The sequence below is a fragment of the Serratia sp. CY40230 genome (genome assembly GCF_052168835.1).
In the GTDB taxonomy this organism is placed as follows: domain Bacteria; phylum Pseudomonadota; class Gammaproteobacteria; order Enterobacterales; family Enterobacteriaceae; genus Serratia; species Serratia nematodiphila.
On the sequence record NZ_JBJNLX010000003.1, the window covers coordinates 281,823 to 508,489 of the forward strand.

The 226,667-nt window shown below is 59.9% G+C and carries 208 protein-coding genes, 2 tRNA genes, 1 other RNA gene and 1 pseudogene (2 of these 212 cut by a window edge); 114 read left to right on the plus strand and 98 right to left on the minus strand.

Annotated features, from left to right (window positions below; genetic code table 11):
* On the minus strand, positions 1-729 hold the 5' portion of the coding sequence (locus ACJ8IJ_RS12990; RefSeq protein ID WP_015379071.1) for a zinc-dependent alcohol dehydrogenase family protein. It extends 300 nt beyond the left edge of the window; only the first 729 of its 1,029 coding nucleotides appear in the window; the start codon lies at positions 727-729; the stop codon falls past the left edge of the window.
* A 108-nt stretch (positions 730-837) separates the two neighbouring features.
* On the opposite strand from ACJ8IJ_RS12990, the gene ACJ8IJ_RS12995 reads away from it, so the two are divergent.
* Entirely contained in the window at positions 838-1,758 is a 921-nt protein-coding gene (locus tag ACJ8IJ_RS12995; protein ID WP_004937298.1) for a LysR family transcriptional regulator, read from the plus strand.
* A 10-nt stretch (positions 1,759-1,768) separates the two neighbouring features.
* Here ACJ8IJ_RS12995 and ACJ8IJ_RS13000 read toward each other — a convergent pair whose 3' ends face one another.
* Both ACJ8IJ_RS13000 and metC read right to left on the minus strand, forming a co-directional pair.
* Entirely contained in the window at positions 1,769-2,431 is a 663-nt protein-coding gene (locus tag ACJ8IJ_RS13000) for a DedA family protein (protein WP_004937300.1), read from the minus strand.
* Positions 2,432-2,576: 145 nt separating this feature from the next.
* Entirely contained in the window at positions 2,577-3,773 is a 1,197-nt protein-coding gene (metC, locus tag ACJ8IJ_RS13005) for a cystathionine beta-lyase (RefSeq protein ID WP_004937302.1), read from the minus strand.
* A gap of 431 nt (positions 3,774-4,204) precedes the next feature.
* Here metC and exbB point away from each other — a divergent pair, with 431 nt between their 5' ends.
* Together exbB and exbD are read left to right on the plus strand one after the other, a co-directional pair.
* A complete protein-coding gene (exbB, locus tag ACJ8IJ_RS13010; RefSeq protein WP_442518698.1) occupies positions 4,205-5,185 on the plus strand; it encodes a tol-pal system-associated acyl-CoA thioesterase in 981 nt (326 codons plus the stop codon).
* A gap of 3 nt (positions 5,186-5,188) precedes the next feature.
* A complete protein-coding gene (exbD, locus tag ACJ8IJ_RS13015) occupies positions 5,189-5,611 on the plus strand; it encodes a TonB system transport protein ExbD (RefSeq protein WP_004937307.1) in 423 nt (140 codons plus the stop codon).
* A 57-nt stretch (positions 5,612-5,668) separates the two neighbouring features.
* Here exbD and ACJ8IJ_RS13020 read toward each other — a convergent pair whose 3' ends face one another.
* From ACJ8IJ_RS13020 to ACJ8IJ_RS13055, 8 genes are all read right to left on the minus strand, one after another.
* Positions 5,669-6,712, minus strand: a complete 1,044-nt coding sequence (locus tag ACJ8IJ_RS13020; protein ID WP_015379068.1) for a LacI family DNA-binding transcriptional regulator — start codon at positions 6,710-6,712, stop codon at positions 5,669-5,671.
* A gap of 21 nt (positions 6,713-6,733) precedes the next feature.
* Complete coding sequence (locus ACJ8IJ_RS13025) at positions 6,734-8,143, minus strand: sucrose-6-phosphate hydrolase (protein ID WP_442518746.1); 1,410 nt, start codon at positions 8,141-8,143, stop codon at positions 6,734-6,736.
* Entirely contained in the window at positions 8,143-9,513 is a 1,371-nt protein-coding gene (locus tag ACJ8IJ_RS13030) for a sucrose-specific PTS transporter subunit IIBC (protein WP_442518697.1), read from the minus strand. Before ACJ8IJ_RS13030 ends, ACJ8IJ_RS13025 begins: the two co-directional genes overlap by 1 nt.
* A 63-nt stretch (positions 9,514-9,576) precedes the next feature.
* On the minus strand, positions 9,577-10,986 hold the full coding sequence (locus ACJ8IJ_RS13035; RefSeq protein WP_154871718.1) for a carbohydrate porin: 1,410 nt from the start codon (positions 10,984-10,986) through the stop codon (positions 9,577-9,579).
* 194 nt (positions 10,987-11,180) lie between these two features.
* Complete coding sequence (locus ACJ8IJ_RS13040) at positions 11,181-12,107, minus strand: aminoimidazole riboside kinase (RefSeq protein ID WP_338911069.1); 927 nt, start codon at positions 12,105-12,107, stop codon at positions 11,181-11,183.
* Between the two features lie 178 nt (positions 12,108-12,285).
* Complete coding sequence (gene abgT, locus ACJ8IJ_RS13045; RefSeq protein WP_004937321.1) at positions 12,286-13,812, minus strand: p-aminobenzoyl-glutamate transporter; 1,527 nt, start codon at positions 13,810-13,812, stop codon at positions 12,286-12,288.
* A 100-nt stretch (positions 13,813-13,912) separates the two neighbouring features.
* On the minus strand, positions 13,913-15,364 hold the full coding sequence (locus tag ACJ8IJ_RS13050; protein WP_442518696.1) for a M20 family metallopeptidase: 1,452 nt from the start codon (positions 15,362-15,364) through the stop codon (positions 13,913-13,915).
* On the minus strand, positions 15,361-16,677 hold the full coding sequence (locus tag ACJ8IJ_RS13055; RefSeq protein ID WP_280631209.1) for a M20 family metallo-hydrolase: 1,317 nt from the start codon (positions 16,675-16,677) through the stop codon (positions 15,361-15,363). The genes ACJ8IJ_RS13050 and ACJ8IJ_RS13055 overlap by 4 nt, the downstream gene beginning before the upstream one ends.
* A gap of 272 nt (positions 16,678-16,949) precedes the next feature.
* On the opposite strand from ACJ8IJ_RS13055, the gene ACJ8IJ_RS13060 reads away from it, so the two are divergent.
* On the plus strand, positions 16,950-17,846 hold the full coding sequence (locus ACJ8IJ_RS13060; protein ID WP_015379061.1) for a LysR family transcriptional regulator: 897 nt from the start codon (positions 16,950-16,952) through the stop codon (positions 17,844-17,846).
* A 26-nt stretch (positions 17,847-17,872) separates the two neighbouring features.
* Here ACJ8IJ_RS13060 and ACJ8IJ_RS13065 read toward each other — a convergent pair whose 3' ends face one another.
* The 16 genes and pseudogenes from ACJ8IJ_RS13065 to ACJ8IJ_RS13140 all read right to left on the minus strand — a co-directional run bounded on the left by ACJ8IJ_RS13065 (position 17,873) and on the right by ACJ8IJ_RS13140 (position 36,525).
* Positions 17,873-19,996 (minus strand): TonB-dependent receptor family protein, encoded by a 2,124-nt coding sequence (locus tag ACJ8IJ_RS13065; protein ID WP_442518695.1) that lies wholly within the window; start codon positions 19,994-19,996, stop codon positions 17,873-17,875.
* A gap of 160 nt (positions 19,997-20,156) precedes the next feature.
* Entirely contained in the window at positions 20,157-21,293 is a 1,137-nt protein-coding gene (locus ACJ8IJ_RS13070) for an ABC transporter substrate-binding protein (protein ID WP_442518694.1), read from the minus strand.
* A gap of 85 nt (positions 21,294-21,378) precedes the next feature.
* Positions 21,379-23,526 (minus strand): phosphocholine-specific phospholipase C, encoded by a 2,148-nt coding sequence (locus tag ACJ8IJ_RS13075; RefSeq protein ID WP_442518693.1) that lies wholly within the window; start codon positions 23,524-23,526, stop codon positions 21,379-21,381.
* Positions 23,527-23,648: 122 nt separating this feature from the next.
* Positions 23,649-24,488 (minus strand): annotated as a pseudogene (queF, locus tag ACJ8IJ_RS13080) (NADPH-dependent 7-cyano-7-deazaguanine reductase QueF).
* Positions 24,466-25,362: a queuosine precursor transporter gene (locus ACJ8IJ_RS13085; protein WP_442518692.1), complete on the minus strand. Its 897-nt coding sequence runs from the start codon at positions 25,360-25,362 to the stop codon at positions 24,466-24,468. The pseudogene queF and the gene ACJ8IJ_RS13085 overlap by 23 nt, the downstream one beginning before the upstream one ends.
* On the minus strand, positions 25,363-25,977 hold the full coding sequence (locus ACJ8IJ_RS13090) for a helix-turn-helix domain-containing protein (RefSeq protein WP_004937341.1): 615 nt from the start codon (positions 25,975-25,977) through the stop codon (positions 25,363-25,365). It lies immediately after the preceding gene.
* A gap of 528 nt (positions 25,978-26,505) precedes the next feature.
* Entirely contained in the window at positions 26,506-27,807 is a 1,302-nt protein-coding gene (locus tag ACJ8IJ_RS13095) for a cytosine permease (protein WP_442518691.1), read from the minus strand.
* Positions 27,808-27,827: 20 nt separating this feature from the next.
* Positions 27,828-28,517, minus strand: a complete 690-nt coding sequence (locus ACJ8IJ_RS13100; protein WP_004937346.1) for a helix-turn-helix transcriptional regulator — start codon at positions 28,515-28,517, stop codon at positions 27,828-27,830.
* A gap of 27 nt (positions 28,518-28,544) precedes the next feature.
* The gene (locus tag ACJ8IJ_RS13105; protein WP_004937348.1) at positions 28,545-28,955 is read right to left on the minus strand and encodes a GNAT family N-acetyltransferase; all 411 of its coding nucleotides are present in this window, start codon (positions 28,953-28,955) and stop codon (positions 28,545-28,547) included.
* Between the two features lie 427 nt (positions 28,956-29,382).
* Entirely contained in the window at positions 29,383-30,297 is a 915-nt protein-coding gene (locus tag ACJ8IJ_RS13110; protein WP_049189060.1) for an alpha/beta hydrolase, read from the minus strand.
* Positions 30,298-30,936: 639 nt separating this feature from the next.
* Positions 30,937-31,821 carry an ATP-grasp fold amidoligase family protein gene (locus ACJ8IJ_RS13115; protein WP_004937352.1) on the minus strand — a complete coding sequence of 295 codons (885 nt, stop codon included), beginning with the start codon at positions 31,819-31,821 and terminating at the stop codon, positions 30,937-30,939.
* 50 nt (positions 31,822-31,871) lie between these two features.
* Positions 31,872-33,167 (minus strand): lysine N(6)-hydroxylase/L-ornithine N(5)-oxygenase family protein, encoded by a 1,296-nt coding sequence (locus tag ACJ8IJ_RS13120; protein ID WP_442518690.1) that lies wholly within the window; start codon positions 33,165-33,167, stop codon positions 31,872-31,874.
* Between the two features lie 925 nt (positions 33,168-34,092).
* The gene (locus ACJ8IJ_RS13125; RefSeq protein WP_226883070.1) at positions 34,093-34,953 is read right to left on the minus strand and encodes a hypothetical protein; all 861 of its coding nucleotides are present in this window, start codon (positions 34,951-34,953) and stop codon (positions 34,093-34,095) included.
* Positions 34,954-34,989: 36 nt separating this feature from the next.
* Positions 34,990-35,472, minus strand: a complete 483-nt coding sequence (locus ACJ8IJ_RS13130; protein ID WP_004937359.1) for an Hcp family type VI secretion system effector — start codon at positions 35,470-35,472, stop codon at positions 34,990-34,992.
* 47 nt (positions 35,473-35,519) lie between these two features.
* Positions 35,520-36,002 carry an Hcp family type VI secretion system effector gene (locus ACJ8IJ_RS13135; protein ID WP_004937362.1) on the minus strand — a complete coding sequence of 161 codons (483 nt, stop codon included), beginning with the start codon at positions 36,000-36,002 and terminating at the stop codon, positions 35,520-35,522.
* 447 nt (positions 36,003-36,449) lie between these two features.
* Positions 36,450-36,525, minus strand: a tRNA-Phe gene (locus ACJ8IJ_RS13140).
* 705 nt (positions 36,526-37,230) lie between these two features.
* Between ACJ8IJ_RS13140 and speF the strand changes: the two genes are divergently transcribed.
* Positions 37,231-39,396 carry an ornithine decarboxylase SpeF gene (gene speF, locus ACJ8IJ_RS13145; RefSeq protein ID WP_442518745.1) on the plus strand — a complete coding sequence of 722 codons (2,166 nt, stop codon included), beginning with the start codon at positions 37,231-37,233 and terminating at the stop codon, positions 39,394-39,396.
* Between the two features lie 48 nt (positions 39,397-39,444).
* Here the strand turns inward: speF and mltC are convergent, their stop codons facing one another.
* From mltC to mutY, 3 genes are all read right to left on the minus strand, one after another.
* Complete coding sequence (mltC, locus tag ACJ8IJ_RS13150) at positions 39,445-40,521, minus strand: membrane-bound lytic murein transglycosylase MltC (protein WP_004937402.1); 1,077 nt, start codon at positions 40,519-40,521, stop codon at positions 39,445-39,447.
* A 63-nt stretch (positions 40,522-40,584) separates the two neighbouring features.
* Positions 40,585-40,857 carry an oxidative damage protection protein gene (locus tag ACJ8IJ_RS13155; RefSeq protein ID WP_004937404.1) on the minus strand — a complete coding sequence of 91 codons (273 nt, stop codon included), beginning with the start codon at positions 40,855-40,857 and terminating at the stop codon, positions 40,585-40,587.
* On the minus strand, positions 40,854-41,954 hold the full coding sequence (mutY, locus tag ACJ8IJ_RS13160) for an A/G-specific adenine glycosylase (RefSeq protein WP_004937408.1): 1,101 nt from the start codon (positions 41,952-41,954) through the stop codon (positions 40,854-40,856). The genes ACJ8IJ_RS13155 and mutY overlap by 4 nt, the downstream gene beginning before the upstream one ends.
* A gap of 177 nt (positions 41,955-42,131) precedes the next feature.
* Here mutY and trmB point away from each other — a divergent pair, with 177 nt between their 5' ends.
* The 6 genes from trmB (at position 42,132) to ACJ8IJ_RS13190 (ending at position 45,518) form a co-directional block, all read left to right on the plus strand.
* Positions 42,132-42,851, plus strand: coding sequence for a tRNA (guanosine(46)-N7)-methyltransferase TrmB (trmB, locus tag ACJ8IJ_RS13165; protein WP_004937410.1), 720 nt, complete (start codon positions 42,132-42,134; stop codon positions 42,849-42,851).
* Positions 42,851-43,177 (plus strand): YggL family protein, encoded by a 327-nt coding sequence (locus ACJ8IJ_RS13170; RefSeq protein ID WP_004937412.1) that lies wholly within the window; start codon positions 42,851-42,853, stop codon positions 43,175-43,177. Before trmB ends, ACJ8IJ_RS13170 begins: the two co-directional genes overlap by 1 nt.
* A 95-nt stretch (positions 43,178-43,272) precedes the next feature.
* Positions 43,273-44,196, plus strand: a complete 924-nt coding sequence (gene glsB, locus ACJ8IJ_RS13175) for a glutaminase B (RefSeq protein ID WP_004937414.1) — start codon at positions 43,273-43,275, stop codon at positions 44,194-44,196.
* A 30-nt stretch (positions 44,197-44,226) separates the two neighbouring features.
* A complete protein-coding gene (locus ACJ8IJ_RS13180; RefSeq protein ID WP_015379052.1) occupies positions 44,227-44,949 on the plus strand; it encodes a DUF2884 domain-containing protein in 723 nt (240 codons plus the stop codon).
* A 94-nt stretch (positions 44,950-45,043) separates the two neighbouring features.
* Positions 45,044-45,286: a DUF4160 domain-containing protein gene (locus tag ACJ8IJ_RS13185; RefSeq protein ID WP_442518689.1), complete on the plus strand. Its 243-nt coding sequence runs from the start codon at positions 45,044-45,046 to the stop codon at positions 45,284-45,286.
* Complete coding sequence (locus ACJ8IJ_RS13190; protein WP_004937422.1) at positions 45,270-45,518, plus strand: DUF2442 domain-containing protein; 249 nt, start codon at positions 45,270-45,272, stop codon at positions 45,516-45,518. Before ACJ8IJ_RS13185 ends, ACJ8IJ_RS13190 begins: the two co-directional genes overlap by 17 nt.
* 36 nt (positions 45,519-45,554) lie before the next feature.
* Here the strand turns inward: ACJ8IJ_RS13190 and hemW are convergent, their stop codons facing one another.
* The 6 genes from hemW to ACJ8IJ_RS13220 are packed head-to-tail and all read right to left on the minus strand — an operon-like array spanning position 45,555 to position 49,723.
* Positions 45,555-46,697: a radical SAM family heme chaperone HemW gene (gene hemW, locus ACJ8IJ_RS13195; RefSeq protein ID WP_048796774.1), complete on the minus strand. Its 1,143-nt coding sequence runs from the start codon at positions 46,695-46,697 to the stop codon at positions 45,555-45,557.
* Entirely contained in the window at positions 46,690-47,283 is a 594-nt protein-coding gene (locus ACJ8IJ_RS13200) for an XTP/dITP diphosphatase (RefSeq protein ID WP_265261073.1), read from the minus strand. Before ACJ8IJ_RS13200 ends, hemW begins: the two co-directional genes overlap by 8 nt.
* 18 nt (positions 47,284-47,301) lie before the next feature.
* Positions 47,302-47,592, minus strand: a complete 291-nt coding sequence (yggU, locus tag ACJ8IJ_RS13205; RefSeq protein ID WP_004948014.1) for a DUF167 family protein YggU — start codon at positions 47,590-47,592, stop codon at positions 47,302-47,304.
* Entirely contained in the window at positions 47,589-48,143 is a 555-nt protein-coding gene (locus tag ACJ8IJ_RS13210; protein WP_004937436.1) for a YggT family protein, read from the minus strand. The genes yggU and ACJ8IJ_RS13210 overlap by 4 nt, the downstream gene beginning before the upstream one ends.
* 31 nt (positions 48,144-48,174) lie before the next feature.
* Positions 48,175-48,996 (minus strand): pyrroline-5-carboxylate reductase, encoded by an 822-nt coding sequence (proC, locus tag ACJ8IJ_RS13215; protein ID WP_442518688.1) that lies wholly within the window; start codon positions 48,994-48,996, stop codon positions 48,175-48,177.
* A gap of 19 nt (positions 48,997-49,015) precedes the next feature.
* Positions 49,016-49,723, minus strand: coding sequence for a YggS family pyridoxal phosphate-dependent enzyme (locus ACJ8IJ_RS13220; RefSeq protein WP_004937443.1), 708 nt, complete (start codon positions 49,721-49,723; stop codon positions 49,016-49,018).
* Between the two features lie 20 nt (positions 49,724-49,743).
* Here ACJ8IJ_RS13220 and ACJ8IJ_RS13225 point away from each other — a divergent pair, with 20 nt between their 5' ends.
* Positions 49,744-50,766 carry a type IV pilus twitching motility protein PilT gene (locus ACJ8IJ_RS13225; RefSeq protein WP_442518687.1) on the plus strand — a complete coding sequence of 341 codons (1,023 nt, stop codon included), beginning with the start codon at positions 49,744-49,746 and terminating at the stop codon, positions 50,764-50,766.
* Here ACJ8IJ_RS13225 and ruvX read toward each other — a convergent pair.
* The 6 genes from ruvX to ACJ8IJ_RS13255 form a co-directional block, all read right to left on the minus strand.
* On the minus strand, positions 50,763-51,185 hold the full coding sequence (gene ruvX, locus ACJ8IJ_RS13230) for a Holliday junction resolvase RuvX (protein ID WP_103830044.1): 423 nt from the start codon (positions 51,183-51,185) through the stop codon (positions 50,763-50,765). The genes ACJ8IJ_RS13225 and ruvX overlap by 4 nt on opposite strands.
* Entirely contained in the window at positions 51,185-51,748 is a 564-nt protein-coding gene (locus ACJ8IJ_RS13235; RefSeq protein WP_004937452.1) for a YqgE/AlgH family protein, read from the minus strand. The genes ruvX and ACJ8IJ_RS13235 overlap by 1 nt, the downstream gene beginning before the upstream one ends.
* Before the next feature lie 133 nt (positions 51,749-51,881).
* On the minus strand, positions 51,882-52,832 hold the full coding sequence (gene gshB, locus ACJ8IJ_RS13240; protein ID WP_033632096.1) for a glutathione synthase: 951 nt from the start codon (positions 52,830-52,832) through the stop codon (positions 51,882-51,884).
* A gap of 10 nt (positions 52,833-52,842) precedes the next feature.
* Positions 52,843-53,574 carry a 16S rRNA (uracil(1498)-N(3))-methyltransferase gene (rsmE, locus tag ACJ8IJ_RS13245; RefSeq protein ID WP_004937458.1) on the minus strand — a complete coding sequence of 244 codons (732 nt, stop codon included), beginning with the start codon at positions 53,572-53,574 and terminating at the stop codon, positions 52,843-52,845.
* Between the two features lie 69 nt (positions 53,575-53,643).
* Positions 53,644-54,339 carry a deoxyribonuclease I gene (gene endA / locus ACJ8IJ_RS13250; RefSeq protein WP_131165517.1) on the minus strand — a complete coding sequence of 232 codons (696 nt, stop codon included), beginning with the start codon at positions 54,337-54,339 and terminating at the stop codon, positions 53,644-53,646.
* A gap of 101 nt (positions 54,340-54,440) precedes the next feature.
* Complete coding sequence (locus ACJ8IJ_RS13255) at positions 54,441-54,953, minus strand: SprT family zinc-dependent metalloprotease (protein WP_004937462.1); 513 nt, start codon at positions 54,951-54,953, stop codon at positions 54,441-54,443.
* Between the two features lie 349 nt (positions 54,954-55,302).
* Between ACJ8IJ_RS13255 and fumA the strand changes: the two genes are divergently transcribed.
* Positions 55,303-56,949: a class I fumarate hydratase FumA gene (gene fumA / locus ACJ8IJ_RS13260; RefSeq protein WP_004937467.1), complete on the plus strand. Its 1,647-nt coding sequence runs from the start codon at positions 55,303-55,305 to the stop codon at positions 56,947-56,949.
* 152 nt (positions 56,950-57,101) lie between these two features.
* Positions 57,102-57,968 (plus strand): helix-turn-helix domain-containing protein, encoded by an 867-nt coding sequence (locus ACJ8IJ_RS13265; RefSeq protein ID WP_131165518.1) that lies wholly within the window; start codon positions 57,102-57,104, stop codon positions 57,966-57,968.
* Here ACJ8IJ_RS13265 and ACJ8IJ_RS13270 read toward each other — a convergent pair.
* Positions 57,892-58,944: an XdhC family protein gene (locus tag ACJ8IJ_RS13270; protein WP_049189053.1), complete on the minus strand. Its 1,053-nt coding sequence runs from the start codon at positions 58,942-58,944 to the stop codon at positions 57,892-57,894. The genes ACJ8IJ_RS13265 and ACJ8IJ_RS13270 overlap by 77 nt on opposite strands.
* 8 nt (positions 58,945-58,952) lie before the next feature.
* A complete protein-coding gene (locus ACJ8IJ_RS13275; protein ID WP_048325364.1) occupies positions 58,953-59,537 on the minus strand; it encodes a nucleotidyltransferase family protein in 585 nt (194 codons plus the stop codon).
* A gap of 208 nt (positions 59,538-59,745) precedes the next feature.
* Here ACJ8IJ_RS13275 and ACJ8IJ_RS13280 point away from each other — a divergent pair, with 208 nt between their 5' ends.
* From ACJ8IJ_RS13280 to ACJ8IJ_RS13290, 3 genes are read left to right on the plus strand one after another with little or no spacing between them, the layout of a single operon-like run.
* A complete protein-coding gene (locus tag ACJ8IJ_RS13280) occupies positions 59,746-62,535 on the plus strand; it encodes a xanthine dehydrogenase family protein molybdopterin-binding subunit (RefSeq protein ID WP_015379039.1) in 2,790 nt (929 codons plus the stop codon).
* Entirely contained in the window at positions 62,532-63,086 is a 555-nt protein-coding gene (locus ACJ8IJ_RS13285; protein WP_033639400.1) for a (2Fe-2S)-binding protein, read from the plus strand. Before ACJ8IJ_RS13280 ends, ACJ8IJ_RS13285 begins: the two co-directional genes overlap by 4 nt.
* A complete protein-coding gene (locus ACJ8IJ_RS13290) occupies positions 63,083-64,318 on the plus strand; it encodes a c-type cytochrome (RefSeq protein WP_442518686.1) in 1,236 nt (411 codons plus the stop codon). The genes ACJ8IJ_RS13285 and ACJ8IJ_RS13290 overlap by 4 nt, the downstream gene beginning before the upstream one ends.
* 64 nt (positions 64,319-64,382) lie before the next feature.
* Here ACJ8IJ_RS13290 and ACJ8IJ_RS13295 read toward each other — a convergent pair whose 3' ends face one another.
* Positions 64,383-65,759 (minus strand): amino acid permease, encoded by a 1,377-nt coding sequence (locus ACJ8IJ_RS13295; protein WP_004937488.1) that lies wholly within the window; start codon positions 65,757-65,759, stop codon positions 64,383-64,385.
* Positions 65,760-66,390: 631 nt separating this feature from the next.
* Between ACJ8IJ_RS13295 and pdhR the strand changes: the two genes are divergently transcribed.
* The 6 genes from pdhR to yacL all read left to right on the plus strand — a co-directional run bounded on the left by pdhR (position 66,391) and on the right by yacL (position 77,154).
* Complete coding sequence (gene pdhR, locus ACJ8IJ_RS13300) at positions 66,391-67,155, plus strand: pyruvate dehydrogenase complex transcriptional repressor PdhR (RefSeq protein WP_004937490.1); 765 nt, start codon at positions 66,391-66,393, stop codon at positions 67,153-67,155.
* Positions 67,156-67,320: 165 nt separating this feature from the next.
* On the plus strand, positions 67,321-69,984 hold the full coding sequence (gene aceE, locus ACJ8IJ_RS13305; protein ID WP_004937495.1) for a pyruvate dehydrogenase (acetyl-transferring), homodimeric type: 2,664 nt from the start codon (positions 67,321-67,323) through the stop codon (positions 69,982-69,984).
* Between the two features lie 13 nt (positions 69,985-69,997).
* The gene (gene aceF / locus ACJ8IJ_RS13310; protein WP_275095172.1) at positions 69,998-71,881 is read left to right on the plus strand and encodes a pyruvate dehydrogenase complex dihydrolipoyllysine-residue acetyltransferase; all 1,884 of its coding nucleotides are present in this window, start codon (positions 69,998-70,000) and stop codon (positions 71,879-71,881) included.
* A gap of 233 nt (positions 71,882-72,114) precedes the next feature.
* Positions 72,115-73,539 carry a dihydrolipoyl dehydrogenase gene (gene lpdA, locus ACJ8IJ_RS13315; RefSeq protein WP_004937500.1) on the plus strand — a complete coding sequence of 475 codons (1,425 nt, stop codon included), beginning with the start codon at positions 72,115-72,117 and terminating at the stop codon, positions 73,537-73,539.
* A gap of 515 nt (positions 73,540-74,054) precedes the next feature.
* Entirely contained in the window at positions 74,055-76,652 is a 2,598-nt protein-coding gene (acnB, locus tag ACJ8IJ_RS13320; protein ID WP_043141310.1) for a bifunctional aconitate hydratase 2/2-methylisocitrate dehydratase, read from the plus strand.
* 139 nt (positions 76,653-76,791) lie between these two features.
* Positions 76,792-77,154 (plus strand): protein YacL, encoded by a 363-nt coding sequence (gene yacL / locus ACJ8IJ_RS13325; RefSeq protein WP_004937507.1) that lies wholly within the window; start codon positions 76,792-76,794, stop codon positions 77,152-77,154.
* A gap of 32 nt (positions 77,155-77,186) precedes the next feature.
* Here the strand turns inward: yacL and speD are convergent, their stop codons facing one another.
* The 3 genes from speD to ACJ8IJ_RS13340 form a co-directional block, all read right to left on the minus strand.
* The gene (speD, locus tag ACJ8IJ_RS13330) at positions 77,187-77,981 is read right to left on the minus strand and encodes an adenosylmethionine decarboxylase (protein WP_004937510.1); all 795 of its coding nucleotides are present in this window, start codon (positions 77,979-77,981) and stop codon (positions 77,187-77,189) included.
* 27 nt (positions 77,982-78,008) lie between these two features.
* Positions 78,009-78,872 carry a polyamine aminopropyltransferase gene (gene speE / locus ACJ8IJ_RS13335; protein WP_004937512.1) on the minus strand — a complete coding sequence of 288 codons (864 nt, stop codon included), beginning with the start codon at positions 78,870-78,872 and terminating at the stop codon, positions 78,009-78,011.
* 125 nt (positions 78,873-78,997) lie between these two features.
* Entirely contained in the window at positions 78,998-79,345 is a 348-nt protein-coding gene (locus tag ACJ8IJ_RS13340) for a YacC family pilotin-like protein (protein ID WP_004937515.1), read from the minus strand.
* Positions 79,346-79,562: 217 nt separating this feature from the next.
* Here ACJ8IJ_RS13340 and cueO point away from each other — a divergent pair, with 217 nt between their 5' ends.
* The 4 genes from cueO (at position 79,563) to hpt (ending at position 82,435) form a co-directional block, all read left to right on the plus strand.
* Positions 79,563-81,230, plus strand: a complete 1,668-nt coding sequence (gene cueO, locus ACJ8IJ_RS13345; RefSeq protein WP_442518685.1) for a multicopper oxidase CueO — start codon at positions 79,563-79,565, stop codon at positions 81,228-81,230.
* 105 nt (positions 81,231-81,335) lie between these two features.
* Positions 81,336-81,527, plus strand: a complete 192-nt coding sequence (relB, locus tag ACJ8IJ_RS13350; protein ID WP_004937521.1) for a type II toxin-antitoxin system RelB family antitoxin — start codon at positions 81,336-81,338, stop codon at positions 81,525-81,527.
* Between the two features lie 5 nt (positions 81,528-81,532).
* Positions 81,533-81,808, plus strand: a complete 276-nt coding sequence (locus ACJ8IJ_RS13355; RefSeq protein ID WP_004937524.1) for a type II toxin-antitoxin system RelE/ParE family toxin — start codon at positions 81,533-81,535, stop codon at positions 81,806-81,808.
* A 90-nt stretch (positions 81,809-81,898) separates the two neighbouring features.
* The gene (gene hpt, locus ACJ8IJ_RS13360) at positions 81,899-82,435 is read left to right on the plus strand and encodes a hypoxanthine phosphoribosyltransferase (protein WP_048234659.1); all 537 of its coding nucleotides are present in this window, start codon (positions 81,899-81,901) and stop codon (positions 82,433-82,435) included.
* 38 nt (positions 82,436-82,473) lie between these two features.
* Here hpt and can read toward each other — a convergent pair whose 3' ends face one another.
* Entirely contained in the window at positions 82,474-83,130 is a 657-nt protein-coding gene (gene can / locus ACJ8IJ_RS13365; protein WP_015379031.1) for a carbonate dehydratase, read from the minus strand.
* 210 nt (positions 83,131-83,340) lie between these two features.
* Here can and ACJ8IJ_RS13370 point away from each other — a divergent pair, with 210 nt between their 5' ends.
* From ACJ8IJ_RS13370 to ACJ8IJ_RS13380, 3 genes are all read left to right on the plus strand, one after another.
* Complete coding sequence (locus ACJ8IJ_RS13370) at positions 83,341-84,264, plus strand: ABC transporter ATP-binding protein (RefSeq protein ID WP_442518684.1); 924 nt, start codon at positions 83,341-83,343, stop codon at positions 84,262-84,264.
* Positions 84,261-85,031 (plus strand): ABC transporter permease, encoded by a 771-nt coding sequence (locus ACJ8IJ_RS13375; protein ID WP_004937535.1) that lies wholly within the window; start codon positions 84,261-84,263, stop codon positions 85,029-85,031. Before ACJ8IJ_RS13370 ends, ACJ8IJ_RS13375 begins: the two co-directional genes overlap by 4 nt.
* Before the next feature lie 177 nt (positions 85,032-85,208).
* On the plus strand, positions 85,209-86,489 hold the full coding sequence (locus ACJ8IJ_RS13380; RefSeq protein ID WP_015379029.1) for a polysaccharide deacetylase family protein: 1,281 nt from the start codon (positions 85,209-85,211) through the stop codon (positions 86,487-86,489).
* A 34-nt stretch (positions 86,490-86,523) separates the two neighbouring features.
* Here ACJ8IJ_RS13380 and panD read toward each other — a convergent pair whose 3' ends face one another.
* The 3 genes from panD to panB form a co-directional block, all read right to left on the minus strand.
* Complete coding sequence (gene panD / locus ACJ8IJ_RS13385) at positions 86,524-86,904, minus strand: aspartate 1-decarboxylase (protein WP_004937544.1); 381 nt, start codon at positions 86,902-86,904, stop codon at positions 86,524-86,526.
* Between the two features lie 145 nt (positions 86,905-87,049).
* The gene (gene panC / locus ACJ8IJ_RS13390) at positions 87,050-87,904 is read right to left on the minus strand and encodes a pantoate--beta-alanine ligase (protein WP_015379028.1); all 855 of its coding nucleotides are present in this window, start codon (positions 87,902-87,904) and stop codon (positions 87,050-87,052) included.
* 23 nt (positions 87,905-87,927) lie between these two features.
* Positions 87,928-88,722 carry a 3-methyl-2-oxobutanoate hydroxymethyltransferase gene (gene panB / locus ACJ8IJ_RS13395; protein ID WP_004937548.1) on the minus strand — a complete coding sequence of 265 codons (795 nt, stop codon included), beginning with the start codon at positions 88,720-88,722 and terminating at the stop codon, positions 87,928-87,930.
* A 166-nt stretch (positions 88,723-88,888) separates the two neighbouring features.
* Between panB and qseB the strand changes: the two genes are divergently transcribed.
* A complete protein-coding gene (qseB, locus tag ACJ8IJ_RS13400) occupies positions 88,889-89,551 on the plus strand; it encodes a quorum sensing response regulator transcription factor QseB (RefSeq protein WP_004937550.1) in 663 nt (220 codons plus the stop codon).
* Complete coding sequence (gene qseC / locus ACJ8IJ_RS13405) at positions 89,548-90,906, plus strand: quorum sensing histidine kinase QseC (protein ID WP_442518683.1); 1,359 nt, start codon at positions 89,548-89,550, stop codon at positions 90,904-90,906. Before qseB ends, qseC begins: the two co-directional genes overlap by 4 nt.
* A gap of 5 nt (positions 90,907-90,911) precedes the next feature.
* On the opposite strand, the gene folK is transcribed toward qseC, so the two are convergent.
* The 6 genes from folK to thpR all read right to left on the minus strand — a co-directional run bounded on the left by folK (position 90,912) and on the right by thpR (position 95,890).
* Positions 90,912-91,412: a 2-amino-4-hydroxy-6-hydroxymethyldihydropteridine diphosphokinase gene (gene folK, locus ACJ8IJ_RS13410; RefSeq protein WP_004937558.1), complete on the minus strand. Its 501-nt coding sequence runs from the start codon at positions 91,410-91,412 to the stop codon at positions 90,912-90,914.
* Positions 91,412-92,959 (minus strand): polynucleotide adenylyltransferase PcnB, encoded by a 1,548-nt coding sequence (pcnB, locus tag ACJ8IJ_RS13415; protein ID WP_071591451.1) that lies wholly within the window; start codon positions 92,957-92,959, stop codon positions 91,412-91,414. The genes folK and pcnB overlap by 1 nt, the downstream gene beginning before the upstream one ends.
* 61 nt (positions 92,960-93,020) lie before the next feature.
* Positions 93,021-93,932, minus strand: a complete 912-nt coding sequence (gene gluQRS, locus ACJ8IJ_RS13420) for a tRNA glutamyl-Q(34) synthetase GluQRS (protein ID WP_342579441.1) — start codon at positions 93,930-93,932, stop codon at positions 93,021-93,023.
* 72 nt (positions 93,933-94,004) lie between these two features.
* Positions 94,005-94,460, minus strand: coding sequence for an RNA polymerase-binding protein DksA (gene dksA, locus ACJ8IJ_RS13425; protein WP_004937569.1), 456 nt, complete (start codon positions 94,458-94,460; stop codon positions 94,005-94,007).
* A gap of 183 nt (positions 94,461-94,643) precedes the next feature.
* Complete coding sequence (gene sfsA, locus ACJ8IJ_RS13430; RefSeq protein ID WP_004937572.1) at positions 94,644-95,351, minus strand: DNA/RNA nuclease SfsA; 708 nt, start codon at positions 95,349-95,351, stop codon at positions 94,644-94,646.
* Positions 95,348-95,890: an RNA 2',3'-cyclic phosphodiesterase gene (gene thpR, locus ACJ8IJ_RS13435; protein WP_275095167.1), complete on the minus strand. Its 543-nt coding sequence runs from the start codon at positions 95,888-95,890 to the stop codon at positions 95,348-95,350. Before thpR ends, sfsA begins: the two co-directional genes overlap by 4 nt.
* Positions 95,891-96,080: 190 nt before the next feature.
* Between thpR and hrpB the strand changes: the two genes are divergently transcribed.
* The 7 genes from hrpB to ACJ8IJ_RS13470 all read left to right on the plus strand — a co-directional run bounded on the left by hrpB (position 96,081) and on the right by ACJ8IJ_RS13470 (position 107,786).
* Positions 96,081-98,519, plus strand: coding sequence for an ATP-dependent helicase HrpB (gene hrpB, locus ACJ8IJ_RS13440; RefSeq protein ID WP_442518682.1), 2,439 nt, complete (start codon positions 96,081-96,083; stop codon positions 98,517-98,519).
* 118 nt (positions 98,520-98,637) lie between these two features.
* On the plus strand, positions 98,638-101,133 hold the full coding sequence (mrcB, locus tag ACJ8IJ_RS13445) for a bifunctional glycosyl transferase/transpeptidase (protein WP_147826872.1): 2,496 nt from the start codon (positions 98,638-98,640) through the stop codon (positions 101,131-101,133).
* A gap of 251 nt (positions 101,134-101,384) precedes the next feature.
* Positions 101,385-103,583, plus strand: a complete 2,199-nt coding sequence (gene fhuA, locus ACJ8IJ_RS13450; RefSeq protein WP_004937584.1) for a ferrichrome porin FhuA — start codon at positions 101,385-101,387, stop codon at positions 103,581-103,583.
* A gap of 47 nt (positions 103,584-103,630) precedes the next feature.
* Positions 103,631-104,428 (plus strand): Fe3+-hydroxamate ABC transporter ATP-binding protein FhuC, encoded by a 798-nt coding sequence (fhuC, locus tag ACJ8IJ_RS13455; RefSeq protein ID WP_004937587.1) that lies wholly within the window; start codon positions 103,631-103,633, stop codon positions 104,426-104,428.
* Positions 104,428-105,336, plus strand: coding sequence for a Fe(3+)-hydroxamate ABC transporter substrate-binding protein FhuD (fhuD, locus tag ACJ8IJ_RS13460; RefSeq protein ID WP_004937590.1), 909 nt, complete (start codon positions 104,428-104,430; stop codon positions 105,334-105,336). The genes fhuC and fhuD overlap by 1 nt, the downstream gene beginning before the upstream one ends.
* The gene (fhuB, locus tag ACJ8IJ_RS13465; protein ID WP_197753688.1) at positions 105,333-107,321 is read left to right on the plus strand and encodes a Fe(3+)-hydroxamate ABC transporter permease FhuB; all 1,989 of its coding nucleotides are present in this window, start codon (positions 105,333-105,335) and stop codon (positions 107,319-107,321) included. Before fhuD ends, fhuB begins: the two co-directional genes overlap by 4 nt.
* Positions 107,322-107,633: 312 nt before the next feature.
* A complete protein-coding gene (locus tag ACJ8IJ_RS13470) occupies positions 107,634-107,786 on the plus strand; it encodes a Hok/Gef family protein (RefSeq protein WP_004937594.1) in 153 nt (50 codons plus the stop codon).
* 124 nt (positions 107,787-107,910) lie between these two features.
* Here ACJ8IJ_RS13470 and metK read toward each other — a convergent pair whose 3' ends face one another.
* Positions 107,911-109,065 carry a methionine adenosyltransferase gene (metK, locus tag ACJ8IJ_RS13475; protein WP_004937596.1) on the minus strand — a complete coding sequence of 385 codons (1,155 nt, stop codon included), beginning with the start codon at positions 109,063-109,065 and terminating at the stop codon, positions 107,911-107,913.
* 908 nt (positions 109,066-109,973) lie between these two features.
* Between metK and speA the strand changes: the two genes are divergently transcribed.
* From speA to ACJ8IJ_RS13490, 3 genes are all read left to right on the plus strand, one after another.
* On the plus strand, positions 109,974-111,950 hold the full coding sequence (gene speA, locus ACJ8IJ_RS13480) for a biosynthetic arginine decarboxylase (RefSeq protein ID WP_004937600.1): 1,977 nt from the start codon (positions 109,974-109,976) through the stop codon (positions 111,948-111,950).
* 194 nt (positions 111,951-112,144) lie between these two features.
* Positions 112,145-113,065, plus strand: coding sequence for an agmatinase (gene speB, locus ACJ8IJ_RS13485; protein ID WP_004937606.1), 921 nt, complete (start codon positions 112,145-112,147; stop codon positions 113,063-113,065).
* Between the two features lie 335 nt (positions 113,066-113,400).
* Positions 113,401-113,553 (plus strand): Hok/Gef family protein, encoded by a 153-nt coding sequence (locus ACJ8IJ_RS13490; protein ID WP_004937610.1) that lies wholly within the window; start codon positions 113,401-113,403, stop codon positions 113,551-113,553.
* A gap of 110 nt (positions 113,554-113,663) precedes the next feature.
* On the opposite strand, the gene ACJ8IJ_RS13495 is transcribed toward ACJ8IJ_RS13490, so the two are convergent.
* The gene (locus tag ACJ8IJ_RS13495; protein WP_442518681.1) at positions 113,664-114,905 is read right to left on the minus strand and encodes an MFS transporter; all 1,242 of its coding nucleotides are present in this window, start codon (positions 114,903-114,905) and stop codon (positions 113,664-113,666) included.
* A 397-nt stretch (positions 114,906-115,302) separates the two neighbouring features.
* Between ACJ8IJ_RS13495 and ACJ8IJ_RS13500 the strand changes: the two genes are divergently transcribed.
* The 14 genes from ACJ8IJ_RS13500 to ACJ8IJ_RS13565 all read left to right on the plus strand — a co-directional run bounded on the left by ACJ8IJ_RS13500 (position 115,303) and on the right by ACJ8IJ_RS13565 (position 128,273).
* Positions 115,303-115,620 (plus strand): non-heme iron oxygenase ferredoxin subunit, encoded by a 318-nt coding sequence (locus ACJ8IJ_RS13500; RefSeq protein WP_004937614.1) that lies wholly within the window; start codon positions 115,303-115,305, stop codon positions 115,618-115,620.
* A gap of 2 nt (positions 115,621-115,622) precedes the next feature.
* The gene (locus tag ACJ8IJ_RS13505; RefSeq protein WP_004937617.1) at positions 115,623-115,931 is read left to right on the plus strand and encodes a recombinase-like helix-turn-helix domain-containing protein; all 309 of its coding nucleotides are present in this window, start codon (positions 115,623-115,625) and stop codon (positions 115,929-115,931) included.
* Positions 115,932-115,951: 20 nt separating this feature from the next.
* Complete coding sequence (locus ACJ8IJ_RS13510) at positions 115,952-116,995, plus strand: Rieske 2Fe-2S domain-containing protein (RefSeq protein WP_442518680.1); 1,044 nt, start codon at positions 115,952-115,954, stop codon at positions 116,993-116,995.
* Complete coding sequence (locus ACJ8IJ_RS13515) at positions 116,992-117,747, plus strand: SDR family oxidoreductase (RefSeq protein WP_442518679.1); 756 nt, start codon at positions 116,992-116,994, stop codon at positions 117,745-117,747. Before ACJ8IJ_RS13510 ends, ACJ8IJ_RS13515 begins: the two co-directional genes overlap by 4 nt.
* A gap of 37 nt (positions 117,748-117,784) precedes the next feature.
* Positions 117,785-118,579 carry an IclR family transcriptional regulator gene (locus tag ACJ8IJ_RS13520; RefSeq protein WP_004937625.1) on the plus strand — a complete coding sequence of 265 codons (795 nt, stop codon included), beginning with the start codon at positions 117,785-117,787 and terminating at the stop codon, positions 118,577-118,579.
* Between the two features lie 109 nt (positions 118,580-118,688).
* Positions 118,689-119,630: a VOC family protein gene (locus tag ACJ8IJ_RS13525; protein ID WP_442518678.1), complete on the plus strand. Its 942-nt coding sequence runs from the start codon at positions 118,689-118,691 to the stop codon at positions 119,628-119,630.
* The gene (locus ACJ8IJ_RS13530; protein ID WP_442518677.1) at positions 119,627-120,838 is read left to right on the plus strand and encodes an NAD(P)/FAD-dependent oxidoreductase; all 1,212 of its coding nucleotides are present in this window, start codon (positions 119,627-119,629) and stop codon (positions 120,836-120,838) included. The genes ACJ8IJ_RS13525 and ACJ8IJ_RS13530 overlap by 4 nt, the downstream gene beginning before the upstream one ends.
* A 23-nt stretch (positions 120,839-120,861) precedes the next feature.
* Positions 120,862-122,118, plus strand: coding sequence for an MFS transporter (locus tag ACJ8IJ_RS13535; RefSeq protein ID WP_015379009.1), 1,257 nt, complete (start codon positions 120,862-120,864; stop codon positions 122,116-122,118).
* A gap of 32 nt (positions 122,119-122,150) precedes the next feature.
* A complete protein-coding gene (locus ACJ8IJ_RS13540; RefSeq protein ID WP_004937634.1) occupies positions 122,151-122,675 on the plus strand; it encodes a cupin domain-containing protein in 525 nt (174 codons plus the stop codon).
* Positions 122,675-123,493 (plus strand): alpha/beta fold hydrolase, encoded by an 819-nt coding sequence (locus tag ACJ8IJ_RS13545; RefSeq protein ID WP_082997343.1) that lies wholly within the window; start codon positions 122,675-122,677, stop codon positions 123,491-123,493. The genes ACJ8IJ_RS13540 and ACJ8IJ_RS13545 overlap by 1 nt, the downstream gene beginning before the upstream one ends.
* Positions 123,490-124,284: an SDR family oxidoreductase gene (locus ACJ8IJ_RS13550; RefSeq protein ID WP_004937639.1), complete on the plus strand. Its 795-nt coding sequence runs from the start codon at positions 123,490-123,492 to the stop codon at positions 124,282-124,284. Before ACJ8IJ_RS13545 ends, ACJ8IJ_RS13550 begins: the two co-directional genes overlap by 4 nt.
* Before the next feature lie 15 nt (positions 124,285-124,299).
* Positions 124,300-125,094 (plus strand): aspartate dehydrogenase, encoded by a 795-nt coding sequence (locus tag ACJ8IJ_RS13555; protein WP_442518676.1) that lies wholly within the window; start codon positions 124,300-124,302, stop codon positions 125,092-125,094.
* 16 nt (positions 125,095-125,110) lie between these two features.
* Positions 125,111-126,580: an aldehyde dehydrogenase gene (locus ACJ8IJ_RS13560; RefSeq protein WP_004937646.1), complete on the plus strand. Its 1,470-nt coding sequence runs from the start codon at positions 125,111-125,113 to the stop codon at positions 126,578-126,580.
* Positions 126,581-126,632: 52 nt separating this feature from the next.
* Positions 126,633-128,273: a thiamine pyrophosphate-binding protein gene (locus ACJ8IJ_RS13565; protein ID WP_442518675.1), complete on the plus strand. Its 1,641-nt coding sequence runs from the start codon at positions 126,633-126,635 to the stop codon at positions 128,271-128,273.
* A 42-nt stretch (positions 128,274-128,315) separates the two neighbouring features.
* Here ACJ8IJ_RS13565 and ACJ8IJ_RS13570 read toward each other — a convergent pair whose 3' ends face one another.
* Positions 128,316-129,068 (minus strand): M48 family metallopeptidase, encoded by a 753-nt coding sequence (locus ACJ8IJ_RS13570; protein ID WP_004937650.1) that lies wholly within the window; start codon positions 129,066-129,068, stop codon positions 128,316-128,318.
* Between the two features lie 238 nt (positions 129,069-129,306).
* On the opposite strand from ACJ8IJ_RS13570, the gene tkt reads away from it, so the two are divergent.
* Positions 129,307-131,301, plus strand: a complete 1,995-nt coding sequence (gene tkt / locus ACJ8IJ_RS13575; RefSeq protein ID WP_442518674.1) for a transketolase — start codon at positions 129,307-129,309, stop codon at positions 131,299-131,301.
* Positions 131,302-131,370: 69 nt separating this feature from the next.
* On the opposite strand, the gene brnQ is transcribed toward tkt, so the two are convergent.
* The 3 genes from brnQ to ACJ8IJ_RS13590 form a co-directional block, all read right to left on the minus strand.
* Positions 131,371-132,693, minus strand: a complete 1,323-nt coding sequence (gene brnQ / locus ACJ8IJ_RS13580) for a branched-chain amino acid transport system II carrier protein (RefSeq protein ID WP_131165535.1) — start codon at positions 132,691-132,693, stop codon at positions 131,371-131,373.
* Positions 132,694-132,892: 199 nt separating this feature from the next.
* The gene (locus ACJ8IJ_RS13585; RefSeq protein WP_033645639.1) at positions 132,893-133,774 is read right to left on the minus strand and encodes a 2OG-Fe dioxygenase family protein; all 882 of its coding nucleotides are present in this window, start codon (positions 133,772-133,774) and stop codon (positions 132,893-132,895) included.
* 30 nt (positions 133,775-133,804) lie between these two features.
* Positions 133,805-134,137, minus strand: coding sequence for a tRNA-binding protein (locus tag ACJ8IJ_RS13590; RefSeq protein WP_004931561.1), 333 nt, complete (start codon positions 134,135-134,137; stop codon positions 133,805-133,807).
* Positions 134,138-134,424: 287 nt separating this feature from the next.
* Between ACJ8IJ_RS13590 and ACJ8IJ_RS13595 the strand changes: the two genes are divergently transcribed.
* The 4 genes from ACJ8IJ_RS13595 (at position 134,425) to ACJ8IJ_RS13610 (ending at position 139,511) form a co-directional block, all read left to right on the plus strand.
* On the plus strand, positions 134,425-135,342 hold the full coding sequence (locus tag ACJ8IJ_RS13595; RefSeq protein ID WP_004931563.1) for a DMT family transporter: 918 nt from the start codon (positions 134,425-134,427) through the stop codon (positions 135,340-135,342).
* A gap of 172 nt (positions 135,343-135,514) precedes the next feature.
* Positions 135,515-136,600 (plus strand): ABC transporter substrate-binding protein, encoded by a 1,086-nt coding sequence (locus tag ACJ8IJ_RS13600; protein WP_004931565.1) that lies wholly within the window; start codon positions 135,515-135,517, stop codon positions 136,598-136,600.
* Between the two features lie 78 nt (positions 136,601-136,678).
* On the plus strand, positions 136,679-138,448 hold the full coding sequence (locus tag ACJ8IJ_RS13605) for an ABC transporter permease (RefSeq protein ID WP_004931567.1): 1,770 nt from the start codon (positions 136,679-136,681) through the stop codon (positions 138,446-138,448).
* The gene (locus ACJ8IJ_RS13610) at positions 138,441-139,511 is read left to right on the plus strand and encodes an ABC transporter ATP-binding protein (RefSeq protein ID WP_049240099.1); all 1,071 of its coding nucleotides are present in this window, start codon (positions 138,441-138,443) and stop codon (positions 139,509-139,511) included. Before ACJ8IJ_RS13605 ends, ACJ8IJ_RS13610 begins: the two co-directional genes overlap by 8 nt.
* A gap of 31 nt (positions 139,512-139,542) precedes the next feature.
* Here ACJ8IJ_RS13610 and ACJ8IJ_RS13615 read toward each other — a convergent pair whose 3' ends face one another.
* From ACJ8IJ_RS13615 to ACJ8IJ_RS13635, 5 genes are all read right to left on the minus strand, one after another.
* The gene (locus ACJ8IJ_RS13615; protein WP_442518673.1) at positions 139,543-140,508 is read right to left on the minus strand and encodes a PDR/VanB family oxidoreductase; all 966 of its coding nucleotides are present in this window, start codon (positions 140,506-140,508) and stop codon (positions 139,543-139,545) included.
* A gap of 41 nt (positions 140,509-140,549) precedes the next feature.
* Positions 140,550-141,998 (minus strand): NAD-dependent succinate-semialdehyde dehydrogenase, encoded by a 1,449-nt coding sequence (locus ACJ8IJ_RS13620; RefSeq protein WP_275095158.1) that lies wholly within the window; start codon positions 141,996-141,998, stop codon positions 140,550-140,552.
* A 45-nt stretch (positions 141,999-142,043) separates the two neighbouring features.
* Complete coding sequence (locus ACJ8IJ_RS13625; protein WP_442518672.1) at positions 142,044-143,168, minus strand: aromatic ring-hydroxylating oxygenase subunit alpha; 1,125 nt, start codon at positions 143,166-143,168, stop codon at positions 142,044-142,046.
* A 26-nt stretch (positions 143,169-143,194) separates the two neighbouring features.
* Positions 143,195-144,805, minus strand: coding sequence for a BCCT family transporter (locus tag ACJ8IJ_RS13630; protein ID WP_021505733.1), 1,611 nt, complete (start codon positions 144,803-144,805; stop codon positions 143,195-143,197).
* 364 nt (positions 144,806-145,169) lie between these two features.
* Complete coding sequence (locus ACJ8IJ_RS13635) at positions 145,170-146,255, minus strand: tartrate dehydrogenase (RefSeq protein ID WP_004931578.1); 1,086 nt, start codon at positions 146,253-146,255, stop codon at positions 145,170-145,172.
* A gap of 82 nt (positions 146,256-146,337) precedes the next feature.
* Here ACJ8IJ_RS13635 and ACJ8IJ_RS13640 point away from each other — a divergent pair, with 82 nt between their 5' ends.
* The 4 genes from ACJ8IJ_RS13640 to fbaA all read left to right on the plus strand — a co-directional run bounded on the left by ACJ8IJ_RS13640 (position 146,338) and on the right by fbaA (position 151,056).
* Positions 146,338-147,297, plus strand: a complete 960-nt coding sequence (locus tag ACJ8IJ_RS13640) for a LysR substrate-binding domain-containing protein (protein WP_274517900.1) — start codon at positions 146,338-146,340, stop codon at positions 147,295-147,297.
* A gap of 312 nt (positions 147,298-147,609) precedes the next feature.
* Positions 147,610-148,626 (plus strand): erythrose-4-phosphate dehydrogenase, encoded by a 1,017-nt coding sequence (gene epd / locus ACJ8IJ_RS13645; RefSeq protein ID WP_004931582.1) that lies wholly within the window; start codon positions 147,610-147,612, stop codon positions 148,624-148,626.
* A 70-nt stretch (positions 148,627-148,696) separates the two neighbouring features.
* Positions 148,697-149,860, plus strand: coding sequence for a phosphoglycerate kinase (gene pgk / locus ACJ8IJ_RS13650; protein WP_004931584.1), 1,164 nt, complete (start codon positions 148,697-148,699; stop codon positions 149,858-149,860).
* Between the two features lie 116 nt (positions 149,861-149,976).
* Positions 149,977-151,056, plus strand: coding sequence for a class II fructose-bisphosphate aldolase (gene fbaA, locus ACJ8IJ_RS13655; RefSeq protein WP_004931586.1), 1,080 nt, complete (start codon positions 149,977-149,979; stop codon positions 151,054-151,056).
* Positions 151,057-151,112: 56 nt separating this feature from the next.
* On the opposite strand, the gene ACJ8IJ_RS13660 is transcribed toward fbaA, so the two are convergent.
* On the minus strand, positions 151,113-151,781 hold the full coding sequence (locus ACJ8IJ_RS13660; protein ID WP_075685374.1) for a DUF1345 domain-containing protein: 669 nt from the start codon (positions 151,779-151,781) through the stop codon (positions 151,113-151,115).
* Positions 151,782-151,986: 205 nt separating this feature from the next.
* Between ACJ8IJ_RS13660 and mscS the strand changes: the two genes are divergently transcribed.
* Complete coding sequence (gene mscS / locus ACJ8IJ_RS13665) at positions 151,987-152,853, plus strand: small-conductance mechanosensitive channel MscS (protein WP_004931590.1); 867 nt, start codon at positions 151,987-151,989, stop codon at positions 152,851-152,853.
* A gap of 81 nt (positions 152,854-152,934) precedes the next feature.
* Here the strand turns inward: mscS and ACJ8IJ_RS13670 are convergent, their stop codons facing one another.
* The 3 genes from ACJ8IJ_RS13670 to ACJ8IJ_RS13680 form a co-directional block, all read right to left on the minus strand.
* Positions 152,935-154,284 (minus strand): MFS transporter, encoded by a 1,350-nt coding sequence (locus ACJ8IJ_RS13670; protein ID WP_049186808.1) that lies wholly within the window; start codon positions 154,282-154,284, stop codon positions 152,935-152,937.
* Positions 154,285-154,455: 171 nt separating this feature from the next.
* Positions 154,456-155,487: a methionine synthase gene (locus ACJ8IJ_RS13675; RefSeq protein WP_004931594.1), complete on the minus strand. Its 1,032-nt coding sequence runs from the start codon at positions 155,485-155,487 to the stop codon at positions 154,456-154,458.
* 25 nt (positions 155,488-155,512) lie between these two features.
* Positions 155,513-156,490: a DUF1852 domain-containing protein gene (locus tag ACJ8IJ_RS13680; protein WP_154871765.1), complete on the minus strand. Its 978-nt coding sequence runs from the start codon at positions 156,488-156,490 to the stop codon at positions 155,513-155,515.
* 304 nt (positions 156,491-156,794) lie between these two features.
* On the opposite strand from ACJ8IJ_RS13680, the gene ACJ8IJ_RS13685 reads away from it, so the two are divergent.
* Entirely contained in the window at positions 156,795-157,334 is a 540-nt protein-coding gene (locus ACJ8IJ_RS13685) for a DUF2058 domain-containing protein (RefSeq protein WP_004931599.1), read from the plus strand.
* Positions 157,335-157,341: 7 nt separating this feature from the next.
* Here the strand turns inward: ACJ8IJ_RS13685 and ACJ8IJ_RS13690 are convergent, their stop codons facing one another.
* Positions 157,342-158,040 carry an RluA family pseudouridine synthase gene (locus tag ACJ8IJ_RS13690; RefSeq protein ID WP_004931601.1) on the minus strand — a complete coding sequence of 233 codons (699 nt, stop codon included), beginning with the start codon at positions 158,038-158,040 and terminating at the stop codon, positions 157,342-157,344.
* A 210-nt stretch (positions 158,041-158,250) separates the two neighbouring features.
* Here ACJ8IJ_RS13690 and argO point away from each other — a divergent pair, with 210 nt between their 5' ends.
* Both argO and ACJ8IJ_RS13700 read left to right on the plus strand, forming a co-directional pair.
* Positions 158,251-158,868: an arginine exporter ArgO gene (gene argO, locus ACJ8IJ_RS13695; protein ID WP_004931603.1), complete on the plus strand. Its 618-nt coding sequence runs from the start codon at positions 158,251-158,253 to the stop codon at positions 158,866-158,868.
* Positions 158,869-158,989: 121 nt separating this feature from the next.
* Positions 158,990-159,721, plus strand: coding sequence for an oxidative stress defense protein (locus ACJ8IJ_RS13700; protein ID WP_031300626.1), 732 nt, complete (start codon positions 158,990-158,992; stop codon positions 159,719-159,721).
* Between the two features lie 48 nt (positions 159,722-159,769).
* On the opposite strand, the gene ACJ8IJ_RS13705 is transcribed toward ACJ8IJ_RS13700, so the two are convergent.
* Positions 159,770-160,663, minus strand: a complete 894-nt coding sequence (locus ACJ8IJ_RS13705) for a LysR family transcriptional regulator ArgP (RefSeq protein ID WP_004931613.1) — start codon at positions 160,661-160,663, stop codon at positions 159,770-159,772.
* Between the two features lie 204 nt (positions 160,664-160,867).
* Here ACJ8IJ_RS13705 and rpiA point away from each other — a divergent pair, with 204 nt between their 5' ends.
* Positions 160,868-161,524: a ribose-5-phosphate isomerase RpiA gene (gene rpiA, locus ACJ8IJ_RS13710; protein ID WP_004931614.1), complete on the plus strand. Its 657-nt coding sequence runs from the start codon at positions 160,868-160,870 to the stop codon at positions 161,522-161,524.
* 292 nt (positions 161,525-161,816) lie between these two features.
* Positions 161,817-163,055, plus strand: a complete 1,239-nt coding sequence (gene serA / locus ACJ8IJ_RS13715; RefSeq protein ID WP_004931617.1) for a phosphoglycerate dehydrogenase — start codon at positions 161,817-161,819, stop codon at positions 163,053-163,055.
* A gap of 48 nt (positions 163,056-163,103) precedes the next feature.
* Here the strand turns inward: serA and ACJ8IJ_RS13720 are convergent, their stop codons facing one another.
* From ACJ8IJ_RS13720 to zapA, 3 genes are all read right to left on the minus strand, one after another.
* Positions 163,104-163,712: a 5-formyltetrahydrofolate cyclo-ligase gene (locus ACJ8IJ_RS13720; protein ID WP_033632150.1), complete on the minus strand. Its 609-nt coding sequence runs from the start codon at positions 163,710-163,712 to the stop codon at positions 163,104-163,106.
* A gap of 52 nt (positions 163,713-163,764) precedes the next feature.
* Positions 163,765-163,947, minus strand: a non-coding RNA gene (gene ssrS / locus ACJ8IJ_RS13725) — 6S RNA.
* A gap of 40 nt (positions 163,948-163,987) precedes the next feature.
* Positions 163,988-164,317: a cell division protein ZapA gene (gene zapA / locus ACJ8IJ_RS13730; protein WP_004931621.1), complete on the minus strand. Its 330-nt coding sequence runs from the start codon at positions 164,315-164,317 to the stop codon at positions 163,988-163,990.
* Positions 164,318-164,636: 319 nt separating this feature from the next.
* On the opposite strand from zapA, the gene ACJ8IJ_RS13735 reads away from it, so the two are divergent.
* The 8 genes from ACJ8IJ_RS13735 to ACJ8IJ_RS13770 all read left to right on the plus strand — a co-directional run bounded on the left by ACJ8IJ_RS13735 (position 164,637) and on the right by ACJ8IJ_RS13770 (position 175,134).
* Positions 164,637-165,215: a YecA/YgfB family protein gene (locus tag ACJ8IJ_RS13735; protein WP_004931622.1), complete on the plus strand. Its 579-nt coding sequence runs from the start codon at positions 164,637-164,639 to the stop codon at positions 165,213-165,215.
* 55 nt (positions 165,216-165,270) lie between these two features.
* Complete coding sequence (pepP, locus tag ACJ8IJ_RS13740; protein WP_004931624.1) at positions 165,271-166,587, plus strand: Xaa-Pro aminopeptidase; 1,317 nt, start codon at positions 165,271-165,273, stop codon at positions 166,585-166,587.
* A 1-nt stretch (position 166,588) separates the two neighbouring features.
* The gene (gene ubiH, locus ACJ8IJ_RS13745) at positions 166,589-167,767 is read left to right on the plus strand and encodes a 2-octaprenyl-6-methoxyphenyl hydroxylase (protein WP_049240089.1); all 1,179 of its coding nucleotides are present in this window, start codon (positions 166,589-166,591) and stop codon (positions 167,765-167,767) included.
* An 81-nt stretch (positions 167,768-167,848) separates the two neighbouring features.
* Positions 167,849-169,051: an FAD-dependent 2-octaprenylphenol hydroxylase gene (ubiI, locus tag ACJ8IJ_RS13750; protein ID WP_004931629.1), complete on the plus strand. Its 1,203-nt coding sequence runs from the start codon at positions 167,849-167,851 to the stop codon at positions 169,049-169,051.
* 506 nt (positions 169,052-169,557) lie between these two features.
* Entirely contained in the window at positions 169,558-170,655 is a 1,098-nt protein-coding gene (gcvT, locus tag ACJ8IJ_RS13755) for a glycine cleavage system aminomethyltransferase GcvT (protein ID WP_004931631.1), read from the plus strand.
* A gap of 46 nt (positions 170,656-170,701) precedes the next feature.
* On the plus strand, positions 170,702-171,088 hold the full coding sequence (gcvH, locus tag ACJ8IJ_RS13760; protein WP_004931633.1) for a glycine cleavage system protein GcvH: 387 nt from the start codon (positions 170,702-170,704) through the stop codon (positions 171,086-171,088).
* A 92-nt stretch (positions 171,089-171,180) separates the two neighbouring features.
* Positions 171,181-174,060, plus strand: a complete 2,880-nt coding sequence (gcvP, locus tag ACJ8IJ_RS13765; RefSeq protein ID WP_442518671.1) for an aminomethyl-transferring glycine dehydrogenase — start codon at positions 171,181-171,183, stop codon at positions 174,058-174,060.
* Between the two features lie 108 nt (positions 174,061-174,168).
* A complete protein-coding gene (locus tag ACJ8IJ_RS13770) occupies positions 174,169-175,134 on the plus strand; it encodes a quinone oxidoreductase family protein (RefSeq protein ID WP_286093578.1) in 966 nt (321 codons plus the stop codon).
* A gap of 10 nt (positions 175,135-175,144) precedes the next feature.
* Here ACJ8IJ_RS13770 and ACJ8IJ_RS13775 read toward each other — a convergent pair whose 3' ends face one another.
* The 3 genes from ACJ8IJ_RS13775 to ACJ8IJ_RS13785 are packed head-to-tail and all read right to left on the minus strand — an operon-like array spanning position 175,145 to position 177,754.
* Entirely contained in the window at positions 175,145-175,672 is a 528-nt protein-coding gene (locus tag ACJ8IJ_RS13775; RefSeq protein WP_031300620.1) for a GNAT family N-acetyltransferase, read from the minus strand.
* On the minus strand, positions 175,672-177,090 hold the full coding sequence (locus tag ACJ8IJ_RS13780) for an ATP-binding protein (RefSeq protein ID WP_286093577.1): 1,419 nt from the start codon (positions 177,088-177,090) through the stop codon (positions 175,672-175,674). Before ACJ8IJ_RS13780 ends, ACJ8IJ_RS13775 begins: the two co-directional genes overlap by 1 nt.
* A gap of 4 nt (positions 177,091-177,094) precedes the next feature.
* On the minus strand, positions 177,095-177,754 hold the full coding sequence (locus ACJ8IJ_RS13785; RefSeq protein ID WP_004931642.1) for a response regulator: 660 nt from the start codon (positions 177,752-177,754) through the stop codon (positions 177,095-177,097).
* A gap of 189 nt (positions 177,755-177,943) precedes the next feature.
* Here ACJ8IJ_RS13785 and ACJ8IJ_RS13790 point away from each other — a divergent pair, with 189 nt between their 5' ends.
* The 12 genes from ACJ8IJ_RS13790 to rbsK all read left to right on the plus strand — a co-directional run bounded on the left by ACJ8IJ_RS13790 (position 177,944) and on the right by rbsK (position 188,021).
* Positions 177,944-178,177 (plus strand): hypothetical protein, encoded by a 234-nt coding sequence (locus ACJ8IJ_RS13790; RefSeq protein ID WP_004931645.1) that lies wholly within the window; start codon positions 177,944-177,946, stop codon positions 178,175-178,177.
* 96 nt (positions 178,178-178,273) lie between these two features.
* Positions 178,274-179,020, plus strand: coding sequence for an SDR family oxidoreductase (locus ACJ8IJ_RS13795; protein ID WP_031300616.1), 747 nt, complete (start codon positions 178,274-178,276; stop codon positions 179,018-179,020).
* Between the two features lie 77 nt (positions 179,021-179,097).
* Entirely contained in the window at positions 179,098-179,421 is a 324-nt protein-coding gene (locus ACJ8IJ_RS13800; protein WP_118891732.1) for a BrnT family toxin, read from the plus strand.
* The gene (locus ACJ8IJ_RS13805; protein ID WP_004931651.1) at positions 179,384-179,701 is read left to right on the plus strand and encodes a BrnA antitoxin family protein; all 318 of its coding nucleotides are present in this window, start codon (positions 179,384-179,386) and stop codon (positions 179,699-179,701) included. Before ACJ8IJ_RS13800 ends, ACJ8IJ_RS13805 begins: the two co-directional genes overlap by 38 nt.
* 381 nt (positions 179,702-180,082) lie before the next feature.
* On the plus strand, positions 180,083-180,901 hold the full coding sequence (locus ACJ8IJ_RS13810; RefSeq protein WP_004931653.1) for a DeoR/GlpR family DNA-binding transcription regulator: 819 nt from the start codon (positions 180,083-180,085) through the stop codon (positions 180,899-180,901).
* Positions 180,902-180,948: 47 nt separating this feature from the next.
* Entirely contained in the window at positions 180,949-181,932 is a 984-nt protein-coding gene (locus ACJ8IJ_RS13815; RefSeq protein ID WP_025304134.1) for a substrate-binding domain-containing protein, read from the plus strand.
* Positions 181,933-181,934: 2 nt separating this feature from the next.
* Complete coding sequence (locus ACJ8IJ_RS13820) at positions 181,935-183,452, plus strand: sugar ABC transporter ATP-binding protein (protein ID WP_131165545.1); 1,518 nt, start codon at positions 181,935-181,937, stop codon at positions 183,450-183,452.
* Positions 183,445-184,431 (plus strand): ABC transporter permease, encoded by a 987-nt coding sequence (locus ACJ8IJ_RS13825; RefSeq protein WP_004931660.1) that lies wholly within the window; start codon positions 183,445-183,447, stop codon positions 184,429-184,431. The genes ACJ8IJ_RS13820 and ACJ8IJ_RS13825 overlap by 8 nt, the downstream gene beginning before the upstream one ends.
* A gap of 10 nt (positions 184,432-184,441) precedes the next feature.
* A complete protein-coding gene (locus ACJ8IJ_RS13830; protein ID WP_004931662.1) occupies positions 184,442-185,476 on the plus strand; it encodes an ABC transporter permease in 1,035 nt (344 codons plus the stop codon).
* A gap of 31 nt (positions 185,477-185,507) precedes the next feature.
* Positions 185,508-186,179 carry a D-allulose 6-phosphate 3-epimerase gene (gene alsE, locus ACJ8IJ_RS13835; RefSeq protein ID WP_286093576.1) on the plus strand — a complete coding sequence of 224 codons (672 nt, stop codon included), beginning with the start codon at positions 185,508-185,510 and terminating at the stop codon, positions 186,177-186,179.
* A 10-nt stretch (positions 186,180-186,189) separates the two neighbouring features.
* Positions 186,190-187,098, plus strand: a complete 909-nt coding sequence (alsK, locus tag ACJ8IJ_RS13840) for an allose kinase (protein ID WP_286093575.1) — start codon at positions 186,190-186,192, stop codon at positions 187,096-187,098.
* Positions 187,095-188,021 (plus strand): ribokinase, encoded by a 927-nt coding sequence (gene rbsK / locus ACJ8IJ_RS13845; protein ID WP_021505706.1) that lies wholly within the window; start codon positions 187,095-187,097, stop codon positions 188,019-188,021. The genes alsK and rbsK overlap by 4 nt, the downstream gene beginning before the upstream one ends.
* Positions 188,022-188,061: 40 nt before the next feature.
* On the opposite strand, the gene ACJ8IJ_RS13850 is transcribed toward rbsK, so the two are convergent.
* Positions 188,062-188,670 (minus strand): HD domain-containing protein, encoded by a 609-nt coding sequence (locus tag ACJ8IJ_RS13850; RefSeq protein ID WP_004931670.1) that lies wholly within the window; start codon positions 188,668-188,670, stop codon positions 188,062-188,064.
* Positions 188,671-188,853: 183 nt separating this feature from the next.
* Between ACJ8IJ_RS13850 and trhA the strand changes: the two genes are divergently transcribed.
* Complete coding sequence (gene trhA / locus ACJ8IJ_RS13855) at positions 188,854-189,528, plus strand: PAQR family membrane homeostasis protein TrhA (RefSeq protein ID WP_021505704.1); 675 nt, start codon at positions 188,854-188,856, stop codon at positions 189,526-189,528.
* A 150-nt stretch (positions 189,529-189,678) separates the two neighbouring features.
* Complete coding sequence (locus tag ACJ8IJ_RS13860; protein ID WP_049186827.1) at positions 189,679-190,176, plus strand: DUF2165 family protein; 498 nt, start codon at positions 189,679-189,681, stop codon at positions 190,174-190,176.
* A 38-nt stretch (positions 190,177-190,214) separates the two neighbouring features.
* Here ACJ8IJ_RS13860 and ygfZ read toward each other — a convergent pair whose 3' ends face one another.
* Entirely contained in the window at positions 190,215-191,207 is a 993-nt protein-coding gene (ygfZ, locus tag ACJ8IJ_RS13865; protein WP_015378968.1) for a tRNA-modifying protein YgfZ, read from the minus strand.
* Between the two features lie 321 nt (positions 191,208-191,528).
* Here ygfZ and sdhE point away from each other — a divergent pair, with 321 nt between their 5' ends.
* Both sdhE and ACJ8IJ_RS13875 read left to right on the plus strand, forming a co-directional pair.
* The gene (gene sdhE / locus ACJ8IJ_RS13870; protein WP_004931679.1) at positions 191,529-191,795 is read left to right on the plus strand and encodes an FAD assembly factor SdhE; all 267 of its coding nucleotides are present in this window, start codon (positions 191,529-191,531) and stop codon (positions 191,793-191,795) included.
* A complete protein-coding gene (locus tag ACJ8IJ_RS13875) occupies positions 191,776-192,198 on the plus strand; it encodes a protein YgfX (protein WP_004931681.1) in 423 nt (140 codons plus the stop codon). Before sdhE ends, ACJ8IJ_RS13875 begins: the two co-directional genes overlap by 20 nt.
* Positions 192,199-192,263: 65 nt before the next feature.
* Here the strand turns inward: ACJ8IJ_RS13875 and fldB are convergent, their stop codons facing one another.
* The gene (fldB, locus tag ACJ8IJ_RS13880; RefSeq protein WP_004931683.1) at positions 192,264-192,782 is read right to left on the minus strand and encodes a flavodoxin FldB; all 519 of its coding nucleotides are present in this window, start codon (positions 192,780-192,782) and stop codon (positions 192,264-192,266) included.
* 106 nt (positions 192,783-192,888) lie between these two features.
* Between fldB and xerD the strand changes: the two genes are divergently transcribed.
* From xerD to ACJ8IJ_RS13930, 10 genes are all read left to right on the plus strand, one after another.
* On the plus strand, positions 192,889-193,788 hold the full coding sequence (xerD, locus tag ACJ8IJ_RS13885; protein WP_004931685.1) for a site-specific tyrosine recombinase XerD: 900 nt from the start codon (positions 192,889-192,891) through the stop codon (positions 193,786-193,788).
* A gap of 26 nt (positions 193,789-193,814) precedes the next feature.
* Entirely contained in the window at positions 193,815-194,531 is a 717-nt protein-coding gene (gene dsbC / locus ACJ8IJ_RS13890; protein ID WP_004931688.1) for a bifunctional protein-disulfide isomerase/oxidoreductase DsbC, read from the plus strand.
* A gap of 6 nt (positions 194,532-194,537) precedes the next feature.
* Positions 194,538-196,271, plus strand: coding sequence for a single-stranded-DNA-specific exonuclease RecJ (gene recJ / locus ACJ8IJ_RS13895; RefSeq protein ID WP_015378966.1), 1,734 nt, complete (start codon positions 194,538-194,540; stop codon positions 196,269-196,271).
* A gap of 166 nt (positions 196,272-196,437) precedes the next feature.
* Positions 196,438-197,536, plus strand: a protein-coding gene (prfB, locus tag ACJ8IJ_RS13900) for a peptide chain release factor 2 (RefSeq protein ID WP_096242572.1) whose coding sequence is annotated in 2 segments (ribosomal slippage) — positions 196,438-196,512 and positions 196,514-197,536 — 1,098 coding nt in all. Because the reading frame shifts where the segments join, the coding sequence is not laid out codon by codon here.
* Between the two features lie 9 nt (positions 197,537-197,545).
* A complete protein-coding gene (lysS, locus tag ACJ8IJ_RS13905) occupies positions 197,546-199,063 on the plus strand; it encodes a lysine--tRNA ligase (protein WP_004931697.1) in 1,518 nt (505 codons plus the stop codon).
* Positions 199,064-199,210: 147 nt separating this feature from the next.
* Positions 199,211-199,284 (plus strand) — tRNA-Gly (locus ACJ8IJ_RS13910).
* Positions 199,285-199,552: 268 nt separating this feature from the next.
* Entirely contained in the window at positions 199,553-199,951 is a 399-nt protein-coding gene (locus tag ACJ8IJ_RS13915) for a hypothetical protein (protein ID WP_286093571.1), read from the plus strand.
* The gene (locus tag ACJ8IJ_RS13920) at positions 199,948-200,172 is read left to right on the plus strand and encodes a hypothetical protein (RefSeq protein WP_348773365.1); all 225 of its coding nucleotides are present in this window, start codon (positions 199,948-199,950) and stop codon (positions 200,170-200,172) included. Before ACJ8IJ_RS13915 ends, ACJ8IJ_RS13920 begins: the two co-directional genes overlap by 4 nt.
* Positions 200,173-200,721: 549 nt before the next feature.
* Positions 200,722-200,961, plus strand: coding sequence for a hypothetical protein (locus ACJ8IJ_RS13925; RefSeq protein WP_238564837.1), 240 nt, complete (start codon positions 200,722-200,724; stop codon positions 200,959-200,961).
* A 63-nt stretch (positions 200,962-201,024) separates the two neighbouring features.
* Positions 201,025-201,156, plus strand: coding sequence for a hypothetical protein (locus ACJ8IJ_RS13930; protein ID WP_254901115.1), 132 nt, complete (start codon positions 201,025-201,027; stop codon positions 201,154-201,156).
* A gap of 52 nt (positions 201,157-201,208) precedes the next feature.
* Here ACJ8IJ_RS13930 and ACJ8IJ_RS13935 read toward each other — a convergent pair whose 3' ends face one another.
* The 3 genes from ACJ8IJ_RS13935 to ACJ8IJ_RS13945 all read right to left on the minus strand — a co-directional run bounded on the left by ACJ8IJ_RS13935 (position 201,209) and on the right by ACJ8IJ_RS13945 (position 205,101).
* Positions 201,209-202,441 (minus strand): tyrosine-type recombinase/integrase, encoded by a 1,233-nt coding sequence (locus ACJ8IJ_RS13935; protein ID WP_286093570.1) that lies wholly within the window; start codon positions 202,439-202,441, stop codon positions 201,209-201,211.
* A gap of 313 nt (positions 202,442-202,754) precedes the next feature.
* Positions 202,755-204,065 carry an MFS transporter gene (locus ACJ8IJ_RS13940; RefSeq protein WP_015378964.1) on the minus strand — a complete coding sequence of 437 codons (1,311 nt, stop codon included), beginning with the start codon at positions 204,063-204,065 and terminating at the stop codon, positions 202,755-202,757.
* Between the two features lie 85 nt (positions 204,066-204,150).
* The gene (locus tag ACJ8IJ_RS13945; protein WP_442518670.1) at positions 204,151-205,101 is read right to left on the minus strand and encodes a 2-hydroxyacid dehydrogenase; all 951 of its coding nucleotides are present in this window, start codon (positions 205,099-205,101) and stop codon (positions 204,151-204,153) included.
* Between the two features lie 571 nt (positions 205,102-205,672).
* Between ACJ8IJ_RS13945 and ACJ8IJ_RS13950 the strand changes: the two genes are divergently transcribed.
* The 4 genes from ACJ8IJ_RS13950 (at position 205,673) to ACJ8IJ_RS13965 (ending at position 210,149) form a co-directional block, all read left to right on the plus strand.
* Entirely contained in the window at positions 205,673-206,143 is a 471-nt protein-coding gene (locus tag ACJ8IJ_RS13950) for a YhcH/YjgK/YiaL family protein (RefSeq protein ID WP_015378962.1), read from the plus strand.
* A 375-nt stretch (positions 206,144-206,518) separates the two neighbouring features.
* On the plus strand, positions 206,519-207,106 hold the full coding sequence (locus ACJ8IJ_RS13955) for a sugar dehydrogenase complex small subunit (RefSeq protein WP_286093567.1): 588 nt from the start codon (positions 206,519-206,521) through the stop codon (positions 207,104-207,106).
* A complete protein-coding gene (locus ACJ8IJ_RS13960) occupies positions 207,103-208,755 on the plus strand; it encodes a GMC family oxidoreductase (protein WP_004931708.1) in 1,653 nt (550 codons plus the stop codon). The genes ACJ8IJ_RS13955 and ACJ8IJ_RS13960 overlap by 4 nt, the downstream gene beginning before the upstream one ends.
* Complete coding sequence (locus ACJ8IJ_RS13965) at positions 208,752-210,149, plus strand: c-type cytochrome (RefSeq protein ID WP_265261376.1); 1,398 nt, start codon at positions 208,752-208,754, stop codon at positions 210,147-210,149. The genes ACJ8IJ_RS13960 and ACJ8IJ_RS13965 overlap by 4 nt, the downstream gene beginning before the upstream one ends.
* Before the next feature lie 119 nt (positions 210,150-210,268).
* Here the strand turns inward: ACJ8IJ_RS13965 and ACJ8IJ_RS13970 are convergent, their stop codons facing one another.
* The 5 genes from ACJ8IJ_RS13970 to ACJ8IJ_RS13990 form a co-directional block, all read right to left on the minus strand.
* Positions 210,269-211,261: a LacI family DNA-binding transcriptional regulator gene (locus ACJ8IJ_RS13970; protein WP_031300612.1), complete on the minus strand. Its 993-nt coding sequence runs from the start codon at positions 211,259-211,261 to the stop codon at positions 210,269-210,271.
* A 287-nt stretch (positions 211,262-211,548) separates the two neighbouring features.
* Positions 211,549-212,781, minus strand: coding sequence for a cysteine desulfurase-like protein (locus ACJ8IJ_RS13975; RefSeq protein ID WP_442518669.1), 1,233 nt, complete (start codon positions 212,779-212,781; stop codon positions 211,549-211,551).
* Positions 212,778-213,392, minus strand: coding sequence for a 2OG-Fe dioxygenase family protein (locus ACJ8IJ_RS13980; RefSeq protein WP_440484586.1), 615 nt, complete (start codon positions 213,390-213,392; stop codon positions 212,778-212,780). Before ACJ8IJ_RS13980 ends, ACJ8IJ_RS13975 begins: the two co-directional genes overlap by 4 nt.
* 260 nt (positions 213,393-213,652) lie before the next feature.
* Positions 213,653-213,991, minus strand: coding sequence for a hypothetical protein (locus tag ACJ8IJ_RS13985; RefSeq protein ID WP_015378954.1), 339 nt, complete (start codon positions 213,989-213,991; stop codon positions 213,653-213,655).
* 135 nt (positions 213,992-214,126) lie between these two features.
* On the minus strand, positions 214,127-214,696 hold the full coding sequence (locus ACJ8IJ_RS13990; protein WP_004931723.1) for an HdeD family acid-resistance protein: 570 nt from the start codon (positions 214,694-214,696) through the stop codon (positions 214,127-214,129).
* 149 nt (positions 214,697-214,845) lie between these two features.
* On the opposite strand from ACJ8IJ_RS13990, the gene actS reads away from it, so the two are divergent.
* Entirely contained in the window at positions 214,846-215,595 is a 750-nt protein-coding gene (actS, locus tag ACJ8IJ_RS13995; protein WP_031300610.1) for an amidase activator ActS, read from the plus strand.
* A 34-nt stretch (positions 215,596-215,629) separates the two neighbouring features.
* On the opposite strand, the gene ACJ8IJ_RS14000 is transcribed toward actS, so the two are convergent.
* Complete coding sequence (locus tag ACJ8IJ_RS14000; RefSeq protein ID WP_004931728.1) at positions 215,630-216,487, minus strand: AraC family transcriptional regulator; 858 nt, start codon at positions 216,485-216,487, stop codon at positions 215,630-215,632.
* 179 nt (positions 216,488-216,666) lie between these two features.
* Here ACJ8IJ_RS14000 and ACJ8IJ_RS14005 point away from each other — a divergent pair, with 179 nt between their 5' ends.
* Positions 216,667-218,436 carry an ABCB family ABC transporter ATP-binding protein/permease gene (locus ACJ8IJ_RS14005; RefSeq protein ID WP_171455105.1) on the plus strand — a complete coding sequence of 590 codons (1,770 nt, stop codon included), beginning with the start codon at positions 216,667-216,669 and terminating at the stop codon, positions 218,434-218,436.
* A gap of 15 nt (positions 218,437-218,451) precedes the next feature.
* Here ACJ8IJ_RS14005 and betI read toward each other — a convergent pair whose 3' ends face one another.
* Positions 218,452-219,048: a transcriptional regulator BetI gene (gene betI / locus ACJ8IJ_RS14010; RefSeq protein WP_015378950.1), complete on the minus strand. Its 597-nt coding sequence runs from the start codon at positions 219,046-219,048 to the stop codon at positions 218,452-218,454.
* Positions 219,049-219,206: 158 nt separating this feature from the next.
* On the opposite strand from betI, the gene ACJ8IJ_RS14015 reads away from it, so the two are divergent.
* The gene (locus ACJ8IJ_RS14015) at positions 219,207-220,751 is read left to right on the plus strand and encodes a BCCT family transporter (RefSeq protein WP_015378949.1); all 1,545 of its coding nucleotides are present in this window, start codon (positions 219,207-219,209) and stop codon (positions 220,749-220,751) included.
* 6 nt (positions 220,752-220,757) lie between these two features.
* On the opposite strand, the gene ACJ8IJ_RS14020 is transcribed toward ACJ8IJ_RS14015, so the two are convergent.
* Both ACJ8IJ_RS14020 and ACJ8IJ_RS14025 read right to left on the minus strand, forming a co-directional pair.
* Positions 220,758-221,189 (minus strand): VOC family protein, encoded by a 432-nt coding sequence (locus ACJ8IJ_RS14020; RefSeq protein WP_442518668.1) that lies wholly within the window; start codon positions 221,187-221,189, stop codon positions 220,758-220,760.
* 158 nt (positions 221,190-221,347) lie between these two features.
* Positions 221,348-222,265, minus strand: a complete 918-nt coding sequence (locus ACJ8IJ_RS14025) for a TIGR03571 family LLM class oxidoreductase (protein WP_131165550.1) — start codon at positions 222,263-222,265, stop codon at positions 221,348-221,350.
* A 668-nt stretch (positions 222,266-222,933) separates the two neighbouring features.
* Between ACJ8IJ_RS14025 and ACJ8IJ_RS14030 the strand changes: the two genes are divergently transcribed.
* The gene (locus ACJ8IJ_RS14030) at positions 222,934-224,199 is read left to right on the plus strand and encodes an MFS transporter (protein ID WP_369324227.1); all 1,266 of its coding nucleotides are present in this window, start codon (positions 222,934-222,936) and stop codon (positions 224,197-224,199) included.
* 36 nt (positions 224,200-224,235) lie between these two features.
* Positions 224,236-225,045, plus strand: a complete 810-nt coding sequence (locus ACJ8IJ_RS14035) for a molybdenum cofactor biosynthesis F family protein (protein WP_265261382.1) — start codon at positions 224,236-224,238, stop codon at positions 225,043-225,045.
* Position 225,046: 1 nt separating this feature from the next.
* On the opposite strand, the gene lldD is transcribed toward ACJ8IJ_RS14035, so the two are convergent.
* Both lldD and ACJ8IJ_RS14045 read right to left on the minus strand, forming a co-directional pair.
* Positions 225,047-226,186 carry an FMN-dependent L-lactate dehydrogenase LldD gene (gene lldD, locus ACJ8IJ_RS14040; protein WP_004931747.1) on the minus strand — a complete coding sequence of 380 codons (1,140 nt, stop codon included), beginning with the start codon at positions 226,184-226,186 and terminating at the stop codon, positions 225,047-225,049.
* 42 nt (positions 226,187-226,228) lie between these two features.
* On the minus strand, positions 226,229-226,667 hold the final stretch of the coding sequence (locus tag ACJ8IJ_RS14045) for an L-lactate permease (protein ID WP_275095139.1). 1,145 nt of this gene lie beyond the right edge of the window; the window shows 439 of its 1,584 coding nt (coding positions 1,146-1,584); its start codon lies off the right edge, out of view; its stop codon occupies positions 226,229-226,231.

The window sequence follows — 226,667 nt, forward strand, 5'->3', positions numbered from 1 at the left end:
GGTGTCGATCACATGGTCGATGCCGCGATCCTGCGTCAGCGCATAAATCGCCTCCACCCAATCGCCGTCCAGCCGGTTGATGCCATGATTGGCGCCCAATGCCAGGGCTCGCGCCAGCTTTTCATCGCTGCCGGAGGTGACATAGACCTCCGCGCCGTGGGCTTTTGCGATCTGCAGCGCGAACAGCGCCACGCCGCCGGTGCCTTGCACCAGCACCGTATCGCCGGCATGCAGTTTGCCTTGTTCCACCAGCGCGAACCAGGCGGTCAGCCCGGCGCACGGCAGGGTGCTGGCCTGGACGTCGTCCAGCGACGCCGGCGCCGCTACCAGCCAGTCTTCATGCAAAATCACGTATTCCGCCAGCACGCCCTGATAAAAACCGCCGAGGGTGTGGTAAGGCACCCGGCGCGCATCGCCGTAGGGTTTTTGCTCGCCGTCGAGCCAACCGGGGCTGAAGGTGGAAATGACGCGCGCGCCGGGCTGAAAGCGGCTGACGCCGGGGCCGATGGCATCGACCTCGCCGGCCATGTCCGAGGCGGGCGTGAACGGCTGCGGCAGCGTGAGCCCCATGCCGCTTTCTATCATCAGTTTGTCACGGTAATTGAGTGAGATAGCCTTCACTTTCACTCTGATTTCGTGCGGCCCCGGCTGTGGGATGGCGCTTGCGCTCAGCTGCAGGTGCTCACGCCCCAGGGCGCTCATCGTCCAGCGTTGCATTGTATTGGTCATGATGTTCTCCAAAGTCAGCGATTAACAGACCTGCCGATAATATCGTTGATGAAGGTTCGCCAGTGGCGATAAGATTTCCGCAGATTGTTTCTTTCAGAGCGACAAATCATGAGCGATCGGTTGAGCGGTATTTCGGTATTCGTTACCGCCGTGGAGGCGGGCAGTTTTGCAGTGGCGGCCAGTCGGCTGCATCTTTCGCGTTCGGCGGTCGGCAAAACTATCGCCCGGTTGGAGCAGCGGCTGGGGGTGCGGCTGTTTCATCGCACCACGCGCAGCCAGAGCCTGACCGACGACGGTGCGCTGTTCTACGAGCGCTGCCTGCGGGCGCTGGAGGAGATCCGTGGCGCGGAAACGCTGCTGGAGTCGGGGAAAAGACAGGTCAGCGGCCGGCTGCGGGTGTCGATGCCGGTGCTGTTTGGCCGCATGTGCATTGCGCCGCTGCTGACCGAACTGACGCGTGAGCATCCTGGGTTGGAGTTGGAGCTGTCGTTCAGCGATCGGGTGGTGGATCTGATTGAGGACGGCTTCGATATGGCGATCCGCAACGGTACGCTGGCCAACAGCAGCGGCTTGGTGGCGCGCCGCATCGGCGATCACCGTATGACGCTGTGCGCCTCGCCGGCCTATCTGCAGCGGTGCGGCGAACCGCACAGCATCGAGCAACTGGCGCAGCATGAGGCGGTGACCTATATGCGCGCCGGCGCACGGCGCAGCTGGCGGGTGCTGGACGAGAACGGCGAGCCGCAGGACGTGATGCCGAATAACCGGCTGCAAATGGACGACCTGCAGGCGATTGCGGATGCGGCGACGGCGGGTTTCGGCATCGCCTGGCTGCCGTGCTGGCTGGTGCGTGAGCAGTTGTTGAGCGGGGCACTGGTGCGCTTGCTGCGCGATCGGCCGGGCGCCGCCTTTGAAGCGCATGCGGTGTGGCCGCACACGCCTCACCTGCCGCTGAAGGTGCGGCTGGCGGTGGATACGCTGGTGAGCAAACTGCCTGCCAGTCTGGCGTTGGTCGAGAAGGCGCTGTAGCGCGCCCGATTCAGGAAGAGGCGGCGCGTTTTTTACGCCAGATCACCAGCATGGCGCCCAGCAGGCCGACAAACAGCAGCAGCAGCGGCAGCAGCATCAGGCCGGTCATCACCTGGCTTTCGTAGCGTTTCACCAGCGGGATTTGGCTGAACGCGTAGCCGAGGCCGACCAGTGCGCAGACCCAGATCGCCGCGCTCAGCCAGTTGAACACCTGGAAGCGCGAGCTGTTGAGCCCGGAAATGCCGGCCATGGTCGGCAGCAGGGTGCGCACGAAACCGAGGAAGCGGCCGATCAGCAGCGCCGTCAGCCCGTGGCGGTTGAACAGGTTGTGCGCGCGCTGGTGGTACTGTGCCGGCAGTTGCAGCAGCCAGCTCTTCACCAGGCCGGTGTGGCCCAGCCAGCGGCCCTGGATATAGCTCAGCCAGCAGCCGAGGCCGGCGGCGGCGGTCAGAATCAGCAGAGTGGGGGCAAAGCCCATCACGCCTTTGGCGATCAGCGCGCCCGACAGCAGCAGCAGGCTGTCACCGGGAAGGAAGGAGGCGGGCAGCAGTCCGTTTTCCAAAAACAGAGTGGTGAAAAGTACGGCGTAAACCACCCAAATTACGCTTGGATCGGCGAGGGCGATAAAGTCCTGCTGCCAAAGCGCATGAATAATCTCTCGTAATACATCCATTTTATGTCCTGTTGCATGCCGGTTGCGCCCGGGGTCACGTTCTCCAGGATGCGGCGGGTACCGTATCTGACAGTTACCCGGTTAGTGTACCGCTAATAGCTTAAGCCGACATTAAACGAGACGAAGAAAATTATCGGAATCCGCGTTAGCGCACGCCGTTGAGGCGATCGAAGCCGGCCGCCAGATCGGCGATCAGGTCTTCGACGTTCTCCAGGCCGATATGCAACCGCACCAGTGTGCCGGAAAAATCGACGCCGCCCGCCGGGCGGATCGCTTCCAGTTCTTCCGGCTGGTTGGCCAGGATCAGCGACTCGAAGCCGCCCCAGGAGTAGGCCATGCTGAAGTGGCTGAAGTTATCCAGGTAAGCGGCCAACTGCGTATCGTCCAGCCGTTCCTTCAGCACGAAAGAGAACAGCCCGTTGCAGCCGCTGAAGTCGCGGCGGTAGAACTCGTGGCCCTTGCAGCTCGGCAGGGCCGGATGATTGACCGTCGCCACCTCCGGCCGCGCCGCCAGCCAGTTGGCGACCTCGATGCTGCTGCGTTCGTGCTGCTTCAGCCGCACGCTCAGGGTACGCAGGCCGCGGCTCGCCATGTAGGCGGTGTCGGCATCCACCATCTGCCCCATCAGATAGGAGTACTCGCGCAGTTGATCCCAACAGCGCGCGTTGGCGACGGCGGTACCAAGCATGTAATCGGAATGGCCGATCAGGTATTTGGTGCCGGCCTGAATAGAAATGTCGATGTCGAAATCCAGCGCCTTGAACAGCACGCCCGCCGCCCAGGTGTTGTCTATCATGATAACCACTTCCGGCGCCACGGCGCGAATGGCCTGCACCATCGCCGGAATGTCCTGCACTTCCAGGGTGATGGAACCGGGGGATTCCAGGAACACCACGCGGGTATTGGGCTGGATCAGTTTGGCGATGTCGGCGCCGATCAGCGGATCGAAATAGGTGGTGCTGACGTTCATGCGGCCGAGGATATGGGTGCAGAAATCCTGGGTCGGTTCGTACGCAGAGCCGGTGACCAGCAGGTGATCGCCGGCGCCGACGAACGACAGGATCGCATTGGCCACCGCCGCTGCGCCGCAGGGGTACAGCACGCAGCCGGCGCCGCCCTCCAGCTCCACCATCGCATCCTGCAGGGCGAAGTGGGTCAGGGTGCCGCGTCGGCCGTAAAACAGCTCGCCGTGGGCGCGTTGCGCGGTGGCGTGTTTTTTGGCAGCGACGGAGTCGAAGACCAAAGAAGAGGCGCGTTGCGTGACGGGATTGACGGAGCCCTGGGTGTAGCGTTTGCCGCGGCCGGCGCCGATCAGCGCGGTTTCGATATGTTTTGACGTCATGGTACCTGGCTCACCTCTGGTTGCTCTGCACGTGCCCGTTTACGATAGCCCTTACGTTAACATGAGTTAATATAGCCATCCAGACGTTTTAACTTCCAGATATAGAAACGGCTATAATTGTCTGTCGGGCGTGCATTTCTCGCCTCATCCTTCTGCCGTGGTGCGAGAGAGAAGCCCATTCATCGGTCAAGACGCCGTTCGGCAGCGTGGCGTTGTTGCGTCGTTGTGGAAGAAAAGTAACGAAATCACCCTATAAAAGGGGCATTTGGCGGTGAACGGACACAGATTGGCGCTTTGTGGCGATGCTGGCTAAAATTTTCTCGTTTATTTGGTAAATAATAATGAGAACCACTATCAATCCCCGGTTGGTTTGATATGATCGCACGCTGAATTATTCCTTAATTTTGATCGGTAATGGGTGGAGGCACAGCGTGAAAACGGCTGGCAAGAATTTAAATCAAGGATCGTTCGGCCAGGGCCGGGCGCAGTGGGGCAAGGCCTTCGGCCGCAGCCTGATGGCATCTATGGTGCTGGTCGTAGGGCTGGCCGGCAGCGCGCAGGCCGCGCCGGCGAGCAATCCGGCCGTTGCCGAAAGCGTTGCGTCGACCACCGCGCCTGCACCTGCTGCAGCCGCCGCGCCGGAGAGCATCACGCCGGTGAACCCGGCGCCAACGATCCAGCCACCGGAAACCCGCGGCATGGACCTGTCCGTTTGGGGCATGTACCAGCACGCCGACGCGGTGGTGAAAGCGGTAATGATCGGCCTGGTGCTGGCCTCGATCGTGACCTGGACCATTCTGTTCTCCAAAGGCAGCGAACTGCTGCGCGCCAAGCGCCGTCTGCGCCGCGAACAGCTGGCGCTGGCCGAAGCGCGCTCGCTGGATGAAGCCTCCGAACTGGCGCAAAACTTCGGTCCGGAGAGCGTCAGCGCGGTATTGCTGAACGACGCGCAAAATGAGCTGGAGTTGTCTGCGGAATCCAACGACAACAACGGCATCAAAGAGCGCACCGGCTTCCGCCTCGAGCGCCGCGTGGCGGCCTACAGCCGCAACATGGGCCGCGGCAACGGCTTCCTCGCCACCATCGGTGCCATCTCGCCGTTCGTCGGCCTGTTCGGCACCGTGTGGGGCATCATGAACAGCTTCATCGGCATCGCCCATTCGCAGACCACCAACCTAGCGGTCGTAGCGCCGGGCATCGCGGAAGCGCTGTTGGCGACCGCACTGGGTCTGGTCGCGGCTATCCCTGCCGTCGTTATCTACAACATCTTCGCTCGCGTCATCAGCGGCCACCGCGCGCAGGTGGGCGACGTGGCGGCGCAGGTCTTGCTGCTGCAGGGCCGTGATTTGGATCTGGCCGCGACGGCGGAAGCCAAGCGCTCACAGCACGCGCACCAACTGCGGGCGGGGTGAGTCATGGCGATGCGCTTAAATGAAGATCTGGACGACAGCGGCGAACTGCATGAAATCAACGTAACGCCGTTTATCGACGTCATGTTGGTGCTGTTGATCATCTTTATGGTGGCCGCGCCGCTGGCAACGGTAGATATCCGCGTCGATCTGCCGGCCTCCTCCGCCAAGCCGCAGCCGCGGCCGGAAAAACCGGTGTTCCTGTCGGTGAAGGCCGACAAACAGCTCTACGTCGGTGATCAGCCGGTGAATGCCGATCAGTTGACTTCGGTGCTGGATCAACGCACCCAGGCGAACAAAGAAACCACCATCTTCTTCCAGGCGGACAAGAGCGTGGACTATGAAACGCTGATGAGCGTGATGGACACCCTGCGTAAAGCCGGCTACCTGAAAGTGGGGCTGGTGGGCATGGAAGGCGCCGCCAAGTAGCGGGCTGATGAAACAAAAAAGGGCGCTTCGGCGCCCTTTTTTACTGGTTCAGAGATATCACTCTTCGGCCAACAAAGCCCGGGAACCGGCATGGCGCCAGCGGATACGGCCCGGCAGATAAAGCGCGTTCTGTTCCAGCGGCCGCTCGTCGATCAGTGCGGTGACTTGGTCGAAGCTATGTTGCGCCAGCGCCCGGCAGTCCTGTGCGACCGTATCGATCTTCAGCGTCATGCAGTCGAACAGGTAGTGATCGTCGAAGCTGCACAGGTGGATGTCGCTTTCCATCAGCTGATGTTGAGTCAGATAACGCAATACCCCTTCCAACAGGCCGCAGGCGGCGGTAAACAGCGCTTTGGGCGGCCGCCCCAGCTGGGCGCACAGCTGAGCGAACATCTCGTACCCTGAGCTGGGGTGATAGTTGCCGTTGATGATCCATTCCGGTTTGCACTCGATGCCGGCGCGCTGCAGGCCAAGCTGGAAACCGGCCAGCCGATCGCGGGTCGGCGAAATGCGCGGCTGCCCGCCGAGAAAATAGATCTCGTCCGGATGTTGGCGCGCGACCTTTTCCACCAGGTCGGCGGTCGAGTTGACCGAATCGGTGATCACCAGCGGCAGTTCGGAACCGGCGATCAGACGGTCCATCTGCACTACCGGCAGTCCGACATTGATCTTCTGGTATTCCGCGTCGTTTAGCTGGCTGGAGGCGACAATCAAGCCGTCCACCTGCCGCTGCACCAGACTGTTCACCGCCATCATTTCCTGCGCCGGGTTTTCATCGGTACAGGCGATCAACAGCTGCAGCCCGGCTTCGCGGCACAGCGTTTCCAGCTCGCGCGAAATCACTGCAAAGCCGTAGTTGGTCATCTCCGGTACCACCAACCCCAGCGTGTGGCTGCGGTTGGAGCGCAAAGAGCGGGCGTGGATGCTGGGCTGATAATGGTGTTCGTGCGCCAGCGCCAGAATGCGATCGCGGGTGTCGTCGGACACCCGGTATTCCTTGCTGCGGCCGTTCAGCACCAGGCTGGCGGTCGATTTCGACACCCCGGCCAGCGTGGCGATGTCACTGATGGTAATGCGTTTATTTTTTTTCACTGACGCCATCTGAAGTCATCGGAGGATGCGTCATTCTAGCATGCATGGCGTCAGCGGCCAGTATTCCAACGCCAGCGGCGCGCTCCCGCACAGCCGCAGTTGCGGCTCACCCGCCGGGAAGTAGCGTGCGCTCATCACCGCCTCGCCGTGGTTGATGAAAATCTCCACGCTGGAACGATCGAACAGCAGTTGCAGATGCGTGACCGGGCCGCGCCAGTAACGGTGCTCCGGCCGGCCGTCGGTCAGGGAAGCGCGCGTCAGCTGCAGCCTTTCGCCGTCCCAGTTCAGCGTCATCGCGTCGCCAAAGGTTGCGTTGAACGGGCCCTGCGGCGTCAATTGCAGCTCCGCGGCCCCCAGCGCATAGGCGGGGGCGTTATCGGCGCGGCCTTGCCAGCCTGCTCGCTCACCGCGCAGCTGTTGCAGCTCGCGCGCCGGGCGCTGGTGGAGGCGGCCATGCCGCAGCGACAGTTCGCGCGGGCAGGTCATGGTGTGGATCCAGCCATAACGGCACGTCGGATGGGCTTCTTCATCTTGCTCGGGCACGCCCATCCAGCCGAACAGCAGGCGGCGGCCATCTTCCGCCAACGTCGTCTGCGGCGCGTAGAACTCGAAGCCGGCGTCCAGCTCGCGGAATTCGCCGTGGCTGAAGGCCGCCTGCCGGTAATCCAGCTTGCCGAGCAGATAACCGGCCTGATAACGGTTGAGATAGCGTTCCGGCTGCGGCGTCAGCCCCTGCGGACAGCAGATCAACACCTCGTCGCCGTCTAACGAGAACAGGTCCGGGCACTCCCACATGTAACCGAATTCCTCTAAGCCGTTCAGTCCGGAACCGGCGATCTCTCCCAGCGCTTGCCAGTCGCGCAGATCGCTGGAACGAAACAGCAGCACCTTGCCGCGATCCTGCAGGTCACGCGCGCCGAGCACCATGTACCAGTCATTTTGATGACGCCACACTTTCGGATCGCGTACGTGACCGCTGTAGCCCTCCGGCAGCGGCAGCACCGGCCCGAGTTTGCGATATTCGCCCCGTTCGCTTTCCTGAGCCAGGCATTGGTAAGCGGTGCGTGAGCCGCCTGGAAATTTCACGTTGCCGGTGTAGATCAGCGTGATTTTGCCTTCCGCCACCACCGCCGAGCCGGAGTAACAGCCGTGGCTGTCGTAACAGGCGCCGGGCGCCAGGGCGATTGGCTGGTGCTCCCAACGCAGCAAATCAGCCGACTGCCAGTGTCCCCAGCATTTGTTGTGATGATCGCAACCCAGCGGATTCCACTGATAAAACAGATGATAAACGCCGTTGTGCTGGATAAAGCCGTTGGGATCGTTCAGCAGGCCAACGCTGGGTGCCAGATGCCAGTCCGGTCGGTGCGGATCGCGCAGCGCGAGCGGCTGGCCGTTCATTACCGCCCGCATTGCCTGTTTGATTAAGCTGAGTTCTTCCATCATTGCGCGTCCGTTTTGTATTTCAGCAGTAGGGAGAGGACAAAGGCGCTGCCAAACGCGATCGCCAGACCGATGATATAGCTGACCAGCGAACTGGCCTGCACGATCGCCATGCCGGGGATCGCCGTCAGCCCGACCGCGTTCATGCCGACATGGTTGGCCACCACCCAGGCGCCGCCGAGCGCGCCGCCCGCCAGCGCCGCCAGAAACGGTTTCACGAAGCGCAGGTTGATGCCAAACAGCGCCGCCTCGGTGATGCCGAGCATGGCGGAAAAGGCCGAAGGCACCGCAATGGCTTTGATTTTGGCGTCGCGGGTTTTGAAATAGACCGCCAGGCAGGCGCCGCCTTGAGCGATGTTGGCCATCGACCAGATCGGCAGCAGGAAGTTGACGCCGATATTGGGGTTGCCGAGCAGCCCGGCTTCTACCGCGTGGAAACTGTGGTGGATGCCGGTGATGACGATAGCGGAATAGAGGCCGCCGAACAGCAGCCCGGCTAACCACCCCGCATGAGCAATCAGCGTGCTGAGCACGAAGGAGATGCCATCGCCCAGCGCGCGGCCGGCGGGGCCGATAAACAGCAGGGCGACAAAGCCTGAGATCACCACCGTCAGGAACGGCGTCAGGATCAGATCGAGCGCGTTGGGGATCACCTTGCGCAGCCGCTTTTCCAGCGCGCTCATGAACCACACCGTCAGCAGCACCGGGAATACCGTGCCCTGGTAGCCGATCATGGCGATGTCCAGACCGAAGAAGTTCATGGTGTGGAACCCTCCGGCGACGCCCCAGGCATTGGTCAGCGCCGGATGCGTCAAAATGCCGCCGAGCGTGGCGCCCAGATAGGGATTGCCGCCGAATTCGCGTGCGGCGGTGAAGCCGATCAGAATCGGCAGAATAATGAACGCCGCCGAGCTGAACATATCCAACATGATGAACAACGCGCTGTTGGCATCGGCCCAGCCGTAGGTTTTCGCCATGCCGAGCAGCCCCATCAACAGGCCGGAAGCGACGATCGCCGGGATGATCGGCACGAAGATGTTCGACAGCAGGCGGGCGATGCGCTGCAGCGGGTTGAGCTTTTTCGCCGCGATATCGGCGGCTTCGGCCTTGCTGGATTCGCTGACGCCCGCCGCCTTGATGAATTCCGCATGTACCTTGTTGACCAGCCCGGTGCCGAAGATCACCTGGATCTGACCGGCGTTGCTGAAGCAGCCTTTGACGCCGTCCAGTTTGCCGATGGCCTCTTTGTCCACCTTGCTGTCGTCCACCAGCACCAGGCGCAGGCGCGTGGCGCAGTGGGCGGCGCTGGCGATGTTCTCTTTACCGCCGAGCAGCGGCAACAGCGCGTTGGCGGTTGCGGTAATGTCCATGTTGTCCCCTTGCTAAATAAAAATGCCGCCGCGCAGTTTGCGGCGCAGCGCCGTGAATCGATGTCAGAAGAAATACTTGAATCTGGCGCGCATGCCGTAACGCTGGTCGTTGTCGCCATTGGCGATCTTGCTGTCGGCGTTGGCTTCCAGCAGCGACACATAGGCGCCTAAATACAGGTTGAAATTCTTCATATTCATAATGTTAGGTATCTGATACGACGCATGAACGGTGTGGATGTCGTAGTTGCCCGGTTCGCTGAGCGGGTTGTGGATATCGGCGGCGATCCCGGCGGTATTGAACTCTTTGATGTTGTTGTGCGCATAGATATAACCCAGTTCGAAGCGCCGCCACAGCACGTTGACGCCGGCGGTCAAGTCTTGCTCGCCTGACGCATCCAGGTAGGCGGTGCTCAGGTTGGCCACCACGCCGTTATCCGGATCGGCCGCGTTGGTGTTCCAGCTCATGGTCATGCCGTAGCCGTTGCGCTTGGATTGATCGACGAAGCGGCCCTGGCTGTCCTGATAGCCGTAGGCGTTATTCACCACGTTGCTTTCCATCGCCGCCGCGATGCTGAAGGCATCTTTCTTCCAGGCGATCACCGGGCGCAAATAGGCGACGTTTTTCTTATTTTCCAGCGCATTGCCGTGGTAGCTGTTGTCCTGGAACAGCGAGGTGCCGTCTTCCACCAGCGTGTTCAGTTCGAAATAGACATCCCCGGCGTATTTGCTCAGCATCAGGTTGCCGCCGCTGCTGCTGCGGCCGCGGCCTTCTTTCATCATGTAGATATAGCCGAAGCCGTCGGCGTACAGGTCGTTGGCGGTATTGCCGGAGTATTGAATGAAGGTGTCCTGATTCAGCGGGAACATGTCGTAGGCTTCGAAGCGGCCGATTTTGGTTTGCCAGTTCTTTTCATTGCCGAAGAAGAAAGCGGCGTCGTCCAGGTTCATTTTGCCGCTCATGTCCGCCAGCGGCTGGACGCTGAAGCCGGAGAAGTTACCGTCCGGATTGCGGCGGTAGCCGTCCAGCCCGACCAGAATGCGGCCGTTGATGTCCCAGCGCTCTTTGTTGCCGGGTTTCCAGTCCTTGTGGTCGCTGCCTTTCAACGACGTCAGCTGGCCGCTGCGGCTGGCGCCGTCCAGGTTGAACTCCACGTCGCCATACAGTTTCAGATCGTTGAAACCGTTCAGTTTCAGCGCGCTGGTCGGAGAGGACTGCGTTTCCAGCGTGGCGGCGCGCTGCGCGACCTGCGCGGTTTGTCTTTCGGTGCTGGCGGTGCGCTGTTCCAGCTGTTGCGCCCGGCGTTCCGCCGCCGTGGCGCGAGTTTCAGCCTGAGCGGCGCGCCGTTCCGCCTGCGCCAGACGTTGTTCCAGCGCGTTGAGACGCGCCTCGATACTGCCGCCGCCCGAGGTCGCTGCGGCAGACGTGGAGAGGAAAAGCCCTGTTGTTATCGCCAAATAGCTGAGTTTTTTCATCATCGTCTATCATCCGGGAAGGGTTGTTATTATTTTTTGCTAAATTGCTAAACCGGTTTTTCATGGCGAAAGATAGCGATCGAGAAGCGGACTGGCAATCAAGTTTGCTAACCCGATTCAGCTATTGTGATCGAGTACGCAAATCGCGGGTTAAAAGACCACGGCGCTAAGGGGAGCGCCGTGGATGCAGAGAATCAACGCAGGAAAGCAGCCAACTCGTCGGCGCGGGGCAGGGCGGTCATGGCGCCCTTGGCGGTGGTGGCCAGCGCACCGCAGGCCTGCGCCTGGGCGATAACCGCCGGCCACTGCGCTTCCTGAGGTAATTCGTGAAGGCGTGCCAGCGCCGCTAACAGCCCGGCGACGAAGGCGTCGCCGGCGCCGGTGGTATCGACCGGCACGACAGGCGCTGCGCGGAAATGACGCAGACGATGCCCATCGTGTACGCAGACGCCGTCGCCGCCCAGCGTCACCAGCAACAGGCGCAGCGGATAGGTTTGCATCATCCAGCGCATGGCGTTCTCCAGATCGTCAAGATGGCTGATGAAAGCCAGCTCTTCGCGCGACAGTTTCACTACATCCGCCAGCAGCAGCGCCTTTTGCAGGCAGGGGCGCAGCGCTTCCGGCTGGCGCCAGACCTCTTCGCGGATGTTGGGATCGAAACTGACCCGGCCGCCGACTGCCCGCATGCGTTCCATCGCCGTAAAGGCCGCGCTGCGGCTGGGCTCCTGCGACAGCGCGATGGAGCAGAGGTGCAGCCACTCGCCCCGCTGGAAAGCCGGCAGATCGTCGGGCTGCAAAAACAGATCGGCGCTGGGCTGCACCATAAACGTGAATGAGCGCTCACCCTGAAGATCGAGATCCACCACCACCGTGGAGGTGTGGTGTTCGGGATCCGGCCGCATATGGCCGATATCCACCCCTTCATCGCTCAGCACCTGCTGCAGAAAGGCGCCGAAGCTGTCTTGCCCCACCCGGCCGATAAAGGCGCTGTCGCCGCCCAAGCGGGCGATACCCACCGCCACGTTCGCCGGCGCGCCGCCGGGGCATTTGAGATAACCGTTGGCATTTTCCGGCACCAGGTCGATCACGGCGTCGCCCAGTACCCATACGCGATTCATCATGCTTAATCCCTGTTTTTGTCGTTGTCAGATGGTGAGCTAAAATAGAAGAACCGGTTTAGCAAGGCAATGAAATAATCCTCAGAGCCGCTTGGTCAGTGAGGAAGATCAATCTTTCTGCTGGGCTTGGGGAGAAGGGGATCTGCCCCGCGAACCGGCGCGGGGCGAGATAGCGGGGCGTTTAGCCCAGCTTCGGATAGACGCCGGGACCGATTGGCAAGCCTAGCGCATACCAGACCAGCAGCAGCAAAATCCACACGCTGAAGAACACCAAAGGATAGGGCAGGATCAGCACGTAATAGGTGCCGAGCTGCGCGTCTTTGCGGTAGCGCTGCAGGAAGCCGAGGAACAGCGGCAGGAACGGCGACATCGGCGCCAGCGGCAGCACCGCAGAGTCGGCGATGCGGAAGATCATCTGGGCGAACGCCGGGTGGAAACCGAGCAGCATAAACATCGGCACGAAGATCGGCGCCAAAATTGACCAGATCGCCGAGCCGCTGGCGATGAACATGCACAGGAAGGCGGAGAGGAACATCAGGCCGAGAAACGCCGGTGCGCCGCTCATGCCGGCGGCTTCCAGCATATCGGTCAGGCCGACGGCCATAAACTTGCCCATGTTGCTCCAGTTAAAGAACGCCACGAACTGCGACAGCGGAAACACCATCACGATGAAACCCGCCATGCTTTTCATCGGATCGAGCAAGTGGTGGGGAATATCGTCCGGCCGCCGGATCTGTTTGGTGACCACGCCATAGGTAATGGCGACGGTGAAGAAGAACAGGATGATGATCGGCACAATACCCTTGATGAACGGGGAAGGGATCACCGAACCGGTGTTCGGGTCACGCAGCGGCGCGGCCTCCGGCACCACCAGAGCGGCGATGATGGCGATAAACACCAGCGCGGCGATGCCGCTCATCATCAGCCCCCGGTTCTGCAGCGGGGTCAGCGCTGCGATTTTGTCTTCGGCGCCGCCTTGCCACTTCGGCAGACGGGGCTCGATAAACTTGTCGGTGAGCAGCGCGCCGGCGATGGTCAGCACGATCACGGAGGTGGCCATAAAGTACCAGTTGTCGATCACGCTGACGTGAACCGCGCCGTCCACCGCTTTGGTGGCTTCGGTGCTGATGCCGGAAAGCAATACGTCGGTGGTGACGATCAACAGGTTGGCGGTAAAGCCGGAGGCGACGCCGGCGATCGCCGCCAGCAGTCCGGCTATCGGGTGGCGACCCACCGCGATAAACATCAGCGCGCCGAGCGGCGGCATCACCACCAGCGCAGCGTCCGACGATATATGGCTGAAGAAGGCGATAAACAGCACCATATAGCTGGCGTAGCGGGCGCTGACGCGCGAGGCCATTTTGTACATCAGCGCCTGCAGCAGGCCGACCTTTTCCGCCAGGCCGGCACCTATCACCAGCGCCAAAATAGCACCCAGCGGCGCAAAGCTGCTGAAGTTATGGATGATATTGGGAAATATCCACTGCATGCCCGCCACGCTCATCAGGTTATTCACCTTGATGAGCTCGCCGGTGGCCGGATTTTTCACCGCCACATCGAGCCAGGAAAACAGCGCGGTGGCCAGCATAAGCACCAGGATCAAATAGACGAACAGTAAAAACGGATTGGGGATCTTATTGCCGATGCGTTCCACCCAGTAAAAAACGCGTCCGGGGCTTTTATTGATTGGCGTTGTGGCCTCACTCATGATTTTACCCTCTGTGTTTGCTCTGTTGTGTGATTGTTATTATTTGATTTATTTATAATTATACTTAGTGGCCCGGTTGTCCGGGCCCTGTCTGTTCATGCTATTTCAATGGCGATGGTTGCACCCCCTGCGGGATTGGGCAGCGGTACGGCTGTTCGGCGCGCTGGCGCTCGAACTCGCTGCGGCAGCGCGCCAGCAGGGCGCTGTCGCTCAGCAGATCGATGGCGGTCGCCGCCATCACCTTGCCGGCCAGGCACATGCCCTTATGGGCGATAGCGGTGCGGCCCTGCGCCACCAGTTGCCAGGTGTGCAGCGGAGTGCCGAGTGCGAAACAGGGGCTAAAGCATTGGGCGGTCGGCGCCACCCAGCTCACGTCGCCAACGTCGGTAGAGCCGTACAGCAGATCGTCGGATTCCACATAAGGCGCGACCTCGTCCATCAGCACCTTATCTCCCAACTGCTGCACCCACTCGCGTCCGGCCGCGCCGCCGGTGCGGGCAATATTGAGTTTGGCGTTGCGCAGGTCGTCGCGGCTCAGGGTCTGGCGGATTTCCTCGGCGAAGCGGCGCTCGGCGTCGCTGTACTCGGGCAGACCGAAATCGCACAGGTTTTGATACATCGCGCGTTCCAGGCTGCGGTTCGGCACATAGTTGGAGCAGGCTTTGTCGAAGCGCACCTCCATCTGAGTGTCAGTCATCAGCGCTGCGCCCTTGGCGATGTTGATCACCCGCTGGTAAATGTCCTGCGCCTGATCGAGCTGCGGCGCGCGGATCAGGTACAACACCTCGGCGTCGGCCTGCACCACGTTGGGGGAGCTGCCGCCGGTGTTGGTGACCGCGTAGTGCAGCCGCGCTTCCTGCACGATATGTTCGCGCAGGAAGTTGGCGCCGGTATTCATCAGCGTCACCGCGTCCAGCGCGCTGCGCCCCAGGTGCGGCGAGTTGGCGGCATGGGCGGCGACGCCCTTGAAGTGAAACGCCGCCTGGATGTTGGCCAGCGTGCTGGTATTGAACATGCCGCTGAAGCCTTCCGGGTGCCAGGTGAGTGCGGCGTCGACGTCATCGAACAGGCCTTCGCGCACCATAAAGGTCTTGCCGGAGCCGCCTTCTTCGCCGGGGCAGCCGTAGAAGCGCAGGGTGCCGCTCAGCCGGTTCTGCTGCATCCACGCCTTGGCGGCGAAGGCGCCCGCCAGCGCGGCGGTGCCCAGCAGGTTGTGGCCGCAGCCATGGCCGTTGCCGTTTTCCACCAGCGGCTGCGGCGTGGCGCAACCGGCCTGCTGGCTCAGCCCGGCCAGCGCGTCGTACTCGCCCAGCAGCGCGATAACCGGGTGGCCGCTACCGTAGCTGGCGATGAACGCCGTCTCAATGTCGCCCACGCCGCGTTCGACCGAGAAGCCTTCCTGCTCCAGCGCATCGGCCAGCAACGTGGCGGAATAGGTCTCGTTAAAGCGCGTTTCCGGGTGGTCCCAAATCGCGTCGCTCAGCGCGCTGAAGCGGGGCTGGCGTTGGTCAATGTAGTCGTCGATAAAGGCCTGCAGTTCTGAGTTGCTCATGCTCCGCTCCCGAATGTCGGCAGGTTCAGCGCCAGCGACGCCAGCGTTTTCACCGCCACCGCCATCACCTGCTCGTTGAAGTCGAATTTCTCGTTATGGTGCCCGGCGCTCAGCTCGGTGCCGAAAATGACGTATGAGGCCTGGCCGCCGCGGGATTTCACCCGTTCCATCATGTAGGTGGCGTCCTCGGAACCCGCAGCCTGTTCGCGGCGATCGACCACCGAGGTCAGCTCGGTTATCTGCTGCGCCTGGCGGCGGATGTAATCCACCCACGGTTGGGTCGGTTTGCTGCTCTGCGCCGCGCCCATCAGCGCGATGTCGCAGGCGACGCCGTGCATTTTGGCGGCGCCTTCGATGGCGTTCAGCGCCTGTTGATAGACAAACGCGTTGATCTCATTGGTGGCGCCGCGCGTCTCCACCTTCATAAACGCCCGATCGGCGATCACGTTGCGGCCGGTGCCGGCCTGCAGCACGCCGACATTGATGCGCGAGCTGCCTTCGCTGTGGCGCGGGATGGCGTAAAGCCCCAGCGCAGCCTGCGCCGCTGCCAGCAGCGCGTTGCGGCCGTCTTCCGGCTTGGCGCCGGCGTGGGAGGCGACGCCGCGGAAAGTAACGTCCAGCTTGCTGGTGGCCATAAAGCTGTCGCTGCCGCACACCAGCTCGCCGGCCGGCACGCCGGTGCCGATATGCACCGCGGTGAAGAAATCGACGTCGTCCACCACGCCGGCCTCCACCATCGATTTTGCGCCGCGTGTGCCTTCTTCCGCCGGCTGGAAGATCAGTTTGACGGTGCCGCGAAGCTGGGATTCCAGGCTTTTGAACACGTGCGCCAGCCCCAGGCCGATGGTGGTATGGCCGTCATGACCGCATGCATGCATCATGCCGCTGTTGCAAGAGGCGAACCCTTCACGGAACGGCAGGTGTTCGGGTTCCAGCAATTCGTTGAGATCGAGGGCGTCCATATCCACGCGATAAGCGATAGTCGGGCCGGGGCGGCCGGTATCGAGCGTTGCGACGATGCCGGCGAAGCCGCCGGAAAAATGCGGCAACCATTTTTCCAACGCCCCCTGATTGCGGGCGCGCTGTTCCTGCGCTTCCAGCTCGGCGGGCGAGGGCAGCCCCATGCGCGCCTCTGCCTTGATGACCTCGCGGCCCAGCTGCAGGCGATAGCCCAGCCGATCGAGTTCTTCCGCCACCAGGGTGGCGGTGCGGAACTCAAACCAGCCGGATTCGGCATAGCGGTGGAAGTCGCGGCGCCAGGCCTGCAATTGCGGGTACAAATCAGCCACCAACATCGAAAGCGAATTAGTCATAGTGATATCTCATAAGTTATCGCGCGCTGGATCGCTCCAGGCAGCAGTTATGCTCTGAACTGAAATCAGACGGTGAAGCTATTGCAAAGAAAAAGGTGCGTTTGGTTACTAACTGCCGTGAATGGCGCTTATTGGCGCAGAAAATGCGCTTAATTAAGCGAAATAAGAATTTGGTTATTTATTATGTTTTTTCCGAATGTACACAATGGAATCTGGCTAAATAAGATGCCAATATCTTGCTATTGATAAACAACGGTTATCGCCTTTCGCCTATGCCAGCCTCGATAAAATTGCACCAATTGCGTGCATTTGTGGACGTTAGCCGCCAGGGCAGCATCCGCGCCGCCAGCCGCACCTCTCGCCTTTCCCAGCCTGCACTGACCAAGGCCATTCAGGAGCTGGAAGAGGTGCTGGGCGCCAAGCTGTTTATTCGCCGTAGCCAGGGGGTGGTATTGACCGACTGCGGCGATAACTTTTTCCAGCATGCCAGCCTGATCCTCGAAGAGCTGCGGGTGGCGCAGGAAGACATTCAGCAGCGGCTGGGGTTGGCGGGCGGCACGGTGAATATCGGCGTTGGCGGCAGCATTGCGCGCACCGTGATGCCGCAGGTGGTCACCCAGTTTCACCGTGAGTATCCCAACGTGAAGGTGCGCATCGTCGAGGGGCAGCTGGTGTCGATGATCCCAGAACTGCGCCAGGGCGAGCTGGATTTTACCGTCAATACCTATTATCCCAGCAGCCTCGACAACGAGCTGCAGTATGAACGGCTGATGGAAAAAGAGTATCGGGTGGTGGTGCGCAAAGGGCATCCGATGGAGGGGGCGACCTCGCTGAAACAGCTGCAGCACTGCGACTGGACCATGCCGACACCGAAAGGCAGTTATTATCGGCTATTGCACGATCTGTTCGGGGACTTGGGCATGGCGCCGTCGATCAGCGTGACCTGCGAGACCTTTATGGCCTGTACCAGCCTGGTGGCGCAGAGCGATTTTGTCAGCATTCTGTCGGTGGACGTGATTTCAGATCCGATTTTGGGCAAGCATTTGGTGCCGCTCGAGCTGGAAGAGCGTCTGCCGAAAGCGACGTTTTATCTTATCCAACGCAAGGACACCACCCTGACGCCGATGGGCGCGCACCTGGCGCGCCTGTTTCGCCTTTACTGTCGGTGATACCGAGGCCCTGCCGGGCCCCGGCATTAGAAGGCGATCGACCCCTGCACGAAGAAGGTGCGCGGTTCGCCGACGTACTTGCCGAAGTTGTTGTCGTTGGAGCGGGTGAAGTAGCGCTGATCGAACAGGTTTTTCACCCCGGCTCCCAGCGTCAGGTTCGACAGCTGCGGCCCGAAGTTATATTCCCCGCGCATATTCCACACCATGTAACCGGCGATATTGCCGAACTGGCCATCGGCGCTTTCCTGCGTGATGTACTCCGGCCCTGTGCCCGGCGAATGCTGTTTCGACTGCGCATAACCGTCCAGATTCCATACCCAGCTGCCGGTGGCGTAACGTGTGCCGACGGTATAGACCTGGCGCGAGTAGAACGGCAGATCTTTACCGGCGAAGTCGCCCTTGTCGGTGCTGGCCTTGGTGTAGGTATAGCTGGTGTAGACGCTGGCGCCGTCGAGCGCGCGATTCAGCTCGCTGAGATCGTAGCTGAGTGCCAGCTCGATGCCTTTGTGCTTGGTGGCACCCATGTTGGTCCAGCCCACGTCGTTGCTGATGTACTGCAGCTGGTTATCGAAGTCGATGTAGAACAGCGTGGCCTCGGCCTTGACTACGGTGTCGTCGTAGCGGGTGCCGAATTCATAGGTGTGCGCTTTTTCCGCCGTTAGCCCCGGCGCCGGCTGGTTGCCGTTGCCGCCTTTGGTCAGTTGGAAATACTGCATGCTGCCGAACGAAGTGTTGGCGTTGGCGAACAGTTTCCAGGCGTCGGACAGGTGGTACATCACGTTCAATGACGGCAGCGGCTCGCTGTAGCTTTTCTTGCGGCTGATATTGTTGAACGAATCGTCCACGTGGGTGCGGATGCTTTCATAACGCAGGCCCGGCGTGACCGTCCAGTTGCCGACGTTAATGGTGTCGTCGATATAGAACGCGTTGGCCGCGGTGCCGCCGGAGGTGTGCTGGTAATAATCCGGGGTCTCCGGCGTCGAGCCGATATTCGCCGGGTTATACCAGGCCGAACGCGACGCCTTTTCATCCATGGTTTCATTCAGGTAGCGGTAACCGAGGGTGATCTCGTGCGCCATATCCCAGAAACGGAAGACCTGCGAGTAACTTGGTTCGATAGCCCAGGTTGAATAGTGGCGCGGATAGGAGACCATGCGCCGCTGGCCCGCGTTTTTGCCGGTGCCTTCCGATTCGATGTTGCTGCCGCGGTAGCTGTCGGTGAAGTAGGTCAACACTTCGAACTGTTTGTCGTCTTCCTGATGTTTGTACTTGAACGACATATCCTTGCGGCGGCCTTCGAACTGATCCCACGGCCGCGTGGATTGGAACGGGTTTTGCGCGTATTGCGCGGTGCTCAGCCCGCCCGGCATGCCGGCTTTGGCGTCGTAGTAGTGGAAAGTGGCCAGCAGCTCGTCACGATCGGTGAACGCATAACGCGTTTTCAGCATGAAATCGTCGATGTCGGTGTTGTCGTTGTTGTCGCGGTAACCCTGGCCGTGCAGCCCGGAGTAGAGCAGTTCGGCGCCGAGGCCGTTGTCTGCGGTGCCACCCACGGAGGCGCTGGTCAGGGTCTTCAGGCCGCCGTGGCTGGCGCCCTGGGTTTGTACGCTGGCGGTGCCGCCAAACGTTTTGGGAATGTCACGGGTAACGAAGTTGATCACGCCGCCGACGTTCTGCGGCCCGTAGCGCACCGCGCCGCCGCCGCGCACCACGTCCACCGATTGCAGATTACCGATAGACAACGGGGCCATCGACAGCTGCGGCTGGCCGTAAGGCGCGACCGCCAGCGGGACGCCGTCCATCAGAATGGTGGAGCGTGGAGAAAGACGCGAAGTCAGGCCGCGCACGCCGACGTTAAGCGAGATGTCACTGCCGCCGGTGCCGTTGCTGTCGCGCACTTGCACGCCGGGTACGCCGCGCAGGCTATCGGCGATGGTTTGGTCGCCCTGTTCGTGCATTTGCTGCTGGGTGACGATGGAACGCGCGCCCGGATGGTTGAGCAGCACCGAACTGGTATCAGGGTTGTCCAGCCAGTTGCCGACGACGGTCACGGTGTCGGTATCGTTCTGAGATGAGTTATCAGTAGCAAGGACAGGGAATGCGATGGCGATGGAAGCCGTCAGCAGAGAAAGCCGAAAAAGAGGTGACATAATAATGCCTTAAGAGTTTCAGACCCGGATGTGTTTTTTTAGAAAAGACAATCTTAATGATAATTATTGGCAAGTAAATAGAATTGTTACGGGATAGTTAAGCGGGTAACTAAATAATGAATGCGGGAGACAGGGCCCGGCTGGCGGGCCCTGGCGGGGGCTATTGCGGCGTAAGCCAGAAGACGCCGCTGTAATCCAGCGCGGTGAATTTCTGGTGCACCATTTCGATATCCGCTTGCGGATCAATATCTTTAAACAGCGCCGGGTGCAGGAACTTGGCGATCGCCTCAACCGCGATAAAGTTGAGCGGCGTGTCGTAAAATTGATGGTAAATCGCCATCACGCGTTTTTCTTTCACCGCTTTCAGCACGTTAATGCCGGTGCGATCCAGCAGGTGCGCCAGTTTCTTTTGGCTGGTGGCCATATCGGTGGCGTAACCCAGCGGCACCGCCAGCGTGCCGCGATGCCCGCGGCTCCAGTCGGCGCCGGTCAGCAGATAGAAATCCGGGTTGCTGCTGATCACCTGTTCGACGTTCACTTCACCGCCCATGTCTGAAAACAGCGTGCTGCCAATATTATTGCCGCCGGCGGTCTCGATGAACTGCCCGAAGCTGCCTTTGCCGAAGGTGTTGCAGCACTGTTCGCCTTTGATGCCGGCGCTGCGCTCGATGAAGACGTTGGGGCGCTGCTCCGGTTTCAGCGTGGCGACCCGCTGCCGCACCAGCTCGAGGCGCTGCTGATAGAGACGGATGAAGGCGTCGGCATTGGGCTGCTCGTCAAATACTTTACCCAACAGCGCCATGCTGGCGACGGTGTTGGTCAGCGGCTGTTGGCGAAAATCGATGATCAGCACCGGGATGCCGACCTTTTCCAGCTGGGTCAGCACGCCGCTGTCTTTCAATTTGCTCAGCAGGCCAATGTCGAAAATGATCAGATCCGGTTGACGCACCACCGCGCTTTCCACGCTGAAATCACTGGTGTAGGGGTTGTCGAAGGTGGGGATCTGCATGACCTGTGGGAATTTTTTCGCGTAGGCTTCAACCAGATCCGGCGCTTTGACCTTCAGCGAGTTGTCCCAGGCGATGATGTTTTTCAGCGGCTCCTGCGGATGCAGAATATTCAGCGCCAGCAGCGCGCGGGCATCGGCCAGGATAACGCGTTTGGCCGGTTGCGGCAGAGTGACCTGGCGGCCGGCGACATCGGTGACGACGATCGGCGCGGCTTGAGCGGCGCCGGCCAATAGTAAAACGCAGGCGGCCAACCAGCGGCCGGCTTTGGCGATAAGAACAGCGGGCATGAAGATCCTTGGGTAATCGGCAAAGAACGAGAACGCAATGATAAGCGATATCCTTTCGATTTTTGAACTCCCTCGATGCCGATAGTTACTCATGGCCCATCAGCGGGTCGCTGACGCTGTGTTCGCCATCTTCCAGCCGCCCCGCCAGGCGGCGCAGCCAGCCCCCGGCGCTTTGCAGCGTAATATCGTACCAACCGCCGCTGGCGCGGGCGTCAAACGCTTGCTGATGGCTGCCGCCCGCAGGCAGCGTGATAGGCCACGGGCCTTGCTGCGTGTAAGGGCAGCGTTCGAGGGTGACCGTTATCGCTTCGGGGGCCGGGTTATTCAACTGCAGCAGCAGGTTGCGGCCCGTCGGGCGCAAACGCACCTCCGGCTGCGGCCGGCTCAGGGCGCCGCGCAACTCACGATGAAAGCCGTTGGGGCCAAGCAGCCACAGATGGTACTCATTCTCCGTGTGCCAGTCGTCGCTGACCGCCTTGCCCGCCTCGACGGTAAAACGGCGCGGGATCTGCGCCAGATCGCGCCGGTCGTAGACGTGAAACACCGCTCCCTGCTCGCCGGTATTGAACAGGTTCAGCGTCACGCGGCGTTGCTCGGCCGCGACGCTGGCCTCGACGTGCAGCTGGTAGGGCAACGCGCGGGAAGGGCGCGCCAGGCGGCGTTGGTGGGGTAAACGCTGGTGGGCGGGCGATGGCAGCGGCACTTGCGGCAGCTGTTCCTGACGCTGGCGCAGGCCGTCGGCGGCGTGGCGGCTGGTGGCGGGCAGGCTCGGCAGCGCTTCGCCGTTAGGATCGACAAAGTTGAACGCCGAAGTGAGATCGCCGCACACCGCGCGGCGCCAGGCGCTGATGTTGGGTTCATGCACCTGAAAGCGCTTTTCCAAAAATTGCAGCACCGAGGTGTGATCGAAAACCTGCGAATTGACCCAGCCGCCGCGGCTCCAGGGCGACAGCACCAGCATCGGCACTCGCGGGCCAGGGCCGTAGATGCGGCCGTCCGGCGGCGGTTGATCCTGCGAACCGGGTGGCGCCACGTGCTGGAAGATCTCGGTGTCGAACGGCACCGTCGATTTACCGGCGAAGCTGCCGTCTTCGCGCAGCGACGGCGCGGAAGGCGAAGGCATATGGTCAAAAAAGCCGTCGTTTTCGTCGTAGTTGACCAGCAGAACGGTTTTACTCCACACCTCCGGGTTGTCGGTAAGCGCGTTGAGGATCTCTTGGGTGAACCAGCCGCCCTGTACCGGGCTGGAGGGATCGGGGTGTTCCGAATAGGCCGCCGGCGCGATGATCCAACTGACCTGCGGCAGTTTGCCCTGCTGCACGTCGGCGCGGAATCCGGCCAGCATGGCGTCCAGATCGTTGCCGTCGGCGGCCGGCAGGGTGTTGCCGTTGCCTTTGTACAGCGGTGCGGCCTCGTTGAGCGCATCGCTATAAGGCACGAAAGCGTTGAAGTCTTTCGGCGGCCACGCCGGGTTGCCCACCTGAATGCTGGCGGCGCGGTATTGGCGAAAACCCGCCAGCGGGTTGTCGGTAAAGTTGTCCGGCAGGAATTGATACACCTTCCAGCTGACGCCGCTCGCCTCCAGCCGTTCCGGATAGGTTGTCCACTGGTAGCCGCTGTCCGCCGGGCCGGGACTGTCCCATTCGTTGACCACCACCGCCACGTCGGCGGCGGACGGGCCGTTGGTGCCGGTCCAGTGGAACAGCCGGTTGGTGTTGGTGCCGGCGTGGATGGAGCAGTGATAGGCATCGCACAGGGTGAAGGCGTTGGCCAGCGCGAACTGGAACGGCAGCTCCTGCTGGCGGTAGTAGCCCATCGAGGGCGGCGTTTTGTAGGTAGGCCAGGCGCTCATGCGGCCGTGATCCCAGGCGGCTTGCTCATCCACCCACGAGTGCGGCGTGCCGGTGACGCGCTGGGCGTTGCCGCGTTTGCTGTCCAGATGGTAGGGCAGCACCAGCCGTTCGGCGCCCTGTTGCTGCCAGACCAGGCGATCGCCGGGCAGTGGAATGGTAAAGCGATCGCTGAAGCCGCGCACGCCCGGCAAGGTGCCGAAGTAGTGATCGAAAGAGCGGTTCTCCTGCATCAGGATCACCACGTGTTCGACGTCGCGCAAGGTGCCGGTGCGGTTATTGGCGGGAATGGCCAGCGCTTTGCGAATCGAGGCGGGCAACAGCGAGAACGCCGATCCGATGGCGGCAGCCCGCAGGATGTCTCTGCGAGAAAGGTCAGGCATGCGTCGTTAATCTCCGTCAGTGTGCTTTGAAGATAGCCGCTGACGACGATAATGGCGAAAAATAACAGGGAGATGAAAGCGAGAGAAACAATGCTCCCTGGCGGGAGCATTGGGGATGAGGCTTACTGTCTGATCAGGCGGTCGAGCGTCGGCGCCGTTTCGAAATCGCTGCGGAAGGGGTTGATGTCCAGGCCGCCGCGGCGGGTGTAACGCGCGAACACGCTGAGTTTTTCCGGGCGGCAGCTCTGCTTGATGTCGTTGAAAATGCGCTCGACGCACTGCTCGTGGAATTCGTTGTGCTGGCGGAAGGAGATCAGGTAGCGCAGCAGGCTTTCGCGATCGATTTGGCGGCCTTCATAGTGGATCACCACGCTGCCCCAGTCCGGCTGGTTGGTGACCAGACAGTTGGATTTCAGCAGATTGGAAGACAGCGTCTCCGCTACGTGCTCCCCTCTCTCGGCCGCGCCGCTCAGGTATTCCGGTTTGAAGGCGAAGTCGTCGACCGCGATATCCAGATCGTCGATGTTGATGCCCGGCAGACGATCGATCTGCGCCGGATAACCTTCCAGACCCGGATAGAGCTTGACGGTGACCTGGCCATTGGCCGCCTGCGACAGATCCTTCTGCATGGCGGCGCTCACCTGTTCCACGCTGTCGAAGCGCGTTTGGTTGAAGCTGTTGAGATACAGTTTGAACGACTTGGATTCGATCAGGTTCGACGAGGAATGCGGGAAGGTAAATTCGCCGATGCCCACCACCGGCTTGCCCTTGGCGTTGAGTCAGGACAGCTCGAAGGCGGTCCAGAGATCAACGCTGCTGAACGGCAGTTGCCGCTCGTCCATGCCGCTCAGATCTCGGCCGCGGGCACGCGGCAAGGCTTCGAGCAATGCGGGAGCATATTGATCCGGATAATCGGAGTTCGCGCCAAGATGGGGAATTTTATCTTGCTTTTGGATATGCATATTCATTGCCCTTTGCTTGTTTGGTATTGATGTAGCGATTAAACAGACTGCGGGTGGCGTAGATCGGCCCGACGCCCAGCAGGGCGTAAACCACCTTGATCAGGAACTGCGACAGGATCATGGTCTTGATGATGTCCCAGCTCAGCACGTTGTAAAATGCCAGCGTACAGAACACCACGCTGTCGATGGCCGAAGCCACTACGGTACTGGTGATCACGCGCACAAACAGGTAACGGGAGTTGGTCAACTCTTTGATTTTGCAGAGCAGGTAGGAGTTGACGTTTTCGGAGATCAGATAGGCCGCCGACGAGGCCACCAGCACCGCCATGATGCTGTGCACGATGCCGTTGTAGGTCTCGCTGTACTCCCACTGCGGAATGCTCGGCACCAGCGTCGTTACCCAAACGCCCAGGACGAAGGTCAGATTGGCGATAAACGAGATGATGATGGTGCGCCTGGCCAGCCGTAAGCCATAGAATTCGTTGAGGATATCCACCAGAATGAACGTGAGCGGGTAAATGAAGATCGCCGGCGGCGTGATGAGATTCAATACCGGGATTTGGATCGGCTTGACGCCGCACAGCGTTGAGAAAATATAAATCACGCTGAGCGCCACGGTAATAATCAGGTAGGCGTGCCAGGATCGTTCATGGCGATCGCTGAGCTCATAGGCGGTTTTTTGTTGGTTATCGCCATAGAGTTTGCGGTACAGCGCCTGTAGCTCGTGCCGGCTCAGATCTTCTGATATTTCGCTGTCGGCCAGCTCATTCAGCCCCATGGTGATGGTTTTGCCGGTGGCCAATACCATGACATTGGCCGCGATGGTGCCATGCCGGGTGAAGCCCAACAGCTTGAACTTCTGATTCGGTTCCATTTATAGCCTTTCTCCAACGATGTAACCCAGGAATTGCACGGTGTCCTGAGGGCGTTTGTCCATGCTTTCGCTGTCTTTGTCGTCAACCACAAAGAAGCCGCTTTTTCCCGAGTGATACAGCAAAGGCGAATCGCAAATCAGTACCGGCGGGCGTTTGATGATGATGACTTCGCCGGGAATAAATGACCCTTTAATTTCGGTCTCTATTTTCATTGCCAACATGTTCGACTCATCGCCGAAGAAATAAGTCAAAGGGAACTCAGTGACCAGTTGCCCGATCTTGCGCTGCGAGACGGCCAGATAGCGCGACTGCGGGATCACCGGAATGGCGGAAGGGTTCTTGTTGCCTTCGGTGGACAGCGTTTCGTTAAGCAGCTCCAGCTTTTCCAGATCGTAATCTTCGATCTCTTCACAGGAGACACCGAAGAAATCGGAGATCCGATTCACGGTGGATTGCTGAACGTTGTTCACTCTTCCGTCAAGAATTTTGTAGAGAGTCGTGCGCGTCAGGCCGCTGCGATTGGAAAAGGAAGCCTTGGTTTCACCGCGGGTACGCATCAGATATTCAATATTTTTAATGATGTTGATTTTGCGCTGTGCGTTGGTGGTTTTCATTGGCTGTCCTTACAAACATTACGCAGGCTTCACTATATCTTACGCAGTGGCGTTGTCCAGATAAAAAGGCGCAGGCGAGCAGGTAACGAACTGATTATTAGCAGTAATTATTGTTTTCCGTCAGCCGTTTAGCGCAATGATATCAGCGGAGGCGGTCTGCTTTCTCTGCGCGAAAGATAAAGCCGTGCAAATCAATTGATTAGGTTTTTCTTATGGAAAAGTGAACACAAAAGCCGGTTTTATGTTTACTTTTATGTTGACCAAAGCCGATTTCATGGGCTACTGTTCATGCAAGCTGAAGTTTCTCTTTACGATCAAAACACGGAAGCCGACAGTTTTTATAATAAAAAGCTCAGAGGGGCGTTGCCACACTCTGAGCATAATGGATAGCTTGCTACCGACACCAGGGACCCTCACCACCATGGCCGTTTGTCTGCGCGATCGGCTCATTCTTTTGCATTGAATCCCCTTTTCGAGCGTCTAACACTCCCCCGTTACCGGAGGAGTGCATTACCGCGTTCACGAAAATCAGAGCGATTTCTGTGATGCCAGCGGTTTTTGCGCCCGGCTGAAGACCAGTTTAAGCAGCCAATACAGCAGGCTGGCAGCGACCAGGGAATTGATGGTCGGTACGCCCCATTCGGTTGCCAGGCCAACGGCGCCGCCGGCGATGCTGGCGACGATCGCCGCCCAGCCGATAGTTGTCGTTTCGTTCGGCAGCTGGCCGGTCCGGCGGCTCTCATCCAGGATCTTGCGGTGGCTGCGCAGCAGATAATAGTCCACCAGCATGATGCCGATAATCGGCGGGAAGACCACGCCAAGCACCGTCAGGAAGTCGACAAAGCGGTCAAGAATGCCCAGCACCGACAGCGTGGTGCCCAGAATACCGATCACCAGCGTAGTGTAGGTGTACTTCAGCTTCTTGCCGGTGATGCCTTCCACCGCATTGACGATGCCCAGCGAAGAAGAGTACAGGTTGAGATCGTTGACGCGCAGGGTGGAGAACACCACCACCAGCAAACCGGCGCCGCCGGCCGCTTGCGACATGATGGTGACCACATCCGCGGTGCCCAGGGTTTTGGCGATCAGGATCGCCAGGCCGTTCACCACGAACTCGCCGGCGATAATGGTGAAGAGCGTGACGCCGAGCACGTGCTTGCCGTTTTTGGAGTAACGGGTCAGATCGGGGGTCATCAGGCTGGCTACGATGGCGCCGCCGACGACGATGGTGATGCCGGCGCTGATGGTCAGCGGTTCACCCGGCGGCGCCAGCTGGATGATCTCCTGCAGGTTATGGCCGGAAAGCGCGGTCACCGAAATATAGGCCACCAGCATGATGAACATCGGCACTGCGATACGGGCGGCGATACGCAGCGCCTTGAAGCCGAATGCCACCAGGATGGTCAATAGCGTGCCCGAGAGCCCTGCGGCCAGGCCGAAGCCCAGCTTATTGCCGAGCGCGAAGTCGAGCGACTTGGCGAAAATGGCGTTCTGAATGCCGAACCAACCCAGCAGGCTGACGGCAACCACCACGCCTATCAGCACCGAGCCCAGACGGCCGAAGCCGCACCAGCGCGCCAGCAGGCTGCCGGAAATGCCTTCGCGCATGCCCGCCAGCCCCAGGCCGTAGGTCACCACGCCGAAGATCAGGCTGCCGACGAAGATGGCGGTGAAGGCGTCAATCAGCGTCATGGAATTGCCGAGTACGGCGCCGAGCATGAACTGGTCCAGTGCGGTCAGCATGCCCATATGCACGATGGCCACGCTTAAAAACGAAACTCGTTTATCCTGCGGCACCCGGGTGAGCGGATAATCTTCGATCTTTATCACGGTGAGATCTTCCTTGCGGTTCAAATAAACTGAATGCCTTTGGTTATCAGGCGATCGGGAATGTAGTTATCCAGATTGGCGTATTTGCAGTATTCCTCAAATTGCTGCTGAGTATGCACGTTGGCCTTCTGGTAAATGTTATAAATGCGGTTTTCGATGGTCTTATTGCTGACATTATAGATTTTGGCGATCTCTTTCACCGTAAATCGTTGCAGCATAAGGAAAATAACATCGAGTTCGGCACGGGTGAACAGCTCGTTATTGACTTCGGTGGTCAACACGCTGGGTTTTTGCTGATTGATGTACTTCAGCGGCGACAGGCTGTTCATCGGCTTGGCGTTCCAGATCACGCCAATCACCTGTTTGTCATCGTTGTACACCGGCAGCTTTTCGCTGATAAACGGCGTCAGGCTGTCTTTGCCGTACCAGTAGTGCGTTTCTATGACCGTGACCCGATCGCGCGCCGCTTCGGTCATCTTGTCATGCTCGATAAAGTCGGCGGCGGAGTCGGCCCAGTCGGCGGGGAACTCGTGGTCATATTTGCCGGCGACGTCGAAATTCAGCGGCGTATTGGTATAGAGATAAGCGGCGCGGTTCATATAGAGGTGGCGGGACAGGTGGTCTTTGATGCCCCAGGGTTCGCTCAGGTGCTCCATCATGGTGATGAGGCCCTTAAAATAAGATTCATTATTTTTATGTGATGAACCCATACCCACCTCTGTGCCGCTCAGGCCGCGTTACAGGCTTTTAGCCAGATAATGGCGGGTGTGGCGATGCGCATAGTCGCCCAGCTCGCCATAGACCCGGTAGCCCAATTTTTCGTAGAAGCCTCTGGCCTGGAAATCGAAGGTATCGACATAGGCCATATGGCAACCGCGCTTGCGGGCTTCTTCTTCGGCCAACTCCATCAATTGGCGGCCATACCCGCTTTTGCGGCATTGATCGCCAACCCACAGATACTGCACTTCCAGGCCGCCCCACCAGGTGCGCGCGACCAGGCCGCCGACGATCTGCTGGTTGTCGTCGGTAACGGTCAGGAACAGCGGGTGAATGTCTACGGGCTGGGTTTTGTGATTGTGCGCCCAAAGGCTGTCGATAACGAACTCTTCATCCTGCGGGTTGGGTTTGTCGGTGATATTAATATTCATTTTTAATATAATTCCCTGATTTAATTATTCAAAACTGAACTAGGCGCTTTCGCCCCAACCGCTTCTAATATCACTTTCGTTAATGTATTTCAAGGGTGGTTTTCACCCTTTTCCGCCTGGTGAACGGGCGCTTATGATAGGCGCCACAGGGAGAAGAAAATAGTGAAACAGGCGGTATTAAAACGCTGAAATGCCCTGCTTACACCATCTTTTCCTACTTGCGCCTCACCAGGGCCCCACCGGGAAAACTGCAGTACTGTATGGCTCCACCGGATAGAGCAAGCTCACTTGCCGACGGGGGAGCCACTTTGTTTTTTGACGCGCCCGCCCGCGGCCACCGTTCTCTGTCTCAGATATTAAACACTCTTCTTATCAGAAGATATGCGCCGCAGATGAAAATGTGGGCGATACCTTCTGAGCCGCGAATTCAGTCTTCTGCGATGACGCTGCCCAGCGCTGGCTCGATGGTCGCGCCCAGCATGGCGCCGTGCCCTAAGGCGGGCCATTCCCGATAGCCGACGGTGAAACCGTCGAGCTGCGCCAGCTGTTCGGCCAGCAAATGCGTTGCGTCCGCCGGCAGAGCGGGGCTCTTTACACCGGGCGGGGCCGCGCGATCGCGTTCCGCCAGGCCAACCCACAGTTGCAGCCTTATCGCCGGCGCCGCGCGCCGTTCCGTCATCTGCTGCGCTTCTTGCAGGATCATGCCGTTGCCCCACCACAGCGAGGGTTCCACGGCGATATAGCGCTGAAAGGCGGCAGGATGGGTAAACAACGTGTGCAGAACGAAGAGCCCGCCGTAGGAGTGCCCCCACAGCGTCTGCCGCTGCGGATCGACCGCCAGTCTGGCGGCGATCGCCGGTTTGATCCGAGTTTCAATCAATTGCAGGAACGCATCCGCGCCCCCGCCGGCCCGCGGCGGTGTCTTCATGCCTGCCGGCAGAGGGAGCGTATAGTCGTAGGCGCGGCCGGCGGCATCGATGCGCAGATCGTTGTCATAGCCGATCATGACCAGCACCGGCGGCCGCTTCGCCGCTGCCAATTTGGCCAGTAAGGCGGCGTTTAACTCCATCAGCACCGCGTTGCCGTCGAGGAAATAAACCGTTGGATAGCCGCCCGGCTCAGGCGCCCGATGCGGTTGGGCGATGCGAACGCGGTAATGCCGTCGGCCATCGGCGGAGGTGAAGCGCAGGTCGCTGAAGCGGTAATCGGCAGAATCGCTATCGGCTACGGTAGTGCCGATCTTGCGTTCCAAATCGGGCCTGGCCAGCACGGAACCCGGCAGCCAAAGGCCGATGGCGAGCGCCAGAAGCGCAGAGATAAAATGCCGGTTGGACAAAAACATGCGGGTTAACACCTTCGGAAAAAGGCCGATAGTAGCATCCGTTCGCGCCCGGCAAAAACCTACCTTTAGGGCGGACATTCCGGCCGCGAATAGCGGCCAAAACCCGGAAGAGGGCCGCCAGTTGCTTTGCCGGGTTAATAGCAACTCATTGTTATTATTGGTAAGTCAGGAATAAGAGAGATTGCAATTAATTAGAAATGGTTATGGTTTTTATGGGGAGGGGAATGGCGAATAGCGGGGGAAACACACGGTTATCAACGATTTTTAGCAAAAAAAGCCCTATAAAATAGGGCAAAGACACACAACAACACCAGGGAAACTTTCCGGTATCTTATATTATAGCTTCCTATACATATAGAACATTTTATTATAAATATGTAAGTGATTCTTATTGATCATTTAATTCCATTATTTTTCAAATGGTTATGTGGTCCGGCTAAGGTATTGCGCCTGGGTCGGTTGCGGACTATCAGGGATAGGTGGCGGGGGTTTTCTGTAACGGCGGTATGAACAAGCGAGATCATGGGCCCGATACCTTCAGGGCAATACCGGCCGGCAGGTTGCGAACATGCCGGCCGGTATTCCTCCTCGCGCTGGGCACTGCGCCGCCCGATCTTCCCTGTGGGCGTCCGGTGAAAATCAGTGCTGCTGCAGCGTCAGCATCTTGCCAAGCAAAATATCGGTCGGCGGCAAAATATCCGTATCCAATCCGGCGGAGGGGGTAAAGGTCAGCTCGCCAAAAATGATGTGGCCTTGCGAGATGTAGAAATCAACGCGAACAAACTCAAAGGGCGCCGACAAGCGAGTGGCGTACTCAAACAGTTCATCGTATCCCTCAGGCTTCACGAAAGCGTCTATCTCCTCCTGGCTCAATGCCAGACAGTCTTCGCTATAGCAAAGGAACTTGAACTCTTTGTCGAAGAAGTAATATTTTGGCGTCCCGGTATCCCTGCCGACGCACAGCAAGGTGCAGTAAGGCACACCGCGGAAACAATAGATTTTATAGTCTTCAGGCCCGTGACCATTGGGCGATTCGATATACTTTTCCCCAATGATCTTTTTTTGTATCCCTTTGTAGTTGAGTTCTACATAGGTTTTCCAGTAATCGTCTTTCATCCATCCATCGATCAGATGAGAGGCGCTTTTAATGTTCAACGATTGTTTATTTTGGCAAATTAAATTATACCCTGAACCGTGGTTTCCCTTAATGACAAATTTATCAGGCAGCGTTTCCCACGGTATTTCCTGCACTGAATCACAGGAAAAATACAACTCATTAAGAATCTCTTCACATCCCTTTTCTTTGATGTACTCTCTCACCGCATATTTATCTGCACATTGAGTCACTAATGCGTTATTACTGTAGTCATTCAACTTAAGATGATTTATTTTTTCATTCCAGGTTGAGGGCGACTGTAAATTCAGCGGTTTGCCAAATGCCCTTTTGTATATCAATCTGGCCTTGAACTCGGGGGCTAATACGGCCAGCTGATTCAGAATAAACTTCTTGAATTGTCTCTTCATATACGTAATTCCATCAAAGCATAGTGACAATGATTAAGACGTTCTTGTATTTAAAACGCGGGCGGCACGCTTTCACTGCGCCATTGAATGGCTGTCGGCGTTGTTCCCAGATCAAAAGGCTTGTGGTCTAACGCCCGATTAAGAATGCGGGCCGATCGCCAGGCCATCAGGCTCAGCTGAGGATCGGCAATGCCGTGATTATGCATACTGGCGTTCATCGCAAATAAGCAGTTCTCCGCTGGGCCTTCCCACTCAAAGGTAAAGTCCGGGGCTATGCGGTATTCGCCGTCCGCAGTCTTTAACAACCGGTGGGCCAAAGGCTCAAGAAACTCAGGCGTCGCCGATTGATAACCGGTGGCAAAGATCACCACGTCCGCCTTGAAGGTTTCCTGGCCGTGATCGAGATGATGACGCGTTTCGAGCTGGTAGGCGTTATCCAGCGTGTGTTTCACGGCCGTCAGCGAACGGCTGGGCAGCAGGCGCACCCATAATTTCTCGCGCAGGACGTCGAAGCGGTGGTACATGGCGCGATAAATCGCCAGCAGCGACTCACTGGTGATGCCATCTGAGGTCATCTTCTGTTCGGCGAGCATATGCCGCTTGGCCACGCTGTCCAGTGAGTAAAAGCTCTCGACGTAATCGGGTGTGAAGTATTCGTTGGCAAAAGCAGCCTCATCGAGCGCATTGTAGTTATTGCGGCGCGATATCCAGTCGAGCTGCGCCGGCTGCCCCCATTCCCCTTTAAAAATATTCAGGAACAGATCTGCGCCGCTCTGGCCGCCGCCGACGATCGCCACGCGTTTGCCGGTCAGATCGGGGTTGCGCAGCATCATTTCGCTGGCATGGAAACAGCGATCGCTTTGCGTCGTCACGCAATCCGGCAACTTTATTTTCTTGCCTATACCAATGCTGACGTGTTTGGCATGGAAGACCTTATTCGAGGTGGTCACCACGAACTGGCGCTGCCGATCGTCAAATTCGACCCGCTGAACGTCTTGATTGAATGCCAATGATCCCATCCCGGCGGCGGCCCAGGTGAGGTAATCGGCGAACTCTTCGCGCGACGCGGTGCGCTGCTCCGTCGTCAGGAAACGATAAAATTTTCTGTTTTTTACCAGATAATTGAGAAAGCTGTAGCGATTGGTTGGGGCAACCGCGCTCACTAAATCTTTTAAAAAGTTGGTCTGCATACTGCAATCCGCCAGGATCATCCCTGGGTGCCAGGAGAAATGAGGTTTGCGCTCAAGGAACTGTCCCGTAAATCCCTCTATTTCACTTCCTAAGGCTGCCAGGCTAAGATTCGACGGGCCAAGGCCAATACCGATGATATCCAAACGCTGATTCATTAATAAGCTCCAGTATAATGAGAATAATACCCAGAAATACGACTGCAGATAGGGTGGCTTATAGCAACCAGGCTGCCTTTTTCTTATAAGTAAGCTTCACGAATTAAATGTAATTAAAAGGTGTACGGGCCAAAAATACCGCAATTTTAAATGCCCGTTTAGAATTCGGTAGCGCATCAGGCAAAGGCTACGGGCGTATTTCTTTCCATGAAAATCCCTATGAAGGTTTGCGCGTGTATTTAATGAATATTCCTAAGTAAAATTCCGATGTCCCCCTGATCCATCAAGCCATGAAAACGGCCACCAGGGAGGATGCCCACCGTATGAGTTCTTATCTGCTTTTCTGATGTATATGCCATTGCACTGCCGGGCTCGGTGTATTCGTTGCATAGAATAGCCTTAAAATAGGCGCGGGGAAGGTGAAATAACGTGATATTAGAGGCAGGATGCTTTTTGCAAAGATGAAATCGGAAGTGAAATTATGAAATCCGTGCGTTGTAAGTTCATTTTTATCATTTAATTCAATGCTTTATTTTATTTTTTGCGGCAGGGTATCACACTGTTTCACTAAGGTGATACGCACACTTCTGTACCTTTATCTCCTCTTGTTGCCCCCCGAACGGCAATATTTTACCCCGAGTTGCACCCTATGGACGCGGAGGGTTCGCGTTAACTACCGGGGGTAGGGTTCGTTTAATTAATGCCGGACAAAGACTGCCCGGAGAGGACGCTTGCTCGAGCCGAGTGTGAAAAACCTGGCCACGCTGGCGCAACGATCGCGTCCGATCCGGCAGTCTGCCTTGTCATCGTCATTGACCATTCTTACCGACAATAAAAATCTTTCCGTCAGTTCGGGGCATTTTTGCACCCTGGACAGAATGACAACCGTTGCGCCAGAACCGCGAAGACCTGCCAGGTTGATCAATCACGGGAGCTTCAAATTGCTGAGGTAGTCATACTGGGCTTGCGAAATGTCCAGTTCCCCATCGCTGAAAAAGACTTTTATAAACATATCGCCCTGGCCGACGATATCTACACGTTGGTAAGTTCCCGTCACAAAACGGCGCACGATAGCCTGAATGGCATCGGTATGATTAGCAGGAACTGCATTGTTATCCGTGACTTTCTGTTCAAAAGTAATAGGGTGCTCTGCCTGAGGATCGGGACTGTATTGTGCGCGCTTGGCTGCGCTTTCGAACTTGAAATCATTAAAGGCGTTGTGAGTGGAGTTAAACATATCGGCAAGGTTTTTGATATGCGCCGCCATCTGATTCACGACCATGGTTTTATTGGTCACGAAGCGTTTACCCAAATACGTGCCAGTCACTACCGCGAGCTGGGCGGCATTTCTGCCTAAAATGCTGCCAACGCCAGAACCGGCCCCCGTCCATAATCCCGCGATCAAAACCAGACCGGCTCCGCCGACGGTACTCGACGCGATATTCTCAAAATGCTGAACACGCGCCCCCATTTGCCATGAGGTTCCGGGAAAAGAGACATTAATGCGGTTATCCAGATGATTAATTCTTCCGCCTGGTCGTTGTCCTGACTCAATATTATTGGCTGTCAATCGGCGGTTGTTTTCATCTTTGAGTTCACCCAGCGTAAACGCGATCTGGCCGGTCTCCGTTTTTGTTAATCGAAAGACTTCTTCTGGTGACAGAGACCTGACGAGGATCAGCGCCTCATTCAAAATCTCACGGGTCAAAAAGTTGGCTGACACCCGATTATTCGATTCGTGTTGCGATGTCAGAGCTAAAATTTCATGTGACTTAGGAAATGCCATAATCCCCCCGCCATTACGATATGCACCGTAATGTGATTAGCTTTCTTTATTTTGCTTAATGTCCCAGCCCATCTGCACCGAAGCTCCTTTATTGCCTTGCTTCGCTTGCTCCCAGTATTCCATCGATACTTTACCGGCCTGAAAAGAGTATTCAATGCCTAGCGTGGAACCGTGCTCGACACCGATGAAGTCGGTATGAGTCACTAATACATCTTCCAGAGTAATGCGGGTATATTCCACTTCCTGCCCACCGGCTTTGCAAAGCGACAACTGCACCTTGGCGAGGTGTTTACCGGCCGAACAGTATTTCAATAAGGCAGGTGTCGCTTTATCTATCAGAGCCTGTACGGTCAGATCGCGAAAATTCACTTTACCCGTACCGCCGCCGCCGCCAACGGCCATATTGCCAGGCTGCCGCGCGCCCCAGTTAAAGGAGAAGACATCGATCCATTGCTTGTGATTCGCATTTTTCGATTCGCCATTAATGCCTTCAACTTTTAAAAACATATCCATTGCCATGATTTTATCACCCGATCATTAACGTATTGTTAGGTGCCCGAATGCACTTAGCTCTCTTTATTCTGCTTGATATCCCAACCAGATTTGCTTTCCGCGCCTTTAGTGCCGCTGCTGCCTTGTTCCCAGTAACTCATGGTGACTTTTGACGCCTGGAAGGCGTAATCAACCAGGATCGCATCATTTTGACCGACACCATTAAAATCGGTTTGCGTCACCAGCACGTCTTCGAGAACGATTTTGGAATATTCCACCTGGTTGCCGCCCGCTTTGCATACGGAAAGCTCGATTTTCGCGACATGTTTTCCACTGGAACAATATTTAAGAATGGCGGGTGTAGATTTGTCGATAAGCGCTTGAATACGGAGGTCTTGATAATTCACTTTCCCGGAACCGCCCCCACCGCCGACAGCCATATTTCCTGGCTGTGAAGCGCCCCAGTTAAACGAAAGTACGTCGGTCCATCCTTTATGATTGCTGTCTTGGGACTCGCCCGTCATTCCTTCAACTTTCATATACATATCAATTGCCATTGTCGCCGGATCCTCCATTATTTCGCGTTGGCAGCGGAATAGGTTAAAAATGTCTTATCAATGGGTAAAATTCAGCATAGCCTTATATGAATGAATTAACAGCAATGTCGTTTTTATTCGGAATGTTCCTAGTTTTAATCCAATATATTGTGATTTAACAAAGTGATACCGTTAGAGGTTCGTGGCTATATTCCATCACCGAATGACAATAAAAACACTCAATAAACGGAGAATATGAGTGCGCTCGTTTGACGCCTGGAGGATTGGGGACGGGCCTTTTGAGAAAGTGCACCTGTAATGCGAAATTGCACATCCATCGGATGATGCGGTGGCGCTTTAGCGCTGGCCCGCAGGGTGAGGCCTCTGGCCGAATAATCGAACGCAGTTCGATGGAGAGTCCTGTCTCTGAAAAGCAAAAACCCAGCCATAGGCTGGGTTCTCTAAATATGGTGCCCGGACTCGGAATCGAACCAAGGACACGGGGATTTTCAATCCCCTGCTCTACCGACTGAGCTATCCGGGCAACGGGGCGCATTAAACCGTATTGGCCGGATGGCGTCAATCGCTTTCTGTCACAAAGCCGATCGGTTGCTCTATTTTCAGGCAGCAAGCCCGGAGGAGCGGGGGACGGGGGGATATCCGCATTCAATAAATATGCATATAAAACGTGTATTTATACCATCTTTAAACGCGCGATTTTTGGTTTTTCAATTAAATAACAATGAATTATGCTTTAATCAATGGACGTTCAATCAAGGCGATTCTCGCTTGAACCCTGCAACGAATCATGCAATCATTGCGCAAATTTTAGCACTCTCCGTTCCCTGACGGTGTTTCCGCTTCTTATAAGCCAGAGGGTTATTGGCATGACTGGTTTTGTTGCTCAAGCGCTGCTGCGCACCAGACATCTGACGCCGCCACCGTTCCGCCGTTGTTTCCTCCGCACGTCATCCGCCCGAATACGCCTGCCGGCCATGCGGTAAGGCCGCCTGACGCTCGCTGTTAGGCATGCGTAAAGCCAGCGCTGCGGCCCTGATTTTACTGATGCCTGTCGGACGCTGCCAAGACCAGTTCCCCCGATAGCCGCCTGATGATCCCCGATCATGAGCCGGTCACGCACGCCGCTTATGCTGCCGTGCCCGGGTATCGCTTTTACCGGGATAACCGCGTTATCTCATTACCGTGCCGGTGGCACACCCTCATCCTTCACCGTTTGAGAGTCAGCATGATGAAAGAATTGAAAATCGCGACCAGCGCCAGCCTGGTCGCCACCATTGAGACGCTGCGCCAGATCGTGCGCGTAGAGCAGACGGACTACACCGACGTGGCGGCGGCGGTGGTGTCGGTCGCCGACGTGAACGCCGGCATTCTGGCGCGCTTGCAGGCGACGGGGTTCGACATTCCGACCTTCGTGGCGGTGGAAGGGGACGAGCATCTCTCGCCGGACTATCTGCCGTTTGTCAGTGGTGTTTTCGCGCTGCTGGCCGGCGCCAGCAAGCCGTTCTACATGGCGCAGCTGGAGGCCGCCGCCGACGCCTACGAGCAGGCGCTGCTGCCGCCGTTCTTCAAAACGCTGAAGACCTACGTCGAGATGGAGAATTCGACCTTTGCGTGCCCAGGCCATCAGGGCGGCGAGTTCTTCCGCAAGCACCCGGCCGGCCGGCAGTTTTTCGATTTCTACGGCGAGACCCTGTTCCGTTCCGATATGTGCAACGCCGACGTCAAGCTGGGTGATTTGCTGATCCACGAAGGCTCGGCCAAGGATGCGCAAAAGCACGCGGCGCGGGTGTTCAACTCCGATAAAACCTACTTCGTGCTCAACGGCACCTCGGCGGCCAACAAGGTGGTGACCAACGCGCTGCTGACCCGCGGCGATCTGGTACTGTTCGATCGCAACAACCACAAATCCAACCACCACGGGGCGCTGATCCAGGCCGGCGCCACGCCGATCTATCTGGAAACCGCCCGCAACCCGTTCGGCTTTATCGGCGGCATCGATGCGCACTGCTTCGACGAACGCTATCTGCGCGAGCAGATCCGCGAGGTGGCGCCGGAGAAAGCCGCGGCGGCGCGGCCGTTCCGGCTGGCGATCATTCAGCTCGGCACTTACGACGGCACGATTTACAACGCTCGCCAGGTGATCGACACCATCGGCCACCTGTGCGATTACATTCTGTTCGACTCCGCCTGGGTGGGTTACGAAGGCTTTATTCCGATGCTGAAAGAGTGCTCGCCGCTGCTGCTGGAGCTGGACGAGCACGATCCGGGCATTTTCGTCACCCAGTCGGTGCATAAACAGCAGGCAGGGTTCTCGCAGACCTCGCAGATCCATAAGAAAGACGACCATATCAAAGGGCAAAAGCGCCACTGCAACCACAAGCACCTGAACAACGCGTTCATGCTGCATGCGTCGACCAGCCCGTTCTATCCGCTGTTCGCCGCGCTGGACGTCAACGCCAAGATGCACGCCGGCCCCGCCGGGCGCCGCATGTGGATGGACTGCGTCAAGCTGGGCATCGAGACGCGCAAACAGCTGCTCACGCGCTGCTCGCAGCTGAAGCCGTTTATTCCGCAGCAGGTGGCGGGCAAAGACTGGCAGGATCACGATACCGATCTGATCGCCAACGACGCGCGCTTCTTCACCTTCGTGCCGGGGGAGACGTGGCACGGCTTCGAAGGCTATGCCCAGGATCAGTATCTGGTGGATCCGTGCAAGCTGCTGCTGACCACGCCGGGGATTGACGCCGCGACCGGCCAATACACCGAGTTCGGCGTGCCGGCCACCATTCTGGCCAACTTCCTGCGCGAGAACGGCATCGTGCCGGAGAAGTGCGATCTCAACTCGATCCTGTTCCTGCTGACCCCGGCGGAGAACCCGGCCAAGATGGAACAGCTGGTGGAGATGCTGGCGCAGTTCGAACGCTATGTCGAAGAGGATGCGCCGCTGAGCGTGGTGCTGCCGACGGTGTACCGCAAGAACGAGCAGCGTTACCGCGGCTACAGCATTCGCCGGCTGTGTCAGGAGATGCACGATCTGTACGTCAGCTTTGACGTTAAGCAGCTGCAAAAGGAGATGTTCCGTCAGGATCATTTCCCGCCGGTGGTGATGAACCCGCAGGACGCCAACGTGGAGTTTATCCGCGACAACGTCGAGCTGGTGCCGATCGGCCAGGCGGAAGGGCGCATCGCGGCGGAAGGGGCCCTGCCGTATCCGCCGGGCGTGCTGTGCGTGGTGCCGGGCGAAGTGTGGGGCGGCGCGGTGCAGCGCTACTTCCTGGCGTTAGAAGAGGGCATCAACCGCCTGCCGGGCTTCTCGCCGGAGCTACAGGGGGTCTACATCGAGAAAAAAGATCACGGCTGGAAGCGCATCTTTGGCTATATGATCAAGCAGTAAAAAAAGGGCCGGTTCGCACCGGCCCTTCTCATTTCCACGCGGGAAGCGCTACTTTCTGCGGTAGCTCTTCTGTGCGGTATTCACTTTCACCAGATAGCGGCGCGACTCGGCGGCCGGGTGTTTGGTGGTCAGCGTTTGGTACACGTCGCCCGGCTGCATGCCGTTGATGATGCCCACCGCGCGCGTCCTGTCGCTGGAGAACACCCGCAGCACGCTGCCGGCGCCGCCGTTGTAGGCGGTGATCACCGCATAGCGGCGCGAGGTCGGGTTCTGAATGCCGCCCAGGTAGTTGTTCTGCAGGATCGCCAGGTAGGCGGTGCCGGTGTCGATGTTGTTCTCCGGATCGAACAGGTAGCTGCGGCTCGGGGTGCCCCATTTGCCGCGCATCTGGAACACATCCTTACCGGCGGTGTGCTGCACAACCTGCATCAGGCCCAGCGCGTCCGAACCGCTCACCGCATAGGGGTTGAAGCTCGATTCGGTCTGCATGATTGCCAGGATCAGCGATTCGTCTACGCCGTATTTTTCCGACGCCTTGCGCACCATCGGCAGATATTTATGCGCACGTTTGTCCAGGTGGTTTGGCACCAGCTGGATGGTGACCGAGTAGATGACGTGCAGGCCGGAGGTGCGTTTTTGCAGTTTGGTCTGCAGCAGGTAATCGGCAAAGTGCGCCGCGCGCCATTCCCAGCGGATCGGCGCGCCTTTGTTATCCAGCACCTGGCCGTACAGGAACGGCTCTTTGCTGATCTGGATATCGTTGGCGTCGGAATAGAGATCGATGGAACCCGGATCGTCACCCATCAGCAGCGTGCTGATGATCGCCTGGCGCAGGTGCGCGGCCGGATCGGTGGTGGCGATGGTTTCGATGGTGATGGCACCGGTGTCGAAGTTGATGTGGCTGCGGGTTTGGTATTGGTCGGTATATTTGACGTAGTCTTTCGGCCCGGCGATCAGAACTTCGTTCAGACCCCAGATGTTCTCGATGTTGTGAGCGAATTGCCCCATCAGAATGTCGAAGCCGTTGGTGTCTTTGATCCAGGCTTCGTTGATTTCTTCACTTTTTTTGCCGGAACAGGAGATCAGCAAAGGCGCTATTACGAGCAAAGCTAAAATTTTCTTCATCTTAAAGCCGTTTGGAAGAAGTATAAGAGGATTGAAGCGGGCCAGCGCCTGGCCCCAACAGCGTTATTCGCTCGGCGGCGTATAGCCTTCGATGTGCACGTCGTGCCCTTCGAACAGGAACTTGATCATTTCCTCTTCCAGCAGTTTGCGATCATCCACGTTCATCATGTTCAGCTTCTTCTCGTTGATCAGCATGGTCTGCTTCTTCATCCACTCGCCCCAGGCTTCCTTGGAGATCTCGTTGTAGATGCGCTTGCCGACGTCGCCGGGATAAAGCTGGAAGTCCTGGCCCTCGGCGTCGCGCTGCAGGAAAGTACAAAAAATGGTGCGGCTCATGCTAATTCCTCGTCGATGGCGCTATCGCCATATAAGTTTTGTTGGATCGGGGGCTGCTTCGCCAGCTGTTGCAACAGGCGATCCACCGGCGCTGCCAGCCCGACCGACGGCGGCTGCGCTAAGTTATACCAGAGACCCGCGCCCTCATCCATGCCGCTGCCCGCCGCGTCGAGCGACAGCCACATCGGCACGATATCGAGATGGAAATGGCTGAACGTGTGGCGAAACGCGGTCAGCTGTTCCAGGCGCTTGCCTTTCAGACCGCGCTGCTGCAGCCAGAGTTCCAAATCCACGCGCGCGCTGAACTGTGGGAAGCAGAACAGGCCGCCCCACAGGCCCACCGCCGGGCGCTGCTCCAGCCACACGCGGTCGCCGTGCTGCAGCAATAAGAAGTAGGCGGTTTTTTCCGGCAGGGTCTGTTTGGGTTTCTTGCCGGGGTAGTTGGCCCAGCTGTGATTGGCATAAGACAGGCAGCCGACGTTGAGCGGGCAGAGTTCACACTTGGGCTTGGAACGAGTGCAGACCATGGCGCCCAGATCCATCATCGCCTGGTTGAACTGGCCGACGCCCTGCGCCGGGGTGACCTCTTCGCTGATTTTCCACAGCCGGTTTTCGACTTCTTTCTTGCCCGGCCAGCCTTCCACCGCGTAGCAGCGAGCCAGCACGCGCTTCACGTTGCCGTCGAGGATCGGATAGTGTTGGCCCAGCGCCAACGACAGCACCGCGCCGGCGGTGGAGCGGCCGACGCCCGGTAAATCGGCGATTTCTGCGAAGGTTGTCGGGAACTCGCCGCCGTGCTGTGCGACAATGGTCTGCGCCGCCTTGTGCAGGTTGCGGGCGCGGGCGTAATAACCGAGGCCGGTCCACAGATGCAGCACTTCGTCCAGCGGAGCCTCCGCCAGCGCGCGCACGTTGGGAAAACGGGCCATAAAGCGCTGAAAATAAGGAATGACGGTGGCAACCTGAGTCTGTTGCAACATCACCTCGGAGAGCCATACTTGATAGGCGGTTTTCTCCAACTGCCACGGCAGGGTCTTGCGACCGTAGCGCTGGTACCAGTCAAGCACCACCTGTGCGAATTGTTGTGCTTGCATCATGAGCAGCGTCGTTATCCGGCAGAAAATGAAGCGAGATTGCAGCATAGAGTCATGATGCTGTAAACCGGAACTTTCCGACGCCGCACGGCGGGTACAGAAGATGAACACTTGCTAAACCAATGTATCTTTGCATAATGCGCGTTTCCCTAATTGGCAGCCAAACAGACAGAAAGCACTATGATTAATGACGTCATCTCCCCGGAATTTGATGAGAACGGCCGCGCGATGCGCCGTATCCGCAGTTTTGTCCGCCGCCAGGGGCGGCTGACCAAAGGCCAGCAGCACGCGCTGGAGAACTATTGGCCGGTGATGGGCGTGGAGTATCAGGCTGACGCTGTCGATCTCGCCGCGCTGTTCGGCCGCGAAGCGCCGACGGTGCTGGAGATCGGTTTTGGCATGGGCGCCTCGCTGGTGACCATGGCGGGCAACAATCCGCAGCAGAACTTTTTAGGGATCGAAGTGCACTCGCCGGGCGTGGGCGCCTGCCTGGCCGACGCCCACGAGGCGAAGCTGAGCAACCTGCGTGTGATGTGCCACGATGCGGTTGAAGTGCTGGAAAACATGATCCCGGACGGCTCGCTGGACATGGTGCAGCTGTTCTTCCCCGATCCGTGGCACAAGGCGCGCCACAACAAGCGCCGCATCGTGCAAACGCCGTTTGTCGAACTGGTGCTGCGCAAGCTGAAGACCGGCGGGGTCTTCCACATGGCTACCGATTGGCAACCTTATGCGGAACATATGTTAGAGGTTATGAACGGGGTCGCAGGCTACCGTAATCTTTCCAGCGATAATGATTACGTGCCGCGTCCGGATTCGCGCCCGCTGACGAAATTTGAATTACGCGGCCAGCGCCTGGGACATGGCGTTTGGGACTTGATGTTTGAGAGGAAAGAATAATGGCTAAGAACCGCAGTCGTCGTTTACGTAAAAAGTTGCACATTGAAGAATTTCAGGAGCTGGGTTTCTCCGTAGCCTGGCGTTTTGCCGAAGGCACGTCGGTGGAAGACATCGACAGCACGCTGGATACCTTCATCGATGAAGTGATCGAGCCGAACGGCCTGGCGTTTGACGGCAGCGGCTACCTGCAGTGGGAAGGTCTGATCTGCCTGCAGAAGATCGGCCACTGCACCGACGAGCATCGCGAACTGGTGAAAAACTGGCTGGAAGCGCGCAAACTGACCGACGTTAAGGTCAGCGATCTGTTCGATATCTGGTGGGATTGATCGCGCTTGCCCGATGAGCGCGGCTTCGCGCCGCGCCGTTTTATTGATCTAAGGTGCCTTAACGGCGCCTTTGTTTTGCCCGGAGTGTGACCGAGGTGGTAACAACATTGGATAACGCGTTGCTGGAAGAGATCCTGCAACAGGTGCGCCCGCTGATTGGCCAGGGGAAAGTGGCCGACTACATCCCTGCGTTGGCAGAAGTGCCCGCCGATCGGCTGGCGATCGCCGTGTGTACGGTGGATGGCGAACTGTTCCAGGCCGGCGACGCCGCGGAGCGCTTCTCTATCCAGTCGATCTCCAAAGTGCTGAGCCTGACGCTGGCGCTGACGCGCTATCAGGAGCCTGAGATCTGGCGGCGCGTGGGCAAAGAGCCTTCCGGCCTGCCGTTCAACTCGCTGCTGCAGCTGGAGATGGAGCAGGGCAAACCGCGCAATCCGTTTATCAACCCCGGCGCGCTGGTGGTGTGCGACATGCTGCAAACCCGGCTCAGCGCCCCCAAACAGCGCATGCTGGAGGTGGTGCGTCAGCTGGCCGGCGAAGACGACCTGGCCTATGACCTGCGGGTGGCGCGTTCCGAATTCGAACACTCCGATCGCAATGCGGCCATCGCCTATCTGATGAAGTCGTTCGGCAACTTCGAGAACGACGTGATCACCGTGCTGCAAACCTATTTCCATTACTGCGCGCTGCGCATGAGCTGCGTGGAACTGGCGCGCAGCTTCGTCTATCTGGCCAATCACGGCCGCGATCTCAGCGGCGAGGCGGTGATCAGCCCGCTGCAGGCCCGGCAGATCAACGCCCTGATGATGACCAGCGGCATGTACGACGGCGCCGGCGAATTCGCCTATCGGGTGGGAATGCCGGGCAAGTCCGGCGTGGGCGGCGGCATCGTGGCCATCGTGCCGGACGAGCTGTCGATCGTCGTCTGGTCGCCGGAGCTGGATGCTTCCGGCAACTCGCTGGCGGGAACTGCGGCGCTGGAACTGTTGTCTCAACGTATCGGTCGTTCGATTTTTTAATCCCAGTCTGGATGGGAGTCAGGAGAAGCTATGTTGAAGAAAACCGGGTTAGCCTTACTGCTGCTGGCGGCGACTGCCGCGCAGGCCCACGCCGAGTACCAATGCAGCGTTAAACCCCAGGACGATGTGATCATCAGCCCGCAGAGCGTGCAGGTGAAAGGCGCCAGCGGCGACCTGCAAATCTCGCCGGATGGCGACGTGATCCGCAACGGCCAGGCGCTGAGCCTGAACGACAGCCAGCGGCAGAAAGCCTTCAGTTACCAGAGCGCGCTGCGCAAGCAGCTGCCGTGGATCGACGACGGCGCGCAGAAACACCTGGAGAAAGCCCGCGCAGCGCTGGATAAAGTGATCGTCAAAGAGCTGGGCAGCAACAGCAACGTGCGCAACCGGCTGACCACCCTGAACGGCCAGCTGAAACAGCAGATGAACCGCATCATCGAGCACCGCAGCGACGGCCTGACCTTCCACCACAAGGCGATCGACCAGGTGGAACAGGACGGCCGCAACATCGTGCAGCAGAGCATGGGCGGCGTGCTGCAGGACAGCCTGAACGAAATGGGCGTCAAACAGGCCGCCAACAGCGGCGGTAACCCGCTGCAGGCGATCATGGGCAACCTGGGCGGCTTGCAGAAGGCGATCCAGAACGAATGGAACAATCAGGAGCAGGACTTCCAGAACTTCGGCCATGATGTGTGCAACCGCGTCACCGCACTGGAAACCCAGCGCAAGGATCTGCTGAAGGCGTTGAAGTAACGGATAGGCGTAGCCGCCGTGCGTTTTTGACCTCACGACGGCTATCTGACAAACTGGCTAAACTATAATCAATCGGCAAAAGGATTTTGCATTGATGCCAGTGATATTCCGTTATAGAGGCTACAGGTTCTTTTTTTATTCCAACGAGGGTGACCCGCTTGAGCCGCCGCATGTTCATATCAGAGACGCTGAGGCTGAAGCGAAATTCTGGTTGGTTCCTGGCGTGCAGTTGGCGCGTAATGACGGCTTTAACGCCAGAACGCTAAAAGAGCTGGCGGGTCTGGTTGATACCTATCAGGCATTGTTTTTGGAGGCTTGGCATGAGTATTTCGGCTAAACGCGTCAGCTTTGACGATGCGACGATGTGGGTCGAACTGAGCGACGCCCGAATTATTGGCGTGCCACTGGCCTGGTTTCCGCGTTTGTTGAATGCGACGCAAGAACAGCGGGCAGAGTATGAACTCAGCGCTCGCGGCATCCATTGGGATGCGTTGGACGAGGATGTTTCCGTTGAGGGATTGCTGAAGGGGCGTGGCGACGTGACGCATCGCCCTCATAATGCCGCCTGAACATGAAAAAAAGCGCTGATTATTCAGCGCTTTTTTTTACTCGTCGTCCGCCAGGAACAGTTCCAGCAGCGAGTTGAGGAACAGTTTGCCCTTCTCGGTGATCTGCCAGTGCTCTGCGGTTTCTTCCAGATAGCCTTTGGCCAGCGCCTCGTCCAACTGCGGGCGAATGACGCTTTCCGCCAGCCCGGTGTAGTTGACGAAGTCGGCGCGCGGCGCGGCTTCCAGCAAGCGGAAGCGGTTCATGAAGAACTCGAACGGCCGATCCGCCGCCGCCACCTCATGCTGCTTGTCCATGTAGTCGCCGCGCATAAAGCCGCGTGGGTGCTTGGTCTTGGCGGTGCGCAGGATGCGTCCGTCGCTGAAGGTCACCTTGCCGTGCGCGCCGCAGCCGATCCCCAGATAGTCGCCGAAGCGCCAGTAGTTGAGGTTGTGTTGGCATTGGTAGCCCGGCTTGGCGTAGGCCGAGGTTTCGTACTGCTGATAGCCGGCGGCGCTCAGCAACTGGTGGCCGCGCTCGAAGATGTCCCACAGCGCATCGTCGTCCGGCAAAACCGGCGGGCGCGAACTGAACAGGGTGTTCGGTTCGATGGTCAGCTGATACCACGACAGGTGCGGTGGATTGAGGGCGATCGCCTGGCGCAAATCGTCCAGCGCCTCTTCCAGCGATTGGTCCGGCAGGCCGTGCATCAGATCGAGGTTAAAGCTGCGCAGGCCAAGGCCGGTCGCCAGCGTCGCCGCGCGTTTGGCCTCTTCCGGGCCGTGGATGCGCCCCAGACGGTTCAGCTTCTCGGCGCTGAAGCTCTGCACCCCGATGGAGATGCGGTTGACGCCGGCGCGCTGGTAGCCGCTGAAGCGATCGGCCTCCACGGTGCCGGGATTGGCCTCCATGGTGATTTCGGCGTCGTCGGCGACGCGAATGCGCGCCCGTACCCCGTCCAGCAAGGCCTGCATCGCCTCGGCGCTCAGCAGGCTGGGGGTGCCGCCGCCGATGAAGATAGTGCTGATTTCCCGGCCGCCGGCCAGCGGCAGGTCGGCATCCAGATCCGCCAACAGATGATCGACATACTCCTGATGCGGCACGTCACCCTTCAGCGCATGGGAGTTGAAGTCGCAGTAAGGGCATTTCTGCACGCACCACGGGATGTGGATGTAGAGACTCAGCGGGGGCAGCTTAAGCATTGCGCATGGCTTCCAACATCAGCTTCAGCGCCTTGCCGCGGTGCGAAATCGCCCGCTTCTCGTCGCGGCTCAGCTCGGCGGCGGTGCGGCCCAGCTCCGGCACGTAGAAGACCGGATCGTAACCGAAACCGCCTTCACCGGCGGCCTGTTCGGTGATTTCGCCGACCCAGCTGCCGTGAAACACCAGCGGCGTCGGATCTTGCGCATGGCGCAGATAGACCAGCACGCAGTGGAATTGCGCGCCGCGCTGGCCCGGCGCTACGTCTTTCATCGCCGCCAGCAGCTTGTCGAGGTTCTGCCGATCGTCGGCATCTTCACCGGCGTAGCGCGCGGAGTAGATGCCCGGCGCGCCGCCCAGCGCGTCGACCGCCAGGCCGGAGTCGTCGGCGATCGCCGGCAGGCCGGTGACCTGTGCCGCATGGCGCGCTTTCAGAATGGCGTTTTCGATAAACGTCAGGCCCGTTTCTTCGGCGGACTCCACGCCCAGATCGGTTTGTGCGACCACGTCCAGGCCGAAATCGGCCAACAGGTCGGCGAGTTCGCGCACTTTGCCCGGGTTACCGGTGGCAAGAACGACTTTTTGCATAAATGACTACCTTGAAAATTATTCGATGAGCGCCGCGACCACGGCGGGGATCTGTTGCGGATTCACGATGCGTAACTGTTTATGCCGCCCCAGTTCGCCTTTCTCGATGGTGACGTTGCTTTTCGCCACTTTGAACTGCTTGGCGATAAACTTGATCAGATGGGCGTTGGCTTGGCCGTCGACCGGCGGGGCGGTGATGGCGACTTTCAGTTCGTCGCCATGCAAGCCGATAATTTGGTCGCGGCTGGCTTTCGGCTGAATATATAGCCTGATCGCCAGCCCGTCCAGCACCGGAGTGACTGCACTCACAGCAGGAACCAGATCTCACCGAACAGATCCATGCCCAGGTAGTTGATCAGATAGAGGATCAGGATCACCACCATGGCGGAAAAGTCGATGCCGCCCATCGCCGGGATGATGCGACGGATCGGCGCCATCAAGGGTTCGGTCAGTTGGTACATCACGTAGTCGATCGGGCTGCGGCCCTGGCTTACCCAGCTCATCAGCGCACGAATGATCATCACCCAGAAGATCAGGTAGCCGGCGGACTTCACCAGCGAGATCAGGCCGAACAGCAGGTTATACGGGCTGAGCGACATCGCGCCGCCCTGAATCAGCAGCAGCAGCGGGTATTTGATGGTCATCAGCAGGAACGCCAGCAGCAGCGATGCGCTGTCGATGGGCCCCAGTGACGGGATGATGCGGCGCAGTGGGCCGACCACCGGCTGGGTGATCTTCACCACAAACTGTGAGAACGGGTTGTAAAAATCGGTGCGCGCCCACTGCATCCAAATGCGTAGCAACAGCACCATCACGTACAGATCAATAACGGTCTTGACCAGGAAAGTCAGCGTTAGCATGAAGTGGTCCTTCTCCTTAACTCGCGGTTATTTAAAATAATTTTTCCATCTCTTGGGCACGGGAAACGGCGGCCTGCATCGCTTGCCCCACGGTTTCCGACAGTTGGCGTTCGTTGAACACCCGCAGCGCTTCGGCAGTGGTGCCGCCTTTGGAGGTCACCTGCTCGCGCAGCGTGCCCAGCGGCGTATCCGGGTTGGCTTCCACCAATGCGGCGGCGCCGGAAGCGGCCTGTTGTACCAGATCGCGCGCGGTCTGGCTGTCGAAGCCCATGCGCTCGGCCTCTTTTTGCATCGCTTCCATAAACAGGAAGAAATAGGCCGGGGCGCTACCCGCGGCGGCGATCACGCCGTTGATGCCATTTTCGTCATCGACCCAGCAAACTTTACCGACCGACGCCATTAAATCGCCGGTGTAATCGCGATCCCGCTGGCTGACCTGCGCCGGCGCGTACAGCCCGCTCATGCCTTTGCCGACCAGCGACGGAGTGTTGGGCATGATGCGCACGATGTCCAGCTTGTCGCCGAGCAGCTGATAGAAACGGCTGACCTGAATACCGGCGGCGATCGACAGCACCAGCTTGCCGCTGAAGTCGACCTGTTCGCGCAGCGGCTGACACACGTCGGCCATCATCTGCGGTTTGACCGCCAGCACCACCACCTCGGCTTCACGCGCGCAGGCGACGTTGTCGCCGCTGCTGACGATGCCGTAGTCTGCAGCCAGCGCATCACGGTTTTTCGGCGAAGGGGCGCAGACGCTGATGGATTTGGCTGGATAGCCGCCCGCCACCAGGCCGGCGATGATTGCACGCGCCATGTTGCCGGCGCCGATAAAGGTAATCTTGCGATGTTGCATCAAATCCCTCGTCTGTGTGTCAGGCCTGCGAGTAGTCGCGGGCGCCAAAAATTGCGGTGCCGATGCGCACCAGGGTGCTGCCGGCAGCGATCGCCGCCGCCATATCGTCCGTCATGCCCATCGACAGCGTATCGGCCTGCGGATAACGCTGACGCAGGGCGAGAAATGCGTCGTTCATCCGGCTGAATACCGCCAGCTGCCGCTGATAATCCGCTTCCGGCGCCGGAATAGCCATCAGGCCGCGCAGCGTCAGGTTCGGCAGCGCGGCGATCGCTTCGGCCAACGCCGGCAGCTCGGCCAACGCAATGCCGGATTTGCTTTGCTCGTCGCTGATGTTGATTTGAATCAGCACGTTGAGCGGCGGCATGTCGGCCGGGCGCTGATCGCTCAAGCGCTGGGCGATGCGCAGCCGATCCACGGTATGGCACCAGGCGAAGTGTTCCGCCACCAGCCGACTCTTATTGGATTGCAGCGGGCCGATAAAGTGCCACACCAACTCGCCGCTTTGCGGCGACTCGGCGAAATGCCGGATCTTGTCTACCCCTTCCTGCACGTAGTTCTCGCCGAAGGCGCGCTGGCCGGCGGCGATGGCTTCTTCGATCGCCGCCACAGGTTTGGTTTTGCTGACGGCAAGCAGGGCAACTTCTTCTGGCGCCCGCGCGCAGTTTTGCGCGGCGGCCGCGATGCGGTTTCTGACATCCTGCAGGTTCTGTTGGATAGTGCTCATTATTGACCCGGGAGAGTGATATGGATATCGATGAATTCGTGGCCCTTAGTGTAAAGCATAATGCTTCCGATCTGCACCTTTGTGCCGGTCATCCGCCGATGTTGCGCATCGACGGTGAACTGCAGCCGCTGGCGGCGGCGCCAACGCTGACGGCGCAAGGCGCGCAGGCCCTCTGCAACGGATTGCTGAATGCGCAGCAGCGCGAGAGCCTGCGGCGGCTGGGGCAGGTCGATCTGGCGCTGCACAGGCCGAGCGGGGAGCGGCTGCGGGCCAACGTTTTTCAGCAAAGCGCGGGAATTTCTCTCGCGTTGCGGCGTATCGCCGGGCAGTCGCCTTCGCTTGCCGAGCTGGCGGCGCCGGCCATCGTCCCGGCGCTGCTGCGGCGCGCCGACGGATTGATCCTGGTCACCGGCGCCACCGGCAGCGGCAAGTCCACCACGCTGGCGGCGATGATCGACGAGATCAACCGGCACCAGCCGCGGCACGTTTTGACGCTGGAGGATCCGATCGAATTCCTGCACCGCAGCCGGCGATCGCTGATCCAGCAGCGGGAGATCGGCCGTGACAGCCACAGCTTCGATGCGGCGTTGCGCGCCGCGCTGCGCGAAGATCCGGATGTGATCCTGCTGGGTGAGCTGCGCGATATCGCCACCATCCGGCTGGCGCTCACCGCGGCGGAGACCGGCCACCTGGTGCTGGCGACGCTGCACACCCGCAGCGCGCCGCAGGCGGTGGAACGGCTGGTAGACGTGTTTCCGGCGGAAGAGAAACCCTATGTGCGCGCCCAGCTGGCCGGCAGCCTGCAAGCGGTGATCGCGCAAAAGCTGATGAGGCGCCCTGGCGGCGGACGCGTGGCGATCTTTGAAGTGCTGACGGCGACGGCGGCGGTCAGCAACCTGATCCGCGAAGGGAAAACCCATCAGTTGGCGAGCGTGTTGCAAACCGGCGCGCAGTCCGGCATGCAAACCTTTGAGCAAGGTTTGCAGCAGCGGATCGACGCCGGCGTGTTGGGGGAGTGCGCGGGGGAGGGAACGAGGGGTTAACCCAGCTGCCGTTCGAACCAGCTTTCGAGGATAACCACCGCGGAGGCGGAGTCCACGCTGCCTTTATCAAGCGCGCGGAAGCCGCCGCGATCGAACAGGTTGGCGCGCGCTTCCACGGTGCTCAGGCGCTCGTCATGCAGCTCGATCTGAATGCCGAAGCGACCGTGCAGGCGGTTGGCGAACTTGCGCGCCTGGGCGGTAACGGGCTGTTCGGTGCCGTCCATGTTCAGCGGCAGGCCGACCACCACCAAATCCGGCTGCCACTCCTTCAGCAGTTTTTCGATTTTCAGCCAGTCCGGCGAACCGTCCTGCGCTTTGAAAGCCGGCAGGGCGCGGGCGCTGCCGGTCAGCTCCTGGCCGACGGCCGCGCCGATGCTTTTGGTGCCGAAGTCGAAGGCGATAATGGTGCGGTTGCTCATCAGGCGTGTCCTGCGTGGTTGGCGATGCTGCGAATGTCGATGCCCAGAAGGTTCCCCGCCTCGCGCCAACGGCTGGCGATCGGCGTGCGGAACAGAATGTCGGTGTTGGCTTCGATGGTCAGCCAGGCGTTTTCCAACACTTCCTGCTCCAACTGGCCCTTTTCCCAACCCGCATAGCCCAGCGCCACCAGCACGTCGTCCGGTTGCTCTGGCGTGCCGAGCGTCTCCAGCACGTCTTTCGAGGTGGTGATCATGGTGTTGGGCGAAATTTGAATGCTGGCGCCGAAGCCGTGGCGCGGCGTATGCAGGATAAACCCGCGATCGTCCGCCAGAGGCCCGCCGGCGAACACCGGTTTGTCCAGGCTGATGGCCGGATCGCGCGCAGGCGGCATGATCTTCAGCTTGCTCAGCACCGTGGCTACCGTGAATTGCTCCACCGGTTTATTGATCACCAAACCCATGGCGCCTTCTTCATTGTGCTCGCAAATGTAAATCACCGAGCGTTTGAAGCGAGGATCCTGCAAGGTTGGCATGGCGATCAGAAAATGGTGCTGTAAATTCATGGCGTTAGTATAAGGTAATAAATGGGTGAGAAAATAAACAGCCGCCAGTATGCGGCTATACCTGCCGCCTTTCAAGGCGCGCTTTGGCGGGCGCGATGCAGAACAGCGGGCGGCATGCCGCCCGCATTGCGCATTACTTCGCCGCCAGGCGCTTTTCAATGGCGTCCATCAGCATGCCGGTAATCGAAATCGGGAATGCCGCTTCGATCTCGCGCGCGCAGGTCGGGCTGGTGACGTTGATTTCAGTCAGGCGATCACCGATCACGTCCAGGCCGACGAAGATCAGCCCTTTCTCTTTCAGCGTCGGGGCGACGGCGCGGGCGATTTTCCAGTCGCTTTCGCTCAGCGGGCGCGCTTCGCCGCGGCCGCCGGCCGCCAGGTTGCCGCGGGTCTCGCCCTGCGCCGGAATGCGCGCCAGGCAGTAAGGCACCGGCTCGCCGTCCACCACCAGGATGCGCTTGTCACCGTCCTTGATCGCCGGCAGGAAGTTCTGCGCCATGCAGAAACGGCTGCCGTGTTCGGTCAGGGTTTCGATGATCACCGACAGGTTAGGATCGTCCTGCTTCACGCGGAAGATAGACGCGCCGCCCATGCCGTCCAGCGGCTTCAGGATGATGTCGCCGTGCTGCTGGTGGAATTTGCGGATGTGCGCGGCGCTGCGGCTGACCAGCGTATCCGGCGTCAGCTCCGGGAACCAGGCGGTGAACAGCTTCTCGTTGCAATCGCGCAGGCTTTGCGGCTTGTTGACCACCAGCGTGCCTTTAACCTCGGCGCGTTCCAGAATGTAGGTCGCGTAGATGTATTCGGTATCGAACGGCGGATCCTTGCGCATCAGGATCACGTCCAGTTCGTGCAGCGCCAGGTCCTGCTCGGCGCCGAAGCTGAACCAGCTCTCCTTGTCTTCCTTCACGCTCAGCAGGCGGGTGCGGGCGCGCCCGTCGCCGGCATGCAGATAGAGATCGTTCATCTCCATGTAGTGCAATTCGTAACCGCGGCGCTGCGCTTCGAGCAGCATGGCGAAGCTGGTGTCTTTCTTGATGTTGATGGAATCGATAGGATCCATCACGATGCCGAGCTTAATCATCTTTTCTCCTTTAACCCAGGTCGCCGAAGCGGACCTGCAGAGCGGTAATGGCGGTGAGCGCTGTGGTTTCGGTACGCAGAACGCGTGGTCCCAGCAGAATATCAGTAAATCCGTGGTCGGTGGTCATGGCGATTTCGTCGGCGGACAAACCGCCTTCCGGGCCGATCAGCAGGCGAACATGATCCACCGGCTGTGGCAGCGTGTTGATGCTGTGGCTGGCGCGCGGGTGCAGGTTGAGTTTCAGGCTGCCGTCCTGCTCGGCGCACCAGGCCTCCAGCGACATCGCCTCGCGGATTTCGGGAATGCGGTTGCGGCCGCACTGTTCGCAGGCGGCGATGGCGATCTTCTGCCATTGCTGGATTTTCTTCGCCAGGCGTTCGCCGTCCAACTTCACGCCGCAGCGCTCGGAAAACAGCGGGGTGATGACGTTGACGCCCAGCTCGATGGATTTCTGGATGGTGAACTCCATCTTCTCGCCGCGCGAGATCACCTGGCCCAGATGCAGGTTGAGCGGCGATTCGATGTCATCCACGCGGCCGTCGCCAAGGCGCACCAGCACGCTCTTTTTGTCCACCCGGATTATTTCGGCGTCGAACACCTGGTTGCTGCCATCGAACAGCTGCAGCGCCTGGCCGGCGCTCATGCGCAGCACGCGCCCGACGTGGTTGGCGGCGTCCTCGCTGAGGGCGATCTCCGCCCGGTCGGTCAACGGTTGCGGATGGTAAATGCGGGGTATGCGCATGGGTAGTCTGATCCTGACGAAACGGCGCCGCGGGTTGGCGGCGCCATGAAAGATAAAGGCTATAGTAGGTTAGCTTTTCCGCTGCTGACAAGCCTGTTGAATATAGGGGTTGTGGTTGCCCTGCACCTTGGCGATACGTGCTTCGCGCTGACATTCCCATTGGCTCACCGGATATTGCCGGTTCCACACTTCAAACAGCTGGGTTTGCTGGCGTGACAGCCGCAGCTGGTAGCGATCGCGCATGTAGAAGTAGGTGCGGGCAATGGCGCCGCGGGCGCGGGCGGGCGGCTCCGCCTGTTTATTCTTGAAGTCCACCTTCATTGGGCATTGCCCGTACTGGCCTGCGCCGCCGTTCCATTGGCTGTACATGAAGTTGTTGCGGTCGCCGTTCACTTCGCCGATCGCCGGCTGCAGGTTGTGCAGATCGGTTTCTATCTGGCGATAGGTGGCGTCTTTGTTGCAGTTTTTGCGCCCGCCGTCTTGCCAGCACTGCAGCTGGTGGCCGAACTGCCAGGCCGGCACCACGTGTTCCCATTCAATGCGCTGCGCGCGTTGGGCGTTTTTACGCACCTGATAGCCGCAGCTGGCGAGATCGGGAATGCCCTTCTTGCCTTGCCACTCGATGCGGCAGCCACAGTAAAAACTGCCCGGCGCATCCTGGTTAATCTTGGCCGCCGCCGTCTTGGCCTGAGAGAAGTTATTGATGCCGTGCGCCTGTGCGGCGCCTGCGGCGAAAACCGCCATAAACAAAATTCTGCGAAGCATATTCCAAAACAGCTCAAAATTGGAAAAGCAGGCAGGGTAACGGAACTTGTCGGCAGTGGCAAATGGCGATATTTACTTGTTTTAACGTATAAATCGTTTAACTAAAGGTTCTCGCTAGCAAGAAATTTCAGTTTTTCGCCGCACCGGCGGCAGCGGTATTCGCTTTCGCCGCGCAGCACGCGGTTATGGCGGCGAATGGTGAGCTGGTGCTGCCCGCAGCCGCAGCGGTAGGGGAAGGTTTTGCTTTGCACCGAGGCGGTTTCGAAACGATGAGTGCGGCTGGCGGGCGTCAGCAGCACGCTTTCCATCATCCAACGCCATTCGCGGCCGTGCGGCGCTACCCGGCCGAATTGGCGAAACACCAGCAGGTGCGCCAGTTCGTGCGGCACCACTTCATCGATAAACGGCTGTTGGTTTTCCAGCAGCAGCACCGGGTTCAGACGGATTTCCCAGCTTTGCAGCCAGGCGGTGCCCGCGCTGGTGCCGCGTTGCTGATAGACGATGCTGGGTTCGGGGAATTCGACGGCAAAATGCTGGCGGGCCAACTGCAGCTTTTCTCGCAGGCAGCGCATCACCGCTTGTTGCAGCGCGATGGGGATTCTCGGTTTGTTCATTGCGGCTAGCTTAAGCAATGGCGCGGCGGCTGACAATATGCCCCGGCGCAAATCGCATCCGGCGCTTTTTCACCACATTGATAAGACGATCGCCGCCGATGGATTGTAATCAATGTGTTAACTGCGGGATAATAAAGCGTGCATGATGAGCCTGTACCCGCAGTTCTCACCGAGCAAGGTTGAAACGCCGCCTGTGGTAATCCCTTACGCAAATAGCGGTTATTTTGCGATTTGGCGCAATAACTGACTGATTAAAAATACGTAAGGTGGAGGCAGTTTTTTGACAAGGCGCCGCGTCGCGCGTCGCAAGTGTGAATTTAACGCAGCTGATGTTGCAAGTGAGAGATCAATGTCGAATAAACCGTTCCACTATCAAGATCCGTTCCCGCTGAAGAAAGACGATACCGAATACTACCTGCTGAGCCGCGACCATGTTTCCGTGAGCGAATTTGAAGGCCAGGAAATTCTGAAAGTTGCCCCTGAAGCGTTAACCCTGCTTGCCCAGCATGCGTTCCACGACGCCTCGTTCATGCTGCGCCCGGCGCACCAACAGCAGGTGGCTGATATCCTCAAAGATCCGGACGCCAGCGAAAATGACAAGTACGTTGCGCTGCAATTTCTGCGTAACTCAGAAATCGCCGCCAAGGGTATTTTACCGACCTGCCAGGACACTGGCACGGCGATCATCGTCGGCAAAAAGGGCCAGCGCGTCTGGACCGGCGGCGGCGATGAAGAGGCGCTGTCGCGCGGGGTGTATAACACCTACATCGAAGAGAATCTGCGCTATTCGCAGAACGCCGCGCTGGATATGTACAAAGAGGTCAATACCGGCAGCAACCTGCCGGCGCAGATCGATCTCTACAGTGTGGACGGCGAAGAGTACAAGTTCCTGTGCATCGCCAAGGGCGGCGGTTCCGCCAACAAAACCTATCTGTATCAGGAAACCAAGGCGCTGCTGTCGCCGGGCAAACTGAAAAACTACCTGGTCGACAAGATGCGTACGCTGGGCACCGCGGCTTGCCCGCCGTACCACGTGGCGTTCGTCATCGGCGGCACCTCGGCGGAAGCGACGCTGAAAACCGTCAAACTGGCCTCGACCAAGTATTACGATGGCCTGCCGACGGAAGGCAACGAGCATGGCCAGGCGTTCCGCGATCTGGAACTCGAAGCGGAACTGCTGCAAGAAGCGCAAAACCTGGGGCTGGGCGCACAGTTCGGCGGCAAATACTTCGCACATGATATCCGCGTAGTGCGCCTGCCGCGCCACGGCGCCTCCTGCCCGGTCGGCATGGGCGTCTCCTGCTCGGCGGACCGCAACATCAAAGGCAAGATCAACCGCGACGGCATCTGGCTGGAAAAACTGGAGCACAATCCGGGTAAATTCATTCCTCAGGAGCTGCGCCAGGCCGGGGAGGGCGAGGCGATCAAGGTCGATCTCAACCGCCCGATGGCCGAGATCCTCAAACAGCTGTCGCAGTACCCGGTTTCCACCCGCCTGTCGCTGAGCGGCACCATCATCGTCGGCCGCGATATCGCGCACGCCAAGCTGAAAGAGCGTCTGGATCGCGGTGAAGGCCTGCCGCAGTACGTCAAGGATCACCCGATTTACTACGCCGGCCCGGCCAAAACGCCGGAAGGCTATGCATCCGGTTCCTTGGGGCCAACCACCGCCGGGCGTATGGATTCCTACGTCGACCTGCTGCAATCCCACGGCGGCAGCATGATCATGCTGGCGAAAGGCAACCGCAGCCAGCAGGTGACGGATGCCTGCCACAAGCACGGCGGCTTCTACCTTGGCAGCATCGGCGGCCCGGCGGCGGTGCTGGCGCAGCAGAGCATCAAGAGCCTGGAGTGCGTGGAGTACCCTGAGCTGGGCATGGAAGCGATCTGGAAAATCGAAGTGGAAGATTTCCCGGCGTTTATCCTGGTGGATGACAAAGGCAATGACTTCTTCCAGAAGATCCAGGCTGGCCAATGCTCCAGCTGCCTGAAATAAGCGTTGCCCCCTTCGCCGCCTGCGGGCGGCGAAGGGGGATTGTGTAAAGTCCTGTAGCTTGCTGGACGCCGAGTTTTAACCTGTATACCCTACGCGGATAGCACTAAAATTCGACTAATGGAATATCGGCAACAGAAGGTTTCAGCAAGCACATGGGAACGCAGGAAAATCATATCAGGGAACTGCTGGTCTGGATTGAAGATAACCTGACCAATCCGCTGTCGTTGGATATCGTTTCCGCCAAGTCAGGCTATACGAAATGGTACCTGCAGCGCATGTTCAAGAAGCAGACCGGATTATCGTTAGCTTCCTACATTCGCGCTCGCCGCCTCTACATCGCCGCCTTCGCCTTGCGTTTCACGCAGAAGAGCATCCTCGATATTTCGGTCGAGTATCAATTCGATAATCAGCAGACGTTCTCGCGCTGTTTCAAGAAACATTTCGCCGAATCGCCCAGCGTGTATCGTCATGCCCGCAAACAGGACTTCAGCAATCTGGTGCGTTCGCTGGCGGCCAGCCAGCCTGGCGATATTCAGGTCGAACGCGTCAGCATCGCCAGAGGGCAATACGCCTTTCATGGCAAACAGTACGCTTATCACCTGGATATCGAAAAGTTGGACAAGTCGCATCTGCCGCAGCGCAGCGCGCTGCGGGCGCAGTTTTACACCTTGTTGGGCGAGCGCCCGACGCAAACCTATTCGTTTACCCAACTGGTGCCGGACGGCGAGCGGGTCAGGGTCGACTATACCCTGGGCGTGACGACGGACTACCCGCTGCGTGAAGGCGTGGCGCTGGAGCCGCTGCCGGAGATCCACGGCGAGTTTTGCCGTTTTCGCTATTCCGGCAAGCCGGTGGCGCTCAATGATCACATCATTCAAATCTACACGCAGGTGCTGCCCGAAATGGGGCTGGCCCGCGGTGACGGGCCGGACATGACGGTGTTCAGCTATTCGCTGAGCGGGAAAGAGGAGCTGCATCTGGAGCTGCAGCATCTGGTGCCGGTGGTGCCGTTGCACTGATCCCGTCGGCGGCCGGTCGCCGGTTTTTCTGCTGCACGATCGCCGCCATCACCGCCAGGGCGATCTCCGCCGGCGTTTTGCTGCCGAGCGGCAGGCCGATCGGCGCATGGATGCGTTCCAACTCCTGCGGCGTGAATTCGGCAATCTGCTGCAACCGCTGGCGCCGGCGTGCGCTGTTTCTGAGCGAGCCCATGGCGCCGATATAAAACGCCGGGGTGTGGATCGCTTCCATCAGCGTCAGATCGTCCATACGCGGATCGTGGGTCAGCGCCACGACGGCGGTATTGGCGTGGCAGCCCCCCTCTTCGATGAACTTGGCCGGAAACTGGCGCAGCAGCGTCACGCCGGGCTTCAGCTCGGCGGCGAAGTTGTCCAGCGCCTCCGGCCGGTTCTCGCACACCAGCACCTCAAACCCCAGCGCCACGGCGAAATCGGCGCAGTACAGCGCCACGCTGGACAGCCCGGCGATCAGCAGGCGCGGCGCGGCCGCGATATGCAGCGTGATCTGCTCGAGCCGGCGTTCCACCTGGGTAGCGCTGGTGAAATGACTCTGCTCGAGGCTGTGGCAGGCGTGGGGCAGCGTCAGGCGTTTGAGCAACGCATGATGCCCTTCCAGCGCGCCGGCGATGCGCTGCAGGTAAGCGACGCTGGTTTCTCCCGCCGGCAGATACTCGATCAGCACGTCCAGCACGCCGCCGCACGGCAGCGCCACGTTGGGCGTCATGCCGCCTTCGCCATAACGAATCACCTGGCTGGCCGCCTGATACTCCCCGGCGGCCACGCGCCGCAGAAAGTCCTCCTCCACGCACCCGCCCGACAATGAGCCGCTGTAGCGGCCGTCGCGGGTCGCCGCCATCAACGCGCCCGGCGAGCGCGGCGAAGAGCCATAGGTGCTGAGCACGGTGCATAACCAAACCGGCTGTTGTTGCAGCCAGCTTATCGCCTGGCTGACCACGGTGACATCAAGATGTTGCATAGGTGAATTTACTCGCTGGCCGGGAGTTGCGATGGAAGATCAATATCCCGCACGACGCCGGGGTGCTCAAGCGGCAGCAGGTGGACTGCCGCGCCTTGCAGCAGTTCACGCGCGCCATTATCGCCGCGCAGTTGGCAAAGTGGTTTGCGCAATAGAGCGGAAAAGCCGACCGGGTGACCGGGCTGTTGCGCATAACAGGGGCGCACGATCGGGTGTTGCCGTAAGGCATCCGCCACCTGTCGGAAAACGTCGGCGCCGACGAATGGCATATCGGCCAGGTGGATCAGCCAGCCCTGCCAGTGCGGCGTGGCCGCAACGCCCGCGGCGATCGAGTCTCCGAGGCCCGCGCTGGCGAGCAAGGTGACCGGCACCTGGTTGGCGGCGCAGGCTGCCAGTACCGGCAGATTATCCGGCCGGGTCACCACCTGTACCGGCAGGCCGGAGGCCAGCGCCTGGCATAGGGTGTGCTCGAACAGCGAACGCCGCTCGCCCGCCGCATCGGCAAACCCGGCGTTCAATTTGTTGCCCTGGCCGCCGGCCTGAATAAAGCGCTCTCCGCGTCCGGCGGCGGTAATGACAATGCCCGTGGTCATGGTTGAAGTCCGCGTTTGCGCAAATTATTTATTAGCCTACAAACTACCTGTGTTTTGTAAATGTTTTTTTGTTGAAAACAGCCTGTTAATCATCACATAATTTTAGTTATAAGCATATGCTTATGACGTCTACGGCAAGGTCGTCAGCGTTTGCGCAACAACACCGCGAACAAAAACCAATTACAAGAAAGACGTGAAGGACTTATTTATGAGCAATTTCAACCCGTCGCGGCGCCGCTTTATCAAAAGCGCCGTGATTGCGGGGGTCTCCGTGTACCTCGCCCCCCTGTACAGCCGCGCCTACGCCGCGCTGTTCGAGCAAAAAATCCTCCAGTCACCCAACTGGGATCCGCAGGCCAAGCGCGTGCGTTTCCGTATCGACGGCCGCGCCAAGGTCATGGGGCAGAAGGTGTTCGCACGCGATATCCGCGCGGTGGACATGCCGCACTGGCCGCAGAAACAGGCGCACGCCTTCATTCTGCGCGTGACCAAAGCCGACCGGCTGTTCGAGGGGGTCGATCTGTCGCTGCTGGGGGACGATCTGCAGCCCGATCGCCTAGTAACGGCGGAAGATCTGGCGCGCGATGGCCTGGCCTTTCCGGCGTTCTACGGTGACGACATGCTGCTGCCGAACGGCAAAACCCCTGCCTATCTCGGCCAGGCGGTGGCGATCCTGATCTATCACGACTTCGCCCGTTTCCGCTTCGCCAAGGACAAGCTGAAATTCCGTGAGGAAACCATCAAATACGGCGCGGTCACCGGCCCGCTGGAGCGCGATCCCTGGGGCAGTTTCCGTTACGTGCGGGTGGGGGGAGAACAGCCGTTCGACGACGATCGCTTCTCCAGCCTGAAGGATACGCCGATCTTCCCGGTATCGATGAAAAAACACCTGCCGGTGTGGCCGGAAGGGCGCGAGGGCGGCAAGCTGGATCAGGAAGGCATGCGCTATGCGGGCCTGATCGCCGACGAGTTGGCGAATCCGCCGGCCGACTGGCTGGTGATGTCACGCCGCTACACCACGCAGTCGATCGACACCTCGGCGCTGGAGCCGGACAACGCCAACGGCTGGTTCGACGCGCAGACGCAAACCCTGCATCTGGTGGTGCCGACTCAGTCGCCGCAGGAAGTGGCCGACGAGATGCCGCGCATGCTGGCCAAGCGCAACCCGCCGGTGAAACAGCTGATCCTGCACCCGTGCTACACCGTGGGCTACGGCTCGAAAGATCACTACAACTTCCCGTATTACGGCGCGGTGGCGGCAATGTATGGCGACGGCCACCCGGTGCGCCTGGCCAATGATCGCTTCGAACAGTTCCAGACGGCGCTGAAGCGCCATGCGTTCGACATGAACTACCGCATCGCGGTGAATAAGCAGACCGGCGTCATGCAGTCGTTCCTCGGTGACATGACCGCGGACGGCGGCGGCCGCAGCAACTTCACCCCTTCGGTGGTGATGGTCGGCGCGACCGCCGCCCAGTCGATTTACTACTTCCCGAAAAGCGATCTGTCGTCGGTCGGGCTGGCCTCACGCGCCATCGACGCCGGTTCGGCGCGCGGTTACGGCACGCTACAGAGCATGGCCGCCACCGAGATGATGGTGGATGAGCTGGCCGCCGAGCTGAAGATCGACCCGATCGAGTTTCGCCTGCGCAACGTGCTGAAATCCGGCATGAAAAACACCCAGGGGGCGATCCCGGCCGGTGCGATCCGCGCTGATGAAGTGCTGGAGAAGGCGGCGAAGCACGAGATGTGGCTCAAGCGCGCCGAACGCAAGGCCGAGTTTGAGAGCCGCCATCCCGGCAAGCGCTATGGCGTCGGCTTCGGCTGCGTGCAGAAAGACTTCGGCACCGGGGCGGAAACCTCGTTCGCCCGGGTGGAGCTGAGCGAAGATGGCCGCATCACGCTGCATCACAGCGGCGCGGAGATGGGCACCGGCATGTCGACCTCGCAGTCGGTATTGTGCGCGCAGTGGCTGGGCAAACCGGCCGACGAAGCCCACTTCTCGGTCACCGACTGGTCGGTATTGCCGATGGTCACCAGCGGCGATCCTTACCTGATGTCGCAGGAAGAGCAGGACAAGCTGCAAACCAACCCTAACTGGACGCCGAGCTACTGTTCGCCGTCGAGCGCCAGCAACTCGGCCTATTACTTCTCGCACAGCACCCGCGAAGCGGCGCGCCTGATCTTCGACCACGGCCTGTGGCCGGCGGCGATGGCGCTGTGGCAGGCCGGCATCGGCGGCGGCCAGGCGGCGCCGCTGGTGGTGCGGCGTGAGGATGCGCGTTGGGTCGAAGGCGGCCTGACGGCGGCGGGCATGTCGGTGCTGAGCCTCGAACTGCTGGCCAAGACGGCTTATCAGATGGGCGGCGTCACCGGCGCGGCGGTGCACGTGTTCAACCGCTGGCAGTGGGCGGAGGCCGATTTCACGTTGAACGGCAAAAGCGAACGCCTGCCGATCGACGGCATGGCGCTGCGCAACGCCAACGGCGAATTCAAGCCGCTGGCGCGCGGGCAGGTCTACTACCCGCCGACCCAGCGCAACAATGCGGCGGTGACCTACTACAGCGCCGTCGGCACGCTGGCGGAAGTGGCGGTGGATATCGCCACCGGCCAGGTGGAGTTGTTGAATCATCACTCGATCATGGAGTGCGGCAACCTGATCGTGCCGGAACTGGTTTCCGGCCAGCTGCAGGGCGGGCTGGCGATGGGCATCGGCCATGCGCTGCACGAATATTTACCGCTGTACGAAGACGGCCCGGGCAACGGCACCTGGAACTTCAACCGTTACCACCTGCCGCGCGCCAGCGACGTGGCGGTGTGGAAACAGAGCGGCGACATCCTGCCGGCGCTGTCGGAAACCGATCCGCCGAAAGGCATGGCGGAAGTGGTGATGATCCCGATCGTGGCCGCGCTGGTCAACGCCATCGCCGACGCCACCGGCCACCGTTTCCGTGATTTGCCCGTTCGTGCAGAAAATATTCGTGAGGTATTACAATGAGCATTAAAACCCAGCCGATTTCCCTGACCATCAACGAGAAACAGTACGGCCCGATCGAGGTGCCGGAAGGCTTGATGATGATCGATTTCCTGCACGAGTATCTCGATCTGACCGGTTCTCGCCTCGGTTGCGGGCAGGGCATTTGCCACGCTTGCGTGGCGATCGTCGATCACCCGAGCGGCACCAGCGAAGAGGTGCGTACCTGCATCACCGGCGCGCATTTCTTCAACGGCAAGAAAGTGCGCACCGTCGAGGGCCACGCCAAGGTGGACGAACAGGGCGAGGTGGTTGAGCTGTCGCCGATCCAGCAGGCGTTTCTGGAGCACTACAGCTTCCAGTGCGGCTACTGCACGCCGGGCTTCGTCAATGCCGCCACCATTTTCGTGGAAAAGCTCAAGCGTGAGCCGATTGCCCGCGATCAGCTGGAAAACGCCATCGAGCAGGCGCTGGACAGCCATATCTGCCGCTGCACCGGCTACGTGCGTTACTACGAAGCGGTGCGCGACGTGGTGCTGAAAACGCCGGGGCTGTTAAAGGAGACGGCACAATGAAAAAACGTCTCGCAGTGTTGATTGTGCTGGTGGCGATCGTGGTGATTGCGCTGTTGTGGTGGCGGGAAAACCGCCGTTACGACGGCCCGGTGCAGCAGGTGACCGCCAGCACCGAACAGATCGCGCGCGGCCGCTATCTGGCGCAGGCCGCCGACTGCGCCGCCTGCCATACCGCCAGCGGCGGGGCGCCGTTGGCCGGCGGCTATCCGTTGGACACGCCGTTCGGCACGATTTACGGCAGCAACCTGACGCCATCGGCCGACCACGGCATCGGGCGCTGGAGCAAGGACGACTTCTTCCTGGCGCTGACGCAGGGCGTGGCGCCGGGCGGGCGGCACCTGTACCCGGCGATGCCTTACACTTCGTATAAGGGCATGTCGCGTCAGGACGCCGACGACATCTACGCTTACCTGATGACGCGCCCGGCGGTGGACGTGGCCATTCCGGCCAACGAGATGCCGTTCCCGTTCAACCAGCGCATGGCGCTGATCGGCTGGAACCTGCTGTTCCGCAGCCAGGATCCGCTGCCGGCCAGCTCGCAGGGCAGCTCACCGCAATGGCAGCGCGGCCGCTATCTGGCCGATGTGCTGGGCCACTGTGGCGAATGTCACACGCTGCGCGGCGCGCTGGGGCAGATGGATCTCGGCAAGCCGATGCAGGGCGGCGATCTCGGCCGCTTCATGGCGCCGGACATTACGCCGCACGGTCTGGCGCAGCGCGGCTGGACGCCGCAGGACGTCAGCCGCTTCCTCAGCACCGGTCTTGCGCCGCAGGGTTCCGCCTTCAGTGAGATGCATATGGTGGTGGATCTCAGCACCCGTTATTTGACGCCGGAAGACCATCAGGCGCTGGCGCTGTATCTGATGGGCGAGCAGCCGCCGGCGGCGGTACCGGTGAAAATGGGCCAAGGCAGCGATGCCGGGCGCATGACCTATCTGGATCAGTGCGCCGGCTGCCATGCACGTGAAGGCGAGGGCAAACCGCATGTCGCGCCGGCGATGCGCGATAACGCCACGCTGCGCCAGGCGGACGGCAAGAACCTGATCGTGTCGGTGCTGGACGGCCTGCCGGCCCAGCAGTTCCCGAACGGTGAAAGCATGCAGAGCATGCCGGGCTTCGGCGAGCGTTTGAGCGATGCCGACGTGGCGGAACTGGTAAATTACCTGCGGGTGACCTGGGGCGATTTGCCGGCGGACATCACCGCCGAGCAGGTGAAAGCGCTGCGCAAGTAAGCGGCGTTCAGGCAAAAAAAAATGGCCCGCATCTGCGGGCCATTTTATTGCGCGGTCGCGGGATTCAACGGCTGGTGACGCCGTCGACGCGCTGGCTGCGCTGTTTGATGGCGTAACCGACGGCCAGGATCGCCACCCATACCGGGATCAGCAGCACCGAGATTTGAATGCCCGGCGTCAGGTACATGATCACCAGGATACCGGCCATGAACAGCAGGCACAGGTAGTTGCTGAACGGGTACCAGAACGCTTTGAACTTCGGCACCACGCCTTCGCGGTTTTTGGCGGCGCGGAATTTCAGGTGCGCCAGGCTGATCATCGCCCAGTTGATCACCAGCGCCGACACCACCAGCGCCATCAGCAGTTCGAAGGCGCGGCCCGGGATCAGGTAGTTAATCAGCACGCACAGCGCGGTGGCGAGGGCAGAAATGCCGATGGCCACCACCGGCACGCCGCGGCCGTCGACCTTCAGCAGGCTTTTCGGACCGTTGCCTTGTTGCGCCAGGCCGTACAGCATGCGGCTGTTGCAGTAGACGCAGCTGTTGTAGACCGACAGCGCGGCGGTGAGCACCACGATGTTCAGCACGGTCGCCACCAGGTTGCTGTTCAGCGCGTGGAAGATCAGCACGAACGGGCTGCCGCCTTCGACCACTTTGCCCCACGGGTACAGCGACAGCAGAATGGCCAGCGAACCGATATAGAAGATCAGGATGCGGTAGATCACCTGATTGGTGGCTTTCGGAATGCTTTTTTGCGGGTTGTCGGCTTCGGCGGCGGTGATGCCGACCAGCTCGAGGCCGCCGAAGGAGAACATGATCACCGCCATCGCCATCACCAGACCCATGACGCCGTTCGGGAAGAACCCGCCCTGCGCCCACAGGTTGGTGACGGTGGCTTCCGGGCCGCCCATGCCGCTGAACAGCAGGTAGGCGCCGAACACGATCATGCCGATAATCGCCACCACTTTGATGATGGCGAACCAGAACTCCATCTCGCCGTAAACTTTGACGTTGGCCAGGTTGATGGCGTTGATCGCCAGGAAGAATACCGCGGCGGAAACCCAGGTGGGGATCTCCGGCCACCAGTACTGCACGTAGATGCCGACCGCCGTCAGCTCCGCCATCGCCACCAGGACATACAGCACCCAGTAGTTCCAGCCGGAGGCGAAGCCGGCGAAGTTGCCCCAGTATTTGTAGGCGAAGTGGCTGAAGGAACCGGCGACCGGCTCTTCTACCACCATTTCTCCCAACTGGCGCATGATCAGAAACGCGATGAAGCCGCCGATGGCGTAGCCGAGGAGCACTGACGGGCCGGCCATTTTTATTGTTTGAGCGATACCGAGAAATAACCCGGTGCCGATTGCGCCACCTAAGGCGATGAGCTGAATATGGCGGTTTTTCAGGCCGCGCTTCAGCTGGTCACCATGCTGTTGACCATCCATCAATCTAACCCTCTGTCGTTGTGAATGCCCACCTGCCTGTAAAGCAGTGGTTACGATGTGTGTTTTGTTTTATTTACGGCGTTATAGCTATTAATTCCACGGCGCCGCTACCGTTTGGCAGAGAATAATGTTATGTGCGTCGGTTTGCACCTGCTTTGTCGTGTGAGTGATTAAGATTGCAGCAGTTTAGGAAACAAAATGCGGGTTGTGTGACGGCAGGGGGGATTCAGTGCATGAAATAAGCAACAAATCACATAATGCGCAAAAATAACGTAGATCTGAACGGTGGGCTGCGTTCAAATAATGAACTAACCACCGTTGCGCTGCTCGCCAAATAGCCATTCATTAAAGCGTAATAACCATGCAATAAAACTCGGGCAAAAAGTTTGCACTCTGCCTTGCGTAAGGTTTGGTAAAAGTTAAATCCCCAACCCGCCGCGTAAATGGTAATACCATCACGGCGTTACCGGTTTGCAGCGGGGTTTTCAGCGGGGTGTTAAAATGTGCGGGTAACCTGATTTCGATCAAGGCCCGTATGGACAGGAGGTGAATACTTTGTTACTTTACCGTCACGTTTTTGAAATTGGTATTACCAATTGACTCCGCGCCATTCGCAGAGAAGAATTCACTCATGGCCTACAGCAAAATCCGCCAACCCAAGTTGTCAGATGTTATCGAGCAACAGCTCGAATACCTGATCCTCGAGGGGACACTGCGCCCAGGCGAAAAACTGCCTCCGGAGCGCGAGCTGGCGAAACAATTTGATGTCTCCCGTCCTTCTCTGAGAGAGGCCATTCAGCGCCTTGAAGCGAAAGGGCTGCTCCTGCGCCGTCAGGGCGGCGGCACCTTCGTGCAAACTAATCTGTGGCAGAGCTTCAGCGATCCGCTGGCCGAGCTGCTGGCCGACCATCCCGAATCACAGTTCGATCTGCTGGAAACCCGTCACGCGCTGGAAGGCATTGCCGCCTATTACGCGGCGCTGCGCGGCACCGATGAAGATCTGGCGCGCATCCGCGACTGCCACATCGTGATTCAACAGGCTCAAGACAGCGGCGATCTCGACGCCGAAGCCGATGCGGTCATGCAGTATCAAATCGCCGTGACCGAAGCCGCTCACAACGTTGTGTTACTTCACCTGCTACGCTGCATGGGGCCGATGCTGGAACAGAACGTGCGTCAGAACTTTGAATTGCTCTACTCGCGCCGTGAGATGTTGGCAAAAGTGAGCAGCCACCGCGCCGGAATTTTTGAGGCGATTGTGGCACGCGAGCCGGAAAAGGCCCGTGAAGCCTCGCATCGCCACTTGGCGTTTATCGAGGAAATCTTGCTGGATCTCAGCCGGGAGCATACTCGGCGCGAGAGATCGCTGCGGCGTCTCCAGCAACGCAAGGATTAAGAGCTGTCCTCTTCAGGGTACACCAGCCTGCGGGGGTTAAGTTCGAGGTACTTAGTTAAGTACTTAAGCGGCAACTAAACTGATGGGCCTGTCTTCGTGTGTTTTTTCACAGAGCACAGGAAGACAGGCTCCAAACAAACCATTAGACAGATAAGGAATACCACCATGTCAGAACGTTTAAACAATGACGTGGATCCGATCGAAACCCGCGACTGGCTGCAGGCGATCGAATCGGTCATCCGTGAAGAGGGTGTTGAGCGAGCTCAGTTTCTGATTGATCAGGTATTGGGAGAAGCCCGCAAAGGCGGCGTTAACGTTGCGGCCGGTGCTGCAGCGCACAACTACGTCAACACCATCGCGGTAGAAGACGAACCGGCTTACCCAGGCAACCTGGATCTGGAACGCCGCATTCGCTCTGCGATCCGTTGGAATGCGATCATGACCGTTCTGCGCGCATCCAAGAAAGACCTGGAGCTGGGCGGCCACATGGCTTCCTTCCAGTCTTCCGCGACCTTCTATGAAGTCTGCTTTAACCACTTCTTCCGCGCACGCAACGAGAAAGACGGCGGCGACCTGGTCTACTTCCAGGGCCACATCTCTCCGGGCGTTTACGCGCGCGCCTTCCTTGAAGGCCGCCTGACCGAAGAACAGATGAACAACTTCCGTCAGGAAGTGCACGGCAACGGTCTGTCCTCTTACCCGCATCCTAAGCTGATGCCGGAATTCTGGCAGTTCCCGACCGTATCCATGGGCCTGGGCCCAATCAGCGCCATCTATCAGGCGAAGTTCCTGAAATACCTGGAACACCGCGGCCTGAAAGACACCTCTGAACAGACCGTTTACGCCTTCCTGGGCGACGGCGAGATGGATGAGCCGGAATCCAAAGGCGCCATCACCATCGCCACCCGCGAGAAGCTGGACAACCTGGTGTTCGTCATCAACTGCAACCTGCAGCGCCTGGACGGCCCGGTCACCGGTAACGGCAAGATCATCAACGAACTGGAAGGCATCTTCTCCGGCGCAGGCTGGCAGGTGCTGAAAGTGATCTGGGGCGGCCGTTGGGACGAGCTGCTGCGCAAAGACACCAGCGGTAAACTGGTTCAGCTGATGAACGAGACCCTGGACGGCGACTACCAGACCTTCAAATCCAAAGACGGCGCTTACGTGCGCGAGCACTTCTTCGGCCGTTACCCGGAAACCGCGGCGCTGGTCAAAGACATGACCGACGACGAAATCTGGGCGCTGAACCGTGGTGGTCACGATCCGAAGAAAATCTTCGCTGCACTGAAAAAAGCGCAGGACACCAAAGGCAAACCGACCGTTATCCTGGCCCACACCATCAAAGGTTACGGCATGGGTGAAACCGCGGAAGGTAAAAACATCGCTCACCAGGTGAAGAAAATGAACATGGAAGGGGTTCACCACTTCCGCGATCGTTTCAACGTGCCGGTTGCCGATGCTGACATCGAAAAACTGCCGTACATCACCTTCGAGAAAGATTCCGAAGAGTACAAATACCTGCACGAACGTCGCCAGGCGCTGAAAGGCTACGTGCCTACCCGTCTGCCGGAGTTCACCCAGAAGCTGGAAATGCCGGCGCTGGAAGATTTCAGCTCGCTGCTGGAAGAGCAGAACAAAGAGATCTCCACCACTATCGCCTTCGTGCGTGCCCTGAACGTGATGCTGAAGAACAAGTCGATCAAAGATCGCCTGGTGCCAATCATCGCCGACGAAGCGCGTACCTTCGGTATGGAAGGTCTGTTCCGTCAGATCGGTATCTACAGCCCGAACGGCCAGCAGTACACCCCGCAGGACCGTGAGCAGGTTGCTTACTACAAAGAAGACGAGAAAGGCCAAATCCTGCAGGAAGGCATCAACGAACTGGGCGCAGCCTCTTCCTGGCTGGCCGCAGCGACCTCCTACAGCACCAACGATCTGCCGATGATTCCGTTCTACATCTACTACTCGATGTTCGGTTTCCAACGTATCGGCGACCTGTGCTGGGCAGCGGGCGACCAACAGGCGCGCGGCTTCCTGATCGGCGGGACCTCGGGCCGTACTACCCTGAACGGCGAAGGTCTGCAGCACGAAGATGGCCACAGCCACATTCAGTCTCTGACCATCCCTAACTGCATCTCTTACGATCCGGCTTACGCGTACGAAGTGGCGGTGATCATGCACGACGGTCTGGTGCGCATGTATGGCGACAACCCGGAAAACGTGTACTACTACCTGACCACGCTGAACGAAAACTACCACATGCCTGCGATGCCGCAGGGTGCGGAAGAAGGTATCCGCAAGGGTATCTACAAGCTGGAAACGCTGGAAGGCAGCAAAGGCAAGGTGCAGCTGCTGGGCTCCGGCGCCATCCTGCGCCACGTGCGCGAAGCTGCGCAGATCCTGGCGAAGGACTACGGCGTGGGTTCCGACACCTACAGCGTGACCTCGTTCACCGAACTGGCGCGCGACGGCCAGGATTGCGAGCGCTGGAACATGCTGCACCCAACCGAAACGCCACGCGTGCCTTACATCGCTCAGGTGATGAGCGACGCGCCGGCGGTAGCCTCTACCGACTACATGAAACTGTTCGCCGAACAGGTTCGTACTTATGTGCCGGCCAGCGATTATCGCGTACTGGGCACCGACGGCTTCGGTCGTTCGGACAGCCGCGAAAACCTGCGTCACCACTTCGAAGTCGATGCGTCCTACGTGGTGGTTGCTGCTCTGGGTGAACTGGCTAAACGCGGTGAGATCGAAGCTTCTGTGGTTGCTGACGCAATCAAGAAATTCGACATCAACCCGGAAAAAGTTAACCCGCGTCTGGCCTAAGAGGTACTGAATAATGTCTATCGAAATCAACGTACCGGACATCGGTGCAGATGAAGTCGAAATCACCGAGATTCTGGTGAAGGTCGGCGATAAAGTTGAAGCGGAACAATCGCTGATCACCGTGGAAGGCGACAAGGCTTCCATGGAAGTGCCCTCCCCGCAGGCGGGCGTGGTGAAAGAGATCAAAGTGGCGGTCGGTGATAAAACCGAAACCGGCAAACTGATCATGATCTTCGAAGCGGCAGGCGCAGCGGAAGCTGCACCGGCGGTGAAAGCGGAAGAAAAACCGGCGGCGGCAGCAGCTGCCCCGGCTGCCGCTGCGGCCAAAGACGTTGCCGTGCCGGACATCGGCGCCGACGAAGTCGAAGTGACCGAGATCCTGGTGAAAGTGGGCGACAAGGTGGAAGCCGAGCAGTCCCTGATCACTGTGGAAGGCGACAAGGCTTCCATGGAAGTCCCTGCGCCGTTCGCGGGCACCGTGAAAGAGATCAAGATCGCGACCGGCGACAAAGTGAAAACCGGTTCCCTGATCATGGTGTTCGAAGTGGCCGGCGCCGCTTCCGCTGCTGCTCCGGCTGCGGCTGAAGCACCGGCTGCCGCTGCAGCGCCTGCGGCCTCTGCGGCCAAAGACGTCGCTGTGCCGGACATCGGCGGTGACGAAGTCGAAGTGACCGAAGTGATGGTCAAGGTAGGCGACAAGGTTGCCGCCGAGCAGTCTCTGATCACCGTGGAAGGCGACAAGGCCTCTATGGAAGTGCCAGCACCGTTCGCGGGCACCGTGAAAGAGATCAAGATCGCGACCGGCGACAAAGTGAAAACCGGCTCCCTGATCATGGTGTTCGAAGTGGAAGGCGCTGCGCCTGCCGCTGCCGCCGCGCCAGCCGCTAAAGCGGACGCTGCGCCGGCGCCGGCCGCCGCTAAAGCCGCCGCTCCGGCTGCGAAAGCTGAAGACAAAGGCGAGTTCGCCGAGAACGCGGCCTACGTGCATGCGACTCCGGTCATTCGTCGTCTGGCGCGTGAATTCGGCGTTAACCTGGCGAAAGTGAAAGGCACCGGTCGTAAAGGCCGCATCCTGCGCGAAGACGTTCAGGCTTACGTGAAAGACGCGGTGAAACGCGCTGAAGCGGCTCCGGCTGCTGCCGGCGGCGGTCTGCCGGGCATGCTGCCATGGCCGAAAGTGGACTTCAGCAAGTTCGGCGAGATCGAAGAAGTCGAAATGGGCCGCATCCAGAAGATCTCTGGTGCGAACCTGAGCCGCAACTGGGTGATGATCCCGCACGTGACTCACTTCGACAAAACCGACATCACCGATCTGGAAGCGTTCCGCAAGCAGCAGAACGAAGAAGCGGCCAAGCGCAAGCTGGACGTGAAGTTCACGCCTGTCGTGTTCATCATGAAAGCCGTTGCTGCCGCTCTGGAGCAGATGCCGCGCTTCAACAGCTCGCTGTCCGAAGACGGTCAGAAGCTGACGCTGAAGAAATACATCAACATCGGCGTGGCGGTAGATACCCCGAACGGGCTGGTGGTTCCGGTGTTCAAGGACGTGAACAAGAAGAGCATCACCGAGCTGTCTCGCGAGCTGATGACCATCTCCAAGAAAGCGCGCGACGGCAAGTTGACCGCGGGCGAGATGCAGGGCGGCTGCTTCACCATCTCCAGCCTGGGCGGTATCGGGACGACTCACTTCGCGCCGATCGTCAACGCGCCGGAAGTGGCTATCCTGGGCGTCTCCAAGTCTGCGATGGAGCCGGTCTGGAACGGTAAAGAGTTCATGCCGCGCCTGATGATGCCGATGTCGCTGTCCTTCGACCACCGCGTTATCGACGGTGCCGATGGTGCGCGCTTCATCACCATCATCAACAACATGTTGTCCGACATTCGCCGTCTGGTGATGTAATGCAAAAGGGGCGCAGCATGCTGCGCCCCTGACGATTCTGTAGCAGTTTTGTCGGATTTTGCATAACTCGACAAAATTGTTGAGACACGGGTCACTCGAACACGCTTTGCAGATTATTAACAATTCTGTAAACTGCTCGCGGTGTAAGCGTCCCGGTGGATGAAGGGCGTTATGAGATCGATTAGCCATAAAAATGACGTCTGACCCGCCGGACAATCAATTAAGAGGTCATGATGAGTACTGAAATTAAAACTCAGGTCGTGGTACTTGGGGCGGGCCCGGCAGGTTACTCTGCAGCCTTTCGTTGCGCTGACTTAGGTCTTGAAACCGTTCTGGTTGAACGTTATTCCACTCTGGGCGGGGTTTGCCTGAACGTGGGATGTATCCCTTCCAAAGCACTGCTGCACGTTGCCAAAGTGATCGAAGAAGCCAAAGCGCTGGCCGAACACGGCATCGTTTTCGGCGAGCCGAAAACCGACATCGACAAAGTGCGCGTCTGGAAAGAAAAAGTCATCACTCAGCTGACCGGCGGTCTGGCTGGCATGGCCAAAGGCCGTAAAGTGAAAGTGGTCAACGGCCTGGGCAAGTTCACCGGCGCTAACACCCTGGTTGTGGAAGGCGAAAACGGCCCAACCACCATCAACTTCGACAATGCCATCATCGCCGCAGGTTCTCGTCCGATCCAACTGCCATTCATTCCTCATGAAGATCCACGCGTGTGGGATTCTACCGATGCGCTGGAACTGAAAACCGTCCCAGAGCGTCTGCTGGTTATGGGCGGCGGCATCATCGGCCTGGAAATGGGCACCGTATACCATGCGCTGGGTTCACAGATCGACGTCGTTGAAATGTTCGATCAGGTTATCCCGGCGGCAGATAAAGACGTGGTGAAAGTCTTCACCAAACGTATCAGCAAGCAGTTCAACCTGATGCTGGAAACCAAAGTGACCGCGGTAGAAGCCAAAGAAGACGGCATCTACGTCACGATGGAAGGTAAAAAAGCGCCGGCAGAACCACAGCGTTACGACGCGGTGCTGGTGGCGATCGGCCGCGTGCCGAACGGCAAACTGCTGGATGCCGGCAAAGCCGGTGTGGAAGTTGACGAGCGTGGCTTCATCAACGTCGACAAGCAGCTGCGCACCAACGTGCCGCACATCTTCGCCATCGGCGACATCGTCGGTCAGCCGATGCTGGCGCACAAAGGCGTGCACGAAGGCCACGTCGCCGCAGAAGTTATCGCCGGCATGAAGCACTACTTCGATCCGAAAGTGATCCCATCCATCGCTTACACCGAGCCGGAAGTGGCATGGGTGGGTCTGACCGAGAAAGAAGCGAAAGAGAAAGGCATCAGCTACGAAACCTCCACCTTCCCGTGGGCGGCTTCCGGCCGTGCGATCGCTTCCGATTGTGCAGACGGCATGACCAAACTGATCTTCGACAAAGAAACTCACCGCATCATCGGTGGCGCGATTGTCGGCACCAACGGCGGCGAGCTGCTGGGTGAAATCGGTCTGGCTATCGAGATGGGCTGCGACGCAGAAGACATCGCGCTGACCATCCACGCTCACCCGACCCTGCACGAATCCGTGGGCCTGGCGGCGGAAATCTATGAAGGCAGCATCACCGACCTGCCTAACCCGAAAGCCAAGAAGAAGTAATTCTGCTGGCTTGATCGGTTAACAAGCGGCTCCTGAAAAGGGGCCGTTTTTTTTGGCTCAGATTCAGAGAGCGGTTTTTTTGTGGCCGCTGCGCCAAATTCCGATCCTCATGCTTATATCCGTTTTAATTATGTGGATATAATGCCCTGTTTGTCCGGCAGCCGATTACGCTGCGCTCAACGATTCAGCAAAGATTTAATGTTGCTTTTATGTGAACGAATTAACAACCGTTTCAAATCCTGATATGCTGGCTGAGCGGAACCGGGCACTGTACCTTACAGTCCAGGACATCGACAGCAGTGCCCCGTCAGGATAGATGGCATCAATATCGCCGTGCGCTCTACCCATCAGTCTTTCATGCTGTAACGCTGTTTGACCGTGCTTGTTTGCCCCAATCACCGTTTCGGGGCCTTTACGGGCCGATCGCCTAGCCACAGAGTGAAACCCAAAGGGTATAAACCCGGTTTGCATATACGCCAGGCACAATAAATGACAATGAGAGCGAGGAGAACGTCGTGCTAGAAGAATACCGTAAGCACGTAGCCGAGCGTGCTGCTGAGGGCATCGCCCCTAAGCCGCTAGACGCCACCCAAATGGCCGCGCTGGTCGAACTACTGAAGAATCCGCCAAAAGGCGAAGAAGAATTCCTGTTAGACCTGCTGATTAACCGTGTTCCACCGGGCGTCGACGAAGCCGCCTACGTCAAAGCAGGTTTCCTGGCGGCCATCGCCAAAGGTGAAGCGACATCCCCCCTGGTTACCCCCGAGAAAGCGATTGAACTGTTAGGCACCATGCAGGGCGGCTATAACATTCACCCGCTGATCGAAGCGCTGGACAACGAAAAGCTGGCGCCGATCGCCGCCAAAGCGCTGTCCCACACGCTGCTGATGTTCGACAACTTCTACGATGTGGAAGAGAAGGCCAAGGCCGGCAACGCGCACGCCAAGCAGATCATGCAGTCCTGGGCCGATGCCGAATGGTACCTGTCGCGCCCGGAGCTGGCGGAAAAGATCACCGTCACCGTGTTCAAAGTCACCGGCGAAACCAACACCGACGACCTGTCTCCGGCGCCGGACGCCTGGTCGCGTCCGGACATCCCGCTGCACGCGCTGGCGATGCTGAAAAACGAACGTGAAGGCATCGTGCCGGATCAGCCTGGCAGCGTCGGCCCGATCAAACAGATCGAGCTGCTGAACAAGAAAGGCTTCCCGCTGGCCTACGTCGGCGACGTGGTCGGCACCGGTTCCTCCCGTAAATCCGCCACCAACTCGGTGCTGTGGTTTATGGGCGACGACATCCCGCACGTGCCGAACAAGCGCGGCGGCGGCGTGGTGCTGGGCGGCAAGATTGCGCCTATCTTCTTCAACACCATGGAAGATGCCGGCGCCTTGCCGATCGAAGTGGACGTGTCCGAGCTGAACATGGGCGACGTGATCGACGTTTACCCGTACAAAGGTGAAGTGCGCAACCACGAGACCGGCGCGCTGATCGCCAACTTCGAGCTGAAAACCGACGTGCTGCTGGATGAAGTGCGCGCCGGCGGCCGTATCCCGCTGATCATCGGCCGCGGCCTGACCACCAAGGCGCGCGAAGCGCTGGGTCTGCCGCACAGCGACGTGTTCCGCATCGCCAAACCGGTTGCCGCCAGCAGCAAAGGCTTCTCGCTGGCGCAGAAAATGGTCGGCCGCGCCTGCGGCGTCGCCGGCATTCGCCCTGGCGAATACTGCGAACCGAAGATGACCTCCGTCGGCTCTCAGGACACCACCGGCCCGATGACCCGCGATGAGCTGAAAGACCTGGCCTGCCTCGGCTTCTCCGCCGATCTGGTCATGCAGTCGTTCTGCCACACCGCTGCGTACCCGAAACCGGTCGACGTGACCACGCACCACACGCTGCCTGATTTCATCATGAACCGCGGCGGCGTCTCGCTGCGCCCGGGCGACGGCGTGATCCACTCCTGGCTGAACCGCATGCTGCTGCCTGACACCGTCGGCACCGGCGGCGATTCCCACACCCGCTTCCCGATCGGCATCTCCTTCCCGGCCGGTTCCGGCCTGGTGGCGTTTGCCGCCGCGACCGGCGTCATGCCGCTGGATATGCCTGAGTCGGTGCTGGTGCGCTTCAAAGGCAAAATGCAGCCGGGCATCACCCTGCGCGATTTGGTGCACGCCATCCCTTACTACGCGATCCAGCAAGGTCTGCTGACCGTCGAGAAGAAGGGCAAGAAAAACATCTTCTCCGGCCGCATTCTGGAGATCGAAGGCCTGCCGGATCTGAAGGTCGAGCAGGCGTTTGAGCTGACCGATGCGTCCGCCGAACGTTCCGCCGCCGGTTGTACCATCAAGCTGGACAAGGCGCCGATCGAAGAGTACCTGAACTCCAACATCGTGCTGCTGAAGTGGATGATCTCCGAAGGCTACGGCGATCGCCGTACGCTGGAGCGCCGTATTCAGGGCATGGAAAAATGGCTGGCGGATCCGCAACTGCTGGAAGGCGATGCGGATGCGGAATACGCAGCGGTGATCGACATCGATCTGAACGAGATCAAAGAGCCGATCCTGTGCGCACCGAACGATCCTGACGACGCACGCCTGCTGTCCGACGTGGCCAACAGCAAAATCGATGAAGTGTTCATCGGTTCTTGCATGACCAACATCGGCCACTTCCGTGCGGCCGGCAAGCTGCTGGATCAGCACAAGGGCCAGCTGCCGACCCGTCTGTGGGTGGCGCCGCCAACCAAGATGGATGCGGCTCAGCTGACCGAAGAAGGCTACTACAGCGTCTTCGGCAAGAGCGGTGCGCGTATCGAGATCCCGGGCTGCTCGCTGTGCATGGGTAACCAGGCGCGCGTGGCGGACGGCGCGACGGTGGTTTCCACCTCAACCCGTAACTTCCCGAACCGTCTGGGCACCGGCGCCAACGTCTATCTGGCGTCTGCCGAACTGGCCGCGGTAGCGTCCCTGCTGGGCCGCCTGCCGACGCCGGACGAGTACCAGACCTATATGGCGCAGGTCGACAAGACGGCGGCGGATACCTACCGCTACCTGAACTTTGACCAGCTGGGGCAGTACACCGAAAAAGCCGACGGCGTGATCTTCCAAACCGCCGTGTAAGCCGCTATATTGCGCAGCTGTTTAACGGGAGGCCTTGGCCTCCCGTTTTATTTTGCTCAGTTGCCAACTTTGCGAGCGCTCACTGAGTTAGTCAGCCATTTATGTTTACACTAAGAAAAAGGGCTCAGGAGGGCATGCTATGGATTACGAATTTCTGCGTGACGTCACCGGTCAGGTGATCGTCAGATTTTCGATGGGGCATGAAGCGATTGGCCACTGGATCAACGAAGAAGTCAAAGGCGATTTCAACCTGCTGGACCGCATTGAAGCCGGTGCGGCCGAGGTCAAAGGCAGCGAGCGTCAATGGCAGCTGGAAGGCCATGAATATACGCTGCTGATGGATGGTGAAGAAGTGATGATCCGCGCCAATCAGCTGGAGTTCGAGGGCGATGAAATGGAAGAGGGGATGAACTATTACGACGAAGAAAGCCTCTCATTCTGCGGCGTTGAGGATTTCCTGCTGGTGTTGAAAGCCTATCGTTCTTTCATGCTGAAGTACTAAGCATCAGGGCGCGGCGTGCCGCGCCCTTTCCATCACAGATGCGGAATATTGCGGCCGTAATAGATTTCCTGCATCTCTTTCCATAACAGATCGGTGATCTGCTTGCGCTCGGCGGCGCTCAACGCCTCCGGCTCCGCGTTAAACAGGTAGTGCTTCAGATCGAAATCCTTCAGCAACATCTTGGTATGGAAGATATTTTCCTGGTAAACGTTCACGTCCATCATGTGGTACAGCGCCTTGATGTCTTCCGACATAAAGTTCTGGATCGAATTGATCTCATGATCGATGTAATGTTTCACGCCGTTCACGTCACGGGTAAAACCACGCACGCGATAGTCCATGGTGACGATGTCGGATTCCAGCTGGTGAATTAAATAGTTCAGCGCCTTGAGGGGCGAAATGACGCCGCAGGTCGAAACCTCGATATCGGCGCGGAAGGTGCACAGCCCGCCTTCCGGATGGCTTTCCGGGTAGGTGTGTACGCAGATATGGCTTTTGTCCAGGTGCGCGACGACCGTATTTGGCAGCGGACCGGGGTGTTCCGACGTATCGACGTCTTTCGGATCGATCGGCTCTTCGCTGACCAGGATGGTGACGCTGGCGCCCTGCGGCTCGTAGTCCTGACGCGCGATGTTCAGAATATTGGCGCCGATGATCGAGCAGGTTTCGCTCAGGATCTCGGTTAACCGGTTGGCGTTATATTGTTCGTCTATGTAGGCGATATAGCCGTCGCGATCGTCCGCGGTTTTGGCGTAACAAATATCGTAAATACAAAAACTCAGGCTCTTGGTCAGGTTGTTGAAGCCGTGCAGTTTTAGCTTATGCAATTTGGGCCACCTCCTTTATCTTCTCGCTTAACGTGTTACGTTCAGGGCATTGAGCAAATATTGCGGCAGGGCAAAGCTGCCGACGTGAATTGCCGGGTTGTAATAACGGCAGTGTAGGCCGCTTTGGTTAAAGCGCTGTTGCAGGGCAGGCAGATCGCGCTGGCGCAGCGCCGGGTCCTGGCTCGCCCAGGCGAAGGTCATGATGCCGCCGTAATAGGTCGGGATCGCCGCCTGATAGAAGCTGACGTCGCTAAAGTAGCGGCTCAGTTTGGCGTGGCTGTTGACCGCCTCGTCCTGCTGCAGAAAACAGACGCCGTTTTGCGCGACGAAAATGCCGCCCTCATTCAGGCAGCGGGCGCAGCCTTCATAAAACGCCGAGGTGAACAGGCTTTCGCCGGGGCCGATCGGATCGGTGCAGTCGGAGATGATCACATCGAACGTTTCGTCGGTTTGATTCACGAAGTTGACGCCGTCGTCGATCACCAGCTTGAAGCGCGGATCGTCATAGGCGCCGGCGCTGTGGTTGGGCAGGTACTGGCGGCAGAACTCGACGACGCCGGCGTCGATCTCGACCATGGTGATCTGCTCCACGCCAGGGTGCCGGCTGACTTCGCGCAGCATGCCGCCGTCGCCGCCGCCGATGATCAGTACTTTCTTCGCCCGGCCGTGCGCCAGCAGCGGCACGTGGGTCAGCATTTCGTGATAGATGAACTCGTCACGCTCGGTGGTTTGCACCACGCCGTCGAGCGCCATCACGCGCCCCAGCTCCGGGTTCTCGAAGATCACCAGATCCTGATGATCGGTCTTCTCGCGGTACAGCACCTTCTCTACCGAGAAGTACTGGCCGAAGCCCGTATGCAGCGTTTCGTACCAAATTTCTTTCTGGGTCATGTGCGGGAAACTCCGTAATAACAGCCATGAAAAATCGGCGCAACATCATAGCTAACTCTGCCTGGCGATGCACGGTTGAATTTCAGACAGAGAGAGCGTTAAGCGGATGGGAGAAGGGGAAAGAATTAATTGGCGTAGGCCAGCAGGCTCAACGAGTCGCGCGCCAGCGATTTGCACTTCTTGGGCGTTGGAATGGCGATGCCGCTGAGATCGCGATAGCTGTCTTCGCCCAGCGCCTTCATATTGAAACTGTTGTAGTTGCTCAAATCCCAGCGGTTTTGTTGCGCGAAATAGACAATGGCGCGTTTGATTTGCGCGTTTGGCAAATCGTTGTAGCCGCAATCATTTTTCAAATAAATAAATACCGCCGTCAGATCGGCCAGATCTTCCGCCTCGGATTCATTCAGCGCCAGACTGGCGTTGGAGAAGCCCAGCATCGCCAGCAACAGCATCGATAACGTTGTTTTTTTCATCATGAAATAGGCCTGTTTGTCGTCTGCTGACGTTACCACACTTGTCTGTAAAGGCACCAAATTTTATTGCCGGCGGGCCGGAGTCGCGCTTGCCAGCCACACTCTCTTGATTGTGAGGCATAGCTTAAAATACCGCCAGGAAAGGCTTGACCTTCCGCCTGGGGGAAGGTTTAGGCTGGCGGCATTGAGTTATGTCACTGAGAAAAGGGAGTCAGCGATGTTACGCCGTGATTTTATTAAATTAACCGCCGCGCTGGGCGCGGCGAGCGCATTGCCGTTATGGAGCCGAGCCGCCTGGGCGGCCGATAGGCCGGCCCTGCCGGTACCGCCGCTGTTGACGCCCGACGCGCAGGGAAAGATTGCGCTGGCGCTGCAGGCGGGGGAAACCCGCTGGTTGCCCGGCGCCGTCACCAAAACCTGGGGATTCAACGGCGCGCTGCTCGGGCCGGCGGTGAAGCTGCAGCGTGGCCAGCCGGTGACGGTCGATATCAAAAACCGCCTGGCGGAGGCCAGTACCGTCCACTGGCACGGCCTGGAAATTCCCGGCGACGTCGATGGCGGCCCGCAGGCGCTGATCCATCCCGGCGCGACGCGTACGGTGAATTTCACCGTTGATCAACCGGCGGCCACCTGCTGGTTCCACCCGCATACGCACGGTAAAACCGGCAGCCAGGTGATGATGGGGCTGGCGGGGCTGGTGCTGCTGGAAGACGACGAAAGCGCCAAACTGCCTCTGCCGAAAACCTGGGGGCAGGATGATATTCCGGTGATCCTGCAGGATAAGCGGCTGGGCAAAGACGCGCAGATCGAATACCGCCTGGACGTGATGAGCGCGGCGGTGGGCTGGTTTGGCGATCGCATGTTCACCAACGGCGCGCAGTATCCTCAACATCTGGCGCCGCGCGGCTGGCTGCGTCTGCGTTTCCTCAACGGTTGTAACGCCCGCTCGCTGAATCTGGCGGCCAGTGACAACCGTCCGCTGTACGTTATCGCCAGCGACGGCGGTTTCCTGGCGGAGCCGGTGAAGCTGACCGAGCTGCCGATGCTGATGGGCGAACGCTTTGAAGTACTGGTCGATGCCTCGGATGGGAAAGCGTTCGATATCGTGACGTTGCCGGTGAAGCAGATGGGCATGACGTTGGCGCCGTTCGATCAACCGCTGCCGGTGCTGCGCATTCAGCCCTCGCTGGCGCAGGGCATTAAAGCCATGCCGGATAGCCTGGTGAAGCTGCCGACATTACCTGCTATCACCGGTATCCAGGAGCGCTGGCTACAGCTGATGATGGATCCGCAGCTGGATATGCTGGGCATGCAGGCGCTGATGGATCGCTATGGCCACCAGGCGATGGCCGGCATGAGCATGAATCATGGCGCGACGGGCGCTGGAGACATGCAAGGCATGGACCACGGTAACATGAAAGGCATGGAAAAGGGCGGCATGCAGGGCATGGATCACGGCAACATGAAAGGCATGGATCATGGCAAGATGGCCGGGATGGATCACGGCGGCGCGCAGGGCAAAGCCAAACCGTTCGACTTCAGCCACGGCAACATGATCAACGGCAAGGCCTTCGACATGACCAAGCCGATGTTCGCCGCCAAACGGGGCCAGTATGAGAAATGGACCATTTCCGGTGAGGGCGACATGATGTTGCACCCGTTCCACATTCACGGCACCCAGTTCCGTATCTTGTCGGAAAACGGTAAACCGCCGGCGGCGCATCGCAGCGGCTGGAAGGACACGGTGCGCGTCGAAGGGTGGCGCAGCGAAGTGCTGGTGCGCTTCGATCATCCGGCAAGCAGCGAACATGCGTATATGGCCCACTGCCACCTGTTGGAACACGAAGATACCGGCATGATGATGGGCTTTACCGTCGACGAATGATCGCGGCCCGGCGCTCATGTGGCGGCGCGCTCGCGTCGCCACCGCTTGGTTCAATGAAAGGAAGTCGTTATACTGATTAAAATATCAGCTGTTGAGGAGTGCGTCATGCCGACAAAATTGGATCCCATCGTTTCTGAGTTTGAGACTCAAGAGCAGGCTGATAGCTATGATCGTTGGTTCAGAAGCACGGTGGAATCTTCCATCAATAGCGACACCCCGCGCGTCCCCCATGACGAGGTCATGGCCGGTGCTCGACACATTATCGAACAGGCAAAAGCCAAAAGAAAATCGGCCTGACCTTCATGTTGATCGTCAAATGGACTGACGAAGCAAAAACGGGTTTATACACGCTGCTTGCCTTTATCGCGGAGCGAAATCCCGTTGCCGCTGAGGCTCTGTTGCAACGCATTGAAGAGTCGGTTATCCCGTTAGCAGAACATCCTTATCTGTTCCGGCCAGGCAGGGTAAACGGGACGCGTGAAATGGTCGTTCATCCTAATTACATTGTGGTTTACCGCGTGCTGGCTGCACATATTGAAATAGTGGGTGTCCTGCATGCTCGTCAGGAATACCCTTAATAAAGAAAACTCCCCTGTCCGGGAGAGAGGCAACTCGTAACGGCCTATGCTAAACTCCGCACCTTTCTTCCGGCAACTGACCTGAATACTATGAAACACACTGTAGACGTAATGATTTCCGAGCAGGAAGTTAAGACCCGTATCGCCGAACTTGGCCGCCAGATCACTGAACATTACCGCGACAGCGGCAGCGACATGGTGCTGGTCGGGCTGCTGCGCGGCTCCTTCATGTTCATGGCGGATCTCTGCCGCGCGATCGACGTGCCGCACGAAGTCGACTTTATGACCGCCTCCAGCTACGGCAGCGGCATGTCCACCACCCGCGACGTGAAGATCCTCAAGGATCTGGACGAAGACATTCGCGGCAAAGACGTGCTGATCGTGGAAGACATCATCGATTCCGGTAACACGCTGAACAAAGTGCGCGAGATTTTGGCGCTGCGCGGGCCGAAGTCGCTGGCGATTTGCACCTTGCTGGACAAACCTGAGCGCCGTGAAGTGCAGGTGCCGGTTGAATATGTCGGCTTCTCGATCCCGGATGAGTTCGTGGTGGGGTATGGCATCGACTACGCTCAGCGTTATCGTCACCTGCCGTACGTCGGCAAAGTGGTGCTGCTGGACGAGTAATTGGATGTGGGGCGCGGCAAGCCGCGCCCGCGGCGGGGTTATACGCCTTTATCCTGCTTCAGTTTGGCTATCGCTTTGCGGTAGCCCATCTCCAGGCTCTCGCGGCTGGTCGCCAGCACTTCCATATCGCGCAGGCGGCCGTCCTGAATGCCGTACACCCAACCGTGGATCATCACCTTCTGGCCGCGCTTCCAGGCCGATTGCATGATGGTGGAGTGGCCCAGGTTGTACACCTGTTCAATGACGTTGATCTCGCACAGCATGTCGAAACGCTGTTCCGGCGGCAGCTCGCCCAGCAGCGAGCTGTGCTTGTACCACAGATCGCGAATGTGCAGCAGCCAGTTGTCGATCAAACCCAGCTCCGGGTTTTCCACCGCCGCCTGCACGCCGCCGCAGCCCAGGTGGCCGCAGATGATGATGTGTTCGACTTCCAGCACATCTACCGCATACTGCACCACCGACAGGCAGTTAAGATCGGTGTGGATAACGAGGTTCGCCACGTTGCGATGGACGAACAGTTCACCCGGCTCGAGGCCGGTCAGGCGTTCTGCGGGAACGCGGCTGTCAGAGCAACCAATCCATAAGAAGCGGGGCTTTTGCGCCTGGGCTAAACGTTCAAAAAAATCCGGGTCTTCCTGACTGATATTGGCCGACCAGGCCTGGTTGTTGGCGATAAGCTCTTCGATTTCTTTCATGGAGGTGATTGACCCGTAACGGACAGATTGCGTTGGGGTAATATAGGGTAAGCGTCACAATTTGGAAATCGGAACAGTGGTGCAGCCTCATTTAGCGCACGGATTCGACGCAGTGAAAACGTCGCCGATGCTAGGATTATCGTTAGTGTTTCAAGCCTCGCAAACAGGGGAGTGGCGGCATACTCATCGTTATAAGGTACTATTTTACATATGAATTATGCACTGGAATTAGCGCAGCTGACCAAGACTTACGCCGGTGGCGTCAAGGCGCTGCGCGGCATCGACCTGAGCGTCGAAGCGGGGGATTTTTATGCCCTGCTGGGGCCAAACGGCGCCGGAAAGTCCACCACCATCGGCATCATCAGCTCGCTGGTGAACAAAACGGCCGGCAGCGTACGGGTATTCGGTTACGACATCGATAAAGACATCGTCAACGCCAAGCGCCAGCTCGGCCTGGTGCCGCAGGAGTTCAACTTCAATCCGTTTGAGACCGTGTTGCAGATCGTGGTGAACCAGGCGGGTTACTACGGCGTCACGCGGCGTGAAGCGATGGCGCGCGCCGAAAAATACCTCAATCAGCTGGATCTGTGGGGCAAGCGCAACGAGCGCGCCCGCATGCTGTCCGGCGGCATGAAGCGCCGCCTGATGATCGCCCGCGCGCTGATGCATCAGCCGAAGCTGCTGATTCTCGATGAGCCGACCGCCGGGGTGGATATTGAGCTGCGTCGCGCGATGTGGGGCTTCCTGAAAGATCTGAACGCCCAGGGCACCACCATTATCCTCACCACCCACTATCTGGAAGAGGCGGAAATGCTGTGCCGCAACATCGGCATCATCCAGAACGGAGAACTGGTGGAAAACACCTCGATGAAGGGGCTGCTGGCCAAGCTGAAGTCGGAAACCTTCATCCTCGATCTGGCGGCGAAGAGCCCGCTGCCGAAGCTGGACGGTTACCGCAGCCGCCTGACGGATACCTCGACGCTGGAAGTGGAGGTGATGCGCGAGCAAGGGCTGAACGGCCTGTTCGCCCAGCTGAGCGCGCAGGGCGTACAGGTGCTGAGCATGCGCAATAAGGCGAACCGCCTGGAAGAGCTGTTTGTCACCCTGGTTAACGGCAATGGAGAGAAAGCATGACGCGTTTGTATTGGGTGGCCTTACAGAGCATCTGGGCCAAAGAGGTAAACCGGTTCGCGCGCATCTGGATCCAGACCCTGGTGCCGCCGGTGATCACCATGACGCTGTACTTCATCATCTTCGGTAACCTGATCGGCTCGCGCATTGGCGATATGCACGGCTTCAGCTATATGCAGTTCATCGTGCCCGGCCTCATCATGATGGCGGTCATCACCAACTCCTATGCCAACGTCGCCTCGTCGTTCTTCAGCGCCAAGTTTCAGCGCAACATTGAGGAACTGCTGGTGGCGCCGGTGCCGACCCACGTGGTGATCGCCGGCTATGTCGGCGGCGGCGTGGCGCGCGGCATCTGCGTCGGCGTGCTGGTGACCATCATCTCACTGTTCTTCGTGCCGCTGCAGGTGCACGCCTGGTGGGTGATTGCGCTGACGCTGCTGCTGACGGCGATCCTGTTCTCGCTGGCGGGGCTGATCAATGCGGTGTTCGCCACCACTTTCGACGACATCAGCCTGATCCCGACCTTCGTGCTGACGCCGCTGACTTACCTGGGCGGGGTGTTCTACTCGCTGTCGCTGCTGCCGCCATTCTGGCAGGCGGTGTCCAAGCTGAACCCCATCGTTTATATGATCAGCGGCTTCCGCTACGGTTTCCTCGGCATCAACGACGTGCCGTTGGCGTTCACCATGGCGGTGTTGGTGGCGTTTATCGCGGTGTTTTACCTGCTGTCCTGGTACCTGATCGAGCGCGGCCGCGGCCTGCGCAGCTGATCGTATCGCGCCCTCGCTTTCCCGGCGGGGGCGTTTTTCTTGATTTGGCGCAGGCGGCGCGTAAATCAATAGAATTGCTCAAATAACCGCTAGTTCCCCGCTGTTCAAATCGTGCTATGCTGGCGCTCCACATTTCCTCCACTTTTGTCATTACGCACTCGTAAGCAGAACATCATCATGCGGTCTCAATACACGTTAACGGCTGGGTTGCTCGGCATTCTGATGTCGTTGGTTTCCCCTGTGAGCCTGGCTAGTCTGCTGTCGGAAGACAGCGCGGTTAAATCTGAATACATGGAAGCGCAGCGCGATAGCGAAGTCTATGCGTTGGTGGGCGAGCATGTGATCCCGGTAGGGGAAGTGAAGCGCGGGCAACTGCTCCAAGTCTTCCCGGCGGATGCGGAATACTACGAATTCAAATTCGGGCACGGTACCGGCTTTATCGATAAAGACGACGTGCGTGAATTGAAGAAGTCGCGCAAGGTGCAAGACGATCTGGGCGAGCTGAACAAACCGCTGACCAACCAGAATCTGATCACGCAAAAAACGATCGACGTATACACCGCAGCGGACAAGGACAGCGAGGTATTGGGCACGCTGGAAGGCAACCTGCGCTATCCGATCATCGGCAAGCTGAAGGATCGCCTGAACAACACCTGGTACGAAGTCAACATCGGCGAGCGGCTGGGGTTCATTAATGAGTTGGACTGCGAGATCGATAACGGCATACCGGTGCTGACTTACCACCACCTGCTGAAAAACGAAGAGAACAAACGCTTTCGCCACACCTCGACCACCACTTCAGACGTGGCGTTCAGCAACCAGATGACCTACCTGAAGCAGGCGGGCTACGACACCATTTCGCTGTACCAGCTGGAAGCCTACCTGAAAAATCAGATCAACCTGCCGGGCAAGGCGGTCGTGCTGACCTTCGACGACGGGCTGAAATCGGTGTATCGCTACGCTTACCCGGTATTGAAGGATTACGGTTTCCGCGCGACGGCGTTCATCATCTCTTCGCGCATCAAGCGCCATCCGCAGAAATGGAACCCGGACTCGCTGCAGTTTATGAGCGTCTCGGAGCTCAAGCAGATTCAGGACGTGTTCGACGTGCAGTCGCATACCCATTTCCTGCACCGCACCGACGGTAATCGCCAGCCGATTTTGCTGAGCCGTTCGCTGCACAATATCGAGTTTGATTTTGAGCGCTCACGCCGCGCGTTGTCGCAGTTCAATCCGCACGTGCTGTATCTGTCTTACCCGTTCGGCGGCTATAACCAACGGGCGATTCAGGCGGCGCAGGACGCCGGTTTCCATCTGGCGGTGACCACGGTGCAGGGCAAGGTAAAGCCGGGGGATAACCCCTATACGCTAAAGCGGCTGTATATTCTGCGCACCGACTCGATCCAGACCATGGCGGATCGGATAGCCAACAAGCCGGGCACGGTGGTGGTGCAATAAGGAAGAACGGGCGCGCAAGGCGCCCGTTTTATTGTCAGGCGACCTGAACCGGCACGGCTTTCGCCTTGCGCTGCAGGTTGTTGTCACCTTCAAAATAGGCGACTTTCGGGTGGTGTTGGCGGGCGTCGGCGTCGGTCATTTGCACATAGGAGCAGATGATCAGTTTGTCGCCGACGCAGGCGCAGCGCGCGGCGGCGCCGTTGACCGAAATGATGCGCGAACCGCGCTCGGCGGCGATGGCGTAGGTGGAGAAGCGCTGGCCGTTATCCACGTTGTAAATATCGATCGCTTCATATTCCAGAATGCCGGCGGCCTCCAGGAAATCCTGGTCGATGGCGCAGGAGCCTTCATAGTGCAAGTCAGCCTGAGTGACTTTGACGCGATGCAGCTTGCCTTGCAGCATAGTACGTATCATAGCTTTACCTAACTGAATATCGGCCTTCACAGGCGCTGGGGTTGAACATCTCTCCTGCATCCCTGCAATCTCTATCGTCACCGATTGCTCCGCCATTGTCTACCAATGGTCAGGTCTTCTGGGTGACGACAGTATAAAAAACGGCTTACAGCGTCAGGTCGACCTGCTGGTTGTCGATAAGACGCGCCTTGCCCAGCCAGGCTGCCATCAGCACCACCGCCCGCTGGCTGTCCACCGTCAGCGGCTGCAGGCTGTCGGCGTCGCGAATAAACAGCTCATCCGGCGTAAAGCCGGCGGCGCGCAGCTGCTCGGCGGTCTGCTCCAGCAGCGCTTCGATCTGGCGCTCGCCATTGGCCAGCTGTTGCGCCAGCGCGTTCATGATCTTGCTCAGCTGCGGCGCTACCTTGCGCTCTTCGGCGGTCAGGTAGCCGTTGCGCGAGCTGAGGGCCAGGCCGTCTTTGGCGCGCACGGTCGGCACGCCGACGATATCGATGTCGTAACCCATGTCCGCCACCATTTTGCGGATCAGCGCCAGCTGTTGGTAATCCTTCTCGCCGAAACAGGCCAAATCAGGCTGCACCAGGTTGAACAGCTTGCTGACGATGGTGGAAACGCCGCGGAAGTGGCCCGGCCGGCTGGCGCCTTCCAGGATGGTGGAGATGCCCGGAACGTCGACGTAGGTCTGCTGCTCCAGGCCCTGCGGATAAACCGCGGCCGGGGCCGGCGCGAACACCAGATCGACGCCGCGGCGGGTCAGCTTTTCGCTGTCTTCCTGCAGCGTTCGCGGGTAGCGCGCCAGATCGTCCGGGCGATCGAACTGCATCGGGTTAACGAAGATGCTCACCACCACCACGTCGGCGCGGGCGCGCGCTTCATCGACCAGCGTCATGTGGCCGTCGTGCAGGTTGCCCATGGTCGGCACCAGCGCGATGCGTTTGCCTTCCTGGCGCCAGCGGCGGATCTGCTGACGCAGCATCGGCAGGGTTTCGATAATAATCATTGGGTGACTCCTGGAACCATCGCTTAGTTAAAAGAGTGTTCAGCCGCCGGGTAGAGGCCTTGCTCCACTTCCTGAATGTAGTGCTGCACCGCCGTGCGGATATCGCCGCTCTGCGCCAGGAAGTTCTTGGCGAACTTCGGCGTGTGGCCGCCGGTGATGCCGAAGGCGTCGTGCATCACCAGGATCTGGCCGTCGGTGCCGTTGCCGGCGCCGATGCCGATGACCGGAATGGACAGCGCTTCGGTGATCTGGCGCGCCAGCTCGGTCGGCACGCACTCCAGCACCAGCAGCTGAATGCCGGCCAGCTCCAGATTCTGCGCGTCCTGCAGCAGCTGTTTGGCGGCCAGTTCGTCGCGCCCTTGTACCTTATAGCCGCCGAACACGTTGACCGACTGCGGCGTCAGGCCCAGGTGGCCGCATACCGGCACCGCGCGCTCGGCGAGCATTTTCACCGTGTCGCACAACCAGCTGCCGCCTTCCAGTTTCACCATGTTGGCGCCGGCGCGCATCAGCTCGGCGGCGTTGGCGAAGGTTTGTTCCGGGGTGGCGTAACTCATGAACGGCAGATCGGCCAGCAGCAGACAGGCCGGCGCGCCGCGGCGCACGGCGCGCGTGTGATAGGCCACGTCGGCGACGGTGACCGGCAGCGTGGAGTCGTGGCCCTGCAGCGTCATGCCCAGCGAATCGCCCACCAACAGGACTTTGATGCCTTGCTCTTCAAACAGTTTGGCAAAGCTGGCATCGTAGGCGGTAAGGGTAGCAAACTTGCGTTGCTCCTGTTTCCACTGGCGCAAGTGGGTCACGGTGGTGGGTTTCATCACAACGTCTCCTGAAACGGGCCGTGCGGCGTACGCAGGCCCAGGCTGCAAAAAAGTGCAGTCATTCTACTGTAACCCGATCGGGGTGGGTAGCGCGGATCGCCATGCTTAAGCGGTTCTTAAGAACCTTGTGGTGCAATGGCGCCAAGACTCAAAAGGGATACTCATGCGAATTCTGTTGATCGAAGATGACAAACTGATCGGGGACGGCATCAAGGCCGGGCTGACCAAACTCGGCTTCAATCTGGACTGGTTCACCGACGGCGCCGTCGGCAAAAATGCGCTGGACAGCGCGCCGTACGACGCGGTGATCCTCGATCTCAGCCTGCCGGGCCTCGACGGCCTGGATCTGCTGCGCCAGTGGCGCCAGGCCGGGCAGGACGTGCCGGTGCTGATCCTCACCGCCCGCGATGCGCTGGAGCAGCGGGTCAGCGGGCTGCAAAGCGGTGCCGACGATTACCTGTGCAAGCCGTTCGCGCTGGCCGAAGTGGCGGCGCGCCTGCAGGCGCTGATCCGCCGTCGCCACGGCCAACTGATGCCGCAGCTGACGCACGGCAACGTGGTGTTCGACAGCGCCACCCGCAGCGTGAGCTGCAACGGCGAGCCGGTGACGCTGACGCCGCGCGAATTGGCGGTACTGGAGCTGTTTCTGCACAACAAAGGGCGCGTGCTGGCGCGGCCGTTGATTCAGGAGAAACTGTACAACTGGGACGACGAAGTGAGCAGTAACGCGGTGGAGGTGCATATTCACCACCTGCGGCGCAAGCTGGGTAACGGCTTCATCCGTACCATCCACGGCGTGGGTTACACGCTGGGGGATGCGCCGTGAAGCGTCTCAGCCTGCGGCTGCGTCTGATCCTGATCTTCAGCCTGCTGGCGCTGCTGACCTGGAGCACCGCCAGCGTGGTGGCCTGGGTGATGTCGCGCAATACCATCAACGAAGTGTTCGACACCCAACAGATGCTGTTCGCCAAACGGCTGGCGACCGCCAACCTCGGCGATCTGTTGGCCGATGAAAGCGCGCGCAGCCTGCCGAAAACCAAGAAGCTGGTGCATCACGGCAAGCGCGGCGAGCAGGACGACGACGCGCTGGCGTTCGCCATCTTCGATCGCCAGGGCAAGATGCTGCTCAACGACGGCGAGAACGGTGCCGACTTCCTGTTTGACGGGGAGCGTGAGGGGTTTACCGACGGCGAGCGCAAAGGCGATGACGACAGCTGGCGCCTGGTGTGGCTGACCAGCCCGGACGGGCGCTACCGCATCGTGGTCGGCCAGGAGTGGGATTACCGGCGCGATATGGCGCTGGGCATGGTGACCGGCCAACTGGTGCCCTGGCTGGTGACGCTGCCGGTGCTGATGCTGCTGATCGCGCTGATGGTCGGGCGCGAGCTGCGGCCATTGCGCACGGTAGCCGCCGGTTTGCGCCGGCGCGCGCCCGATGATGCGACGCCGCTGGACGCGCGCCAGGTGCCGACCGAGGTGCGCCCGCTGGTGGATGCGCTCAATGCGCTGTTCGCCCGCATCAACGCTTTGCTGGTGCGGGAGCGACGCTTCACCTCAGATGCCGCACACGAGTTGCGCAGCCCGCTGGCGGCGCTGCGGGTGCAGACCGAAGTGGTGCAGCTGGCGGGGGACGATGCGCCGATGCGCGAGCACGCGCTGGACAATCTGACGCTCGGCATCGATCGCGCCACCCGGCTGGTGGATCAGCTGTTGACGCTGTCGCGGCTGGATTCGCTGTCGGATCTGGCCGAACTGGCGCCGATCGACTGGAACGATCTGGTGACGATGACCCTGGCGGAACAGGATCGGCAGGCGCATGCGGCGGGCGTGACGCTACGCTATGAACATCGGGGAACGCCGCCGCCGCGTCAGGGAGAAACCTTGCTGCTGTCGCTGCTGTTGCGCAATCTGCTGGACAACGCGGTGCGCTATACCCCGCAGGGCGGCATCGTCACCGTGACGTTGAGCGAACGTTCGCTGACGGTGGAGGACGACGGTCCGGGTGTCACCACGGAGCATCTGGCGCGGCTCGGAGAGCGCTTCTATCGCCCGCCGGGGCAGGAACAAACCGGCAGCGGGCTGGGGCTCTCGATCGTACAGCGTATTGCCGGCTTGCATGGTTTACAGATCAGTTTCGCCAATCGCCCGGCGGGGGGATTTGTCGCGCGGTTGGCGCTGTAGGCGGGTCAGGATTTCGGTTTTGGCGAGTGCCACAGCGCCATGCCGTTTTCCGGCACGCGCTTGAGGCAGCTGGCGAGCGGTTCGCCATCGGGGAAAATCAGATCGGGGGCGATTTCTGCCAGCGGGTAGAGCATGAATTCGCGCTCCTTCAGGCCGTAATGCGGCACCGTCAGGCGATCGGTATGGATCACCTTGTCGCCGTACAGCATGATGTCCAGATCGAGCGTGCGCGGCCCCCAACGTTCATCCTTGCGCACGCGCCCCTGATTGCGTTCTATCGCCTGGGTATGGTCGAGCAGCTGTTCGGGCGGCAACAGGGTATCCAGTGCCACCACCGCATTGAGAAAGTCTGGCTGGTTTTGCGGCCCCAGCGGCTTGGTGCGGTAAAACGAAGAACAGGTGACCAGCCGGGTGCGCGGGAGATGCTCCAGCGCCTCCAGCGCGGCGTTAACCTGTTGCAGCGGCTGCGCCAGGTTGCTGCCCAGCGCGATATAAACGCGGATCATTATGCCCCTTCTTTACGCGGTGCCCGGCGGCGAGGGCGGCGTTGGCGCGCGCGGCGCGGCGCCGGATCGTCACCCAGGGTGCTCAGCATGGCTTTCTGCCGCGCCGGCGTGGCGTCCTGGAACTCGCCCCACCACTCGGCCAGACGCAACATTTCCTGATTGTCTTCCACTTCCGCACGCAGCGCCAGCAAATCATAGGCGGCGCGGAATTTCGGATGCTCCATCAGTTTGTGCGCGCGTTTGCCCTGGCGGCGGGACAGGCGCAGCTGCAGCTGCCAGATATCGCGCACCAGCGTGGTGATGCGTTTCGGAATGGCCAGCGAGCGGCACTGCTCGTCGAGCACGTCGTTCATCGCCAGCGCGAAGGCGTCGTAGTAGGCCAGGCCGCTTTCCTGCGCCAGCTTCTGCGCGTGCTCCAGCAGCGGGTACCACAGCATGGCGGCGAACAGGAACGCCGGGTTGACGCGCATGTCGTTCTGCAGACGGTGATCGGTGTTCTTCAGCACCTGCACCAGAATGCGCTCCATCGGCGTATCGTGGTTCGGCGTGAAGTTACGGGCGATCAGCGGGAACAGCGGTTGGAACAGCTGGTATTCGCACAGCTTCAGGTAGGTCTGGAAACCGTAACCCGCCTGCAGCAGCTTGAGGGATTCTTCGAACAGGCGCGCCGGCGGGATCTCATGCAGCAGCGAGGCCAGGCGCGGGATCGGCTCGGCGGTCTCTTCGCTGATGCGCATGTCCAGCTTGGCGGCGAAGCGCACCGCGCGCAGCATGCGCACCGGATCTTCGCGGTAGCGGGTTTCCGGATCGCCGATCAGGCGGATCACGCCTTGCTTCAGATCGTTCAGGCCGCCGACGTAATCGCGCAGGGTGAAATCCGCCACGCCGTAGTACAGGCTGTTGATGGTGAAATCACGGCGCTGGGCGTCTTCCTCGATCGAACCGAAGATATTGTCGCGCAGCAGCATGCCGTTTTGCGCCTGCTGGGAGGAATTCTTGTCGGATTCCTGATTCTGTTCGTGGTGACCGCGGAAGGTGGCTACTTCGATGATCTCCGGCCCGAACATCACGTGCGCCAAGCGGAAACGGCGGCCGACCAGGCGGCAGTTGCGGAACAGCTTGCGCACTTGCTCCGGCGTGGCGTTGGTGGTGATGTCGAAGTCTTTCGGCTTTTTGCCGAGCAACAGATCGCGCACCCCGCCGCCGACCAGATAAGCCTCGTAGCCGGACTTGTTCAGGCGATAAAGCACTTTCAGCGCATTTTCACTGATGTCTTTGCGCGAAATCGAGTGCTGTTCGCGCGGGATCACGGTCATCGAGTCGTTGCTCTCGGCGATAGGAAAAGGCGGACGCTTGCGCGGCGTTGAGCGTCGGGCAGGGGCGTTGCTGCCGTTATCGGCGGCGCGCGGCTGCGGCGCAGGGCGGCTTGGCGCCGCGGCACGCTCTTCGCGGACTACGTTTTTATCGCCGGCCGCCGCGTCGTCGCGGGGCAGCTTGTCATCGCGGGTCAGTACCTTACGACAGAAGTTGGCTACTCGGGTAAAAATGGTACACCTCGATAGTGACTGATAAAAATGGAGCTAACAAAAAATAGCGGCTAATCATAGCTCACCATGGCTCCTTTGAGAATGCCGGCGTGTTTTCATCCAGAGGGATAGCCTCCTGACGCGGCACGTTTTCCAACCGCCAGTGTTCGATCGCCCAGCTCAATAATAATGGCAGGTCAAGATCTTGCCAGCTTTCCGGCAGCGGTTGGCGCAGAAATTTCAGCGCGGCGATCAGCACCGGCCGCGGATCGCCTGCGGGCAACGCCGGCGCATGGTTTTGCTTCGACAGCTTGATGCCGTTGGCGCCCAGAGCCAGCGGCAGATGCACATAGGCGGGTACCGGCGCCTGCAGCTGGCGGTAGAGGGCGATTTGGCGCACCGTCGGCTCGATCAGATCGGCACCGCGTACAATCTCGGTCACGCCCTGAAAATGGTCGTCGATCACCACCGCCAGGTTGTAGGCGAACAGCCCGTCGCGGCGGCGAATGATAAAGTCTTCCCCCGCCAGCGCCGGATCGGCGTGCAATTCTCCCTGCAGGCGATCGTGGAACCCGTAAACGGGCGCGGTTTGGCGTAAGCGGATGGCGGCACCCTGTGGGCCGAGCTGCAAATCGCGGCAGTGGCCGTCGTACAATCCGCCGATGTGCTGGATGCGGCTGCGGGTGCAGGTGCAGTAATAGCTGAGCCCCTGGCGCTGCAACAGATCCAGCGCGGCGCGATAGGCGTCGTGACGTTGGGATTGATAGATGACCTGGCCGTCCCAGTGGAGACCATAATGTTCCAGCGCGGACAGGATGCGAGCGGCGGCGCCGGGGACTTCACGCGGCGGGTCGATATCTTCGATGCGAACCAGCCACTGCCCGCGTTGGGCGCGAGCCTGAAGGTAGCTTCCCAGAGCGGCAATCAGCGAACCGAAATGCAGATCCCCGGAAGGCGATGGGGCAAAGCGCCCCACATAATGACTTTCTTGCATATCAGAGGGGAGAGGTTCCCTTTTCTCTGTGCGGCGCACGTGGATGCGCACGCCGCAGCGGTAACAACGGTATTAGCCGGCCATCTGCTTTTCGCGGATCTCAGCCAGCGTCTTGCAGTCGATGCACAGATCGGCGGTCGGACGCGCTTCGAGGCGACGAATACCGATCTCCACGCCACAAGATTCGCAGTAGCCGAAATCATCGTCTTCCACTTTCTTCAGCGTTTTCTCGATCTTTTTGATCAGTTTGCGTTCACGGTCACGGTTACGCAGTTCAAGGCTGAACTCTTCTTCCTGAGTGGCACGGTCGGCCGGATCAGGGAAGTTGGCTGCCTCTTCTTGCATATGCGATACAGTACGGTCCACTTCGTCCCTGAGCTGGTTGCGCCACGCTTCAAGAATGCGCTTGAAATGCGACAACTGGGCGTCGTTCATGTACTCTTCGCCCGGCTTCTCTTGGTACGGCTCCACCCCAGCGATGGCGAGAATGCTCAAGGACGAGGTTTTACGGTTTTGCCCTTCTTGCATGTTGCTTCTCCTACATACACACGCACTATCGAATCCCCAATGCGGGGGAAAAACAGGCCGCTATAAATAACAGAAGGAAGGTAGGTTGGCAATTATTCCTGTCGCCCGCTTGACAATCGTGTGAAGGAGGGCGTATTTGGCGATCGTGCTGGCCGGTTGTCTATTTATAGGGACCCGACTGCGCTAATCGATAAAAAACGGCAGCTTATCGCAGAGATAAATACCGTCAGGTGATAACTTTGCCCCGTAGCAAACCACTTCCACTCCCAACTGCCGGACCTGTGCCAACAGCGCCGCATAGCGCTCATCTATATGATGTGCCGGTGCGACCTGCTCAATACCGCTGTGTAACACGGCAAAGAACAACACCGCCCGTTGCCCGCTTTCAACCACGCTGAGCAACTCACGCAGGTGCTTTTGCCCTCTGAGCGTTACCGCATCAGGAAAGTAACCACGTTGTTGTTGCAGTAATGTGACTGACTTAACTTCAATATAGCAGTTAACCCGATTTTCTGCCTGTAATAACAAATCGATACGGCTGTTTTCACCGCCGTATTTCACCTCGCCGCTGATTTTACTGTAACCGGATAATTCATTGATTAAATTATGTTCAATCGCCTCGCGCACCAGCGCGTTGGCGCGCAGGGTATTGACGCAGATCCAGTGCCCCTGTTGGGTATGGGTCAACTCCCAACTGTGGGCGTATTTGCGCTTGGGATTGTCCGAGGTGGAGTACCAAACGGTGTCGCCGGGCGTGGCGCAGCCGGTCATTGCGCCGGTATTGGCGCAGTGCAGCGTAAAGGTTTCCCCTTCCGGGGTGATCACGTCCGCCAGAAAGCGTTTGTAACGTTTGATCAGCGTGGCGGAACGCAGCGGTGGAGAGAAAATCATGCGGATGCCTGTTTGGCCAGCGGCCACTGTTCGAGGTGTTGATAGCGGGTGCGGCCGTTTTCGAACACCGACTCATATAAGGAAAAGGCGTCGGCGCTGAACGCCCAGCCCGGCGTCGCCGGCGGGAGCGCCACCGGCTGGGTGGCGGCGCGCAGCAGCGTGATGTGCGGATGGAACGGCAGCGCGCTTTGATGGCAGCCGCTGCGTGCGGCCTGCGAACGCAGCAGCTCGGCCAGCTGCAGCAGCCCGCGCGGCGCGCGGCGGGTGCCGAGCCAGACCACGCCGGGGCGCGGCCAATGGCCGAGATCGTCGAGCCGCATGCTGAACCCGGGTTGTACGATGCGGCCGGCCAGTTTGCGCAGCGCCAGCTCTTTCTGCGCGCTGACCTCGCCGAGAAACGCCAGCGTCAGGTGCAAATTGGCCGCCGCCACCGGCCGGCCAGCCTCCGGCGCAAACGTCTCGGCGCGCCAGCGGACCACCTGCTGTTGCAGGGCGTCAGGCAAGGACAGGGCGAAAAACAGGCGGCGCGAATTGGACATAAGGACTCGGCAAATGCATGACAAAACGGTCGGGAACAGCGGTAAACGTTACTGGCAGCGGCCCCGCGAGCGGCGCGGCGCACGAATGAGCTCCGTACTATAGCTAACGACGCCGCAGTTTGAAAGGCTACGGGGACAAAGCTAATGCTACACTGTACGCCGTTTAACGCTAACCACTACGGAGAATTCAGTGTCTTCATTGCCCGTCAGCGCGGTGCTCGATGAGTTGCTGGCTGCGCTGCAGTCTGCCCCGCAGGTGCTGTTGCACGCCCCGACCGGCGCCGGTAAATCCACCTGGTTGCCGCTGCAGATCCTGGCTAAGGCCGGGTTGCCGGGGCGCATTATCATGTTGGAGCCGCGGCGGCTGGCGGCGAAAAACGTCGCCTATCGCCTGGCGCAGCAATTGGGGGAGGAGCCTGGTCAGACCGTGGGCTACCGCATGCGCGCCGAAAGCAAAAGCGGGCCGCAAACCCGACTGGAAGTGGTGACGGAAGGCATTCTCACCCGCATGCTGCAGCAGGATGCCGAGCTGCAGGGCGTGTCGTTGGTGATCCTCGATGAGTTCCATGAACGCAGCCTGCAGGCCGATTTGGCGCTGGCGTTGCTGCTCGACGTGCAGCAAGGGCTGCGCGACGATCTGAAACTGCTGATCATGTCGGCCACTTTGGATAACGCTCGCCTGTCGCAGTTGCTGCCGGAAGCGCCGGTAGTGGTGTCCGAGGGGCGCAGTTTCCCGGTTGAACGCCTGTATCAGCCGTTGGCCAGCCATCAGCGGCTGGAGGACGGCGTAGCGGCGGCGGTGAAGCGGTTGCTGGCCGAACAGCCGGGATCTTTGCTGCTGTTCCTGCCGGGCGTGGCGGAGATCAATCGGGTGCTGGAGCGATTGACCGGCGAGGTGGCGAGCGATATCGATCTTTGCCCGCTGTATGGTGCCTTGCCTCTGGCGCAACAGCAAAAAGCGATTCAACCGGCGCCGCCTGGCCGCCGCAAGGTGGTGCTGGCGACCAACATTGCCGAAACCAGCCTGACGATCGAGGGCATTCGGCTGGTGGTGGACAGCGGCCTGGAGCGCGTGGCGCGTTACGACGTGCGCAACGGTTTGACACGGCTGGCGACGCAGCGCATCAGTCAGGCCTCGATGGTACAGCGTGCCGGGCGCGCCGGGCGCCTGGAGCCGGGCCTTTGCTGGCATCTGTTCGCCAAAGAACAGGCGGAACGCGCGGCGGAACATGCCGAACCGGATATTTTACAGAGCGATCTCACCGGCTTCTGGTTCGAACTGTTGCAGTGGGGTTGCCACGATCCGGCGCAGCTGACCTGGCTTGATGCGCCTCCGGCGGCGGCATTGGCGGCGGCCAGGGCCTTGTTGCGCCGGTTGGGGGCTACAGATGACGGCGACAAACTCACCGCGCCGGGGCGCCAGATGGCCGCGTTGGGATGCGAGCCGCGGCTTGCGGCGATGCTGGTCGCCGGCGCGACGCTGAGCGCCGACGGCCTGGCGACGGCGGCGTTGTTGGCGGCGTTGCTGGAAGAACCGCCGCGCGGCGGGCAGATGGATATCGGTTATTGGCTGAGCCGCCCGCAAGCGAACTGGCGGCAGCGCGCCGCGCAGTTGGCCAAACGCCTGCCGCAACGCGCGGGGCAAGTCGACGTCGAGTTGGCACCGCGCCTGTTGGCGTCGGCATTTGCCGATCGCATCGCCCAGCGCCGTGGCCAGGACGGCCGCTACTTGCTGGCTAACGGCATGGGGGCGGCGATGAACCAGGATGAGGCGCTGTCGCGCGCGCCCTGGCTGATCGTCCCCAGCCTGTTGCAGGGCCACAACAGCCCCGATGCGCGTATCCTGTTGGCGTTGCCGGTGGACATCGAAGCGCTGGCGGCGCAGCTGCCGGCGATGGTCATGCAGCGCACGGCGGTGGAATGGGATGAAGAGAAGGGCACGCTGCGCGCCTGGAAGCGCCAGCAGATCGGCCGTCTGACGCTGCACGCCCAGCCGCTGGCCAAGCCGGCGGATGAAGAGCTGCAGCAGGCGCTGCTCGATTGGGTGCGCGCGCAGGGGCTGGCGGTGCTCAACTGGGAGGGCGCCGCCGAACAATTGCGGGTGCGCCTGCAGTGCGCGCAAGCCTGGCTGCCGGAGGCGGAGTGGCCGGCGATGGATGAAGAGCCGCTGCTGGCGGCGCTGGAGCAGTGGCTGCTGCCGTCGCTGAACGGCGTGCGCGATCTGCGCGGCTTGAAGCAGGTCAACCTCGCCGAGGCGTTGTCCCGCCTGCTGGACTGGCAGCAAAAGCAGCGGCTGGATAATGCGCTACCCACTCATTACACTGTGCCGACCGGCAGCCGCCTGCCGATCCGTTATGAGGCCGGCAAACCGCCGGCGCTGGCGGTGCGTTTGCAGGAGATGTTCGGCGAGCAGCGCAGTCCGATGTTGGCGGAGGGTCGCATCCCGGTGGTGCTTGAGTTACTCTCACCGGCGCACCGGCCGTTGCAAATCACCGGCGATCTGGCGGCCTTCTGGCAAGGCGCCTACCGCGAGGTGCAAAAAGAGATGAAGGGCCGCTACCCGAAACACGTGTGGCCGGACGATCCGGCCACGGCGGCCCCGACGCGCCGAACGAAGAAATATCAGTAGGTCGCGATCATTCAAGGTTTGGAATTCAGATGTTTCTTCTGGTCAGCGCTGCGGCGTCGGCACAGATTAAGCGACTAATCATGGCCGGCAGTGTCGGCAAGCTCGGAGAACAACAGCCATGGCTGGGGATGACCGCGAGCCCATCGGGCGCAAAGGAAAACAACCAAAAAGTACCGCGTCGCGCAAGCCGCCGCGCCGTCGCCGAGACGACGATTATGACGATTACGAAGAAGACGAGTATGACGATGATGAGTATGAAGAGGAGGAGGAACGCATGCCGCGTAAGGTAAAAGCGACTCCGCCGCGTAAAAAACGCCGCTGGCTCGGCCTGATTATCAAACTGATCCTGGTGCTCGCCGTCCTGTTGGCGATCTACGGCGTCTATTTGGATTCCCAGATCCGCAGCCGCATCGACGGCAAAGTCTGGCAATTGCCGGCGGCGGTGTACGGCCGCATGGTCAACCTGGAACCGGGCATGCCGTACAGCAAGAAGGAGATGGTCAACCTGCTGGAAGGCATGCAGTACCGTCAGGTCAGCCGCATGACGCGTCCGGGCGAGTTTACCGTACAGGCCAACAGCATCGAGATGCTGCGCCGCCCGTTCGACTTCCCGGATGGTAAAGAAGGGCAGATCCGCGCCCGCCTCGATTTCCAGAACAACCGCCTGGCGAAGATCGAAAACCTGGACAGCGGCCGCAGCTTCGGCTTCTTCCGCCTCGATCCGCGTCTTATCACCATGCTGCAGTCGCCGAACGGTGAACAGCGCCTGTTCGTGCCGCGCTCCGGTTTCCCGGATCTGTTGGTGGATACGCTGATCGCCACGGAAGACCGCCACTTCTATGAGCATGACGGCATCAGCCCGTACTCCATCGGCCGCGCGGTGCTGGCCAACCTGACCGCCGGCCGCGCGGTGCAGGGCGGCAGTACCCTGACGCAGCAGCTGGTGAAGAACCTGTTCCTGACCAACGAACGTTCGCTGTGGCGTAAGGCCAACGAAGCCTATATGGCGCTGTTGGTCGATTACCGTTACAGCAAGGATCGCATTCTGGAGCTGTATCTGAACGAGGTGTATCTCGGCCAGAGCGGCAGCGACCAGATCCGCGGCTTCCCGCTGGCCAGCCTGTATTACTTCGGCCGCCCGGTGGACGAGCTGAGCCTCGATCAGCAGGCGCTGCTGGTCGGCATGGTCAAGGGCGCGTCGCTGTACAACCCGTGGCGTAACCCGAAACTGGCGCTGGAACGTCGCAACCTGGTGCTCAAACTGCTGCAGAACCAGGGTGTGATCGACGGCGAGCTGTATGACATGCTGAGCGCGCGTCCGCTGGGCGTACAGCCGAAAGGCGGCGTCATTACGCCACAGCCGGCGTTTATGCAGATGGTGCGTCAGGAACTGCAAACCAGGCTGGGCGATAAAGTGAATGACTTGTCCGGGGTGAAGATCTTCACCACGCTGGATCCGGTGTCGCAAGACGCGGCGGAAAAAGCGGTCGAAGACGGCATCCCGGCGCTGCGCGCCGCGCGTCACCTGCAGGATCTGGAAGCGGCGATGGTGATCGTCGATCGCTTCAGCGGTGAAGTGCGCGCCATGGTCGGCGGCGCCAACCCGCAGTTCGCCGGTTTCAACCGCGCCATGCAGGCGCGCCGTCTGGTCGGCTCGTTGGCCAAGCCGCCGACGTACCTGACCGCGCTGTCCGAACCGGATAAATACCGCCTCAACACCTGGCTGGCGGATGCGCCGCTGTCGCTGAAACAGCCGAACGGCGCCGTTTGGCAACCGAACAACTACGATCGCAAATTCCGCGGTCAGGTGATGCTGGTGGATGCGTTGGCCAACTCGCTGAACGTGCCGACGGTGAACCTCGGCCTGTCCGTCGGGCTGGATCAGATCAGCGCCACGCTGCAACGCCTCGGGATCCCGAAAGCGGAGATCAACCCGGTGCCTTCGATGCTGCTGGGGGCGATCGGCCTGACGCCGATGGAAGTGGCGCAGGAGTACCAGACCATCGCCAGCGGCGGTAACCGTGCGCCGCTGTCGGCGGTGCGTTCGGTGATCGCCGAAGACGGCACGGTGCTGTACCAGAGCTTCCCGCAGGCGGAGCGCATGGTGCCGGCGCAGGCCGCTTACCTGACGCTGTACGCGATGCAGCAGGGCGTGGCGCGCGGAACCTCCCGTTCGCTGTCGGTGAAGTTCCCGAACTACAACCTGGCGGCGAAAACCGGTACCACCAACGATCTGCGCGACAGCTGGTTCGCCGGCATCGACGGCAAGGAAGTGGCGATCGCCTGGGTCGGGCGCGATAACAACGGCCCGGCCAAGCTGACCGGCGCCAACGGCGCCTTGACTCTGTATCGCCGCTATCTGGAAAACCAGACGCCGCTGCCGCTGATGCTGCAGCCACCGGAAGGCATTAACCAGATGAGCATCGACTCTGCCGGCAACTTTATCTGCGGCGGCGGCAGTTGGCGCACCATCCCGGTCTGGACCGACAATCCGCAGGGATTGTGCCAGGCCAGCCAGGCGGCGGTGCAGCAGCAACAGCAACAACCGGCGGCGGGTGAGCAAAAAGATGGCGATGGCGTCGCCGGCTGGATCAAGGATATGTTCGGCCAGTAATCGCTGCCGGGGCGTCGGCCCCGGTGAAAATTTTTGCTTTGTTATTAAGCCCGTAACCTTGGTTGCGGGCTTTTTTATTTTTCTGCTTGTTTTATTTCCCTGTTAACCGCAAGGCTAAGCGCCTAATCCTTAACCTATTTGCCCTATGAATTCGGCTTGCAGTTTAATTTGGCTTCTGCATAAAATGCGACGCTTATAATAATTATTATCGTTTACATTCGTCATTTAATAATTCATCAGAGAAATAAATCATGCTGACCAAGCGTCTTTCATCATCCGCGGCCAAGCAGGGCCGTCTCCCCGTCAGCGCGTTAGCGATCACCGTCGCCGCGGCGCTGGGTACGCTGGCGATGCCGGCTTTTTCCGCCGACGCCAAGCCGGCCGCCAAGGAAGACACGATTACCGTTGTGGGCGGTAGCAACACCGCCCAGCAGGAAAGTGCCTGGGGGCCGGTCGGCACCTATGTCGCCAAGCGCAGCGCCACCGGCACCAAAACCGATACGCCGATCGAGAAGAACCCGCAGTCCGTTTCCGTGGTAACGCGTGAAGAGATGGACATGCGCCAGCCGGATACGGTGAAGGGCGCGCTGGCCTATGCGCCGGGCGTATTCGCCAGCCGCGGCAGTTCCACGACCTATGACGCGGTGGCAATCCGCGGCTTCCCGGCCACCAACACCACTCAGTATCTGGATGGCCTGCGGCTGCTGGGCGATAACTACAGCGAAGCGTCCATCGATCCTTATTTCCTCGAGCGCGCCGAGCTGCTGCGCGGCCCGGTCTCGGTGCTGTACGGCAAAAGCAACCCCGGCGGCCTGGTCGCCCTGGTCAGCAAGCGGCCAACCACCGAGCCGCTGCGCGAAATCCAGTTCAAGATGGGCAGCGATAACCTGTTCCAGACCGGTTTCGATTTTAGCGACGCGCTGGACGATCAGGGCATCTATTCCTATCGCCTGACCGGCCTGGCGAAAGATAGCGATGCGCAGCAAAACATGAGCAAAGAGAAGCGCTATGCGATCGCGCCGTCCTTTAGCTGGCGCCCGGATGACAAGACCAACTTCACGCTGCTGGCCAACATTCAAAACGATCCCTATACCGGTTATTACGGCTGGTTGCCGAAGCAGGGCACGCTGATCCCGTTGCCGGACGGCGGTAAACTGCCGACCGATTTCAACGAAGGCGAAGCCAGCAACTATACTTCCCGCAAACAGCGGATGATCGGGTACAGCTTCGAACACGCCTTCAACGATACCTGGGCGGTGCGTCAGAACCTGCGCTATCTGCAGTTGGACACCGACATGAAGAGTATTTATGGCAGTGGCGTTTCTACTGCGACGCCGACGACGATTAACCGCGCCTATGTTCAGTCGAAAGAGCACCTGAACAATTTCTCGGTGGATACCCAGGCGCAGGCGAAGGTGAAAACCGGCGATATCGACCACACGCTGTTGTTCGGCGTGGACTACATGCGCATGCGTAACGATATCAATGCCGCATTTGGCACAGCGGACGGGCTGAGCATGACCCATCCGCAATACGGGAATGACGCGGTCAACATCAACTTTCCCTACCATTATCTGAACCGTCAGGAGCAAACCGGCCTGTATGTGCAGGAGCAAGGGGAGTGGAATCAGTGGCTGCTGACGCTGGGCGGGCGCTATGACTGGGCGAAGACTTCCGCTTATAACCGCGATACGAGTTCGACGAGCCAACAGACCGACCGGCAGTTCACCTGGCGCGGCGGCCTGAACTATCTGTTCGACAACGGCGTGACGCCGTATTTCAGCTACAGCGAGTCGTTTGAGCCGAATTTGGGCACGACGCAAGGGGGCAGTACGTTCAAACCTTCGATCGGCAAGCAGTATGAAGCCGGTGTGAAATACGTGCCGAAGGATCGCCCAATCGTGCTGACCGGCGCCCTGTATCAGCTGACCAAGAACAACAACCTGACGCCGGATCCGGATAACGCGCAGTTCAGCGTGCAGAGCGGCGAGATCCGTTCGCGCGGCGTGGAGCTGGAAGCCAAGGCGGCGTTGAATGCCAACGTCAACCTGATCGCCTCCTATACCTACACCGATGCGAAGTACACCAAGGACAACACCTATCAGGGCAAACCGACCGTCGAGGTGCCGAAACACATGGCGTCGCTGTGGGCGGATTATACCTTCCACGAAACGGCGGTGAGCGGTTTGACGCTGGGTTCCGGCGTGCGTTACGTCGGCTCCAGCTCGAGCTTCAACAGCGATAACACCACCTTCAAGGTGCCGGACTACACGCTGGTGGACGCGACCATTAAATACGATCTGGCGCGCTTTGGCCTGCCGGGTTCGTCCGTGGGCGTCAACATCAACAACCTGTTCGACAAGACCTACGTGTCGAGCTGCTACCGCGACTACGCCTGCTACTGGGGCGCAGAACGCCAGGTGGTCGCCACCGCAACCTTCCGTTTCTAACCGGATAGCCGGGGCGGCGCGGCGTCGCCCCGGACAAAGCAGGATCTATGCAGGACAAACTTCTTAATCCCGGCGCGACCTTCGCGCTGGATAACGCCAGTTTCGCCGTCCCCGGCCGGGTGCTGCTGCAACCGCTGTCGCTCAGTTTTCCCCAGGGAAAAGTCTGCGGCCTGATCGGCCATAACGGTTCCGGTAAATCCACCCTGTTGAAACTGCTCGGGCGGCACCATGCGCCCAGCGACGGCCAGGTCTTGCTCAATCAGCAGCCGTTGGCGCAGTGGGACAGCAAATCTTTCGCCCGCCAGGTGGCCTACCTGCCGCAGCAGTTGCCGGCGGCGGAAGGCATGACGGTGCGCGAGCTGGTGGCCGTCGGCCGTTATCCGTGGCATGGCGCGCTGGGGCGTTTTGGCGCCAACGATCGTCAACAGGTGGAAGAGGCCATCGCGCTGGTGGGCTTGAAGCCGTTCGCCAACCGGCTGGTGGACAGCCTGTCCGGCGGCGAGCGCCAACGCGCCTGGCTGGCGATGATGGTGGCGCAGGACAGCCGCTGCCTGCTGCTCGACGAACCGACCTCGGCGCTGGATATCGCGCACCAGGTCGAGGTGCTGGCGCTGATCCAGCGCCTGAGCCGCGAACGCGATCTTACAGTGATCGCCGTACTGCACGACATCAACATGGCGGCGCGCTACTGCGACCATTTGGTGGCGCTGCGCGGCGGTGAAATGATCGCCCAGGGAGGCCCGCTGGAGCTGATGCAGGGGCCGGTGCTGGAGCAAATTTACGGTATTCCTATGGGCACGTTGCCGCATCCGAGCGGCGGCGCGCCGGTGAGTTTTGTCTACTGATGTCCTCTGCATTCACTTCTTCTCACGATCCGCTGCGCCGCCGTTTGTTGATGGCGCTCGCGCTGTCGCCGCTGTTGGGTTCGTTGCCCGGCCGAGCGGCGGATGCGCCGCCGGATATCGCGCGCGTTGCGGCGCTGGAATGGTTGCCGATCGAGCTGCTGTTGGCATTGGGCGTGACGCCGCTGGCGGTGGCCGATGTGCATAACTACAACCTGTGGGTGGCGGAGCCAAAGCTGCCGGCGACGGTGGTCGACGTCGGCCAGCGCACCGAACCGAACCTCGAACTGTTGCAGCAGCTTCGGCCTTCGCTGGTGTTGCTATCGCAAGGCTATGGCCCGACGCCGCGCAAAATCCAACCCATCGCGCCAACCATGAGCTTCGGCTTCAACGACGGCAGCGGCAAACCGCTGACCGTCGCTCGCCAGTCGCTGCTGGCGCTGGGCCAGCGGTTGGGCATAGAAAGCCGGGCGGTAAACCACCTGGCGCAGTTTGACAGCTTTATGCAGGACGCGCGTCAGCGCCTGCAAAGCTACACCCGGCAACCGCTGCTGTTGTTTTCCCTGATCGACACGCGCCATGCGCTGATCATCGGCCAGAAAAGTCTGTTCCAGGAAGCGATGGATCAACTCGGCATTCGCAATGCCTGGCAGGAGCCAACCGATTTTTGGGGCACGGCGGTGGTGGGGATTGAACGGTTGGCCACGGTGCGTAACGCCCGGGTCATTTATCTCGATCACGGCAATCAGGCGATGATGGACAAGGTCAGCGCGACGCCTTTGTGGCAGTCGTTGCCCTTCGTGCGGCAAAACCAGCTGCGGCAGGTGCCGGCGGTGTGGTTCTATGGCGCCACGCTGTCGACGATGCGGTTTTGCCGCCTGTTGGCGCAGGCTCAGGAGAGTGCGTCATGAATGCGGGCATCCGGAAATTGCCGCTGACGCTGATCCTGCTGTTGCTGGCGGCGGCAGGCGGTTTGACGATATATAACCTGGTGCAGCAGCTGCCGCCGGCGCAATGGGCGCGGGCGCTCAGCGCGCCGGACATCGACGACGTGCGGCAAATGCTGTTCCATTACAGCCTGCTGCCGCGGTTGACGGTGTCACTGTTGGCCGGCGCCGGTCTGGGGTTGGTTGGCGTGCTGTTCCAGCAGGTGTTGCGCAATCCGTTGGCGGAACCGTCGACGCTCGGCGTGGCCGCCGGCGCGCAGCTCGGCCTGACCATCGCCACGCTGTGGGTGCTGCCGGGGGGCGAGTTCACCCGCCAGTTGGCCGCTATGGTGGGGGCGATTGTGGTGGGCGGGCTGGTGTTCGGCGTCGCCTGGGGCAAGCGGATGTCGCCGGTGACGCTGATTCTGGCCGGGCTGGTGCTGGGGTTGTATTGCGGCGCGGTCAACAGCCTGCTGGCGCTGTTTCATTACGATCAACTGCAGGGCATGTTCCTGTGGGGCACCGGCGCGCTGAACCAACAGGATTGGAGCGCGGTGCAGTTTATCCTGCCGCGTTTGCTGGTGGCCAGTGCGTTGGCGGCGCTATTGCTGCGCCCGCTGACGCTGCTGGGGCTGGACGACGGCGTGGCGCGCAACCTGGGTCTGGGGCTGTCGATGGCGCGCTTCTGCGCCCTGGGGCTGGCCATTATCTTCAGCGCCATGCTGGTGAGCGCGGTGGGCGTTATCGGCTTTATCGGCCTGTTTGCGCCGCTGATGGCGAAGATGCTGGGCGCGCGCCGTCTGGCGCACCGCATGATGCTGGCGCCGTTGCTGGGGGCGCTGTTGCTGTGGTTGACCGATCAGGTGATGCTCGGGGTGACGCAGGTGTGGCGCGAGATCCCGACCGGTGCGGCCACCGCGCTGTTCGGCGCGCCGCTGCTGCTGTGGCTGCTGCCGCGTTTGCGCAGCGCCGCCACGCCGCCGCCGATGAATCTGGGCGACAAGGTGCCTGCCGAGCGCGGGAATCTGCCCGGCTGGATCCTGCTGGGTGGCCTCGTATTGCTGATCGGCCTGACGCTGGCGCTGATGCTGGGCAAAAACGCCGGCGGCTGGCACTGGAGCCTGGGCGCGGAGCTGGACTCCTTGCTGCCGTGGCGCTGGCCGCGGGTGCTGTCGGCGTTGGCCGCGGGTATGATGCTGGCGGTCGCCGGCACGCTGATCCAGAAGCTGACCGGCAACCCGATGGCCAGCCCGGAAGTGTTGGGCATCAGCTCCGGCGCCGCTTTTGGCGTCGTGATGATGCTGTTTATGGTGCCGGGCGACGCCTTCGTTTGGCTGTTGCCCGCCGGCAGTCTGGGGGCGGCCGTTACGCTGCTGATCATCATGATTGCCGCCGGCCGCGGCGGTTTCTCGACGGAACGCATGTTGCTCGCCGGCATCGCGCTCAGCACCGCCTTTACCACCGTCATCTTCCTGCTGTTGGCCAGCGGCGATCCGCGTATGGGGGGCTTGCTGACCTGGCTCTCCGGCTCGACCTATTCGGTGGAGCCGGCGCAGGCGCTGCGCACCGCGCTGGTGGCCGCCGGCCTGATGGTATTGGCGCCGCTGTGCCGCCGTTGGCTGACCATCCTGCCGCTTGGCGGCGCTACCGCTCGTTCGGTGGGGATCGCCTTGACACCTGCGCGATTGACCATCCTGTTGCTGGCCGCCACGCTGACCGCCATGGCGACCCTGACCGTGGGGCCGCTGAGCTTTGTCGGGCTGATGGCGCCGCATATGGCGCGCATGCTGGGCTTCCGCCGCGCGCTGCCGCAGATGGTGATCGCCGCGCTGTTGGGTGGCTTGCTGATGGTGTTTGCCGACTGGTGCGGGCGGATGCTGCTGTTCCCGTATCAGATCCCCGCCGGGTTACTGGCGACCTTTATCGGCGCGCCGTACTTCGTTTATCTGTTGCGTAAGCAGACGTCGTAATCGGCATCTCGGCCGTGCTTTTTCTGCCATCAAAGGCTCAGCGTCGCTGAGCCTTTTTTTATTTTTCATGGTGTTGTAAGGCGCTGCGAGCGGTCGCGCAAAAATGATATTGCGTGCGAAAAGGAACACGAGGCGTGGTGGTGAGATGAATATACTGCGGGCGGGTGCTCTGGATCTTTGTCTCTGGAGCCCGAGCGAAAGATACAAAGAGAAAAGCCCCGAGTCGATATTCATCAACCCGAGGCCTACTCTAACGCATCACAACGTTAAGTTAGCCTCTTACCCGCCGCGAGGCAAGGAGAAGAAGGCATGATGCCGAACAAACGGAGCCTGTTAAAATTGGTGGTTATTTGTGCCACGGTAATATCACTGGCATGGATAACCCGCAGCTCGCTGTGTGAGCTGCGGATCCGATCGGGCACTACGGAGGTTGCGGCCATTTTGGCTTACGAATCCGAACGGTAAGGCAACCCGGCGGCGGGGGCGGTGCCTCCGCTTGCTGGCAGTCGATGCGTTGATCCGGGAGCACCCATCCGCTCAAAAAAAACGGCGAGCCTTGGCTCGCCGTTTTTCATGTTGATGTCGGGGCTTATTTCAGGCCGGCGGCATCGCGCAGCAGCTCAGCTTTGTCGGTCGCTTCCCACGGGAAGTGCTCGCGGCCGAAGTGGCCGTAGGCGGCGGTTTCGCGGTAGATCGGCTGCAGCAGATCCATCATCTGGATCAGGCCGTATGGGCGCAGATCGAAGAATTCGCGCACCAGCAGCGTCAGCTGTTCGGTTGGCACTTTCTCGGTACCGAAGGTTTCCACCATGATGGAAGTCGGTTCCGCTACGCCGATAGCGTAAGACACCTGGATCTCGCAGCGATCGGCCAGGCCGGCGGCGACGATGTTTTTCGCCACGTAGCGCGCCGCGTAAGCCGCGGAACGGTCAACCTTGGACGGATCCTTACCGGAGAAGGCGCCGCCGCCGTGGCGAGCCATGCCGCCGTAGGTGTCGACGATGATCTTACGGCCGGTCAGGCCGCAGTCGCCCATCGGGCCGCCGATAACGAAACGGCCGGTCGGGTTGATGTGGTATTTGGTGCCCGCCGTCAGCCATTCCGCCGGCAGTACCGGCTTGATGATCTCTTCCATCACCGCTTCTTGCAGATCTTTCAGCGCGATGTCTTCGGAATGCTGGGTGGACAGAACGACGGCGTCGATGCCGACGATTTTGCCGTCGTCGTATTGGAAGGTCACCTGGCTCTTCGCGTCCGGGCGCAGCCACGGCAGGGTGCCGTTTTTACGCACTTCGGACTGGCGCTGCACCAGACGGTGTGCGTAGGTCACCGGAGCCGGCATCAGCACGTCGGTTTCGTTGGTGGCGTAGCCAAACATCAAGCCCTGATCGCCGGCGCCCTGTTCGAGAGGATCGGTACGGTCAACGCCCTGATTGATATCCGGGGATTGCTTGCCGATAGCGCTCAATACTGCGCAGGAGTTGGCGTCAAAGCCCATGTCCGAATGAACGTAGCCGATCTCGCGCACGGTCTTGCGGGTGATCTCTTCGATATCGACCCAGGCGCTGGTGGTGATTTCACCGCCGACCAGGACCATGCCGGTTTTCACGTAGGTTTCGCAGGCGACGCGCGCCTTCGGATCTTGTTCCAGGATGGCGTCGAGGACGGCATCGGAGATCTGGTCGGCGATTTTATCTGGATGTCCTTCGGAGACGGATTCGGACGTGAAGAGGTGTTTAGCCATTGTGTTCTTTACCTTGCATAAGACGGGTTAGAAATTACTGCACAGCGCTGGAGATCCGGCATCGAAGCGAAGGGTCTTCCGCTGATGGCGCGAGATGCATCCTGCAACGCCCCTCAGGCAAAGCCGTTAAGCAGTTTATCAGTTAACCAGTATAGATGGATTAACATCTGGACGTCTATTTTAGGTCAGGGTTTAGCCAGATTGCCAGTAATTTTTTGCGCTTTCGCTCTTTTGCGCAAACGGGTTGGCGCCATTTTCATCGCTTGAAACAGTTTTCGGCGAATTTTCATTTTGCTTTTTCACCTGCTTACCGGTATAAACTGCGCGCGCGGTTCATTTGCTGCACAGTACGGCGGTCTGGCGTGGGGGAAGGTACGATAAACTTCCGCTTTGCATTCGCCGGCATTGCGCTATTATCCGTCGCGGGCGTTCGCCGTGGCGCCGCCGCTTCATCGAACGGTCACGTTCTTACACTATTTTAGAGGCTGGGTCGTTCACTCCGAACGGCGCGCGTGGAGGTGGTTGGATTAATGATCCGTTGTCTACCGGTTGTTGGTTCCCAACAGCAGTGCCGTTCTGGCGCACATTCTTCTGCTATTTCCCGTCTTGTCTCTCTGTCACTTACCAGGTGCGATAAACACTTGGCCGCTACTCAGGATTCTCGGGCCGGCTAACGGTCGTCTGAAGAACTGAACAAGGGTAGCCTGCAGCCTTCCTGTGGGATGTTTCTTGGCCCGATTCACGAGGTTTGAACAGGGTGTCTTACAATTATATGAGTGATAAACCGATCGCTGACCGCGAACGGCAGTTCTCTTCGCTGCCGCCGGCGCGGCTTGTTGGGTTGTTCTCGCGGGTTGTAGCTGCGATAGTGGCTGGCGGTTTCGTCAGTACGGAATGTGAGGCGAACCATGTCTGATGATCTGTTGATTCACCGTCCGCCAGTTGCGGGCGAGTCTTTATCTTTGCGCTCCATGCAGGAGGTTGCCATGAATGATCGTAATGCCAGCAAGATGCTGCGTACTTATAACGTCGCCTACTGGGGCAACAATTACTATGACGTCAACGAGCTGGGCCATATCAGCGTGTGCCCGGATCCGGATGTCCCGCAGGCGCGCGTCGATCTGGCAGAACTGGTGAAAACGCGCCAGCAAGACGGCCAACGTCTGCCGGCGCTGTTCTGCTTCCCGCAGATCCTTCAGCATCGCCTGCGTTCGATCAACGCCGCGTTCAAACGCGCGCGCGAGTCCTTCGGTTACCAGGGCGGCTATTTCCTGGTGTATCCGATCAAGGTGAACCAACATCGCCGCGTGATTGAATCGCTGGTGAATTCCGGCGAACCGCTGGGGCTGGAAGCCGGCTCCAAGGCCGAGCTGATGGCGGTGCTGGCGCATGCCGGCATGACCCGCTCGGTGATCGTCTGTAACGGTTATAAAGATCGTGAATACATTCGCCTGGCGCTGATCGGGGAAAAACTGGGGCACAAGGTGTACCTGGTGATCGAAAAGATGTCCGAGATCAACCTGGTGCTGGAAGAAGCCGAACGCTTGAACGTCATACCGCGCCTGGGCGTGCGTGCGCGTCTGGCGTCGCAAGGCTCCGGCAAATGGCAGTCGAGCGGCGGCGAAAAGTCCAAATTCGGTCTGGCGGCGGTGCAGGTGCTGAAGCTGGTGGAGACCCTGCGCGAAGCGGGCCGTCTCGACAGCCTGCAGTTGCTGCACTTCCACCTGGGCTCGCAGCTGGCCAACATTCGCGATATCGCCACCGGCGTGCGCGAATCGGCGCGCTTCTACGTTGAGCTGCACAAGCTGGGCGTCAACATTCAGTGCTTCGACGTGGGCGGCGGTTTGGGCGTCGACTACGAAGGCACCCGCTCGCAGTCCGATTGCTCGGTCAACTACGGCCTGAACGAATACGCCAACAACGTGATTTGGGGCATCGGCGACGCCTGTAACGAACACGGCCTGCCGCACCCGACGGTGATCACCGAGTCCGGCCGCGCCGTGACCGCGCACCACACGGTGCTGGTCTCCAATGTGATCGGCGTAGAGCGCAACGAATTCAGCGAACCGCAGCCGCCGGAAGCCGACGCGCCGCGCGCGCTGGAAAGCATGTGGGAAACCTGGTTGGAAATGAACGAGCCGGAGAACCGCCGCTCGCTGCGTGAATGGCTGCACGACAGCCAGATGGATCTGCACGACGTGCATACCCAATATGCGCACGGCATGCTGGACCTGACCAAGCGCGCCTGGGCCGAGCAGCTGTATCTGAACATCTGCAACAAGATCCAGCAGCAGCTCGATCCGAGCAACCGCGCGCACCGCCCGATCATCGACGAATTGCAAGAGCGCATGGCGGACAAGTTCTACGTCAACTTCTCGCTGTTCCAGTCGATGCCGGATGCCTGGGGCATCGACCAACTGTTCCCGGTGCTGCCGCTGGAAGGGCTGGATAAGCCGCCGGAAGGCCGTGCGGTGCTGCTCGACATCACCTGCGACTCCGACGGCACCATCGACCATTACGTCGACGGCGACGGCGTGGCGACCACCATGCCGATGCCGCCGTACGATCCGGAGAACCCGCCGGCGCTGGGCTTCTTCATGGTCGGTGCGTATCAGGAGATCCTCGGCAACATGCACAACCTGTTCGGCGACACCGCCTCGGTTGACGTGTACGTGTTCCCGGACGGCAGCGTCGAGACCGAATTGTCCGACGAGGGCGACACCGTGGCGGACATGCTGGAGTACGTGCAGCTCGATCCGAGCGCGCTGCTGTCCAAATTCCGCGATCAGGTCAAAGAAACCGATCTGGACAGCGAGCTGCAGGCGCAGTTCCTGGAAGAGTTTGAAGCCGGCCTGTACGGTTACACGTATCTGGAAGACGAGTAACCGCCCTCTTCAGGGGGGCGATGTCGGCCCCCTTGAAGCATGAGCAAAATGCGGCCATAATCTGCCGTATCGGTAGCACCGAAACACACATCGAATAAATCCCTTTCTCGTCGGGCTAACGACGCGGGAGGGATTTTTTTTTGTCACGGCCCGGCGTCTGCGCCCGGCAACTTGTTGAACTACGAGGGTTTACTATGAGCACCTTAGGCCATCAGTCCGATAATTCATTAGTGTCCAACGCCTTTGGTTTCCTGCGCTTTCCGCTGAACTTCATGCCTTACGACAGCGATGCAGAGTGGGTCATCACCGGCATTCCGTTTGACATGGCGACCTCCGGCCGCGCCGGCGGCCGTCATGGCCCGGCGGCCATCCGTCAGGTGTCCACCAACCTGGCCTGGGAAGGCAATCGTTGGCCGTGGAGCTTCGATCTGCGCGATCGCCTGAATGTGGTTGACTGCGGCGACATCGTGTTCAACTTCGGCGATGCGCAGGACATGAGCGACAAGCTGCAGGCGCACGCGGAGAAACTGCTGAAGGCAGGTAAGCGCATGCTCTCGTTCGGCGGCGACCATTTCGTCACCCTGCCGCTGCTGCGCGCGCACGCCAAGCATTTCGGCAAGCTGGCGCTGGTGCACTTCGATGCCCATACCGATACCTACGCCAACGGCAGCAAGTTCGACCACGGCACCATGTTCTATCATGCGCCGAACGAAGGCCTGATCGATCCACATCACTCGGTGCAGATCGGCATTCGCACCGAGTTCGATCATGACAACGGCTTTACCGTACTGGACGCCGCGCAGGTGAACGATCGCAGCGTGGACGACCTGCTGACGCAGATCAAAGGCATCGTCGGCGATATGCCGGTGTACCTGACCTTCGACATCGACTGTCTGGATCCGGCGTTCGCACCGGGCACCGGCACGCCGGTGATCGGCGGCCTGACCTCCGATCGCGCGCTGAAACTGGTGCGCGGCATGCAGTCGCTGAACATCGTCGGCATGGACGTAGTGGAAGTGGCGCCGGCTTATGACCAGTCCGAGATCACCGCGCTGGCCGCGGCGACCCTGGGCCTGGAGATGCTGTACCTGCAGGCGGCCAAGAAACACGCCTGACGACAGGCCACGCCTCGCTGAAAAAGCGGCTCCCATCGAATTGGGGCCGCTTTTTTTATTTCGTTTGTCGCCATCCGCGCGGCGATTTTCAGTCTGTTGCAACGCCTTTGCGCAATTTTGCGCAGAAATGAAACGGAGTCAGTAAAAAGGAACCGGGATAACGGGGAGGATGAATATACTGCGCGCGGGTGCTCTGGATCTTTGTATCTGGAGCCTGCGTGAAAGGTACAAAGAGAAAAGCCCCGAGTCGATATTCATCAACCCGAGGCCTACTCTAACGCCAGCAACGTTAAGTTAGCCTCTTACCCGCCGCGAGGCAAGGAGAAGAAGGCATGATGCCGAACAAACGGAGCCTGTTAAAACTGGTGGTTATTTGTGCCACGGTAATATCACTGGCATGGATAACCCGCAGCACGCTGTGCGAGTTGCGTATCCGATCGGGCACTACGGAGGTTGCGGCCATTTTGGCTTACGAATCCGAACGGTAAGGCAACCCGGCGACGGGGGATGTCCCCCGTCTGCTGGTTGATGGCGTCCAGATCCCTGAGCACCCACTCACAGCATTCGGTTTCTCGCCACAGAGGAGAGAGAAACGGGTTTATGCCCGTTTAACCTGTCGCGCCAGCAACATACGGCTAAACAGCGCGCCGCCCGCCAGCAGCGTCAGCAGCTGTGAGGCAATCAGCACCGCAAAGCCTGAAGACACCTTGCCCTGGCTGGCCATCACCATGCCCATCGCCATCGGCACGAACGCCGAGAATAGATTGCCGATGCCGTTAATCAGCCCATAGGCGCTGCCGACCGCCTCCGGCCGCGCATAATGCTGCAGCAGCGTGGGGATCGCCGCGCCCTGCGCGCCCCAACAGGCGTTGGCCGCCAGCAGGAAGAAGGCGATCCAGCCAAGCTGATGGCTATTCATTACGCCATAGATGCACAGTGCGGTCGCCGCGCCGCCAAAGACGAAGATCAGCGGCGCCTGATAAGGACGGATGCGATCGAGCAACGCGCCGCCGAGGTATTTGGAGGCGATGCTGACGATGAAAGGCAGCGCGGCCATCCAGCCCATTTGCTTGATGGAGAATCCCTTTTCATCGGTCAGGTAAGCCGGCAGCCAGGCGCTGGAGCCCCACAGGTAGCTGAGCGTGGCGATCTCGATCAGCAGGATCCAGCCGAGCATCGGCGTGCGCCAGGCCAGCGCAAAGGTGTGCCAGACGCGGCTTAGCACCGGTTGCGGATCGGCAGGGCGTGAAGATGAAGATAAGGCGAGCGGATGAACGAACAACCGCACCAGCGCCAGGCCCAGCAGCAGGTTGAGCAGCGCCAGCAGGTGAAACGACATCGCCCAGCCGAAGTGCGCCATCAGAAAACTCACCAGCGGAAAGCCGATCACCAGCCCCAACGAGACGCCCAGCGCGCTGACCGCGTTGGGTTTGCCGCGCTCGTCGGCGGCGAAATGATCGCTGATGTACATGGTTTTCAGCGAGAACAGCGGCCCTTCGCTGACGCCAAGCAGCGCGCGCACCGCGCACAGCAACAGTAGCGATCCCGCCAGCGGCGACGCGGCGGTGAGCAGCGCCCACAGCACGACGCTCAGCGTCAGCGCGCGGCGGTAACCCATCAGCGTTTCCAGAAACGGCGTCAGCAACATGGCGGACAGGCCGTAACCGAGTAAAAACACCGTCATCAGCGTGCCCTGATGGGCGCGGTCACCGCCGAGTTGAAAGTGTTGCAGGAAGTCGGGATTGACCAACATCACGGCGATATTAACTCGATCCGCATAGGCGATAACGATCAGAAACAGCAGGGCGATCACCCCAAACCAGCGTTGACGTTGTTGCACGGCGCGTTCCTCAGTGCGAGCGGTTGACGAATTCAGGCAGCAGTAAACTCACCCGGGGATGCCATTTGGCGCAAACGCGGGGATGGGGCTGATTGATGTAAATTTATTGTTATCAAATAGGGTGTAAAAGACAGCGAGAAAACACTTTTACGCGCAATGCGCCGCCGGGATCAACGCATTTTTTGCCATAAATTAGCGAGGGAGCGCACAACTGACATAGGTTTTTCATATCGGTGCATGATTTCGTGATCTTTCCCGCATTTGTCATTTTTAAACAACCTTTCATTAACATTTGCCGTTCCGCTCGCTTGACGAAAGTTTCGCCAGACTTATAGTGGCTGTATTAAATAAGAAACTGAGTTTCATATATGAAACAATCAGATAGAGGATAAAAGCAATGAGCTGGAAGAATGTGTGCGAAGTGTCTCAGGTGAAAGAAGATTTTCCTTTCTCCGGCAAAGTGGAAGGAAAGGAGATCGGGGTGTACCTGCTCGACGGTAACTACTACGCGCTGGAAGACGTCTGCCCGCATGCTTATGCCTTGCTCAGCCAGGGGTTTGTAGACGACGGCAAGGTTGAGTGCCCGCTGCACGAAGCGCTGTTTGACGTGCGTACCGGCCAGTGCCTGCGCGAGCCGGGCGGCCGCGATCTGCAAACCTATCCCACCCGGGTGGTCGACAACCAAATCCAGATCACCTTTATCGCGGAGGAGTAATCATGCAGCACATCACCGATTTCAATCCCTGGCTGCCGGACACCCAACAGGTGACGCCGGCCCGCGAAGGCGGCAACGGTCAAATCCATCAGCCGGGCCAGTTCCGCAATGTCATCTGGCAAAACCGCGCCCGGGTGCCGGACGGCTTCGAAACTGCCCTGGTGGCGGCGCTGGAAACGATCTTCGATCAGGGGGCGGAAGAGCTGGAGCAGATCGTCAGCGCGTTGAATCAGCGTCGTCTGTTCGATCGCAGCGGCCAGCCGTGGAATGAGGCGACGTTCCGCGAATTCCTTCACGTTAACGGTTTCTGAGCGACACCCGGGAGAAGACAATGACAGCAAACACAACATCCTCCGAACAGAGCTTGCAGGACTATCTTGACCAGGGGCTGCGCGGCATGTGGTATCCGGTGCTGGCCAGCTGGGAAGTGGGCAACAACCCGGTCGGCATCACCCGCCTGGGGCAGCAAATCGTGGTGTGGCGCGACGGTGAAGGCCAGATCCATGCGCTGGAAGACCGCTGCCCGCACCGTGGCGCGCGGCTTTCCATGGGGTGGAACCTCGGCGATCGCATCGCCTGTTGGTATCACGGGGTGGAAGTCGGCGGCGACGGGACGGTGAAAGACGTGCCGGCGGTGGATCGCTGCCCGCTGGTGGGGCAAAAATGCCTGCGATCTTACCCGGTCAAAGAAGCCTATGGCGCGGTGTTCCTCTATTTCGGCGTGACGGCGGATGAAGCGCCGGCGGAGCTGACTTTCCCGCAAGAGCTGGCGGACGAAGCGTCGTACAGTCATTTTCTGTGCACCGCCAGCTGGAACTGCAACTACCAGTACGCCCTGGAAAACGTGATGGATCCGATGCACGGCACCTACCTGCACTCCTCTTCACACTCGATGGCGGAAGGGGATCGCAAGGCGGACATGGCGCTGGAGCCGACCGACAGCGGCTTCATCTTCAAGAAAAACGGCCAGATCGGCGTCAACTTCGACTGGGTGGAATTCGGCAACAGCGGCGCGTATTGGATGCGCCTGTCGATCCCGTACAAGAAGCGCTTCGGGCCGGGCGGTCACTTCTGGATCATCGGCATGGTGGTGCCGGAGGACAAGGATCACTGCCGGGTATTCTTCTGGCGCATCCGTAAGGTCAAGGACTGGCAGCGCGACATGTGGCGCTTCATGTACCGCAATCGTCTGGAATCGTTGCATTGGGACGTGCTCGAGCAGGATCGCATCGTGCTTGAGAACATGGCGCCTAACGCCCGCGGCCGCGAATATCTGTACCAGCACGACGTCGGTCTTTCTCGTCTGCGCCGCCTGATGCAGAAAGAGGCGCAAAAACAGCTGGCGACGCTGCGCGAGCGGGAGGCGGCGCAGTGAACGGCCTGCTGAACGGTAAACGCATCGTGGTCACCGGCGCGGCGCGCGGCCTGGGCTACAGCTTCGCCGCCGCCATCGCCGCTGCCGGCGCGCAGGTGGTGATGTGCGACATTTTGGCGGATGAGCTGGCGGCGAGCGGCGCCGCGCTGCGCGAGCAGGGCGCTCAGGTAGAAACGCAAATCATCGATCTGGCCTCACCGGATTCGATCCGTTCGGCGTTCGAAAAGATCGCCGCAGGCGGCGGGATCGACGGGCTGGTGAACAACGCGGCGCTGGCGACCGGCGTCGGCGGTAAAACCATGATGGAATACGACATCGATCTGTGGGATCGGGTAATGCAGGTCAACGTGCGCGGCACCTGGTTGGTAAGCCAGGCGGCGGTGCCGCTGCTGGCGCGCAACCCGCACGCCAAGATCGTCAACGTGGCGTCGGACACCGCGCTGTGGGGCGCGCCGCGCCTGATGGCCTATGTTGCCAGTAAAGGCGCGCTGATCGCGATGACCCGATCGATGGCGCGTGAGCTGGGTCCGCAGGGCATCTGCGTCAACGCCATCGCGCCGGGCCTGACGCGGGTGGAAGCTACCGAGTATGTCCCCGCCGAGCGCCACCAGCTGTACGAGCAGGGGCGCGCGTTGGCCGGGGCGCAGCACCCGGACGATGTGAACGGTACGGTGCTTTATCTGCTGTCGCCGCTGGCGGATTTCGTCACCGGTCAACTGCTGCCGGTCAACGGCGGCTTCGTATTCAACTGACGGCCCGCAGGGCAGGCGCACAGCGCAGGAGCGAGAGATGGCGGACGAGCAAGCATGTAAATATCTGATCCCGGGGCTGGATCGCGGGTTGCAGTTGCTGCTGGCGTTTGGCGAGCAGCATAAGGAGATGACCTTCGCCGAGTTGCATCGCCTGGTCGATATGCCGAAGGCCACCGCTTATCGCGTGGTGCAGACGCTCGAACACCTGGGCTTTCTGGAGCGCAATCCGCGCACCAACACCTTTGCGCTCGGCATCAAGGTGCTGCGTCTCGGCTTCGAATATATCGCGTCGCTGGACGTGGCGCAGGCCGGCCAGCCGGTGATCGAGCAGTTGCGCGATCGCAGCCAGTGCAGCAGCCATCTGGCGATCCGCGACGGGCGTGACGTGATCTATATCGCCCGCGTCAGCGCCGCCGGTTCGCAGATCAATCAGGTCAGCGTCGGCACCCGCTTGCCGGTGCACCAAACCTCGCTCGGCCGCATGTTGTTGACCAGCGCGACTCGCAGCGAGTTCGAACAACTGTATCCAGACGCGCAGCTGCCGGGTAATGCGCCGGGCACCCCGGCGGATCGCGAAACGCTGTGGCAGATGGTGCAGCAAGACAAGGCGCGCGGCTATGTGATCGGCGAATCGTTCTTCCGCCACGGCATCTCCTCGATCGTCTACCCGATCTTCAACCGCGAGCAGCGGGTCGAGGCGGTGGTCAGCATCATGGTGCCGTCCGATGAGATCCCGAAAGCGGATCGCGAGCGGCTGCGCATGGAAGTGCGCGACGCGGCGGAGAAAATTTCCGGCTTCCTCGGCGCGCCGCCGCAGGCCAACGTCGGCTAACCGACAGGACCGACTCTTTTACTCAGGCAGGGACAAGGCCCGTAGCAAACAGGGGCCGGGGTTCACTCATGCCTGAAAACCGTATGCAGCGAGAACGTGAGGCTGAACAATGAGCGTAATCGGAATCGAAAAACTGGAATTTGGCGTCGAAGATCTGCCAACCTGCGAAAAATTCATGCAAGACTTCGGCCTGCAGCCCGCCACGCAACATTGGGGCGAAGCGCTGCGCGAATTCACTACCCTGAGCGGGGCGCGGGTTGTCCTGCATCCGCTGCAAAGCGCGGCGCTGCCTGCGGCGTTTGAAGGCGGTTCCACCCTGCGCCGCATGACCTGGGGCGTGGCCTCGCCCGCGGATCTGGCGCGCCTGCAGCCGCGTTTGGCGCTGATGCCCGGCTTCCGCCAGGTGGGAGAAGAGCTGGAGTGCCTCGATCCCAACGGCATGACGCTGCGCTTCGTCGTCAGCCGCCAGCAGGCGGTCGAGGTGCCGGTCACGCCGATCAACCAATGGGGCGACGTGCGCCGCATCGATCAACCCAGCCCGGTCTATTCGCAGGCGCAGCCGATCAACATTGGCCACGTGGTGTTCTTCGTTGAAGATCTGGCGGCGACCGAGCGTTTCTACCGCGAGCTGTTGGATTTCCAGGTTTCCGATCGCTATATCGATCGCGCCGTCTTCCTGCGCACCCAGCCGCGCGGCGGCCACCATAACCTGTTCCTGCTGAAGCTGCCGAACCGCCCACGCGGCCTGAACCACGTGGCGTTCACCGTGCGCGATATCCACGAAGTGATCGGCGGCGGCATTGCCATGAACAAAGAGCAGTGGAGCACCTTTATCGGCCCCGGCCGTCACCCGATCTCCTCGGCCTATTTCTGGTACGTCAACAGCCCGACCGGCGGCGCGTTCGAGTACTACACCAACGACGATTATCTGACGGAAAACTGGCAGCCGCGCGAGCTGGAACATTCGCTGGTCTCCTTCACCGAATGGGCGGTAGAGGGCGGCATCGATCACGACACGCGCCGCCAGCATAAAAAGGCGGAGGCGTTATGAACCGGCCGGAGCAGGCAGGCATCGTCATCGTCGGCGGCGGCCAGGCCGGCGGTTGGGCGGCCAAGACGCTGCGCGACCGGGGTTACAGCGGCCGGCTGACGGTTGTCAGCGACGAACCCTACGATTTTTACGAGCGGCCGCCGCTGTCGAAAGCGGTGCTGCTGGATGCCGCGGCGCCCCTCAGCCGGCTGTTCAGCGAACAGACGGTGGCGGAGCTGAATATCGACTGGCGCCGCCCGCTGCGCGCCGAGTCCATCGACGCTGAACAGCAAATCATTACGCTCAGCGACGGGCAGCGGCTGCAGTTCGAGCAGTTGCTGATCGCCACCGGCGGGCGGCCGCGTTTGCCGAGCGCCGCCTGGGCGCAGCACCCGCGCGTGATGACGCTGCGTTCCTGGGACGATGCGGTCCGGTTGCGGCAGGGGCTGCAGGGCTGCCGTCGCCTGGCGATCGTCGGCGGCGGTTGGATCGGGCTGGAGATCGCCGCTTCCGCGCGGCGTCTCGGCGCCGAGGTGACGGTGTTTGAACGCCAACCCGCGCTGTGCATGCGCAGCGTCGGCGCCGATGTCTCACAGGCGTTGCTCGAACTGCATCGCCGGCAGGGCGTCACGGTGCTGTGCGGCTGCGGTGAGATCTCGCTGGAAGATCGCGACGGCGCCGCCTGGATCGGCAGCGAAGTCAGCGATCCGCAAGCCTTCGATCTGGTAGTGGTGGGGATCGGCGTCGAGCTGAATCTCGAACTGGCGCGCAGCGCCGGGCTGGCGATCGAGTCCGGCATTGTGGTCGACGGCCAGGGGCGCACCAGCCATCCGGCGATCTTCGCCGCGGGCGATGTGGCGCGTCACCCGACGCTTGGCCTGTGCCTGCAGTCCTGGGCCTACGCGCAAAATCAGGCCATCAGCACCGCCTGCGCGATGCTCGACGCCTTCGCCGCCCCGTATGACGACGTGGCCTGGCTGTGGTCGGATCAATATGACGTCAATATCCAGATCCTCGGCGTGCCGAGCGGCGGTGTGCACCATGTGGTGCGCCGCACGCCGCAGTCGCAGGTGTTCTTCACGTTGAACGCCGATCGGCAGCTGGTGCAGATGGTGGCGTTCAACGACGCGCGCACCATCAAGCTCGGCAAGCGTTGGTTGGCGAGTGGCCGGGTGCTGGATCCGCAGCAACTGGCGGATGCGGAGTTTTCTTTGATGGCGTTGAAATAACGCCCGAACCTCGGGAGCGTTTTATGACTACGCAAGACATTGACGCCCGCGCTGGACGGGCGGGGGAAACCGTTGCCGAAAATCCGCAGCAGCGGGTGCGCTGGTCGGTGCCGATCGCGCTGTTTGCCTGCGTGCTGCTGGCGTTTTTCGACAAGATCAGCATCGCGGCGCTGTTTTCCGACGCCGAGTTTCAGCAGGCGTTGGGCATCGGTTTTGACCCGGCGCGGCTGGGCTTGCTGATGAGCGCGTTTTTGTTCTCCTACGGCATTTCCTCCATGCTGCTCAGCGGCATCGGCGATCGGCTTAATCCGGTCAAGGTATTGATTGGCATGATGGTGGTGTGGGGCGTGCTGATGGTGTTGATGGGGCTGGTGCGTTCTTATCACGCCATGATGACGCTGCGCATCCTGCTCGGCATCGCCGAAGGGCCGCTGTTGCCGATGGCCTACGCCATTATTCGTCAGGCTTTCCCGCCGCAGCTGCAGGCGCGCGCCACCATGCTGTGGTTGCTCGGCACGCCGCTGGGGGCCGCGCTCGGCTTCCCGGTCACCCTGTACATCCTCAATACCTTCGACTGGCAGGCCACCTTCTTCTTTATGGCGTTTCTGACGCTGCCGGTGATGTTGCTGGTGCTGTTCGGCATGCGCCACCTGAACGTCGCGCGTCCGGCGGCGGCGGCCAAGCCGGCGGTGTCCGAACGCAAACAGCATCGCCGCGAGCTGCTGCGCAGCCCGCATTTCTGGATGATTTGCCTGTTCAACATCGCCTTCCTGACCTACCTGTGGGGCATGAACGGCTGGCTGCCGAGCTATCTGATCAAGGGCAAAGGCATTCATCTGGAACATGCCGGTTACCTCTCTTCGCTGCCGTTCATCGCCATGCTGCTCGGCGAAGTGCTGGGCGCCTGGCTGTCGGACAAGCTGGATCGCCGCGCGCTGGCCTGCTTCCTGTCGCTGTGCGGTGCCGGCCTCGGTCTGGCGGTGGTGTTGCACCTGCAGGGCACCTACAGCGTGATCGCCGCCATGGCCTTCAGCACCTTTATGTGGGGCGCCGGCGCGCCGAATATTTTCGCGCTGTTGGCGAAGGCCACCAGCAGCAAGGTGAGCGCCACCGCCGGCGGCATCTTCAACGGGTTGGGCAATTTTGCCGGTGCGCTGGCGCCGGTGCTGATGGGGGCGCTGATCGCCGCCACCGGCAATATGGATAACGGCCTGCTGTTCCTGGTGGTGATGGCTTTCGTCGGCTGCCTCATTCTGCTGCCGTTGCTGAGAAAGTACTGATTAATCAATCGATTCAACAGAGGAGTGACAACATGTCTCAGGTTGAGAACAAAGCCGGCGTCAAGCCGCAGGATCTGTCGATGGAAAACTGGGTGGAGTCGCGCATCGCCCGTTTCGAGGGCCGCAAATATGACTGGAACGCGCTGAAATTCCAGGCCGACTTCGACCCGAAATACCGCCGTGCGCAGATGCGCTACATCGGCACCGGCGCCACCGGCGTGGCCAGCGATGCCAACACCATTCCGGCAGGCAACTTCACCTTCTCCACCATGGTGTTGCCTTCGAAGTGCGAGGGCCCGCTGCACCTGCATGACGACGTGGAAGAAGTGTTCTTCATGCTGAAAGGCAGCATCACGCTGATGATTCAGGATGGCGAAGAGTATTACGAAACCCGGCTGAAAGAGCGCGATCTGATCTCGGTGCCGGCGGGGGTGTATCGCGGCCTGTTCAACCACGGCGAGGAAGAGGCGCTGATGTGCGTGATGCTCGGCACCGCTAAGCCGGAGATCCCGACCTATCCGGCGGATCACCCGCTGTCCAAAGTGAAGCGCAACTGATGAACGGCCTGGCGCAACGCCAACGGGCGCGCTGCGGGGCGTACACCCTGAGCTGGCGCGAGGCCGGGCAGGGGCGGCCGGTGGTGTTGCTGCATGGCATCAGCTCCGGATCCGCCTCGTGGATCAAGCAGTTCAACGATAACGGCCTGACGGACGGCCACCGTCTGTTGGCATGGGACGCGCCGGGCTACGGCGGCAGCCTGCCGTTGGCGGATCCGCAGGCCGATGCAGCCGGTTATGCGGCGGCGTTGGCGGCGCTGATTGATGAGCTGCAGCTGGTGCAGCCGCTGATCGTCGGCCATTCGCTGGGGGCGCTGATCGGTAGCGCCTATGCCGCCGGCTATCCGGATGGGCTGTGCGGGCTGGTGTTGGCGGATCCGGCGCAGGGCTATGCCACGGCGCCGGAGGAAAAGCGTCGGCAGGTGTACGGCCAGCGCCAGCAGATGATAGAGACGCTGGGGCCGGTGGGCTACGGCGAGCAGCGGGCGGCGGCCTTGCTGCGTGAAGGGGCGGATCCGCAGGATATCGCCTGGGTGCGCAACGGCATGCAGCAGCTCGATCCCGACGGTTTTCTGAGTGCCGCCTGGATGCTGGCCAACGATGATATCGGTCGCTATCTGGCGCGCTATCGCGGCCCGCTGGAGGTGTGGTGCGGCGAACAGGATCGCATTACGCCACCGGAGAAGGCGGCCGAGCTGGCGGGTGAACAGGACGCGGCGCTGCGTCTGATCGCCGCCGCCGGTCATGCCAGCTACCTCGATGCGCCGGCGTGTTTCAACCGCTATCTGCGGGACTTTACGGGAGCAATCCAACGATGAATTTTCAGCTTGAGGATCGGGTGGCGGTGGTGACCGGCGGCTCGTCGGGCATCGGTTTCGAAACCCTGAAGCTGCTGCTGGCCGAAGGGGCGAAAGTGGCGTTCTGCGGCCGCGATCCGGACAAACTGGCCGGCGCAGCAGCCAGCCTGCGCGCGGACTTCCCGCAGGCGGATATCCTGGCGCTGCGCTGTGACGTACTGGACGCGCAGCAGGTGGCGCAGTTCGCCGCTCAAGTGACGGCGCATTTCGGCGGCGTGGATCTGCTGATCAACAACGCCGGTCAGGGCTTCGTCGCCCATTTTGACCAGACGCCGCGCGAGGCCTGGCTGCATGAGGCCGAGCTGAAGCTGTTCGGCGTGATCAACCCGGTGCAGGCGTTCTTACCGGCGCTGGAACGATCGGCGATCGCGTCTATCACCTGCGTCAACTCACTGCTGGCGCTGCAGCCGGAAGAGCACATGATCGCCACCTCGGCGGCGCGTGCCGCGCTGCTCAACATGACGCTGACGCTGTCGAAAGAGCTGGTGGGCAAAGGCATTCGCGTTAACTCGATCTTGCTGGGGATGGTGGAGTCGGGCCAGTGGCGCCGCCGTTTCGACGATCGCAGCGATAAAGATCAAAGCTGGGAGCAGTGGACGGCGGCGATCGCCGAACGCCGCGGCATCCCGATGAAACGCCTCGGCAAGCCGCAGGAGCCGGCGCAAGCGCTGCTGTTCCTCGCTTCGCCGCTGGCTTCCTTTACCACCGGCGCGGCGCTGGACGTTTCCGGCGGCTTTAACCGCCATGTGTAGCAGGGGCCGAGAAAGATGAAGAAGATCATGATGATTGGTTACGGCGCAATGGCGAAGGAAGTGATCGCCCGTTTGCCTGAAGGCGTGGAGGTCGGCTGGATCCTGGCGCGCGCAGCTCATCATGCGGCGATCGCCGAGGCCTTCGGCGGGCGGGTGCAGGCGCTGACCCATCCGGAGCAGTGTTCGCAGCGGCCGGATTTGGTGCTGGAGTGCGCCAGCCAGCAGGCGGTGGCGGAGTTTGGCGAGGCGGTGCTGCAGCGCGGTTGGCCGCTGGCGGTGATCTCGACCGGCGCGCTGGCGGACGCCGCATTGCAACAGCGGCTGCAGCAGGTTTGCCGCAGCCATCACGGGCAACTGATCGTGCTGTCCGGCGCGGTGGCGGGGATGGACGGGCTGGCGTCGGCGCGTGAAGGCGGGTTGGAGAGCGTGACCTATCAGGCCAGCAAGAGCCCGGCCAGCTGGCGCGGCAGCCCGGCGGAGCAACTGATCGACCTCGATGCGGTGCGCGAGGCGCAGGTATTTTTTGAAGGCTCGGCGCGCGAAGCGGCGCGTTTGTTCCCGGCCAATGCCAACGTGGCGGCCACTATTGCGCTCAACGGTCTGGGGATGGACGCCACCCGGGTGCGTCTGCAGGTCGATCCCGCCACCCGGCGCAATACCCATTGCCTGCAGGTGTGCGGCGACTTTGGCGAGTTTCACATCGAGCTGAGCGGTAACCCGCTGGCGAGCAATCCCAAAACATCAACCCTGGCGGCGCTGAGCGCGGTACAAGCCTGCCGCCGTCTGGTGGACGGCGGTTTTATTGCCTGAACGGCAGGAGCGGAGCATGGAACGATTGAATATTTTTGTCGCCGGGCGCTGGCGTGAAGGGCGTGGCGAAGAGATGGCTTCGGTATTTCCGGCCGACGGCAGCGTCAACGCGCGGCTGCGCGCCGCTAACGTCGAGGACGTGAACGAGGCGGTGGAAGCGGCGGAACGCGCCTGGCGCGCGCCGGAGTGGCGCGGGCTGGTGCCGCATCAGCGTGCTTCAATTCTCTACCGCGTGAGCAACCTGATCCTGGCGCAGCAGGAACAGCTGGCCGAGCTACAGACTCGCGACAACGGCAAACCGCTGGCGGAAACCCGCGGCCTGGTGGCCAGCGCGGCGGCGACCGCGCGCTATTTCGCCGCCGCCTGCGAGGTGTTGGAAGGCGAGCTGCCGACCCCACGCAGCGCCGAGGTGATGACCCTCAGCCAGTATCAACCGATGGGAGTGATCGCCGCCATTACGCCGTGGAACTCACCGATCGCCAGCGAAATGCAGAAGGTGGCGCCGGCGCTGGCGGCGGGCAACGCGGTGGTGCTCAAACCGGCCGAAGCCACGCCGCTGATGGCGCTGAAGCTGGCCGAGTTGTTCGAACAGGCGGGGCTGCCGGCCGGGCTGCTCAGCGTGTTGCCGGGCAAAGGTTCGGTGATCGGCGAGGCGTTGGCGCGCCATCCGCTGGTGAAGAAGATTTCCTTTACCGGCGGGACCAGCACCGGGCGCCATTTGGCGCACATCGCTGCCGATAAGCTGATCCCCACCTCGCTGGAGCTGGGGGGCAAATCGCCGACCATCGTGCTGGAGGACGCCGATCTGGAACAGGCGGCGCGCGGCATCTGCTACGGCATTTTCAGCTCCGCCGGCCAGGCGTGCATCGCCGGCTCGCGGCTGTTCGTACACCGTTCGCTGTATCAGCCGCTGCTGGCGCGCTTGACCGAACTGAGCGCGGGACTGCGCATCGGCAACCCGCTGGTGCCGGGCGTGCATCTTGGCCCGCTGATCAGCGCCAAACATCGGCAAAGCGTGGCGGACTACGTGGCGCTGGCGCGGCAGGAGGGCGGCCGGGTGGTCATCGGCGGCGAAGCGCCGGCCGATCCGCAACTGGCGAGCGGTAGCTATTACCTGCCGACCATTATTGAAGGCTTGAACAACGACGCCCGCGTGTGCCAGGAAGAGATCTTCGGCCCGGTGCTGGTGGCGCTGCCGTTCGATGACGAGCAACAGCTGATCGAACAGGCCAACGACTCGGTGTATGGCCTGGCGGCCGGCATCTGGAGCCGCGACTTCCCTCGCGCGATGGCGCTGGCGGAGCGGCTGGAAACCGGCACCGTCTGGGTCAATACCTACAAAACGTTCTCGATTTCCACGCCGTTCGGCGGTTTCAAGGAGAGCGGGTTGGGCCGCGAAAAGGGCCTGAACGGCATCAAGGCCTACATGCAGCAGAAAAGCGTGTATCTGGCGCTGAGCCATCAGGTGAACCGCTGGAGCGACTAGGCCGACACCTCTACGCATAACCCTAATAACGATTACCCTAAGAAGGCAGATGATGAGCGATAAAATCACGGTTGGCGAGGCGATAGCCCGGACTCTGGAACAGTACGCGGTGTCGGCGATGTACGGCATCATTTCGATTCATAATCTGCCGATCGCCGATGCGGTGGGGCAGCGCGATAAAATTCGCTTCGTGCCGGCGCGCGGCGAAGCGGGCGCGGTCACCATGGCCGATGCGCACGGGCGCTTCTCCGGCCTGGGCGTAGCGTTGACCAGCACCGGCGCCGGCGCCGGCAACGCGGTGGGGGCGATGATTGAGGCGCTCAACGCCAACACGCCGCTGTTGCATATCACCGGCCAGGTGGAAAAAGCCTATCTGGACGCCGACGCCGGTTTTATTCATGAAACCCGCGATCAGCTCGGCTTCCTGCGCGCCTGCTCCAAGCGCGCTTACCGTGTCAATTCGCCGGAGCAGGCGGTGGCGGTGATCCAGCGAGCGATCCTGGATGCGCAAACCGTGCCCTGCGGCCCGGTGGCGGTCGAGATCCCGATCGATATTCAAAGCAGCCTGGTGTCCCGCTCGGTGCTGGCCGAACCGTTGGCGCCGGCGCCGCTGCCGAAGGCGGACGATGCGGCGGTGGAACGGCTGCATCAGCGGCTGAAACAGGCCAAGCGTCCGCTGCTGTGGTTGGGCGGCGGCGCCTTGGCCTGCGGCGACGCGGTGCGCAAGCTGGCGGACGCCGGCGTGGCGGTGATCTCCAGCACCCACGGGCGCGGCATTCTGCCGGACAGCCATCCGCGCAGCCTGCGGGCGTTCCACAACTCGCCGAGCATCGAAGCGATCCTGACGCAGTGCGATCTGACGCTGGTGGCCGGTTCGCGTCTGCGCAGTAATGAAACCCGTACCTGGACGCTACCGCTACCGCGCCCGCTGGTGCAGATTGACATCGATCCGGCGGCGGCCAACCGCAACTACCTGGCCGATGAGCAGATCAACGGCGACTGCGCGGCGCTGCTGGCGGCGCTGGCGGCGCGGTTGGCCCCCGGCGAAAAGGTCAACGCCGAGTGGGATGCCGAAATTGCGGGGGCGGTGCAGCAGGCGGAGAGCGCGCTGCGCCAGCAGTCCGGTGAATATGCCAAACTCAATGACGCCATCGACGCCGCACTGCCCCAGGACGGGCTGTTGGTGCGCGATATCACCGTTTCCGGCAGTGTCTGGGGCAGCCGTCTGTTCCGTGCGATCTCGCCGCTGTGCAACATTCACTCGCTGGCCGGCGCTATCGGCATGGGGCTGCCGATGGCGATCGGCACCGCGATTGCCAACCCGCAGCGCAAGGTGGTGGGGCTGGTGGGCGATGGCGGTTTGGCGCTGGGCCTGGGGGAGCTGGCGACCATGGCGCAGGAACAGGTGAACATCACTCTGCTGATCATGAACGATGGCGGTTATGGCGTAATGCGTGGCATTCAGGACAAGTATTTCGCCGGGCGCCAGTATTACAACGAGCTGCATACGCCGGCCTTTACCCAGATCGCCGAAGCGATGGGGTTGAAAGCCTGGAAGGTAGACGCGGCGCCGCAGTTCAACGGCGTGCTGGCCGAGGCGATCAATTACCCGGGGCCGTCGGTGGTCGAGGTGGACATGAAGCAGGTCGGGCCGCTGACCTTCGCCGGGCCGCCGCAGAAAACGCTGTATTGAGACGATAAAAAAACGCCCGGCGGTTGCCGGGCGTTCTCGTGGTTATTTCTCTGCCGCGATGCGATCGCGAATGTGCTGTGCGCGCGCTTGGGAAGACGGGTGATCGTCGAACATGCTGCTCTGACGACCGGCTTCCATTTGGGCCAGTTTTTCGAAGCTGGTGGCCAGGCCGTTCGGATCGATGCCGCGTTTTTTCAGCAGATCGAACGAGTAATCATCCGCTTCGCTTTCCTGCTTCTGCGAGAACTGGGCGCTGACCAGCTTCTCTCCGATGTCCGCCAGCTGCGACTGCGACAGCGAGCCGATGACGCCGCCGGCGGAGGACGCCGCGGTGCGCAGCGCCACGGTGCCGTAAGCCACCTGCATCGCTTTACGGGTGTGGCCCAGCGCCACGTGGCCCATTTCGTGGCCCAGCACGCCTTCCACTTCGTTGTCGTTCATGATGTCCATCAGGCCGCTGTAGACGCGAATGCAGCCGTTGGCCATCGCCCAGGCGTTGACGTCTTTGGTCACGTAGACCTTGTAGTTGGCCGGGGTGCCGTTGATGTTGTCGCCCAGCGCCGCAGCGATTTTGTTGAGGCGCTTGGCATAGGTGCTGTCGGCCGGCGCGATTTGTGCCTTGCTGTCCATCTCGGCGCAGGATTTATCACTCAGGGCCTTAACGTCGTTGTTGCTCAGGGTCGCCGCCTGGAACGCCTGCGCGCCGGACTGCATCAGGGTTTCGGTATTCAGGTTTTGACAGCCAGTTGCCAGGGTGGCAATGCCCAACGCAATCAAAGAGGTACGGATCTTCATAACGCCATCTTCCTGTGAAGGTAACAAGGTAAAAGAGTCATTTTGCTTTGAGGCTATCTTGCCGCAAGAGCCTAGTGTACGCCAGACGGGGCGAGAATAGTGTTATTCCGAAAAAGCGTCCAATCGTGCTAATAAGTGGTGAACTCGCTCTCATTTGGCATTAGGGATTGCCGTTGTGATGTGGAGTCTGAGAAAATAGGGAACTTGACTGCTTTTTTTATCCGACCTGGAGTAAAACATGTCCTCTCGTAAAGAGCTTGCCAACGCCATCCGCGCACTCAGCATGGACGCCGTACAAAAAGCAAATTCCGGCCACCCGGGGGCCCCTATGGGCATGGCGGACATCGCCGAAGTCCTGTGGCGTGACTACCTCAACCACAACCCGACTAACCCGCACTGGGCTGACCGCGACCGTTTCGTGCTCTCCAACGGCCACGGCTCCATGTTGATTTACAGCCTCCTGCACCTCACCGGCTACGACCTGCCGATGCGCGAGCTGGAAAACTTCCGTCAGTTGCATTCCAAAACCCCGGGCCACCCGGAGTACGGCTACACCCCGGGCGTTGAAACCACCACCGGCCCGCTGGGCCAGGGCATCGCCAACGCCGTCGGCTTCGCCATCGCCGAACGCACCCTGGCGGCGCAGTTCAACCGTCCCGGCCATGACATCGTCGACCACCACACCTACGCCTTCATGGGCGACGGCTGCATGATGGAAGGCATCTCGCACGAAGTCTGCTCCCTGGCCGGCACCCTCAAGCTCGGCAAGCTGACCGCCTTCTACGATGACAACGGCATCTCCATCGACGGCCACGTCGACGGCTGGTTCACCGACGACACCGCCCTGCGTTTCGAAGCCTACGGCTGGCACGTGGTGCGCAACGTCGACGGCCACAACCCGGACGCCATCAAGGCGGCGATTGAAGAAGCCCGCAAGGTGACCGACAAGCCGTCGCTGCTGATGTGCAAGACCGTTATCGGCTTCGGTTCGCCGAACAAGGCCGGCACCCATGACGTGCACGGCGCCGCGCTGGGCGCCGCCGAAGTGGCCGCCACCCGCGAAGCGCTGGGCTGGAAATACGCCGCCTTTGAAATCCCGCAGGACATCTACGCCCAGTGGGACGCCAAAGAAGCCGGTCAGGCCAAGGAAGCGGCCTGGAACGACAAGTTCGCCGCCTACGCCAGGGCCTTCCCGGAACTGGCCGCCGAGTTCAAGCGCCGCATGAACGGCGAGCTGCCGGCGGACTGGAAAGCCGACGCCAAGGCGTTCGTGGAAAAACTGCAGGCCAACCCGGCCAACATCGCCAGCCGCAAGGCGTCGCAGAACGCGCTGGAAGCATTCGGCAAAGTGCTGCCGGAGTTCCTGGGCGGCTCCGCCGACCTGGCGCCGAGCAACCTGACCCTATGGTCCGGCTCGAAAGCGCTGAACGTTGACCCGGCGGGCAACTACATTCATTACGGCGTGCGCGAGTTCGGCATGACCGCCATCACCAACGGCATCGCGCTGCACGGCGGTTTCCTGCCGTACTCGGCGACCTTCCTGATGTTCGTGGAATACGCCCGCAACGCGGTGCGCATGGCGGCGCTGATGAAGCTGCGCAATGTGTTCGTCTACACCCACGACTCCATCGGTCTGGGCGAAGACGGCCCGACCCACCAGCCGGTGGAGCAGCTGGCGAGCCTGCGCGTGACCCCGAACATGAGCACCTGGCGCCCGTGCGACCAGGTGGAATCGGCGGTGGCGTGGCAGTACGGCATCGAGCGCAACGACGGCCCGACCACGCTGGTGTTCTCGCGCCAGAACCTGACCCAGCAGCCGCGCACCGCAGAGCAGCTGGCGAACGTGTACCGCGGCGGCTACGTGCTGAAAGACTGCGCGGGCACGCCGGACGTTATCCTGATTGCCACCGGCTCCGAAGTGGGCATCACGGTGGAGGCGGCGGACAAACTGACCGCGGCGGGCCGCAAGGTGCGCGTGGTGTCGATGCCGTCGACCGATGCGTTCGACAAGCAGGATGCGGCGTATCGCGAGTCGGTGCTGCCGGCGACGGTGACGGCGCGGGTGGCGGTGGAAGCGGGTATCGCGGACTACTGGTACAAGTACGTGGGCCTGAACGGGGCCATCGTGGGCATGACCACCTTCGGTGAGTCGGCGCCGGCGGAGCAGCTGTTCGCCGAGTTCGGCTTCACCGTGGACAACGTGGTGGCCAAGGCGCAGGCGCTGCTGAAGTAAGCCGCCGGGCGCAAGCCGATAAAAAAGCCGGTCATCATGACCGGCTTTTTTTATGGGCGGAAATCGCGCTTACGACGCGGCCTTGACGCTTTCGGCGCTGCGCAACCGGTCGTAAGCCGCCGCCAGCAACAGCACCAACAGCGTAGGCTGCAGCCAGACCAGACCCTGCTCGGCCAGCGGCAGCTTATCGAACCAGGCGGGCAGCAGGCCGCTGAAGCTTGAAGCCTTCAGGCCATCGGCCAGGCCGAACACCAGGCTGGTAGCGATCACCGGCGCGAAGACGCGTCTGGCGCTGCGCCAGCGGTTCTGGCTGAAGCTGAGCAACACCAGCGCGATGCAAGGCGGGTAGATCGCCGTCAGTACAGGCAGTGAGACGCGGATCAGATTGGCCAACCCCATGTTGGAAACCAGCATGGCGAAGAGGGCGAGGATGACCACTAGCGCGCGATAAGAGAGCGGCAGGTAGCGGGAGAAGAAGTCCGCGCAGGCGCAGGTCATGCCGACCGCCGTCACCAGGCAAGCGATGAACATCAGCACCGCCATAAAGACGCTGCCCAGATCGCCGAAGGTGTGCTGCACATAGGCGTGCAGGATCGCTGCGCCATCCTGAGCGCCGCTGCCGACCAGGCTGCCGCTGCCGGCGCCGAGTTTGAACATGCAGATATAGACCAGCGTCAGGCCGACGCCGGCGATCAGGCTGGCCCACAGCGTATAACGCAGCAGCAACCCGCTGTCGCTGACGCCGCGCGAGCGGGCGGCGGTAACGATAATCGAACCGAACATCAGCGCCGACAGCGTGTCCATGGTTTGATAACCCTGTACGAAGCCGGTGGAAAACGCCGCGGCCTGATAGCTGCCGACGGCGGAGAGCGGCGCGCCTGCGGGCCAGATCAGGGCGGCGATGCCGAGCGCGGCCAGCGCCAGAATTTTCAGCGGCGCCAGAATATGGCCGACGTTATCGAGCAACCGTCCGGGATATAGCGACACAATCATCGCCAGGGTAAAGAACAGCAGGCTGTAGATGAACTGCGGCAGGGCGCCGTCGCCGGTGAAAGGCGCAATGCCGAGGGCGAAAGAGACATTGGCGGTTCGCGGCGTGGCGAACAGCGGGCCGAGCGCCAGATAGCAGACGGTCGCCAGCAGCAGGCCGGCGGTGCGGCCGATGGGGCCGGTAAGCAGGCTGATGCTGCCGCCGACGCGTGCCAACGCGATCACGGCGATCACCGGCAGGGCGACGGCGGTCACCATAAACCCGAGGGCGGCCGGCCACAGATGTTCGCCGGACTGCAGCCCCACCAGCGGCGGGAAAATGATGTTGCCGGCGCCGACAAACAGGGCAAAGGTCATAAAGCCCAGGGCGATAATGTCTTTCGGGGATAAACTCTTGGTCATAACGGTATGGCACTGCCTGTATTCATGAAATAAACGGGCCGCCTGCAGAGGGCTGGCGCGTGGGGCAGCGAGCGCCCGCAAAAATTTTCGTCCGGCAGGATATAATAATTCGGCGACAAAAACCTGATTAATCCAGCGCTGTTTATCCTGGCGTGAACCGGCCGCACAGAGGGATCATGGCGGCCGGCCCGGCAGCGCGTTAGCTCGCGCGCGCCACCATGTCTATCGACAGCGGGATTTCGATATGCGGCTTGAAAGAGTCATACGCGTAGGAGACGTGGCCGTCTTCGACCGGTTTACGGGTGAAAAAGATCAGCATATCGCGGGTTGAATCCTTACGTTTGTCCTGCGCTTTTACCGGAGAGAGGCTGTGTTTGCGCTCGTGGTCGACAATCAGCAGGGTGTCGAGGAAATGCCGATGCTGTATTTCGCCCAAAATCCATTCGGGCCGGGCTCGATCGAATTTGATCCCGCTGGTTTCGCGCATATCGTGAATAAAGGTCTTGGCGCTGTCGTCGGTCATGTTGTCGCAGCCGAGGAAGGTTGTCATGGTGTGGTCGACGCCGTCGCTGTGCACGCCTTCCAGCGCCGGTTCGCCCAGCATCTGCGGCGTGGTGACGGTGCGCAGGTTGAATACGGTGCAGACGAACTTGTTGATCTTCTGATTAAGCCGGGGGCGCGGCGTCACGCCCACGCCATCGATCACGTAGGCTTTGAATTTCATCAGCGCCTGAAAGGCCGTATTCAACTGCAGATCGTCGTTGATGCCGCGGAAATGGCGCACCTTTCCTGAATCGTAGCGGATGAAGTCTTCCTCGACCGAGAGCACGAAAGGCTGGAACTCCAGCCGCTCAATCCGGGCGCGATCGAAGTCGAAACAGAAACGGCCGTTTCTGGACTTGCGGAAAGGCAGCGTGGGATCGTCCGCCAGATTGGCGCTGACCTGCTGCAGCCTGGCGAAATCTTCCGGCCGCGCGCCCAGCGCCAGCAGGATTGCCTGCATGGTAGCGCCGGGGATAAAGGCTGAACGGTGTTCCTGGTATGCCTTCTTAACTTCATCAAGCAGAGATAACTGTCGCATTTCTCGGAGGCCTCACGAATGATGGGGCGGTTATAAAATCTTGCTGCCGATCTCCACGTCGAAATCGGGTTTCAGCAAGACGGTGCCTTGATCCCTGGTGACCGCGGCAAGAACCAGCACTTCGGATTTAAATCCGGCAACCCGCCTGGCGGGGAAATTAACGACGGAGATGACTTTTCTGCCAAGCAGGTCATCTTCCTGATAGTTTTCGCATAATTGTGCCGAGCTGTTTTTAATGCCAATTTCCTCGCCGAAATCAATGCGCAGCTTATAGGCGGGTTTTAACGCCTTGTCGTTATATTCCACGGAAATAATTTCGCCAATACGCATATCCAGTTTCATAAAATCAGTGATTTCGGCCATGAGTCAGTCCCGTTAATTAAATGGCTTCAGAAAGGCTAGCAAAGGGGAATTATCCCGACAATGTCGCCAAGAGGGGAATATTTATACCCGATGTAGCAATTAATTTACATTTTCGTAACGTAGCGTAATTAATTATAAGCTTGATGAATTATATGAAATTGATACTTCATTATTCACCGGTAATTATGTGCACCATCTGAACTTGGGCGTCCGCTCGGCACTGTTAAGCCCGTGTTAAATTGGTTAGTATGCCTTCATTCATCAACCGCATTCTTTCAGGTAGTGATATGGAAATAACCCCGCGTGAAAAACGCGATCGGCGAAAGGCATTTATCGCGCCGTTTTTCCTGATATTAATTTGGTCGACGGGTTTTATTGCCGCGCGGGCGGTGGCGGATCATGCCGATCCCAACCTTTTCCTGACCTTTCGCTTTTTGATCGCCGCCGCGGTATTCGCTTTGCTGGCATTGCACTGCGCCTGGCCCAAGGGGCGGCAGTTCGTGATGCACCTGCTGACCGGCATGTTGATGAATGGCGTTTATCTCGCTGCAAGCTGGTGGGCGGTAGCGAACGGCCTGGCGGCCGGGGTGATGTCGCTGATCGGCGGCTTGCAGCCGCTGTTCACCGCGCTGATTTTCGCGTTGGTGCTGCGCAAATCGATAGGGTTACGCTCCTGGGCCGGGCTGGCGATCGGCTTTATCGGCGTTGCGCTGGTGCTTTCTCCCCGGCTGACCGGCATTGATGTCGGCAATATGGCGCTGTTGCCGATCCTGATGGGGTTTGGCAGCATCGTCGCGCTGACGATCGGCATCATGGTGCAGAAGTCTTCGCTGGCGGCGGCCGATCTGCGGGCGGCGGGCGCCATTCAGCACCTCGGCGCGGCGATCGTGACCGGCGCGTTGGCGGCCGTGATGGGCTCCGGCGCCTGGGACAATTCGCCGACGCTGTGGTTCTCGCTGCTGTGGTCGGCCGGCGTGTTGTCGCTGGGCGGCACCGCGCTGTTCATCTGGATGGTGCGCCACGGCGATTTGACTCGCATTACCGCGCTGATGCTGCTGGTGCCGCCGGCGGCAGCGCTGCAGGCTTATGCGCTGTTTGGCGAGGCGCTGTCGCTGGTGCAGTTGGCGGGGTTTGCCCTGACCCTGCTGGGGGTCGCCATCGTACAGCGAATTCGCCTGCTGCGGCGTTCTCGCCTGGCCGAATAGTTTGCGACTGGAAGCGCCGTAAAGCCCGCGCTGCCGGGCTTTTTTATTGGCTGAAAAACGTCCAACCTCACAAAACCGAAAGATAACAAAGCAACGCCGTTGCCTCGTCACGGTTATTAACTATATGTTAATTTTTGGTTTATTAAATGTGATCAGGGGATGGATGATGAGGATGAAAAAAATCAGCGCGACCGTAGCGGCAATCACCTTGCTGGGCTCCGTTTCCGCCTATGCGGCCTTCCCGGCGAGCTACCCCGCCGACTATCAGAAACTGGTCGACGGCGCGAAGAAAGAAGGCAAGGTGGTGATTTACTCGACCACCGACACCAAGGCGGCGGCGCCGTTGATCCAGGGGTTTGAGGCGTTGTATCCGGGCATCAAGGTCGAATACAACGACATGAACAGCACCGAACTGTATAACCGCTTTATCAGCGAGCAGGCGGCTGGCGGCACCAGCGGCGACGTGGTGTGGAGCTCGTCGATGGACACCATTTTGAAACTGGCGGGCGATTACGCGCAGGAATATGCCTCCCCCGAGCAGGCTCAGCTGCCGAAATGGGCGGTATGGCAAGAGAAGGTGTATGGCACCACCTACGAGCCGGTGGTGTTTATCTATAACAAACGCCTGATCCCGCAAGGCGATGTGCCGGATTCGCATGCGGCGCTGGCCAAGCTGATCGCCGGCCAGACGGACAAATTCAAGAAGAAAGTCACCACCTACGACATCGAAAAATCCGGCGTCGGCTTCATGCTGTCGGTGCAGGACTTCAAGGCCGATCCCAACTACTTCAAAACGCTGGCCGACGTGGCCAAGGGCGGGTTGGCGGTGCAATCCTCCACCGGCACCATGATGGAACGCGTTTCCTCCGGTGAAAACCTGATCGGCTTCAATATCCTCGGTTCATACGCCGAGGCTCGCGCCAAGAGCGACCCGTCGCTCGGCATTGTCTATCCGAAAGACTATACCCTGGTGCTGTCGCGCGTGAGCTTCATCAGCAAAGAGGCCGGCAACCCTAACGCCGCCAAGCTGTGGTTCGACTACGTGCTGTCGGAGAAAGGGCAAAATATTCTCGCCAATCAGGCGGACATCCCCTCGATCCGCAACGACATCGAAGGCAAGAACGACATCGATGGCATGACCAAGCTGTTGGGTAACGCGCTCAAGCCGATCCCGGTCGATGACAGCCTGCTGGAATATCTGCAGCCGGCCAAGCGTCTCGACTACATCAAACAATGGCGCGCCGCCGCGGCGAAATAACAGGGACTGCATTCGGACGCGCGCCTGTCGCACGGGCGCGCGCCCTTTGGTCGTCGTTTACAACCATAGGGAGCATTTATGCAAGCATGGCGCAGAAAGTGGCAGAGCCTGCCGCGCGGCCTGGTGGTGTTGATAACCGCGCTGGTTATCTATGTCCCCCTGTCGTTTATCATCATTCAAAGCTTCCTCTCGGCACCGTTTTTCTCTCCTTCCAAGGTCTTCAGCCTTGAGGCCTTCGAGTTCATCTTTACCGACCCGGATTTCTACAAAGCGCTGAAAAGCGGATTTATTCTGGCATTCGGCCTGGTGATTATCGCCATCCCGCTCGGCGGTATTTTGGCCTTCCTGATGGTGCGCACCGATCTGCCGGGGCGGCGAATCATCGAACCGCTGATTCTGGTGCCGATCTTCGTGTCGCCGATGGTGCTGGGTTTCGGTTACGTGGTGGCGGCGGGGCCGGTAGGCTTCTTCTCGCTGTGGGCGGAGGCGCTGCTGGGTTTCGTGCCGTGGAACATCTACTCAATGGCCAGCATCGTGGTGATAGCCGGATTGACGCACGTGCCCCACGCGTATCTGTACATCTCCTCGGCGCTGCGCAGCGTGGGCTCCGACGTTGAAGAAGCGGCGCGCACCGCCGGCGCCACGCCGCTGCAGGTGATGACCGCCGTCAGTCTGCCGATGGTGCGGCCGTCTATCTTGTACGCCGGGGTGTTGCTGTTCTTCCTCGGGCTGGAAGTGTTCGGCCTGATGCTGGTGCTGGGCGATCCGGAAGGCAACCTGGTGCTGGCGACCTACCTGTACCAGTTGACCAACAAACTGGGCACGCCGTCTTACCATCTGATGGCGGCGGTGGCGGTGGTGCTGATTTGCATCACTATTCCGTTGGTGATGCTGCAGCGCCGGCTGATGCGCACCGCCAACCGCTTTGTCACCGTCAAGGGCAAAGCCTCGCAGGCCCGCGCGCTGCCGCTCGGCAAATGGCGCTGGGTGGCCGGCGCGGTGGTGGTGTTCTGGCTGACCGTGACCATCGGCGTGCCGCTGATCGGCGTGGTGCTGCGCGCCTTTATCTCCAACTGGGGCGTGGGCGTGTCTGTCTGGGACGAACTGTCGATCAACACCTTTCGCACCATCTGGGCGCAGCCCAACCTGCTGCGCGCCATCGTCAACTCGATGGCGATCGGGGTGATCGGCGGGGCGCTGGCGGTGGCGTGCTACCTGTTTATCGGCATCGCGATGCACCGCAAGCCGGATGGCGCCACGCGCTTCCTCGACTACAGCGTGCTGGTGCCGCGCGCGGTGCCGGGGCTGCTGGCCGGTCTGGCATTCCTGTGGGTGTTCCTGTTCCTGCCGATGTGGCTGGACAAATCGCTCAAGGAAGGCTGGCTGTCGGCGTTGCCGATGGCCGAGTGGCTGCGTGCTAACTGGATTGTCTGGCTGCGTTCGCTGCGCAGCACCATCTTCAGCGTCTGGCTGGCCTACACCGTGGTGTGGATGGCCTACGGCCTGCGGCTGATCTCTTCCACGTTGCTGCAGGTGGGGCCGGAGCTGGAAGAGGCGGCGCGTAGCGCCGGCGCCAGCCGCGGCCAGATCACCCGCCACGTCACCATTCCGCTGTCGCGCTATGGTCTGATCGGCTCCTGGCTGCTGATGTTCCTGATTTTTGAACGCGAATATTCCACCGGGGTGTATCTGCTGTCTCCGGGCACGGAAACCATCGGCTCGATGCTGGTTTCTCTGTGGGCCGCGGGCGCTATCGATATCGTCGCCGCGCTGTCGTTCATCAATATTCTGCTGGTGGTGCTGGGGCTGGGGATCGCCTTGCGCTTTGGAGTGAAATTACATGATTGAACTTTCGGTAGAGAATCTGCATTTGACCTATGGCGACAACCCGGTGCTGAAAGGGGTGTCGATGGATCTCAAACGGGGCGAAGTGGTCTCGCTGCTGGGCCCGTCGGGCAGTGGCAAAACCACGCTGCTGCGGGCGGTGGCCGGGCTGGAGAAACCGAGCCAGGGGCGGATCGTCATCGGCAACAGCGCGGTGTACAACGGCAGCGCGCGCAGCGAAATTCCCGCCGAAGAGCGCAACCTGGGGCTGGTGTTTCAGTCCTATGCCCTGTGGCCGCATAAAACGGTGTTTGAGAACGTCGCTTACCCGCTGAAGCTGCGTAAGACCGGCTCGGCGGAAATCGCCCAGCGGGTACAGGCGGTGCTGGATCAGCTCGGGCTGGGGCATTTAGCCAAGCGGCACCCGCACCAGCTTTCCGGCGGCCAGCAGCAGCGTGTGGCGATCGGGCGTGCGCTGGTCTACAACCCGCCGGTGATCCTGCTGGATGAGCCGCTGTCCAATCTCGACGCCAAGCTGCGCGAAGAAGCGCGGGTATTCCTGCGCGAGCTGATCATCAAGCTCGGTCTGTCGGCGCTGATGGTGACCCACGATCAGAACGAGGCGATGGCCATTTCCGATCGCATCCTGCTGCTCAATAACGGCAAAATCGAACAGCAGGGCACGCCGCAGGAGATGTACGGCTCGCCCACCACGCTGTTCACCGCCGAGTTCATGGGCAGCAACAACCGCTTGCCGGGCAAGGTTGTCGCGCTGGAAGGCGACAGGGCGCGCATCGAAGGCAAGGATTGGGCTCTGTGGGGCAAAGCGGGCGCAGGCGTGCAGGTCGGGCAGGAGGGCACGGCGGTGATCCGCGTGGAGCGCGTGCAGTTGGGCGAAGATCCGCAGGGCAACCAGCTTGAGCTGCCGTTGTTGACCAGCATGTATCTTGGCGATCGCTGGGAATACCTGTTCCGCACCGTGGCCGAAGACTTCGTGGTGCGCGCCTATGGGCATGAGGCGCGCGATCGGGCGCTGTGCCGGCTCTCCCTGCCGGCCGAGCATCTGTGGATATTCCCGAAAGCCTAATCAGGACGCCCGCTGGTATGGGCGTTCCGTTTTACAAATCCAGCACCAGCCGGCTGCCTTTGGCGCGCGAGCAGCAGATCAACAGGGTCTGCTGCGCCGCGCGTTCTTCCTCGCTGAGATACTGATCGCGGTGATCGGCTTCCCCTTCGACGATGCGGGTTTCGCAGGTGCCGCAAATGCCTTCGCGGCACAGGCACTCGACCTTGGCCGCCTTGCTGTTTTCCAGCGCCTGCAGGATGGTCATGTCTTGCGCCACTTCAAGCTCAATACCCGATCGAGCCAGCACCAGCGTAAAGGCGCCGCCCGCCGTGTCTTCGGCGGCAAAGGCTTCGCTGTGCAAGCGACCGGCATCGATACCCCGTTCGGCGGCGATCCGGTAGACCGCTTCGTTCAGCGCCGCCGGGCCGCAGACGTAGATATGGGCGCCGGGTTCCACGTCGGCCAGCGTGCGCGCCAGATCCAACCGGCCGCCAAGGCTGGAGACATGGCAACTGACGTTGTCTGCGAACGGCGCTTGCATCAGTTGCTGCTGGAAGGCGTTGTGCTCTTCACTGTGGAAGCAGTAGTGCAGATGGTAGCGTTGGCCGCTGCGTTGCAGCTCATGCAGATGGGCCATAAACGGCGTGATGCCGATGCCGCCGGCGATCAGCACGTGATGTTGCGCTTCCGGCGCCAGCGCGAACAGGTTATTCGGGGTGCTGATGGTCAGCGTATCACCGATCGCCAGCCGATCGTGCATGAAGTCGGAACCGCCTTTGGAAGGAGACTCGCGCCGAACGGCGATCTGGTAATGCTCGAGTTCGAACGGTGAGCTGAGCAGCGAATAAGCGTTGCTGTAGCGCCGCTCGCCGTCCTGCATTTGCACGATGATGTGGCTGCCGCCGCTGAAGACGGGCAGTGGCCGGCCTTGCGGATCCGCCAGGGTAAAGCGCTTGACCTGTGCGGTGATGGTTTCGATGTCGACGACGCGAACATCAAGCATCTGATAGCTGGTCATTCATTGGCTCCAAAGCGCGGGCGTCCCCGCGCATAAAAAAGTTATACCGCCTGGCACAGGTATTTGAGCTCCAGATAGTCTTCGATGCCGTATTCGGAGCCTTCACGCCCCAGGCCTGACTGTTTCACTCCGCCGAACGGCGCCACCTCGTTGGAGATAAGCCCGGTATTGATGCCGACCATGCCGTACTCCAGCCGCTCCGAAACGCGCCAGATGCGCGCCGCATCGCGGGTGTAGAAGTAGGCGGCCAATCCGTAGATGGTGTCGTTGGCCTGGCGGATCGCCTCGGCTTCGTCATCGAATATCACCAGCGGCGCGACCGGGCCGAAGATCTCTTCTTCCAGCAGCAGCGAACCGGGCTGCACGTTGCCTAGCACCGTCGGGGTGAAGAAATTGCAGCCCAGCGCGTGCGGCGTGGCGCCGGTCAGCACCTGAGCGCCTTTGCTCAGCGCGTCATCGAGCAGCTCCAGCACCTTGTCGCGCGCCTTGCGGTTGATCAGCGGGCCTATTTGCACGCCCGGTTCGAAACCGTTGCCGACCTGCAGCGCCGCCACGCGGGCGACAAACTTCTCGGCGAACTGCGGGTAAACGCCGCGCTGCACGTAGAAACGGTTGACGCAGACGCAGGTCTGCCCGGCGTTGCGGTATTTGGCGATCAGCGCGCCTTCCACTGCGGCATCGATGTCCGCATCGTCAAACACGATGAACGGCGCGTTGCCGCCCAGCTCCAGCGACACTTTTTTGATGGTGTCCGAGCTCTGGCGCATCAGCAGCCTGCCCACCGGCGTGGAGCCGGTAAAGCTGAGTTTGCGCACCTGCGGGTGGCGGGTCAGCTCGGCGCCGATCGCCTGCGAGTTGCCGGTCACTACGTTGAACACCCCGGCGGGAATGCCGGCGCGCTCGGCCAACTCGGCCATCGCCAGCGCCGAATAAGGGGTTTCGTTGGCGGGTTTGACCACCAGCGTACAGCCGGCCGCCAGGGCCGGTGCGGCCTTGCGGGTGATCATCGCCGCCGGGAAGTTCCAGGGCGTGATCGCCGCGCACACGCCGATGCCCTGCTTCAGCACCATCAGGCGTTTATCGCTGCTCGGCGAGGGGATGATGTCGCCATTGGTGCGCTTGGCCTGTTCGGCGAACCATTCGATAAAGGAGGCGGCGTAGCGGATTTCGCCCAGCGATTCCGCCAGCGGTTTGCCTTGCTCCAGCGTCATCAGGCTGGCCAGATCCTGCTGGTGTTCCAGCATCAGTTCGAACCAGCGGCGCAGTAGCTGCGCGCGCTGTTGCGCCGGTAGCGCGCGCCAGCCTTCCAGCGCCTGCTGGGCGGCGTCGATCGCCGATTGGGTTTCGGCCGTCGCCATGTTGGGCACGTTGCCGATGAGTTGGCCGGTGGCGGGATCGCTCACCGGCAGGGTTTCCTGGTTGTCGGCGTCGCGCCATTGGCCGTTGATGTAGGCCTGTTGGCGGAATAGCGACCGATCGGAAATATTCACGAGAACCTCACAAGTCAGGGGAAGGGGCCCTTGGGCCCCGTCGCATCAGGGTTGATAAACCTGCGCCAGCAGGTTGTGGAAGTGGGCGATGCCGTGCTCGCTGACGCCGCTGCCGGCGCCGTCGGCCATGATGCGCCCCTGGCCGCGATAGCCGCGCGATTTGAGGCCTTTTTGCACGCTCTCCACCAGCCGCAAATCTTCCGGGCGGAACACGTCGCGGTACCAGTCGATCAGTTTGAGCTGTTCGTCGCTTAAATCGGCGTTGGTGAAGTAAATGTCGTAGTGCTGCAGGGTGGTTTCCGCATCAACCGGGAACTCATAGATCACCGTCATCATGCCTTCCAGCGGCGGCATGTTGAACATGGTGCACGGCCACAGCCAGATGCCGTGGAAGCTGGCTTCTTTACCCTCTTCAAACTTGAACGACTGCTCGGAAGGGCGGGCGTAGCCGAACTGCAGCGTCCAGTTGCCGTGCAGGGTGTGCCAGTAGCGGTCGACCTGCACCGAGTCGGCGAAGCCGGGGTGCGCCGGGCCGCAGTGGTAGCACTCGAGGTAGTTGTCGACGATGTTCTTCCAGTTGGCCGGAGTGCGGGTGACGAAGCGCGCCGCCAGCTTGAGATCGTCGACCTGCGGGCAGGCCTCGCGCACTTTGGTACCGAGGCCCGGCAGCTGGTCTTCCACCGTGCCGGCCTGCGAGTCCAGATTGACGTAAATAAACCCGGCGTACTCTTCGACCCGCACCGGCACCAGATGCGAGTTTTCCTTATCGAAGTTCTGCACGTTTTCGCAGTTGCGCGCGTGCGCCAGTTCGCCGTCCAGCTTGAACGCCCAGGCATGATAAGGGCAGGTGATGACGTTTTTCGCCCGGCCGTCGCCCGCCAGCAGCTGGTGGCCGCGGTGCGGGCAGACGTTGTAAAAGGCGCGCAGTACTTTGTCGCGGCCGCGTACCACCAGAATGTTTTCACCGATGATCTCGCGGGTGATGTAGTCGTTCGGTTGGGCGAGCTCGCTGCGGTGCGCCACGCAGATCCAACTGGTGGCGAACACCTGCTCTTTCTCGTGTTCGAACGCCGCCTGGTGGGTATAGAACCGGGCCGGAATGGTGTAAGCCTCGCGGGCGTCGGCGCAGAAATCTTTCGGTAAGGTAAATTCAGGGATCAGAGTGCTCATAAGTTAACCTTCCTCTTTTCTTATTGTCATTTCGCCATAGGGCGCGGTTGATACGACGATGGAGCGGAGAGTTCGGCGGCCGGCGGCGCGTCTGGCAGCGCCGGCGGGCTGCTTTCGATCAGGTGCGCCGGGATGGCCGCGTAGTCCTGTTTCAGCCAGCGGGCAAAGCCGTAGGTTTTCACCAGCAGCACCAGCAGGAACGGCAGCGCGGTCAGGATCACCGTGGTTTTCATGGTGTCCAGCGAGGCGCCGGTAAACAGGATCGACAGCGGGATCAGGGTGATCACCACGCACCAGAACAGGCGCAGCATCGGGCTGGGATCTTGCCCCTCCTGCAGGTTGCGGGTGCTGGTGGCGGCCATGGTGTAGGCCACGGCGTCCATGTGCGAGGCCAGGAAAATGATCATGATGAACAGATAGGCGGCCAGGAACAGCTTGCCGAGCGGCAGCGCCGTCAGCAGCATCTGCACGGCGGTTTCGCCGCCCTGAGTGCTGAGGATCTCCGGCACGTTGAGCTGCCCGCTGATGAACTGGTGCATGGCGTAACTTTCCAGTGAGCCGAAGAAGAACCAGCAGCCGAGGGTGCTGCCGAGCAGCAGCGCCCAGATCACCTCTTTAATCTTGCGGCCGCGCGAGACGCGGGTGACGAACATCGCCACGCCCGGGGTATAGGAGATCCACCACAGCCAGTAGAACACCGTCCAGCTGCGGCTGAAGCTGCCGTCGCCCATCGGGTCGGTGAACAGGCTCATCTGCAGGAAGTTTTGCGCCGTCAGGCCGATGGCGTTGATGGTGTTGTTGATGGTGAACTCGGTGGGGCCGACCAGCAGCACCAGCCCGGCGAAGGCGAAGGCGCCCCAGCCGACCATTTTGCTCAGGCGCTGCATGCCGCCGTCGATGCCGATGTAAGAGCTGAGACAGAAGATCACTGCCGCCAGCAGGATCACCGTCGCCTGTACCGTGAAGTTATCCGGGATGCCGGTCAACGCCGTCAGCCCGCGGGTAAAGGTGGAGGCGGTCAGCACCAGCGAAATGGTGAGGGCGCCGACGGTGGCGACCAGGAAAATCAGATCCACCATCCGCCCGATCGGGCCGTTGGCACGCACGCCGGTGATGGCGGCAATGATCCCCGACAGGCTGAGCCCTTTGTTCTTACGCACGTGGAAGTGGTAGGCCATGATCAGCGAGGCGAGGGCGTAGGTCGCCCAGGCGCTCAGGCCCCAGTGGAAGAAGGAGTAGCTGATGCTGTATTCCAGCGCCTTTGGGGTGCGCGGCGCGATGTTCAGCCCCGGCGTCTGGTAATAATACGCCCATTCCATCACCCCCCAGTACAGGGTGGACGAGCCCAGGCCGGCGCAGATGAACATGAACAGCCAGGCCAGCGTGGAGTATTGCGGTTTGCCTTCGCCGAGGCGGATGTTGCCGTATTTGCTCAACGCCAGATACAGCACCACCAGCAGGGCGATCAGCACCAGGATTTGAATGGTTGAACCGAACAGCCGGGTGACGCCGTTGAAAATGGTGTTGGCGATAAGCGCGGATTGAGCCGGAAAGAGCATCAGGCAAAGGGCGATCAGCGCAATACTGCACAGGCTGATGGCGATGAGCGTGACATCCTTTTTAGGGGTGCTCTGCATGGGAGTGAACTCCTGTTATCGGTGGTGGGCCGGTGCGCGAAGCGTAGGGCGCGCCCGGGCCTTGTTGGTTTGAACCCTTTGTTTTGTTACACCGCGAGGAGCAAACGCCCCGACAGAACGCCACCGGAAATGTTTACTCTTCATTAACATTTTTGAGTGTGCACAAATTACAGGAGGGCCACAATTGGGGCATCTGTAAAAGGATAAAACACAGTATGTAAACAATTTGTTGTGATCTTGACCGGGGTATTGGCGTGCTTTCTGCGGTGATTTTCAGCGGATTTGCGGCGGCGATCGAAGCGGAAAAACGGACGTGGCAAAGCAGGGCGCGGAAGGGCGCCCTGCGCGGGAAAATCTGCGGCGTTCAGCGTTGCAGCAGGGCGGCGATCGCCTGGCCGACTTGCTGGGTGGAGGCGTCGCCGCGCATGTCCGGCGTGCGCGGCCCGTCGGCGATAATGCGCTCAATCGCCTGCAGGATGCCGTCGTGCGCCTGGCGGTAGCGGGCATCGCCGTCGCCGAGGAAGTCCAGCATCATCGCGCCGCTCCAGATCATGGCGATCGGGTTGGCGATGTTCTTGCCGAAAATGTCCGGCGCCGAGCCGTGTACCGGCTCGAACAGCGACGGGAAGTTGCGTTCCGGGTTCAGGTTGGCCGACGGCGCGATGCCGATGGTGCCGGTACAGGCCGGGCCGAGATCCGACAAAATATCGCCGAACAGGTTGGAAGCCACCACCACGTCGAAGCGTTCGGGGTTCAGCACGAAGCGCGCGCACAGAATATCGATGTGCTGTTTATCCCAGGCGATATCAGGGTATTGGCGCGCCATCTCCGCCACGCGCTCATCCCAGTACGGCATGCTGATGGCCATGCCGTTGGACTTGGTGGCGGCGGTCAGACGCTTGCGCGGGCGCTGCTGCGCCAGCTCAAAGGCGTACTTGAGGATGCGGTCCACGCCCTGACGGGTGAACACCGACTCCTGGATCACCATTTCGCGTTCGGTGCCTTCGAACATCCGCCCGCCGAGCGAGGAGTATTCCCCTTCGGTATTTTCGCGCACCACGTAGAAATCGATGTCGCCCGGCTGCTTGTTCGCCAGCGGGCAGGGCACGCCGGGAAACAGCCGCACCGGGCGCAGGTTGACGTATTGCTCGAAGTCGCGGCGAAATTTCAGCAGTGAACCCCACAGCGAAATGTGGTCGGGCACCGTGTCCGGCCAGCCGACGGCGCCGAAATAGATGGCGTCGAAGCCCTTGAGCTGCTCAAACCAATCGTCCGGCATCATCTGGCCGTGGTGCTGGTAGTAGTCGCAGCTGGCCCACTCGAAGGTGTCGAATTCCAACGACAGATCCCAGCGCGCCGCCGCCGCCTGCAATACCCGTATGCCTTCCGGCAACACTTCCCGTCCGATACCGTCCCCGGGGATAGCGGCAATCTTGTAAGTTTTGCTCATACAGAGGTCTCATTTGTAGATAGGGGAGATTGACAACACTCTTATCCTATAATTGACTAACTGTTAATCAATCGCGAAAACGGTGAAACATAAAACACGAATCATGAACAATATGCCGATCCTGAGTGACCTGCGGGTGTTCGTGCTGGTGGCGCGTCGCGCCGGGTTCGCCGCCGCCGCCGAAGAGCTGGGCGTTTCGCCTGCCTTTATCAGCAAGCGCATCGCGCTGTTGGAGAAGGCGCTGGACGTGTCGTTGCTGCACCGCACCACGCGGCGGGTAGCGATCACCGAAGACGGCGAACGCATCTACGAATGGGCGCAGCGCATTCTCAACGATGTCGATCAGATGATGGACGAACTGTCCGAAGTGCGCCAGGCGCCGCAGGGCATGCTGCGCGTGGTCAGCAGCTTCGGCTTCGGCCGGCGTTTCGTGGCGCCGGCGCTGTCGGCGCTGGCGCGGCAGTACCCGCAGCTGGAGCTGCGGCTCGACGTGTCCGATCGGCTGGTGGATCTGGTCAGCGAAGGATTCGATCTGGATATCCGCATCGGCGACGATATCGCCCCCAATTTGATTGCGCGCAAGCTGGCGGACAATCAGCGCATCCTGTGCGCTTCGCCGGCGTACCTGCAGCGCCACGGCGTGCCGAAAAATCCGGCGGAGCTGGCGGGCCGTTCCTGTCTGGTGATCAAGGAACGCGATCACCCGTTCGGGCTGTGGCGGCTGCAGGGGCCGGGCGGCGAAGAGACGGTGAAGGTGACGGGGGCGCTGGCGTCGAACCACGGCGAAATCGTGCACCAGTGGTGCCTGGACGGGCAGGGCGTCGCGCTGCGTTCCGCCTGGGACGTGAAAGAGAACATCGACAGCGGCCGACTGGTGCACATCCTGCCGGAGTATTATCAGCCGGCCAACATCTGGGCGGTATACGTTTCCCGGCTGGCAACGTCGGCGAAAGTGCGGGTGACGGTCGAATTTTTGCGCGACTATTTTCGTGAGCACTACGGCGAAACGGGGCCGGCGAGCGAAAATCCGTCGCGGTCTTGAGGCCAAAAATGTGCGCCAGATCATCTTATGCTCGTAAAACTCCCCTCCGTTACTTGCGGGACTGTTGCACCTGTTCCTTTTGCCAAAACTTTGGTTTATGCTCAGCTGAAGCGTTTCAGTTGAGGCACTCTTCGACAGAAACGCCGATGTGACGGCGGCGAAAAGCCGCTGAAGCGCGGGAATAATGCAAACGCGGCGATTCACAGCGGGCGGTGCGATCCACTACTCTATGCGGGTTAGTGAGACAACCAGTCAGCGCCGACCGGTGCCGGTGAGCCAACCCGGCGTGGACGGCCCTTTTTCAGGAGCAGCATGACCATCCGCATAGCGATAAACGGCTTTGGCCGCATTGGCCGCAGCGTATTGCGCGCACTGTACGAATCGGGACGACGGGCGGAAATCTCCGTGGTGGCGATCAACGAGCTGGCGAACGCCGAGGGCATGGCCCATCTGCTGAAGTACGACTCCAGCCACGGCCGCTTCGCCTGGGATGTGCGGCAAGAGTGCGACACGCTGAGCGTCGGAGACGACGCGATTCGCCTGTTGCATCAGCCGGCGGTGGAGCAGTTGCCCTGGGGCGAACTGGGCGTCGACGTGGTGCTGGACTGCAGCGGCGTGTACGGCAGCCGGGCGGATGGCGAAGCCCATCTGGCGGCGGGGGCGAAGAAAGTGCTGTTCGCCCACCCGGGCGGCAACGATCTGGACGCCACCATCGTGTTCGGCGTCAACCATCAGACGCTGCTGGCGGAACATCGCATCGTGTCCAACGCCTCGTGCACCACCAACTGCATTATTCCGGTGATCAAGCTGCTGGACGACGCCTACAGCATCGAGTCCGGCACCGTGACCACCATTCACTCGGCGATGAACGATCAGCCGGTGATCGACGCGTATCACGCGGATTTGCGGCGCACCCGCGCGGCGAGCCAGTCGATCATTCCGGTCGATACCAAGCTGGCCGCGGGCATCACCCGCATCTTCCCGCAGTTTTGCGACCGCTTCGAGGCTATCTCGGTGCGCGTGCCGACCATTAACGTGACGGCTATCGATCTGAGCGTCAGCGTGAGCGCCGCGGTGAAGGTGGCGGAGGTCAACCAGCTGTTGCAAAAGGCCGCACGGGAATCATTTCGTGGTATAGTTGACTACACGGAATTACCATTGGTCTCGATCGATTTTAACCATGACCCGCACAGCGCTATCGTCGACGGTACGCAGACCCGGGTCAGCGGGCAGCACCTGATAAAGACTTTGGTCTGGTGCGACAATGAATGGGGCTTTGCCAATCGGATGTTGGATACAACACGGGCAATGGCCGCCAGCGGTTTCTAGTACGGCGGCGCCGGCGTGATTGGCGCGCTGCTCAGGCAATTTTATAGAGATTCAATAAAGAGGGTTCACCATGTCTGTAATTAAGATGACCGATCTGGATCTGGCGGGTAAACGCGTACTGATCCGCTCCGATCTGAACGTGCCGGTAAAAGACGGTAAAGTGACTTCCGACGCGCGTATCCGCGCTTCCCTGCCGACTATCGAAGCTGCGCTGAAGCAAGGCGCCCGCGTGATGGTAACCTCCCACCTGGGTCGTCCTACCGAAGGCGAGTACAACGAAGAATTCTCCCTGCTGCCTGTGGTCAACTACCTGAAAGACCACCTGAAATCCCCAGTGCGTCTGGCGAAGGATTATCTGGATGGCGTCGACGTCGCCGAAGGCGAACTGGTGGTGCTGGAAAACGTCCGCTTCAACAAGGGCGAGAAGAAAGACGACGAAACCCTGTCCAAGAAATACGCGGCGCTGTGCGACGTGTACGTGATGGACGCATTCGGCACCGCGCACCGCGCGCAGGCTTCCACCCACGGCGTGGGCAAGTTCGCGCCTGTCGCCTGTGCCGGCCCGCTGCTGTCCGCCGAACTGGAAGCGCTGGGCAAAGCGCTGGGCAACCCGGCCCGTCCGATGGTCGCCATCGTGGGCGGTTCTAAAGTCTCCACCAAACTGACCGTGCTGGATTCCCTGTCCAAAATCGCCGATCAGCTGATCGTCGGCGGCGGCATCGCCAACACCTTCGTGGCGGCGCAGGGCAACAACGTGGGCCAGTCCCTGTACGAACCTGACCTGATCCCGAACGCGCAGAAACTGCTGGAAACCTGCGACATTCCGGTGCCGACCGACGTGCGCGTAGCGACCGAGTTCTCCGAAACCGCAACCGCGACCGTGAAGTCGGCGAGCGAGATCCAGGACAACGAGCAAATTCTGGATATGGGCGACGTCTCTGCCGAGCGTCTGGCCGTTATCCTGAAGAACGCCAAGACCATTCTGTGGAATGGCCCGGTTGGCGTATTCGAGTTCCCTAACTTCCGTAAGGGCACCGAAATTGTCGCCCGCGCGATCGCCGATAGCGACGCTTTCTCTATCGCTGGCGGCGGCGACACTCTGGCAGCCATCGATCTGTTCGGTATCGCTGACAAAATTTCCTACATCTCCACCGGCGGTGGCGCATTCCTGGAATTCGTTGAAGGGAAACCGCTGCCTGCAGTCGTGATGCTGGAAGAGCGCGCTAAGCAGTAATTCAGACAACGGGAGGCGAAAGCCGCCCGTTTGTTTTATACCGCGCGGCTAACGCTGCGCGGCGTGAAAACATCGATTTACATCCATCTACGGCCGACGAAACAGGACAAAGTAACATGTCTAAAATTTTTGATTTCGTAAAACCGGGTGTCATCACGGGTGATGACGTTCAGAAAGTCTTCGCAGTTGCTAAAGAGAACAACTTTGCACTGCCAGCGGTAAACTGCGTGGGTACCGACTCCATCAACGCAGTGCTGGAAGCCGCGGCTAAAGTGCGCGCGCCGGTCATCGTTCAGTTCTCCAACGGCGGCGCCGCGTTTATCGCCGGCAAAGGCGTGAAGACCGATGTGCCTCAGGGCGCAGCGATTCTGGGCGCTATCTCCGGCGCACACCACGTTCACCAGATGGCTGAACACTACGGCGTGCCGGTGATCCTGCACACCGACCACTGCGCGAAGAAACTGCTGCCATGGCTGGACGGCCTGCTGGACGCCGGCGAGAAGCACTTCGCCGCTACCGGCAAACCGCTGTTCTCTTCCCACATGATCGATCTGTCTGAAGAATCTCTGGAAGAAAACATCGAGATCTGCAGCGCCTACCTGAAGCGCATGGCCAAAATCGGCATGACGCTGGAAATCGAACTGGGCTGCACCGGCGGTGAAGAAGACGGCGTGGACAACAGCCATATGGACGCTTCCGCGCTGTACACCCAGCCGGAAGACGTGGCTTACGCGTACGAAAAACTGAACGCCATCAGCCCACGCTTCACCATCGCAGCCTCGTTCGGTAACGTGCACGGCGTGTACAAGCCAGGTAACGTTAAGCTGACTCCGACCATCCTGCGCGATTCTCAGAAATACGTTTCCGAGAAATTCAACCTGCCGCATAACAGCCTGAACTTCGTGTTCCACGGCGGTTCCGGTTCCAGCGATGCGGAAATCAAAGAGTCCGTCAGCTACGGCGTGATCAAGATGAACATCGACACCGACACCCAATGGGCGACCTGGGACGGCATCCTGCAGTACTACAAAGCGAACGAAGCTTACCTGCAGGGCCAGCTGGGCAACCCGAAAGGCGCCGATCAGCCGAACAAGAAATACTACGATCCACGCGTCTGGCTGCGCGCAGCGCAGACCAGCATGGTGACGCGTCTGGAGCAGGCCTTCAAAGATCTGAACGCGGTAGACGTTCTGTAATCTTCGCCACCTGTTGCACGATGCAAAAGGCTCCCTGCGGGGAGCCTTTTTCGTTTTCAGCTCAGCAAGCCGGCACCCACGTTGATGGACAGGCCCAGAATCAGCATGTTGAACGCGAAGGAGATCACCGACTGCAACAGGGTGATCTTGCGCACCTCTGCCGCGCCGACCGCCACATCGGCGGTCTGCGACGCGACCGCTATGGTGAAGGAGAAGTAGGCGAAGTCCAGATAGGTCGGCTCGGTGAGATTGCCGGGGAACAGCAGCGGCAAAGGATCCTGCTGTGCGCCCTGGCGATAAAATTGATGAGCATAGTGCATGGTGAAGGCGGTCGGCAGCAGCAGCCAGGAAACCGCCAGCGTTCCGCCGGTTAGTGCCAGATGCAGGGTTTTCAGCGAGTCGCTGGCCTGTTTGGCGCTGCTCAATTCGAACAGGATCGCCAGAATGCTCACCAGACAACCGAAACTGACCAGCGCCAACACCGTGCTGGCGCTTTCGTCCTGCCGCCGGGCGATCTGGCGAATGTGCTGCGGCGTGCTGACCAACATCAGCCGCCAGAGAAACAGCAGATAGAGCCAGGCCAGCGTATTCCAGCCGATCATCAAACGTTGCAGCAACGAGAGCTGGGCGGGCAGAAGCAGGAAGCACAACAGCCCGGCGCCGACGGAAAGCAGCAGCCTGGGCCGCACTTGCCAATAGTGTTTGAGCGAAGAGCGAATGTGCATGAAGAACGGATCCCTTGTCGTGAAATGGCCAACGCGCTGTTTTCAGCATAGAAGAAGCGGCGGGCGGTTTCGGCTATTTTTAACGCTGACGGTTGGCATGAGCCTTTAATGTTGGTTACCCTTAGGCGGTGGTTTCCTACTGGCTGCCGAAGCCAGTGTATTTTTGCGAGTTTCTCCCGTTAGGGACTGAGTTAGGACGACACGAATGAAAGATTTGAATGTAGTAGACGGCATCAACGGTGCCGGCGACTGGTTGGTGAAGAACCAGGATCTGTTGATCCAGTATGCGGTAAATATCGTCGCCGCCATCGTTATCCTGATCATCGGTTCGATCGTGGCCCGCGTGGTCGGTAATGCGCTGAACCGCGTAATGAAGCTGCGCGGCATCGACGCCACGGTGGCAGACTTCCTGTCGGCGATCGTACGTTACGGCGTGCTGGCATTCACCTTCATCGCGGTGCTGGGGCGCGTCGGCGTGCAGACCACCTCGGTGATCGCCGTGCTGGGTGCCGCCGGTTTGGCCGTCGGCCTGGCGTTGCAAGGCTCGCTGTCCAACTTCGCCGCCGGCGTGCTGCTGGTGATCTTCCGCCCGCTGCGCGTGGGTGAGTATGTCGATCTGGGCGGCGTGGCCGGTACCGTCGATCAGGTGCAGATTTTCTCCACCACCCTGCGTACCGCAGACAACAAAACCATCGTGGTGCCGAACGGTAAAATCATCGCCGGCAACATCATCAACTACTCCCGCGAACCGAACCGCCGCGTGGACATCGTGGTAGGCGTGGCCTACAACGCCGATATCGACGTGGTGAAGAAGGTGTTGGGCGACGTGATCGCCGCCGACAAGCGCATCATGCACGCCAAAGGCGTGACCGTGCGTCTGAACGAGATGGCGCCGTCCTCTCTGAACTTCGTGACCCGTTCCTGGACCACTAACGCGGAATACTGGAACGTGTACTTCGATCTGATGGAAAACTTCAAGCGCGCGCTGGATGCCCACAACATAGGCATTCCGTTCCCGCAGATGGACGTGCACCTGTATCGCACCGAAGACGTTTCCGCCAAGGCGGAATAACAGAGAGGGGGCCTTGGCCCCCTTTTTTATTGCAGGCCGAGACGTCACTGATGGCGTCTCGGCCTTTTATTTTCCGCGAGTTCAGATGCCGGCCGCCGGTTCGGTGAGCGGCGCGCGGCGGCGCAGGCTGAGGCGATAGAGCAGGAAGATGGCGACGGCGCCCAGCAGCGCCGGCAGCGCCAGCCAGAGGAAGAACACTTCCGGCGAACCGGCGGCGGTCATCATCCAGGCGCCGAGCATCGAGCCGACAATCGAGCCGAAGCGGCCATTGGCCATGGCCCAGCTGACGCCGGTCACGCGGGCTGCGGTCGGGTAAAGGGTGGCGGAAACCAGATTCAGGCCGTTTTGCGCGCCGGCCACGCCGAAGCCTATCAGGAACACGACGGCGGCCAGCGTGTATGCGTCGCCCATCAGATACCCGGTCACGCCGATCACCAGCGCGGCGCCCAGGTAGGAGAAGGCCAGCACGCGATAGGGCCCGACCCGATCCATCAGCAGCGCCATCAGGATGGCGCCCAGGGTGCCGCCGAGCGGCACCATGGCACCGATGCGTGAGGCGTGGGCGATATCGAAACCGGCGTCTTTGAGGATCGTCGGCAGCCAGCTGGTGAGCAGGTAGAACACGAACAGCGAACAGAAGAATGCCGCCCACAGCAGCAGGGTGCGCACGGCGCGCCCTTCGATAAACAGGTGCGAGATCGGCGACCTGGCCTGCGCCGGGCGCTCGTCATCGACAATGGGTCCCCCCGTCCAACGCTGGCCGGTGATACGCTCGACCACCCGGCGCAGCCGATCGGCATGTTTGGCGCTGGCGGCCATAAAGCGCACCGACTCGGGCATCTGCCAGGCCAACAGCGGTAGCAGCGCCAATGGCGCAATGCCGCCGACCAGCAGCAGGCCGCGCCAGCCGAACGCTGGGATGATCTGCCCGGCCAGCAGGCCGCCCAGGGCCAGCCCGGCGGTAAAGCCGCTCCAGCTCAGGGTGACCAGCAGCATGCGCCGGCGCGCCGGTGAGTACTCAGAGCTGAGGGTGATGCAGGTCGGTATCGCGCCCCCGAGGCCAATGCCGGTGATAAAGCGCAACCAGGTCAGGGATTCGATCGAATGCGCATAGGCCGAAGCCAGGGTGCAGCCGCCAAACACCAGCACTGCGACGAGCAGCACGCGTTTGCGGCCGATGGCGTCGGCGATCGGCCCGAACAGCAGGCTGCCGATCAGCAGACCGAACAATCCCGCACCGAAGGCGGGGGAGAGCTGCGCTGGCTGCAGGCCCCACTCTTCGCGCAGCGCCGGGGCGATATAGCCGATGATGGCGGTATCGAACCCGTCCAGCAGGGCGATGAGGAAACATAAGGTCAGGATCAGGATTTGATAAGGCGAGATCCTGGCGCGATCGATAATTTCGCTGATGCGAGCGGTATCTGGGCTCATGAGGGTTCCACTGTTATTAAGCTGTTGTGGGCTGGCTGAGGGGCCGTTCAGGCCGCTGTGGCTGGCATCGCGTAGAAACCCGAGTATACACCAGAGGGGGGGCGTTGCGGGGAGCGGGAGACGATGATCATCGCCCGCCACAGGAGGCTACTGCGGCGGGCGCTGGTGCGGTTATTTGGCCAACAGTTCCCGGCGCACGATCTCGGCGCCTGCACTTAAGGCATTCAGCTTGCCGCGGGCGACCTGACGAGGCAGAGGGGCCATGCCGCAGTTGGTCGACGGATAGAGCTTGTCGGCATCGACAAACTGCAGCGCCTTACGCAGCGTAGCGGCCACTTCTTCAGGCGTCTCGACGGCATGATTCGCTACATCAATGGCGCCGACCATCACCTTTTTACCGCGGATCAGTTCAAGCAGATCCATCGGCACGTGCGAGTTATGGCATTCCAGCGAGATAATATCGATAGTCGACGTTTGCAGCTTGGGAAACGCCTCTTCATATTGCCGCCACTCAGAGCCCAGCGTCTTTTTCCAGTCGGTATTGGCCTTAATGCCGTATCCATAGCAGATATGTACGGCCGTTTCACACTTAAGCCCTTCAACGGCTCTTTCCAGGGCGGCGATGCCCCAGTCATTCACCTCGTCAAAGAACACGTTAAATGCGGGCTCATCAAACTGAATAATGTCGACGCCGGCGGCCTCAAGCTCTTTGGCTTCCTGATTGAGGATCTTGGCGAACTCCCAGGCCAATTTCTCGCGGCTTTTATAGTGGTTGTCATAGAGCGTGTCGATCATGGTCATCGGCCCCGGCAGGGCCCATTTAATCGGCTGCTGGGTCAGCTGGCGTAAAAATTTGGCGTCTTCAACGAAAACGGGCTTTTGACGCGAGACCGCCCCCACCACGGTTGGCACGCTCGCCTCGTAGCGATTGCGGATTTTCACCACTTCGCGTTTCTCGAAATCGACGCCGCTGAGGTGTTCGATAAACGTTGTGACGAAGTGCTGGCGCGTTTGCTCGCCATCGCTGACGATATCGATGCCGGCCTGTTGTTGCTCTGCCAGCGATAAACGCAGGGCGTCTTGCTTGCCTTCGATTAATTCTTCATTTTGCAATTTCCAGGGCGACCACAGGGTTTCCGGTTGGGCCAGCCAGACCGGTTTGGGTAAGCTGCCGGCGGTCGATGTGGGGAGCAATATTTTCATGATAGGTGACCTGTATTTAAGTGAATCAAAGCGCGTAGTGGGCAGACCATTGCTCAAGAATAGGCTTGTAGGGTTTGATAAATTGCTCTTCCGTAAATTTCCCCTGCTCAATCGCCAACTGGCTACGCTCTTCGCGATCGTAAACAATCTTGGTTAATGAATGATCCTGGTTATTCAGGCTTGGCTGATAGCATTGCCCCGCCGCCGAGTTGGCATTGTAAATTTCAGGCCGATAGATTTTTTGGAAGGTCTCCATCGTGCTGATGGTGCCAATCAGCTCCAGATCGGTGTAATCGCTCAGCAAATCCCCGGGGAAATAAAACGCCAGGGGCGCGACGCTATTTTTCGGCATGAAGTAGCGCACCTGCAGGCCCATTTTTTTAAAATACCGGTCGGTCAGCGAAGCGCCGTCTTGCCGATACTCGTCGCCCAAGACCGGGTGTTGATTGCCCGTCCGATGATAGGTGTCTTTGCTGGACACGCTGAGGCAAATCACCGGCGGTTTGCTGAAATTCTCATGGTATGCCTTTGAATTGACGAAGTGCTTAAAGATATTGCCGTGCAAATCGCCGAAATCATCCGGAATGGTAAATTCCGCCGTGTTTTTATTGTGCGCCGGCAGCAAGACGCTAAAGTCGTAATCGCGCACGTAAGAGGAGAAATTGTTCCCGACGATACCCTCGATACGCGTTTGCGTTTTTTTATCAAGGATGTTGGTTTTCAGGATTTCTATCACCGGGAAGCTGGCGCTGTGATCTTCAATGCGCATCTCAACCGAAATGATTTCAAGCTCGACCGCATAGCGATCGGCCTTGGGGTTATCCCAATGCGCCAACGAATTGAAGCGGTTGTTAATCATCACCAGCGTGTTGCGCAGGTTCTCCCGGCGATTTTCCCCTCTGGCCAAATTGGCGAAGTTGGTGGTGATACGCGTATTTTCAGAAGGGTTATAATCTTCATCGAAAGAACTGCTCTTAATCGTAAAGGTAAAGTCTCTATTCATCGTCTTATAGCATCCTGTTATATGATATGAAGGCTTGTTTTATCCATTTATTTCAATGGCTTGTTTTTCTATTTTTTCATTCAGCCGATTTCATATTGTCTGTCGTTAATGAGGTCTATTTTTGCCAGAGTCCCGGTGGGAGTGAAAGAGACTTAATTTCATTACCACATGAGCCACATTCATGATCTGGGGGTCAGGTGGGTTTGCCGCCGTTGCCCTGCGGTGCAAGCCGCCCGGCAAGCTGGTGCAGCCTGAAAAATTACGGGTATAATCCCCCCATGACCCCAAGGCTTCAGACACGAACATGACAAAACTCACCTTACAAGAGCAGATGCTCAAAGCGGGCTTGGTAACCAGCAAGAAAATGGCCAAAGTCCAGAGAACGGCTAAAAAATCACGCGTTCAGGCGCGCGAGGCCAGAGAGGCGGTGGAAGAGAATAAAAAGGCGCAGCTTGAGCGCGATAAGCAATTGAGCGAGCAGCAAAAGCAGGCCGCGCTGTCCAAAGAATACAAGGCGCAGGTGAAGCAGCTGATCGAGATGAACCGCATCGTCCTGGCGAAAGGCGATATCGGTTTCAACTTCACCGACGGTAACCTGATCAAGAAAATCCTGGTGGATAAAGCGACCCAGACGCAGCTGATCAATGGCCGCCTCGCCATTGCCCGCTTGGTTGTCGAGAGCCGCGAAGAGTGTGAATACGCGATTATCCCCGCGAGCGTCGCCGATAAAATCGCGCAGCGCGATGCGGCCAGCATAGTGCTGCACAGTGCGCTGAGTCAGGAAGAGCAGGATGAAGACGATCCGTACGCCGACTTTAAAGTGCCCGACGATTTGATGTGGTAAGCCGCGTTCAGAACGGCGCGGCGTGACGAGCGGCTATCCGCTCTCCGCTGATGGGGTGCACAAAGTCCAGCTCGCTGGCGTGCAGCATCAGCCGCGGCGTCTGCTCGGTACCCGGCAGCAGGCGCCCGCCATACAGATCGCAACCTAAAATAGGATGGCCCAATTGCCGGCTGTGAATACGCAGCTGGTGGGTTCGTCCGGTCTCCGGGGTGAGCTGCACCCGCGTCAGCGGCAGCGAGATCCCGCCTTCCGTTTCACGATAAAAACGCTCGACGACCCGATAGCGGGAGCGGGCGGGCTTGCCGTGGAGGGCGCAAATCGACATCAGCGGGAACAACGCCGGATCTTTGGCGATCGCCGCGTCTATTACCCCTTCGTTATCCGCCAGATGGCCGCAGAGCAGCGCGCTGTACACTTTGCCGACGGTGCGTTCGCTGAACTGCCGGCAGAGCGCGGCGTTGACGGCCTTGTTGCGGGCCACCACCATCAAACCGGACGTGCCGAAATCCAGGCGGTGCGCCAGGGCGCAGCCGGGGAACAGCTGTACCAGCCGGTGGTGTACCGAATCGAGATTCTGTGGATTTTTGCCCGAGAGGCTGAGCAGCCCGGCCGGCTTATTGATCAGCGCCAGATGATCGTCCTGATAGAGGATCTCTATCTGGTCATGGCATGGCGGGGCGATAAAGGTATCGGTGATCGTAGACATCGGGTGGCCGGCTGGAGGGTGGGTGCGGATGATAGCGAATTTCGCGTCGATGAGCGAATTTGACGGCGCAATCCCGCCGCTTGGAGTATTAGTGCTTCTGATGCTGGATTAGAAACATCAATTTCACCTAATGATCGCTTCCTCGTATGATGCGCGTGTTGACCGATACGCGCCCACGTCCGGCGCCTTTTATCATTCGAGGAATCTCCCATGTTAGCCGTCTTCCTGCAGGGTTTTGCCCTGAGCGCCGCCATGATCCTGCCGCTGGGCCCGCAGAACGTATTCGTGATGAATCAGGGCATTCGCCGTCAGTACCATTTGATGATCGCCTCATTGTGCGCACTGAGCGATATCGTGCTGATCTGCGCCGGTATTTTCGGCGGCAGCGCGTTGCTGACCCGCTCGCCGCTGCTGCTGGCGCTGGTCACCTGGGGCGGTGTGGCGTTTCTGCTGTGGTACGGCTGGGGCGCGTTCCGTTCAGCCTTCAGTCCGCAACCGGCGCAGGCTGCGGCGCAAGAGCTGGCGCAGAGCCGCTGGCGCATCGTGGTCACCATGCTGGCGGTCACCTGGCTGAATCCGCACGTCTATCTGGACACTTTCGTGGTGCTCGGCAGCCTGGGCGGACAGCTGACGGCGGATGTGCGCTCCTGGTTCGCGCTTGGCGCGGTCAGCGCGTCGGCGGTGTGGTTCTTCGGCCTGGCGCTGCTGGCCTCCTGGTTGGCGCCGTGGCTGAACACGCAGCGGGCGCAGCGCATCATCAATGCGCTGGTCGGGCTGGTGATGTGGGGCATCGCGCTGCAGCTGGCCTGGCAGGGGGCAAATTTATAAGAATTTGTCACTAATCCGAATTCAAAACGCCGTGCGATATGCTACGTTTGATGCCAGGAAACCGGCGGTTCTCGCAGGGAAAAGCCGGCGATCAGAGACAGCCTGTCATTAAGGAGACACTGTGAAGCTAAAAGCATTGGCTATGGCCGCAATGGTCGGATTAGGGACGCTACCGATGGCGCTGCAGGCGGCTGAATTGCCTGAAGGGCCGCACGTCGTCACCTCCGGCACCGCCAGCGTGGACGCCACGCCGGATATCGCCACCCTGGCGATCGAGGTGAGCGTTTCCTCCAAAGACGCCGCCCAGGCGAAGAAGCAGGTAGACGAGCGCGTGGCGCAGTACTTTGATTTCCTGCAGAAAAACAACATCGAGAAGAAAGACATCAGCGCCGCCAACCTGCGCACTCAGCCGGAATACGACTACCTGAAAACCGGCGAGTCGGTGCTGAAGGGCTACCGGGCGGTGCGCCAGGTGCAGGTTACCCTGCGCCAGTTGGACAAGCTGAACGAGTTGCTGGATGGTGCGCTGAAATCCGGCCTGAACGAGATCCGCGCGGTGGAGCTGGGCGTCGCCAAACCGGACGTCTATCGCGAGCAGGCGCGGCAAAAAGCGATCGAGAACGCGACTCAGCAGGCGGAATCCCTGGCCAAAGGCTTCCACGCCAAGCTGGGGCCGGTGTACAGCATTCGCTACCGGGTCGCCAACTACCAGCCGATGCCGGTGGCGCGGATGTATAAGGCGGCCGGCGCGGCGGCGGAAAACGACGCGGCGCAAACCTATGAACAGCAAAGCATTCACTTCGACGATCAGGTGGATGTGGTGTTTGAGCTGCAGCGTAACGCCGCGCAGTAAGGGTGTGGTATTGAAGAAAAGGTTCGCCGCGGCGAACCTTTTTTCGTTTTAATCCTGGCGCAGCACCTGGTGACCGTGCTCCAGCAACGCGTCGGTCACTTTACGCATCATGCGGCTCTCCGGCGCGAAGCGGTGCCAGTACAGCATGCGGCGCTGGTACAGCCCCGGCGTCAGATCGATCAGTTCACCGGATGCCAGCTCCTTTTCGATCTGCAGATGCGGGATCATGCAGCAGGTGGTGCCCTGACGCGCCAGCTGGACGAAGGCTTCCGATGAGTTCACGATGTGGCAGGGCACGCTGCCCGGCGACAGATCGAAGTTCTGCTGCAGGAATGCCTGGTGCATGTCGTCGAGATGGTCGAAGGCCACCGCCGGCGCTTTCAGCAGCGCGGAACGGGTGACGCCGTTCGGGAAATAGCGCTCGGCGAAGCCGCTGGAGGCCACAAACAGGTAGTCCAGCGCCCCCAGCCGATCCACCAGGCAGCTCGGCAGCGGCTGCGGCTGAATACTCACCGCGCCCACCACCTCACCGCGGCGCAGCCGCTCCTGGGTGCGGGTTTCATCTTCCACCTGCAGATTCAGGCGAATGGGGGAGTCCGCCAGCACCGGCTTCAGCGCCGGCAGCAGCCAGGTCGCCAGACTGTCGGCGTTGACCGCCAGCGACAGCAGCAGCGGCGTATCGACGCCGGTGTCGTTGCCCAGCCACTCTTCTTCCAGCAGCTCCACCTGATGCAGCAGCGCCAGCAGCTTTTGCCCCTGTTCGGTCGGGCGCGGCGGCACGGTACGAACCAGCAGCGGTTGGCCGAACAGGTTTTCCAGCTGTTTGATGCGTTGGGATACCGCCGATTGCGTGATACAGAGTTTTTGCGCGGCGCGCTCGAAGCCGCGCTCACGGATCACCGCGTCCAGCGCTTGCAGCGTACGATAGTCTGGGCGTTTCATCGGAAAGATATCCCTTAAATTAGAATGATACCGGCACTATGCCACATTTTACGCATGGCGCAGGTGGAAAAATCACGCCCCCAGCTCGCCGCCAGGCGGGTAAAAATGCGGGCTGCGGTAAATAAGTGTGATCCTGCCAGCGTGAAAAACAGCGTTTTACCCTATAATACGCACACGTTTTCGTACAGAGGCAAGGGACATATTATGACGCAGGATGAACTGAAAAAAGCGGTGGGCTGGGCGGCGCTGGAATACGTGACGCCGGGCACCATCGTCGGGGTCGGCACCGGCTCTACCGCCGCCCACTTTATTGACGCGCTGGGCTCCATCAAGCACCAGATCGAAGGCGCGGTGTCCAGCTCCGATGCCTCCACCGCCAAGCTGAAAAGCCTCGGTATCCACGTGTTCGACAGCAACGAAGTGGACTCGCTCGATATCTACGTGGACGGCGCGGACGAAATCAACGGCCATATGCAGATGATCAAGGGCGGCGGCGCGGCGCTGACGCGCGAGAAGATCATTGCCGCCATCGCCAAGAAGTTTATCTGCATCGTCGACGCCAGCAAGCAGGTGGACGTGCTGGGCAAGTTCCCGCTGCCGGTGGAAGTGATCCCGATGGCTCGCTCTTACGTGGCGCGTGAGCTGGTGAAACTCGGCGGCCTGCCGGAGTATCGCCAGAACGTGGTGACCGACAACGGCAACGTGATCCTCGATGTGCATAACCTGAGCATTACCGACGCCGTGGCGCTGGAGAACAAGATCAACGGCATCGCCGGCGTGGTGACCGTGGGGCTGTTCGCCAACCGTGGCGCGGACGTGGCGCTGGTCGGCACCCCGGAAGGCGTGAAAGTGGTCAAATGAGCTTCTGCCGTTTGTGGCCCGGCGGTGCCGGGCCGCATAATTCTTCGGTTAAAATATCTTTTCTGAAAAACGGCAAATTTGGTGACTTATGTCACATTGTGAAAACTGACTCCCCAAAGCTTCTGCCGAAAACTTTCCCTATGGCATTTTCTGCCGTAAACCGCCATCAGCGCTGCGCCTTGTCCTGCCGGGCAGGCAATCGTTTGTATTGCCGCCCGCGTTATTTTTGTTATGTTGGATGGGAGCTGTGTCGTCACAGCCGCTTCTGAAGTCTGAACATAGGGTCGGGTAAATGGCAAAAGTATCATTGGAGAAAGACAGGATTAAATTCCTGTTGGTGGAAGGGGTTCATCAGAGCACGGTCGATAATTTGCGTGCCGCCGGTTATACCAACATCGAATACCACAAGGGTGCGTTAGACACCGAATCGCTGAAGGCATCCATCCGCGATGCACACTTCGTCGGCATCCGATCGCGTACGCATCTGACCGAAGAGGTGTTCGCCGCCGCAGAAAAACTGGTGGCGGTGGGCTGCTTCTGCATCGGCACCAACCAGGTTGATCTGAAAGCGGCGACCAAACGCGGTATTCCGGTCTTCAACGCCCCCTTCTCCAATACCCGATCCGTGGCCGAAATGGTGCTGGGCGAGCTGCTGTTGATGCTGCGCGGTATTCCGGCCGCCAACGCCAAGGCGCACCGCGGCGTGTGGCACAAACTGGCCGTGGGCTCCTATGAGGCGCGCGGCAAAAAGCTGGGCATCATCGGCTACGGCCATATCGGCACCCAACTGGGCATTCTGGCCGAAGGGCTGGGCATGAAGGTGTTCTTCTACGACATCGAGAACAAGCTGCCGCTGGGCAATGCGCAGCAGGTGCGCCATCTGTCCGATCTGCTCAATATGAGCGACGTGGTGACGCTGCACGTGCCGGAAACGCCATCGACCAAAAATATGATGGGGGCGGAAGAACTGGCGCTGATGAAACCGGGCGCCATTCTGATCAACGCCTCGCGCGGCACCGTGGTGGATATTCCCGCGCTGTGCGACGCGCTGGCCAGCAATCACCTGGCGGGCGCGGCGATCGACGTCTTCCCGGAAGAGCCGGCGACCAACAGCGATCCGTTCAACTCGCCGCTGTGTGAGTTCGACAACGTGCTGCTGACGCCGCACATCGGCGGTTCCACTCAGGAAGCGCAGGAGAACATCGGCGACGAAGTGGCCGGCAAGCTGGCGAAATACTCCGACAACGGATCGACTCTGTCCGCCGTCAACTTCCCGGAAGTGTCGCTGCCGGCGCATGGCCCGAACGCCAGCCGCCTGCTGCACATCCACGAAAACCGTCCGGGCGTGCTGACGCAGATTAACCAGATCTTTGCCGAAGAGGGGGTTAACATCGCCGCACAGTATCTGCAAACCGGGCCGGAAATCGGCTATGTGGTGATCGACATCGAAGCGGAAACCGCGCGCGCCGACGCCGCGCTGCAGCGCATGAAGGCCATCGACGGCACCATCCGCGCCCGCCTGCTGTTCTGATTCGGCGGCATGCCGAAACGAAAAAGGCCGGAGCGATCCGGCCTTTTGCTATTTTGGCTCGTGCCACGCCCAGCTGCAGAGCGGGGTGAGGATTTCCGGCAGCGGGATATCCCAGTGTTCGGTCGGCAGATGCTCCACCTGCTGGCAATCATGGGCCAGGCCGATGGGATAGGGGCCGCCGCTGCGCCAGTTTTGCAGGGTGCGATCGTAAAAGCCGCCGCCCATGCCCAGACGTTGCCCGGTATGATCGAACGCCACCAGCGGTGTCAGCACCACCTCCAGTTCACCCAGCGGCAACACCTTGCGCACATCGAGGCGCGGTTCGAGAATATTGAAGCGATTGCGCACCAGCGGCGTTTCCGGCGCATAGCGCAGGAACAGCAGGTGGCCCGGGCTGAACGGATGCAGCACCGGCAGGTAAACCCGTTTGCCGAGCGTCCACAGCCGCTCGATCAGCGGCCCGGTATCGAGTTCGCCGTCAAACGACAAAAACACCGCAATGCTGTGCGCCGCCTGAATGCGTTCATGTGTGACGAGGCGTTCGGCTATCTTTTCTGCGGCAAAGCGTTGCTGGCCCGGCGTAAGCTCGCGCCGACGTTGGCGAATGAGTTGACGAATGGTTTGGCGCTGCTGCGCGAATTGGGGTTGAAAAGGCATCGTATCAGGCTTGCTCTGTGTGGTGTTCAGCACACATAAACCGCTGAGAAGGGGAATCTCCGAGATGCCGTCGCAGGCTGTAACCCTTGAACCCATGGTTCAAGGTGAACGTGCCGTCGCAATCTTAAGGCTTCTCGGCGCACCGAGCGTGCTCACCGATCGCGGAGCAACACATTCTGTTTGTACTAAATATCGGCTCAGGGGACTGGCCCGCTGGCGAACATCTCAGAGAAATTTTGTACTCGTTGCCGAAACTTTGATTTCAACAACTTAAGTTATTCGAATTGTGCATCCTGACGTTCAGAGATGCGACCTTGTTCAAGCAGCGCTTGTTCAATGGTCTGCTGCAGCATCCGTATGCGTTGTTCCATATTGGACGCGTAGTCACGGGTTTTCAACCGTTCTTGAGCAAGTTCGTGACAGACGTTCAATGCCGCGATGAAAACCAGTTGCTCAGTATTGGAGACTCTAGTGCGAACTTTAAGATCTTGCAACCGTTGGTTAAGATCGTCCGCCGCCATATTCAACGCATCTTGTTGTTCTGGCGGGCAATTGACTCTTAACGAGCGGCCAAAAATTTGAATATCTACCGGTTGTGCAGACATGCCACCTTCCTGCCTAAATTTCGCGCCAGCCTTGTCCGCCCTGGCCGGGCTGTCAAAGCGGGCGCCACTATATATACCTCGGTACCAAGATACAACCCCTTTTTCAGTACCTGGTTGTAATCTACTGTGGCGCACATTGCCAGTCAAAAAAGGGTTTCAAAATGCGTATTTACCGCACTTTCGTCACCCGCCGGCGCAGTGTGAAACCTGCCACATCGCGATTATAACTAGCCACTGAGGTGTCGCGCTTATCTGGTATAGCGACGGACCTTGGTGGTAGCATAACACGAACTTATCCTGCCAACGATGACGAATGCGCATGTCTATACAGAATACATTTCCAAGTTACCAATCTTTAACCGTGGCCCTCAACCAGCAGTCGGTGGCGCTGACCGCGGCAGAAATGCACGGCCTGATCAGCGGCCTGCTGTGTGGCGGCAGCCGTGACGCCGGCTGGCAGGCGCTGGTGCACGATCTGACCAACGAAGGCGTCGCCTTCCCACAGGCGCTCAGCCAACCGTTGCAGCAGCTGTATGAAGCGACGCGTGACACGCTGGAAGATGACGAATTCCTGTTCCAACTGATGCTGCCTGAAGGGGAGATCGTCAGCGTGTTCGATCGCGCCGACGCGCTGGCCGGTTGGGTCAACCACTTCCTGCTCGGTCTGGGCATGATGCAGCCGAAGCTGGCTCAGGTGAAAGACGAAGTCGGTGAAGCGATCGACGATCTGCGCAACATCGCGCAACTGGGCTACGACGAAGACGAAGATCAGGAAGAATTGGAACAGTCGTTGGAAGAAGTGGCGGAGTATGTGCGGGTCGCCGCCATCATGTGCCACGGCGAATTCACCCGTCACAAACCGACGGCGCCGGAAAATATCAAACCGACGCTGCACTAAACGTTCTATCGCCCCTCCGCCGGCGGTGCGGATGGCATGATTTCAGGAGAAGGTAATGACTCAGCAGGAATTCAACAACCGCCGCCAGGCGCTGTTGGCGAAAATGGCGCCGGCCAGCGCGGCGGTTATTTTCTCTGCGCCGGAAACGACGCGCAGTGCAGATTCAGACTATCCCTACCGGCAGAACAGCGATTTTTGGTACCTGACCGGCTTCAATGAGCCGGAAGCGGTGCTGGTGCTGATTAAAAGCGACGAAACGCACAACCACAGCGTGTTGTTCAACCGGGTGCGCGATTTGACGGCGGAAATCTGGTTTGGCCGCCGCCTGGGGCAAGACGCCGCACCGGCGAAGCTGGGCGTGGATCGCGCGCTGCCGTTCGATGAAATCAATGACCAACTGCACCTGCTGCTCAACGGCCTGGATGCGGTCTACCACGCGCAGGGCGAATACGCCTATGCCGATCAGATCCTGTTCGGCGCGTTGGACAAGCTGCGCAAGGGGTTCCGCCAGAATCTGCAGGCGCCTGCCACCGTGACCGACTGGCGGCCGTGGCTGCACGACATGCGCCTGTTCAAATCGCCGGAAGAGCTGGCGGTGATGCGCCGCGCCGGTGAGATCAGCGCGTTGGCGCATACCCGCGCGATGGAAAAATGCCGCCCGGGCATGTTCGAATATCAGCTGGAAGCGGAAATTCATCATGAGTTCACCCGCCTCGGCGCTCGCTACCCGTCTTACAACACCATTGTCGGCAGCGGCGAAAACGGCTGCATCCTGCACTACACCGAGAACGAGAGCCAGATGCGCGACGGCGATCTGGTGCTGATCGACGCCGGTTGCGAGTTCCAGGGGTATGCCGGCGACATCACCCGCACCTTCCCGGTCAACGGCAAGTTCAGCCGGCCGCAGCGCGCGGTGTACGATATCGTGCTGGCGTCGCTGCAGCGTGCGCTGGAGCTGTTTAAGCCCGGCACCAGCATCCGCGAAGTCAACGACGAAGTGGTGCGCATCATGGTGGTCGGGCTGGTGGAGCTGGGCGTATTGAAAGGTGAAGTCGATCAATTGATCGCCGAGCAGGCTCACCGTCAGTTCTTTATGCACGGGTTGAGCCACTGGTTGGGTCTCGACGTGCACGACGTTGGCCACTATGGCACGCCGAGCCGCGATCGGCTGCTGGAGCCGGGCATGGTGCTGACCGTGGAACCGGGGCTGTATATCGCGCCGGATGCGGACGTGCCGGAGGAATACCGCGGCATCGGCATCCGCATCGAGGACGACATCGTGATCACCGCCGACGGCAATGAAAACCTGACCGCCACCGTGGTGAAAGACGCCGATGCCATCGAGGCCTTGATGGCGGCGGCAAGGTCATAGCATGAGCGTTATTATCGTTGGCGGCGGTATGGCGGGCGCGACGCTGGCGCTGGCTATCTCGTCGCTTACTCAGGGAAGAATGGCGGTGGATCTGGTCGAGGCGACCCGGCCGGACGACCGCAGCCATCCTGGCTTTGACGCCCGCGCCATCGCTTTGGCGCAGGGCACCTGCCAACAGCTGGCGCGCATCGGCGTTTGGCCGGCGCTGCGCGACTGCGCCACGCCGATCACTCAGGTGCACGTCAGCGATCGCGGTCACGCCGGTTTCGTTAATCTGCAGGCGCAGGACTATCAGGTCGATGCGCTCGGCCAGGTGATCGAACTGCACGACGCCGGGCAGCGGCTGTTCGCGCTGCTGGCGAAGGCGCCGGGCGTCACGCTGCACTGCCCCGCGCGGGTGGTGGACGTGATTCGCACCGCGGAGCGGGCGGAAGTGCTGCTGGACAACGGCCAGCGTCTGCGCGGGCAGCTGCTGGTGGCGGCCGACGGCTCGCGTTCGGCGCTGGCGCAGGCCTGCAACGTGCAGTGGCGGCAGGAGGACTATCCGCAGTTCGCCACCATCGCCAACGTCACCACGGCGGAAGATCCGCAGGGGCGCGCCTTTGAACGCTTTACCCGTTATGGGCCGCTGGCGCTGTTGCCGATGTCACAGGGGCGCAGTTCGCTGGTGTGGTGCCATGCGCGCGAAGATCGCGCCCGGGTGGATGCCTGGGACGACGCGCGTTTTATCGCCGAGCTGCAACAGGCCTTCGGCTGGCGGCTGGGGCGCATCCTCAAGGCCGGTAAGCGGCACAGTTATCCACTTGGCCTGCTAACCGCCGATCGTCATGTCAGCCACCGGCTGGCGCTGGTGGGCAACGCGGCGCAGACGCTGCATCCGATCGCCGGGCAGGGGTTCAACCTTGGTCTGCGCGATGTGATGTCGCTGGCGGAAACGCTGGCGGAAGCGATGAACAGCGGCGAAGACGCCGGCGGTTATGCGCTGCTGAGCCGCTATCAGCAGCGGCGGCAAAACGATCAGCAGGCGACGATCGGCGTGACCGACGGATTGATTCGCCTGTTCGCCAACCGTTATGCCCCGCTGGTGGTCGGCCGCAACCTGGGGCTGATGGCGATGGAGCGTTTGCCGGCGGTGCGCGACGCCTTCGCCAAGCGCACATTGGGCTGGGTGGAACGTTAGACACAGAATCGGGCGCCCTGTGGCGCGCCCAAAAACGCGGCGTGGCAAGGCGTCGCGCGTTATTTAAGGAAATCGAGCAGCATGCAATCATTTGACGTGATTATCGCCGGTGGCGGTATGGTGGGGCTGGCGTTGGCCTGCGGCCTGCAGGGCAGTGGGCTGCGCGTGGCGGTGCTGGAGCAGCGCCAGCCGGATATGGCGCCGCCGTCGGAGCAGCCTGCGCTGCGCGTTTCCGCCATCAATGCCGCCAGCGAGCGTTTGCTGCAGCATATCGGCGTGTGGGACGACATCCTCCAGCAGCGCGCCAGCGCCTACAACGCGATGGAAGTGTGGGATCGCGACAGCTTCGGCAAAATCGCCTTCCGCGGCGACGAGTGCGGTTTCAGCCATCTCGGCCACATCATCGAAAATTCGGTGATCCAGCAGGCGCTGTGGAAGCGCGCCGAAAGCCTGTCGGACATCACGCTGATTACCCCGGCCGCGCTCAAGCAGGTGGCGTGGGGCGAGAATGACGCCTTCATCACGCTGGAGGACGGTCGTATGCTGACCGCCCGGTTGGTGATTGGCGCCGACGGCGCCCAGTCGTGGCTGCGCCAGCATGCCGATATCCCGCTTACCTTCTGGGACTATCGCCACCACGCGTTGGTGGCCACCATCCGCACCGAAGAGCCGCATCAGGCCACGGCGCGGCAAATTTTCCACGGCGACGGCATTCTGGCGTTCCTGCCGTTCAGCGATCCGCATTTGAGCTCCATCGTCTGGTCGGTCGCGCCGGAAGACGCCGAGCGTCTCAAGCAGCTGGAGCCGGAACAATTCAACCGCGAACTGGCGATGGCCTTCGATATGCGTCTGGGCGCCTGCAGCCTGGAAAGCGAACGGCTGGCGTTCCCGCTGACCGGCCGCTATGCGCGCAGCTTCGCGGCGCACCGCCTGGCGCTGGTGGGCGATGCGGCGCATACCGTGCATCCGCTGGCCGGACAGGGCGTGAACCTGGGCTTTATGGACGCCGCCGAGCTGATTTCCGAACTGCGCCGCCTGCAGCGGCAGGGCAAGGATATTGGCCAGCACCTCTATCTGCGCCGCTATGAGCGCCGCCGCAAACACGGCGCGGCGGTGATGTTGGCCAGCATGCAGGGTTTCCGCGAACTGTTCGACGGCAACCACCCGGCCAAAAAGCTGCTGCGCGACGTGGGTCTGCGGCTGGCGGACAGCCTGCCTGGCGTCAAGCCTAAGCTGGTGCGTCAGGCGATGGGCCTGAACGATCTGCCCGAGTGGCTTGCCTGACACCTGCCTTCTGCGAGCCCACAGCGGGCTCGCGCTTCTCGCCTTATGCCATCGCGTTTCCTTATATAACCCTTCATTTGAAATAATCTAATTTCAGCCGCTTTTTATCATTACTTTTTCTAATTCCATGTTCGGTTATCAAAAGTCCGGATCCCATGTGCGGCCATAGGTTTGTTATATAAGTTCGGCATTTTGCCGCTTTAATTGTTAATTTTGTGCCTTAAGGCGCATTTTTCCAGTGAAAAACTCTGCACACTAGCCCGGCATTTTACCGCCCCGGAACGGCGATGAGCCTATTTTAACTTATGGTTAATGTGGTCGTTCGGTGATAAGTTCGGGGGAAAGGTATCGTTTGCGTCACGGCGGTTGCACGCAGTTTTCGCCCGTCCCGGCGCAGCATTTGTGTTGAGCAGTCAGTGCGCCATGGCGATCGGGCCGCGAGCCAGGCTCCGCCGCATTGCGTGGCAGCACCCTAACTTCTAGCGACGAGTGGAAAGAGGGAAAAGATGGCAAAGCAAACCCCACTGTACGACCAGCACGTGGCGTGCGGTGCGCGCATGGTAGACTTTCACGGCTGGATGATGCCGCTGCACTACGGCTCGCAGCTCGATGAGCACCACGCGGTACGTCAGGATGCCGGCATGTTCGACGTGTCTCACATGACCATCGTGGATCTGCACGGCGCTCGCACCCGCGAGTTCCTGCGCTACCTGCTGGCGAACGACGTCGCCAAACTGACCCAACCCGGTAAAGCGCTGTACACCGGCATGCTGAATGCCTCCGGCGGCGTGATCGACGACCTGATCGTTTATTTCCTCACTGAAGACTATTTCCGCCTGGTGGTGAACTCCGCCACCCGCGACAAAGACCTGGCCTGGATCGAAGAGCACGCCGCGCCGTATGGCGTCGCGCTGACGGTGCGCGACGATCTGGCGCTGATCGCGGTGCAGGGCCCGCAGGCCAAAGAGCGCGCCGGCACCCTGTTCACCCCGGAACAAAAAAGCGCGGTCGAAGGCATGAAGCCATTCTTCGGCGTGCAGGCCGGCGAGCTGTTCATCGCCACCACCGGTTACACCGGCGAGGCCGGCTATGAGATCGCGCTGCCGAAAGAGCAGGCGGCGGATTTCTGGCAAAAATTGCTGGCCGCGGGCGTCAAGCCGGCCGGTCTGGGCGCGCGCGACACCCTGCGCCTGGAAGCGGGCATGAACCTCTACGGGCAAGAGATGGATGAAGGCGTTTCGCCGCTGGCCGCCAACATGGGCTGGACCATCGCCTGGCAGCCGGAAGATCGCCGTTTCATCGGCCGCGAAGCGCTGGAACAACAGCGCGAGCAGGGCACCGAGCAACTGGTCGGCTTGATCATGACGGAAAAAGGCGTATTACGTAATGAGCTGCCGGTGCGTTTCACCGACGCGGCGGGGCAAACCCACGAAGGCGTGATCACCAGCGGTTCGTTCTCTCCGACGCTGGGCTTCAGCATCGCGCTGGCGCGCGTGCCGGCGGGTATCGGCGAGCAGGCCATCGTGCAGATCCGCAACCGCGAGATGCCGGTCAAAGTGACCAAGCCCGGTTTCGTTCGCGCCGGCAAGCCGCTGACAAATTGATTTTTTATTGATTGATTCTTTTATTTCTTCGAAGGAGTAACCGGCGATGAGCAATGTGCCAACAGAATTGAAATACGCATCCTCTCACGAGTGGGTTCGCGCAGAAGGTAACGGCGTTTACACCGTGGGCATCACCGAACACGCGCAGGAACTGCTGGGCGATATGGTGTTTGTCGATCTGCCGGAAGTGGGCCGCACAGTCGCCGCCGGTGAAGACTGCGCCGTGGCGGAATCCGTCAAGGCGGCGTCGGACATCTACGCGCCAATCAGCGGTGAAATCGTGGCGGTGAACGCCGAGCTGGAAAGCTCCCCGGAGCTGGTGAACAGCGAACCTTACGGTGACGGCTTCCTGTTCCAGATTAAAGCCTCCGACGAAGGCGAGCTGGCGAACCTGCTGGACGCCGCGGCTTATCAGGCCTCGATCGACGAGTAATCGTGCCCACGCCCCAGGCCTTTCGGCCGGGGCGTTTTAGTTACCGTTCAAGCTATATCCCGTATCACGCAAGCATTCAGGAATTTGTAGCAATGACTCAGACACTCAGCCAACTCGAACACAGCGAAGCGTTCATCGAACGCCACATCGGCTCTTCTGCGGAACAACGCCAGGAGTTGCTGGCAGCGGTGGGCGCTCGCTCGCTCAGCGCGCTGATCCAACAGATCGTGCCGGCGGACATTCAGCTGCCGGGGCCGCCGCCGGTTGGCGACGCGGCGACCGAACACCAGGCGCTGGCTGAGCTGAAGGCGATCGCCTCGCAGAATCAGCGCTACAAATCCTACATCGGCATGGGCTACAGCGCCGTGCTGACGCCGCCGGTGATCCTGCGCAACATGCTGGAAAACCCGGGCTGGTACACTGCTTACACCCCTTATCAGCCGGAGGTGTCGCAGGGCCGTCTGGAAGCGCTGCTGAACTTCCAGACCGTGACCCTCGATCTGACCGGCCTGGATCTGGCCTCCGCATCGCTGCTGGATGAAGCCACCGCCGCCGCCGAGGCGATGGCGTTGGCCAAACGCGCCAGCAAGCTGAAAGACGCCAACCGCTTCTTCGTGGCTGACGACGTGCATCCGCAGACGCTGGACGTGGTACGCACCCGCGCCGAAACCTTCGGCTTCGACGTCATCGTCGATAAAGCGGAAAAAGTGCTGGAGCTGGACGGCGTGTTCGGCGTGCTGCTGCAGCAGGTGGGCACCACCGGTGAACTGCACGACTACAGCGCGCTGCTGGCCGAACTGAAATCGCGCAAAATCATCACCAGCGTGGCTGCCGACATCATGGCCCTGGTGCTGCTGACCGCGCCGGGCAAGCAGGGCGCCGACGTGGTGTTCGGCTCCGCACAACGCTTCGGCGTGCCGATGGGCTACGGCGGCCCGCACGCCGCCTTCTTCGCCTGCCGCGATGAGTTCAAGCGCTCGATGCCGGGCCGCATCATCGGCGTTTCCCGCGATGCCGCCGGCAACACCGCGCTGCGCATGGCGATGCAGACCCGCGAGCAGCATATCCGCCGCGAGAAGGCCAACTCGAATATCTGTACTTCGCAGGTGCTGCTGGCCAACATCGCCAGCCTGTATGCGGTGTATCACGGCCCGCAAGGGCTGCAGCGCATCGCCGGGCGCATCCATCGCCTGACCGACATTCTGGCCGCCGGGCTGCAGAAGGCCGGCCTGACGCTGCGCCACAACACCTGGTTCGACACCCTGACCGTTGAAGTGAAAGACAAGGCGGCGGTGCTGGAGCGCGCGCTGAGCTTCGGCATTAACCTGCGTACCGACATCCACGGCGCCGTGGGCATCACGCTGGATGAAGCCACCTCGCGTGAAGACGTGCAAACGCTGTTCGCACTGCTGGCCGGCGACAATCACGGTCTGGACATCGACGCGCTGGACGCGGCGGTGAGCAAAAACAGCCAATCGATCCCGGCCGCCATGCTGCGCCAGGATCCGATCCTGACCCACCCGGTATTCAACCGCTATCACAGCGAAACCGAGATGATGCGTTACATGCATCGTCTGGAGCGTAAGGATCTGGCGCTGAACCAGGCGATGATCCCGCTGGGTTCCTGTACCATGAAATTGAACGCCGCGGCGGAGATGATCCCGATCACCTGGCCTGAATTCTCCGAACTGCACCCGTTCTGCCCGCCGGAGCAGGCTGCCGGTTACCAGCAGATGATCGGCCAACTGTCTCAGTGGCTGGTGCAGCTGACCGGCTATGACGCGGTGTGCATGCAGCCGAACTCCGGCGCGCAGGGCGAATACGCCGGCCTGCTGGCGATCCGCCGCTACCACGAAAGCCGCAACGAAGCGGGCCGTCACGTCTGCCTGATCCCGAGCTCGGCGCACGGCACCAATCCGGCCTCCGCCCAGATGGCGGGCATGAGCGTGGTGGTGGTGGCCTGCGACAAGAACGGTAACATCGATCTGCACGATCTGCGCGTCAAGGCGGAGCAGGCAGGCGAAGAACTCTCTTGCATCATGGTGACCTACCCGTCGACCCACGGCGTGTATGAAGAAACCATCCGTGAAGTGTGCCAGATCGTGCATCAGTTCGGCGGTCAGGTGTATCTGGACGGCGCCAACATGAACGCCCAGGTGGGCATCACCACGCCTGGCTACATCGGCGCGGACGTTTCGCACCTCAACCTGCATAAGACCTTCTGCATCCCGCACGGCGGCGGCGGCCCGGGCATGGGCCCTATCGGCGTGAAAGCGCACCTGGCGCCGTTCGTGCCGGGCCACAGCGTGGTACAGATCGACGGCGTGACCACCCAGCAGGGCGCGGTCTCCGCGGCGCCGTTCGGCAGCGCCTCCATCCTGCCTATCAGTTGGATGTACATCCGCATGATGGGCGCGGAAGGCCTGAAGCAGGCCAGCCAGATGGCGATCCTGAACGCCAACTACATCGCTACCCGTCTGAAAGACGCATATCCGATTCTGTATACCGGCCGCGATCACCGCGTGGCGCACGAATGCATCCTCGATATTCGTCCGCTGAAGGAAGAGACCGGCATCAGCGAAATGGACATCGCCAAGCGCCTGATTGACTTCGGCTTCCACGCGCCGACCATGTCGTTCCCGGTGGCGGGCACGCTGATGGTCGAGCCGACCGAGTCGGAAAGCAAGGTGGAGCTGGATCGCTTTATCGATGCGATGCTGGCGATCCGCAGCGAAATCGACCGCGTCGCCAAGGGCGAATGGCCGCTGGAAGACAACCCGCTGGTGAATGCGCCGCACGTGCAGGCGGACCTGGTCAACGACTGGCAGCACCCGTACAGCCGCGAGCTGGCGGTGTTCCCGGTGGCCGGCGTGCGTGAGAACAAGTACTGGCCGAGCGTTAAGCGTCTGGACGACGTGTACGGCGACCGTAACCTGTTCTGCTCTTGCGTGCCGATGAGCGATTACGAATAACACGTTCGGCAAAGTTTGTGTTTGGGGGACACCGCATGATGCGGTGTCCCTTTTTATTTTATCGCGGCCTATTCTTTCCGGTACGTTCCCACGATTTGAGGAGTCATCATGCAAGCGGCAATCGTAACAGCGCTGGGGCAACCCCCGGTTTTCGGCACCTTTGAGGAGCCTCAGGCGCAGGCGAATGAAGTGCCGATCGATGTTCTGGCGGCCGGCATCAAGCAACTGGATCGCGCCACCGTCGCCGGCACTCATTATTCCAGCCCGAAGCAATTGCCGATCGTGCCTGGCACCGATGGCGTGGGCCGTACGGCGGACGGGCAACGGGTGTATTTCGCCTCTTTCCGTCGCCCTTACGGCGCGATGGCCGAGCGCAGCGTCGCGTCCTGGACGGTGCCGGTGCCGGAGACGGTGGACGACGCCACGGCGGCGGCGCTGATCAATCCGGCCTTCGCCGCCTGGCTGCCGCTGCGCTGGCGGGCGGATCTGCAGCCCGGAGAAACGGTGCTGATCATTGGCGCCACCGGCACCTCGGGCAAGCTGGCGGTCGCGGCGGCGCGTCAGGCGAGGGCCGGGCGCATCGTTGCCGCCGGTCGGCGCCTGAGCGTGCTGGAAACATTGGGCGCAGACGCCACGGTGGATCTGAGCCTGCAGGGCGAGGCGCTGGCGCAGGCCTTCGCGGCGGCGGCGGGGCCGGGTGGTTATCAGGTGATTGTCGATTACATTTGGGGCCCGGCGACCGAAGCGCTGCTGGCGACGCTCAATAATCACGATCTCTCGTCTTACGCCGGGGGGCGCGGCATTCGCTTGGTCAACGTCGGCTCGATGGCCGCGCCGGACATCCGGCTGCCGGCGGCGGTGCTGCGCAGCAATCAGCTGCAGATCCTCGGCAGCGGCACCGGCAACTTCCCGCCGATCCCGGAGATGCAGCGCTACGCGACCGAGATTTTGGCGTTGGCGGCGACCGGAGCGCTCACCGTCGAGACGCAGGAGCACGCGCTGGCGGATATCAACGAGGTGTGGGATCTGAACAAGAAAAGCGACGTGCGTTCGGTGATACGCATCGCCCGTTAAGCCCCGGCCGCTAGCGGCAGAGGCAGACCAGGTGAATGTCCTCCGGCTCACGGGCGAACAATTCGGTATCCGGCTGTTCGATGAGCCGGCAGCCCTGCGCCAGATAGAAGTCTACGGTGCTTTTGTTGGGAATGGAGGAGACGTACAGCCCGGCGGCGCCTTCTTGCGCCGCCTGCCGCAGGCAGAGCTGGAACAGCTGCTTGCCTAACCCCTGGCCGCGTTGGTGCGCGCTGACGTAAAAGAACAGCAATTGGCGCAGATCTTGCCGCGGGCCGCGCGGTTCGGTGTCCAGCGCCGCCGCTGCCACGATCTCCTCGCCTTCGAACAGCGCGAAGAACGCGCCGCCGCGATCGAAGCACGCTTCGTGGATCGGCGTATAGGTTTCCCGATCGTGCGGATCCCAGCCGCGCACATCGTAGTAGTCCGGGTAGGGGTGCAGCTTGCCGTCCTGCAGGCGATACAGGGTGTCGATAATTTCGCTGCGGTCGATATCCCACAGCCGGTCGAGTTGCTGCCGTTGCAGCAGTACAGGGGCGATCATGCTCGTGGTTCACTCTCAGTCTGTGGCCGGTAACTTTCCGGCAAATCGATGATAAAGCCGATGCCGCGATCGTCGAGGCCTTCGGTGACGCGCAGCTGCGCGCCGATTTTGTCGGCCAGGTTGCGGGCGATGGCCAATCCCAGCCCGCTGCCGGTCTGCTGCGTGCCGGGCACGCGGTAAAAGCGCTCAAACAGGCGCGGAAGGTGCTCTTCGCTCACCCCGGGGCCGTTGTCGCGCAACGTAATATAGCAGCCGAGTGGCGCCAGCGAGCGGATATTGGCTTCGATGCGGCTGCCGGGCGGCGCATACTTGAGCGAGTTATCCAGCAGGTTGGTGAAGATGGCGATCAGCGCATGGCGGTCGGTACTCACCACCACCTCCTCGCTGCCGTCGAGCGACAGTTCGACATCTTTTTCCAGCGCATAGGGGACGTGCTGCGCGATGCATTTGCCGATCTCCGCATAGATATCCACCGCCTCAATCTTCAGCGGAAAATCTTCCGCCTCCAGCTTGGCCAGGTTGATCAGCTGGCGTGACAGCGACGCCGCCCGATCCAGCCCTTGCTGCATGTCGCCGATGATTTCCCGGCGCTCCTGCTGCTCACTGACCTGGGTCAGCAAATGCAGCTGCGCCAGCACGGCGGCGATCGGCGTGCGCAACTCGTGCGCGGCGTCGGCCATAAACCGTTTCTCACGCTGATTGGCGGCGTCGATGCGCGCCATCAGTTTGTTGACCTCCATAACCACCGGCCGGATTTCCTGATACTGCTCGCTGACGTTGATCGGCGACAGGTTGCCGGGCTGACGATCGGAAATGGTGCGGGCGATCTGGCGCAGCGGCCGCAGGCTGAAATAGGCGGTAAACAGCAAGGTGATGATGATGGCCGCCAGAATGCCCAGTAGCGGCATGGCGGTGCTCTCCGCCGGGTTGCCGAACAGCGTGGTGCGATCGTTGAACGATTCGCCGACGATCACCCGGTACTGGCGATCCTCGCTCCAGCTGCCGGCGAGATGCCAGTTGGCGCCGGCGTAATTGACCGAGCCGGACAGCACCGAAGGCGGCAGGCGCAGCGGCTCTCCCTGCGTTTGCGAACTGTAAAGCACCCGGTTGTCTCGATCGTAAACCACAAACAGCGGGTGATAGTCGATTTCATCCTGCATGCCGTTATTGATGGAATCAATGTACATGCCTTCAATGGTCTTGATGATGCCGCGGTAATCGATATGGTCAGTGCCGGTTTCGTCGAGAATATTGGCGATGCCTGCAGCGACGATGCGTTGCTGGTTATCGAAATATTTCTCCATGTCGGGGTAATACCAATATTTCACCCAGGCGACGAGGAGCCCCCACAATAATAAAATGGCCAGCACCTGGAAAATAATGGTGCGCATAAAGAAGGATTTGAAACCGATCATTTCGCTACTCTTTCTTCAGCAAATAACCAATGCCGCGTACGGTAATAATTCTTTCTTTACCGATCTTGCGCCGTAAATTATGCATGTGCACTTCCAGCGAGTTGCTTTCCACGCTGTCGCCGTGGCCGAACAGCCGCTGTTCCAACACCGCTTTGCGCACCACGGTGCCGGCGCAGCGCATCAGTTCGTGCAGCAGGTGATACTCTTTTTTCGATAGCATCAGCAGTTCGTTATCCAGCATGACCTGATGGTTGACCGGATCGAGATACAGCGCGCCGAGGCTCCAGGTTTGTGACGCGAAGCCCGCCATGCGCCGGTTGACCGCCTTGACGCGCGAGATGAGTTCGGGCAGCGCAAAGGGTTTGGCCAGAAAGTCGTCCGCGCCGGAATCCAGGCTGTTCACCAGGCTTTCAATGCGGTCGCGGGCGGTCAGGATGATGATCGGGATATTTTGCCCGGCGGCGCGCCAGGCGATCAGCCTCTGCAAACCGTCACCGTCCGGCAGCGTGAGATCCAGCAGCATCAAATCGAACCCGCCGGATGAAAGTTTATTTTCTGCGTCGACGAGCAGGCGCACCCAGCACAAATTAAAGCCGGCCAGCTCCAATGCTCGGCACAGCGCCTTGCCTAATTGCAGGTCGTCTTCCACCAACAGTATGTTCACGTTATTTCCGCTGAGATCCTTGAGTCGCGCTTATCTAACTATAACGCTGACGGGAAGACAACGGGGAAACCTGCGCTGCCTGCACGTTCTTAAGCAAACCTTAATCTGGCTTTAATCTCGCGTTAAGGGAACGAGGGGGGATTTCAGTTATTTTGCTGCCATTCGAAATCATGGCTGAGGGAGCGAAACATGCAGACTGACGGTTCCCCGCTCGCGGGCGCCTCGCGGCGGCTGATGTATTCAGGCGTGGCGATGCTGCTCGTGCTGTTGATGCTGTCGTTTCGCGGCGATGTGCACAGCCCTGCTCACAAAGGCCTGCATGCTTCCGGTTTGCAGCGGGGCCATCAGGTGGCGGTAACGGACGCCTCCGGCTGCGCGAAATATCGGATTAAAAAGCTGCTGCGCCGCCTGGCTCAGCTCTGAAGCGTTTTCTAGAGCGCCGCTCTATACTCTGACTGGCAAACGGGGAGCCTGTGCGCAGGCCGTTATTTTTATATCGCCAACCAGAGAAAAAATACGATGACGAAAGTGGCATTGGTGACTGGCGCAAGCCGGGGAATTGGCCGCGCGACCGCTTTGCTGCTGGCCCGGCAGGGCTATGCGGTGGGCGTGAATTACCTGCGTGACGAAAGTGCGGCGCGGCAGGTGGTGGCGGAGATTGAGACGCAGGGCGGTAAGGCGCTGGCATTGCAGGCTGACGTGGCCGACGAAGCGCAGGTGATGGCGATGTTCGGCGCACTGGATGCCGGGCTGGGCACGCTCAGCGCGCTGGTCAACAACGCCGGCATTCTGTTCCAGCAGGCGAACATTGAACAGTTGACCGCCGAGCGCATCAATCAGGTGCTCGGCACCAACGTTACCGGTTACTTCCTGTGTTGCCGCGAGGCGGTGAAGCGCATGGCGCTGCGCTATGGCGGGCGGGGCGGTGCCATCGTCAACGTTTCCTCCGCGGCGTCCCGACTGGGGGCGGCGGGAGAGTACGTCGACTATGCCGCCTCGAAAGGCGCCGTCGATACGCTGACCATCGGGTTATCGCGGGAAGTGGCGGCGCAGGGCATTCGCGTCAACGGCGTGCGGCCCGGATTCATCTATACCGAGATGCACGCCAGCGGCGGCGAGCCTGGCCGGGTGGATCGCGTGAAGGACAGTTTGCCGATGCAGCGCGGCGGCCAGCCGCAGGAAGTGGCGGAGGCGATCGCCTGGTTGCTGTCTGACGCCGCATCTTACGTGACCGGCACCTTTATCGAGGCCGCAGGCGGGCGTTGAACGCATCCGTAGGGTTTTGACATCCCTCCGGATGCGAAGTGTTTTGATTAAATAACAATCAAAATGTAGTTACAAAAATGTATGTTTATTTTGAATGGAATCAGGATAAAAATCACAGTAACCAGCGCAAACACCGTGTCAGTTTTGAGATTGCGCAACGGGTTTTTCTGGATCCCAACCATTTGGCTGTGTTGGAAAGGAGCGAGGGTGGAGAAGAACGTTGGCAAACGATCGGCATGGTCGGATCCTGCTTGCTGTTGCTGGTGGCGCATACGACGATCGAAACGGATGTCGAAGGCGATACAGTAGAGATCGTGCGTATCATTTCAGCACGCAAGGCCGATGCCAAAGAGAGGGGAAGAGATGAAGCGCAAAAATTCCGCCAAAAATCTGGCCCATAGCGTACTCCCGCCGTTGACGGAGGAGCAGAAAGCGCAAATTGCTTCACTGAGTGCGTTGCCGGACGAGGACATCGATTATGCCGATGCGCCGGCACTGGATGAGGAAAAGTGGCAGGCTGCGGTTCAGGGGCGTTTTTATAAACCGATGAAAGTATCGAAAACCATCCGCATCGATGCGGATGTGTTGGCCTGGCTTCAGCGGCCAGGCAAAGGCTATCAGAAACGCCTGAACGCCGTGTTGCGTGAGGCGATGTTGAAAGAGCATGAACACGGGGAATAGTGTGTGCCAGGCGGCTAACGATCCGGTGAGGTTCTCACCGGATTTTTTTTGCTGTTTTTTCAGGTAATGCGTTATCAACGCCGGCGGTCTAATTGCGGCGCTCGGTCAAAACCACACAAACGGTCATTAACGGTCATACTGCGGAGCGTGGAATTGTGACCGTTTACCGTTTCTCTCCTGTTTACCTCAGGCGTACGCGCATCATAACTGCCTGTTACTCCACACTTTCGTAATTATTCATTTCATTTCCTTCCCGATTTTTTTGACAACTATCACATCGCGATCGTTGACCGATCGCAGGGCGATGCGCTTTGCGTCCGCGCGCAAAACGCGGCGCGGCAAATCGATATCGTAATCAACGTTGTGGAGGAGAAAAGAAACATGCTGCCTGTAGAACGTCATCGCTTTATCACCGAAGTCTTGAGCCAGCGCGGCCGCGTGATGGTGCAGGAGGTGGCGCAGCTGTGCCACATCTCTATCGAGACGGCGCGGCGTGATCTGGCCTTGCTTGAACGGCGCGGCCTGCTGCTGCGCAGCCACGGTGGCGCGGTGTTCGTCGAGCCGCCGGCGGTGGAGAAAACCTATGTGCCCGCCGAGATAGACCAGGGGGAATCTTTCCGCCAGCGCAGCAACGAGGCGCCGGAACAGAAGACGCGCATTGCCAAACGCGCGCTGGAATTTATCGCGCCGGGGGACTGCCTGCTGCTGGACAGCAGTTCCACCAGTTGGTTTTTGGCGCGCCAACTGCCGGATATCTCGCTGGTGGTGCTGACCAACTCGCTGCACATCATCCAGACGCTGGCCTGTAAGGCCAACGTGCGCACCATCGGCCTGGGGGGCGAGTATTCCGCCAAGTACGAGGATTTTATCGGCGTGCTGGCGGAGCAGATGCTGAAGGAGTTCGTGATCAACAAGCTGTTTTTCTCCTGCCACGGCATCTGCCAGGACGGTGGCATCCGCGAAAGCAATGAGCACCATGCGCGGCTGAAGCAGCAGATGCTGCTGGCGTCGGAACGCAAGTTCCTGCTGGTGGACAGCAACAAGTTCGGCCGCCGCTCGTTCGCCCGCATTTGCCATTACCGGGAAATAGACACGCTGATCACCGACAGGCTCAGCGACGACGAATTTCGTCAGGAACTGGCCTGGAACAACGTCGACGTGATTGAAGTTTCACCCGCCGCGAAAAGGGCGGCGCGATAACAACAACGAAAACCCTTATTACAGCCAACACTTGTGGAGAGAGAACAATGAAAAAATCCGTACTGGTCGGTCTGTTTGCCTCGCTGCTGCTGTCGGTCTCTGCGCAGGCGGCGGACAAGCTGAAAATGGGCGTGGTGGTGAAGATCGGCGGCATTCCCTGGTTCAACGCCATGGAGGCCGGCATCAAAAGCGAGAGCGCCAAACGCGGCATCGACGCCTGGATGGTCGGGCCGACGGCGGCGGATCCGGCGCTGCAGGTGCGCGCCATCGAGGATCTGATCGCGCAGAAGGTGGACATCATCGGCGTGGTGCCGAACGACGCCCGGGTGCTGGAGCCGGTGCTCAAGCGCGCGCAGGAAGCGGGCATCAAGGTGATCGTGCACGAATCCCCCGGCCAGAAGTACGCCGACTGGGATTTTGAGCTGGTGGACGCCTCGCAGCACGGGGTCAACCACATGAAAGCACTGGCCGCCTGCATGAAAGAGCAGGGCAAGTACGCGGTATACGTCGGCAGCCTGACGGTGCCGCTGCACATCACCTGGTCGGACTCGGCCATCAACTACCAGAAGCAACACTACCCGAACATGCAACTGGTGGGCGACAAGTTCGGCGTGGGGGAATCGCTGGATGACAGCGTGCGCACCACCAACGATCTGATGGCCAAGTATCCCGATCTGAAAGGCGTGCTGGCATTCGGCTCGCAGGGGCCGATCGGCGCCGGGCGCGCGGTGCTCAACCGCGGCAAAAGCAACGATATCTGCGTCATCGGGCCGTTCAGCCCGGGCCAGGGCGCTTCGCTGGTCAATCGCGGCGCCATCAAGGGCGGTTACATCTGGAATCCGATGGTGGCCGGCGAAGTGTTCGTGCGCATCGCCGACATGATGCACAAGGGGGAGAAAATCACCGACGGCATGACCATCGAAGGCATGGGCAAGGTGCAGGTGGATGCGCAGCAGCACACCATTCTGGGCAACGCCACCGAAAGCCTGGATAAGCAAAACCTGCCGAAACTGGTGAAGATGGGGCTGTAATCATGGCGATTTCCGGCAATACGGCAACGCGGAGCGCGCCGCTTATCGAACTGCAACAGCTGTCGATGACCTTTGGCGGGCAGCGCGCGCTGAACGATATTTCATTGGCGCTGATGCCGGGGGAGGTGCACTGTCTGGCCGGCACCAACGGCTGCGGCAAGAGCACGCTGATCAAGGCGATCGCCGGCGTCTATCAACCGGACGACGGCAGCCGCATTACCCTCGATGGGCAAACCTTCGGCCGGTTGTCGCCGGATCAGGCGCGCGCCTTCGGCATTCAGGTGATCTATCAGGATCTGTCGCTGTTTCCCAACCTGACGGTGGCGGAAAACATCGCTTTCGAACACAACCTGCGCGGGTTGCTGGGTTGGCACCGCCCGGCGCGGCTGCGGCGCGCCGCCGAACGCCAGCTGCAATCGCTGAGTTTCAATCTGGATCTCGACAAACGGGTGGCGGAGCTGCCGATCGCGCAGCGCCAACAGGTGGCGATCTGCCGCGCGCTGGTGGCGCAGGCGCGGCTGGTGATCATGGACGAACCGACCGCTTCGCTGACCCGCACCGAGGTCAACCAACTGCTGCGCACGGTGGACTATCTGAAAGCGCAGGGCATCTGCGTGGTGTTCGTCAGCCACCGGCTGGACGAGGTGCTGGAGATCTCGGATCGCGTCACGGTGATCCGCGACGGCAACAAAGTCGGTACCTGGCCGGCGGCGGAGATCACCGGCGATCGTCTGACCGAGCTGATGACCGGTCTGAAGCTGGACTATCGCCTGAAAGCGCCCAGCCTGAATAAGGATCGGGTGATGCTGGAGGCGGATCGCCTCAGCCGCGCTGGGCAGTATCAGGATGTGAGCTTCCGTCTGCATCAAGGGGAGGTGCTCGGTCTGTGCGGGCTGCTCGGCTCCGGGCGTACCGAGCTGGCGCTGAGCCTGTTCGGCATGACCCGGCCGGACAGCGGCAAACTCTACCTCGACAGCAAACCGGTGCGCTTTCGCGGCCATGAGGACGCGATCAAGGCCGGCATTGGCTACGTCTCGGAGGATCGCCTGACGCTGGGGCTGGTGCAGCAACAGTCGGTGGCGGATAACGCGGTGCTGACCATTCTCGATAAGCTGCGCGGGCGTTTTCGCCTGATCGACGACTACCGCAAGAATCGCATCGTCGCGGAGTGGATCGCCAAGCTCGGCGTGCGGGTGGCGGATCCGGATCAGGCGGTTTCGACGCTGTCCGGCGGCAATCAGCAAAAGATCGTGCTGGCCAAGTGGGTGCTGACCCAGCCGCGGATCTTGATCCTCGACTCGCCGACCGTCGGCGTCGACGTCGGTGCCAAGGCCAGCATCTACCAACTGATCCATCTGTTGGCGCAGGAGGGGATCGCCATTTTGCTGATCTCCGACGAGGTGCCGGAGGTGTATTACAACTGCGATCGGGTGCTGCACTTCAGCGGCGGCAGCGTGATCGGCGAATACCTGCCGGGGCAGGTGAGCCAGCAACAGCTGGCGGAGGCGGTCAATGCGTAGATTCAGTTTGAAACCGCGCGGCAACGAAGGCTATCTGGCCTGGGTGCTGCTGCTGACGGTCATGGTCTTTTCGCTGCTCAGCGATCGGTTTTTAACGGTGCAAAACCTGCTCGATCTCAGCGAAAGCTATGCGGTGAGCGGTATTTTCGCCCTCGGCCTGTTTGTAGTGCTGGTGACCGGCGGCATCGATATCTCCTTCGCCGCAGTCGCCTCGGTGGTGCAGTACCTGATCGCCACGCTGGCGACGCATTACGGCTTGGCCAGTCCGGCGGGCAGCATTTTGCTGGCGTTGGCGATCGGCGCTGCGCTCGGCATGGTCAATGCGCTGCTGATCTACTGCCTGCGCATCGTCTCGATCATCGTCACCATCAGCATGCAGGCGTTGTTGTTCGGCATGCTGATGTGGCTGACCAACGGCCGCAGCCTGTACGCATTGCCGGACTGGTGGACGCTGCCGCGCAGCGTGCTGCCGTTCCAACTGGGTGAGCAGAGCTATCAGCTCGGTTTGCCGACGCTGGTGATGCTGGCGGTGGCGCTGCTGACCTGGCTGCTGCTGAACAAAACGCACCTCGGGCGCCAGCTGTTTGCCGTGGGCGGGGATGCGGAGTCGGCGCGGCGCATCGGCATTCGCGTCGGCCTGCTGCATCTGTTCGCCTATGGCTATCTGGGCGCGATGGCGGCGATCGGCGGCCTGGTGCAGGTGTATCGCATGGGGGAAGTGGTGCCCAACGCGCTGGTGGGCGGCGAGCTCGACGTGCTGGCGGCGGCGGTGCTGGGCGGCGCCAGCCTGAACGGCGGCAAGGGCAGCGTGGTCGGCACGCTGATGGGCGTCTTCCTGATCGGCGTGCTGAAAAACGGCCTCAATCTGATCGGCGTGTCCAGCTACTTCATGAACGTGGTGATCGGTCTGGTGATCGTCGCGGCGATCACCGTCACCCACTACAAGAAACGCAAAGAAACCGACGTCGGTTTCGCCTGAGGAGCGCCTGATGGGCAACAACCTGAAATTTCGTCCGGACGGGGTCGCCGTCGGTCTGCTGGCATTGCTGCTGGCGGTGGTGCTGGCCTTTAGCCTGCTGATGCCGGGGCGCTTCTTCAGCGGCGCCACCTTCACCAGCGTGGCCTTCCAGCTGCCGGAGCTGGGCCTGCTGACGCTGGCGATGTTCATCCCGATCCTCAGCGGTGGCCTGAACCTGTGCATTATCGCCAGCGCCAACCTGACCAGCCTGCTGATGGCCTGGCTGTTCATCAGCTACCTGCCGGCGGATGCCGGGCTGGGTTTGCAGGCGCTGTGGCTGGCATTGGCGCTGGCGGCGGCGATGCTGCTGGCCGGGCTTATCGGCGCGGCGACCGGCGCGCTGGTGGCCTACGTCGGCGCGCATCCGATTCTGGTGACGCTGGCCACCATGACGACGGTCAACGGCATCGGCATCTATCTGACGCGCGGCGCGGCCCTGAGCGGCATGCCGGAGATCGTGCGGTTTATCGGCGCTGAGCGCGTGCTGGGCGTGCCGGTACCGCTGTGGATCTTCCTGGTGGTCGCCGCCTTGCTGGCGCTGTTCTTGCAGAAAACCCGGCTCGGCAAATGCATCTACATGAGTGGCAGCAACATCAACGCCACCCACTTCAGCGGCGTGAATACCCATCGGGTGTTGATCGCCATTTACACCCTCTCCAGCCTGCTGTGCGTCATTGCCGGGCTGGTGATGATGGCGCGCTTCAACTCGGCGCGCATGGGTTACGGCGACTCCTACCTGCTGCTCACGGTGCTGGCGATCATTCTGGGCGGCACCGATCCGTTCGGCGGTTTTGGCCGGGTCAGCGGCGTGGTGCTGGCGCTGATCGTGCTGCAGGTGATCGCGACCGGTTTGAACCTGATGAACGTCAGCCCGCATTTCAGTCTGGCGATGTGGGGCGCGGTGCTGATCGCGGTGCTGGCGCTGAAGTTTTTCCGCCATCGCTATCGGCAGCGGCGGGCGATGCGCCGCAGCGCGGCCCAGGCCAGAATCGCGGCGGGCCACTGATCCCTTTTCCCTTTTGCGCAGGATAACGCTAATGAAATACCAGATTTCACCTTCACTGATGTGCATGAACCTGATGGATATCCGGCAGCAATTGGCGGTGCTGAATCGCCGCGCCGATATGCTGCATATCGACATCATGGACGGGCACTACGTTAAAAACATCACGCTATCGCCGTTCTTTATCGAACAGATCCGGCCGCACACCTCGTTGCTGCTGGACGTGCATTTGATGGTGGAGAACCCAACCGATTTTATCGACCCTATCGCCCGCGCCGGGGCGGACTTTATCTGCCCGCACGCCGAAACCATCAACCGTGACGCGTTCCGGGTAATCAATCAAATTCGCGCGCTGGGCAAAAAAGTGGGGGTGGTGCTGAACCCCGCCACGCCGGTGGAGTTTATCCGCCACTACCTTCACCTGCTGGATAAAGTCACCGTGATGACCGTCGATCCGGGCTATGCCGGGCAGCCGTTCATTCCCGAAATGCTGGACAAGATCCGCCAGTTGCGCGATCTGAAAAACCAACAAAATCTGCGCTATCTGATCGAGATCGACGGATCCTGCAACCAACGTACTTATCGCGATCTGCTGGGCGCCGGCGCGGAAGTGTTGATCGTCGGCAGCTCCGGGTTGTTCAATCTCGATCCGGATCTGGAGGCGGCATGGGAAAAAATGCTGGATCAGATGCGGCAGGCGGCCTGAGGCGGGGGACATGATGCAGCATTTTCTTGGCGTTGACGTTGGCGGCACCAATACCCGCCTGCTGTTGATGGATGATGACGGCGAGTTTAGCGCTTACCGCAAGATAGCGACCGCCGACTGGGCACAGCAGGCCGATCCGCTGGCGGCGTTGGGCGATCTTATCGCCCGGCATTGCGAGGATCGTCAGGTGGCGCAGGTGATGCTTGGGTTGCCGGGGATCCTCAGCCGCGATCGCTCGCGGGTGCTGTCGCTGCCGTTCATTCCGGCGCTGGATGCCCAGCCGGTGGCGGCGCTGTTGGCCGATTTGCTGGCGCTGCCGGTGCGAATGGACAAGGACGTCAACCATCTGCTGTGGTGGGATTTGCAGCAGCTGCCGGCGCTGCCGCAGGTGGCGGTAGGGCTGTATCTGGGCACCGGCATGGGCAACAGCCTGTGGCTGAACGGCGATTTTTACCACGGGGCGCATGGCGCCGCCGGCGAGTTGGGGCACATTCCCTGGCCGGGCCATCTGGGCGAGTGCCCGTGCGGCAAACGGGGCTGCGTCGAGAGTTTGACCTCCGGCCATTGGCTGACCGGCTGGGCGCGCGCCAACGCGGCGCAAACGCCGTTCGAGCGGCTGTTCGAACGCCATGGCGATCATCCGGATTTGCAGCGTTTCGTTGAACGATTGGCGCAGACCATCGCCATCGAAATGAATGTGATCGACCCCCAACGGCTGATCCTGGGTGGCGGCGTGATCGCCATGCGCGGTTTTCCGTTGGCGCGGCTGGAGCAAGAGATCCGCCGTCATCTGCGCGGGCCGCAGCCGGCACAGGGATTGGCGATCTCCATCAGCCGCCAGACCGATGAAACCGGCAGCAAAGGCGCCTGTCTGGCAGCCCGGCGCCACCTCCAATTGAGCAGGGAGTACCAGCAATGAAAGGCAAAGTCTGCGTGTTCGGTTCGTTCAACCTGGATATCGTCGCCGGCATGGCGCGCTTTCCGCAGCCCGGCGAATCGCTGATCGCCCGTAACAGTATGATGGGGGCGGGCGGCAAGGGTGCCAACCAGGCCACCGCCGCGCTGCGCGCCGGGGCGCGGGTGCATTATATCGGCAAGGTGGGGCGCGACGACTTCGGCACCTTCGCCCGGCGTCATCTCGCTGCCGCCGGCTTCGATGCGGTGACGCTGTTCTCGACCGGCGATTGCCCGACCGGCAATGCGCTTATCTACGTTGCCGGCGAGGATGCGGAGAACATGATCGCCGTCGATCCCGGCGCCAACCTGACGGTCAGCGAGGACGAGGTGCGCCAGTGCCGCCCGGCGATCGCCGCGGCGGATATTCTGTTGACCCAGCTGGAGAACAACCTGCCGGCGATCGAACAAGTGATCGCCATCGCCCGCGAGGCGCGGACGTTCATCATTCTCAACCCGGCGCCGTTTCAGCCGGTGCCGGACAGCCTGTTGGCGCAGGTCGATCTGCTGACGCCCAACGCCACCGAATGCACGTTGCTGACCGGCGTGCCGGTGCGGGATGTGGCTTCGGCGCGTCAGGCGGCGCAGGTGCTGCACGCCAAGGGCATTCGTTTGCTGATCGTGACCTTGGGCACGCAGGGGGCGTTGTTCTCGGACGGGGAACACAGTGAGCTGATCCCGGCGTTTCCGGCGCAGCCGAAAGACACCACCGGCGCGGGGGATGCGTTTAACGGCGCTCTGGCGGCGCAGCTGGCGAATCAGGTGCCGTTAGCCGATGCGGCGCGCTTCGCCGCCGCCTACGCGGCGGTCTGCGTGGAACGCGCCGGGGCGGCGGGATCGATGCCGAGTTATGAGGAGGCGTTGGAACGCCAGCAGGCGTTCGCTTGACGTTGACGGGCTGCGGCGCAGAGGCGGCAGCCCGGCTCCCTTACTTCAACCAGCCTTTGCGCTGCGCGTCCCGCAGATGTTGCTCCATATGGCGCCACAGCTCGGGATGCACGTCGGCGATCGACGCATTGCGCGCCAGCACCTGCTCCAGGCTGATGCCGTTTTCCACCCAGCTCTGGCCTTCATTGTGCAGGTTCATCAGCATCGGCATGGTGCGATCCAGCAGCAAGGCAAAGCGGGCATCGGCGCTCTCGCCGTCTTCATATTCCTGCCATAAAGCGGTGAAATACTCGCGCTGAGCCTCCGGCAACATGCCGAACAGACGGCGCGCCGCCGCCACTTCCTGATCGTGGATCGCCGCGCGGGCCGCCAGATCGTAGACCAGCACGTCGCCGGCGTCGATTTCCACGATGTCATGCAGCAGCGCCATCTGGATCACGCGCTGAATGTCTACGTCATCACCGGCGTAGGGCGCCAGGCTCATGGCGGCGATGGCGAAATGCCAGCTGTGTTCGGCGGAGTTTTCCTGGCGCTGGGTGCCCAGTACCTTGGTGCGGCGTTGTACGCCTTTCAACTTATCGATTTCCATCAGGAACTGGATGGCCTGGGTCATTGAACCGAAATCTAACGCGGGTACAGCGGATGACATGGTGTAAACCTCAAGGTGGGTGGGTTGAAGCCTGACGATTGTAGACCAGCGGGCGGGGGATTTCGATGGTTACACGCGTTCACATTTTTATTTTAGCGTACACGTGTACACTGGAATTATTCTCAGTTAAGCTGCTTTGCGTTAATTTCGCACAAAGCAGGGCATTTTGAGGGGTTGCGCGTTATGGGAAAAACGGACGTAGTGAAAGCCGGGAACAATAAGATTGTCACCGCGGCTTATCCGTGGGCGGAAGAGATCGCCAACAGCATCAGCCACGGCATCGGGCTGGTGTTCGGTATTGTCGGCCTGGTGTTGCTGCTGGTGCAGGCGGTGAATACCGGCGCCGATGCGACGGCCATCACCAGTTACAGCCTGTACGGCGGCAGCATGATCCTGCTGTTTCTCGCTTCTACGCTGTACCATGCGATCCCGCATCAAAAGGCCAAGCATTGGCTGAAAAAATTTGACCACTGCGCCATTTATCTCCTGATTGCCGGCACTTACACCCCGTTCTTGCTGGTAGGGCTGGATTCGCCGCTGGCGAAGGGCCTGATGGCGGTAATCTGGGGGTTGGCGCTGCTCGGCGTGCTGTTCAAACTGGCCTTCGCCCACCGTTTTGAAGCTCTGTCACTGGTGACCTACCTGACGATGGGCTGGCTGTCGCTGATCGTGATTTATCAGCTGGTCACGCGGCTGGAGGCCGGCGGCGTCACGCTGCTGGCGATCGGTGGGGTGGTCTATACCCTGGGCGTGATTTTTTACGCTTCCAAGCGCATTCGCTTTGGCCACGCCATCTGGCACGGCTTCGTGCTCGGCGGCAGCGCCTGCCACTTCATGGCGATCTACCTGTACGTCTAAGCGTTGCCGCTACATCTGAATGCGTATTGAACAAGCGCCTCTTTTGTTTTAAAAAAGAGGCGCTTGCTTCTTTCGGGTATCCAGCAAGCCCTGTCCTTCATTTCTGAGCCCGCATACCGTTTCTCTAACCTCTGTTCAGGACTCATCAAGATGATCGTTCGCTTATCCAAAGCGCTGCTGGTCTGCGCTATCGCCTTGTTCGCTTCGCTGGTGGCCTTCGGTAACCTCACCGACTACGGCTCCAACTTCGCCTTCGTGCGCCACGTCTTTATGATGGACACTATATTCCCCGAGGCCACCATCGGCTACCGCTCGATACAGACGCCGTGGCTGCATCACGCCGGTTATATTTTCATCATTGCGTTGGAGAGTCTGACCGCGCTGCTGTGCTGGATTGGTGGCCTGCGCCTGCTGTGCGGCCTGAAACTGCCCGCCAACGCTTTCAACGGCCGAAAAAAATGGGCGGTAGCGGGGCTGACGCTGGGCTTCCTTACCTGGCAGGTCGGTTTTATGTCGATTGGGGGGGAGTGGTTCGGCATGTGGATGTCGCAGCAATGGAACGGCGTGCCGAGCGCGTTTCGCTTCTTCGTCACCATCATCTTGGTGCTGATCTATCTGGTGCAGCGCGACGGGGAGTTGGACGAGTAACGAAGATGGCCGCAGGCAGGGGGCCTGCGGCCGACGGATTATTTCTCTTCGGCCAGCGAGTAGGGCAACGGTTTGATCGCCAGCTGGCTGGCGGCATCGTCGCGCACCCGCAGCTTGCTGTCGGCATCCAGATCGTTGTTCATCACCACCTGCACCCACAGCGTACCGTCGGCTAACTGACTCGACGCCAGTACGGTGCCGGTGCGGCGCCAGTTTTCCCCCAGCTGCAGCTCCAGATCTTCCGCCGCCTGCGGGGCGCGGGCCGCTTTACCTTCCAGCCAGTAGAGCGCACGTTTGTTGGCGCCGCGGAACTTGGCGCGCGCCACCATCTCCTGACCGGTATAGCAGCCCTTGCTGAAGCTGATGCCTTCCAGCGCCTGGAGGTTGGTGGCCTGCGGGATCAGCTGCGCGCTGTTGGCGGCGTCGATAACCGGATAACCGGCTTCGATCTCCAGCGCCAGCCACTGGTTGCTGTCATTCCGTTCCGCCTGGTCATGCAGTTTGCCGATCAGCTGTTCGGCCACGGCGGGGCGGGTCACCAGCAGAAAACGCTCCGCCGGCGCATTGAAGTGCAGAATCGTGGTCTCGCCGTCCTGCACCACCGGGTGCTCAGCGCTTGGCAGCGTGGCGAACAGGCCCGCCAGCGCGGCGCGCGCCTGGAAACCGGCGACACCCAGCAATACCGCGTCATTATCGGCGGCGATGGTGACTTTGGAGAACACCGCGTATTTTTTGATTTCCGCCAGTTGGCTGTCCAGCACGCTGCGGCGCTCCAGATAGGCGAAGCCTTCGCCACGGTGGAACAGACGCAGGTTGCTCCACATTTTGCCCTTGGCGTCGCAGTGGGCGCACAGCACGTGTTGATCGGCCGCCAGCGCGTCGATGTCCGCCGTCACCTGGCCCTGGAGATATTTCACCGTGTCCGGCCCGTTCAGCGTCACCAACGCCCAATCTTCCAGCGAGATCAGCGTCAGGGGCAGATGGGTGGAAGCGGAGGGCTGACGGGGTGGGAATGGAATGTTATGCGCCATAGTAAGTTCCTGCTCAACGTTTAGCTTACCTGAAGGGTATTGGGCCCATGGTAAAAGAGGCGGCGGGCTTTGCAAACTGTTATTCGCGCCGCGGCGCCGGGGGGCGCTTTTTTTGGCATTTTGCGCTTTATTGCGTTTTCCGCCACAAAGCGCCTTCCCGGCGTGTATGTCAAATTGTTACTCTATAGACTTGTGGCCAGGGCACCCTTGCACACAGACCCCCCGGCTGATGGAATTATATTGCGACGGCGTTGCCATACAGTGTGTCATTTGAACCCTGCGCTGGCGCTGCCGCGCTGAAAAGAGGTGAGTCATAACAACATGGATATTAACAACAAAGCACGTATTCACTGGGCTTGCCGCCGTGGCATGCGCGAGCTGGACATCTCCATCATGCCGTTCTTCGAATACGAATACGACAGCCTGAATGACGCGGACAAGGCGCTGTTTATCCGCCTGCTGGAGTGCGACGATCCCGATTTGTTCAACTGGCTGATGAATCATGGCGCGCCGCAGGACGGCGAGCTGCAGAGAATGGTGACCCTGATCCAAACGCGAAATAAAGACCGTGGCCCAGTGGCGATGTGATATCCGCATTTCCTGGCGCACCCAGCTGTTTTCACTGTTGACCCACGGTGTTCTGATCCTGCTGATCCTGATTTCGCCCTGGCCGGAAGGCTTTGGCCCGCTCTGGCTGGTGCTGCTGACGCTGGTGGTGTTTCAGTGCATTCGCAGCCAGAAGCGCATCGCCGCGGTGCAGGGCGAGCTGCGGCTGCTGGCGGATCGGCGTTTCAGCTGGCACGGCCGCGAGTGGCGGCTGGCGAAAAAACCGTGGATGCCGGGTTACGGCATGCTGTTGACGTTGCAGCCGATGGAAGGCAAAAAGCGCCGCCGGCTGTGGCTGGCTTCCGACTGCATGAGCAAAGAGGAATGGCGCCACCTGCGGCAGCTGTTGCTGTATCCGCCGGCAGGTGACGGCGAACAAGGTTGATAGGGGGCGCCGGCGCGAATCATGCCGCCGGCGCTCGGCGTTTGGGGAGGAACGCCCGATAGCGGCTACAGCAGCGGCTCCATCTCCAACAGGATCTGTTCGCACCATTGCTGCAGGCGCTCTTCGCTCAGATCGTATTGGTTGACCTCGTCGAGCGCCAGGCCGACGAAGTGTTTGCCGTCGGCGCTCAGCGGTTTGGGGCTGGTGAACTCGAAGCCCTCAGTGGGCCAAAAGCCGATGAACTGTACGCCCAACGGCGCGATGTGATCGTGCAGCATGCCCAGCGCGTCGAGGAACCACTCACCGTAACCGAGCTGATCGCCCATGCCGTACATGGCGACGATTTTGCCTTTCAGATCCAGCGCCGCCAGCTGCGGCCAGATCGCTTCCCAGTCTTCCTGCAGTTCGCCGAAATCCCAGGTCGGGATGCCGAGGATCAGAATGGAATAGTCCTCCATCAGCTTGGGCGAGACGTCTTTCAGGTTGTGCAGGTCGACCAGGTCTTCACCCAGAATCTCACGGATTTTTTCTGCCGCCATTTCGGTGTAGCAGGTGCTGGAGCCGTAAAACAGACCAATCTTCATGTGTAAACCGTTACGTTGCTGTTTAGAGAATTGCAGCGAGTATACCTGATTTGCGCCGGCTTAAGGCATAATGGCGCGGGTGGAAATGCAACAAAGAGAGGACCGCGTGCAACAGCAAGACAATGCGCTGATTGAACAATTCCTGGATGCGCTGTGGCTTGAGCGCAATCTGGCGGAAAATACGCTGGCCTCCTATCGGCTGGATTTGCAGGCCCTGGGCGCCTGGCTTGGCCAGCAGAAGACCGATTTGCTGCAGGCGCAGGCGCTGGATCTGCAGGCGTTTCTCGCCGAGCGGGTGGATGGCGGTTACAAGGCCACCAGCTCCGCGCGTTTGTTGAGCGCCATGAGGCGCCTGTTTCAATATCTGTACCGCGAAAAGCTGCGCGCCGACGATCCCACCGCGCAGCTGGCGTCTCCCAAACTGCCGCAGCGCTTGCCGAAGGATCTGAGCGAGGCGCAGGTCGATGCGTTGCTGCAGGCGCCCTGCGTCGATCAGCCGCTGGAGCTGCGCGACAAGGCGATGCTCGAAGTGTTGTACGCCACCGGGCTGCGGGTTTCCGAGCTGGTGGGGCTGAACATCAGCGACGTCAGCCTGCGTCAGGGCGTGGTGCGGGTGATCGGCAAGGGCAACAAGGAGCGGCTGGTGCCGCTGGGCGAAGAGGCGGTCTACTGGATCGAAAACTATCTGGAGCACGGCCGCCCATGGCTGGTTAACGGCCAGACGCTGGATGTGCTGTTCCCCAGCACCCGCTGCCAGCAAATGACCCGACAGACGTTCTGGCATCGCATCAAACACTATGCCATCCTTGCGGGCATCGACAGCGAGCGTCTGTCGCCGCACGTGTTGCGGCACGCGTTCGCTACCCATTTGCTGAACCATGGGGCCGATCTCCGTGTCGTACAGATGTTGTTAGGGCACAGCGATCTCTCGACCACGCAAATTTATACTCATGTAGCGACCGAACGACTGAAACAGCTACATCAACAGCATCACCCGCGCGCCTGAGCGGCGGGTTCGAAAGGATTGGAATAATGAAAAAAGGTTTAATGCTGCTTTCACTGCTGGTGGCCTCGGTGGCCGGCGCCGCCCATGCCGATGACGCGGCGATCAAAAAAGCGCTCGCCAGCCTGGGCATCCAGCAGGCGGACGTGCAGCCTTCACCGGTCAACGGCCTGAAAACCGTGCTGACCGACAGCGGCGTGCTGTACGCCTCCGAAGACGGCAAGCACATCCTGCAGGGCCCGCTGTTCGACGTCAGCGGCAAAGAGCCGGTCAACGTGACCAACCAACTGCTGAGCAGCAAGATGGACGCGCTGAAAGATCAGATGATCGTGTACAAGGCGCCGAAAGAGAAACACGTGATCACCGTGTTCACCGACATCACCTGCGGTTACTGTCACAAGCTGCATCAGCAGATGAAAGAGTACAACGATCTGGGTATTACCGTGCGTTACCTGGCATTCCCGCGCCAGGGGCTGGCATCCCAGGCTGAAAAAGACATGCAGTCGATCTGGTGCACCGCCGACAAGGCCAAGGCGTTCGACGCCGCCATGAAGGGCGACGCCGTTTCTCCGGCGACCTGTAAAACCGACATCAGCAAGCATTACGAGCTGGGCGTACAGTTCGGCATTCAGGGCACGCCGGCCATCATCCTGGAAAACGGCATGATGATCCCGGGCTATCAGGGGCCGAAAGAGATGGCCGCCATGCTGGATGCGCACCAGGCCGCCACCAAAGCCGGTGGTTAATCGCCGGTGAGTATCAAAACGCAACTACGCCGCCGCCCGGCGGCGGACGACACGCATCTGCCCGCCAGTTTGCCGCCGCTGCTGCGCCGGCTTTACGCCCTGCGCGGCGTGCAGGCTGAGCAAGAGCTGGAACGCAGCGTCAAGGGCATGCTGCCCTGGCAACAGCTGGACGGTATCGACGACGCCGTCAGCCTGCTGCAACAGGCGCTGGCCGACGGCCGCCGCATCATGGTGGTGGGCGATTTCGACGCCGATGGCGCCACCAGCACCGCGCTGACGGTGCTGGCGCTGCGCAGCATGGGCGGCGCAGCCGTCGATTATCTGGTGCCAAACCGCTTCGAAGACGGCTACGGCCTGAGCCCCGAAGTGGTGGAGCAGGCAGCGGCGCGCGGCGCAGAACTCATTGTTACCGTCGATAACGGCATCTCCTCCCATGCCGGCGTCGACGTGGCGCACGCCAAAGGCATGCAGGTGCTGGTGACCGATCACCACCTGCCGGGCGAGACCCTGCCGGCGGCTGAAGCGATCGTCAATCCCAACCTGCGCGGCTGCGCCTTCCCGTCCAAATCGCTGGCGGGGGTAGGCGTGGCGTTCTACCTGATGCTGGCGCTGCGCGCCCGGCTGCGGGACAGCGGCTGGTTCGAGCAGCGCGCGCTGGCGATGCCCAATCTGGCGGAGCTGCTGGATCTGGTGGCGCTCGGCACCGTGGCCGACGTGGTGCCGCTGGACGCCAACAACCGCATTCTGGTGTATCAGGGGTTAAACCGTATTCGCGCCGGCAAATGCCGACCGGGCATCCGCGCGCTGCTTGAGGTGGCCAACCGCGACGCCCGCCAGCTGGCGGCCAACGATCTCGGTTTCGCCCTCGGCCCGCGCCTCAACGCCGCCGGCCGGCTGGACGACATGTCGATCGGCGTGGCGCTGCTGCTGAGCGACGACATTGCGCAGGCGCGCATGCTGGCCAACGATCTCGATGCGCTGAACCAGACGCGCCGCGAGATAGAGCAGGGCATGCAGGTGGAAGCTCTGCAGCTGTGCGATCAGCTGGAGCGCACCAGCACCGAGCTGCCTTATGGGTTGGCGATGTATCACCCGGAATGGCATCAGGGCGTGGTGGGCATCCTCGCTTCGCGCATCAAAGAGCGTTTCCACCGCCCGGTGATCGCGTTCGCGCCGGCGGGCGACGGCATCCTGAAGGGCTCCGGCCGTTCGGTGCCCGGCCTGCACATGCGCGACGCGCTGGAGCGGCTGGATATGCTGAACCCCGGGCTGATGATGAAGTTCGGCGGCCACGCGATGGCGGCCGGGCTGTCGCTGGAAGAGGCCAAATTCGACGAGTTCCGCCAGCGTTTCGGCGAGCTGGTGGGCGAATGGCTCGATCCGGCGATGCTGGAAGGGGTGATCTGGTCCGATGGCGAACTGGCGATGCAGGAGCTGTCGCTGACCACGGCGGAGCTGCTGCGCGAGGGCGGCCCGTGGGGCCAGGCGTTCCCGGAACCGACCTTCGACGGCAAGTTCCGCATTCTGCAGCAGCGGTTGGTGGGCGAGAAACACCTGAAGCTGATGGTGGAACCGCTTGGCGGCGGCCCGCTGCTCGACGGCATCGCGTTCAACGTGGATACCACGCTGTGGCCGGACAGCAGCGTGCGCGAGGTGGAACTGGCCTACAAGCTCGACGTCAACGAGTTTCGCGGCAACCGCAACGTGCAACTGCTGATCCAGCATCTTTGGCCGCGCTGAGGCGAAATTGAACACAATTCGGGGATTGGGCTCTCCAATCCCCGGCATCCTTCCCGATCGCCACAAAAACTGACCAACTCGCTATAAACTGCCGCCCGGATCCGTTAGAATTAGCGGTTCCAATGGCATTCCGCCATCGACGACATCAACGTAAAAGAACGAAACCATGTTTGAAATTAACCCGGTAAAAAACCGAATTCAGGACCTGTCCGAGCGGACTGCGGTTCTTAGGGGGTATCTTTGACTATGATGCCAAGAAGGAACGCCTAGAAGAAGTCAACGCCGAGCTGGAGCAGCCGGACGTCTGGAACGAACCGGAGCGCGCGCAGGCGCTCGGCAAAGAGCGCGCCGCGCTGGAAGCCATCGTTGAAACCATCGATCAGCTGGAGCAGGGCGGCGAAGACGTCGGCGGGCTGCTGGAACTGGCGGTGGAAGCCGACGATGAAGAGACCTTCAACGAAGCGGTCGCCGAGCTGGATCAACTGATGAGCAAGCTGGATCAGTTGGAATTCCGCCGTATGTTCTCCGGCGAATACGACAGCGCCGACTGCTACCTGGATATCCAGGCCGGCTCCGGCGGCACCGAAGCGCAGGACTGGGCCAGCATGCTGCTGCGCATGTACCTGCGCTGGGCTGAAGCCAAGGGCTTCAAGACCGAAGTGATCGAAGAGTCCGACGGCGACGTCGCGGGCCTGAAATCGGCCACCATCAAGATCATCGGCGACTACGCGTTCGGCTGGTTGCGCACTGAAACCGGCGTTCATCGCCTGGTGCGCAAGAGCCCGTTCGACTCCGGCGGCCGTCGCCACACCTCGTTCAGTTCGGTGTTCATCTACCCGGAAGTCGACGACGATATCGATATCGAAATCAACCCGGCGGATCTGCGTATCGACGTGTACCGCGCCTCCGGTGCGGGCGGTCAGCACGTCAACAAAACCGAATCCGCCGTACGTATTACTCACCTGCCAACCAACATCGTGGTGCAGTGCCAGAACGATCGTTCTCAGCATAAGAACAAGGATCAAGCGTTTAAACAGCTGCGAGCCAAGCTGTACGAGTTTGAGATGCAAAAGAAAAATGCTGATAAGCAGACGATGGAAGACAACAAGTCCGACATCGGCTGGGGCAGCCAAATCCGTTCTTACGTGCTGGATGACTCCCGCATCAAGGATTTGCGCACCAACGTCGAAACGCGTAACACGCAGGCCGTACTGGATGGCGACCTGGATAAATTCATTGAGGCAAGTTTGAAAGCCGGGTTATGAGGAATAGAAATGTCTGAACAACAAGTACAGGGCGCCGATCAGGCGCTGGATCTCAATAACGAACTGCAGTCCCGCCGCGAGAAACTGGCCGGCCTGCGTGAGAACGGCATTGCGTTCCCGAACGACTTCCGTCGCGACTCCACCTCCGACAAGCTGCACGCCGCGTACGGCGATAAAGACAACGAAGAGCTGGAAGCGCTGGGCGTAGAAGTGACCGTCGCCGGCCGCATGATGACCCGCCGCATTATGGGCAAGGCATCCTTCGTTACGCTGCAGGACGTGGGCGGCCGCATTCAGCTGTACGTCGCACGCGACGATCTGGCTGAAGGCGTGTACAACGAGCAGTTCAAGAAGTGGGACCTGGGCGATATCCTCGGCGCGCGCGGCAAGCTGTTCAAAACCAAGACCGGCGAACTGTCGATCCACTGCACCGAACTGCGTCTGCTGACCAAAGCGCTGCGCCCGCTGCCGGACAAATTCCACGGCCTGGCGGATCAGGAAACCCGTTACCGCCAGCGTTACCTGGATCTGATCGCCAACGAAGAATCGCGCAACACCTTCAAGGTGCGTTCGCAGGTGATGTCCGCTATCCGTAACTTCATGGTGGAACGCGGCTTCATGGAAGTCGAAACCCCGATGATGCAGGTGATCCCGGGCGGCGCGTCCGCGCGTCCGTTCATCACCCACCACAATGCGCTGGATATCGACATGTACCTGCGCATCGCGCCGGAACTGTATCTGAAGCGTCTGGTGGTCGGCGGCTTCGAACGCGTGTTCGAAATCAACCGCAACTTCCGCAACGAAGGCGTTTCTCCGCGTCATAACCCAGAGTTCACCATGATGGAACTCTACATGGCTTACGCGGATTACAAAGACCTGATCGAGCTGACCGAGACCCTGTTCCGCACCCTGACCGAGAAAGTGCTGGGCACCTCTCAGGTGCAGTACGGCGACGAAGTGTTCGACTTCGGCAAGCCGTTCGAGAAGCTGACCATGACCGAGGCGATCAAGAAATACCGTCCGGAAACCGATCTGGCTGACCTGGCCGACATGGGCAAAGCGGTGGCCATCGCTGAATCCATCGGCATCAAGGTTGAGAAGAGCTGGGGCCTGGGCCGCGTCGTGACCGAGATCTTCGAAGAAGTGGCGGAAAGCCATCTGATTCAGCCGACCTTCATCACCGAGTACCCGGCTGAAGTGTCGCCGCTGGCGCGCCGCAACGACGTGAACCCGGAAATCACCGACCGCTTTGAGTTCTTCATCGGCGGCCGTGAAATCGGCAACGGCTTCTCCGAGCTGAACGACGCCGAAGACCAGGCGCAACGCTTCGCCGATCAGGTGAATGCTAAAGACGCCGGCGACGACGAAGCGATGTTCTACGACGAAGACTATGTCACCGCACTGGAGCACGGCCTGCCGCCGACTGCCGGTCTGGGCATCGGTATCGACCGCATGGTGATGCTGTTCACCAACAGCCACACCATCCGCGACGTGATTCTGTTCCCGGCGATGCGCCCACAGAAATAATCCCGTTTAGCGTGCAACAACCGGTGCAGGCGACTGCGCCGGTTTTTTTTCGTTTACGGGACTTAACCGCTTAAAACATCGACAGTTACGCGCCATCTCCGCTTGCCCGCCGCCGATAACCGGTTATAATGCCTGTCGCACACCGATGCGGGTGTAGTTCAATGGTAGAACGGCAGCTTCCCAAGCTGCATACGAGGGTTCGATTCCCTTCACCCGCTCCAATATCTCCTTATAAATCAAATAATTGATTTATAATCGCTTTCAGCATAGGTGATTTCTCACCTACAATGCTTTCAGCCCCATTGAACTACACCCGTAACTGTCACTGTTTGGTGTGCGGTTGATCTGTGACCATATCAAACCGTCGGCGGTCGTTCCTGCGTCTTACCGCGATAGCAAAACAAGAAACCTAAGCCCTACTGTAGGCTCTAAATACTCATAGAAAGCTCATAGCAAGGCGCATTTAAACCCGATGTCACTAACAGGTTCATGGTGGTTTTCGTCCCTGCACACGATATGCAGGCTCTGCCAGCGTTTCAGCCACGCTTCCCTAATGGGATACACGGTTACACCAACCTCTACACTGTTAACCCAATCGAACAAGCCGCTAAGAATGATACCGCTGATAAATCCGTTACTGGGGAAGTAAAAAATGAATCAGGTCCTACTGTTGGAAATAAAGCACAAAGCGTTAAGCCTTCAAATAGCCCAACAGCAAGCACGCCTGAAGATATACACGACAATAACACTGTTGGGATTGACGATATCGCTGTAATCTCCAAGGCATTAGGACACAAGTCTTTGGCGTCTACCTTGCATTACATCGGCGCTACACAGGCCAAGGTGGATAATTTCGCTGATAAATATTCATTGGGAGAGTTGGTATGAAATACACCAAGATCTTCACCATGAAAATGATCATGCTGTTGGCCGCGGTAGCTGTATCACCAGCACATGCCGGTAGGATTACGATCAGCAATCCAACTAGTGAGAAGCTATCCAACGGGAAAACGCTTTGCATCTACGAGGATTCGATCCACAGCTTCCAGTTCGTCACAAAGGGCAAATGCCCTTACGCTAAGTCGTTTGATACAGAAGACTCTAAGTGAAAAAAGTTATCATTTAAACCAGTTCACCCCTATTCAGGCATGAAATCTGAGTTTTGGAATATTAAATCGGTTAAATATGCCGTTTTTTTCTAACGTTTCATAAAACGTCGAACGATCGGTTTTTTCAGTTTTTCAGTAAAATCTAATCACGCTTATTGACAAGCTTGTCGCGCCAGTCACGGCGCGCGCTTCGCGCGGCAAGTTACATTTCACCCCCAAGTTATCCACAAATTAGCCCGAGTTTGTTCACTTGCAAACGCCGTTTTTTCTCACTATCTTGTTACCTAAGGAATTAAGGGGCACTACATATAGTGTTTTGAAACTCCTTGGCAATAAAAAAGCCGAATCCACATTGTGAACTCGGCTTTCCTAGAAGCAAGGCCTCTAAGAGTTTGGCGACCCTTAGTTAACCGTTAGCTAGCTACTTTCTTACATTCGACAAATCGGATTGTAGACAGCATAGACGGGCCTTGTAAAACCTTTTTGTGCCCTGAAGGGCTAAGGCAATACAGAATGGCTATATGTTACAACCGTCATCGGTACTCTCCAATGTTTGTTCAACTACCTGAAGATCAAGGTGGTTCTGGTCGTCATAAGTGCTGCGGTTGCGCTTATGAACAAGGCTTTCAGCACGGCTTTAATCGTAGCCCTCAAGTATGGGTTGACCTTGATGCTTTGCCTGACAGCCAAGCCGGAACTGTTCGCCACAAAAGCCCGCAGGCAGCATATGCCAAAGGCTATAACGAGGGCGTAATGGCATCTTACAACCAGTCTTCCATTGCTGGTTGAAGAAACCAAACATCGAGGGCGCATATGCGCCCTCACACCTAAAATCTAAGAGAGGTTGTCCTCATGTCAAAACGTAAAGTTGGTCGTAGTGCGATTACTGGTCAATTTGTGACTGAGAAAGAAGTTAAGAAAAACCCTAAAACTACGGTTACGGATACTATCAACTATCCGAAGCCTCAAAAGAAAAAACCATAGTTACATTTATACTCAATGGAGCGCCCAAGGGGCGCTCCATTTCTGAAAAAGTTTACTCGTTTTGGTAGGGCAACCCATCATAATCCACCAACTCTATGATCTTTCTTAAATCACCCAGCCCAGCCCCTTGGCTGTAGACCTGTTTTGCTATGGTTTTCTGAGTGTGGCCCACAAGCGCGGCTATCCTGCTGTCATCTACGTTGTGCCTGTCCAAACAGGTGATAAACATTCCCCGCAAACTGTGGAAACACTGCCTATCGCTCGCAGCAGGCAAGACACGATTTCTCAAACGGGTAAATTTCTGACTGAAATAAGGGGCTTTCTTTCCATCGCTGCGGGTAACGTTGTTTGCGCTTGGCAAAAGATATTCATTACCCCGGCTCAGATACTTTTCTATCACTCCCACAATTAGCGAATGCACCGGAATTGTGCGAATCCCCGCCTTTGTCTTGCTCTTGCTAATGTGGAGCGATAACCCACCGTCATCCCTGATCACATCGACACACCGAATGCTACAGATCTCATCTAAACGCATCCCCTGATACAGTCCGATTAGGATCACATCCCTCAGTTCATCGTCTGCCGTGTTAAGCAGTTTTGTTGTTTCTTCAATAGTAAAAGGTTCGTAGCTCTCGACTGTGGATTTTGCCTCCAACGCATGACCTTTGAAGGGGCAATCAGCAGGGATACCGTCATAACAGCGCCGGGCGTACTCATAAACCGCCGAAAGGCTTGATAGGTAGTTCTGGACAGTTTGGGAGGACTTCTGCCGCTTCTGTTCCTTGATGAAGCCAGAAACCTGTGTTCTTCGTATCTCCTTCAGTGCGATATTTGGCTCGCCTACAGCTTCAAGAAATAGGTTAACGCTGAGTAGTGTTTTAGACAGTGTGGCAAGCTGACGCTTGTCCTGATATTCCGCTAGGTACTCGTCCCTAACCGTAGCTAAGGCAAGAGGAGCCTGCTCAAGTTGTGGCTTATTTGTCGTTGTGGATGGAATAACCGCCGTTCTTTTTGGCTGTGTTCCGGTCAAAGAATGAATGGCGGCAATGCCTCGTTGAACACGGATTTCAGGCGTATCAGGTTTAAGCTGACTTTTGATCTTGTTGAACTCAATGATCATGTGGTCACGAAAATTACGCGCTTGCACCAAATCCCGTGTTCCAGTGCTTTTCCTGAAGGCGCGTTTCCCATCGCAGATTGCCCGCATGTACTTTGGGACAAACACCTGAAAGATCCAAATGCCGTCCCTGTTTTGGTATAGGTACTGATTGCCCTTGATCGCCATGATTCTGTTCCTGTATTCTCACAGGATCAGTTACAAGAAAAGTACAATGTAGAGATGGAGTAACGGCAGCTTCCCAAGCTGCATACGAGGGTTCGATTCCCTTCACCCGCTCCAATCTCCCTATGCATCACCCCATTGAGTTATAACCGTTTTTAAAAAGCTGATTCTCAACGATTGCATCACCGTTTGGTGCGGGTTGGCTTGTGAGTCGCTCAAGCCATTGGCCTGGCATTTAACCGCGATAATACAACGCGCCGCCCAATCCTGATGCGGGTGTGAGTCGCCGTTACTGCCCACAGCGCGCCATTACCGTTTAACTCCACTTCTGTTTAGCCCCGGATGGCAGGCGGTTGTCCGTTTCTTCGCAGGAGCGGTCGCATTCTTTCGGCAGCAGAAAGGTGATACTTCCTGCCAGCAACAGCGATGCCGCCAGCGCGCAAACCGCGACGTTCTGTCCGTACAGATAAATCATGACGCCTACCAGATAGGGGCCGCAAAACCCACCGAGGTTGCCCAGCCCGTTGATCACCCCGCGTGCGCTGCCCGCCACTTCCGCCGCCGCAATGCGTCCGGGAATTGACCAGAAGGGGCTGGTCGCCGCTTTAAGGAAGAAGCCGCACACCACCAACGCGATATAGGCGGCCACCACATGCTCATGCAGGATCACTGAGGCTATCAGCGCCGCTGCAAAACAGTACAGGGAGATCCTGACCCACAAACGGCGTTTACCGCTGCGATCGCTGAACATCGAAATCACATAAATCCCCGCCAGAGTGGCAACAAACGGCAGGATCGCCAATACCCCAACATTGGCCATGCTGCCACCGGTCAGGTTTTTCAAGATGGTGGGCAGCCACAACGTATACCCATAGTCTCCGGTCTGGTAAAAGAAATTCAGCACGACCAGGCGCATCAATCCCTTGTTGCGAAACACCGCTTTTAACGGCGCCTTCGCTGCCGGCACCCTCCCTTCCCGCGCTTTGCGCTCCCGGGCCAGTTCGGTCAATAAATAGTCGCGTTCCTTCGCCGGTAGCCAACGCGCCTCTTCCGGACGGTCACTGATCACCAGCCACCAAATGGTCAACACCACGACCGACAACAAGCCTTCGATAATGAACAGCCAGCGCCAGTCGAGAGTGGCAATAATCGCGCCGGAAACCGGGGCGGTCAGCATCCCCCCTAGTGGGGCAAACATCATGACAAAGGCATTGGCGCGCCCCAGTTCTTTTTCCGGGAACCAATTGCTTACCATGGTCAGCACGACGGGCAACATTCCCCCTTCGGAGATCCCGAGAATAAAACGCAGCACGAGCAGTTGATATTCATGAGTGACGAATCCGGTGGCGATAGAGACAATCGCCCAGGCCACGAGCGACCAGGCTATAAAACGTTTTCCGCTACCGTAAACCGCAAGTCGTCCGCCAGGGATTTGCAGAAATAAATAACCAATAAAAAAGATACCGCTGGCCACGCCAGCCATCTGGCTGGTAATGCCTAAATCCTGTTCCATGCCGCCCGGCAGAGCAAAGCTGATATTAACGCGATCCATAAATGAAATAATACAGGTGATAAGGATCGGCGCGATAACCCGCAGCCAGCGAGTTCCTGGTATTTTATCGGTCATAATAGCGTCTCGATGATATCCGCCATTCACAGAGGATATTGAGTTGGCGGATAAAAATGATTATTCGTAACTCAAACGATCATTTTTATTGAATTAACCCAGGAATATCCTGATGTGAAAAATAACCTGCCAGATTATCCAAAACGGATTGGCTCATTCCCTGACGAGTTTCTACGGTAGCGCTGGCCACATGGGGTTGAAGCAGAACATTCTCGAGAGCAAAGAACGCTGTCGGAACATGGGGTTCGTTTTCAAAGACGTCCAGAGCGGCCCCGGCGATAACATGATTTTGTAACGCCTTTATCAGCGCCGCCTCATCGACCAGGCTGCCGCGGGCGATATTGATAAGCCAGGCGCGTTCGGGCATGGCGTTAAATACGCTGGCATCAATAATCCCGCGGTTTTCCGCACCGCCGGATGCCGCGATCACCAGGAAATCACTCTGCGCTGCGAGCGTGTGCAGATCGGCGCACCACTGGTAATCCAGGCCTTCTTTGCGCTGGCGGTCAGTATACAGGATGGTCATATCGAAGCCTTTCGCCCGGCGGGCGATGGCTTGGCCAATATTCCCCATGCCGAAAATACCGATGCGTTTACCGCTCACTTTGGTCGCCAGCGGTGGCGGCGTCGTTTCCCAGCGGCCTTCGCGTACAAATCGGTCCCCTTGGCAGAGGCGGCGGCTGGCGGACAGCATTAGCCCCAGAGCCAGATCTGCCACATCATCGGTCAGCACGCCGGCGGTGATCCCGACGCTGATATGGCGTTCCCGGGTGTAGTTGAGATCGATAGCGTCGGTTCCCACGCCAAAGACAGCAATCATGCCCACCTGCGGCAACTGCTCCAGCGTCTCTCGGGTTACCCCCACATCACCACGGGTGACCACCGCCTGAACGTCTGCGCCATGGCGAACCAGGAAGGCTGGAATATCTGATTGTTCATAGAGACGGAATACCCGGTAGCGGGCGTCCAACGCGGCTTGCAAAGCATCCATCACCGGCGCGATAAGCAAAATGGTAGGTTGAGTGTCAGTGTGCATCGTTGCGATCCTGTCTGAAAAATAGGGGATACCCTGTATCAGACGTTTTTTTACCGCTTATTTTTGCGATCTGCATCACGCCAAAGAGTGTTAAAAAAGCATGTTACTGCTGGCGTGATCTCGTGTGCAATTTCGTGGTTTCTGTCAGTGACTATCGGGGAAAATAACTCATTATGCCCGTAGGGGGAGAAGGCGGAATCGATCGATTTTGGTGTGAGCGGTGAATATCCAGTGATTTTCTGCCGTGGATCACAGGATAAGTAACGTTGTTTCGTAACACTTAATTAAGTGACTTTTGTCACAGTTTTAAGCGGCTAAAAACCGTGAGATAGGTCATGACTTATTTCACCATGCCGAATAGCCTTTCAGGTGGAGTTTACTCACAGTGGTGATAGGTTGTAAATATTAACAACAAAGCGGTTTGCTTTGTGGCTTATTCATAGTGGCGCCCGTAGAACGATCGAATAGCGATTCTACCGTAATTACGCCGAGATTGCCTGTTGCCATAAAAATACCCAGACATTGTTCTTGTCGGTGAAATGCCGAATCGATCTCTACCAGAGAAAATATTATGATTATTGATGCCTTAACCACTGCCGTAAATAATAAATTCTATCCGGCAGCCATTCGAAAAATGCTGGCCAGCATTATTGAAAGTGAGCCGTACAATTTACCTGTCGGCCACTATCAGGTGCAGGGTAAACAGATGTTCTTTAACGTCGTTGAAGGGGAAACCAAACTGTTAGCCGACCAGAAGCCGGAGTTTCATCGCCAGTATCTGGATATCCATCTTGTCCTGGAAGGGAGAGAAGTGATTGGCGCCGGGGTTCTGGGGCTGCCTTTGCCCCTGAGTGAGCCATTTAACGAGGCGCACGACCTTGGGTTTAGCCCGGCGATCCCCGGTGAGACTCTCATCCACCTGCAACCCGGTGAACTGGCCGTTATCTTTCCGGGGGAGCTGCATCGCCCGATGAGTACCTGCACAACGCCGGCAGTTCTGCGTAAAATTGTGGCGAAAATCGACGGCGCCCTGCTGACGTAGCAAGACGTTCAGCGGCGGCTGGTATCGCTACTTCAGGCTGCCCGGCGGAAAGCCTTGCTCATCCGCCGTCTGCAGCGATTCCGAAGAATGCGCCTTTCCCGTCAAAGCCATAGCCCCTAACTTTTAAAGATTGAGTTGGGTTGAATAAATGTACGGCAGAGATTACGCCGTATTATTTACAGGGATATTTGCTTCAGGTTCAGATGACATCATTAAGGCCGGAGTTTACCTCTGTAGTCGATGTAGCCAATCCCATAACGCCTTGATCTTTTAATGCGGTTCCTCCCCATTAGCACAATTTTTTATTTTGGTTTGCCTGCGTTCTGATAGATATTAAAAAAAACTATATAAAAATAAATTATTTCGGAGCTAATAATGTCGTTGCAAATCGTGCTTACCCGCAGGGAGGCGCTGGGGAAAATGGTGGGCGTCATCGTCGCCGCCAGCCTGTTGCCTTATTCAAATATAACCTATGCCGAACGGACGCAAATTGCCGCCTCGCCCGTTGAATACGCGCAATTTTTGCAAATTTCGAGAAAAATTACCGAGTTTGACGATTTGGACGTCACACTCTCCGCCCGCTATTTTTCCGCACTGCGCGAACATTTTCCGCAGTTGAACTCGCAACTCAACGACCTGTTCATTCTGTGCCAGCAAGCCACCGATGCGGAAGCCTTGAACCGACATGCGATTGAACAGGGGCAGAGGGAGCTTATCCAGGCGATCGTGACCGCGTGGTATACCGGAACCGTAGATCCTTCAAACGCTGAGCAGGGTCAGCTGATTAGTTATAAAGAGGCGCTGATGTATCGCACGGTTCAGGATGCCCTGATTGTGCCGACCTGGTGCAATTTTGGCCCGCTGTGGTGGACCGGCTTGCCGCCGGGCGTTACCCGCCAACCTTCCATTCCCGCAACAGATTTGCCTGCCGTAGCCGATAAAAAATATGAGGACCGCGTGTGAAAAGCCCAATAATTAATGCTTCCGGCGATGCAGAGGCCGATGTCGTCATTGTTGGTTCCGGTATTGTGGGCGGTCTGATGGCGGATGCTTTGGTGAGCCAGGGCTACTCGGTGCTGGTGCTTGAGGCAGGCCCGCGCATTGAGCGCGCACAGGCTGTGGAAAACTGGCGCAATATGCCACTGCACAATCGTGCGGGGTCGGATTTTCAGGGGCTTTACCCGCAATCGGAGTACGCCACCGCGCCGCTCTATTTCCCGGAGAACGACTATATCAAACTGACCGGCCCCAATGGCTCAGGCTTTAAACAGGGCTATTTGCGTGTGGTGGGGGGAACCACCTGGCACTGGGCCGCTTCTTGCTGGCGCAACCATCCCAATGATTTTCGCATGAAATCCCTCTATGGCGTGGGGAGAGACTGGCCTATTTCCTACGAAGATATCGAACCGTGGTACGCGAAAGCCGAAGAGGAAATAGGCGTTGCCGGCCCGAATAATCCGGAGTGGCAGTCCCCTGCGGAACGCAGCGGGCCTTACCCGATGGACATGGTGCCCTGGGCCTACGGCGACAGACGCATTGCTGAGATTGTTAATCCTCACGGTTTTAAATCGGTGCCCATTCCGCAAGGCCGCAGCACCCGCCCCTGGAACGGACGGCCCACCTGCTGCGGCAATAACAATTGCCAGCCGATTTGCCCTATCGGGGCGATGTACAACGGCATTCACCACGTTGAACGGGCCGAACACAAGGGGGCGAAGGTGATCCCCGAGGCGGTGGTGTACAAAATTGACACCGACGACAATAACCGCGTCACCGCCGTTCACTGGTACGACACGGCGCATAACTCCCATCGGGCGATCGGTAAAACGTTCGTTCTGGCCTGCAATGGGATTGAGAACCCGCGCTTACTGCTGCTGGCGGCCAACGAAAAGAACCCGAACGGCATCGCGAACAGCTCGGATCAGGTGGGGCGCAACATGATGGATCACTCTGGCCTGCACTGCTCCTTCCTGGCGCGAGAGGCCCTGTGGGTTGGCCGCGGCCCGGCGCAGAGCAGCTGCATGGTGGGGTATCGTGACGGCGCGTTCCGCAGCGACCACTCCGCCAACAAGATCATCATCAACAACATCAACCGGGTGATCCCCTCCGCCCTTGAAGTCCTGAAAACGGGCAAGGTCGGCAAGGCGCTGCAGGATGAAGTGCGCGATCGCGCCAGCCGCTCGGTGGATCTCTCCATCAGCCTGGAACCGCTGCCGGACCCGAACAACCGTCTGACCCTGAGCCCCACCCGCAAAGACAAGCATGGCCTGGCCTGCCCGGACATCCACTACGACGTCGGCGATTATGTGCGTAAAGGGCTGGAAGTGGTCAAAATCCAGCTACGGCAGATTGGCGACTTGTTCGATGCGCAAGAGTTTGTGATTAACGACAAGCTGAATGCCAACAACCACATTATGGGCGGCACGATCATGGGCAGCGATCCCACGAACTCGGTGGTGAACGGCAATTGCCGCGCCCACGATCATGACAACCTTTGGATCCCGGGTGGAGGCGCCATGGTTTCAGCCAGCGTTGTCAACACCACGTTGACGATGGCGGCGCTTGGACTCAAGGCGGCCAATGACGTACTGCGCGCCCTGGAGAGCAAATGAATAAAATCACCCACTCGCTGGCAGCGACGCTGCTGCTGGGAAGCGGCTTCGCGGCGCATGCCCAGGACGGCGATCTGATCGCTAAAGGGCAAGCGCTGGCTATCGCCTCGGACTGCATGGCCTGCCATACGAATACGCAGCAGCAGGGCAAGCCTTTTGCCGGGGGGTACGGCATTGCTTCTCCCATGGGCACTATCTACGCCACCAATATAACCCCATCGGTAAAATACGGCATCGGCGGCTATTCTGAAGCGGCGTTTGCCGAGGTTCTGCGCTCTGGGATCCGGCAAGATGGGACGTATCTCTATCCGGCAATGCCTTACACCGCCTATACCCGTCTGAGTGATGACGAGATCCACGCGTTGTATACCTATTTCATGCATGGCGTTGCCCCGGTCGATGAGCCGGCCAAGCGCCAAACCGATCTGCCGTTTCCGTTCAACATCCGCCTCTCCATGGCGGTGTGGAACATGCTTTATTTGGACAATCGGCGTTTCACCCCGGATGTGACGAAAGGTGAGGCGTGGAACGAGGGTGCCGCGCTGGTGCAGGGCCCGGCTCACTGCGGAACCTGTCATACGCCGCGTAATGTGCTGATGGCGGAAGACAATTCGCGCTTCCTGATGGGGGCATCGTTGGGGGCTTGGTACGCGCCGAATATCACCGCCAATCGCCAGGAAGGGATCGGCGACTGGAGCGAGCAGGAGTTAGTGGACTACCTGAAAACCGGTCGGGCGGAAGGGCGCGCACAAGCTGCGGGGCCAATGGCTGAAGCCGTTGAGCACAGCTTCCAATACCTGACCGACCGGCAGCTGCGGGCGATTGCAACTTACCTGAAGACCGTGCCGTCACAGGGCGAGGGGCGCCAGGGCAATGGCCTTAGCCAGGCGCACTACAACGTTGAGCCCCATCTCCGCGGCATGAATTCGCCCAACGCCAACCACACGCTCAATAGCGGAGAGGCGCTCTACAGCGGCTACTGCGCCAGTTGTCATCAGCCGGACGGCAGCGGCAGTTTGAACCAGGCTTACCCTTCGCTATTCAACAACTCCACCACGGCCGCGAACAACCCGTCAAACCTGATTGCCGCCATTTTGCAGGGGGTTGATCGCCGGGTTGACGGCAAGCACGTACTGATGCCGAGCTTTGGCGCCGGTTCCTATGTCGGAGAGCTGACGGATAAGCAGGTTGCCGATATCGCTAACTTTGTGCTGCAGAAATACGGCAACAGCACGCTGAGCGTGAGCGAGGCCGACGTGAGTGAAGTTCGCGCCGGGGGCCCGAAACCGCTGTTGGCGCGCGCACAGCCGATGATTCTGCCTGGCATGGCCGTCGCGGCGGTCGTCATTATTCTGCTGGTCCTATTCTGGCTCCGGCGCCGCAAGGCACGTTAAGGGGGCGTTCGGTCAGGTGGGTGGCGCCATCTGGCCGAATTTCTGGCCGGGATAGCGAGCGATGTTCTTCTGACGACGCGGGCAGCTATGGCCAGTGATGAAGTCACTGGCGGGGAAAGCTATATTGTCTCCCCCATTGACAGGCGGAAGTGGAGATCGACACGTTCAATGGTCGGCAGCCCTTTAATTTTTTTTATTATGATCTCTGTTGCCACTTTTCCCATCTCATACCGTGGCGTCAGTACGCTGGCTAACCGGGGGGTGATGATCTGCCCGATCTCAAGACCGTGAAATCCGGCAATGGCAATTTGCGCTGGAACGCTGATACCGTTTGCCAGGCATTCCTGTAACACGCCAACGGCCAGATCGTCGTTGGTACAGAGAATTCCATCCATATCCGGATACATCTGGCTCGCAAGCGTCATCATGCCTGTCCCAATCGAAATGGAAGAGATCTTATTGGGGGAAATACGACCGGTAGGTAAATCATGGTTAGCCATTGCCTGACAATATCCCGTGTAACGCTGTTCATCGCGGATATCAGACATTGAACCAAAATAGATAATGCGTTTTTTACCGCTGGCCAGCAACATGGTGGTCATATCGTAGCCGGCTTTCACATTATCAAAACCCACGTTAATTCGATCTGCATTGCCTGACAGCCCCATGATTTCAGCAACGGGTATTTTTGCCGTCTTCAGGAATTTTTCCGCCCGCAGACTATGAACCGACTCGGTCAGCAGCAGCCCTTTTATCTTAAAAGCCAGGATCGCGGCAATTTGCTCCTCTTCGCGTTTGCTGTTGTAGTCATAATTGACGACCAGCGTCTGATAACCCTGTACAGACGTCACGGATTCAATGCCGGCGAGGACATCAGCAAATATCAGATTGTTAAAAGAAGGAACCAGAACGCCGATGAGGGGAGGGCTATTGGAATAGAGGGCGGGATTGTCAGGATCGGCCTGATAGCCGACTTCCTCGATCACGGCGGCGATGCGCGCAGCGGTTTCCGGTTTAACCCTGTCCGGCGTGCGCAGATAGCGGCTGACCGTCATTTTGGTGACACCAGCCAGTACAGCAATGTCATTTAACGTAATGCGCTGCGACTTCACCATTCATACTCATCTGATCCAGACCGTGTTTGTCATTATGCCCACTGCCGAGTCAAAAGAGAATGCGCGCAATGTGCTGCCTCCGCCGTATCCGGTGACAACCGCACGATGCGCCGATCCCGGTCTTTTTTCCCGTTCCGGCATTATATGTTCGTTATCTTCGCATTTCGTAACGCGGGGAAAGAAAGGCACGCATCTGTGCGCCGTGGACGCGGTGGAAGAAAAGGCTGGCAGTTTGATACTTGATTCGGCCCGCCCAATAAGATGAACGGGCCGATATGGCCGGATTAACTGAGAATATCTTCGGCGATCACGTTGAACAGCGTATCGATCTCGCCCCGAGTGTTGTAGTGCATCATGCCGATGCGCAGCACGCCGCCGTCCTGCAACCCCAGCTGTTGCACCAAGCCCAACGCATAGAAATGCCCGCTGCCGGCGCAGATGTTGTGCTGCCCCAGGCGGCGGGCGATCGCGTCAGGCGTATGGCCGCTGAAGGTCAGGGCGAAGGTCGGCGTGCGGCGCGCGCTGTCCGCCTGAGGGTTGCCATAAAGCCGCACGCCGTCGAGTTGTTGCAGCCGCTGCAGGAAGTGGCTGCACAACGCCTCTTCATGCTGGTGGTAGGCGGCGAAGCTCTCCTGCAGACGCTGCCTTAACGGCGCACCGGGCGTGCCCCACTGCGCCAGATACTCGATAGCGGCCGCGACGCCGGCCAGCGCTTCGAAGCTTTGCGTGCCGGTCTCGAAACGGCCGGGGCCGACGTCGGTGGCCGGCTCGACCTTGTAAGGGCGCAGGCGCTGCAACCACTGCGGCGCGATGTAGGCCATGCCGACGTGCGGGCCAAAGAACTTGTAGGCGGAGCACACCAGGAAGTCACAGCCCAGCGCCTGCACGTCAATCAGGTTGTGCGGCGCATAGTGCACGGCGTCGACATACACCTGCGCGCCGACCCGATGCGCGGCTTCGACGATGGTTTTGATATCGACGATGCTGCCGGTGACGTTGGAGGCGTAGCTGACCGCCACCAGACGGGTGTTGGCGTTGATGCGCTCGCACACTTTCGCGGCATCCAATGCGCAGTCGGCGCTATCCAGCGGTATCTGATGTACCGCGGCTCCTTTGTCAGCGGCAGCCTGCTGCCAACTGGAGACGTTGGCGTAGTGATCCAGTGCGGTGACGATGACTTCATCGCCGGCCTGCCAGTCGCGGCTGATGATGCGGCTGAGATGGAAAGTCAGCGTGGTCATGTTCATGCCGAAGACGATGTTGTCGGGCGACGGCGCATTTAACAAGGCGCGCACCGATTCCCGCGCCTGGCCCATCACCTCGCCGGTGACCCGGCTCGAGAAATAGTGGCCGCCCAGGTTGGCGTTGTACCTTCCCAGGTAGTCGGTCATTTTTTCCAGCACGCCCCGTGAAACCTGCGCACCGCCGGGGCCGTCGAAAAAGATGGCCGGTTTGCCGTCGATCTGCTGTGACAGCGCGCTGAACTGGGCGCGGGCGAGCTCGGGGGTAAAGGTCATGCTTTCTCCCCCCGCGCGGTGAGGACAAAGAGATCCAAATGACCTTCTTCTTCCGGGCTCACGGCGTTGATCGGCGTGGCGTTGTGCCACAGTTTGCTGTCCGCCAGCAGCACGGCTTCACCGTCCGCCAGCGCTTTTTTAAAGAAAGGGTCGTGGTGGCTGTCGTCATACAGCATGATTTCACCGCCGACGATGTTGTGCCGATGAATGGCGATCATTGCGATATGGTCGAAACCGTCCTGGTGAATGCCTTCCGGCGCCACCTGGGTGTCTTTCTCGATGGCGACCACGCGCATCTGGTGGATCTCTATCTCGGTGCCTTCCGGCAGTTCGTTGCTTTCTGCAAACAGGTTGCACATCTCTGCCATGCCGGCGCTCTGCAACACGGCGCTGTCGATAGGTTCGAAGCGGCGTACCACATTGCCCTGGAAGTGGTTGATCTGATCCGACTGCATGAAGGTGCGCGGCCCCACTTCGGCGACGTTGGGGTTGAGGTATTTAACGACCGAATAACGGCGCAGGCGATATTTGCCGTCGGCGTGTTGCGTGTGGGGCAAGGAGGAGAACGATGGCATCAGCTGTTGGGTGGCTTGCGGGCTTAGTACAGTCATACTTATTACGTTTTCGTGTTTCTGTAACATAATCACCTCTAATAATAATAATTTCTGATGTTGTAGGGGGTAATTCGATTGAATTGTAGACGACTCTATAACCAACGCAATTTAGCGGTAGCGAGGTGTGACGGCGGTCGTAAAGTGGGGTGAACAGCAGAGAGATAAAATAGCGAAAAGTCGGCTGGCTCTACGATGAAACGGCGCGGCAGCTTGCCCGCACCGACAGGTATGAAGCGATGAGCGCGCGGCCCTTATGCTTAGAACGTCTCGAAATACAGCTCGCGCAACAGCCAGGATATTTCGTTATTGGTGCGGTTTAGGACGTCAATTCTGTGAACCCCTATCGCTTCTGCGCGCAGATCGAGCAGCAAGTTGCGAATCTGCCGGAATAACGGGGTTTGCGGGTTGGGTTTGGCCAACTGCTGGCCGCACAGTTTGATTCCGGCGTCGCAACCGGTGGCGATGTCCGTCAGGCAGCACGGGCAGGTGGTATTTTGGCGCGCCATATTGCGGCATTGTTGCCCAATTACCTGATTGAAATGGCGTAATTGCAGGCAGACTTCCCGCGAGTTCAACGGGTTGGAATGGGTTGTCATCGGTTTCAGCTCCCTTGTCTGCGCCTATATTGGCACTTACCGATGAAGATAACCACGGACAAGCCGAGGGGGTATCGCCTTGTTTTGTCTGGAAGCAACAAAAGCGATGAGGCCCGCGATGGCGGGCCGGTAGCGTCAGGCGCGTTTAAACAGATTCGCCGCCTGGAACAGTGCAAAGGAGCTGACCAGCATTTCGATGCCGACGATCGCCGTCACCAGCGTGACCGACGCCGCCGGGCCTGAGCCGATCAGCATCCAGGCGATGATCAAATCGAGTACGCCAATGACGAACTGCAGCCAGTTGCCCGGCAATCCGCGGCGCATATAGCCGGCCGCCAGGCGCGCGATGCCGCCGAGCGCGAACAGCACGGCAAGGTAGACCGCCAGCGCCAGAATGCCCGCCAGCGGGCTGGTGATGAACACATAACCGATAATCAGGTAGGCCACGCCCAGCAGAATGCCGCCGATCATCGGCCAGGTATTCTGCGCCCGGTTGGCGATCATGGCGATAATCAGCCCGGCGCCGCTCAACAGCAGCAGGACGCCGACCACGATGCTCAACGCCGCGCCGGAGGCGAAAGGGTTGACCAGGCACAGTATGCCGCCCGCCAGCAGCAGGAAGGCGATGATCAGCAGGGTGGTGCGTTGCTTTTTGAGCAGTTCTTCGCTCAGGAGGGGCAGATTATTGCGGTCGAGGTTCAACATGACAGTACTCCATTTCGTCGTTGGGTAATTAATCAGTCATCCTTACCTGTTTAGCATAGACCGTCTGGGGGTTTTTGACTGACCCGGCGCAAATGTTACACTGTGCGGCTGAGGCGTATCAGAACCGAAAAGACGATTGGGGACAGGATTTGAGCACAGGAAGCAAGCTGGCGAGGTGGCGCCGCATCGCGGTGTGTCTGACATTGGGGCTGCTGTTGGCCGGATGTTCGGGTAAAAACACCTACAACCGCGACTACGACAAACTGCCGAAGGGCAGCTACACCGGCAAGTCCTACACCGTCAAACGGGGCGATACGCTGTATTACATCGCCTGGATCACCGACAGCGAAGTCAGCGATCTGGCCAGAATCAACAAGATACGCCCGCCCTATAATCTGGAAGTGGGGCAAAAGCTGCGGCTGAGCGGCGGCGCGCCGACCAAAACCGCCGCCACGCGCCGTAAAACATCTTCCTCCGCGATCGCCAAGCAAACGCCGCCGCCGGGCGCCGCACGTTGCTGGCGCTGGCCGACCAGCGGCCGGATCGTGCAGGCGTACTCCAATGCCGATGGCGGCAACAAGGGCATCGACATCGCCGGTAAACGCGGCCAGCCGATCTATGCTTCCGCCAAGGGCAAAGTGGTGTACGTCGGCAACCAGTTGCGCGGCTACGGCAACCTGATCATGATTAAGCACGGCGAAGACTTCATTACCGCCTATGCGCACAACGACACCACGTTGGTGCGCAACGGCCAGGATGTGAAAGCGGGGCAGAAGATCGGCACCATGGGCAGCACCGGCACCGATTCGGTGTTCCTGCACTTCCAAATCCGCTACCGCGCCACCGCGCTCGATCCGCAGCGCTATCTGCCGCCGCAGGGTTCGTCGCCGTCCTGTTAACGTCAATCCGGCTCCTTGCGGAGCCGGATGTCAGCTATTTCAGCGGCAGATAGAGATCGGTCACCAGTTCATATTCCGCCACCTCGTGCACGAAGTTGTGGTAGTGGAAATAGAGCGGAAAATCGCGCAGCTCCTCGCCGCTGGCCGGCAACCACTCGCTGTAAAGATAGCGGGCGCTTTCCGAGAGCCCATCCAACGATCCGAGATGGCGCAGCACCGCGCAGCGCCCGGCCGGCAGCGTGCTGTTCACCACGCCGAAGGCGTTGTCCTCCGGGATCGGCGCAGTGACCTCTCCGCAGAGGTAGAAGCGGAAGTCCTGCGCTTCGGTGGTGGCCGGATCGTGCGGTGCGATACCGTAAGTGCGGCTGCTTCTGACCGGCGACAGGCCGCTGGTTTTGCGCCACTCGATAAAGCGTGCGGCGGTTTCGTTGACCAGCGCGGACGGGCCGCGGTGTTCGATCATCGCCACCGGCGTGGCCGGGAAGTCGAGAATGTCTACCTTCATGGGTTGTTTCCTTTTGTGTTTCGGCTCGGGAAAGCGCTGTTGCCAATCGATCCAGGCCGGCCGTTTGCGAAACTGGCTTGGCGTTTGGCTGAACGCCTGTTTGAAGGCGCGGCTGAAGGACTCCGGGTTTTGAAAACCGGCGTCCAGCGCGATGTCAATCACCGGCTCCAGCGGGTTATACGCCAGGCGGTACGAGGCGCGTTTGAGCCTCATCCACTGGATATAACGCCACACCGAGATGCCACAATACGCGCTAAACTGGCGTTGAAAGTGAAAGCGCGAAAAGTGGGCCACTTCGCTCAGTTTTTCGACGGTGAGCGCCTCGTCCAGGTGGCGGTCGATATAGTCAAAGACCAGCGCAAAGCGCTTTGCATACGTCTGGGTCATGTGATTGTCTCCTCCATGCCTGAACTTTGCCCGAGCCGCCGCCGCTTCTCCTGACGGATGATGCTGAGTTATCGCTGCAGGAAAACGGAATGGTGCGGCGTTCGCCGCCGGCCAGGCCAAACTCATAACCCCGCGCGGCTGTGCGCCGCGATCCCGACCGAGAAGATGAATATTACATGATGGATCGTTCCCGTTTGCTGAAATTCCTGCTGCCCTATCTGTGGCCGAAAGATAACCCGCGGCTGCGGGGGTATCTGGTGGTGGCCTTCGTGTTCATGGTGGCGGCCAAGGTCAGCACCACGCTGGTGCCGCTGGCCTACAAAGCGATGGTCGATGCGCTGAGCGGCGAGACGGCGAAAATGCTGGCGGTGCCGCTGGGGCTGATCGTCGCCTACGGCGTGGCGCGGGTGGGCGGCGCGCTGTTTGAGGAACTGCGCAACGTGATGTTTATCCACGTCAGCCAGAACGCCACGCGCCTGTTGGGCGTGCGGGTGTTCCGCCAGCTGCATGCGCTGAGCCTGCGTTTCCATCTGGAGCGCCAGACCGGCGGATTGTCGTTGTCCATCGAGCGCGGTACTCAGGCGGTGTCCACGGTGCTGTCGCGGCTGCTGTTCTCCATCGTGCCGATCCTGTTCGAGCTCTCGCTGGTCACGGCGATCATGTGGCATATGCTGAACGGCTGGTTCGCGCTGGCGATCCTGACGACGGTCGGCTGCTACATCCTGTTCACCGTGTTGGCGGTCAGCTGGCGCACCCGCTTTCGCCGCGAGCTCAACAAGGCCAACGCCGACGCCAACAGCAAATCCATCGACAGCCTGCTGAACTATGAGACCGTGAAGTACTTCGGCAATGAAGAGTTCGAGGCCGAGCGTTTCGATCTGTCGCGCCGGCTGTACGAATACGCCGCCATCAAGAACCAATTCAGTTTTACGGCGATCAACCTGGGGCAAACCGCCATTATCTCGATCGGACTGATCGTGATGATGACCATGGCGGCGCGGGGCATTACGCAGGGGACGATGACGGTCGGCGACTTCGTGCTGGTCAACGCCTATCTGCTGCAGCTGTATCAGCCGCTGAACTTCTTCGGCTTTATTTATTCCGAGGTGCGCCAGGCGCTGATCGACATGGAGAACATGTTCGATCTGCTGCAGGAACCGCGTGAGATCGTCGACAGCCCGGATGCGCAGCCGCTGCGCCTCGATCGCGGCGAAGTGAGGTTCGACGCGGTCAGCTTCGGTTACGACACGCGTCGGCCGATCCTCAAGCAGGTGAGTTTTACCATTCCGGCGGGCCACACGGTGGCGGTGGTCGGCGCCTCCGGCGCGGGCAAGTCCACGCTGTCGCGCCTGCTGTTCCGCTTTTACGACGTGCAGGGCGGCGCCATTACCCTCGACGGCCAGGACATTCGCCAGCTGACCCAGGCCAGCCTGCGACAGGCGATCGGCATCGTGCCGCAGGATACGGTGCTGTTCAACGATACGTTGCGTTATAACATCGGTTACGGCAAAACCGGCTCCAGCGATGAAGAAATCGAGCGGGCGGCGCGGCTGGCGCATATCCATGATTTTATCGTCGGTCTGCCCGACGGTTACGACACCCGGGTGGGTGAGCGCGGGCTGAAGCTGTCGGGCGGGGAAAAGCAGCGGGTGGCGATTGCGCGCACCATTCTGAAAAATCCGGCCATCCTGGTGTTTGACGAGGCGACCAGCGCGCTGGATACCCAGACCGAGCGCGAAATCCAGGGGCACCTGCGCGAGGTAAGCCGCAACCACACCACGCTGGTGATCGCCCATCGGCTCTCCACCGTGGTGGATGCCGATGAAATTATCGTGCTGGAGGCGGGGGAGATCGTCGAGCGCGGGGGGCACGAGGCGTTGCTGGCCGCGAACGGCCGCTACGCCGCCATGTGGCAAACCCAGTACAGCGAAGAGCAGGAACCGCACTGACGGAGCCGTTCACGTTCACCTCAGCGGCTGAGCGGCGTTGAGCCGCTGCGCCACGTAGTCGCAGGCGATGCGGCAGTCCTGCTTTAGGTCTGTCTCGCCGCCGGCCAGGCTGCCGCGCAGCCAAAGCCCATCGATCATCGCCGCCAGCCCGCGCGCCGCGTCGCGCGCCTGCTGCAGCGGCAGCTCGCGGCGGAACTGGCAGCAAATATTGGAATAGAGCCGCCGATCGTTGGCGCGCTGCAGGCGGCGCAGCACCGGCTGATGCATGCTGGCGGCCCAGAAGTCGAGCCAAGCGCGCATGGACACGGCGTTGGTTTGGCTGGGGTGGAAGTTGCCCTGGATAATGGCGAACAGCTGTGACTGGCTGTCGCTCGCCGCTTGCGCGCGGCACTCGGCCACCGCGTCGCGCAGATCGCGCAGGATCTTGCGCATGGTGGCGCTCAGCAACCCCTCTTTATCGCCAAAATAGTGGCTGACGATGCCGGTCGACAGCCCGGCTTCTTTCGCGACCTGAGACAGGGTTACGCCGGCCAGCCCGACGACGTTTATGGTCTCGAAGGCGGCGTTAATCAACTGCTCCTTACGCTGCTCCGGAATGTCTCTTCGGTACATATTTTCCTCAACTGATAGGCCAATCACACTTTGGATTTGATTGATTGAACGGTCAATCAATACTCTATATGCTGCGAAAATGTCAAATAAATGACGATAAAATGTTAATTAAAAGTTGCATTTAAATCGTCTGTCTTTCGCATCATGGAAGCCTGCCAATGACAACAAAAACTCCTCCATCGCTTGACGAAGAACCTGTCAGATTGAATGTCCCGGTATTTTTCGGCTCGGCGGCGGTGATCCTGCTGCTGGGATCGCTGGTCGTGCTGTTTCCCGCAGCCAGCAAACAGTGGTTGAACGTCGCGCAAAGTTGGGTCGCCGACGTGTTCGGCTGGTACTACATGCTGTTGATGGTCGCCTGCATGGTGTTCGTCTTCTGGCTGGCACTGTCGCGCTTCGGCCATATTCGCCTCAGCCAGGATGACGAACCGCCGCAGTTCAGCTATCCCTCGTGGGTGGCGATGCTGTTCTCGTCGGGCATCGGCATTGCGCTGGTGTACTACGGCGCCTATGAACCGTTGGATCATTTTTTGTCGCCACCGGAAGGCAGCGGCGGTACCGTGCAGGCGGCGCGGCAGGCGATGGCGCTGACCTTCTTGCATTGGGGGCTGCACGGCTGGGCGCTGTATGCACTGATCGCCACCGCACTGGCCTATTTCGCCTATTGCCGCGGCCTGCCGCTGGCGCTGCGCTCTGCGTTATACCCGATCTTCGGCGAGCGCACCCACGGCGGCGCCGGCCATCTGGTGGACAGCTTCGGCATTCTGGTGACGGTGATTTCGATGGTAACCAACCTGGGGATCGGCGCGCTGCTGGTGAACTCGGGGTTGTTTTATCTGTTCGATATTCCGCAAAGCACCGGCGTGCTGCTGGCGCTGATCGTGGTGATGATGGTGGTGGCCACGCTGGCGGCGGTCACCGGCGTCGAGAAGGGCATTGCGATGCTGTCGAACATCAACGTCGGCTTCCTGTGCCTGCTGCTGCTGTTCGTGTTTCTGGCCGGCCCGACGCTGAATCTGCTCAACGGCATGTTGCAGAACCTCGGCGATTATCTCACTTCGCTGGTCAGCCGCAGCTTCGATATGTATCTGTACGGCAAGGCGCGCCAGTGGCAGGGCGCCTGGACGTTGTTCTATTGGGCCTGGTGGGTGGCGTGGGCGCCGTTTGTCGGGCTGTTCATCGCGCGCATTTCCAAAGGGCGCACCATTCGTGAATTGATCTTCGGCGTGTTGCTGATCCCGCTGGGCTTCACGCTGGCGTGGCTGTCGATCTTCGGCAATACCGCCATCAGCCTGGTGTTGGAAGGCGGGCAGGCGATCCTCGGGCAGGTGGCGCAAAGCGATCCGCCGATGGCGGTGTTCAAGCTGTTCGAATACCTGCCCTATACCCAGCTGACCGCCGGTTTTGTGGTGGTGATCAGTTTCGTGCTGTTCCTGACGCCGGTGGACTCCGGCACGCTGATGATAGCGAACCTCTCCTGCCAGGGCGGCTCCGCCCACGATGACGCGCCGGCCTGGCTGCGGGTATTTTGGGCGGCGGTCACCACGTTGATCTGCGCCGGGTTGCTGTACGCCGGCAGTTTCAGCGCGATGCAGACCGCGGTGGTGCTGTGCGGCCTGCCGTTCTCGGCGGTGATCGTGTTGTACATGGTCAGCCTGCGCAAGGATCTGCGCGGTTACGCCATGACGCCGGCGCTCCCTTGAGGCGGCTTATTCGTCCGCGCGCGGCCGGTGATGCACGTATTCGATAATCGTGCCGTCCGGCAGGCACGCATTGAAACAGGCGCCGGTGGGCACTTCCACCGGGCCAAAGAAGATATCGGCCCCGGCGGCCAGCAGCCGCTGGTGGTAAGGATAAATGTCATCGACCAGCAACGTGCCGACGGTGCTGCGGAAAGGACGCAGGCTTTCTTCCGAGCCTTCCAGGATCAGAAACGGCCCCACCGCCGCCAGCACCAGCCGATGTTCGGGAAAGTCGAAACGCATATCCGCTTCCACGCCGTGCAGCCGCTCGTAAAACGAGATGGCGCGGTCAATCTCGCCTTCGTCGACGTAGACCCGGATCAGCACGCGCGGCTCGCGCAGCGATGAAGAGTCGGCGGTTTTTCGCCAAAAGCCCGCTTCTGTCAGTTTTGCCGTCATTGCTCATTCCTCATGGTGGCTCGTTGCCCCGTCATCATGCCGCCGTTTGGCCGCAGCGATTAGACTGAGTTGTTATGAACTAGCAGCGGCGGAAATAAAAAAGCCCCGGTAACGGGGCAAAGACCCGCTCAGGTCGGAATAGCGGGCTAAAGCGGGCGTCAGGCGCGATGGAATTCCGGCAACACCAGTTGACCGATCTCCTGCATCGTCTCTTCCAGCGGCCGCTGGTTGCGGCGGAAATGCAGGCCGATGTGGTTGACCCCGGCGTCACGCATGGCGCTCAGTTCCTGAATCAATCCATTGCGGCCGCTCTTGATGCCGAAGCGATGGCGCTGAATCGGCGCGTCGGCGTTATCGGTGAGGTCGAGATGAATAAAGCTGACGTAGGGCTTGTCACCGGCTACGTTACGCCAGAGTTTGACTCGCGAAACGTGGTCCGCAGGCGTGCCGGGATACGACAGCCAGCCATCCATATTTTTGCCCACCCACTCGGGCGTTTGTTGCGCCAGCCCGGCGACCAGCAGCGGTGGCGGCGGCGTGGCCGGCAGCAGGCGCAATCCGGGCTGGAGCGCGCTGTCGGCTTCACCTTTGAGAATGCCGACGCTGGTGCGGAAGTTTTCACCGCGCGCGGCGTAATCGGCGCCGAACAGCGGGTACTCCACGGGGCGATCGCCGCTGGCGACGCCGAGCAGCAGACGATCGCCGCTCAGCGTTTGCAGTGTGGAAGCCGCTTTGCGCACCAGCCAAGGCTGGCGCAGCGGCAGCACCACGGCCGCGGTGCCCAGCAGAATATTGCACGTCAGGCTGGACAGGTAGCCGAGGTAGGTAAAGGTCTCAAACACCTGCGCGGCGTCGCCGAAGTCAGGATCGTACAGCGGCACGTCGCGAACCCAGGCGGCGCGAAAGCCGAGCTCATCGGCCAGCTTGATGCGCGCAGCGTGTTCACTCATGTCCGGCACGCCGAACGGCCGCCCGTCCTGCTGGCGTTTCAGTTGCCCGCTGGTGGACCAATCATTGTCCAACGGCAGCTCAATACCGATGGAAAGCGGCTCCCGGGTTAGTCTTTCGATGCTCATGTGTCACTCCGTCTCAGGCCTTGCGGCGCGGTGTCGAACGATGGCACGAAGTGTTGCATGACGATTAATTGAGATAAACAGCCCTAATCGCAATAGATAATTGCTGTTGCGAGCATAATTACCTTGCAGGATACGGCATGATTGCCGTGATTTACGTCACGCTCTGCGCTTTTGCTATTGTCCAGATGAAATTATGTAACTCTGCCAATAGCCTTTACCTCATAAGAGTTAGTTTGTTGTGCGGCAATAAAATAAAACTAAATGATTCAATAGATAAAAATAAAACTGAATATTCCCCAGCGTTCATTCAACACGGGTAAAAATTAATAAGCCTGAAGAGTGATCGTTGAGATTATTCGAAAATGGCGTGAAAATAGGCGTTTTTAACCGAAGAAAAATACCCGTTATTATTTTATTGTCTGTAAAAACAGAGGGGTAAAATATCTTTTTGTGATAATGCGATTTTAAAATAGTACCGAACAAAAACTTCATTCGTCTCTAAGAAAGCGCCGGTTGACAGACCGCCGGCTTACGATAATTTTATGTCATTAACATGTTAATGAGTTGTTGTCGTGACGGAGGGCCAATTTCTCTCTTGGCCGTGCGCTTAACACACTTATGCCATGGCGGCTTGCCATTCATAAGTTAACTTATGGACAAATGACGCTATGAATACATCGCCAGAGCCTCGCAGCGCATTAAGTGAAGAGAACCGGTTGCTGATTATTTTATTTTTCGTTTTCGGCTGCGTGTTCGTCGATCGTCTGACCATCTCGTTTCTGTTTCCGATGATTGCCGCCGACCTCAAGCTCAGCAACGTGCATCTCGGCACCCTGTCGGCGGTGCTGGCGTTAACCTGGGCGCTGTCTGGCGCCGGGCTGGGGGCGATAGCCGATCGTTTTAATATCCGTAAACCGATGCTGATCCTGTCGATCCTGGTGTTTTCGCTGTTCTCCGCGCTGTCGGGGTTGGTCAGTGGCTTTGCCATGCTATTGATCTTCCGGGCGTTGATGGGGATCGCCGAAGGGCCGGTATTGCCGATCGCACAGTCGTTGATGGTGGAAAAATCGCAGCCGCAGCGCCGCGGTTTCAACATGGGATTGATCCAGGGCGCGGCGCCGGGATTGTTGGGCGGTATTATCGCGCCGCCGCTGATCATCTATCTGGCGCAGAAGTGGGGCTGGAGCATGGCGTTTCACCTGACCGCCGTGCCGGGCATCATTCTGGCGTGGCTGATCTATCGCTATGTGAACGGCAAGAAGGATCCCGCTTTCAGCGCAGTGCCGGCGGCCGACAAGGCGGCGAACAAAGGTGCTTACGGCGAGTTGTTCAAAATCAAGAACGTGGCGCTGTGCATTCTGATCTCCTGTGTGTTCGTCACCTGGTTCATGATCATCATTACCTTCACCCCCAACTTTTTGGTGACCGACCGCGGCTTCGGCGAAGGCACGATGGGCGGCATCATGAGCGCCGTCGGCGCCGCCTGGGTGTTCTGGGGCGTGGCGGTGCCGGCGATTTCCGATCGCTTCGGCCGCAAGCCGACGCTGATCTTCTTTTCGCTGCTGGCGGTGTGCTGCCCGCTGTTTCTGAGCTACGTCGATAACCCGTGGCTGCTGGGCGTGCTGGTGTTCCTGTCTTATACCGGCCTTGGCTGTTTCACGCTGTTTATGGCCACCATCCCGTCTGAAACGGTGTCGCCGGCGCGCATTGCCACCGCGTTGGGGCTGGTGATGGGAATTGGCGAGGTGATTGGCGGCTGCCTGGCGCCGTTTATCGCCGGGCTGCTCGCCGATCGCTACGGGCTGGTCAGCGTGATGTGGCTGGCGGCCGCCGGCGCCGTGTGCGCCGGCGTACTGAGTTGTTTTCTCGATGAAACTGCCCCTGCCGTGGTGAACCGCCGAGCGGTGAAACCGGCGGGCGTCGCCGACGTCTGAGGCGATTTTCATCCCATTCAATCAAGGAGAGCGAAGATGTCAGCAGAACCATCCGTACTGAATCAAAATGCCGAACCTGACTGGAAGAATTACGACGATTTCGCGCGCGGCATCGACACCAACCGGCTGCCGGGCACTCAGGACTGGCGCGGCAAAACGTTGCAGATCGCCTTTGAAGACGGCGGGGAAATCACGCTGCGTTTCAGCGCCGATCGGCAGCGGGTGCTGTGGGCCTGGGGCGGGGAGAGCGGCGAGGACGCTTACGAAGAGGTGCAAACCTCCGCCGCGCGCTATTTCTTCAATATTCCGCTGCAGACGCCGGGCAACGAATGCCTGACGCTGGTGCTCAACCGCGACAGCGGCCGGGCGCTGCTGGTGCGCAGCACGTTGCTGCCCGAGCAAACGGTGGAAAAGGGATCCCGCCTTAAGCAAAGCTTCCACGTTGGGCAGATTGCCGGCGTCCCGCCGGGCGGCGTCGCGCCGCATCTGACCCGCGAGCTGATCGGTTATCGCACGCTGAACGTTTACAGCCCCAACCACTATTACGAACACTTCTACGTCAACACTGAGCGCTACGCCTGGCAAAACCTGCGCGGCGAACAATTCGGCCACGGCGACATGGACTACGCCACTTACTACAAGTTTGAAGACGAGATGTTCCTGTTCACCTTCCGGGAAAAGATTATCCCGGTGTGCTCGGTGTTCTTCTTCGACTTTATCTCCGGGCGCTGCACCGGCACCTTCCTCGGGTTGGACGCCGCCGGCCGGGTGTTGGTGTCACCGGCCGGGGCGTTTATCAGCAAGATGAGCTACAACGCCTACCCGGAAGGGGTACAGCCGCTTTGATTCAGGCGTTTCTGACCAGCGATCCGGCGTTGATCTCCGCAATGGTTTTCGCGCCGGTGAGCGTCATGGCGACGCGCATCTCTTTGTCGATCAGATCCAGCAAGTTAGCCACCCCGGCTTCGCCGGCCGCCGCCAGCGCATAGACGAAGGCGCGCCCCAGCAGCACGCTGTCGGCGCCCAGCGCGATCATGCGCACCACGTCCAGGCCGCTGCGGATGCCGGAGTCGGCCAGCAGGGTGATGTCGCCTTTCACCGCGTCGGCGATCGCCGGCATGGCGCGCGCGGTCGACAGCACGCCGTCCAGCTGGCGGCCGCCGTGGTTGGAGACGATGATGCCGTCGGCGCCGAAGCGCACCGCGTCTTTGGCGTCTTCCGGATCAAGAATGCCTTTGATGATCATCGGGCCGTCCCAGAATTCGCGGATCCACTCCAGATCTTTCCAGGAAATCGACGGATCGAAGTTGGCGCCCAGCCAGCCGATGTAGTCTTCCAGGCTGGTCGGTTTGCCGCGGTAGGCTGAGACGTTGCCCAGATCGTGCGGCTTGCCGAGCAGGCCGACGTCCCAGGCCCACTGCGGATGGGTAAACGCCTGCAGCACGCGGCGCAGGGCGGCGTTAGGGCCACTCATCCCCGAATGGGCGTCGCGATAACGGGCGCCCGGCACCGGCATGTCGACGGTGAACACCAGCGTTTTCACGCCGGCGGCCTTGGCGCGCTCCAGCGCGTTGCGCATAAAGCCGCGATCTTTCAGCACGTAAAGCTGGAACCACATCGGCCGATCGATCGCCGGCGCCACCTCTTCGATCGGGCAGACCGACACGGTGGACAGCGTGAACGGAATGCCTTTTTTGGCCGCGGCGCGCGCGGCCTGCACTTCACCGCGGCGGGCGTACATGCCGGTCAGCCCCACCGGCCCCAGCGCCACCGGCATCGCCAGCTGCTCGCCGAACAGCGTGGTTTCCAGGCTGAGTTCAGACATATTGCGCAGCACGCGCTGGCGCAAGGCGATATCGGCCAGGTCTGCGGTATTGCGCTTCAGCGTATGCTCCGCGTAGGCCCCGCCGTCGATATAGTGAAACAGAAACGGCGGCAGTTTGGCCTGGGCGGCGGCCCGGTAGTCGGTTGACGCGGAGATGATCATAGTGTTTACCTTCTTGTCTTGCTTGCGATAACGAGTTGTCGGTCAGAGCGTGAGGATCGCCGCCATACCGGCCGCAATCCCGCCGTACGCCAGCATCGGCAGCACGGTCTTTCTGATGATTTTGCCTTCGGCGTTGCCGATCCCGAGGATCGAACAGACTGCGATAATGTTGTTCAGGCACACCATGTTGCCCATGGCGCCGCCGACGGACTGCAAGGCCAGCGTCAGGTTGACGTCAAGATCGCTGCTCTGGGCGATCGACTGCTGAATGCCGCCGAACGTCAGGTTCGAGACGGTATTGGAACCGGAGAAGAACGATCCCAGCGCGCCGAGGAATGACGAGAACAACAGCCAGCTGCCGCCGGTCAGTGCCGCCAGCGCTTTGCCGATCAGGATCACCGGTGCGTTGTCGCCGCCCTGCATCATCAGGTTGACCATCACCAGCGCGCCGAACAGCGCAATAAAGGGCCGCGCGATGCGC

What these genes read in the sequence shown, in the direction of transcription:
- ACJ8IJ_RS12995 (WP_004937298.1), top strand. Translation starts at nt 838, where the DNA reads ATGAGCGATCGGTTGAGCGGTATTTCGGTATTCGTTACCGCCGTGGAG.
- ACJ8IJ_RS13000 (WP_004937300.1), bottom strand. Translation starts at nt 2,431, where the DNA reads ATGGATGTATTACGAGAGATTATTCATGCGCTTTGGCAGCAGGACTTT.
- metC (WP_004937302.1), bottom strand. Translation starts at nt 3,773, where the DNA reads ATGACGTCAAAACATATCGAAACCGCGCTGATCGGCGCCGGCCGCGGC.
- exbD (WP_004937307.1), top strand. Translation starts at nt 5,189, where the DNA reads ATGGCGATGCGCTTAAATGAAGATCTGGACGACAGCGGCGAACTGCAT.
- ACJ8IJ_RS13020 (WP_015379068.1), bottom strand. Translation starts at nt 6,712, where the DNA reads ATGGCGTCAGTGAAAAAAAATAAACGCATTACCATCAGTGACATCGCC.
- ACJ8IJ_RS13025 (WP_442518746.1), bottom strand. Translation starts at nt 8,143, where the DNA reads ATGGAAGAACTCAGCTTAATCAAACAGGCAATGCGGGCGGTAATGAAC.
- ACJ8IJ_RS13030 (WP_442518697.1), bottom strand. Translation starts at nt 9,513, where the DNA reads ATGGACATTACCGCAACCGCCAACGCGCTGTTGCCGCTGCTCGGCGGT.
- ACJ8IJ_RS13035 (WP_154871718.1), bottom strand. Translation starts at nt 10,986, where the DNA reads ATGAAAAAACTCAGCTATTTGGCGATAACAACAGGGCTTTTCCTCTCC.
- ACJ8IJ_RS13040 (WP_338911069.1), bottom strand. Translation starts at nt 12,107, where the DNA reads ATGATGAATCGCGTATGGGTACTGGGCGACGCCGTGATCGACCTGGTG.
- abgT (WP_004937321.1), bottom strand. Translation starts at nt 13,812, where the DNA reads ATGAGTGAGGCCACAACGCCAATCAATAAAAGCCCCGGACGCGTTTTT.
- ACJ8IJ_RS13050 (WP_442518696.1), bottom strand. Translation starts at nt 15,364, where the DNA reads ATGAGCAACTCAGAACTGCAGGCCTTTATCGACGACTACATTGACCAA.
- ACJ8IJ_RS13055 (WP_280631209.1), bottom strand. Translation starts at nt 16,677, where the DNA reads ATGACTAATTCGCTTTCGATGTTGGTGGCTGATTTGTACCCGCAATTG.
- ACJ8IJ_RS13060 (WP_015379061.1), top strand. Translation starts at nt 16,950, where the DNA reads ATGCCAGCCTCGATAAAATTGCACCAATTGCGTGCATTTGTGGACGTT.
- ACJ8IJ_RS13065 (WP_442518695.1), bottom strand. Translation starts at nt 19,996, where the DNA reads ATGTCACCTCTTTTTCGGCTTTCTCTGCTGACGGCTTCCATCGCCATC.
- ACJ8IJ_RS13070 (WP_442518694.1), bottom strand. Translation starts at nt 21,293, where the DNA reads ATGCCCGCTGTTCTTATCGCCAAAGCCGGCCGCTGGTTGGCCGCCTGC.
- ACJ8IJ_RS13075 (WP_442518693.1), bottom strand. Translation starts at nt 23,526, where the DNA reads ATGCCTGACCTTTCTCGCAGAGACATCCTGCGGGCTGCCGCCATCGGA.
- ACJ8IJ_RS13085 (WP_442518692.1), bottom strand. Translation starts at nt 25,362, where the DNA reads ATGGAACCGAATCAGAAGTTCAAGCTGTTGGGCTTCACCCGGCATGGC.
- ACJ8IJ_RS13090 (WP_004937341.1), bottom strand. Translation starts at nt 25,977, where the DNA reads ATGAAAACCACCAACGCACAGCGCAAAATCAACATCATTAAAAATATT.
- ACJ8IJ_RS13100 (WP_004937346.1), bottom strand. Translation starts at nt 28,517, where the DNA reads ATGGGTTCATCACATAAAAATAATGAATCTTATTTTAAGGGCCTCATC.
- ACJ8IJ_RS13105 (WP_004937348.1), bottom strand. Translation starts at nt 28,955, where the DNA reads ATGAATATTAATATCACCGACAAACCCAACCCGCAGGATGAAGAGTTC.
- ACJ8IJ_RS13110 (WP_049189060.1), bottom strand. Translation starts at nt 30,297, where the DNA reads ATGTTTTTGTCCAACCGGCATTTTATCTCTGCGCTTCTGGCGCTCGCC.
- ACJ8IJ_RS13115 (WP_004937352.1), bottom strand. Translation starts at nt 31,821, where the DNA reads ATGAAGAGACAATTCAAGAAGTTTATTCTGAATCAGCTGGCCGTATTA.
- ACJ8IJ_RS13120 (WP_442518690.1), bottom strand. Translation starts at nt 33,167, where the DNA reads ATGAATCAGCGTTTGGATATCATCGGTATTGGCCTTGGCCCGTCGAAT.
- ACJ8IJ_RS13125 (WP_226883070.1), bottom strand. Translation starts at nt 34,953, where the DNA reads ATGGCATTTCCTAAGTCACATGAAATTTTAGCTCTGACATCGCAACAC.
- ACJ8IJ_RS13130 (WP_004937359.1), bottom strand. Translation starts at nt 35,472, where the DNA reads ATGGCAATGGATATGTTTTTAAAAGTTGAAGGCATTAATGGCGAATCG.
- ACJ8IJ_RS13135 (WP_004937362.1), bottom strand. Translation starts at nt 36,002, where the DNA reads ATGGCAATTGATATGTATATGAAAGTTGAAGGAATGACGGGCGAGTCC.
- speF (WP_442518745.1), top strand. Translation starts at nt 37,231, where the DNA reads ATGAAAGAATTGAAAATCGCGACCAGCGCCAGCCTGGTCGCCACCATT.
- mltC (WP_004937402.1), bottom strand. Translation starts at nt 40,521, where the DNA reads ATGAAGAAAATTTTAGCTTTGCTCGTAATAGCGCCTTTGCTGATCTCC.
- ACJ8IJ_RS13155 (WP_004937404.1), bottom strand. Translation starts at nt 40,857, where the DNA reads ATGAGCCGCACCATTTTTTGTACTTTCCTGCAGCGCGACGCCGAGGGC.
- mutY (WP_004937408.1), bottom strand. Translation starts at nt 41,954, where the DNA reads ATGATGCAAGCACAACAATTCGCACAGGTGGTGCTTGACTGGTACCAG.
- trmB (WP_004937410.1), top strand. Translation starts at nt 42,132, where the DNA reads ATGATTAATGACGTCATCTCCCCGGAATTTGATGAGAACGGCCGCGCG.
- ACJ8IJ_RS13170 (WP_004937412.1), top strand. Translation starts at nt 42,851, where the DNA reads ATGGCTAAGAACCGCAGTCGTCGTTTACGTAAAAAGTTGCACATTGAA.
- ACJ8IJ_RS13180 (WP_015379052.1), top strand. Translation starts at nt 44,227, where the DNA reads ATGTTGAAGAAAACCGGGTTAGCCTTACTGCTGCTGGCGGCGACTGCC.
- ACJ8IJ_RS13185 (WP_442518689.1), top strand. Translation starts at nt 45,044, where the DNA reads ATGCCAGTGATATTCCGTTATAGAGGCTACAGGTTCTTTTTTTATTCC.
- ACJ8IJ_RS13190 (WP_004937422.1), top strand. Translation starts at nt 45,270, where the DNA reads ATGAGTATTTCGGCTAAACGCGTCAGCTTTGACGATGCGACGATGTGG.
- hemW (WP_048796774.1), bottom strand. Translation starts at nt 46,697, where the DNA reads ATGCTTAAGCTGCCCCCGCTGAGTCTCTACATCCACATCCCGTGGTGC.
- ACJ8IJ_RS13200 (WP_265261073.1), bottom strand. Translation starts at nt 47,283, where the DNA reads ATGCAAAAAGTCGTTCTTGCCACCGGTAACCCGGGCAAAGTGCGCGAA.
- ACJ8IJ_RS13210 (WP_004937436.1), bottom strand. Translation starts at nt 48,143, where the DNA reads ATGCTAACGCTGACTTTCCTGGTCAAGACCGTTATTGATCTGTACGTG.
- proC (WP_442518688.1), bottom strand. Translation starts at nt 48,996, where the DNA reads ATGCAACATCGCAAGATTACCTTTATCGGCGCCGGCAACATGGCGCGT.
- ACJ8IJ_RS13220 (WP_004937443.1), bottom strand. Translation starts at nt 49,723, where the DNA reads ATGAGCACTATCCAACAGAACCTGCAGGATGTCAGAAACCGCATCGCG.
- ACJ8IJ_RS13225 (WP_442518687.1), top strand. Translation starts at nt 49,744, where the DNA reads ATGGATATCGATGAATTCGTGGCCCTTAGTGTAAAGCATAATGCTTCC.
- ruvX (WP_103830044.1), bottom strand. Translation starts at nt 51,185, where the DNA reads ATGAGCAACCGCACCATTATCGCCTTCGACTTCGGCACCAAAAGCATC.
- ACJ8IJ_RS13235 (WP_004937452.1), bottom strand. Translation starts at nt 51,748, where the DNA reads ATGAATTTACAGCACCATTTTCTGATCGCCATGCCAACCTTGCAGGAT.
- gshB (WP_033632096.1), bottom strand. Translation starts at nt 52,832, where the DNA reads ATGATTAAGCTCGGCATCGTGATGGATCCTATCGATTCCATCAACATC.
- rsmE (WP_004937458.1), bottom strand. Translation starts at nt 53,574, where the DNA reads ATGCGCATACCCCGCATTTACCATCCGCAACCGTTGACCGACCGGGCG.
- endA (WP_131165517.1), bottom strand. Translation starts at nt 54,339, where the DNA reads ATGCTTCGCAGAATTTTGTTTATGGCGGTTTTCGCCGCAGGCGCCGCA.
- ACJ8IJ_RS13255 (WP_004937462.1), bottom strand. Translation starts at nt 54,953, where the DNA reads ATGAACAAACCGAGAATCCCCATCGCGCTGCAACAAGCGGTGATGCGC.
- fumA (WP_004937467.1), top strand. Translation starts at nt 55,303, where the DNA reads ATGTCGAATAAACCGTTCCACTATCAAGATCCGTTCCCGCTGAAGAAA.
- ACJ8IJ_RS13265 (WP_131165518.1), top strand. Translation starts at nt 57,102, where the DNA reads ATGGGAACGCAGGAAAATCATATCAGGGAACTGCTGGTCTGGATTGAA.
- ACJ8IJ_RS13270 (WP_049189053.1), bottom strand. Translation starts at nt 58,944, where the DNA reads ATGCAACATCTTGATGTCACCGTGGTCAGCCAGGCGATAAGCTGGCTG.
- ACJ8IJ_RS13275 (WP_048325364.1), bottom strand. Translation starts at nt 59,537, where the DNA reads ATGACCACGGGCATTGTCATTACCGCCGCCGGACGCGGAGAGCGCTTT.
- ACJ8IJ_RS13280 (WP_015379039.1), top strand. Translation starts at nt 59,746, where the DNA reads ATGAGCAATTTCAACCCGTCGCGGCGCCGCTTTATCAAAAGCGCCGTG.
- ACJ8IJ_RS13285 (WP_033639400.1), top strand. Translation starts at nt 62,532, where the DNA reads ATGAGCATTAAAACCCAGCCGATTTCCCTGACCATCAACGAGAAACAG.
- ACJ8IJ_RS13290 (WP_442518686.1), top strand. Translation starts at nt 63,083, where the DNA reads ATGAAAAAACGTCTCGCAGTGTTGATTGTGCTGGTGGCGATCGTGGTG.
- ACJ8IJ_RS13295 (WP_004937488.1), bottom strand. Translation starts at nt 65,759, where the DNA reads ATGGATGGTCAACAGCATGGTGACCAGCTGAAGCGCGGCCTGAAAAAC.
- pdhR (WP_004937490.1), top strand. Translation starts at nt 66,391, where the DNA reads ATGGCCTACAGCAAAATCCGCCAACCCAAGTTGTCAGATGTTATCGAG.
- aceE (WP_004937495.1), top strand. Translation starts at nt 67,321, where the DNA reads ATGTCAGAACGTTTAAACAATGACGTGGATCCGATCGAAACCCGCGAC.
- aceF (WP_275095172.1), top strand. Translation starts at nt 69,998, where the DNA reads ATGTCTATCGAAATCAACGTACCGGACATCGGTGCAGATGAAGTCGAA.
- lpdA (WP_004937500.1), top strand. Translation starts at nt 72,115, where the DNA reads ATGAGTACTGAAATTAAAACTCAGGTCGTGGTACTTGGGGCGGGCCCG.
- yacL (WP_004937507.1), top strand. Translation starts at nt 76,792, where the DNA reads ATGGATTACGAATTTCTGCGTGACGTCACCGGTCAGGTGATCGTCAGA.
- speE (WP_004937512.1), bottom strand. Translation starts at nt 78,872, where the DNA reads ATGACCCAGAAAGAAATTTGGTACGAAACGCTGCATACGGGCTTCGGC.
- ACJ8IJ_RS13340 (WP_004937515.1), bottom strand. Translation starts at nt 79,345, where the DNA reads ATGAAAAAAACAACGTTATCGATGCTGTTGCTGGCGATGCTGGGCTTC.
- cueO (WP_442518685.1), top strand. Translation starts at nt 79,563, where the DNA reads ATGTTACGCCGTGATTTTATTAAATTAACCGCCGCGCTGGGCGCGGCG.
- relB (WP_004937521.1), top strand. Translation starts at nt 81,336, where the DNA reads ATGCCGACAAAATTGGATCCCATCGTTTCTGAGTTTGAGACTCAAGAG.
- ACJ8IJ_RS13355 (WP_004937524.1), top strand. Translation starts at nt 81,533, where the DNA reads ATGTTGATCGTCAAATGGACTGACGAAGCAAAAACGGGTTTATACACG.
- hpt (WP_048234659.1), top strand. Translation starts at nt 81,899, where the DNA reads ATGAAACACACTGTAGACGTAATGATTTCCGAGCAGGAAGTTAAGACC.
- can (WP_015379031.1), bottom strand. Translation starts at nt 83,130, where the DNA reads ATGAAAGAAATCGAAGAGCTTATCGCCAACAACCAGGCCTGGTCGGCC.
- ACJ8IJ_RS13370 (WP_442518684.1), top strand. Translation starts at nt 83,341, where the DNA reads ATGAATTATGCACTGGAATTAGCGCAGCTGACCAAGACTTACGCCGGT.
- ACJ8IJ_RS13375 (WP_004937535.1), top strand. Translation starts at nt 84,261, where the DNA reads ATGACGCGTTTGTATTGGGTGGCCTTACAGAGCATCTGGGCCAAAGAG.
- ACJ8IJ_RS13380 (WP_015379029.1), top strand. Translation starts at nt 85,209, where the DNA reads ATGCGGTCTCAATACACGTTAACGGCTGGGTTGCTCGGCATTCTGATG.
- panD (WP_004937544.1), bottom strand. Translation starts at nt 86,904, where the DNA reads ATGATACGTACTATGCTGCAAGGCAAGCTGCATCGCGTCAAAGTCACT.
- panC (WP_015379028.1), bottom strand. Translation starts at nt 87,904, where the DNA reads ATGATTATTATCGAAACCCTGCCGATGCTGCGTCAGCAGATCCGCCGC.
- panB (WP_004937548.1), bottom strand. Translation starts at nt 88,722, where the DNA reads ATGAAACCCACCACCGTGACCCACTTGCGCCAGTGGAAACAGGAGCAA.
- qseB (WP_004937550.1), top strand. Translation starts at nt 88,889, where the DNA reads ATGCGAATTCTGTTGATCGAAGATGACAAACTGATCGGGGACGGCATC.
- folK (WP_004937558.1), bottom strand. Translation starts at nt 91,412, where the DNA reads ATGATCCGCGTTTATATCGCGCTGGGCAGCAACCTGGCGCAGCCGCTG.
- gluQRS (WP_342579441.1), bottom strand. Translation starts at nt 93,932, where the DNA reads ATGCAAGAAAGTCATTATGTGGGGCGCTTTGCCCCATCGCCTTCCGGG.
- dksA (WP_004937569.1), bottom strand. Translation starts at nt 94,460, where the DNA reads ATGCAAGAAGGGCAAAACCGTAAAACCTCGTCCTTGAGCATTCTCGCC.
- sfsA (WP_004937572.1), bottom strand. Translation starts at nt 95,351, where the DNA reads ATGATTTTCTCTCCACCGCTGCGTTCCGCCACGCTGATCAAACGTTAC.
- thpR (WP_275095167.1), bottom strand. Translation starts at nt 95,890, where the DNA reads ATGTCCAATTCGCGCCGCCTGTTTTTCGCCCTGTCCTTGCCTGACGCC.
- mrcB (WP_147826872.1), top strand. Translation starts at nt 98,638, where the DNA reads ATGGCTGGGGATGACCGCGAGCCCATCGGGCGCAAAGGAAAACAACCA.
- fhuA (WP_004937584.1), top strand. Translation starts at nt 101,385, where the DNA reads ATGCTGACCAAGCGTCTTTCATCATCCGCGGCCAAGCAGGGCCGTCTC.
- fhuC (WP_004937587.1), top strand. Translation starts at nt 103,631, where the DNA reads ATGCAGGACAAACTTCTTAATCCCGGCGCGACCTTCGCGCTGGATAAC.
- fhuD (WP_004937590.1), top strand. Translation starts at nt 104,428, where the DNA reads ATGTCCTCTGCATTCACTTCTTCTCACGATCCGCTGCGCCGCCGTTTG.
- fhuB (WP_197753688.1), top strand. Translation starts at nt 105,333, where the DNA reads ATGAATGCGGGCATCCGGAAATTGCCGCTGACGCTGATCCTGCTGTTG.
- ACJ8IJ_RS13470 (WP_004937594.1), top strand. Translation starts at nt 107,634, where the DNA reads ATGCCGAACAAACGGAGCCTGTTAAAATTGGTGGTTATTTGTGCCACG.
- metK (WP_004937596.1), bottom strand. Translation starts at nt 109,065, where the DNA reads ATGGCTAAACACCTCTTCACGTCCGAATCCGTCTCCGAAGGACATCCA.
- speA (WP_004937600.1), top strand. Translation starts at nt 109,974, where the DNA reads ATGTCTGATGATCTGTTGATTCACCGTCCGCCAGTTGCGGGCGAGTCT.
- speB (WP_004937606.1), top strand. Translation starts at nt 112,145, where the DNA reads ATGAGCACCTTAGGCCATCAGTCCGATAATTCATTAGTGTCCAACGCC.
- ACJ8IJ_RS13490 (WP_004937610.1), top strand. Translation starts at nt 113,401, where the DNA reads ATGCCGAACAAACGGAGCCTGTTAAAACTGGTGGTTATTTGTGCCACG.
- ACJ8IJ_RS13500 (WP_004937614.1), top strand. Translation starts at nt 115,303, where the DNA reads ATGAGCTGGAAGAATGTGTGCGAAGTGTCTCAGGTGAAAGAAGATTTT.
- ACJ8IJ_RS13505 (WP_004937617.1), top strand. Translation starts at nt 115,623, where the DNA reads ATGCAGCACATCACCGATTTCAATCCCTGGCTGCCGGACACCCAACAG.
- ACJ8IJ_RS13510 (WP_442518680.1), top strand. Translation starts at nt 115,952, where the DNA reads ATGACAGCAAACACAACATCCTCCGAACAGAGCTTGCAGGACTATCTT.
- ACJ8IJ_RS13520 (WP_004937625.1), top strand. Translation starts at nt 117,785, where the DNA reads ATGGCGGACGAGCAAGCATGTAAATATCTGATCCCGGGGCTGGATCGC.
- ACJ8IJ_RS13525 (WP_442518678.1), top strand. Translation starts at nt 118,689, where the DNA reads ATGAGCGTAATCGGAATCGAAAAACTGGAATTTGGCGTCGAAGATCTG.
- ACJ8IJ_RS13530 (WP_442518677.1), top strand. Translation starts at nt 119,627, where the DNA reads ATGAACCGGCCGGAGCAGGCAGGCATCGTCATCGTCGGCGGCGGCCAG.
- ACJ8IJ_RS13535 (WP_015379009.1), top strand. Translation starts at nt 120,862, where the DNA reads ATGACTACGCAAGACATTGACGCCCGCGCTGGACGGGCGGGGGAAACC.
- ACJ8IJ_RS13540 (WP_004937634.1), top strand. Translation starts at nt 122,151, where the DNA reads ATGTCTCAGGTTGAGAACAAAGCCGGCGTCAAGCCGCAGGATCTGTCG.
- ACJ8IJ_RS13545 (WP_082997343.1), top strand. Translation starts at nt 122,675, where the DNA reads ATGAACGGCCTGGCGCAACGCCAACGGGCGCGCTGCGGGGCGTACACC.
- ACJ8IJ_RS13550 (WP_004937639.1), top strand. Translation starts at nt 123,490, where the DNA reads ATGAATTTTCAGCTTGAGGATCGGGTGGCGGTGGTGACCGGCGGCTCG.
- ACJ8IJ_RS13555 (WP_442518676.1), top strand. Translation starts at nt 124,300, where the DNA reads ATGAAGAAGATCATGATGATTGGTTACGGCGCAATGGCGAAGGAAGTG.
- ACJ8IJ_RS13560 (WP_004937646.1), top strand. Translation starts at nt 125,111, where the DNA reads ATGGAACGATTGAATATTTTTGTCGCCGGGCGCTGGCGTGAAGGGCGT.
- ACJ8IJ_RS13565 (WP_442518675.1), top strand. Translation starts at nt 126,633, where the DNA reads ATGAGCGATAAAATCACGGTTGGCGAGGCGATAGCCCGGACTCTGGAA.
- ACJ8IJ_RS13570 (WP_004937650.1), bottom strand. Translation starts at nt 129,068, where the DNA reads ATGAAGATCCGTACCTCTTTGATTGCGTTGGGCATTGCCACCCTGGCA.
- tkt (WP_442518674.1), top strand. Translation starts at nt 129,307, where the DNA reads ATGTCCTCTCGTAAAGAGCTTGCCAACGCCATCCGCGCACTCAGCATG.
- brnQ (WP_131165535.1), bottom strand. Translation starts at nt 132,693, where the DNA reads ATGACCAAGAGTTTATCCCCGAAAGACATTATCGCCCTGGGCTTTATG.
- ACJ8IJ_RS13585 (WP_033645639.1), bottom strand. Translation starts at nt 133,774, where the DNA reads ATGCGACAGTTATCTCTGCTTGATGAAGTTAAGAAGGCATACCAGGAA.
- ACJ8IJ_RS13590 (WP_004931561.1), bottom strand. Translation starts at nt 134,137, where the DNA reads ATGGCCGAAATCACTGATTTTATGAAACTGGATATGCGTATTGGCGAA.
- ACJ8IJ_RS13595 (WP_004931563.1), top strand. Translation starts at nt 134,425, where the DNA reads ATGGAAATAACCCCGCGTGAAAAACGCGATCGGCGAAAGGCATTTATC.
- ACJ8IJ_RS13600 (WP_004931565.1), top strand. Translation starts at nt 135,515, where the DNA reads ATGAAAAAAATCAGCGCGACCGTAGCGGCAATCACCTTGCTGGGCTCC.
- ACJ8IJ_RS13605 (WP_004931567.1), top strand. Translation starts at nt 136,679, where the DNA reads ATGCAAGCATGGCGCAGAAAGTGGCAGAGCCTGCCGCGCGGCCTGGTG.
- ACJ8IJ_RS13610 (WP_049240099.1), top strand. Translation starts at nt 138,441, where the DNA reads ATGATTGAACTTTCGGTAGAGAATCTGCATTTGACCTATGGCGACAAC.
- ACJ8IJ_RS13615 (WP_442518673.1), bottom strand. Translation starts at nt 140,508, where the DNA reads ATGACCAGCTATCAGATGCTTGATGTTCGCGTCGTCGACATCGAAACC.
- ACJ8IJ_RS13625 (WP_442518672.1), bottom strand. Translation starts at nt 143,168, where the DNA reads ATGAGCACTCTGATCCCTGAATTTACCTTACCGAAAGATTTCTGCGCC.
- ACJ8IJ_RS13630 (WP_021505733.1), bottom strand. Translation starts at nt 144,805, where the DNA reads ATGCAGAGCACCCCTAAAAAGGATGTCACGCTCATCGCCATCAGCCTG.
- ACJ8IJ_RS13635 (WP_004931578.1), bottom strand. Translation starts at nt 146,255, where the DNA reads ATGAGCAAAACTTACAAGATTGCCGCTATCCCCGGGGACGGTATCGGA.
- epd (WP_004931582.1), top strand. Translation starts at nt 147,610, where the DNA reads ATGACCATCCGCATAGCGATAAACGGCTTTGGCCGCATTGGCCGCAGC.
- pgk (WP_004931584.1), top strand. Translation starts at nt 148,697, where the DNA reads ATGTCTGTAATTAAGATGACCGATCTGGATCTGGCGGGTAAACGCGTA.
- fbaA (WP_004931586.1), top strand. Translation starts at nt 149,977, where the DNA reads ATGTCTAAAATTTTTGATTTCGTAAAACCGGGTGTCATCACGGGTGAT.
- ACJ8IJ_RS13660 (WP_075685374.1), bottom strand. Translation starts at nt 151,781, where the DNA reads ATGCACATTCGCTCTTCGCTCAAACACTATTGGCAAGTGCGGCCCAGG.
- mscS (WP_004931590.1), top strand. Translation starts at nt 151,987, where the DNA reads ATGAAAGATTTGAATGTAGTAGACGGCATCAACGGTGCCGGCGACTGG.
- ACJ8IJ_RS13670 (WP_049186808.1), bottom strand. Translation starts at nt 154,284, where the DNA reads ATGAGCCCAGATACCGCTCGCATCAGCGAAATTATCGATCGCGCCAGG.
- ACJ8IJ_RS13675 (WP_004931594.1), bottom strand. Translation starts at nt 155,487, where the DNA reads ATGAAAATATTGCTCCCCACATCGACCGCCGGCAGCTTACCCAAACCG.
- ACJ8IJ_RS13680 (WP_154871765.1), bottom strand. Translation starts at nt 156,490, where the DNA reads ATGAATAGAGACTTTACCTTTACGATTAAGAGCAGTTCTTTCGATGAA.
- ACJ8IJ_RS13685 (WP_004931599.1), top strand. Translation starts at nt 156,795, where the DNA reads ATGACAAAACTCACCTTACAAGAGCAGATGCTCAAAGCGGGCTTGGTA.
- ACJ8IJ_RS13690 (WP_004931601.1), bottom strand. Translation starts at nt 158,040, where the DNA reads ATGTCTACGATCACCGATACCTTTATCGCCCCGCCATGCCATGACCAG.
- argO (WP_004931603.1), top strand. Translation starts at nt 158,251, where the DNA reads ATGTTAGCCGTCTTCCTGCAGGGTTTTGCCCTGAGCGCCGCCATGATC.
- ACJ8IJ_RS13705 (WP_004931613.1), bottom strand. Translation starts at nt 160,663, where the DNA reads ATGAAACGCCCAGACTATCGTACGCTGCAAGCGCTGGACGCGGTGATC.
- rpiA (WP_004931614.1), top strand. Translation starts at nt 160,868, where the DNA reads ATGACGCAGGATGAACTGAAAAAAGCGGTGGGCTGGGCGGCGCTGGAA.
- serA (WP_004931617.1), top strand. Translation starts at nt 161,817, where the DNA reads ATGGCAAAAGTATCATTGGAGAAAGACAGGATTAAATTCCTGTTGGTG.
- ACJ8IJ_RS13720 (WP_033632150.1), bottom strand. Translation starts at nt 163,712, where the DNA reads ATGCCTTTTCAACCCCAATTCGCGCAGCAGCGCCAAACCATTCGTCAA.
- zapA (WP_004931621.1), bottom strand. Translation starts at nt 164,317, where the DNA reads ATGTCTGCACAACCGGTAGATATTCAAATTTTTGGCCGCTCGTTAAGA.
- ACJ8IJ_RS13735 (WP_004931622.1), top strand. Translation starts at nt 164,637, where the DNA reads ATGTCTATACAGAATACATTTCCAAGTTACCAATCTTTAACCGTGGCC.
- pepP (WP_004931624.1), top strand. Translation starts at nt 165,271, where the DNA reads ATGACTCAGCAGGAATTCAACAACCGCCGCCAGGCGCTGTTGGCGAAA.
- ubiH (WP_049240089.1), top strand. Translation starts at nt 166,589, where the DNA reads ATGAGCGTTATTATCGTTGGCGGCGGTATGGCGGGCGCGACGCTGGCG.
- ubiI (WP_004931629.1), top strand. Translation starts at nt 167,849, where the DNA reads ATGCAATCATTTGACGTGATTATCGCCGGTGGCGGTATGGTGGGGCTG.
- gcvT (WP_004931631.1), top strand. Translation starts at nt 169,558, where the DNA reads ATGGCAAAGCAAACCCCACTGTACGACCAGCACGTGGCGTGCGGTGCG.
- gcvH (WP_004931633.1), top strand. Translation starts at nt 170,702, where the DNA reads ATGAGCAATGTGCCAACAGAATTGAAATACGCATCCTCTCACGAGTGG.
- gcvP (WP_442518671.1), top strand. Translation starts at nt 171,181, where the DNA reads ATGACTCAGACACTCAGCCAACTCGAACACAGCGAAGCGTTCATCGAA.
- ACJ8IJ_RS13770 (WP_286093578.1), top strand. Translation starts at nt 174,169, where the DNA reads ATGCAAGCGGCAATCGTAACAGCGCTGGGGCAACCCCCGGTTTTCGGC.
- ACJ8IJ_RS13780 (WP_286093577.1), bottom strand. Translation starts at nt 177,090, where the DNA reads ATGATCGGTTTCAAATCCTTCTTTATGCGCACCATTATTTTCCAGGTG.
- ACJ8IJ_RS13790 (WP_004931645.1), top strand. Translation starts at nt 177,944, where the DNA reads ATGCAGACTGACGGTTCCCCGCTCGCGGGCGCCTCGCGGCGGCTGATG.
- ACJ8IJ_RS13795 (WP_031300616.1), top strand. Translation starts at nt 178,274, where the DNA reads ATGACGAAAGTGGCATTGGTGACTGGCGCAAGCCGGGGAATTGGCCGC.
- ACJ8IJ_RS13800 (WP_118891732.1), top strand. Translation starts at nt 179,098, where the DNA reads ATGTATGTTTATTTTGAATGGAATCAGGATAAAAATCACAGTAACCAG.
- ACJ8IJ_RS13805 (WP_004931651.1), top strand. Translation starts at nt 179,384, where the DNA reads ATGAAGCGCAAAAATTCCGCCAAAAATCTGGCCCATAGCGTACTCCCG.
- ACJ8IJ_RS13810 (WP_004931653.1), top strand. Translation starts at nt 180,083, where the DNA reads ATGCTGCCTGTAGAACGTCATCGCTTTATCACCGAAGTCTTGAGCCAG.
- ACJ8IJ_RS13815 (WP_025304134.1), top strand. Translation starts at nt 180,949, where the DNA reads ATGAAAAAATCCGTACTGGTCGGTCTGTTTGCCTCGCTGCTGCTGTCG.
- ACJ8IJ_RS13820 (WP_131165545.1), top strand. Translation starts at nt 181,935, where the DNA reads ATGGCGATTTCCGGCAATACGGCAACGCGGAGCGCGCCGCTTATCGAA.
- ACJ8IJ_RS13825 (WP_004931660.1), top strand. Translation starts at nt 183,445, where the DNA reads ATGCGTAGATTCAGTTTGAAACCGCGCGGCAACGAAGGCTATCTGGCC.
- ACJ8IJ_RS13830 (WP_004931662.1), top strand. Translation starts at nt 184,442, where the DNA reads ATGGGCAACAACCTGAAATTTCGTCCGGACGGGGTCGCCGTCGGTCTG.
- alsE (WP_286093576.1), top strand. Translation starts at nt 185,508, where the DNA reads ATGAAATACCAGATTTCACCTTCACTGATGTGCATGAACCTGATGGAT.
- alsK (WP_286093575.1), top strand. Translation starts at nt 186,190, where the DNA reads ATGATGCAGCATTTTCTTGGCGTTGACGTTGGCGGCACCAATACCCGC.
- rbsK (WP_021505706.1), top strand. Translation starts at nt 187,095, where the DNA reads ATGAAAGGCAAAGTCTGCGTGTTCGGTTCGTTCAACCTGGATATCGTC.
- ACJ8IJ_RS13850 (WP_004931670.1), bottom strand. Translation starts at nt 188,670, where the DNA reads ATGTCATCCGCTGTACCCGCGTTAGATTTCGGTTCAATGACCCAGGCC.
- trhA (WP_021505704.1), top strand. Translation starts at nt 188,854, where the DNA reads ATGGGAAAAACGGACGTAGTGAAAGCCGGGAACAATAAGATTGTCACC.
- ACJ8IJ_RS13860 (WP_049186827.1), top strand. Translation starts at nt 189,679, where the DNA reads ATGATCGTTCGCTTATCCAAAGCGCTGCTGGTCTGCGCTATCGCCTTG.
- ygfZ (WP_015378968.1), bottom strand. Translation starts at nt 191,207, where the DNA reads ATGGCGCATAACATTCCATTCCCACCCCGTCAGCCCTCCGCTTCCACC.
- sdhE (WP_004931679.1), top strand. Translation starts at nt 191,529, where the DNA reads ATGGATATTAACAACAAAGCACGTATTCACTGGGCTTGCCGCCGTGGC.
- fldB (WP_004931683.1), bottom strand. Translation starts at nt 192,782, where the DNA reads ATGAAGATTGGTCTGTTTTACGGCTCCAGCACCTGCTACACCGAAATG.
- dsbC (WP_004931688.1), top strand. Translation starts at nt 193,815, where the DNA reads ATGAAAAAAGGTTTAATGCTGCTTTCACTGCTGGTGGCCTCGGTGGCC.
- lysS (WP_004931697.1), top strand. Translation starts at nt 197,546, where the DNA reads ATGTCTGAACAACAAGTACAGGGCGCCGATCAGGCGCTGGATCTCAAT.
- ACJ8IJ_RS13915 (WP_286093571.1), top strand. Translation starts at nt 199,553, where the DNA reads ATGGTGGTTTTCGTCCCTGCACACGATATGCAGGCTCTGCCAGCGTTT.
- ACJ8IJ_RS13920 (WP_348773365.1), top strand. Translation starts at nt 199,948, where the DNA reads ATGAAATACACCAAGATCTTCACCATGAAAATGATCATGCTGTTGGCC.
- ACJ8IJ_RS13925 (WP_238564837.1), top strand. Translation starts at nt 200,722, where the DNA reads ATGTTTGTTCAACTACCTGAAGATCAAGGTGGTTCTGGTCGTCATAAG.
- ACJ8IJ_RS13930 (WP_254901115.1), top strand. Translation starts at nt 201,025, where the DNA reads ATGTCAAAACGTAAAGTTGGTCGTAGTGCGATTACTGGTCAATTTGTG.
- ACJ8IJ_RS13935 (WP_286093570.1), bottom strand. Translation starts at nt 202,441, where the DNA reads ATGGCGATCAAGGGCAATCAGTACCTATACCAAAACAGGGACGGCATT.
- ACJ8IJ_RS13940 (WP_015378964.1), bottom strand. Translation starts at nt 204,065, where the DNA reads ATGACCGATAAAATACCAGGAACTCGCTGGCTGCGGGTTATCGCGCCG.
- ACJ8IJ_RS13945 (WP_442518670.1), bottom strand. Translation starts at nt 205,101, where the DNA reads ATGCACACTGACACTCAACCTACCATTTTGCTTATCGCGCCGGTGATG.
- ACJ8IJ_RS13950 (WP_015378962.1), top strand. Translation starts at nt 205,673, where the DNA reads ATGATTATTGATGCCTTAACCACTGCCGTAAATAATAAATTCTATCCG.
- ACJ8IJ_RS13955 (WP_286093567.1), top strand. Translation starts at nt 206,519, where the DNA reads ATGTCGTTGCAAATCGTGCTTACCCGCAGGGAGGCGCTGGGGAAAATG.
- ACJ8IJ_RS13965 (WP_265261376.1), top strand. Translation starts at nt 208,752, where the DNA reads ATGAATAAAATCACCCACTCGCTGGCAGCGACGCTGCTGCTGGGAAGC.
- ACJ8IJ_RS13975 (WP_442518669.1), bottom strand. Translation starts at nt 212,781, where the DNA reads ATGACCTTTACCCCCGAGCTCGCCCGCGCCCAGTTCAGCGCGCTGTCA.
- ACJ8IJ_RS13980 (WP_440484586.1), bottom strand. Translation starts at nt 213,392, where the DNA reads ATGACTGTACTAAGCCCGCAAGCCACCCAACAGCTGATGCCATCGTTC.
- ACJ8IJ_RS13985 (WP_015378954.1), bottom strand. Translation starts at nt 213,991, where the DNA reads ATGACAACCCATTCCAACCCGTTGAACTCGCGGGAAGTCTGCCTGCAA.
- ACJ8IJ_RS13990 (WP_004931723.1), bottom strand. Translation starts at nt 214,696, where the DNA reads ATGTTGAACCTCGACCGCAATAATCTGCCCCTCCTGAGCGAAGAACTG.
- ACJ8IJ_RS14000 (WP_004931728.1), bottom strand. Translation starts at nt 216,487, where the DNA reads ATGACCCAGACGTATGCAAAGCGCTTTGCGCTGGTCTTTGACTATATC.
- ACJ8IJ_RS14005 (WP_171455105.1), top strand. Translation starts at nt 216,667, where the DNA reads ATGGATCGTTCCCGTTTGCTGAAATTCCTGCTGCCCTATCTGTGGCCG.
- betI (WP_015378950.1), bottom strand. Translation starts at nt 219,048, where the DNA reads ATGTACCGAAGAGACATTCCGGAGCAGCGTAAGGAGCAGTTGATTAAC.
- ACJ8IJ_RS14015 (WP_015378949.1), top strand. Translation starts at nt 219,207, where the DNA reads ATGACAACAAAAACTCCTCCATCGCTTGACGAAGAACCTGTCAGATTG.
- ACJ8IJ_RS14020 (WP_442518668.1), bottom strand. Translation starts at nt 221,189, where the DNA reads ATGACGGCAAAACTGACAGAAGCGGGCTTTTGGCGAAAAACCGCCGAC.
- ACJ8IJ_RS14025 (WP_131165550.1), bottom strand. Translation starts at nt 222,265, where the DNA reads ATGAGCATCGAAAGACTAACCCGGGAGCCGCTTTCCATCGGTATTGAG.
- ACJ8IJ_RS14030 (WP_369324227.1), top strand. Translation starts at nt 222,934, where the DNA reads ATGAATACATCGCCAGAGCCTCGCAGCGCATTAAGTGAAGAGAACCGG.
- ACJ8IJ_RS14035 (WP_265261382.1), top strand. Translation starts at nt 224,236, where the DNA reads ATGTCAGCAGAACCATCCGTACTGAATCAAAATGCCGAACCTGACTGG.
- lldD (WP_004931747.1), bottom strand. Translation starts at nt 226,186, where the DNA reads ATGATCATCTCCGCGTCAACCGACTACCGGGCCGCCGCCCAGGCCAAA.